This window comes from Microcoleus sp. D3_18_C2, assembly GCF_036702395.1.
In the GTDB taxonomy this organism is placed as follows: domain Bacteria; phylum Cyanobacteriota; class Cyanobacteriia; order Cyanobacteriales; family Microcoleaceae; genus Microcoleus.
Genome location: NZ_JAUBTG010000004.1, coordinates 1 through 230,686, shown reverse-complemented (window position 1 = coordinate 230,686; position 230,686 = coordinate 1). Strand labels below are relative to the sequence as shown.

At 46.1% G+C, this 230,686-nt stretch carries 175 protein-coding genes, 2 tRNA genes and 1 pseudogene (1 of these 178 cut by a window edge); 91 read left to right on the top strand and 87 right to left on the bottom strand.

The window, feature by feature from the left end:
- Positions 1–7,282: the 3' portion of a tetratricopeptide repeat protein gene (locus QUA88_RS04845; RefSeq protein ID WP_333270527.1), read on the top strand. It extends 2,780 nt beyond the left edge of the window; only the last 7,282 of its 10,062 coding nucleotides appear in the window; its start codon lies beyond the left edge, outside the window; it ends in the stop codon at positions 7,280–7,282.
- 210 nt (positions 7,283–7,492) lie between these two features.
- Here the strand turns inward: QUA88_RS04845 and QUA88_RS04840 are convergent, their stop codons facing one another.
- Positions 7,493–10,714, bottom strand: a complete 3,222-nt coding sequence (locus tag QUA88_RS04840) for a glycosyltransferase (protein ID WP_333270524.1) — start codon at positions 10,712–10,714, stop codon at positions 7,493–7,495.
- A gap of 190 nt (positions 10,715–10,904) precedes the next feature.
- Here QUA88_RS04840 and cobA point away from each other — a divergent pair, with 190 nt between their 5' ends.
- The 6 genes from cobA (at position 10,905) to QUA88_RS04810 (ending at position 16,014) form a co-directional block, all read left to right on the top strand.
- Complete coding sequence (cobA, locus tag QUA88_RS04835; protein WP_333053200.1) at positions 10,905–12,491, top strand: uroporphyrinogen-III C-methyltransferase; 1,587 nt, start codon at positions 10,905–10,907, stop codon at positions 12,489–12,491.
- Positions 12,492–12,523: 32 nt separating this feature from the next.
- Positions 12,524–12,715, top strand: a complete 192-nt coding sequence (locus QUA88_RS04830; protein WP_333053201.1) for a DUF2281 domain-containing protein — start codon at positions 12,524–12,526, stop codon at positions 12,713–12,715.
- Positions 12,702–13,094: a type II toxin-antitoxin system death-on-curing family toxin gene (locus tag QUA88_RS04825; protein WP_333053202.1), complete on the top strand. Its 393-nt coding sequence runs from the start codon at positions 12,702–12,704 to the stop codon at positions 13,092–13,094. Before QUA88_RS04830 ends, QUA88_RS04825 begins: the two co-directional genes overlap by 14 nt.
- Positions 13,095–13,324: 230 nt before the next feature.
- Entirely contained in the window at positions 13,325–14,515 is a 1,191-nt protein-coding gene (locus QUA88_RS04820) for a tetratricopeptide repeat-containing serine protease family protein (protein ID WP_333053203.1), read from the top strand.
- Positions 14,516–14,602: 87 nt separating this feature from the next.
- Positions 14,603–15,181 carry a Uma2 family endonuclease gene (locus QUA88_RS04815; protein ID WP_333053204.1) on the top strand — a complete coding sequence of 193 codons (579 nt, stop codon included), beginning with the start codon at positions 14,603–14,605 and terminating at the stop codon, positions 15,179–15,181.
- Between the two features lie 200 nt (positions 15,182–15,381).
- Positions 15,382–16,014, top strand: a complete 633-nt coding sequence (locus tag QUA88_RS04810; protein ID WP_333262261.1) for a restriction endonuclease subunit R — start codon at positions 15,382–15,384, stop codon at positions 16,012–16,014.
- 100 nt (positions 16,015–16,114) lie between these two features.
- On the opposite strand, the gene QUA88_RS04805 is transcribed toward QUA88_RS04810, so the two are convergent.
- Complete coding sequence (locus QUA88_RS04805) at positions 16,115–21,262, bottom strand: CHAT domain-containing protein (RefSeq protein ID WP_333208306.1); 5,148 nt, start codon at positions 21,260–21,262, stop codon at positions 16,115–16,117.
- Between the two features lie 206 nt (positions 21,263–21,468).
- On the opposite strand from QUA88_RS04805, the gene coaE reads away from it, so the two are divergent.
- Positions 21,469–22,200 (top strand): dephospho-CoA kinase, encoded by a 732-nt coding sequence (gene coaE, locus QUA88_RS04800; protein WP_333270519.1) that lies wholly within the window; start codon positions 21,469–21,471, stop codon positions 22,198–22,200.
- Between the two features lie 970 nt (positions 22,201–23,170).
- Positions 23,171–23,374, top strand: coding sequence for a heterocyst-inhibiting protein PatX (patX, locus tag QUA88_RS04795; protein WP_333208308.1), 204 nt, complete (start codon positions 23,171–23,173; stop codon positions 23,372–23,374).
- Positions 23,375–23,683: 309 nt separating this feature from the next.
- On the opposite strand, the gene QUA88_RS04790 is transcribed toward patX, so the two are convergent.
- Positions 23,684–25,090, bottom strand: coding sequence for a TldD/PmbA family protein (locus tag QUA88_RS04790; RefSeq protein WP_333053209.1), 1,407 nt, complete (start codon positions 25,088–25,090; stop codon positions 23,684–23,686).
- A gap of 405 nt (positions 25,091–25,495) precedes the next feature.
- Between QUA88_RS04790 and QUA88_RS04785 the strand changes: the two genes are divergently transcribed.
- On the top strand, positions 25,496–27,112 hold the full coding sequence (locus tag QUA88_RS04785) for a HAMP domain-containing sensor histidine kinase (RefSeq protein WP_333270514.1): 1,617 nt from the start codon (positions 25,496–25,498) through the stop codon (positions 27,110–27,112).
- A 258-nt stretch (positions 27,113–27,370) separates the two neighbouring features.
- Here QUA88_RS04785 and QUA88_RS04780 read toward each other — a convergent pair whose 3' ends face one another.
- Together QUA88_RS04780 and QUA88_RS04775 are read right to left on the bottom strand one after the other, a co-directional pair.
- Positions 27,371–28,930: a UDP-N-acetylmuramoyl-L-alanyl-D-glutamate--2,6-diaminopimelate ligase gene (locus QUA88_RS04780; protein ID WP_333232181.1), complete on the bottom strand. Its 1,560-nt coding sequence runs from the start codon at positions 28,928–28,930 to the stop codon at positions 27,371–27,373.
- Between the two features lie 199 nt (positions 28,931–29,129).
- Entirely contained in the window at positions 29,130–29,435 is a 306-nt protein-coding gene (locus tag QUA88_RS04775; RefSeq protein WP_333053321.1) for a glutaredoxin family protein, read from the bottom strand.
- Between the two features lie 208 nt (positions 29,436–29,643).
- Between QUA88_RS04775 and QUA88_RS04770 the strand changes: the two genes are divergently transcribed.
- From QUA88_RS04770 to QUA88_RS04755, 4 genes are all read left to right on the top strand, one after another.
- Positions 29,644–30,699 carry an acyltransferase gene (locus tag QUA88_RS04770; protein WP_333053215.1) on the top strand — a complete coding sequence of 352 codons (1,056 nt, stop codon included), beginning with the start codon at positions 29,644–29,646 and terminating at the stop codon, positions 30,697–30,699.
- A gap of 315 nt (positions 30,700–31,014) precedes the next feature.
- A complete protein-coding gene (locus QUA88_RS04765) occupies positions 31,015–32,292 on the top strand; it encodes an ATP-dependent DNA ligase (protein ID WP_333270511.1) in 1,278 nt (425 codons plus the stop codon).
- 88 nt (positions 32,293–32,380) lie between these two features.
- The gene (locus tag QUA88_RS04760; RefSeq protein WP_333053218.1) at positions 32,381–32,956 is read left to right on the top strand and encodes a Uma2 family endonuclease; all 576 of its coding nucleotides are present in this window, start codon (positions 32,381–32,383) and stop codon (positions 32,954–32,956) included.
- Positions 32,957–33,064: 108 nt separating this feature from the next.
- Entirely contained in the window at positions 33,065–34,306 is a 1,242-nt protein-coding gene (locus tag QUA88_RS04755; RefSeq protein WP_333270507.1) for an exonuclease SbcCD subunit D, read from the top strand.
- A 253-nt stretch (positions 34,307–34,559) separates the two neighbouring features.
- Here QUA88_RS04755 and fmt read toward each other — a convergent pair whose 3' ends face one another.
- The gene (gene fmt, locus QUA88_RS04750; protein WP_333053222.1) at positions 34,560–35,573 is read right to left on the bottom strand and encodes a methionyl-tRNA formyltransferase; all 1,014 of its coding nucleotides are present in this window, start codon (positions 35,571–35,573) and stop codon (positions 34,560–34,562) included.
- 140 nt (positions 35,574–35,713) lie between these two features.
- Positions 35,714–35,941, bottom strand: a complete 228-nt coding sequence (locus QUA88_RS04745; RefSeq protein ID WP_333208315.1) for a hypothetical protein — start codon at positions 35,939–35,941, stop codon at positions 35,714–35,716.
- 61 nt (positions 35,942–36,002) lie between these two features.
- Here QUA88_RS04745 and QUA88_RS04740 point away from each other — a divergent pair, with 61 nt between their 5' ends.
- The 20 genes from QUA88_RS04740 (at position 36,003) to QUA88_RS04645 (ending at position 58,244) form a co-directional block, all read left to right on the top strand.
- Entirely contained in the window at positions 36,003–36,137 is a 135-nt protein-coding gene (locus QUA88_RS04740; RefSeq protein WP_333267711.1) for a hypothetical protein, read from the top strand.
- Between the two features lie 18 nt (positions 36,138–36,155).
- Positions 36,156–36,614, top strand: coding sequence for a hypothetical protein (locus tag QUA88_RS04735; RefSeq protein WP_333267726.1), 459 nt, complete (start codon positions 36,156–36,158; stop codon positions 36,612–36,614).
- A gap of 261 nt (positions 36,615–36,875) precedes the next feature.
- On the top strand, positions 36,876–37,067 hold the full coding sequence (locus QUA88_RS04730; protein WP_333053225.1) for a hypothetical protein: 192 nt from the start codon (positions 36,876–36,878) through the stop codon (positions 37,065–37,067).
- Positions 37,068–37,132: 65 nt separating this feature from the next.
- Positions 37,133–38,473 (top strand): ABC transporter substrate-binding protein, encoded by a 1,341-nt coding sequence (locus tag QUA88_RS04725; RefSeq protein ID WP_333208317.1) that lies wholly within the window; start codon positions 37,133–37,135, stop codon positions 38,471–38,473.
- Between the two features lie 557 nt (positions 38,474–39,030).
- Positions 39,031–41,544, top strand: a complete 2,514-nt coding sequence (locus tag QUA88_RS04720; protein WP_333270504.1) for an MASE1 domain-containing protein — start codon at positions 39,031–39,033, stop codon at positions 41,542–41,544.
- A 300-nt stretch (positions 41,545–41,844) separates the two neighbouring features.
- A complete protein-coding gene (locus tag QUA88_RS04715) occupies positions 41,845–45,576 on the top strand; it encodes a response regulator (protein ID WP_333270501.1) in 3,732 nt (1,243 codons plus the stop codon).
- Positions 45,569–45,943: a response regulator gene (locus QUA88_RS04710; protein ID WP_015177895.1), complete on the top strand. Its 375-nt coding sequence runs from the start codon at positions 45,569–45,571 to the stop codon at positions 45,941–45,943. The genes QUA88_RS04715 and QUA88_RS04710 overlap by 8 nt, the downstream gene beginning before the upstream one ends.
- Positions 45,940–46,998, top strand: a complete 1,059-nt coding sequence (locus QUA88_RS04705; protein WP_333270498.1) for an adenylate/guanylate cyclase domain-containing protein — start codon at positions 45,940–45,942, stop codon at positions 46,996–46,998. Before QUA88_RS04710 ends, QUA88_RS04705 begins: the two co-directional genes overlap by 4 nt.
- Positions 46,999–47,082: 84 nt before the next feature.
- Positions 47,083–47,601 carry a Ycf51 family protein gene (locus QUA88_RS04700; protein ID WP_333232194.1) on the top strand — a complete coding sequence of 173 codons (519 nt, stop codon included), beginning with the start codon at positions 47,083–47,085 and terminating at the stop codon, positions 47,599–47,601.
- Positions 47,602–47,868: 267 nt separating this feature from the next.
- A complete protein-coding gene (locus QUA88_RS04695) occupies positions 47,869–48,471 on the top strand; it encodes a Uma2 family endonuclease (protein WP_333270495.1) in 603 nt (200 codons plus the stop codon).
- A 137-nt stretch (positions 48,472–48,608) separates the two neighbouring features.
- Positions 48,609–50,207 (top strand): tetratricopeptide repeat protein, encoded by a 1,599-nt coding sequence (locus QUA88_RS04690; RefSeq protein WP_333270492.1) that lies wholly within the window; start codon positions 48,609–48,611, stop codon positions 50,205–50,207.
- Between the two features lie 146 nt (positions 50,208–50,353).
- The gene (locus QUA88_RS04685) at positions 50,354–50,755 is read left to right on the top strand and encodes a type II toxin-antitoxin system Phd/YefM family antitoxin (protein WP_333270488.1); all 402 of its coding nucleotides are present in this window, start codon (positions 50,354–50,356) and stop codon (positions 50,753–50,755) included.
- Positions 50,742–51,083 carry a type II toxin-antitoxin system PemK/MazF family toxin gene (locus QUA88_RS04680; RefSeq protein ID WP_333270485.1) on the top strand — a complete coding sequence of 114 codons (342 nt, stop codon included), beginning with the start codon at positions 50,742–50,744 and terminating at the stop codon, positions 51,081–51,083. The genes QUA88_RS04685 and QUA88_RS04680 overlap by 14 nt, the downstream gene beginning before the upstream one ends.
- Positions 51,084–51,447: 364 nt before the next feature.
- On the top strand, positions 51,448–52,650 hold the full coding sequence (locus tag QUA88_RS04675) for a tetratricopeptide repeat protein (RefSeq protein WP_333270482.1): 1,203 nt from the start codon (positions 51,448–51,450) through the stop codon (positions 52,648–52,650).
- A 79-nt stretch (positions 52,651–52,729) separates the two neighbouring features.
- Complete coding sequence (locus tag QUA88_RS04670; RefSeq protein ID WP_333270479.1) at positions 52,730–54,253, top strand: carboxypeptidase M32; 1,524 nt, start codon at positions 52,730–52,732, stop codon at positions 54,251–54,253.
- A 249-nt stretch (positions 54,254–54,502) separates the two neighbouring features.
- Positions 54,503–55,423 carry a glycosyltransferase gene (locus QUA88_RS04665; RefSeq protein WP_445251904.1) on the top strand — a complete coding sequence of 307 codons (921 nt, stop codon included), beginning with the start codon at positions 54,503–54,505 and terminating at the stop codon, positions 55,421–55,423.
- Between the two features lie 757 nt (positions 55,424–56,180).
- On the top strand, positions 56,181–56,891 hold the full coding sequence (locus QUA88_RS04660) for a peptidoglycan-binding protein (protein ID WP_333232202.1): 711 nt from the start codon (positions 56,181–56,183) through the stop codon (positions 56,889–56,891).
- Between the two features lie 318 nt (positions 56,892–57,209).
- Positions 57,210–57,291, top strand: a tRNA-Leu gene (locus QUA88_RS04655).
- A gap of 224 nt (positions 57,292–57,515) precedes the next feature.
- Complete coding sequence (locus QUA88_RS04650) at positions 57,516–57,878, top strand: DUF433 domain-containing protein (RefSeq protein WP_445243027.1); 363 nt, start codon at positions 57,516–57,518, stop codon at positions 57,876–57,878.
- A 3-nt stretch (positions 57,879–57,881) separates the two neighbouring features.
- Entirely contained in the window at positions 57,882–58,244 is a 363-nt protein-coding gene (locus QUA88_RS04645; protein WP_333053246.1) for a DUF5615 family PIN-like protein, read from the top strand.
- Positions 58,245–58,649: 405 nt separating this feature from the next.
- On the opposite strand, the gene QUA88_RS04640 is transcribed toward QUA88_RS04645, so the two are convergent.
- The 6 genes from QUA88_RS04640 to QUA88_RS04615 form a co-directional block, all read right to left on the bottom strand.
- Complete coding sequence (locus QUA88_RS04640) at positions 58,650–61,013, bottom strand: DUF3488 and DUF4129 domain-containing transglutaminase family protein (protein WP_333232204.1); 2,364 nt, start codon at positions 61,011–61,013, stop codon at positions 58,650–58,652.
- 425 nt (positions 61,014–61,438) lie between these two features.
- Positions 61,439–62,509: a hypothetical protein gene (locus tag QUA88_RS04635; RefSeq protein ID WP_333053248.1), complete on the bottom strand. Its 1,071-nt coding sequence runs from the start codon at positions 62,507–62,509 to the stop codon at positions 61,439–61,441.
- On the bottom strand, positions 62,502–63,683 hold the full coding sequence (hetZ, locus tag QUA88_RS04630; protein WP_333053249.1) for a heterocyst differentiation protein HetZ: 1,182 nt from the start codon (positions 63,681–63,683) through the stop codon (positions 62,502–62,504). The genes QUA88_RS04635 and hetZ overlap by 8 nt, the downstream gene beginning before the upstream one ends.
- Before the next feature lie 67 nt (positions 63,684–63,750).
- Positions 63,751–64,932, bottom strand: coding sequence for an RNA-guided endonuclease TnpB family protein (locus QUA88_RS04625; protein WP_333053250.1), 1,182 nt, complete (start codon positions 64,930–64,932; stop codon positions 63,751–63,753).
- 342 nt (positions 64,933–65,274) lie between these two features.
- Positions 65,275–65,571, bottom strand: coding sequence for a hypothetical protein (locus QUA88_RS04620; protein ID WP_333053251.1), 297 nt, complete (start codon positions 65,569–65,571; stop codon positions 65,275–65,277).
- Positions 65,572–65,736: 165 nt separating this feature from the next.
- Positions 65,737–65,979, bottom strand: coding sequence for a hypothetical protein (locus QUA88_RS04615; RefSeq protein ID WP_333053252.1), 243 nt, complete (start codon positions 65,977–65,979; stop codon positions 65,737–65,739).
- Here QUA88_RS04615 and QUA88_RS04610 point away from each other — a divergent pair.
- Entirely contained in the window at positions 65,979–66,518 is a 540-nt protein-coding gene (locus QUA88_RS04610) for a Dps family protein (protein ID WP_333053253.1), read from the top strand. The genes QUA88_RS04615 and QUA88_RS04610 overlap by 1 nt on opposite strands.
- A gap of 173 nt (positions 66,519–66,691) precedes the next feature.
- On the opposite strand, the gene QUA88_RS04605 is transcribed toward QUA88_RS04610, so the two are convergent.
- Together QUA88_RS04605 and QUA88_RS04600 are read right to left on the bottom strand one after the other, a co-directional pair.
- Positions 66,692–67,060, bottom strand: coding sequence for a hypothetical protein (locus QUA88_RS04605; RefSeq protein WP_333053254.1), 369 nt, complete (start codon positions 67,058–67,060; stop codon positions 66,692–66,694).
- A 21-nt stretch (positions 67,061–67,081) separates the two neighbouring features.
- Positions 67,082–67,204 carry a hypothetical protein gene (locus QUA88_RS04600; protein WP_333053255.1) on the bottom strand — a complete coding sequence of 41 codons (123 nt, stop codon included), beginning with the start codon at positions 67,202–67,204 and terminating at the stop codon, positions 67,082–67,084.
- Positions 67,205–68,003: 799 nt separating this feature from the next.
- Between QUA88_RS04600 and QUA88_RS04595 the strand changes: the two genes are divergently transcribed.
- From QUA88_RS04595 to QUA88_RS04580, 4 genes are all read left to right on the top strand, one after another.
- On the top strand, positions 68,004–69,035 hold the full coding sequence (locus QUA88_RS04595; RefSeq protein ID WP_333053256.1) for a glycosyltransferase family 2 protein: 1,032 nt from the start codon (positions 68,004–68,006) through the stop codon (positions 69,033–69,035).
- 127 nt (positions 69,036–69,162) lie between these two features.
- Positions 69,163–70,614: an NAD(P)/FAD-dependent oxidoreductase gene (locus tag QUA88_RS04590; RefSeq protein WP_333053257.1), complete on the top strand. Its 1,452-nt coding sequence runs from the start codon at positions 69,163–69,165 to the stop codon at positions 70,612–70,614.
- A gap of 745 nt (positions 70,615–71,359) precedes the next feature.
- Positions 71,360–72,754 carry a branched-chain amino acid ABC transporter substrate-binding protein gene (locus tag QUA88_RS04585; RefSeq protein ID WP_333053258.1) on the top strand — a complete coding sequence of 465 codons (1,395 nt, stop codon included), beginning with the start codon at positions 71,360–71,362 and terminating at the stop codon, positions 72,752–72,754.
- Between the two features lie 291 nt (positions 72,755–73,045).
- Positions 73,046–74,041: a branched-chain amino acid ABC transporter permease gene (locus QUA88_RS04580; protein ID WP_333053259.1), complete on the top strand. Its 996-nt coding sequence runs from the start codon at positions 73,046–73,048 to the stop codon at positions 74,039–74,041.
- A 128-nt stretch (positions 74,042–74,169) separates the two neighbouring features.
- On the opposite strand, the gene QUA88_RS04575 is transcribed toward QUA88_RS04580, so the two are convergent.
- A complete protein-coding gene (locus QUA88_RS04575) occupies positions 74,170–74,742 on the bottom strand; it encodes a Uma2 family endonuclease (RefSeq protein ID WP_333053260.1) in 573 nt (190 codons plus the stop codon).
- Positions 74,743–74,850: 108 nt separating this feature from the next.
- Here QUA88_RS04575 and QUA88_RS04570 point away from each other — a divergent pair, with 108 nt between their 5' ends.
- The 3 genes from QUA88_RS04570 to QUA88_RS04560 all read left to right on the top strand — a co-directional run bounded on the left by QUA88_RS04570 (position 74,851) and on the right by QUA88_RS04560 (position 78,372).
- Positions 74,851–76,416 carry an ABC transporter permease subunit gene (locus QUA88_RS04570; RefSeq protein WP_333053261.1) on the top strand — a complete coding sequence of 522 codons (1,566 nt, stop codon included), beginning with the start codon at positions 74,851–74,853 and terminating at the stop codon, positions 76,414–76,416.
- 271 nt (positions 76,417–76,687) lie between these two features.
- Positions 76,688–77,503, top strand: coding sequence for an SAM-dependent methyltransferase (locus QUA88_RS04565; protein WP_333053262.1), 816 nt, complete (start codon positions 76,688–76,690; stop codon positions 77,501–77,503).
- A gap of 89 nt (positions 77,504–77,592) precedes the next feature.
- Complete coding sequence (locus tag QUA88_RS04560; protein ID WP_333053263.1) at positions 77,593–78,372, top strand: ABC transporter ATP-binding protein; 780 nt, start codon at positions 77,593–77,595, stop codon at positions 78,370–78,372.
- A gap of 480 nt (positions 78,373–78,852) precedes the next feature.
- Here QUA88_RS04560 and QUA88_RS04555 read toward each other — a convergent pair whose 3' ends face one another.
- Entirely contained in the window at positions 78,853–79,713 is an 861-nt protein-coding gene (locus QUA88_RS04555; protein WP_333208329.1) for a PEP-CTERM sorting domain-containing protein, read from the bottom strand.
- A 317-nt stretch (positions 79,714–80,030) separates the two neighbouring features.
- Between QUA88_RS04555 and QUA88_RS04550 the strand changes: the two genes are divergently transcribed.
- Complete coding sequence (locus tag QUA88_RS04550; protein WP_333270469.1) at positions 80,031–80,738, top strand: ABC transporter ATP-binding protein; 708 nt, start codon at positions 80,031–80,033, stop codon at positions 80,736–80,738.
- A gap of 128 nt (positions 80,739–80,866) precedes the next feature.
- Here the strand turns inward: QUA88_RS04550 and QUA88_RS04545 are convergent, their stop codons facing one another.
- Positions 80,867–86,356, bottom strand: coding sequence for a response regulator (locus QUA88_RS04545; RefSeq protein WP_333270466.1), 5,490 nt, complete (start codon positions 86,354–86,356; stop codon positions 80,867–80,869).
- Between the two features lie 548 nt (positions 86,357–86,904).
- Entirely contained in the window at positions 86,905–88,272 is a 1,368-nt protein-coding gene (locus tag QUA88_RS04540) for a hypothetical protein (RefSeq protein ID WP_333208330.1), read from the bottom strand.
- An 812-nt stretch (positions 88,273–89,084) separates the two neighbouring features.
- Between QUA88_RS04540 and QUA88_RS04535 the strand changes: the two genes are divergently transcribed.
- Positions 89,085–89,534 carry a pyridoxamine 5'-phosphate oxidase family protein gene (locus tag QUA88_RS04535; RefSeq protein WP_333262890.1) on the top strand — a complete coding sequence of 150 codons (450 nt, stop codon included), beginning with the start codon at positions 89,085–89,087 and terminating at the stop codon, positions 89,532–89,534.
- A gap of 153 nt (positions 89,535–89,687) precedes the next feature.
- Here the strand turns inward: QUA88_RS04535 and QUA88_RS04530 are convergent, their stop codons facing one another.
- Together QUA88_RS04530 and QUA88_RS04525 are read right to left on the bottom strand one after the other, a co-directional pair.
- The gene (locus QUA88_RS04530) at positions 89,688–90,203 is read right to left on the bottom strand and encodes a hypothetical protein (protein WP_333208332.1); all 516 of its coding nucleotides are present in this window, start codon (positions 90,201–90,203) and stop codon (positions 89,688–89,690) included.
- Between the two features lie 106 nt (positions 90,204–90,309).
- Positions 90,310–90,627 carry an alpha/beta fold hydrolase gene (locus QUA88_RS04525; protein WP_333270462.1) on the bottom strand — a complete coding sequence of 106 codons (318 nt, stop codon included), beginning with the start codon at positions 90,625–90,627 and terminating at the stop codon, positions 90,310–90,312.
- 386 nt (positions 90,628–91,013) lie between these two features.
- On the opposite strand from QUA88_RS04525, the gene QUA88_RS04520 reads away from it, so the two are divergent.
- Positions 91,014–91,508 (top strand): GAF domain-containing protein, encoded by a 495-nt coding sequence (locus QUA88_RS04520; protein ID WP_333053270.1) that lies wholly within the window; start codon positions 91,014–91,016, stop codon positions 91,506–91,508.
- 189 nt (positions 91,509–91,697) lie between these two features.
- Here the strand turns inward: QUA88_RS04520 and QUA88_RS04515 are convergent, their stop codons facing one another.
- The 13 genes from QUA88_RS04515 to QUA88_RS04455 form a co-directional block, all read right to left on the bottom strand.
- Positions 91,698–92,018: a XisI protein gene (locus QUA88_RS04515; protein ID WP_333053271.1), complete on the bottom strand. Its 321-nt coding sequence runs from the start codon at positions 92,016–92,018 to the stop codon at positions 91,698–91,700.
- Positions 92,006–92,422: a XisH family protein gene (locus QUA88_RS04510; RefSeq protein ID WP_333262887.1), complete on the bottom strand. Its 417-nt coding sequence runs from the start codon at positions 92,420–92,422 to the stop codon at positions 92,006–92,008. Before QUA88_RS04510 ends, QUA88_RS04515 begins: the two co-directional genes overlap by 13 nt.
- Before the next feature lie 43 nt (positions 92,423–92,465).
- The gene (locus QUA88_RS04505) at positions 92,466–93,656 is read right to left on the bottom strand and encodes a GIY-YIG nuclease family protein (RefSeq protein ID WP_333208336.1); all 1,191 of its coding nucleotides are present in this window, start codon (positions 93,654–93,656) and stop codon (positions 92,466–92,468) included.
- Positions 93,649–95,724 (bottom strand): DEAD/DEAH box helicase, encoded by a 2,076-nt coding sequence (locus QUA88_RS04500; RefSeq protein ID WP_333208337.1) that lies wholly within the window; start codon positions 95,722–95,724, stop codon positions 93,649–93,651. The genes QUA88_RS04505 and QUA88_RS04500 overlap by 8 nt, the downstream gene beginning before the upstream one ends.
- A 70-nt stretch (positions 95,725–95,794) precedes the next feature.
- Positions 95,795–97,456 carry an AIPR family protein gene (locus QUA88_RS04495; protein ID WP_333107679.1) on the bottom strand — a complete coding sequence of 554 codons (1,662 nt, stop codon included), beginning with the start codon at positions 97,454–97,456 and terminating at the stop codon, positions 95,795–95,797.
- Between the two features lie 205 nt (positions 97,457–97,661).
- Entirely contained in the window at positions 97,662–97,892 is a 231-nt protein-coding gene (locus QUA88_RS04490) for an addiction module protein (RefSeq protein WP_333053276.1), read from the bottom strand.
- Positions 97,893–97,999: 107 nt separating this feature from the next.
- The gene (locus QUA88_RS04485; RefSeq protein WP_333270456.1) at positions 98,000–98,233 is read right to left on the bottom strand and encodes a type IIL restriction-modification enzyme MmeI; all 234 of its coding nucleotides are present in this window, start codon (positions 98,231–98,233) and stop codon (positions 98,000–98,002) included.
- A 51-nt stretch (positions 98,234–98,284) separates the two neighbouring features.
- On the bottom strand, positions 98,285–99,703 hold the full coding sequence (locus tag QUA88_RS04480; RefSeq protein ID WP_333234015.1) for an ATP-binding protein: 1,419 nt from the start codon (positions 99,701–99,703) through the stop codon (positions 98,285–98,287).
- Positions 99,704–99,727: 24 nt separating this feature from the next.
- On the bottom strand, positions 99,728–102,526 hold the full coding sequence (locus tag QUA88_RS04475; RefSeq protein WP_333270453.1) for a DNA methyltransferase: 2,799 nt from the start codon (positions 102,524–102,526) through the stop codon (positions 99,728–99,730).
- Between the two features lie 196 nt (positions 102,527–102,722).
- Complete coding sequence (gene uvrA / locus QUA88_RS04470) at positions 102,723–105,683, bottom strand: excinuclease ABC subunit UvrA (protein WP_333270450.1); 2,961 nt, start codon at positions 105,681–105,683, stop codon at positions 102,723–102,725.
- 73 nt (positions 105,684–105,756) lie between these two features.
- On the bottom strand, positions 105,757–106,200 hold the full coding sequence (locus QUA88_RS04465) for a retroviral-like aspartic protease family protein (protein ID WP_333270567.1): 444 nt from the start codon (positions 106,198–106,200) through the stop codon (positions 105,757–105,759).
- 121 nt (positions 106,201–106,321) lie between these two features.
- Positions 106,322–106,948: a 7-carboxy-7-deazaguanine synthase QueE gene (locus QUA88_RS04460; protein WP_333270447.1), complete on the bottom strand. Its 627-nt coding sequence runs from the start codon at positions 106,946–106,948 to the stop codon at positions 106,322–106,324.
- Between the two features lie 222 nt (positions 106,949–107,170).
- Positions 107,171–107,869, bottom strand: a complete 699-nt coding sequence (locus QUA88_RS04455) for a class I SAM-dependent methyltransferase (RefSeq protein WP_333270445.1) — start codon at positions 107,867–107,869, stop codon at positions 107,171–107,173.
- Positions 107,870–109,047: 1,178 nt separating this feature from the next.
- On the opposite strand from QUA88_RS04455, the gene QUA88_RS04450 reads away from it, so the two are divergent.
- On the top strand, positions 109,048–109,818 hold the full coding sequence (locus tag QUA88_RS04450) for a hypothetical protein (RefSeq protein ID WP_333053283.1): 771 nt from the start codon (positions 109,048–109,050) through the stop codon (positions 109,816–109,818).
- Positions 109,819–110,130: 312 nt separating this feature from the next.
- Positions 110,131–110,577 carry a hypothetical protein gene (locus QUA88_RS04445; protein WP_333053284.1) on the top strand — a complete coding sequence of 149 codons (447 nt, stop codon included), beginning with the start codon at positions 110,131–110,133 and terminating at the stop codon, positions 110,575–110,577.
- Between the two features lie 366 nt (positions 110,578–110,943).
- Here the strand turns inward: QUA88_RS04445 and QUA88_RS04440 are convergent, their stop codons facing one another.
- Positions 110,944–111,498, bottom strand: coding sequence for a cyclic nucleotide-binding domain-containing protein (locus QUA88_RS04440; protein WP_333053285.1), 555 nt, complete (start codon positions 111,496–111,498; stop codon positions 110,944–110,946).
- Between the two features lie 330 nt (positions 111,499–111,828).
- Positions 111,829–112,812 (bottom strand): DUF1517 domain-containing protein, encoded by a 984-nt coding sequence (locus tag QUA88_RS04435; protein WP_333053286.1) that lies wholly within the window; start codon positions 112,810–112,812, stop codon positions 111,829–111,831.
- A gap of 300 nt (positions 112,813–113,112) precedes the next feature.
- On the opposite strand from QUA88_RS04435, the gene hemB reads away from it, so the two are divergent.
- Positions 113,113–114,096, top strand: a complete 984-nt coding sequence (gene hemB / locus QUA88_RS04430; protein WP_333053287.1) for a porphobilinogen synthase — start codon at positions 113,113–113,115, stop codon at positions 114,094–114,096.
- A 636-nt stretch (positions 114,097–114,732) separates the two neighbouring features.
- Entirely contained in the window at positions 114,733–115,221 is a 489-nt protein-coding gene (locus tag QUA88_RS04425; protein WP_333053288.1) for a GNAT family N-acetyltransferase, read from the top strand.
- Positions 115,222–115,676: 455 nt separating this feature from the next.
- Here the strand turns inward: QUA88_RS04425 and QUA88_RS04420 are convergent, their stop codons facing one another.
- The 6 genes from QUA88_RS04420 to QUA88_RS04395 all read right to left on the bottom strand — a co-directional run bounded on the left by QUA88_RS04420 (position 115,677) and on the right by QUA88_RS04395 (position 120,363).
- Positions 115,677–116,612, bottom strand: coding sequence for a HAMP domain-containing sensor histidine kinase (locus QUA88_RS04420; RefSeq protein WP_333053289.1), 936 nt, complete (start codon positions 116,610–116,612; stop codon positions 115,677–115,679).
- Positions 116,613–116,637: 25 nt separating this feature from the next.
- Positions 116,638–117,231, bottom strand: coding sequence for an L-threonylcarbamoyladenylate synthase (locus QUA88_RS04415; protein ID WP_333053290.1), 594 nt, complete (start codon positions 117,229–117,231; stop codon positions 116,638–116,640).
- A gap of 95 nt (positions 117,232–117,326) precedes the next feature.
- The gene (locus tag QUA88_RS04410) at positions 117,327–118,307 is read right to left on the bottom strand and encodes a HemK/PrmC family methyltransferase (RefSeq protein ID WP_333053291.1); all 981 of its coding nucleotides are present in this window, start codon (positions 118,305–118,307) and stop codon (positions 117,327–117,329) included.
- A gap of 133 nt (positions 118,308–118,440) precedes the next feature.
- Positions 118,441–119,259, bottom strand: coding sequence for a Tic22 family protein (locus tag QUA88_RS04405; protein WP_333053292.1), 819 nt, complete (start codon positions 119,257–119,259; stop codon positions 118,441–118,443).
- Positions 119,260–119,411: 152 nt separating this feature from the next.
- A tRNA-Pro gene (locus tag QUA88_RS04400) sits at positions 119,412–119,485 on the bottom strand.
- A gap of 326 nt (positions 119,486–119,811) precedes the next feature.
- Positions 119,812–120,363 carry a GNAT family N-acetyltransferase gene (locus QUA88_RS04395; protein WP_333053326.1) on the bottom strand — a complete coding sequence of 184 codons (552 nt, stop codon included), beginning with the start codon at positions 120,361–120,363 and terminating at the stop codon, positions 119,812–119,814.
- Positions 120,364–121,012: 649 nt separating this feature from the next.
- Between QUA88_RS04395 and QUA88_RS04390 the strand changes: the two genes are divergently transcribed.
- The 8 genes from QUA88_RS04390 to lptC all read left to right on the top strand — a co-directional run bounded on the left by QUA88_RS04390 (position 121,013) and on the right by lptC (position 129,303).
- Complete coding sequence (locus tag QUA88_RS04390; RefSeq protein ID WP_006631881.1) at positions 121,013–121,738, top strand: hypothetical protein; 726 nt, start codon at positions 121,013–121,015, stop codon at positions 121,736–121,738.
- A 682-nt stretch (positions 121,739–122,420) separates the two neighbouring features.
- Positions 122,421–122,636: a hypothetical protein gene (locus QUA88_RS04385; RefSeq protein ID WP_333053293.1), complete on the top strand. Its 216-nt coding sequence runs from the start codon at positions 122,421–122,423 to the stop codon at positions 122,634–122,636.
- 102 nt (positions 122,637–122,738) lie between these two features.
- Positions 122,739–123,608, top strand: coding sequence for an alpha/beta hydrolase (locus tag QUA88_RS04380; protein ID WP_333232403.1), 870 nt, complete (start codon positions 122,739–122,741; stop codon positions 123,606–123,608).
- A gap of 212 nt (positions 123,609–123,820) precedes the next feature.
- Positions 123,821–124,963 (top strand): heat-inducible transcriptional repressor HrcA, encoded by a 1,143-nt coding sequence (gene hrcA / locus QUA88_RS04375; protein ID WP_445243000.1) that lies wholly within the window; start codon positions 123,821–123,823, stop codon positions 124,961–124,963.
- Positions 124,964–125,138: 175 nt separating this feature from the next.
- Positions 125,139–125,315, top strand: coding sequence for a hypothetical protein (locus tag QUA88_RS04370; RefSeq protein ID WP_333053296.1), 177 nt, complete (start codon positions 125,139–125,141; stop codon positions 125,313–125,315).
- Positions 125,316–125,606: 291 nt separating this feature from the next.
- Positions 125,607–127,199 (top strand): methionine--tRNA ligase, encoded by a 1,593-nt coding sequence (metG, locus tag QUA88_RS04365; RefSeq protein WP_333208344.1) that lies wholly within the window; start codon positions 125,607–125,609, stop codon positions 127,197–127,199.
- A 105-nt stretch (positions 127,200–127,304) separates the two neighbouring features.
- Entirely contained in the window at positions 127,305–127,910 is a 606-nt protein-coding gene (locus tag QUA88_RS04360) for a LabA-like NYN domain-containing protein (RefSeq protein WP_006631885.1), read from the top strand.
- A gap of 196 nt (positions 127,911–128,106) precedes the next feature.
- Positions 128,107–129,303 (top strand): LPS export ABC transporter periplasmic protein LptC, encoded by a 1,197-nt coding sequence (gene lptC, locus QUA88_RS04355; RefSeq protein ID WP_333270436.1) that lies wholly within the window; start codon positions 128,107–128,109, stop codon positions 129,301–129,303.
- A 58-nt stretch (positions 129,304–129,361) separates the two neighbouring features.
- Here the strand turns inward: lptC and QUA88_RS04350 are convergent.
- From QUA88_RS04350 to QUA88_RS04340, 3 genes and pseudogenes are all read right to left on the bottom strand, one after another.
- Positions 129,362–129,990: pseudogene (locus QUA88_RS04350) on the bottom strand (Uma2 family endonuclease).
- A 396-nt stretch (positions 129,991–130,386) separates the two neighbouring features.
- Positions 130,387–131,838, bottom strand: a complete 1,452-nt coding sequence (gene ffh, locus QUA88_RS04345; protein WP_333208345.1) for a signal recognition particle protein — start codon at positions 131,836–131,838, stop codon at positions 130,387–130,389.
- 424 nt (positions 131,839–132,262) lie between these two features.
- Complete coding sequence (locus tag QUA88_RS04340; RefSeq protein WP_333270433.1) at positions 132,263–133,672, bottom strand: NB-ARC domain-containing protein; 1,410 nt, start codon at positions 133,670–133,672, stop codon at positions 132,263–132,265.
- A gap of 215 nt (positions 133,673–133,887) precedes the next feature.
- On the opposite strand from QUA88_RS04340, the gene QUA88_RS04335 reads away from it, so the two are divergent.
- From QUA88_RS04335 to QUA88_RS04320, 4 genes are all read left to right on the top strand, one after another.
- Complete coding sequence (locus QUA88_RS04335; protein WP_333208349.1) at positions 133,888–135,087, top strand: hypothetical protein; 1,200 nt, start codon at positions 133,888–133,890, stop codon at positions 135,085–135,087.
- Between the two features lie 26 nt (positions 135,088–135,113).
- Positions 135,114–135,959, top strand: a complete 846-nt coding sequence (locus tag QUA88_RS04330) for a hypothetical protein (protein WP_333270430.1) — start codon at positions 135,114–135,116, stop codon at positions 135,957–135,959.
- Positions 135,960–136,087: 128 nt separating this feature from the next.
- Positions 136,088–136,474 carry a hypothetical protein gene (locus QUA88_RS04325; protein ID WP_333208351.1) on the top strand — a complete coding sequence of 129 codons (387 nt, stop codon included), beginning with the start codon at positions 136,088–136,090 and terminating at the stop codon, positions 136,472–136,474.
- Between the two features lie 69 nt (positions 136,475–136,543).
- Positions 136,544–138,178 (top strand): hypothetical protein, encoded by a 1,635-nt coding sequence (locus QUA88_RS04320; RefSeq protein WP_333208352.1) that lies wholly within the window; start codon positions 136,544–136,546, stop codon positions 138,176–138,178.
- 146 nt (positions 138,179–138,324) lie between these two features.
- Here the strand turns inward: QUA88_RS04320 and QUA88_RS04315 are convergent, their stop codons facing one another.
- On the bottom strand, positions 138,325–138,930 hold the full coding sequence (locus tag QUA88_RS04315) for a Uma2 family endonuclease (RefSeq protein WP_333270427.1): 606 nt from the start codon (positions 138,928–138,930) through the stop codon (positions 138,325–138,327).
- A gap of 145 nt (positions 138,931–139,075) precedes the next feature.
- The gene (locus QUA88_RS04310; RefSeq protein ID WP_333053306.1) at positions 139,076–139,858 is read right to left on the bottom strand and encodes a calcium-binding protein; all 783 of its coding nucleotides are present in this window, start codon (positions 139,856–139,858) and stop codon (positions 139,076–139,078) included.
- A 673-nt stretch (positions 139,859–140,531) separates the two neighbouring features.
- On the opposite strand from QUA88_RS04310, the gene QUA88_RS04305 reads away from it, so the two are divergent.
- From QUA88_RS04305 to QUA88_RS04295, 3 genes are all read left to right on the top strand, one after another.
- Positions 140,532–142,916, top strand: a complete 2,385-nt coding sequence (locus QUA88_RS04305; RefSeq protein WP_333053307.1) for a GAF domain-containing protein — start codon at positions 140,532–140,534, stop codon at positions 142,914–142,916.
- A gap of 304 nt (positions 142,917–143,220) precedes the next feature.
- Positions 143,221–148,734: a protein kinase domain-containing protein gene (locus tag QUA88_RS04300; RefSeq protein WP_333208355.1), complete on the top strand. Its 5,514-nt coding sequence runs from the start codon at positions 143,221–143,223 to the stop codon at positions 148,732–148,734.
- A 266-nt stretch (positions 148,735–149,000) separates the two neighbouring features.
- Positions 149,001–149,435 carry a hypothetical protein gene (locus tag QUA88_RS04295; protein WP_333053309.1) on the top strand — a complete coding sequence of 145 codons (435 nt, stop codon included), beginning with the start codon at positions 149,001–149,003 and terminating at the stop codon, positions 149,433–149,435.
- 104 nt (positions 149,436–149,539) lie between these two features.
- On the opposite strand, the gene QUA88_RS04290 is transcribed toward QUA88_RS04295, so the two are convergent.
- On the bottom strand, positions 149,540–149,962 hold the full coding sequence (locus tag QUA88_RS04290; protein WP_333053310.1) for a DCC1-like thiol-disulfide oxidoreductase family protein: 423 nt from the start codon (positions 149,960–149,962) through the stop codon (positions 149,540–149,542).
- Between the two features lie 42 nt (positions 149,963–150,004).
- On the bottom strand, positions 150,005–153,076 hold the full coding sequence (locus QUA88_RS04285; protein ID WP_333053311.1) for a PAS domain S-box protein: 3,072 nt from the start codon (positions 153,074–153,076) through the stop codon (positions 150,005–150,007).
- Positions 153,077–153,485: 409 nt separating this feature from the next.
- Here QUA88_RS04285 and QUA88_RS04280 point away from each other — a divergent pair, with 409 nt between their 5' ends.
- The 8 genes from QUA88_RS04280 to QUA88_RS04245 all read left to right on the top strand — a co-directional run bounded on the left by QUA88_RS04280 (position 153,486) and on the right by QUA88_RS04245 (position 163,742).
- The gene (locus QUA88_RS04280) at positions 153,486–154,679 is read left to right on the top strand and encodes an NAD(P)/FAD-dependent oxidoreductase (RefSeq protein WP_333208357.1); all 1,194 of its coding nucleotides are present in this window, start codon (positions 153,486–153,488) and stop codon (positions 154,677–154,679) included.
- The gene (locus tag QUA88_RS04275; RefSeq protein WP_333270423.1) at positions 154,679–154,954 is read left to right on the top strand and encodes a hypothetical protein; all 276 of its coding nucleotides are present in this window, start codon (positions 154,679–154,681) and stop codon (positions 154,952–154,954) included. Before QUA88_RS04280 ends, QUA88_RS04275 begins: the two co-directional genes overlap by 1 nt.
- 22 nt (positions 154,955–154,976) lie before the next feature.
- The gene (locus tag QUA88_RS04270) at positions 154,977–156,890 is read left to right on the top strand and encodes a S9 family peptidase (RefSeq protein WP_333208359.1); all 1,914 of its coding nucleotides are present in this window, start codon (positions 154,977–154,979) and stop codon (positions 156,888–156,890) included.
- A gap of 163 nt (positions 156,891–157,053) precedes the next feature.
- Positions 157,054–157,782: an HAD-IA family hydrolase gene (locus tag QUA88_RS04265; RefSeq protein WP_333208360.1), complete on the top strand. Its 729-nt coding sequence runs from the start codon at positions 157,054–157,056 to the stop codon at positions 157,780–157,782.
- A 257-nt stretch (positions 157,783–158,039) separates the two neighbouring features.
- On the top strand, positions 158,040–158,663 hold the full coding sequence (locus QUA88_RS04260; RefSeq protein WP_333270420.1) for a DUF3859 domain-containing protein: 624 nt from the start codon (positions 158,040–158,042) through the stop codon (positions 158,661–158,663).
- 369 nt (positions 158,664–159,032) lie between these two features.
- Positions 159,033–160,787: an asparagine synthetase B family protein gene (locus QUA88_RS04255; RefSeq protein WP_333270418.1), complete on the top strand. Its 1,755-nt coding sequence runs from the start codon at positions 159,033–159,035 to the stop codon at positions 160,785–160,787.
- 184 nt (positions 160,788–160,971) lie between these two features.
- Positions 160,972–162,192, top strand: a complete 1,221-nt coding sequence (locus QUA88_RS04250; RefSeq protein WP_333053316.1) for a decarboxylase — start codon at positions 160,972–160,974, stop codon at positions 162,190–162,192.
- Positions 162,193–162,422: 230 nt separating this feature from the next.
- Entirely contained in the window at positions 162,423–163,742 is a 1,320-nt protein-coding gene (locus QUA88_RS04245) for a hypothetical protein (RefSeq protein WP_333270415.1), read from the top strand.
- A 319-nt stretch (positions 163,743–164,061) separates the two neighbouring features.
- Here QUA88_RS04245 and argJ read toward each other — a convergent pair whose 3' ends face one another.
- From argJ to rpsF, 5 genes are all read right to left on the bottom strand, one after another.
- Positions 164,062–165,303, bottom strand: coding sequence for a bifunctional ornithine acetyltransferase/N-acetylglutamate synthase (gene argJ, locus QUA88_RS04240; protein WP_333232420.1), 1,242 nt, complete (start codon positions 165,301–165,303; stop codon positions 164,062–164,064).
- A gap of 327 nt (positions 165,304–165,630) precedes the next feature.
- Positions 165,631–165,771: a hypothetical protein gene (locus QUA88_RS04235; RefSeq protein ID WP_015176121.1), complete on the bottom strand. Its 141-nt coding sequence runs from the start codon at positions 165,769–165,771 to the stop codon at positions 165,631–165,633.
- A gap of 61 nt (positions 165,772–165,832) precedes the next feature.
- Positions 165,833–166,027 carry a hypothetical protein gene (locus QUA88_RS04230; RefSeq protein ID WP_006631905.1) on the bottom strand — a complete coding sequence of 65 codons (195 nt, stop codon included), beginning with the start codon at positions 166,025–166,027 and terminating at the stop codon, positions 165,833–165,835.
- A gap of 600 nt (positions 166,028–166,627) precedes the next feature.
- Entirely contained in the window at positions 166,628–168,160 is a 1,533-nt protein-coding gene (locus tag QUA88_RS04225; RefSeq protein WP_333270413.1) for a right-handed parallel beta-helix repeat-containing protein, read from the bottom strand.
- 439 nt (positions 168,161–168,599) lie between these two features.
- Positions 168,600–168,935, bottom strand: a complete 336-nt coding sequence (rpsF, locus tag QUA88_RS04220) for a 30S ribosomal protein S6 (RefSeq protein ID WP_015176119.1) — start codon at positions 168,933–168,935, stop codon at positions 168,600–168,602.
- A 66-nt stretch (positions 168,936–169,001) separates the two neighbouring features.
- Here rpsF and QUA88_RS04215 point away from each other — a divergent pair, with 66 nt between their 5' ends.
- Entirely contained in the window at positions 169,002–169,868 is an 867-nt protein-coding gene (locus QUA88_RS04215; RefSeq protein WP_333270411.1) for a carbohydrate ABC transporter permease, read from the top strand.
- Between the two features lie 295 nt (positions 169,869–170,163).
- On the opposite strand, the gene QUA88_RS04210 is transcribed toward QUA88_RS04215, so the two are convergent.
- The 9 genes from QUA88_RS04210 to glyA all read right to left on the bottom strand — a co-directional run bounded on the left by QUA88_RS04210 (position 170,164) and on the right by glyA (position 181,222).
- Positions 170,164–170,364 carry a hypothetical protein gene (locus QUA88_RS04210; protein ID WP_333054685.1) on the bottom strand — a complete coding sequence of 67 codons (201 nt, stop codon included), beginning with the start codon at positions 170,362–170,364 and terminating at the stop codon, positions 170,164–170,166.
- A 46-nt stretch (positions 170,365–170,410) separates the two neighbouring features.
- Positions 170,411–172,963, bottom strand: a complete 2,553-nt coding sequence (locus tag QUA88_RS04205; protein ID WP_333054684.1) for an HDIG domain-containing metalloprotein — start codon at positions 172,961–172,963, stop codon at positions 170,411–170,413.
- Positions 172,964–173,192: 229 nt separating this feature from the next.
- Complete coding sequence (locus QUA88_RS04200; RefSeq protein ID WP_333054683.1) at positions 173,193–174,341, bottom strand: ADP-ribosylglycohydrolase family protein; 1,149 nt, start codon at positions 174,339–174,341, stop codon at positions 173,193–173,195.
- A gap of 110 nt (positions 174,342–174,451) precedes the next feature.
- Positions 174,452–175,561 (bottom strand): transposase, encoded by a 1,110-nt coding sequence (locus QUA88_RS04195; protein WP_333054682.1) that lies wholly within the window; start codon positions 175,559–175,561, stop codon positions 174,452–174,454.
- A 266-nt stretch (positions 175,562–175,827) separates the two neighbouring features.
- The gene (gene aroQ / locus QUA88_RS04190; RefSeq protein ID WP_333208377.1) at positions 175,828–176,268 is read right to left on the bottom strand and encodes a type II 3-dehydroquinate dehydratase; all 441 of its coding nucleotides are present in this window, start codon (positions 176,266–176,268) and stop codon (positions 175,828–175,830) included.
- A 112-nt stretch (positions 176,269–176,380) separates the two neighbouring features.
- Positions 176,381–176,518: a hypothetical protein gene (locus tag QUA88_RS04185; RefSeq protein WP_333054680.1), complete on the bottom strand. Its 138-nt coding sequence runs from the start codon at positions 176,516–176,518 to the stop codon at positions 176,381–176,383.
- 299 nt (positions 176,519–176,817) lie between these two features.
- Complete coding sequence (locus tag QUA88_RS04180; protein WP_333208367.1) at positions 176,818–178,074, bottom strand: competence/damage-inducible protein A; 1,257 nt, start codon at positions 178,072–178,074, stop codon at positions 176,818–176,820.
- Positions 178,075–178,294: 220 nt separating this feature from the next.
- Positions 178,295–179,350, bottom strand: coding sequence for an MraY family glycosyltransferase (locus QUA88_RS04175; RefSeq protein WP_333054678.1), 1,056 nt, complete (start codon positions 179,348–179,350; stop codon positions 178,295–178,297).
- A gap of 588 nt (positions 179,351–179,938) precedes the next feature.
- Complete coding sequence (gene glyA, locus QUA88_RS04170) at positions 179,939–181,222, bottom strand: serine hydroxymethyltransferase (RefSeq protein WP_333054677.1); 1,284 nt, start codon at positions 181,220–181,222, stop codon at positions 179,939–179,941.
- 168 nt (positions 181,223–181,390) lie between these two features.
- Here glyA and QUA88_RS04165 point away from each other — a divergent pair, with 168 nt between their 5' ends.
- Positions 181,391–181,588: a hypothetical protein gene (locus QUA88_RS04165; protein WP_190739976.1), complete on the top strand. Its 198-nt coding sequence runs from the start codon at positions 181,391–181,393 to the stop codon at positions 181,586–181,588.
- A gap of 142 nt (positions 181,589–181,730) precedes the next feature.
- On the top strand, positions 181,731–182,204 hold the full coding sequence (locus tag QUA88_RS04160) for a Tic20 family protein (protein WP_333054676.1): 474 nt from the start codon (positions 181,731–181,733) through the stop codon (positions 182,202–182,204).
- Positions 182,205–182,518: 314 nt separating this feature from the next.
- Here QUA88_RS04160 and QUA88_RS04155 read toward each other — a convergent pair whose 3' ends face one another.
- The 3 genes from QUA88_RS04155 to QUA88_RS04145 form a co-directional block, all read right to left on the bottom strand.
- On the bottom strand, positions 182,519–183,295 hold the full coding sequence (locus tag QUA88_RS04155; protein ID WP_333054674.1) for a fumarylacetoacetate hydrolase family protein: 777 nt from the start codon (positions 183,293–183,295) through the stop codon (positions 182,519–182,521).
- A gap of 95 nt (positions 183,296–183,390) precedes the next feature.
- Positions 183,391–183,972, bottom strand: coding sequence for a 5-formyltetrahydrofolate cyclo-ligase (locus tag QUA88_RS04150; RefSeq protein ID WP_333270405.1), 582 nt, complete (start codon positions 183,970–183,972; stop codon positions 183,391–183,393).
- Between the two features lie 705 nt (positions 183,973–184,677).
- Positions 184,678–186,072 (bottom strand): NB-ARC domain-containing protein, encoded by a 1,395-nt coding sequence (locus QUA88_RS04145; protein ID WP_333270402.1) that lies wholly within the window; start codon positions 186,070–186,072, stop codon positions 184,678–184,680.
- A 226-nt stretch (positions 186,073–186,298) separates the two neighbouring features.
- Between QUA88_RS04145 and QUA88_RS04140 the strand changes: the two genes are divergently transcribed.
- The 3 genes from QUA88_RS04140 to QUA88_RS04130 all read left to right on the top strand — a co-directional run bounded on the left by QUA88_RS04140 (position 186,299) and on the right by QUA88_RS04130 (position 187,602).
- Positions 186,299–186,433 carry a hypothetical protein gene (locus tag QUA88_RS04140; RefSeq protein WP_333054671.1) on the top strand — a complete coding sequence of 45 codons (135 nt, stop codon included), beginning with the start codon at positions 186,299–186,301 and terminating at the stop codon, positions 186,431–186,433.
- A gap of 105 nt (positions 186,434–186,538) precedes the next feature.
- Positions 186,539–187,150 carry a hypothetical protein gene (locus QUA88_RS04135; RefSeq protein ID WP_333054670.1) on the top strand — a complete coding sequence of 204 codons (612 nt, stop codon included), beginning with the start codon at positions 186,539–186,541 and terminating at the stop codon, positions 187,148–187,150.
- Positions 187,151–187,284: 134 nt separating this feature from the next.
- A complete protein-coding gene (locus tag QUA88_RS04130; RefSeq protein ID WP_333054669.1) occupies positions 187,285–187,602 on the top strand; it encodes a hypothetical protein in 318 nt (105 codons plus the stop codon).
- Positions 187,603–187,655: 53 nt separating this feature from the next.
- Here QUA88_RS04130 and QUA88_RS04125 read toward each other — a convergent pair whose 3' ends face one another.
- The 5 genes from QUA88_RS04125 to QUA88_RS04105 all read right to left on the bottom strand — a co-directional run bounded on the left by QUA88_RS04125 (position 187,656) and on the right by QUA88_RS04105 (position 193,516).
- Complete coding sequence (locus QUA88_RS04125; RefSeq protein WP_333270564.1) at positions 187,656–188,267, bottom strand: Uma2 family endonuclease; 612 nt, start codon at positions 188,265–188,267, stop codon at positions 187,656–187,658.
- A gap of 286 nt (positions 188,268–188,553) precedes the next feature.
- Complete coding sequence (locus QUA88_RS04120) at positions 188,554–189,498, bottom strand: GDP-L-fucose synthase (RefSeq protein WP_333270398.1); 945 nt, start codon at positions 189,496–189,498, stop codon at positions 188,554–188,556.
- A gap of 399 nt (positions 189,499–189,897) precedes the next feature.
- Entirely contained in the window at positions 189,898–190,929 is a 1,032-nt protein-coding gene (gmd, locus tag QUA88_RS04115; protein ID WP_333213175.1) for a GDP-mannose 4,6-dehydratase, read from the bottom strand.
- Positions 190,930–191,374: 445 nt separating this feature from the next.
- Entirely contained in the window at positions 191,375–192,106 is a 732-nt protein-coding gene (locus QUA88_RS04110; RefSeq protein ID WP_333054666.1) for a sugar transferase, read from the bottom strand.
- Between the two features lie 243 nt (positions 192,107–192,349).
- On the bottom strand, positions 192,350–193,516 hold the full coding sequence (locus QUA88_RS04105) for a glycosyltransferase (RefSeq protein WP_333054665.1): 1,167 nt from the start codon (positions 193,514–193,516) through the stop codon (positions 192,350–192,352).
- Between the two features lie 165 nt (positions 193,517–193,681).
- Between QUA88_RS04105 and QUA88_RS04100 the strand changes: the two genes are divergently transcribed.
- Positions 193,682–193,849 (top strand): hypothetical protein, encoded by a 168-nt coding sequence (locus QUA88_RS04100; RefSeq protein ID WP_333270395.1) that lies wholly within the window; start codon positions 193,682–193,684, stop codon positions 193,847–193,849.
- Between the two features lie 92 nt (positions 193,850–193,941).
- Entirely contained in the window at positions 193,942–196,011 is a 2,070-nt protein-coding gene (locus tag QUA88_RS04095) for an iron uptake porin (RefSeq protein ID WP_333270392.1), read from the top strand.
- A gap of 579 nt (positions 196,012–196,590) precedes the next feature.
- Here QUA88_RS04095 and QUA88_RS04090 read toward each other — a convergent pair.
- On the bottom strand, positions 196,591–198,348 hold the full coding sequence (locus tag QUA88_RS04090; protein ID WP_333054662.1) for an NFACT RNA binding domain-containing protein: 1,758 nt from the start codon (positions 198,346–198,348) through the stop codon (positions 196,591–196,593).
- 436 nt (positions 198,349–198,784) lie between these two features.
- On the bottom strand, positions 198,785–200,338 hold the full coding sequence (locus tag QUA88_RS04085; protein WP_333270561.1) for an NAD(P)/FAD-dependent oxidoreductase: 1,554 nt from the start codon (positions 200,336–200,338) through the stop codon (positions 198,785–198,787).
- 66 nt (positions 200,339–200,404) lie between these two features.
- Between QUA88_RS04085 and QUA88_RS04080 the strand changes: the two genes are divergently transcribed.
- Positions 200,405–201,037, top strand: a complete 633-nt coding sequence (locus QUA88_RS04080) for a hypothetical protein (protein WP_333054661.1) — start codon at positions 200,405–200,407, stop codon at positions 201,035–201,037.
- Between the two features lie 151 nt (positions 201,038–201,188).
- Here the strand turns inward: QUA88_RS04080 and QUA88_RS04075 are convergent, their stop codons facing one another.
- Positions 201,189–204,368: a tetratricopeptide repeat protein gene (locus tag QUA88_RS04075; protein WP_333270389.1), complete on the bottom strand. Its 3,180-nt coding sequence runs from the start codon at positions 204,366–204,368 to the stop codon at positions 201,189–201,191.
- Positions 204,369–204,550: 182 nt separating this feature from the next.
- On the opposite strand from QUA88_RS04075, the gene QUA88_RS04070 reads away from it, so the two are divergent.
- Positions 204,551–204,763, top strand: a complete 213-nt coding sequence (locus QUA88_RS04070; RefSeq protein ID WP_333211771.1) for a hypothetical protein — start codon at positions 204,551–204,553, stop codon at positions 204,761–204,763.
- A gap of 650 nt (positions 204,764–205,413) precedes the next feature.
- Here the strand turns inward: QUA88_RS04070 and QUA88_RS04065 are convergent.
- Positions 205,414–205,899: a hypothetical protein gene (locus QUA88_RS04065; protein WP_333232441.1), complete on the bottom strand. Its 486-nt coding sequence runs from the start codon at positions 205,897–205,899 to the stop codon at positions 205,414–205,416.
- 210 nt (positions 205,900–206,109) lie between these two features.
- Here QUA88_RS04065 and QUA88_RS04060 point away from each other — a divergent pair, with 210 nt between their 5' ends.
- On the top strand, positions 206,110–206,295 hold the full coding sequence (locus QUA88_RS04060) for a ribbon-helix-helix domain-containing protein (RefSeq protein ID WP_333108585.1): 186 nt from the start codon (positions 206,110–206,112) through the stop codon (positions 206,293–206,295).
- Positions 206,296–206,608: 313 nt separating this feature from the next.
- Here the strand turns inward: QUA88_RS04060 and QUA88_RS04055 are convergent, their stop codons facing one another.
- From QUA88_RS04055 to metK, 5 genes are all read right to left on the bottom strand, one after another.
- On the bottom strand, positions 206,609–208,405 hold the full coding sequence (locus QUA88_RS04055) for a HAMP domain-containing sensor histidine kinase (RefSeq protein WP_333270385.1): 1,797 nt from the start codon (positions 208,403–208,405) through the stop codon (positions 206,609–206,611).
- A 396-nt stretch (positions 208,406–208,801) separates the two neighbouring features.
- Complete coding sequence (locus QUA88_RS04050; protein WP_333261019.1) at positions 208,802–209,059, bottom strand: hypothetical protein; 258 nt, start codon at positions 209,057–209,059, stop codon at positions 208,802–208,804.
- 239 nt (positions 209,060–209,298) lie between these two features.
- Positions 209,299–211,215 (bottom strand): HEAT repeat domain-containing protein, encoded by a 1,917-nt coding sequence (locus tag QUA88_RS04045; RefSeq protein WP_333270382.1) that lies wholly within the window; start codon positions 211,213–211,215, stop codon positions 209,299–209,301.
- Positions 211,216–211,676: 461 nt separating this feature from the next.
- On the bottom strand, positions 211,677–212,852 hold the full coding sequence (locus QUA88_RS04040) for a family 10 glycosylhydrolase (RefSeq protein ID WP_333054653.1): 1,176 nt from the start codon (positions 212,850–212,852) through the stop codon (positions 211,677–211,679).
- 204 nt (positions 212,853–213,056) lie between these two features.
- A complete protein-coding gene (gene metK, locus QUA88_RS04035) occupies positions 213,057–214,319 on the bottom strand; it encodes a methionine adenosyltransferase (protein ID WP_333270379.1) in 1,263 nt (420 codons plus the stop codon).
- A 313-nt stretch (positions 214,320–214,632) separates the two neighbouring features.
- On the opposite strand from metK, the gene QUA88_RS04030 reads away from it, so the two are divergent.
- On the top strand, positions 214,633–216,357 hold the full coding sequence (locus tag QUA88_RS04030) for an AAA-like domain-containing protein (RefSeq protein ID WP_333232447.1): 1,725 nt from the start codon (positions 214,633–214,635) through the stop codon (positions 216,355–216,357).
- 92 nt (positions 216,358–216,449) lie between these two features.
- Here QUA88_RS04030 and QUA88_RS04025 read toward each other — a convergent pair whose 3' ends face one another.
- The gene (locus QUA88_RS04025) at positions 216,450–216,797 is read right to left on the bottom strand and encodes a rhodanese-like domain-containing protein (protein WP_333145386.1); all 348 of its coding nucleotides are present in this window, start codon (positions 216,795–216,797) and stop codon (positions 216,450–216,452) included.
- 102 nt (positions 216,798–216,899) lie between these two features.
- Positions 216,900–217,529 (bottom strand): hypothetical protein, encoded by a 630-nt coding sequence (locus tag QUA88_RS04020; protein ID WP_333270376.1) that lies wholly within the window; start codon positions 217,527–217,529, stop codon positions 216,900–216,902.
- A 197-nt stretch (positions 217,530–217,726) separates the two neighbouring features.
- Here QUA88_RS04020 and rpsD point away from each other — a divergent pair, with 197 nt between their 5' ends.
- Positions 217,727–218,335, top strand: coding sequence for a 30S ribosomal protein S4 (gene rpsD / locus QUA88_RS04015; protein ID WP_172190738.1), 609 nt, complete (start codon positions 217,727–217,729; stop codon positions 218,333–218,335).
- A gap of 378 nt (positions 218,336–218,713) precedes the next feature.
- Here rpsD and QUA88_RS04010 read toward each other — a convergent pair whose 3' ends face one another.
- From QUA88_RS04010 to QUA88_RS03990, 5 genes are all read right to left on the bottom strand, one after another.
- Entirely contained in the window at positions 218,714–219,916 is a 1,203-nt protein-coding gene (locus tag QUA88_RS04010) for a catalase (protein ID WP_333270373.1), read from the bottom strand.
- Positions 219,917–220,115: 199 nt separating this feature from the next.
- A complete protein-coding gene (locus tag QUA88_RS04005; protein ID WP_333054644.1) occupies positions 220,116–221,762 on the bottom strand; it encodes a peroxidase family protein in 1,647 nt (548 codons plus the stop codon).
- A gap of 70 nt (positions 221,763–221,832) precedes the next feature.
- Positions 221,833–222,855 (bottom strand): DUF2235 domain-containing protein, encoded by a 1,023-nt coding sequence (locus QUA88_RS04000; RefSeq protein ID WP_333211749.1) that lies wholly within the window; start codon positions 222,853–222,855, stop codon positions 221,833–221,835.
- A gap of 630 nt (positions 222,856–223,485) precedes the next feature.
- Positions 223,486–224,928 (bottom strand): MFS transporter, encoded by a 1,443-nt coding sequence (locus QUA88_RS03995; RefSeq protein WP_333054642.1) that lies wholly within the window; start codon positions 224,926–224,928, stop codon positions 223,486–223,488.
- 390 nt (positions 224,929–225,318) lie between these two features.
- Complete coding sequence (locus QUA88_RS03990) at positions 225,319–225,486, bottom strand: hypothetical protein (protein WP_333211747.1); 168 nt, start codon at positions 225,484–225,486, stop codon at positions 225,319–225,321.
- Between the two features lie 118 nt (positions 225,487–225,604).
- On the opposite strand from QUA88_RS03990, the gene cbiD reads away from it, so the two are divergent.
- The 6 genes from cbiD to QUA88_RS03960 all read left to right on the top strand — a co-directional run.
- Positions 225,605–226,726 carry a cobalt-precorrin-5B (C(1))-methyltransferase CbiD gene (gene cbiD, locus QUA88_RS03985; RefSeq protein ID WP_333211776.1) on the top strand — a complete coding sequence of 374 codons (1,122 nt, stop codon included), beginning with the start codon at positions 225,605–225,607 and terminating at the stop codon, positions 226,724–226,726.
- A 332-nt stretch (positions 226,727–227,058) separates the two neighbouring features.
- Positions 227,059–228,672 carry a glutamine-hydrolyzing GMP synthase gene (gene guaA / locus QUA88_RS03980; RefSeq protein ID WP_445242999.1) on the top strand — a complete coding sequence of 538 codons (1,614 nt, stop codon included), beginning with the start codon at positions 227,059–227,061 and terminating at the stop codon, positions 228,670–228,672.
- 512 nt (positions 228,673–229,184) lie between these two features.
- Positions 229,185–229,400, top strand: a complete 216-nt coding sequence (locus QUA88_RS03975; RefSeq protein ID WP_333054638.1) for a hypothetical protein — start codon at positions 229,185–229,187, stop codon at positions 229,398–229,400.
- A gap of 569 nt (positions 229,401–229,969) precedes the next feature.
- Complete coding sequence (locus tag QUA88_RS03970) at positions 229,970–230,248, top strand: pirin family protein (protein WP_333054637.1); 279 nt, start codon at positions 229,970–229,972, stop codon at positions 230,246–230,248.
- The gene (locus QUA88_RS03965; protein ID WP_333270368.1) at positions 230,154–230,393 is read left to right on the top strand and encodes a pirin family protein; all 240 of its coding nucleotides are present in this window, start codon (positions 230,154–230,156) and stop codon (positions 230,391–230,393) included. Before QUA88_RS03970 ends, QUA88_RS03965 begins: the two co-directional genes overlap by 95 nt.
- 42 nt (positions 230,394–230,435) lie before the next feature.
- The coding region (locus QUA88_RS03960) for a helix-turn-helix domain-containing protein (protein WP_333270365.1) at positions 230,436–230,686 on the top strand (251 nt) is incomplete at its 3' end.

The following is a 230,686-nucleotide window of genomic DNA, read 5'->3' as shown; positions in this document are numbered from 1 at the left end:
AGAAGATGCGATATCCTGCTACAGACGAGCGATTCATTTAAGTCCAAATCACGCTAGCGCTCACCTGAATTTATCCTTGGCTTTGCTGTTGGTAGGAGATTTGGAAAATGGTCTGGCTGAATACGAGTGGCGCTGGCAAATTAAAGAATTTCACACTGGTCATTCCTGTTTTTTGACGGGGCCGGATAATACTGTTTCGGCGAGAGAATACCGGCCGCTATGGGACGGTTCTGATTTGGTGGGAAAGACTATTTTGCTGCACGCAGAACAAGGTTTAGGCGATTCGCTTCAGTTTATTCGCTACGCTGCGATCGTCAAAAATAAAGGCGGTAGGGTCATTGTGGGCTGTTACCCGCAATTGCACCGTTTATTTGCAACGGTTGACGGCATTGATTTGCTAATAGTTAAAGGCGATCCACTGCCGGAATTTGACGTGCAAGCGCCGATGTTGAGTTTGCCCTATATTATCGGTACAAAGCTGGAAACAATACCGGCAAATACTGGTTATTTATCTCCGCCTGCGGGAGCTGAATTTACGCTTCTGCCCGATCGCACTTTGAAAGTTGGCATTGTCTGGGCGGGGAATCCAAAACACCGCAAAAACAAGCAGCGTTCGTGCAATTTAAGCCAGTTTCTGCCGCTTTTGGACGTTTCGGGGGTAAGTTTTTACAGCTTGCAGAAAGAGGTTTCCGAGGCCGATCGCGCGCTGTTGAATCAAAGGTCGATCGTAGATTTGAGCCCGCATTTTGGCGATTTGGCCGATACTGCTGCTGCGATCGCCAAACTGGATTTAGTCATTAGCGTCGATACCGCTGTCGCCCATTTGGCGGGGGCTTTGGGCAAACCAGTGTGGATTTTGCTGGCGTTTTCGCCGGATTGGCGGTGGCTGTTGCAGCGCGAAGATAGTCCTTGGTATCCGACGGCGCGGCTGTTTCGCCAGCATCAGCGGGGCGACTGGGAGGACGTTTTCGATCGGGTGGCGGAAGCTCTAGGCGCGGTTGCTGCTGCATTTGTCCCGTCGGATGGGGCGGATGCAGAGTTTCGGTTGGGCGTGGATTTGCAGCAGCAAGCCGATTGGGGCGGTGCGATCTCTTGTTACGAGCGAGCGATCGCGATCGATCCTAATTACGCAGCCGCGCACAGCAATTTAGGCGTTGTTAAACAGCATACCGGCCAGCTAACAGAGGCGATCGCGCACTACCGACAAGCCCTCTTCATCGACGGTAATTTGGCGGAAACTGCGAGCAATTTGGGCAGCGCGCTCGCGGAAGCAGGGGAGACTGAAGAGGCGATCGCAGAATATCAGCGGGCGCTTTCTTTGAACCCGAATTGCGCGGAAGCGCTGATTAATTTGGGCCTGTTGCGGGAAGAGCAAGGGGATGTGGCGGAGGCTATAAGCTGCTACGAGCAAGCGATTCAAGTCAATCCTAATTGCGCGGCGGCTTATTTGAATTTGGGAATTGCTTTGGAGGCACAAGGGGAGGATGCGATCGCGAATTACGAACGGGCGATCGCGAATTACGAACAGGCGATCGCGCTCGCTCCCAATGATGTGGAGGCTTTGCAGCATTTAGCATACGCCTCGATCCGACAGGGCAAAATTTCCGATGCGATCGCATACTACGATCGAGCTCTGGCGCTGCAACCGGATTGGGCAGAAACTGATCTCGCTTATCTGAGTTCACTGTCTAGCCCAGATAAGTTGGATGAGGATTTAGCTGTTTGCCAGCAAGCGATTCAGGCATCGCCAGCCAGTGCACAGGCTCACGGCAATCTGGGAATTGTCCTGCACAAACAGGGCAAAATTGAAGATGCGATCGCCTGCTACCAGCAAGCTTTGAGGCTGAAACCCGACTTTCCACAAGCTTTGAACAATCTCGGCAAAGCTTTTGAGGAAGCGGGAAATATGGCAGAGGCGATCGATTGTTACCGTCGGGCGATCGTACTCAAACCCGGTTATATCAATCCCCTCACCAGTTTGGGAAGTGCTTTGCACGATCGCGGACAATTTGCGGATGCTCTCACCTACTACAGCCAAGCAGTTAAATTTAATGTCGCTAGCCCCGAATCTCACCTAAATTTAGGTTTAGCTTTGCTGCTGGCGGGAGATTTTCAGCGTGGTTTTTGCGAGTACGAATGGCGACTCCTAGTTAAAGAAAAACAGTTCCGGCGCCACAACTTTATTCAGCCGGTTTGGGATGGTAAAAATTTGGAGGGAAAAACTATTTTGCTTTGCCCGGAACAGGGTTTAGGCGATGCAATTCAGTTTATCCGCTATGCAGATTTAGTCAAACAAAAAGGCGGTAGGGTAATTGTTTGGTGTTTGCCGCACTTGCAGCGCTTGTTTGCAGAAGTTTCTGGAATCGATGCGTTAATAGTTAATCCAGAGGATGCGCCGGATTTTCAAGTGCGCGCGCAGCTCATGAGTTTGCCTCATCTTCTGGGAACAACTTTAGAAACTATACCCGCCAAAGTTCCTTATTTAGCTCCGCCGCCCGGTTGGGAATTTACTCTCAATCCAACTACTAATTTGAAAGTGGGAATTGTATGGTCAGGAAATCCTAAAAATTCCCAAAATAAGGTGCGATCGTTACCGCTAAAATTGTTGACAAAACTGTTAGATATTCCGGGAGCAGATTTTTACAGCTTGCAACAGGAAATGACAGCAGACGATCGCGCTTTGTTAGAGCAAATAGCCGTAACAGATTTAAGCTCTTATTTGCACGAATTGGCGGATACTGCGGCGGCAATCTCGGCTCTGGATTTAGTGATTTCTGTAGATACTTGTGTGGCACACTTGGCTGGTGCTTTGGGCAAACCCGTGTGGATTTTGCTGTGTTTTGTGCCGGATTGGCGGTGGATGTTGCAACGCGAAGATAGTCCTTGGTATCCCACGGCGCGGCTGTTTCGCCAGTCTACAGCGGGAGATTGGGAAGGAGTTTTAGAACAAGCTGCTTTGGCGCTGAGAGAAAGAATTGTCCAGCATAAACCAGCTATACCGCCCAGAGAAAGTCTAACCAATATTGAATTATATCAAAGACAGTTTAATCAGGGAAATATTCTCAAGGCGCAAGGAAGATTTGCCGAGGCGATCGCTTATTTTAAAAATGCTTTGGTTTTGCAGCCAAATTCGATAGAGACCGCCACGAATTTGGCAGTGACGCTGCACCAAACAGGCGATTTAGCCGAAGCTGCCACCTATTATCAGCGCGCGAGCGAAATTGACCCTAACTGCGCTCAATCTCACAATAACTTGGGTATTTTGCTGCAAGATCAAGGCAATATAATGGCTGCTATATCTTGCTTTCAAAAGGCGATCGCCCTGAATCCGGTTTACGTCAAAGCTCTCAACAATCTCGGCGCGATACTCCAGCAGCAGGGCGAGTTGCCAAGTGCGATCGCGTGTTTTCATCAAGCACTTTCTGTCAATTCCAATTACGTGCCGGCGCTGGTAAATTTGGGTGCGGCGATGCAAACACAATCTCAGCTAGACGAGGCTCAACGGCTTTACGAGCGGGCAATTGAAGCAGAACCTAACAATCCTGCAGGACACTATCACCTGGGAACGTTACGCTTGGGGGCGGGAAAAATAGAACAGGCAATTTCTAGCTTGGAACGAGCCATATCTTTGAACCCTAATTATCTAGAAGCTCTTACTAATTTAGGCAGTGCTGTTGAACAATTAGGAGACGTAAATCGAGCAATTTTGTGTTACAGTAAAGCTCTCGAACTTGATGCAAATTGTGTTAAAAGTCACTTCAATTTAAGCTTAGTTTTGCTGTTAACTGGGGACTTGCCGCGCGGTTTAGCAGAATACGAGTGGCGGTGGCAAACAGAACAGGCGAAAAAATTGCCACGGTTGAATTTTAATCGACCAGTTTGGGATGGTTCAGATTTGAATGGGCAAACTATTTTGCTCCGATCCGAACAAGGTTTGGGCGATGCTATTCAATTTGTGCGATACGCAGCCATTGTGCAGCGAAAAGGCGGCAAAGTAATCCTTTCTTGCTATCAAGAACTGAAGCGTTTATTTAAGCAGATTCCTGGCATCGAACAAGTGGCGGTTCGGATGGATGAATTGCCCGATTTCCAAGTGCAAGCACCGCTGATGAGTTTGCCTCATATTCTGGGAACAAATTTAGAAAATATACCCGCAAATGTTCCTTATTTAGCTGCGCCGCCGCATTGGCAATTTTCTCTAAATTCCGATGGCAATTTCAAAGTTGGGATTGCGTGGGCGGGAAGTTCGGAACATTTGAAGGATTTTCAGCGATCGAGCGATTTAAGCTATTTCCTGCAATTGTTAGATGTTCCCGGTGTAAGTTTTTACAGTCTTCAGAAAGACTTATCGCCTGAAAATCGTACTTTGTTAACTCAAATTCCCGTGATAGATTTGAGCGACAATTTGAACGATTTTGCCGATACTGCGGCGGTGATATCGCAACTAGATTTAGTAATTTGCGTGGATACTGCGATCGCGCACTTAGCCGGTGCTTTGGGTAAACCCGTATGGATTTTGCTGTGTTTTATGCCGGATTGGCGGTGGATGTTGGAACGCGAAGATAGCCCTTGGTATCCGACAGCGCGGCTGTTTCGGCAGCAAACACCGGGCGATTGGGAGGAAGTATTCGATCGCGTAAAAACAGCCTTGCTAGAGAGCATAAAAACAGCCTTGCTAGAGAGGGCGGGCACGGGGGCACCGCCCCTACAATCTACTCGTTTCCAGGCTGTGCCTGGTAACGGAGATACCGAAGCTTCGCCTCGATTTGCCTTATCGCCGCCACAGGTACAATTTTACATAGCAAAGGCCTTAGAAAAACAAGGTAAAAAAGCAGAGGCAGCCGCTCGTTATGAACAAGTAATTGCCGCCTCACCCAGCCACGCAGAAGCCCACAGTTGTTTAGGTTATCTCAAACAGGAAAACGGGCAAATAATCGAGGCAATTTCGCATTACAAACAAGCGCTAGAAACCGATCCCAATCTGAGCGAAACAAACTTATATTTGGGTTCCGCCCTCGAAGAACAAGGAAAAGTCGCAGAGGCGATCGACTTCTACAATAAAGCAATTCAACTACGTCCCAACTCGCCAAATTGGCGCTTGAGACTAGCCTTAGCTTTGCTCTTAACTGGAAATTTTGAGCGTGGTTTTGCGGAGTACGAATCGCGCTGGCAAACTCAACAATTGGATTCGCGCTCTTTTGAGAAACCGCTTTGGGACGGCTCTAATTTGCAGGGAAAAACAATTTTATTGCACCCTGAACAAGGTTTTGGTGATACGATACAATTTATCCGCTACGCAGCTTTAGTTAAGCAAAAAGGCGGCAAAGTTATTGTGGCTTGTCATGTCTTGCTGAAGCGTTTATTTGAAGGAATTGCCGGAGTCGATCGAATTGGAGTCAAGCCGAGCGATTTGATTGATTTTCAAGTGCAAGCCCCGCTGCTAAGTTTGCCCAGAATTCTGGGAACTACTTGGGAAAATATACCGGCGAATATTCCTTATTTAGCACCGCCACAGGATTTTAAATTTTATTTAAAGCCGAACAATAAACTCAAAGTAGGTATCGTGTGGGCGGGCGGCCCGCTGCACCGCAACAACCATCGGCGATCGTGTAAATTGAGCGATTTTGTGAAGTTTGTAGATGTTCCTGGAGTGAATTTTTACAGTCTTCAGAAAGATTTGTCAGGGGGCGATATTACTTTATTAAAGCAACACAAAATTGAAGATTTGAGCGAAAATTGCGTCGATTTTGCCGACACAGCAGCAATTATTTCGCAACTCGATTTAGTAATTTGTGTAGATACTTCTGTCGCGCATTTGGCTGGTGCTTTGGGCAAACCAGTCTGGATTTTGCTGTCTTTTGTGCCCGATTGGCGCTGGATGCTGGAACGCGAAGATAGCCCTTGGTATCCCACTGTGCGTCTGTTTAGGCAACAAAAAGCCGGTGATTGGGATGGAGTGTGCGATCGTATAAAAGCAGCCTTGCTAGAGAGGGCGGGCACGGGGGCACCGCCCCTACAATCTACTCGTTACCAAGCTCTGCCTGGTAACGCATATTCAGAGGCTCCGCCTCGGCTTCAACCCCCAGAAACTCCCCCACAAATTACCGGAATGGGCGTCAGTTGGCCGATCAGCATCACCAGCGGCTGGGGAATTTACGCCCTGAATTTAACACTACAACTGCGGCAAAATCCTGCCTGGGAAGTTGCACTTTTAACACCGCCATCAATCACCTCAGAATCGATGAATCCGCTGCATAAATCGCTGTTGTTACCTGTCATTGAAAAGCACAAAAGTTTTCAGGAATTAGTAGCAACCAATTCCGACAAACAAATCAGTTGTAATTTTCCCGTACTTTACGCTTTAGGGAATAATTTAGCATCCTCTGGAGTTGACAATCAAATTACCAGCGATTGTCAAATAGGAGTCATATTTTTTGAAGACACGCGAATCACAGCAGAAGCACTAGAAACAGCCAAAAAATATAGCGTGATTGTCGCCGGTTCCAACTGGAATGCCGATGTTTTGAGAAGCCACGGCTTGACTAATGTGGCGATGGTACATCAAGGAATTGACCCAACAATTTTCCATCCTGCACCCAAATCTAATCTATTTGGCGATCGCTTCGTCATTTTCTCCGGCGGCAAACTGGAATATCGCAAAGGTCAAGATATTGTAATTGCCGCTTTCAAACGATTTCGCGCCAAACATCCAGAGGCTTTGTTACTAACAACATGGCACAACTTCTGGCCTCAGTATATGTTAGGAATCGAACAAACCGGAAACGTTGCGGGACTTCCCAATATCAACCGCGACGGAAGTTTAGGAATTTCTCAATGGTTAGTGGCTAACGGTTTGCCAGTTGACTCTTTTATCGACATAGGCTTAATTCCCAATCACCTCACCGGACAAATTTTGCGAGAAGCCGACTGCGCTGTTTTCACCAACCGCTGTGAAGGCGGTACTAATTTAGTCGCGATGGAAAGTATGGCCTGCGGAATTCCGACTATTTTATCAGCAAATACTGGTCATTTAGACTTGATTTACAGCCACATTTGCTATCCTTTATGGAGTCAAGGACGAGTTAAACTAACTCCTCCTTTTTCCGGTGTAGAAGGTTGGGGAGAGTCTGATGTGGCAGAAGTTGTCGAGGCTTTGGAGCAAGTTTATACTAATCGGGAACAAGCTAAAAGTCGCGGTTTAGCAGCGGCTAATTTCATGCTGGATTGGACTTGGGAAAAACAGGTTAAGCGTTTTTTGGATGTTATATCAAATTCGATTTAACAATCATCTTTTTACGGCGAATAGAATTCGATCCTCCACAAACAAAGTTTGTTTTTGTGGACTCAATAATAAAGAATCATATCATGTCCGATCGATCGCCCATAATACAATTGCCGGGGCGGGTTTGTGAGATTGTCCGTTTTTGGCAAATATTATTGGTGAACCCGCCCCTACAGGAATCAGGGTAATCCACCGGACATGATATCAAGATTAACTTGCGATTAGTTCCAATAGCTTTTCAGCATTATTCACGCTTTCCATATCGTAAAGTTCCCGGTTGTAACAAACAATTTGTGCTACTAATTTGTGATGATATTGTTGAGCTTTTTCATTTCTAGAACCATGAACCTGACGATAATTAAGAACTATTTCTCTCGTTCCAAAAAAAGGAATGCTATGTTTGTGACAATTAACCCAAAATTCCCAATCCTCATAACCTTCTTTCATCTCTGCTTTGTAACCGTTGACCAAATTCCAAACTGATTTGTGATACAATGAAGACGTGCAAATCATATTAGATTGTTTGATATTTTTGGGTGAATATAAATCATAACTGGGTATTGTGTGATTTTCATTGCCGCCAAAAAGTTGATAAGAACCAAATGCTATGCAAGGTACTTTGGATTTTAGACATATTTCTAAAAGACAAATCAAGGCATTGGGATCTAAAATATCATCGGCATCTAAGGGAATTATGTATTCGCCGTTTGCTGCCGATATGCCAGTATTTCTAGCCCTTGATATCCCTTGATTAGCTTGTTCTATTAGCCTAATTTGATGCTGGGGATTTGTTGCTATCAAATTTTTGGCGGCTGTGCTAGTAGTATCTAAGCTGCCATCATTAACAATGATTATTTCCCAATTTTTGTAAGTTTGATTGATAACGCTAGTTACTGCTTGCGACAAAAAATGAGCTTGATTGTAACAGGGAATAATCACAGATATTAAAGGTCGATCTGCCAATTGTGGCGATGCTGAAACTTGTTTGACACTTTCTGATTGTAAATTCTGTGCCGAATTTCTAGCAGCTTGCAAGCTGTAAAAATAAATCTTGGGATGGACGATCGCTAATTGATTCAGCTCGGTATTTTGATACTCATTTACTAACCTCGGATATCCCGGCAAGTATTCTTGTTTAACAAAAATCAAGATATTCTGAGCGTACCAAGGCTCGACTTTTTCATTGTTCCATATTTTTTTTCTCAAGCAGTCAATAACTGCATAGCCGTTTTGCTGAAAGTAATAAACCCAATATTGTGGCCACTGTTCGTTAACGTGTTCGACGCCTCCTTGAAATGGTATCGCAGCAGAAAACAGAATCACTGGTGCTAGTTGAGTGAGAGAATTAACAAAGTTTTCGGCACAGGTAGCCGGTAAATGTTCGGCAACTTCCAGAGAAATTGCTAAGTCAAACTTTCTGTTTATTTGCAGCGGTTGCTTTAAATCGGCGGATTGGAACTGATTTAAAGGAATTTGTAAAATAGTGCGATCGACATAATCGCCATCTATTCCCAAACAATCAGAAATTCCCAACTTGTGAAACGCAGCTAACCAGCTTCCCGTACCGCAGCCCACATCCACCACACTTTTAGGTAAAATGGGTTGCAGCAAGTCTAACAGCAGGGGAATAATTTCTCTAGCAGAAGTGCGAGTTCCTTCTCCGATTAATTGGTAAAAATCTCTTGTATAAAATGACTGTTGGTTTTGATTAGTTTGGCTGGCTGTTTGAGAATTAGTTGTCTCTAAACTGCTAATCTTGTACCCGTGCAAATGTGCTGGCAACTGCCAGGAAATCTTGGGATCGGGTTGATGTTTTACTGGCTCGACTTTGCCCCGCCAAGCAGCACCCATAATTTGCATTGTTTGATAAATTACAGTATTCCATCCCCTTTCTTTCAAGTAGTCTAAACCTTTAGCAACATCGGGAGCGGTTAAATCGTGAAATAAAATTATTGCATCTTCCTCAGCCAATTTTTCACACGCAATGGCATCATTTAACGGCCCATCACCTCCGTGTTCTCCGTCAATAAAAATTAACGACCATTTGCGGTTGAATTGAGCGGAATATTCTTCTACTCGTTGGGGGCTATAGCCTGGTATTAGCTCGACTGATGTTTGAACGCCCGACGCATTTAGAGCACCTTGAATTGAATCGATGACGCTTTGTCTGATGTCTTCTCTTTCTAACAGCGGATCGACAACATCTAATTCAACTCCGGCGAGTGCTAAGTGACAGGCAGACCAACCCAGCCAGCAACCTATTTCTAATGCTTTTTTACCTTTGAATTGCAGAGCCGTATTGTAAAGAATATGTGCTTCGTCGCGGCTGAGAAATCCGACTGAGTTAGCACGGCGATCGACATACCAATTGTGCTTGATTTCCCGGCGCAAATAAGGCCACGAACAAGTCTGAGTATCCCCAACAATCATGTTGGGGAAGTACGCATCGGGGAGAATAACTTTCAATCCGGGCGAGACGTAATCTCCGGCGGGCAGCCAAGTATTGTTTGTGATTTCCAATAACGGCAGTAATGTCATTTGTTCTGGTGTTAAATTAGGATAGTTTTGCTTGTTTATCGGTTGGTAGCGGAGACTAATTTCTATTTGATTTCTGTCCGTCGTTGCTAATTTTACTAAGTCGTGTTTGTATCCAGTCAGGTGCAGGATACCGATTTTTTCTTGTGGCAAATACGGCTCGACAAAACAGGCTTGGTGCTTGTCCCAAACAGGCAAACCAAAGTTGCAACTCCAGTTGCACCGAGCCGGGAGCATCTCTGTTTTGTCAAACATTTCAGTGCCGTAAATTAACCGATTTAAAGCTATTTGGTCGGTCATTAAAGAAACGTGTCGCTGCAATCCCTCTGCCAGATATTCTGCCCACATTTCCCAATGAGGTGCGTCTTTTTGCAGCGCGAAAATACCTGCATTTATGGTTGGATAGCTGTGCAACTGTTGGGCTACTTCTTCGCCAAAAGCTGCCTGATAATCCCGGTAAACAAATTGCCAGTACCAAGGCAGTTTGCCGTAAGCTAAATAATAACCCCGGTCGAGTTCTGCAACAACTGCTAAACCGCGTTTAGCCGCGCCTTTAACTAACAGTTCAACAGCTTGCCAATCTTGCACCCAAGCATCGGCATCTATCCAAAGGTAGATGTCAAAACTAGGAAAATATCGACGGAGAAACGGACGCGCTAAAAGTCCTTTGAGATAGTGAGGAGCTTCATTTCTACCAGAAAAGTCAAAGTCCCAATCAGGCTTTTGAATGATATTAACTTGTGTTTTTAACCAATGCAACTGTTCGGGAGTGCAGCCGAGATCGAAAAAGCCGATCGCCACATTCTCACCCTCTGGTTTTTCCCGCACCGATAAAATAGTACCTTGCACCAATTCAAAGTAATTTGCATCGGCGGCCGTGATGATGATAATCTGCATAAATAGTAACGGGTGCATCTCGTTGGGTGGGGGCGGGTTTATGTAACCTGTTTGCACCGTTGAGGAGAAGGGGTGAACCTCCCCCTACAGGCTGCTTGAAAAGTCTGATTAAATTATAGGATAGGGTAGGGTGCGCCCAAGCACCGCAATATTCATAAAACTATACTATCGAGACGATCGAGGAGGAATTGTGAAAAACCACAAAGGGAAAGTTTATTTAGTCGGTGCGGGGCCCGGAGATTGTAACTTGATGACAGTGCGATCGCACAAACTGCTATCCCAAGCCGAAGTCTTAATCTACGATGCTCTTATCGACATCCCGCAACTCGAATTAATCCCAGCAAATTGTCGAAAAATCGAAGTCGGTAAACGCGGCGGCAAACCTTCCACCCAGCAGGAAGAAATTAACCGTTTGCTGGTAGAACATTGCCAACTAGGAAAACAAGTAATCCGCTTAAAAAGTGGTGATCCGTTTATTTTTGGTCGTTCTAGTTCCGAAATTCAAGCATTAATCACAGCGGGCTGCGACTTTGAAGTAATACCCGGAATATCCTCCGCCTTAGCCGCACCTTTACTAGCAGGAATTCCCCTCACAGATCCGGTAATGAGTCGCTGTTTTGCAGTGATGAGCGCCCACGAACCGGATGCTTTGGAATGGGAAGCATTAGTGCAGATAGAAACTTTGGTAATATTGATGGGAGGGCGCAATTTAAGCGAGATAATTTGGCAATTGCAAAAGCACGGACGATCGCCCGAAACTCCGATCGCCATTATCCGAAATTGCGGCCGCCCCGAACAGCAAATTTGGCTAGGCACTCTCTTCAACATTGTACAGCAAACAGCAGGTCAATCTCTGTCGCCTTGCGTAATCGTAATTGGGGAAGTAGTTAGATTGCGCGAATATTTAATCCAGCCAGAAAGCACAAATATGATCGATACACCAGTCACCATTAATAACAGCCAATTGCCGCTAGCAGGAAAAACCATTTTAGTCACGCGATCGGTTTCTCAGTCTGCTGAATTTAGCGATCGACTCCAGCAACAAGGAGCCCGCGCGATCGAAATGCCCGCCTTGGTAATTGGGCCCCCGTCCACTTGGGAACCATTAGACAGTGCGATCGCACAATTGTCAAGCTTTCACTGGTTAATTCTCACTTCCCACAACGCTGTAGACTGCTTTTTTCAAAGATTACAAGCAAAAGGCAAAGACGCCCGCAGCTTGTTTGGTATTAAAATCGCAGTTGTCGGGAAAAAAACAGCAGAAAGTTTGCGATCGCACTCTCTACAACCCGACTTTATTCCCCCCAACTTTGTCGCCGATTCCCTAGTCGAGAACTTCCCCTGGCAGGGCGGGCACGGGGGCACCGCCCCTACAAACTGCAAAATCCTATTTCCGAGAGTAGAAAGCGGCGGCAGAGAAGTTTTAGTTAAAGAATTCACCGCCAAAGGAGCGCAAGTAATAGAAGTGCCAGCTTACCAATCTTGCTGTCCCGAAACTATCGATCCGATCGCCCTATCCGCACTCCAAAACCAAGCCGTAAATATCATAACCTTTGCCAGTTCCAAAACCGTGCATAACTTTTGCAATCTCCTCGAAAAAAGCCCAGAATTATCCCTGTCTAAGGATTGGTTGGAAAACGTTTGCATCGCATCCATCGGGCCGGAAACTTCCAAAAGCTGTCAGAATTTATTGGGTAAGTTAGATGTGGAAGCCAAAGAATATACCTTAGACGGATTGACTGAGGCGATCGTCCAATGGGCACAAGCGAGGTTGTAAAATAGTTGTACGATCATTAGGAGGAAAGAAACATGACCGCAAAAGACCAACTTCTTCAAGAACTAGACCAAGTACCAGAACCCGTGCTGCTGAAAGTGCTTGAATTTGTCCGTTCCTTAAAGACTGAAGAAGAACAACAAAAACTAGAAGCCAAAGCATGGCAGGCATATCTAAATTCCGAACACGAAAGAAAGGAGGTTTACCGTCGCCTTGCCAACTCCTAATTTTGTCAGCAAAAGTATGGTTTTAAGTATCCACGCCAGACAGATAGAGAGGTTTGGCGGCACTCCCGGCGTTAGAGATGAAGGTTTGTTAGAGTCGGCTTTGGCTCAACCGCAAGCAACTTTTGGCGGTCAATTTTTGCATTCAACGATTAGCGAACAAGCTGCCGCCTATCTCTATCACATAGCGATGAATCATCCCTTTATTGACGGCAATAAACGATCGGCTTTTGCAGTGACAGATACCTTTTTGCGTTTGAATGGTGGCGCTTTGAATTTGACCGACGATGAAGTATATGATTTAGTCATGCGAGTCGCGCGGGGAACGATGACTAAGGAAGAACTAACCACCGAGTTGGAGTCATGTATTGTTGAGGTTTAATAAGTAAGTTTGGCAGTGCGCTACATTGAGATTAAGTAAGATGCGCCGATAAGCGCCCTACAGTGAAATAGCGAATCGCGGAACAAAAAAGCGAGTAAAGTTATCACTAAAGAACAAAGCCGAGATCCCTTGCGTCAAGCCAGTAATAAAACTAAACAGAAAATAGCACCAACCGCCGATCGCCCTTCCTCCACCAAATCCCGCTACCCAGCTACTAATTAGCAATAGCCATGAATATAAATTTTTCTCGTTACGACACCTTAACCACCCTGCTAGCAGGAACTACCGCAGCCTTAACCATAGTCATCAGTCAGCCCGCGATCGCCAAAACCCCCCAAGAAGTCGCCAGCATTGCCGGGCCGCTGACAGTACAAATTAACAGTGCTCTCGGAGACGGTTCTGGGGTAATTATTGCCAAAACAGGCAAAACTTACACAGTTTTAACAGTCAACCACGTCGTAGAAAAAGCAGACGTGAAATACACCGTTCGCACGTCTAAAGGCAAAAACTATCAAGCAACCTCCGTCACCCGTTTGCAAACCGCCGAAACTGACCCGGATTTAGCCGTAGTCAAATTTGAAAGCCCCGAAGAATATCCAGTCGCGACGATCGCAGATTCCGATCAAGCCGTCATCGGCACTCAAATCTTCGTTTACGGCTATCCCGCTACCGGCGGACTTTTCGGCGCTGAACGAGAACCCGAACTCTCTCCCGGACTCGTTACCAGCCGCCCCAGCAACCGCCCGGAAGGTTACACTTTGCGGTATCAGGCCGTAACTTGGAGTGGCATGAGTGGCGGCCCAGTTTTTGACTCCGAAGGCCGAGTCATCGGTTTACACGGACAAGGGGAATTCGGTTTTGCTCAAACCAGTTCCGGCGAAGTCGCCCCAATTAAAACCGGATTTAACGCAGCAGTTCCCATCAATACATTTATCGCCAAGCTAGTGGCGGCGGGAATAAACAAATCCGAGTTGAAAGTAGACAATACTCCCGCAACGATCGGCCCGGTATCCACCGCCAATCCCCAAGACGCCCAAGCCTATTATTTTCGAGGACTTTCGCTGTTAGATCAAGGAGATGCTTGGGAGGCGATCGCGGATTTCAACAGAGCACTCGCTTTCAAGCCCAAATATACCCCTGAATTGTATTTTAATATCGGTAATGCCCGCACTTTCATCACCGCCGGCTTAGCCCAACTCGAACCCACACGCGGTTCCAATGCTATTCAAGCATACACCCTGGCGATCGAAGCCAATCCCGGTTTTGCCGACGCTTACTACAACCGAGCTTTAGCTTACCTGGACAACAAAGACCAACCGAAAGCAATTGCCGACTTCCAAAAAGCAGCAGAACTTTACAAGCAAGGCGGCAGAACCAGCGCCTATCAAGACGCGCTCAACAGAATCAAGCAATTGCAGTAGACTTACAAGTTAAGAATTAAGAATTAAAAATGGGATTATTCATTTTTAATTCTTAATCACGTTCATACAAACAGCAGGTAAATAACCATGACTGCTATCACCTTAAACCTCAACTCCCTGATTAAACTAACTTCAGAACAGTTTTATCAACTGTGCGAAGAAAACCCTGACTTGAAACTCGAACGCAACGCCAACGGAGAATTAATCGCCATGCCGCCAACCGGAGGAGAAACAGGGAAACGCAATGTCAAATTGACTACACAATTGGATGTGTGGAACGAACAAACCGAACTCGGCGAAGTGTTTGATTCCTCCACAGGATTTACTCTGCCCAACAAAGCCGATCGATCTCCTGATGTCTCCTGGGTAGAAAAATCCCGCTGGTCAGCTTTGACGCCCGAACAAAGAGAAAAATTCATCCCGCTTTGTCCCGATTTTGTCATTGAATTAGTCTCGCCCAGCGACAGTTTGAAAAAAAGTCAGGAAAAAATGCAAGAATATATGGAAAATGGCTGCCGTTTGGGTTGGCTAATTAACCGCAAAAAACGGGAAGTTGAAATTTATCGCCCCGGTCAAGATGTGGAAGTTTTACAATCTCCTCTCATTCTTTCTGGGGAAAATGTTTTGCCGGGATTTGTTCTCAATTTGCAAAAAATTTGGAATTAGCAGAATTTAATTTTGACTTATATCATCTTCTGTAAAATAACCTTTACCATTTCTTAGGGAGGAATGCCAGTCCGAGCGATTTGGATTAGGACTCTCAGTCCTCATTACAAACCAATTTTGTTATAATCTTTCGAGGGGACATAATATTAGCTGGAAATTGATAAAATTGTAATTACTCATAAAATTAACTGGCTCGAATTATGGTTCAAACAATTCAAGCTAAAAATGTCACATTAGAAGAATTAAAAACAGTTTTTGACCTTCAACTTGTCACAGACGACCAATTTTTCCGAGAATGGCAAGATGAGTTACCAGAAATTACCGACTTTCAAAAACGACAGCTAGATCAGATGAAAGCGGGTTACTTCAACTTGTTAGAGTATCCGCCGATGCTGGAAAAAACCATTAGTTTGTCAATTGTCTCTCCGCTGTTATTTGCAGGCGAGTTTTATCTGCATCCTTTCTACATTAAACCAGAAAAATCCGTCGAATTTTCCGAAGAAGATGAAGGGGTTATCATCAAAGGCAGCATCGACACTTTAGTTTTAAAAGAGCAGTTGTGGCTGATGGTAATAGAATCGAAACTCGTTTCGTTTTCGATCGAAGCGGGATTGGCGCAAATTTTAGCTTATATGCTGGCAAATCCCAACCCGGACAAACCTAGTTACGGCATGATTGCTACAGGCGGCAGTTTCATCTTTGTCAAATTAGTTAACGGAGAATCACCTCGATATAGCACATCTAAGGGGTATCTCACCCGGAACCCCGGCAACGAACTTTATGACGTGCTCCGCATCCTCAAACGGCTGACTCAATTAGTGATTAGTCAGTAGTTATTGGCAATTGGGAATTGGCCCGCGCAGGGAATTAGGCATTAATCTTCCTTCTTCCCTCTTCCTTCTTCCTTCTTCCTTCTTCCTTCTATCTTCAGAATTACCACGGCGAACCGATCATTGTAAAAGCGGCCCAATAATAAGGATGCGACAAATTTCGATCGCCCCTGGCGGCCAACTCCGACGGCAAAGGCAGAGCTTGATTGTTGCCCGATCGTACCAAATAACCATCTTGCAACCGCACTTCACCCCGCAACATCGCCAACTGCGCTTGCCGCAAAGCCTCAGCCTTAATCGGCGCTGTACGCAACTGCTGGTAAAACTCAGTCATCAGCCCCAAAGTACCGACATCGCTGACATACCACAAACTCGCCAAAGCCGATTTTACCCCCGCGTGCACCGCCAACCCCGCAAACCCCAACTCAGCTTGTTCGTCTCCCACCGCCGTAGTACACGCACTCAAAACCAATAACTCCACCTGCGGGTTAGATAACTTCAACTGATCCAACTGATTCAACCGCAACTTAGTATCCCAAAACTGAATGTAAGAATTTTGGGCCCCCCCAGGCTGAAAATCGCCGTGAGTAGCTAAATGAATAATTTTGTATTGCGATTGATTGCGCTTCTGCTTCAAATTTGCCAAAGTAAAAGCTTCATTAAGAAAAGACGAACCAGGCCAAATCTTGCCCACAATTGTCGATATTTCCAACGGCACCGCAGGCAAAGGATTTTGATCGTATTTGGCGGGAAAATTCGACGCACCCATCGCTAAAACTTCAGAACCCTTAACATCGGCATAGCGAGTATCAGTTAAACTCAAACTCGGAATCAGCCCCAAACTGTACTTTTCTACCAAAAACTGCTTGCCGTCGTAAAGAGCAGCTAAAGGCAAAGTTCGCAAACCGGCATCCATCGAAAACACCAAAGTGTCAATCTTGTTAGCCTCCAATTCCGGTTGCAGCGGTGCAATTAACCACTGGTAAAGTTCCTCGGCAGGTTGCTTGTAATCAACAGCATTCAATCTCCTGGGACTTCTGATAGCATTAGTAAATTCTTTAGCAACTTTGAGCACTGTCTCGCGGCTTGCCGGCACACTTTTAAAAACATTTTTGCCGTCTGGCAACAACAACACAAGTTCTAAATGTTTGTCTTTTGCCCATACGTAAAGGATGGCGGGTTTAACCCCAGTCAATTGATTGACACTGCTGAGAGTATCTCGAATACTTTGCTGTGTGACTGACTTTTCAGTCACAGTGCCCCCAAAGTAACGTTCAAAGTCCCGCCCCTGAGTTCTATCCCTTTGCTGCACTGCGTCGATCGGATTTATTTGCGCGATCGAGTTCGATCGAGAAATCTCAGGAACCCTCACATTCCCGATACCTTCTGACGTTACCGCACTCCCCGGCTTCTGTGGAGTTTTTGCCACGCTGGCGTTTTCTGTCACCGCAGGCGCGGGCAAATTGTCTTTTAACACCGACGGCGATCGCACTACCGGGCCGGCAGCAGTCTGGTTAGACTGCGCCTCAACAGACGCAACAGCAGGTTCTGGCGAGACATTTGCGTTACTGAGCTTTGGCGCAGACACTGGGGGGCCGAGACTCACCTGAGTCACAATTTGTTGAGAATTCTCTGTAGTTTGCAGTTCCACAGTGGTAGTTGGTGCCGGAGTCGGCACGATCGCCAGCGGCCCGATCGCAGTTGAGGAAGTGGCAGTATTCGACTTCGAGTTTCCAGTCCCAACAGTCGCCGCCGTGCAGGTTCCCGACGGGCAAGAGCTTTGCAGCAGCGTCTGTGAACCCGATTGAGCCAGCCCTTCTGTAGAAATGCTGACCTGGGCGGGTTCAGCAGCCGTTCCTGTTCCCGGTGGCCGAAATGCTCCCCCAGCCTCGATCGCCACATCGCCGCCGGTATTGCCGCGAGCTTTGATCGAAACAACTTCAACATCTTTCTGGCCAGTAATTTGGCTCGAACCGGCACTTCCCGATTGCGAACTCGAGTTAATCACCCCTGTAACGATCCGGCCCGGCGCAGCAATCGAAATATCTCCCCCGCTTCTGGCACCAAAAGCATCGATATTGCCGGTTTCTACCGCACCGGCGCTGCGAATATTGATAGGGCCCGCCACCCCGGAAGTTGAGCGAGATGAAACCGTACCAGCAGTCAAATTGCCTTGGGTGCTAGTGATATTAATCCCCGCAATCGAGGTAACGTCTCCGACGGCTACAGTACCGCCCATCAGAGAGATCGTGGCGTTATCAGTACCGACGATCGCACCCGTTCCCACGATCGCGCCGGTATCCAACGGCGAGCGAATCGTCATCGGATCTTGAAATGTCACCGCCACTGGCGTGGAATTTGGCGTTGAATTTGGCGTTGGAGAACCAATCGAGATCGCACCGCTACCGTCAGCGCGCCCGATCGTCATCGAAGCAAACCCATTCCGAAAAGTGTTCAATTCAGCAGCAGTCAAGTTCAGAGCTTCTGTATCGCCAGAACCTTGAATTATAATATTTTGACTGGGATCGGCAGGTTGCAGCACCAGATTGCCGTTGCTGGCGATCGAATTTTTGTCACCCGTCAAGTCAATTTCGTTGCCAGTTAAAGTAATATTTCCCGGTGTTTGCGAGCCGCCAGCTTCGATCGCCCCTGCAGTGACTCCATTGCGCCCCGTTAGCGTCACATTCCCCGCGCGATCGCCCCTCGTGTCGATCGCCCCAGCAGTCACCGTACCCTGTGCAGTAACACTCACATCTCCCGCCGAATTGCCTATATCTTCGGGAGGATTGACAGAAGTGTTGATGGTGCGGGCAGTTCCAGTAAGTAGCTGACCGGTTGTGACATTGCCTGCGGTGCTGACGATGCGAATTTCCTGATTGTTGGTAGTGATATTTCCGGTTCTGATATTGCCGTCAGCTTTGAGAGTAATTGAGGCCTTGTCTGCCCCTGTCAGGGAACTTGTAGTAGTGATTGTCCCCAAACCCGCTGGCGATTGAATAATTAGCGGATCGTAAAATGTGAAATCGTTAGCAATCAGAATTGAACCGATACCGTTGCTGCGCCCGATCGTAATTCCAGCAAACCCATTTTCCAAACTTCCGAGGTCGTTTGCGGTCAGATTCAAATAAATATTAGTACCGACATCTCCAGAACCGCCGATCGCAATATTTTGACCAGGACTCCAAGGTTGCAGTACCAAAAAGCCAGTACCGCTGACTGAATTTTTGTCACCTTTAAAATTAATTTCATTACCAGTCAAAGTAATGTTTCCCGAACCCCCTGCGATCGAGCTCACTCCCAGAACATTTCGAGCCGTCACAGTGACATTTCCCGTCGCTTCCGGGCCGCTGGCATCAAGTTTTTGCGCCGTTACATTCAGGCCTTCGAGCAAAATATTTCCGCTGCTGCCAGTGCTGGGATTGGATGAAGAAATCTTGTTGGCAACAGTCGAACCCGGACTAATCAAACTAATATTTCCGCCGTTACTTGACAAATTGCCCGCTGTAATTTGACTTCCCGAAATGGTTATAGCACCGCCAGCCGTGCTAATTGTATCGGCCGCATTCATCGAAAAAGCACCCGCACCATTGCCATCCGCATCTGCTCTAAATGTTACCGAACCAGTAGTTGCTTGAAAGCTCAACTGATTGTCCGCCAAATCAGCAATTGTAATATCATTGAGCGCTTCGAGAACCACATTTGCAGTCGCCGACATACTTTCCAAAGCTCTAGCCGAAATTGTCAGCGAAGGCTCAGAATTGTTTTCCTGTCCTGGTAGCGTTCCTGTTGCCAAAATATTATTGTTAGCAATTATTTCCGCATCGCCCGCAGCTTCTGGGGAATCTGTAATGAAAATATTTTCAGGATCTAACAGCAAAGTCCCCAAACCGTTTGTCCCAGAGGTATCAACAGTACCGTTAAAAATCAATCTTTGCTTACCCGAAACTTCCACAAACCCCCCAACACCTGCGGTTCCCGTTGCAGAAACGCCATTGGCGCTGATGCTGCCCAAAAATGCTGTTGTGTTGTCAGCCCAGACAACAACTCTGCCGCCGTTGCCTGATTCAGTTGCGTTGGCTGCGATCGAACTTTTGCCATCCACGTAAGTCATCCCGGCAGTCGGCACAGTTCCCTCGCCTCGGTAATCTCCCCCGATCCGCACCGTTCCGCCACCGTCCGGGCCCGAAGCCTCAATCTTCGCTCCCAATAGCCCTACCTTGTCACCCAACACGTTGACGCTTCCTCCGACGCCCCCCCTGGCAGACACGTCTGCAGCACCCCCTACCAGAGCATTTCCAGCCCCTGCAGGCACTGTTTGGCCGCCTGTGAGCACCACTTCACCTTGAGCGTTCGTAGTTATACCCGTAGCGTGAGCCACGCCGGGGCCAGAGAGCAGCCGAGGTAAACTCAGCCCAGAGAAGGGAACAGCTTCCGAACCCGACACTGCTGCTGCCGGAGAAACTTCTAAACTCAGCAAAAGTCCGTTTTGACTCAACCGCACCAGATTTTCGCCCGGAACAGCCGCCACAGTAATTTGACCGCCTGGGGCTGAAAGTTGTCCTGTACTGATGACCGTACCGCCCAGCAAAGTCAAATTTTGCCCGGTGCCGACAGCCAAGTTACCGGCATTGACAATACTCCCCGGCTGTGGGCCAAAAGCAAAAGCATTGGGCGTTCCGACGAGGGCCGCGAAGTCGTTCGCCCCAGTACCGTTGAACCAACCGTCGTCAAAACCGATACCGCTAGCGGTGGTAGCCAAAAAAGACCCGGACACGTCGAGTCGGGCATTTGTTCCGAAGATAATGCCTGCGGGATTCATCAGCAACAAATTAGAATTGCCGCCACTAACTTGAATTAGACCATTAATTAAGGAAGCATCGCCCCCGACAACACGGCCGAGGATATTTTTAACGCTTGGGTTGGAGATGAAATTGGCAGTTTCGCCCGAATTCAGATTGAACCGAGTAAAACTGTGGAACAAATTTGCTCCGTCTCTGGAGGTAGTGCCGCCCTGAATGTCGTAGCGAGGAGGCGACGCTGTACGTGGGGCGGTGACATTGGTTCCGGTGCCGTCTGGGGCTGGAGTAATAGATTGTGCCGCAGCAATTTGAGATTGGGGATAAATTGCCACGAGTACCCATCCGTTGCTGTTTTCTTTGAGGAAAACCAGGTTGGGGAAAAAATCTAATATCAAAAATCCAGCAATGGGAATTGCTGCCAAAATCGACCGCACAGCACGTTGAGCATTCATAAGTTTGCCTCGGTCTAGACCTTAATTCGAGTTTAAAATTGAGATTTTAGGTAAAAAAGAGTCGATCGCACCCAATGCTGACACTTCCTAACGCGAACTCTCGATCGCAAATCTTAAAATTTAAGTCTAAATTTGATTGTGTCACCAACATAGCAAAGACTGACAGTAAGTGTCGAAACACAGTTCCGTTTAAACGCCTGAAAATTATGAGCGATCGAATTGTCCGTCTGATCGGTTTAACTGGGGGCATCGCCACCGGTAAAACCGCTATATCTAATTATCTGGCCGATGCCTGTGGATTTCCGATTTTAGATGCCGATATTTTTGCCCGCGAAGCTGTGAGCCCCGGTTCGCCAATACTTGACTCTATTGTAAAACGATACGGCGCGGGTATTTTGCTCCCGGACGGCAATTTAAATCGGCCAGAGTTGGGAAGTATTATTTTTTGTAACGCAGACGAGCGGCAGTGGTTGGAACAACAGATTCACCCTTACGTGCGCCGCCGATTAGTTGAGGAAACTCAAAGCTACATTGCTGCATCGAGTTTGGTATCCCAAGACACACAGGATTTAGGTACAAAGACTCAAGAAACCGGCTTGTTTCACCAAAAGCTAGAACGAAGTATTGTTGAAAAAAAACCCGGTTTCTGTGCCAAGGCTGACACGTTGACTTTGGTTTTGGTAGTGCCGCTGCTGTTTGAAGCTAACATGACTGACTTGTGTACCGAAATTTGGGTAGTGTACTGTTCACCCGAAGTGCAGTTAGAACGACTAATGCAGCGAGATGGCTTAAGTTACGATCGAGCTAATGCCCGCATTAACGCCCAGTTGCCGCTAGCTCAAAAGTGTCAACAAGCTGATGTTGTTTTGGACAACTCGTCAACCCTCGACTCGCTATTCCAGCAGGTAGATGTGCAACTCAGTCGCTGTGAGATTTGATATTTGAGATTGACTCGGCGATATGAGTTTTAAAACCAGGTTTTTTTAATTTCTGCGCGGCAGTTAGTCCATTTTAGATGTGAGATTTGAGATTGAATCCACGATTTTGCGAAGGGGCTTTTTTCCCTCAACCGCTTTCGACTCCTCCTTGAGAATGGCGCGTCACCGCTCTTGTCACAAAGCCAGATCAGAAAAGATCCGAAAAAATCAAAGATGCACAATTTATTTAAAAATACAAGAGCAACCATTTATGAAGTTAATGTGAAAATTAGGCATTGCCTCCTTTAAGGAATCTCATTCACCAAGATATTTATATGTAATACCAATTCTCCCAACTCTTGCAACAATTATGAGTTTTTGGTTTGTTTACGCTCACGCTTCAGGTAAGGTTCGTCGCTTGGAGATTGTCGCTCTTTTTTAGGATTGGCAGGTGGCGACGCACCCGGAGCGCTACTGTTGCATGAGTTTTGAGAATTAGTATAACGTCCTGATGGCGCGCCTGGGTACTCTCTTGTTGTGTCTGTAATCCCCGGTTGCCACTTCAACTCAATAAATTATCAAGTTAATCATAAAAGTAGTAAAACTTTACAATTGGCGCTTTTTGTTTCTTTCTTGGAAGACTGTTTCAAAAGGATTCCAGGGGCGATACCCTTTTAAATTTTATATTTTAGATTTTAGATTGGGGAATGATTTATAACTACGAGGGCTGGGAATACGGGCCTAGAAGAGTAGCATTTTTTTTGTGAACATGGTCTTGAATTCTGCTGGTTGCCCGCAACTAGCAGAGAACTAGAAATTACCAGCGAAAAAGCGAGCTAGATGAGGGATTTAACCCGCTTTTAACCAAAATTCAAAAAAATTGCAGGTGCCGTCACTTACTAATTGATGATTTCACCACAATTATTTTTTTTATCCTGATAGCAGAGTACAGACTGCGTATCAAGAAGGGAAAATACACCCACCAAAATTTATGATGCGCGTTTACTCTTCCATCCTGATGTCAAGCCTGTTACTGAGTGCTGGCGCAGTTAATGCTCAAAGCTTAGAAACTCGATCGACCTTTTTTGCTCAAGACAACTCTGCTCCCGAAATTTTAACCGCCATAGCCGACTCTCAGACCTTTTACGATAAGGAGCCAGATAATAAGCCGCCACAACGAGGAAGCGGGAGATAAAGCCGAAAAAAGCGATAATTGCAGGGAATTAGGGGGAGAATGGGAGAAAAGAAAATTGGGATAAGAAGAGAAAAATTGAATATTTCGAGCCATTAATTGCGGACTTACGTACTGCGTAGCAAAAAACCGATTTTTCAGCAGTATTTGACGAGTCAAGGCATAATTGTTCGCTATTTCGATTTTTTGGCCAAGCGTCCTCAAGATATCAGACACCACCAACGGGCGGGAAATGTTGCACTCAAAAAAAAAGAAAGGTAAAGCGCGAGTAGGAATCTTACGCTTTACCTTTTTTTTTAAACTTTTGCAGATTTAATCTTCTTCCGCAGCTTCGCCACCAACAACGACATCGCGAATCCGCAAACTCGGGCCGCCGCAGCCCACGGGCAAACCGCTTTGCCCTGCCTTGCCGCAGCCCCCGGATTCATCCCAGTAGAAATCGTCGCCGATCGCCTCAATATCGGCTAAAGTGCTGAAAACATTACCCGAAAGAGTAACATCCCGCACCGGATTGTCTAATTTTCCGTCGCGGATCATCCAAGCTTCGCCGGCACTGAAAGTAAACATTTCGCCGTTAGTCATGCCGCCTTGCCAATTGCGCGCATAAACTCCTTCTTTGATACCAGAAAATAAGTCAGCAACTGGCGTGTCACCCCGTTCGATCCAAGTATTCGTCATGCGGACGATCGGCGGATAATGATAATTCAAACAGCGAGCATTGCCTGTAGGCGTTTCTCCCAACTTGCCCGCCGTTTCCCGCGAGTGCAGTCGCCCGACTAAAGCGCCGTCTTTAATTAACTGAGTAGTAGTCGCGGGAGTGCCTTCGTCGTCGTAGAAATAGCTGCCCCGGTGTCCCTCTGGCGATGCACCGTCGAAAATTTGCAAGTTTTCTGGGCCGAACTGGCGGCCGAGGGTCATAATTTCCAAAATGTCGGGATTTTCGTAGGCCATGTCGGCTTCGGAAAGGTGTCCGAAGGCTTCATGGACAAACAATCCGGTCAAAATCGGGTCGATGACGACGGTGTAGGTGTTGCCTTGGACGGGGGGTAAGGCTAGGGAATCTACGGCTCTCTGGGCGGCGCTGCGAACTTGAATATCGAGATCCGTTAAGTCTTCGTAAGCTTTGCGGGAACCGGTGGTTTCGCGGCCGGTTTGTACGGTTTCCCCGCTGCGGGCTGTGGCGGCAAAGCGCATTTCCATGTCTGCCCAACCTTGTTCGAGCATGGTGCCTTCGGAGGTGGCGAGGATGATCCGCTGGGTGCTGTCGCCGTAGCGCACGGAGATTGTGGCGATGCGCGGGTCAATGCTGCGGAGGATGGCCGCGTAACGATCGCACAATTGCTTTTTGTCAATTAGGGGAACCAGACGGGGGTCTGTTCCTGTCAGCGGCAGCAAGCAAATGTCTTGTACTGGGGTGACAGGCGCTAGGATCGTTTCTTCTTCGCCGATCAGTTTGGCCGCGGCGATGGCTTCTTCGATTCTTTCGGCGAGGGTGGAAAGTCGGTTAAAACTGGCAAAGCCCCAGCCGCCTTTGTGACAAGCTCTGACTTGGCCGCCAATTGAGACTCCTTCGCTGAGGGTTTCAATTTTTTCGCCCCGCAGCAGGATGTCGGTGCCTTCGGCTTCTTCCAGTCGAATTGCCAGATAATCGACTTGGTGGCGGTAGCGTGCCATTAAGTCTGACAGCAGATTTTTCGAGTCGGCGATCGAGGTGGGCATAAGGAAAGCACGGTGTTTAACTTACTTCATTTTGCACTGTTGTCAGGGCGATCGTACAAAATATCGCCCCAAGCGCGGAGATTGCGACTTATTGGTACGGTTCTGCCAATATCGTTAGTTGACAAATGTGGATATCCTGTGAGTTAGGAGGAAGGCGCAAGAAATTATGCGGGATTTTTCGATCGTGCTGGTGCTTGACCCGGCCCAAAAACGGATACCGTGCCACGTACTTAAGTCGTGGAAAGATAAAAATTTTAGACCCTAGTTCAATCTCCCAGATTTATCTGTGGGGTAAATCTAAAATCTAAAATCTAAAATCTAAAATCGACTGACTCCTAACTCCTGAACTTTCCTATACATAAATACTTCACCCTTCATGCCTCCGAAGGTGGGTTTATAACTACTATGAATACTTACTTTTTACCGACAATAAGCGAAATTTTAGCCTCCGAAGGCCAAGAAAATGACCTGAGTCTCTTTGATGCTAAGTTGGCGGGAGGAAACAACCGCCATCGGTGTCCTGTAAGCCGTGGGGCTTCTCGGCCCAAAGCCCAACAGGAATGGTATGGGGCGATCGCAGCTTTGAATCAAATGCTCGATCGGCAAAAAGCAGGACAAAAAACAGATGCCGATCGAGCAAATGGTCGATCGACAATCTCCAATTCCTGTCAGGGATTGGTGTTGTCGGGCCCGTCTTCGGTTTTGACTCACCCCGCTTTGGCCAACGGCTTTGCCAATTGGATTTTTACCAGTATTCCCGACAACGATGCAGCTTTGTGGTCTTTTCGGGCTAGACAAACTTTAGCTTTAATGCCGGCGGCTGATGTGCAAATATCAGTGCCTGCGGCGGCCCCGGCTTTGGCTTTGGCAAGTGGCGATCCCTTAGCCAACGAGCAGTTTTGTTTGGTTTTAACTGCTAGTTTTAGCCTGGTGATGGTTTTGGGTGAAAATTCTGCAGGAATTCCGGCTTTTCTATTTTCTTTCGATCCGCAAGTAGTCGCCAAAGCTTGGGAGGTTTTGCGGCGCAGGGTGACTGAAAGCGAATGTTTGCTTGCCAATTCTGACGGTAGCTTCAATTTACCAGTTAGCCAATTAACTAATAATTCTACTAAATTAGACGCGCTGTTCCAGCAGTTTTTGCCTGTGGAGCCAAATTATCAAACAGTGATGCAGTTCAGCCGCTTGCTGTTGCATAATTTGCCGGTTGGGAAAGAGGAAGCAGGCAGGATAAAGGATGAAAGAAGTGATGATGGTTTGAACCATAGACATCACAAGTTATCGGCTACAGATATCAACTGCCAATCTCCAATTCCTCTCGCTACGAAAGAGGTGGAATTGCTACAGGCGATCGCCCACGAAGTCCGCACTCCTTTGGCTACTATTCGCACGCTGACTCGATTGTTGCTGAAACGTCCCAAACTTGAGCCAGTGGTGGTCAAGCGTTTGGAAATGATTGATGCTGAGTGTACCGCTCAGATCGATCGCTTCGGTTTAATTTTCCGCGCCGTGGAATTGGAAATGTCGCAAGCTAAAAATTCGGGCGTGCAGCTAACAGCAATGTCCCTCGGTGAAGTGCTACAAAATAGCATTCCCCGCTGGCAAAAACAGGCGACTGTGCGAAACCACACTTTGGAAGTTATTGTGCCGAAAAAGTTGCCGGCGGTAGTCAGCGATCCGACGATGCTGGATCAGGTTTTAACTAATTTGATTGAGAATTTTACTCGAACTTTGCCTTCCGGGAGTCGCATTCAGGTGGAGGTGACATTGGCGGGCAATCAGTTAAAGTTGCAGTTGGAATCGGAACACTTACCTGAAGGTAATGTCGCATCGACTTTTGCAGAAGCGGCGAATGCTCCTTTGCGATCGATCGGGCCTTTGTTGATGGTGCAGCCGGAGACTGGAAGTTTGAGTTTAAATTTGAGCGTGACTAAGAATTTATTTCGGGCTGCTGGCGGGAAGTTGGTAATTCGCCAGCGACCCCAAAAGGGCGAGGTGATGACGGTATTTTTGCCGCTGCAATAGTGCTTAGTCATTAGTCATTAGTCATTAGTCATTAGTTTTAATCAATGAAAATCTCAATGACAAACTCCGTTCCTTCTCCCAGTGCAGAAATACAACAGTCAATGAGTTTGAGTTGTTTAGTCTCAGGATTAATCAGATATAATCTAGTGCCAATCAGATTCTATCGTCCTATCAATACTTAAAAATACAACAAATTTCACAGCCCACGAACAGCTAACAGTTAACAGTTAACAGTTAACTGTTAACTGTTAACCGAATTCATTTAACCGAATTCATTCTGGCTTTCAAGGCATCTCGCGCTTGTTCTCGATCGTCAAAATGGACTTTTTCGGTGCCCAAAATTTGATAATCTTCGTGTCCTTTCCCTGCAATCAGCACGCCATCTCCCGGTTTAGCGTCCATAATAGCAGTGCGAATTGCAGCGGCGCGATCGCACATCACAATCGGCTTTACTGCGGCGGGAATTCCTGCTAAAACATCCTCCAAAATGCGATCGGGATTTTCCGTGCGCGGATTGTCGGAAGTAACAACAGCTAAATCGGCTAATTCTGCCACAATTTTACCCATGATCGGCCGCTTAGTGCGATCGCGATCGCCACCGCAGCCAAACACGCAAATCATCTTACCCGGAATAAACGGCCGCGACGCCTTCAACAAGTTCTCCAAACTGTCTGGAGTGTGTGCGTAATCAACAATAACGCTAATATCTTGGTCGGGACTAATTTGCACCCGTTCCATCCGTCCCGGAACTCCCGAAAACTGAGATAATTTCTCCACAATTGCGGACAAATCTAAACCCAATTCTAAAACAGCACCAACAGCAGCCAACATATTTGATAAATTGAACTGACCGACTAAAGGCAAAGAAAAAGCTGTTTCACCCTTGGGAGTGTGCAGCATTCCCGTAACTCCATTAGGCTGATACTGCAAATCTGAAGCATACAAATCTGCCGTTTTGTCGCTAGTGCTGTAACTCCAAACTAGGTCAGATTTGAGGGTTTCAACTATCCGCTGCCCGTAGGTATCGTCAATATTAATCACAGCGCGATTTGCGAGGTAATCCGAACCAAACAAAAGCGATTTAGCCTCAAAATAATCTTCCATATCCCGGTGATAATCGAGATGATCTTGAGTCAAATTTGTAAAGACAGCAACTTCAAAACTACACCCCAAAACTCGCTGTTGCGCTAAAGCGTGGGAACTGACTTCCATTACCCCGTGTTTGCATCCGGCGACTACAGCTTCTGCTAATTGCTTTTGTAGGTCAACTGCAAAAGGTGTGGTGTAAAGTGCAGTTTGTTGGAATCCCGGCCAGCGAGTATAAAGCGTACCAAAAATTGCCGTCGGCAACTGCATTTCATTGAGCAAAAATTCGATTAAATGAGTGGTTGTAGTTTTGCCGTTAGTCCCGGTAACGCCGACAAGTTTTAATTTGCTAGCTGGATTGCCGTAAAAAGCAGTGGCTATTTGACCGCAAACTTGAGCCATATCGGCTGCTGCGATGACGCAGGGAACCTCTTCTAGCCCCTTGCTAAGGGGGGAAGGAACCTCTTCTAGCCCCCCCTTGCTAAGGGGGGGTTGGGGGGGTGTCTTCTCGGCTGCTTGGGTGGAAATTATGGCGGCAACTGCACCAGATTCGATCGCACTTTGCCAAAAATCTCCGCCATCTACCCGAGTTCCCGGCATTCCCAAAAACAAATCGCCCGCCTGACAAGCGTGGGAATTAGTGGATAAACCCTTGACTTCGACATCGAGGGCGGGATGTTGGGCGTCAAAGGAAATGCTGGGAACTGCTGCTAATAATTCTCTCAATTTCATCTGAAAAACTCCTCACTTGGATGTCTTGAATATGACTGGCGGAACACATTGTTTGAGCCACTCTCTACAGGTTTTTGCTGTGGGCGGTGCAAAGCCTAAGTTTTTTTGGTGCGCGGTGTAAAAGCTCTCGCCCTAGAGTAAGCTGCACACCGAGCACCCCGAAGTCAGGATTAAAACCTGAGTTTTTGGGTAAATTGTATTATTGTGACAGATCGATTTGCAAATATTTCTGTAACATTTGCTCCAATTGGGCGACACTACAGCGGGGAGAAGGACGGGGTAAAAGTTCTTCAGGGGAGAATGCAGCCTCGCCAGCAGAATTTGTTGGTTGGGGCTGCGCTTTAAACAAAACTGGAACTTCGTACTGATAAGCTTGAAACCAGTCATCGCGTTCGGTAATATCTCGGACTTCGAGTTGAAACTTCAGGCTTTCAATCTGTTCGAGTTTTTCTTGCAACCCTTCGCACAAGTGGCATCCGGGTTTGGTGTACAAAATCAATCGCATCATAAGAGTACAATTAAACTCGATCTTAAATTATCAAACCTGCGATCGCCATTGGGCTAACTCAACGCGAGTAAGACACAACTCACGGCTTTATTGGTCGCAATGCGCGATCCGATGTTATCTTAGCATTGACGGCAAACCGATTACGGTAATTTGCCATCTCAATGTAAATACAGGTCGATCTATCCATACACTCGGTCAGTAAAAAATGCAAATTACGCCTGAAATTTCTGGGAAAATTAAATTATTACGTCTCCCCCTAATTATTGGGATTGTTACTATTCACTCGTCTATAAATTCTGTGGGATATGCTGACAATTTTTTCCAGACTTTTATTGCGAGCACTTGGGGTGGTTCCTGCGTTTCTTTTTTGTTTGTTATTTCAGGATTTCTTTTTTTCAAAAGTTTTAACTTATCGCTAAATTCTTACCAAGAAAAGCTCAAGTCTCGGTTTTGGACTCTCCTGGTTCCCTATTTATTTTGGAACTTAGCTTTATTGGCAATGGTCTTAATTGTCTTGAACATACCGGCAACAACTTCTATTATTCAAGGTCATTACAAAAAATACATTGAAGACTACAGCTTCGCCAATTTTATAGATTGTTTGACGGGGTACAGAAACGGTTATCCGATCGCATTTCATTTCTGGTATGTCCGGGACTTAATCGCGATGGTGATTCTATCTCCGGTATTTTTACTGGTAGCTAGAAAGATACCCTATCTAGGTTTGGCTTTGTTTGCCGCGCCTTGGTTGCTGAAATTACAACTTGGTTTTATTAAAATCCAGTGGTTGGGGCCACTGTTCTTTTATTTGGGATGTCTGATTGCTGTTCAAAAATTGGATTTAACTTGGATCAATCGACGAAAAAGTTTGATCGTAAGCATATACTTAGCGATGGCTGTTGTGCTGGCAATAATGAAAACATCCGAAATAGAAACTTTCCAACACCTGTTTGAATGCTGCACCAGAGTAGTAGGTACGATGGCGATTTGGTGCGCTGCCGATTTGGTAGGTGGGAAGCTGCAAAAGGTGTGTTTAAATCTTTCGGGTTTGGCATTTTTTGTTTATGCTTCTCACGAACCGACGGTAACAGTTTTGAAGGAAGTTTTTGAGAAATTGTCAAAAACGCCAAATTCGATAACTGTCATGATACACTATTTGTTGATATTGACAATTTCCACTTTACTAACGCTGGCTGCGGGTAGTCTTTTACAAAGGTACACGCCTAAATTTTTCCAAGTGATAACAGGTGCCAGGGGATAATCATACAATTTTATATTTTAGATTTTAGATTTTAGATTTTAGATTAGGGAGGGATGATTATCATCGTTTCGCTCTTGCCTACAGTAGCATTTTTTGGGGCTACCTAATATCAATTTTAGATTGGGGATTAGAGAGTTTAGATTACTCTCTTTCTGCTCTTCCTCTGTGCCCTCTGCGCCTCTGCGGTAAAAAAATAAATCTAGTTCACCAATGAAAAAGTTAAATTTATTCACACCAACTAATTTTCCAATTAGGATTGACTAATAAATCAAGCTTTAGTATAGTATAGAAATAGCCCTACATAAAGGAGGCAGTATGGACTGCACCGAATACGCAGAAGCCAAGCGAAAAGCAGCCAAAAAAATTAGCGGCGACATTCGAGAACGCTGGAACAATCGCATTGTTCAGCGAGAATTGCACTTGATGGGAGAAGCGGGGGCAGTGCAGTATTTAGCTGATTACGGGCGCGGCATCGGTACGGCAAAAGTTATTGGTTTTGCACTGTGCGCGGAGTCGGAAGGATACCCGGAAATGGCGATCGGCTTTTGGAAAAGAGCGTTTGAATTGGAAACAGGAGAAAAGCCGATCGCCCTCAATACTCCAAACAAATCTAGCACCAATCTTGCTCCTGCTGCCAAATCAACTACCGCTGCCAGAATAGAGACTGTTAATGACCCCGTAGTTCCCGAATTGCCACCGCATTTGCAGCCGGGAAGGATTGTCACCATGCAGCCGGTGGACGCGCCGAGCGAACGTTCTTATTACATCGAAAATCCCGATTATTGGGGACAGCCAAAGCGCGACGGCAATCGAGTAGTGGTCATCGCGACGCCAGATAAAGCATACTACCAATCGCGATCGACTAACCTGCGGCAACAAGCATCGATTGAAATTGAACAGGCATTAATCGACACAGCCGCTAAAATTGGCACCTTTATTTTAGACGGCGAACTGTATTACAAAAGCTGTACCGGCAGCGAACACCGCACCGGCGCGCAAGCTGCTACAGTTAATATTGAAAGCGGTTTTCCCACAATCCAGCCCAGCGCAATTTATGCCATTTTTAAAAGTTTGTTTTTCAAAGGCAATGATTTAACTACCGTGCCTGAATCCGAACGAATTGCAGCGGGAGTTGAAGTTGGCGAAATTCTGGCAAATATATCCCCAGCCTTTGAAGTTGTACCGACATTTCGCACCACCGCCGAAAAACTCGTCCTGGCAAATCAGCAGGAATCTGAAAATAGAGAAGGCGAAGTTTGGGTGTTGCACAACTGCCAGTATGTCGGCGGCAAAGATGTTAAGAAATATCCGATGGTGAGGACTAAATACTGTCAAGAACACGATTTATTTATTGTGGGTTTGACGGCCACAAAAGTTGCGGGGCGGCCGTTTAGCGCCGTCAAAGTAGCGCAAGAAATTGATGGCAAATTAGTCCCAGTAGGAACCGTGGGAACCGGGTTTAGCGCGGAGGAAATGCAGGAAATTGCCCGACTCTACGAGGCTAACCCCAAAAATGTCAAAATTAAAGTGCGATCGCAGGGTTTGACGGAAAGCGGCAAACTGTGGCACGCCCGATTTCTGGAGTTTTGTTAAATTTGTAGGGAAACTGCAGTGACGTTTCCCAGCCTGGTGTGCGATTATTAACCAATAGTGGTAAATAAAAAGGTTGGAGGAAACATCAATGTTTGTTAGCAAAAATAATTTTTACATCTCCCCAGAAGAGTACCTAGAAGGCGAGCGAGTAAGCCCCATCAAACACGAATACAGACGCGGACACGTTTATGCAATGACGGGGGCAAAAAAACCTCATATTGTTATTTCAGTAAATTTAGCAAGTTTGCTTAACAATCATCTCCGCGAGAGTTCCTGCTTAGTTCTTTCATCAGATATAAAAGTCCGACTGGAAGATGCAAATTGCTATTACTATCCTGATGTAGCGGTGACTTGCGACGAAAGAGATACAAGTTCCACCGAAGACTTCATTCTCTATCCATCTCTAATTATTGAGGTGCTATCTCCCTCAACTGCATCTTTTGACAGGGGCAATAAATTTGTCGATTACCAAACTTCTCTGAGTTTGCAAGAATACGTACTCATCACTCAATCTGAAATTAAAATAGAGTGTTTTCGGCTTAACGAGTCAGGAAATTGGGTTTATCAAACTTACGGACAAGGAGATAGAGTAGAATTTGTTAGTGCGAATTTTAGTTGTGAAATTAGCGAAATCTATGAAAAAGTCCCCGGCATCATATTGTGATGTATGAAAAACAACTTTCTTGGGTTCGCAGTCAGGAATGCAAGTCATGCTTCTGAGGACTTCACTCCTCACTCCGAACCAAACGATAACTAACAAATAGAAAAAACAATGATTAAAATCTTACACCTTTCAGACATTCACATGGGCAGTGGCTTTTCCCACGGCCGGATTAATCCCGAAACTGGTTTAAATACGCGGCTGGAAGACTTCGCGGCGACGCTGAGCAAATGTATGGATAGAGCAATTTCTGAACCCGTAGATTTAGTCCTATTCGGCGGCGATGCTTTCCCGGATTCGACGCCTCCACCGTTTGTAAAAGAGGCTTTTGCTCGCCAATTCAGCCGCTTGGTGGAGGCGCAAATTCCGACGGTTTTGCTAGTAGGAAATCATGACCAACATTCCCAGGGACAAGGCGGCGCGAGTTTGGGGATTTATCGGACTTTGGGGATACCTAAGTTTATTGTAGGCGATCGCCTGGACACTCACCTGATTCAAACCCGCAGCGGGCCCGTACAGGTGGTAACATTGCCTTGGTTGACTCGATCGACCTTAATGACACGTTCCGAGACTGAAAGCCTGTCTATGGGCGATGTTAACCAATTATTAACCGAAAAACTGACGATCGCAATGGAAGGCGAAATCCGCCGCCTCAACCCCGACATACCAACCGTACTTTTAGCGCATTTAATGGCCGATAAAGCAAGCTTGGGTGCCGAGCGTTTTTTAGCAGTTGGTAAAGGTTTTAACATACCCGTTTCCATGCTAACTCGCCCTTGTTTTGATTACGTTGCTCTCGGCCACGTACACAAACACCAAAATCTCAATGCTGACAACAATCCGCCCGTAATTTACCCCGGAAGCATCGAACGAGTTGATTTTAGCGAAGAGAAAGAAGATAAAGGTTTTGTGTTAGTTAATTTGGAACGGGGAAAAGCTGAGTGGGAATTTTGCGCTTTGCCAGTGCGGGTGTTTCAGACGATTAAAGTGAATGTTTCCGAATCGGAAAATCCGCAAGCAGAGTTAGTTAAAGCTATTGGCAAGAAAGAAATCCAAGACGCGGTTGTGAGATTAATTTACCAATTGCGATCCGAACAATTGGATTTAATCGACAGCGCAGAATTGCACGCACTTTTGGGCGAAGCGCACAGCTACACAATTCAACCGGAATTAGTCAGTCAGCTAGCGAGGCCGCGGTTGCCAGAATTGAATGCTAATAATAGTATAGAACCCTTAGAAGCTTTGAAAACTTATCTGGCAAGTCGCGAAGATTTGAAAGATGTTGCGGAGAGTATGTTAGAGGCGGCGCAGGGTTTGTTGGGTGGTACGGAGGAAGTTTTAGTTGAATTTTAGGTAGAATTTTAGGTAAGATCGGGTATGTAAATTTTCCCTACCACACAATCTCAGAAACCGGGTTTTTTCCTATATTTTTCCTACTCAACCCAAATGATTCGCAGAAACCCGGTTTCTCCCTACCACTCATTTACTTAGGATCGCGAATTAAAGAACTTACAATTTTAATTGTTATTGTGGGATGGGCGTCCCGCCCGTCTTTTTTGGACGGGCGGGACGCCCATCCCACAAACTTGTGGAAGTTATTTAATTCTCATTCCTTAACTTCAACCATCCCAAAAACTTCCCCTACAACCAACCGAGTTCCGTTGGCAAAATCCACTCCCGACTGCACCTTTTTCCCCGCTAACTGCACCTCCCGCAACAATAATAAACCATCACCGGTTTGGACGATCGCCCCCAAGCCCTTCACAACCTTCACAACTTCCCCATTTGCGCCCGACAACTGGGCTAAAACAGGCCATTCGCGTTCCAAAACTCTCAAATCTGCTGGCATTTGCAGCCAATATTCCGGCCCGACGGGCACAGTAGCTATCACCTTCAGAGAATTGCCGCGAAAAGTCGTCGTGCAATCCGGGAAAAAGCCCCTAACTTGATTGTGAAGGGCGATCGCACTTTTCGACCAATCCAGCACATAATCGGCACTCTTAATCATCGGCGCATAAGTCGCCTCAGCATCATCTTGAACAACAGCTTCAATTTTGTCGTCCCTCAATTTCACCAACGTTTCTATCAACAAATCCGCCCCAACTTCCGCCAACCTATCCGCCAAAGAATCAGCATTATCCAACAGCGAAATCCCAGCAAAAGCCTTCAACAGCATCGCCCCAGTATCCATCCCAGCATCCATCAGCATAGTAGTAATTCCTGTTGTCTTTTCCCCGTCAAAAAGACAGCGCTGAATCGGCGCCGCACCGCGATACTTCGGCAAAATTGAACCGTGAACATTAACGCAAGCCAAATTAGGAATATCGAGTATTTCTTGAGAAAGAATCTGGCCGTAAGCTACCACCACAAACACATCCGCCTGCGCTTCTCGCAATTTGGCAATGGTTTCAGCATCTTTCTTGATTCGTTGCGGCTGCAAAACCGGGATACTGTGATTTAAAGCCACATCTTTTACAGGTGAAGGCATCAATTGATTGCCTCTTCCCCGGCGTTTGTCCGGCTGAGTCACTACACCCACAACCTCAAATTCTGGGTGGCTTAACAAACTGGATAAAGTAGGGACAGCAAAGTCGGGAGTGCCAAAAAAAACAATTTTCATAGATTCTTCGTTATTAGTAAGTAGTCCTCAGTCATTACTCATTAGTCGTCAATTAGGTAATGGCAAAAAACCATAGTATATTATACAGACTATTCAGCGCGTAGCAGCTATGATACAAGCGAGTTTATGAGTATTTTCACTCACCGGACTCGTGTAATATTTATCGATCGGCTAAAACAATAATAGTTTGCTTCTAGATTATACACTTCTATAATTGTTCCGAGTTGTGCGATCGGCAAAAAAAATCTCGATTGATACTCAGGTGCAGCCCAACTCGATCGCTCAAAACCAATGAGTTTTATATACGCAACAACATTTGCATCTATGCTTCCCAAGTTAACTAGAACTGTTTTAGTAAAAATTTTCATATAATCTACATTTTTTACTGCTAATTTCAATTTTAGCATATCTACTAGAACAGGAAAATAATTGTCGAATTTTCTGCTAAAACTCAGCCGCAGCTTATTTGCCTACACCGCCGAACAAGAAAAGTTTATTCACGCCGTCACTAATCCCCAAGCTTTTAATTCTGCTATTTTGTGGCTGCAACCACAACCAACATAAAACCCATTTAATCTCGAAATTCCAGTTTCTTGGCAACCCCAATTTGTAGATAGACTAGCCTTAGAATCCCAGCCGGGAAAACATTCCTTACATCAAGCAGAACATTACTACTGTCTCGACTTTTTCTCAATCTTCGCCGCCTCTATCTTATTAACAATACCGCAGCCAATCAAAGTAATATTAGATATGTGCGCCGCCCCCGGAGGAAAAAGTATATTTGCCTGGAAAACATTAAACCCAGAATTGCTGTTGTGCAACGAAGCCATAGGCAAACGCATGGGAATGTCGATCTCTAATTTAAGACGCTGCCAAATTCAACCATCAGCCGCCGCCAACGTCGATTCAAAAATACTTGCCGAAAAAATACCACAAACGGCTAATTTAGTAATAGTAGATGCTCCTTGTATTGGTAAATCACTCTTAGCAAAAAGAGACAAGCACCCGGCTGCTTTCATACAGCACTTTCCAGGTAAGTGAAGTACAGAGAAACCGGGTTTCTTGAATAAAACCGGTTTCTGGCGAGAAATCCAGAAGAAACCCGGTTTCTGGGGTGTACTTTATAAACCTGGAATCCGCTGTAATGTCACCATCAACAGCAATGCCAATCGCCAAAAAATAATTTTAGCCAATTCTGCTAAAATTGTAGAGCCCCAAAGTTATCTTGCATACATGAGCTGCACTTATTCAACTGCATAAAATGAACAAGTCAGCGAAGGGCAGTTAAGCAAATTCCCCGAATTGGGGCCAGTCACTGTTCCTCATTTAGAAAAATATCGATCGCACCTGACAGAAATTCCTTGCTATCGGATGTGGCCGCAAGATAGACTAGGAGCAGGAGCTTTCACTGTTTTGTTTCAAAACACCTCCGATGGAGAGAGAAATCAGCTACCAGCAGATTTTCGAGATTTAGCTCGTTTTACCAACCTCTAACTATCCGCGTCCATCCCCGTTCATCTGCAGTTAAAAAAGTCTGCTTCCCTGAATCTAAATAAAAAATGATATTCTCCAAATTATCCAAAGCAATTAAAAGACCACTAAAACTAGCGATCTGCATTTTAATTACCTTAAATTTGCTAATATTAAGCGGCTGTCAAAACCGCACAACCCCCGCATCGAAAAACGGCGAACCGATCGAACTCACACTGTGGCACGGCATCAATCCCCCCCCCAATCGCGACGTATTTCAAGCCCTCACAGACAAATTCAACAAAACACATCCCAACATCCAGATCAAACCAATTTACATCGGTCAGCCCGACCAACAACTGCCAAAAATTCTAACAGCAATAGTTGGAAATGCACCGCCGGATTTGCTGTGGAATAGTCCTACAAGTGCCGGAAAACTAGCAGAACTAAACGCAATTGTGCCGTTAGAAAACTGGATCGACAAATCGCCCCGGAAAGCCGAAATCTACCCGGCACTCTTCGAGTCAATGGAACTCGGCGGACACATTTGGTCAGTTCCCCTAGGCACAAACAACGTCGCCATATTTTACCGTCCCAGCTTATTTGCAGCAGCAGGAATCAAAAAAGTGCCCCAGAATTGGGCGCAATTAAAGCAAACAGCCCGATCGCTCACGCGAGACACCAACGGAGACGGCCGCACAGACCAACACGGCATAGTGCTCCCCCTAGGCAAAGGAGAATGGACAGTATTTACCTGGCTGCCATTCATGTTCAGTGCAGGGGGCGAACTCAAAGGCGAAATACCTCAAAATCCTGTACCCCAAATAGATAATCCCGGTTCTCACGCCGCCTTAGAATTGTGGAGCGACTTGTTAAAAGAAGGTTCAGCAATATTGTCAGCACCCGAACGCGGTTACGAACTCGACAATTTCATCGCCGGGAAAGTCGCCATGCAAATCACCGGGCCGTGGACGCTAGCACAGTTGCAGCAAAGCGCGATCGACTACGGAGCAATGCCTTTACCCATCCTCAAACGCCCCGCAGCCGTCGTAGGGGGTGAAAACCTATTTTTAATGAAAACCTCGCCAGAACGAGAGCGAGCAGCCCTAGTATTCTTAGAATACGTTATAGGTGAAGAATTCCAAACAGCATGGGCATTGGGAACAGGTTATTTACCCATTAACTTAAAATCGAGACAGAGCCAAGCTTATCAAAGCTTTGTGGAAAAAAACCCTGTTTTGCAAGTATTTTTAGAACAAATGAACTCAGCTAGAGCGCGACCCATTATATCAGGTTACTCCCGCCTATCAGAAAACCTCGGTCGCGCCATAGAGGCAACCCTTCTCGGCCGCAACCCCCAAGACGCCCTTAAAGAATCTCAAGAGCGTTTGACACTAACCTTAGATATTGCAACAGCCAAAGAGAAATAGACAAAAAATTTTTTTTTGCTGTAATATATCCGCTTTCACTGTATCCAAGCGCAAGACTTGAAGCCTTGATTGATTGGTTAAAAATCTAGTGAAAATAACTACCGCCTGCTGTTCTAATCAGAAACCGTGTTTATTGACCCAAACATACCTAAAAGCAGAGATTTTACGTCTCTGTTATTGGTATTTTAGGTATTTTAGGTATTATCGATCGGGGTGCAAGATGTTAGGGTGCATTGAGTTACGATCGCCCGACACAAAAAGACACCCGCTGTCGCTCGGTAATAAATTTTTAACAAAAACCAAAATTTACAAACCAATTGCTTAGCCATTAGAGATATATTTACAAAAAAGCGATACTCCCGAAATTCATGGGCAGATTTGATCGAACAAAAAAACCGCTCCCTCAACGGCACCACAAAAAGTTAGCTCAAAAGCTTCTCCCAGTACCTACCACCCATGACCTACCATCACCTAATAGAAACATTTTCTCTACCCTGTGCCTGTCCCGTGCCACATACTGAGACCCCAACAACCGTCCACCTTTTCCCCAAACGACCATGCAGACAAAGTTCCTTAACGCAATCAAAGGACATTCCTGGCGGTACTTCCTCGCAGTAGGCGCGATCGCCCTGGTCTACTATTGGGCGTCGCAATTCGCCATTTCCACCCTCACCCTCAGTTCAGAAATTTACCCGATGTGGCCAGCAGCAGGAATTGCCCAAGTCGCCCTGCTGCTGTTTGGGCGGCAACTGTGGCCGGGAATCGCGATCGGAGGCTTCCTGTTCAGCATGAGCGTACCGTCGGCCAACATCGCCACGGCATTGATATCGGCAGGCGCCAGAAGCCTGCAAGCGTGGACGGGAACTTATCTACTCCAAGGCCTTAACTTTAGCGCCGGGCTCGATCGGCTCAAAGACGTTTTAGGAATAGTCGGACTAGCAGCCTTGGGATCTACCCTGATCAGCTCCACCATCGGCAGCATCCTCGTATGCCTGAGTGGTATATCTAGCTGGAGCGATTTTGGCACGATTTGGGGGACTTGGTGGGTCGGAGACGCCATGGGAATTGTGCTCGTCGCCCCGCTGCTACTGACGTGGCAACAATTGCCCAAAGTCCCCACCCATCGCAAACAGATAGCTGAACGAGCGATTTGGCTGCTGCTGCTACTAGCAGTCGGCTGGCTCGTCTTTTGCTCCCGCACCCGCGCCGCCTACGCCCGCTATCCCCTCGAATACCTACCATTTCCCCTAGTAGTTTGGGCTGCCTTTCGATTCGGTCAGCGCTACACCGCCCTCTCCAACTTCATCCTCTGCGGCTTCGCCATCTGGGGTATCGCCCGAGGCAGCGGCCCCTTCCTCAAACACGCCAGCAGTATCCCCCAAGCACTGTTATCCCTGCAAGCCTTCATCGCCGTCATCGCCGTCACCGGCTTAGTCTTAGCTGCCACCGTCGCCGAACGCCACCAAGCAGAAGTCTCCCTGCGCGCCAGCGAAGCCAGCCTCGCTAACGCCCAACGCATCGCCCAGCTAGGCAACTGGGACTTAGACCGCAACGCCCAGCAATTGCGATGGTCAGAGGAAATTTACCGCATCCTGGGACAGGAACCCGGAACTTTTGAACCCAGCCTGGAAGCCTTCTTGGAATACGTGCACCCGGAAGACAGAGAATTAGTCAGAACCTCGATCGAAGCCGCTTTATTTCAGCAACAGCCTTACAGCATCGACTACAGGCTCATACTTCCCGACGGTAGCAACCGCACCGTCTACGAACAAGCCGCCGTCACCTCCCTCTACATCACCAGCACCGTCCAAGACATCACAGACAGAAAGCAAGCCGAAGCCGCCCTGCGTTCTTCAGAAGAAAGATTTTCCAAAGCCTTTCACGCCTCCCCAGTCGGGATCAGCATCTGCACCCTCACAGACGGATGCTTCCTCGATGCCAACGAAAGCTTTTTGCGCTCATTAGGCTGGCTGCGGCACGAATTTCTCGGCCGCACTCCCAGCGACTTAGGAATATTTGTCAATTCAGAAGACGGGGGGCGGCTCGCCCAGATTTTGCAATCACAAAATTCGATCAGCAACCAAGAAATCAAAATTCGCACCAAAGCCGGCGAAGTGCGCGACTGGCTGCTGTCAGTGGAACTCATCCACCTCGGCAGCACTCAGTGCGTTTTAATCATGACCACCGACATCACCGAACGCTTGCGTTCCGAAGAATTCCGCCGCGCCGCATTAGCCGCCGAAGCTGCAAATAGATCCAAAAGCATTTTTCTCGCCAACATGAGTCACGAACTCAGAACCCCCCTCAACGCCATCATCGGCTACAGCGAGATCCTGCAAGAAGACGCCCGAGACCTAGGTGCCGAAGAGTTCATCGACGACCTCCAGAGAATTAACACGGCCGGCCAGCACCTACTCGCGCTGATTAAAGATATTCTCGACTTGACCAAAATTGAAGCAGGTCGCATCGACTTCGACCTCGAAACCTTCACCATTTCAACTCTGGTTGAGGAAGTAGTTGCCACGATCGCGCCGATGGCAGACAAAAATAGCAATATTGTAGAAATACAATGCCCCGATGATATTGGCTCAATGCAGACCGACTTGACTAAACTCCGGCAGTCTCTGCTCAACATCCTCAGCAATGCCGCGAAATTTACTTGCTCCGGCGCGATTACCTTTGCCGTTACCCGATCCGTCGAACCCCCTGCCGACTCTGCAAAGAAAGGCAAAACACTTGGAGCGTATAGAGGAGGTGGCCAAAATGAAAATAGCTTGTCTCTATTATCTTCCGCTCAAGATTGGATCATTTTTACGGTCAAAGATACCGGCATTGGCATGAGTCCCGAACAGTTAGCCAGAATCTTTGAGCCTTTCACCCAAGCAGATTCCTCAACTACTAAAAAGTACGGCGGCACTGGTTTGGGGCTGACGATTACTAAGAAATTCTGCGAAATGATGGGCGGAGACATTACCGCATTCAGCGAGGTGGACAAAGGTTCTACCTTTACTATTCGGCTGCCAGCTATTTTCACCGACCTTTCAATCTCAACCGAAAAGTCTGACAAATAATAATTTATTGACATTTCTTTTCGAGCGTTGTCGGTTTTATTAGCCTCCGCAATTTGCTGATTATTTCGCTATCACGTATCAAAAAATTCCACATATAGCCAAATCAATAAAGCCATTAGGATATAAATATAATTAGCGCAGTTTGAAAGATTTTGGAGAGCAGAGATGATCCCTCGGCTTCTCAAGAAAACCTGTGATAGACTTCGATCGCGTAGTTTTCCCCTAACCGTATACCTACGTATATATACTATTAATTAAAAAGATATACTGTAGAAAGTTGCCTACAAAGTGCCAGAAAATATGCACCCCCACCTCCAGCGCCAACTCGAACAGCTCGGTTTAGTCGGCGAGTCTCCTCCTCCCACTGCTGAGCAGTGGCAGCTTTTATTAGAGCAGGTAAGTTGTAGCTATGACGGAGTTCAGAATCAGCAAGAACTTCAGCAGCAGGATTGCTTGAACAACGAGACAGTGGCGTTAAAGGATTTAACAGACTCCCCCCAGTCCCCTCAAGACTCTCCAACAGCTTCAGAATTCGATCGACTGCGGGCGAGTGTCAACAGTTGGGGAGCGGGATTGTGTATCCTTGACGCGAAGGGCTGTGTAATCTCGGTAAATCCAGAGGCAGAACGCTTGCTGGGATGGCGAGAATCGGAACTTGCAGGCTTTTCTCTGCTAGAGTGCATCGGGAAGCAAAAGAAAGGTAACAAATCCCAAGTTTTGACGGCTACGAAACAGTCGCCCAGCAATACTGAAGATGGGACGATCGCACCTACACTAGATTTACAACAGGCGATCGCTTCCAGTCAACCTTGCAACAATTGGGACGACGAGTTTTTGTGTCGCGACGGCAAGATTTTACCAGTTTCCTATTTTTTCCATCCCGCCGTTGAGGGCAGCGAAATATCAGTCTTGGTGTTTTTTGACATTTTTGACATTAGAGAACACAAGCAATCGCTCTCGATACTGCAAGCAGTTCTAAAATCTACAGATGCAGGAATTTTGGCGGTTGACAGAAACGGCAATATATGTAATTATAATCAGAATTTTCTAGAGATGTGGGGTTTGTCCGCCAGCCAAGGAAAGTTGAGCCGATCGACCTTCGGCACAGTCAAAAACACGATCGAAACAGGATTACCCAACGCCCGGGAACAATTACAAGACCCGCAAATATTTCTCGAAAACGCGATTAAAGTGTCGGCAGATTCAGATACTCAAATCAGCGAATTATTAGAATTTAAAGACGGAAAAATTTTTGAATTAAATTCGTTGCCATCAAAAGTCGGATCGAAAACAGTCGGTAGAGTCTGGATCTTTCGAGACGTTACCGAACTCAAAAAAGAAGAACAATCTTTGCAGTATCGAAGAGAATTCGCTCAATTGATTGCCCGTTTGTCAACCCATTTCATCAGCCAGCCCTTATCAGAAATAGACAAAGGCATCGATCAAACCCTAGAAGCGATCGCCACCTTGAGCGGGTTTGACCGCAGTTACATCTACCTGTTATCATTCGACAAAACCCGCGCCGACAAAACCTACGAGTGGTGCGGCGAAAGCATTCCGGCAGTCAAAAACAGCACCGACAAACCAATAGACATCGCACAAATCCCTTGGATTGCAGAAAAGCTCGATCGCGCCGAATGCCTCTATATTCCAGAAATTGGCGAAATCCCGCCCTCAGCAATCGCCGAAATTGCCTATTTTATCGGTAAAAATCCAGCCCAATTCCAGACAGACTCCCCATCCCAAACAGTCAATGAAACAGCAACCGCCTCAATACCTGCAATGGGCGCTTCCATCAATAAATTAGAATCACAAAAACACCTAAAAAATATCCAATCGCTGATAATTATTCCCCTAATTAGTTGTAGTAAAAACCTAGTAGGATTTCTCGGATTCGAGGGCTTAAAGCAAACAGCAGGTCGAGGAACCGAAATATCCACAATATCCACACAGCTAAAAATGGTAGGAGAAATGCTCGCCAATGCCCTAGAGCGCAAGCGAGCAGAAGCAGCCTTGAGACAATCCGAAACAAAATACCGCAGCATCTTTGAAAACGCAGTCGAAGGCATATTCCAGACAACGCCTTCCGGGTACTACCTCAGCGGCAATAGCGCACTAGCTCGAATTTACGGCTACGAATCCAGTACCCAAATGCTTGCCGAACTCACCGATATCAACCATCAATTTTACGTGAACCCCAATCGGCGCGCCGAGTTTATGGCCCAATTGGGCGCGCGCGGCCAAGTGTCAAAATTTGAATCCCAAATATACCGCCGAGACGGTAGCACAATCTGGATTTCCGAAAACGCGCGCAGCATCTGCGACGAAAACGGCAGGGTTTTGTACTACGAAGGCACAGTCCAAGACATCACCGATCGCAAACAAGCAGAATCCGCCATGCAGTTGGCCCTAGAAGCAGCAGAATCAGCCAACCGGGCAAAAAGCACATTTCTCGCCAACATGAGCCACGAACTTCGCACACCCCTCAATGCCATAATCGGCTACAGCGAAATGCTCCAAGAAGAAGCCGAAGAATTGGGCAGTTGCGAATCCGTCCCTGACCTCGAAAAAATCTGCTGCGCCGGCAAACACCTGCTGTCCCTGATTGACGACATCCTAGATATTTCTAAAATTGAAGCAGGCCGAATGGATCTCTACTTAGAAACCTTCGACATTCATAGCTTAATTGAAAGTGCTGTTGCCACGGCCAGGCCGCTGGTCGAGAAAAACGGTAATACCCTAGAAGTTTACTGTCCAGACAACCTCGACACCATGCACGCGGACATGACCAAAGTGCGGCAAGTGCTGCTTAACTTGCTCAGCAACGCTGCTAAGTTCACACAAAACGGGAGAATTGCGATCGGAGTGGAAAGAATTAAAAATGAACAATTAAAAATGAAAAATCAAGAGGAATCTTCCCAAATTTTAATTTCCAACTCCGAATTTTTAAGTTTCCGCGTCGCCGACACCGGCATCGGCATGACAAAAGAGCAATTGCAGCGAGTTTTCCAACCTTTCACCCAAGCTGATGCCTCGACTACTCGCAAGTACGGCGGCACCGGTTTGGGACTAGCAATCAGCCAGCGCTTCTGTCAAATGATGGGCGGCAGCATAGAAGTCAGCAGCACCTTGGGCTCCGGCACCACTTTCACCGTGCTCTTGCCCAAAGCCATCAAACATCCGGAAATCCCCAACAAAGTTCACGACAGCACAAACCCTCCCGACGCCCCCGCTATCGGCACGGTGCTGGTAGTTGACGACGACCCGATCTCGCGGGATTTAATCCAGCGCGCCCTCAGTCGCCAAGGACTGCACGTAGAAGTCGCCGGCGGCGGCGAGCAAGCTCTCCGGCTGGCTAAGCAACTACGGCCAGACGCCATTACCCTGGATGTGATTATGCCCGGAATGGACGGCTGGGCGGTACTCTCAGCGCTGAAGGCAGATCCTGACCTTGCCGAAATTCCCGTAATCCTGCTATCCTTTGTGGGCAACAAAAGCCTCGGCTTTGCATTGGGTGCCTCGGACTACCTCACCAAACCAGTGGACGGCAAACGGCTGGCTGCCTTGTTGAACAAGTACCGACGCGACCAAGACGGCGTTGCAAGTAACAATTTGACCTGTCAGATTCTAATTGTGGAAGACGACGTTGCCACGCGCGAAATACTGCGATGCGTACTAGAAACACAAGGCTGGGCAGTAACGGAAGCTGATAGCGGACGCGCTGCTCTCGATCGGCTAAAAGTTGCTCGCCCGCACCTGATATTACTGGATTTGATGTTGCCAGAAATGGATGGTTTTGAGTTGATCGGGGAAATTCGTAAATCCCATTCGGGAGATCCTATACCGATTGTTGTGATCACGGGGAAAAATTTGACACCGACCGAAAGCCAGCAGCTAAACGGCTACGTCGAGCGGGTGCTACAAAAGGGAGTCTACAGTTGCGATACTTTGTTGCGCGATGTTCGCTCTATAGTCAATGACAGGTTCGATCGCAGGTACGACTCGAAAGGCAAGGAGAACACCAATGGCTAAAATCCTGTTGGTCGAAGATAACGAAATGAATAGGGATATGCTTTCCAGGCGTCTGGCCCGCAAGGGACATGAGGTCTTTATTGCTGTTGACGGTGCTGAGGGAGTGTCGATGGCGCTCGCGAAAGTACCGGATTTGATTCTGATGGATATGAGTCTGCCGGTTCTCGACGGGTGGCAAGCAACGCAGCAAATTAAGGCGGCTCCTGAAACTAGCAGGATTCCGGTGATTGCGCTGACGGCTCACGCAATGGCGGGCGATCGTGAAAAGTGTCTTGCTGCAGGCTGCAATGACTATGACACTAAACCGGTCGAGTTTCCCCGACTTTTGGGTAAAATTGAAACTCTTCTCAAAGAGGCCCTGACATGAAAGGTGACGAGGGCAGCGTGCTGGTTGTTGACGACAATGAGGTAAACCGCGATTTGCTGGCCCGCCGACTTCAGCGTCAAGGCCATGTGGTGACTGTTGCTGAAGATGGTCTCCAAGCTCTGGAAATGTTGCGAAACCATCCTTTTGATTTGGTTCTCCTAGACATTATGATGCCGCAAATGAACGGCTATCAGGTGCTCGAAAGTCTGAAGGCGGACGAAAAGTTGCGCTACATCCCGGTGATTATGATTTCGGCGGTGGACGATATCGACAGTATCGTTCGGTGTATAGAGTTGGGGGCGGAGGATTATCTTTCTAAACCGTTCAATCCGGTATTGCTCAAGGCTCGGATTAGCGCTTGTCTGGAAAAGAAGCGCCTGCGGGATAAGGAACAGGCGTATTTACGGGAGTTGGCGGAGGAAAAGGAAAAGTCCGAGCGTTTGCTGTTAAATATTTTACCGAAGGCGATCGCGCAGCGCCTCAAACACGGGGAAAGTACGATCGCCGACAGTTTCGCTGAGGTGACAGTGATGTTTGCCGATTTGGTCGGTTTTACTAAGCTTTCGGCTCATTTATCGCCGGCCCAATTGGTGGAGTTGCTCAACGAGATTTTTTCAGCTTTTGACGAGTTGGCCGAGCGTTACGGACTTGAGAAAATTAAGACGATCGGCGATGCTTATATGGTGGTTGGCGGTTTGCCGACGCCCAGCGACGACCACGCCGAGTCGATCGCGGAAATGGCCCTGGAAATTCAAGCAGCAATGACTAAGATCCGTACCAAGGGAGGTCAGCCGCTCAGCATCCGCATCGGCATCCACACAGGCCCCGTGGAAGCTGGGGTAATCGGTACTAAAAAATTTACTTACGATTTGTGGGGAGATACGGTAAATACAGCTTCCCGGATGGAATCTCAAGGCGTCCCCGGCAGCATTCAGGTGACAGTTGCTACCTACGAACGCCTGCGGGGTAAGTACGTTTTTGAGGAGCGCGGCGTGATTCCAGTGAAGGGGAAAGGCGATATGATGACTTATCTGCTTGTGGCCCGAAACGCTTAATTAATCATTGGGCATTGGGCATCGGGTATCGGTAACTAATATCAACAGTCAACAGTCAACAGTCAACAGTCAACAAATCATCAAATGAACGTAAATTCTAACCTTTTAATGTACGCCCAATGGGCGGGAATTCTGACAGGAGCTTTAGCTATTCTAACAGTTATAGCATTTATCTTCAAATGGGGTTTTCGCTTCCGATTGGTGGGAGTGACCAGCTTTATGGGAGTAATTGCTGCGAGTATATTTGGTCTGGGTTTGGGACTGTTTTCCCGTACAGAAATTCCGGGTGCGGTGCGCTATTCTTTAGTTTACGATACTGGCGGCGCTCAAACAGTAGTTACTGTGCCACCTACGATCACGGAATCTGAATTAGAAGCAACGATGCGGCAAGCGGCTGCGGACTTGTACTCTCCAGGGCGCTCTGGGCGTGGCAGAGACTACATGACCATCCGGGTTCGTACAGTGGTACATCCTGAACCTGGGCTGTCGCAGCCGCTGTTTTTGGGCGAGGTGAGACGATCGCTCGCGACTCGTTATGATGACAAAATGGCGATCGAAATCTTCCCGGAAAAAGTTGCTATTCTGAAAAAGTATCAAGCTTAAAAATAGGGTGCGGCAGCATTCTTAGGACTTACGCATGGGAGAGCAGAAACCGGGTTTTTTACAAAAATACTTCGTTGTAACGCGCAGATTCGGTAAAAAACCCGGTTTCTTTAGTCGTAGTGCGTAAGTGATGAAAAAATAATTTGGAATCGCTACTACACAAACAAAGTCCGCGCAACCCGAGACTAAGAAACTAATCGTTTCCAAGCAAAGCCTGGTAACGCAGAACCGGAGGATATGGCTGCAACTTTAGGGATTATTTAAACAATGATTGCAACCACCAAACAAAAATTAAAATTTAACGAATTTATTGCTATTTGCCCGGAAGATGGTATTTATGAATTGGTGAACGGAGAGATTGTCAAAATGGCAACTACCAGAAATCCCGATGACGTGGCTGAATTTACAGACAGACAGTTTTATCGAGAGTGCGATCGCCTGAAACTCAACTATGTAGTCAAGCGAGGTATCACTATTAAAACTACCACAAAAGAAGGTATAGAACAAGGACGAGTTCCTGATGTCAGCGTAGTCGATCGCACTTTGTGGCGTGGTGAACGCAAAGCTTATGCCGCACTGGAATCGCCAATTCAGTTAGCTGTCGAGGTAGTATCAACTAATTGGGAAGATGATTATGTTGATAAGCTAGATGAACATGAACGCTTGGGCATTGCTGAATACTGGATTATTGATTATTTAGCAATTGGCAAAAGAGAGTATTTGGGGAACCCGAAAATTCCTACAGTATTTGTTTTTTCGCTAAAGGCTGAAGGGAAATATCAGCTTACTCAGTTTAGAGATAATGAACAAATTGTTTCGCCCACTTTCCCCGAATTAGTGCTGACGGCGGCTCAGGTATTGTCAGCTTAGTTGTGTTGTGTTAGTCTGGATCAACATTGAACTTGCAAAAAATACTTTAAGATTATTTAATATTTTCCTCGGCTGATTAAAGGAATTAAGCAATTTCAAGAGAGTCTGGCACAATTTGAGCCATGAGGTGAGAAATTATGGATTGGAATGAACTGTATAATTTAGGCTTAGGCTTGTTTGAACAAGCAAGCGCCTTTTTTGACGAAGCTTTAGAAATCAAGCCCGATCCCGAAGCCTTTTACAATCAGGGCGTTGCACTGGGTAATTCAGGAAGATTTGAAGAAGAGCTCGCCTGCTATGACAAAGCCTTAGAAATCAAACCAAATTATCACGAAGCCTGGGACAATCGGGGGGGTGCACTGGGTAATTTAGGAAGATTTGAAGCAGCGCTTGCCTCCTTCGATAAAGCCTTAGAAATTAAACCAGATTATCACGCTGCCTGGTACAATCGGGGTACTGCACTGCTTTATTTAGGAAGAGTTGAAGCAGCGATAACATCCTTCGACAAAGCCTTAGAATTCAAAGCAGATAATTACTCAGCCTGGTATAATCGGGGAGTTGCACTGTATGATTTAGGCTTATTTGAAGCAGCGGTCGCTTCCTATAACAAAGCCTTAAAAATCAAACCAGATTTTCAGGAAGCCTGGAGCAATAGGGGCAATGCAATGAATAATTTAGGCTTGTTTGAACTAGGGCTCGCCTCCTGCGACAAAGCCTTAAAAATCAAACCAGATTATCACGAAGCCTGGTATAATAGGGGAGTTGCGCTGGGTAATTTAGGAAGATTTGAAGAAGCGCTCGCCTCCTACGCCAAAGCCTTAAAAATCAAACCAGATTATCACGAAGCCTGGTCGAGTCGGGGTTATGCAATGTATAATTTAGGAAGATTTGAAGGAGCGCTCGCCTCCTGCGACAAAGCCTTAAAAATCAAACCAGATTATCACGGAGCCTGGTTCAATCGGGGTACTGCACTGCTTTATTTAAGAAGATGGGAAGAAGCGATAGCCGACTACGACAAAGCCTTAGAAATCAAACCAGATGATCACGAAGCCTGGTTGAATCGGGGATTTGCACTGGGTAATTTAGGAAGATTTGAAGAAGCGCTCGCCTCCTACGCCAAAGCCTTAAAAATCAAACCAGATAAAGACGAAGCCTGGTCTGGTCGGGGTTATGCAATGTATAATTTAGGAAGATTTGAAGAAGCGATAGCCGACTACGACAAAGCCTTAGAAATCAAACCAGATAAAGACGAAGCCTGGTTGAATCGGGGCTCTGCAATGATTAATTTAGGAAGATGGGAAGAAGCGCTCGCCTCCTACGACAAAGCCTTAGAAATCAAAGCAGATTTTCACACATCCTGGTTGAATCGGGGCTCTGCAATGATTAATTTAGGAAGATGGGAAGAAGCGATCGCCTCCTTCGACAAAGCTTTAGAATTTAAACCTGATTATCACGAAGCCTGGTACAATCGGGGCTCTGCAATGATTAATTTAGGAAGATGGGAAGAAGCGATCGCCTCCTGCGACAAAGCCTTAGAAATCAAACCAGATTATGACGCAGCATTTTATAATAAAGCTTGCTGCTATGCGTTACAGAGTCAGATTGACCAAGCGATTCAGAATTTGCAGCAAGCCATCAATCTCACCCCTGACAAATACCGAGAAATGGCAAAAACTGACTCGGATTTTGACAGCCTGCGATCGGATAGTCGGTTTCAAGCCTTGATTCAAGAATAGGGATTTGCCATTGGGCGGGGCGGGTTTATGAGATTGTCGGTTTGAGGCAATAATTCTTTGTAAAACCCGCCGCTACAGCATCAAAAACACTTTTAAACGAAGCTAGTTGACACGATAAAATAGAAGAATTAGTAGCGAGGTAAAACATGACTCAACTAAATGTAACCGTAACCAATGACAAATTTCCCGAACTCATCGCCCGTGTTGAGGATACTGGAGAACGAATTGTCATAGAACAGGAAGGAAGGGCGATCGCTGCTATCATTACTTATGCAGACCTGAAGCGACTGGAAGCACTAGAAGCTGCCCTAATTCACAAAGCAAAACTAGAAGAATATGAATGGCTAAAAGCTGCGATCGCAAATCCAGCATTTGATTCTCTGAGAGACTCAGCAGAAGATATCTACACTTTAGCTGATGGCGTGCCATTCCACGACTCAGAATGGATTAAAACAGTAGCGATAGAGCCTAATTTTGGTTCGATACTCGACCCAGAAGAAGACATTTATACTATAGCTGACGGTAAACCATTTAATGACCAAGGGTAAGATTTTCCTAGTACCGTTTCCCTATGATGATTTATCGGCTAACAAATTGCGTCCAGCAGCTTGTTTGACTAACCCTTTGGGAGCGCGACGCCATGTTATTCTTGCTTATATTACAAGTCGCTTCCCCACAAATCTACTGGAAACAGATATCGTATTAGAAGCTTCTCATCCAAACTTTCAGGCTTCGGGGCTGCGGGTGCCATCTACTATCAGGCTGCATCAACTGGTGACTGTTTCTACAGTGGTTGTTCAACGTGAGTTGGGTGAATTATCATCAAATACACAGGCTCACATTGCTGAAAAGCTCTGCAATTTGCTAAGTCAGTGATCGCCGATAGGTGAAAATTATATCAGGACTTACGGAACTTTTAAAGTTTTACACTACCCGTAGTAACAAGGGCCACAAATAGGGTGGATGTGTAAGTCCTGTTATATCTTGGATGAGGTTTGTCACACCTCAGTACGATCGCCCTTTCCTCTTTTCTACGCAGTCCTATAAAAAATTAGTATTAATCTATACTTACAAATGCCCGGTCTAAAATTATAATGAAAAAATTTGAAAAAGTCCCCAAATTCCTGTAAAATTGCCATAAATAACCAAACAGTCGCGATCAAAAGCACTCAAAGGCGAAAAAGATCGCATATAAAAAAGAAAAGAATCAATTAGACAGAAAATAAAGAGGTGAAACCCCTTGCAAAAATTAGCCAGCATAGAAAAGCCGATCGACTCAGGGGAAAAATCCATAGCAGTCAACACCCAAAAGGCTCAAACCTTGTACGAACGCGGCAACGCCCTAGAAGCAATGGGACGATTCCAAGCTGCGATCGAATCTTGGGAAGAAGCGATCGAACTTGAACCAAAATTTTATGAAGCCTGGTACAACCAAGGCGTAGCCCTCAAAAAATTGGGCCAGCTAGAAGAAGCGATCGCAGCCTACAACCAATCCCTAAAAATCAAACCAAACAATCCCGAAGCGTGGTATAATCGGGCCAACGTTTTGCGGAAGCTCAACAGACTCTCAGAAGCGATCGCATCCTACGAAAAGGCGATCCAACTCAATCCCAGCTACCCCGAAGCTTGGACGAACCGCGGCAACACCCTCGTCAGCTTAGAAAAATTGTCAGAAGCGATCGCCTCCTACGAGAAAGCTATAGCCATCAAACCAGACTACTGCGAAGCTTGGTACAACAAAGCATTTGCCCTGAGAAAATCAGACCAAAATACAGCCGCGATCACTTCCTACGACAAAGCGATCGAACTCAAACCAGACTTGCATCAAGCCTGGTACAACCGCGGCTTAGCCCTAGCCGATGAAAAACTCTACCCGGAAGCCGTCGCCTCCTACGACAAAACCCTGCAACTGCGGCCGAATTCCGCCGAAGCCTGGAACAAACGCGGCACGGCGATCGCACAAATGGGACAATTTGAAGAAGCGATCGCATCCTGGGACAAAGCCCTCGCACTCAACCCAAACGACAGCGAAACCTTTTACAACCGCGGCTTAGCCTTCGCCAACTTACAACGCTTGGAAGAAGCAGTCGCTTCTTGGGACAAAACCGTAGAGTTGCAGCCAGACAACACCGAAGCCTGGTACAACCGCGCCGTCGCCCTCAAAAAAATCAAACGATTTACCGAAGCCATCGCCTCCTACGATAAAATCATCGCACTCACACCCGACGATCCCAACCTGTACTATCAAAAAGCTTGCGTGTACGCCCTGGAAAAACAAGCAGGCGAACTCACAAACAGCCAGGAACTTGTAGCTACCAGCATCCGGCTGGCGATCGAAAACTTATCCAAGGCGATCGAACTCAATCCGCAGAAATACCGGAAATTGTGCAAAAATGACTCTAAATTGCTTACAATACGGGAAGAAGTGCGGTTTTTAGCTTGATTTCAGGGTAGCTATGATTGATGGAGACGGATGCCGCACTGCAACCTTTGTAGGCAAAACAGCACCATAAACCCCAATCATGCAAACCCTAGACAAAACTCAAGCAAAATTCGCTCAACTGGCAGCCCACCTCAGAGAAGTTAACGACATCGAATCAGCCTCGTCGCTGCTGCATTGGGATCAATCAACTTATATGCCCCCCAAAGGTGCAAGTGCCAGAGGCCGCCAGTTGGCTACTCTCAAACAAATATCCCACGAAAAATTTACAGATCCAAAAATAGGTGAACTCCTAGAAGACTTGCGTTTCTACGAACAAACCCTGCCCTACGACTCCACCGCAGCCAGCCTGATCCGCATCGCCCGCAGAGACTACGATCGCGCCTCCAGAGTCCCCGCAACCTTCATGTCCGCACTCTGCCGCCACCAAGCCGACTGCTACGAAGCTTGGGCCGCGGCCAGGGCAGCCAACAACTTCGCAGCCGTTGAGCCGTATCTCGAAAAAACCCTAGAATTAAGCAGGCAATACGCCGATTTTTTTCCCGGCTACGAACACATTGCCGATCCTTTGATCGATCGTAGCGACTACGGCATGAAAGTATCGCTGTTGCGCCCGCTTTTCGCCAAACTGCGTCAAGAATTAGTGCCGATAGTCGAAGCCATCACCTCGCAACCTCCCGCCGACGACTCCTGCTTGCACCAAGACTTCCCAGAATCCCAGCAACTAGAATTCACTCGTAAAGTCGTAGAACGCATGGGGTACGACTTCCAACGGGGACGGCAAGACACCACCCTGCACCCGTTCATGACCAACTTCTCCATAGACGACGTGCGAATTACCACCCGCGTCTATGAAGACCACTTGGATCAAGCTTTGTTCAGCAGCATCCACGAAGCCGGACACGCCCTCTACGAACTCGGAAATTCCCCGGAATTTGAAGGTACCCTTCTGGCAGGTGGCATTTCCTCCGGCGTCCACGAAAGTCAATCGCGACTTTGGGAAAATATGGTCGGGCGCAGCCGCGGTTTTTGGGAATGTTTCTACCCGCAACTCCAAGGCATATTTTTGCGACAGTTGGGACACGTATCCACTGACGCATTTTACCGGGCCATTAACAAAGTCTCGCGATCGCTCATCCGCACCGATGCCGACGAAGTAACCTACAACCTCCACGTCGCCATCCGCTTTGACCTAGAATTGGCAATGGTAGAGGGAAAACTAGCAGTCCGAGACCTCCCTGAAGCCTGGAACGAACGCTATAGAACCGACATCGGCGTTGTCCCCGCCACAGACAGCGAAGGCGCGATGCAAGATGTTCACTGGTATGTTGGTACGATCGGCGGAATGTTCCAAGGTTACACCCTCGGCAACTTGATGAGCGCCCAATTCTACGAAACAGCAGTAAAACTCAATCCTGAAATTCCCGTAGAAATAGAACGGGGCAATTTTAGCGTACTCCACAACTGGCTAAAACAAAACATCTACCAGCACGGCCGTAAATACACCGCTGTCGAATTGATCGATCGCGTTACCGGTTCACCTTTAACTATCGATCCCTTTATCCGCTACATTCGCCACAAATACGGGGAATTTTATGTCATTTGAGGGATAGCAATGTAAAATTGCAGGCTTTTAAATTACCTAAAAAAAACAGGCGATACTAACTTGTATCGCCCCCCCTTAGAGCGAATCTCAAAGAAGATATAAAATTAAGCGGCTACCTATATCAGAACTGTTTCAGGCTGTTATGGCCAGCGACAAAAAATCCGACTTGCCTCAGTTTGCCAGCAATTGACGCGCTTTGGGCAACAAATATTTGCTGCGAAACGATATAGTTAACACTTTTGTTGCCTACTGCACCAAATAGGAAAAGCCCGAACAGTTTTATCAATCTTCCCTAAATTCAACGTAGTGCCGCCGGGAGTCAACGAAAGTGTCTACTTTCCCTACACGCGGATAGAAGACCGGGTGCAAGGCGATCGCGATCGGCCGGGCGAACTGCTGTTTACTCTAGAATACCCGGAACAGGTCTTTGGAAAACTCGATGACCCGCAAAAGCGCCCTTTATTTTCGATGGCCCGGCTCGATCGCATTAAAAACCTGACCGGCTTAGCAGAATTGTTCGGAAAAAGCCAGGAATTGCAAGAAAAATGCAACTTAATTCTAGTAGCTGGCAAACTGCGGGTCGAAGAAACCGAAGACTACGAAGAAGCAGAAGAAATTAAAAAACTCTACGCAATTATCGACCAATACAACCTTCACGGTAAAATTCGCTGGCTGGGAGTGAGGCTTTCCAAAAGCCTGTCCGGCGAAATCTACCGGGTAATCGCCGACACCCAAGGTATATTTGTTCAGCCAGCATTATTTGAAGCTTTCGGCTTGACAATTCTCGAAGCAATGATTACCGGGATTCCCACTTTCGGGACGCAGTTTGGCGGCCCGCTGGAAATCATTCAAGATGGCGTAAATGGGTTTTATATCAACCCGACCAACCACCAGGAGACTGCCCAAAAAATTCTCGACTTTTTATCGAAATGCGAACACAATCCCAACTATTGGTATAAAATTTCAACGCGAGGAATTGACCGAGTTTACAGCACCTATACCTGGAAAATTCACACTACCAAGCTGCTGACGCTGGCGCGGACTTACGGTTTCTGGAACTACTCGTCCAAGGAAAACCGCGAAGATATGCTCCGTTACATAGAATCGCTGTTTTATCTCATTTACAAGCCGAAAGCGAAGGCTTTATTGGCAGAACACGCTAACCGATAAGTCGCGAGTTTTGCTTTTTATATCAAATCCGTTGGTATCGGAATTATTCCTCTCTCTCTTCCCTTTCTCTGTATCCTCTGCGTCAAGAGGGGTTTAATAATTCCGATACAACTGAGATGTTGTACTATTCTCAAAAACAGGCTTTTCGGCCTGTTCCACAAGAGATGAATTTTATTGTGGAACAGGCCGAAAAGCCTGTTCCTAAGCAAGTAATTGAGAATGGTGCAACATCTCAGATACAACCGAAATTGATATTACGGGGAGATTAAAGGAAAAAACTTCGCCTTTCATAGATCAACTTTGTACAAAATACGCCTGTCAAGATTTGTGAATGACTGCCGACTTTGTACCATAAGACTGAGGCTAAAAGATGTGGTTTATACGAAAATATGGGCTTTGGTAACGAAACATCTCGGAATCAATCGGCTTTATTAGGAATAGTGCGAACCGGCTCCTACTTCTAACAGGTAACTTCCAACTCGCAACTTCTGAATGGTGGTTTCCCCATTGCCGAAATTCTAGAGACCGGGGCAGATATAGCAACCGCGCCAGACGCTTAGAACTTTCTTAATGGCCTAAACCAATGCGGTCTATTACCCCTTCCCTCGGACTTCTTGTTACCCGATCGCGAAGTCGAAAGTCATTCTTCCTTCTTGCTTCTGCTATATGTCTCAGAAAGCTGTCCGGGTAATACAATTAGATTTAGAAACATGAAAACAGGGAAACCTTGTCAAACCTTACCAACAGGATGAAATTTATGCGTGTGACTACTGTTACGATTTTCAGCTTGATTGCTCTGCTCGCTCCCGGCTTAACCCGAAAGGCAATTGCTGCTTTTGACTCCGAACCCTTGGTGCAGGAAGAGTACCGCAGAGACTTTACGGCTCCCGCCGAGCCGGGTTCGTCAGCATCGCCGGAGGGAAAGTCCAAAGCAGATATGTTTAACAAGCCTTTTTACGCGGGCGAGCAGGCGCCAGTCAGAAAGGAAAAAACTATCTCGGCGGGTGCTGACGGGCCAGAAGTTGCAGCCATACAGCAGCGCTTGCAGGTGCACAGTTTCAAGGTGGGGACGATCGACGGTACCTATGGCTCTCGCACTACATCGGCGGTTCGTGCTTTTCAGCAGTCTAAGGGTTTGAACGCAGATGGCATTGTGGATAAAGAAACTTGGACAGCTTTAGCAGCAGATCCGGCATCAGCTTCTGAAACTGTGCAGAGCAATGCTCCAACTCTGAGCAATGCTGCTGTTGCCGGCAATCCTCCAACTCTTCTGAATAAAGGCGCTGTCGGTTCCAAGGTGAAGACGCTACAGGTGCGTTTGGAAATGCAGGGTTACGATCCGGGCCCGATCGACGGCATTTTTGGCGCTCGCACTGCTACGGCTGTCAAGAGCTTTCAGGAGAATAAGGGTTTGACCGCTAGCGGCATGGTGGACGACACAACCTGGAAGGCGCTGGGCCAAAAGTAAGCGACGAGTGAAAAATACGGAAAATTGCTGTGGCGATAACTCATGATTGAACCCGGTGTCCCAAAATGACCGGGTTTCTCGATGTTGAGCGATCGAGCAATTTGGTCATCAGCCTGCGGATTTATCAGTGGGTCGCTTTCTTCAATCTAAAATCTAAAATCTAAAATCTAAAATCGATGTTGGGCGATCGAGCTATGGGGTCATCAGCCTGCGGATTTATCAGTAGGTCGCCGTATTCAATCTAAAATCCAAAATCTAAAATCTAAAATCGCTTGACCGATCGCTCTGTTGTGTGCTATAGTATTTAAATGTCAAAATGCGGATATGGCGGAATTGGCAGACGCGCCAGATTTAGGTTCTGGTTCCGAGAGGAGTGAAGGTTCAAGTCCTTTTATCCGCATACTATCTAATACTTTATAAATCAAGGGTTGGAGGTTCATGGAACCAAGAATCCCGTTTTTTGCTCATGTTTCGCTGACTCTTGCGAGTAAGGCGGTCGATTCAAACACTCTGTGCGATCATCGCAATGTTCGAGCATTTGCGTACCCTTGACTGTGATGTTTTAACTTCTGATGATGCCGATCGGGCGAATCAAGGGATTCCCGATCACGAGTAGAATAGTAGATGGCTAAAACAGGAAGTTTAGATATGGGACTTAATGAGTATTTTGATTTCTTAGCACCGGATGATATTCGTATTAAAGGACATCGCATCGGGATTGAGACGGTACTGTATGAGTATATTTATCGGGAACGCACCCCAGAAGAAATTCAGCAACTCTATCCCTCTCTCAGTTTAGCAGAAGTTTATACGACTATTTTGTATTATTTACAAAATCAAGAATCAGTAAGTAGATATTTGCAAGATTGGTTGGAGTGGTCGCATCAGCAGCGAAAAATGCAAGCAGCAAATCCCCATCCTGCAGCAGAAAGATTGCGAAAATTGAAAGCTGAACGGGAAAGGCAAACCGCGATCCAGGGTGCTTGAGGAATGGCACTTAAATATTTGATGGATGAGAATGTTACGCCCATTTATGCTACACAGCTTCGCCGGAAACGCCCCGATTTAGTAGTTTGGGCAGTGGGTGAAATTGGTACACCCCCAAAAAGCACCCTCGATCCGGAGATTTTGGTGTGGTGTGAGGAGCATAGCTTTATTTTGGTGACAAATAATCGCAAGTCAATGCCCGTGCATTTGGTAGATCATCTGGCTAAAGGTTGTCATATTCCAGGGATTTTCGTTTTGAATCAGGATTTAAGTATTGGGCAAAATATTGAGGAATTGATTTTGATTGTTGATGGTTCGTTTGATAACGAATACCAAGACCGAATCATTCATCTCCCCTTAACATAAATCCACACTCCGATCGCGATCTAGAGAATGCTTGGCGTTAAGCTGTTCGGCATTTAAAGGGCTTGCGTAAGGTGCGTCAGCATCTAAGGTTTTCCGTTTCAGCGTAAGGGTTCTAGCTGACGCACCCTACTAGCCTCGTTACTGGTTTAAATGCTCCACAGCTTATTACGATCGCCACCACCAAGAAATCGATCGCCTCATTGTTGCTCATCAAACCGATGATTGAAAGCGTGAGGCTGTATTAAGAGTGAAATTTTGCGATCGCAATCAGATGATGCGCGGGTGGCCAGAAACCGGGTTTTTGCCCAGAAGACGCCATGCAGCCGTAGAAACCGGAAAAACCCGGTTTCTTGGGTTTTTCTCCGTAACTCCTATTTGTGGAGAAGCAATTTCCCTCGCCGATTTTTATCTTAACTTTTTGAGTTTCTTCAAGTGCGATCGCCTCAAATTTTCCACCAACTGCCGCAACTGGTTCAAATTACCCGCTTCGCCGCCATACTTCCAGCGCACGTAAGCTTGCGAAACTTCATCAATCACCTCAGCTTCATCAGTTGCATGATTACCGCGCATAGCCTCAGCATACTCCAAAGGCGTTTGAGCTTTCTGCTTGGCAAAACCCCTACTCGCCAAATCCTTCAACATTTCCTGATAAACCCCCTCCACCGGCGGCAACTTCGCCAGCCAGCGGCGGTGGCGCCACTTGCGCCACAGTTGCCAAATTAACCAGCCAATAAAGCCAAAGGCGATCGCAGCAATCAAACCAGTAAATAACCCCACCCAACCCCTAGCAAACTGTCCCAGAAACCAGCCCACAATCAAAGTTATCCAGCCAATTAGAAAACCTATAACTGAATCCAGCCCGCTTCTGAGAGGAGTCGGTAGCCAACCCGCGATCCACTTCCAAAACGATTCCAGCGCACTAAAAGTCTGGTTGTCTTCCACCGAAGCCGGAATCAGCGGATAACCGGGAATCGGATTAAAACCAAACCAGCCGTGATTGGGAAAATATACCTCCGTCATCAAAAAAGCGTCGGTATTTTTCACAACGTAGTAACCAGTAAACGGGTTAAATTCCCCCGTATCGAAGCCGCCCGCCAGTCGCGCCGGAATCCCGATCGATCTCAGCATAATTGTCAGTACCGTCGAAAAGTGGTCTGGATATCCCCCTGTAACTTTTTTGCCGCCCTGGGTGTTTTTGTAGCCAAACAGAAAAGCCTGGACTAAATCTTCACCTTCTTCTAAGTAAGGCAAAGCTTTTTCAATTTTGTAATTCGGATTTTGCTTTAAATATTGAGCCAAATACAAAGCTTTTTCGTAAGGAGAATCTATCGGTCTTTCCGACTGAGATACTCTAGTTCTTGCCGCCAAGATTTCTTCAGTTTTTTCGCGCACCTTTTGGGCAATTTCCGGGGGTACATCCAAATAAAACTTGCGAATATTTTTCGGGTAATCAGTACCAGTTTTACCTAACAAAGAGCGATCGCGAAAAGGCACATTAGAAATCACCGTATAAGTCACACCCTCTCCCAATGCCGCAGGCGCTCGCAAACCCCCCTCCGCATCAATCGCCACCTCTGGACTCGGAAAATAAAGCTCCTTCGGCTTGTTTAAAGCTGGAATCAAATTCGGCAACTGAGCGACAATAGTATAACTTTGAATCACCTCTTGAGTCCGAGGCGCATTGGGAAAAGGATTCAGATAAAATTGATAAGACCACCTAGGCCGAGTAAGCTTTTGAGCTTGTTCGTTGCGAGAAATTTCCCAACCCTGACCGGTGTATTTGTCAAAGCCTAATACTCGCCAAAAACCCGCAGCCTGCGATCGCACCCGCATCACCACTTCTGGTTTCATTTCCCCCCGCAAATTTTGATTAATGCGCTGGTTGAAACCGTAATAAAAAGTAGAGTCTACCTCTCCTGGCCCAGAGTCTGGGTTTCTCCCCGTTCCTCCGCCAGTTCCTTTTTCATTTCCCCCTCTAACATACCCTGGATTCAGAATGCTGCGCTCGTCAAACTCCCCCTGATATTCAATAGGAGCACTCACCGGAAAAGTCCGCAACTGATAGCCAGGGAGGCGTGGCAAAAACGCAAAAATAGTCAGCCCCAACCCGACAGTTATCAGTAGCAGCCAAGCAAAATACTTTGGGGATAAAGTAGCCGCAAATAGCGACAGGCTATCATTTTTCCCTTTACCTTGTGCTTTTTCGCCAATGGCTTCTGGCTTCAAAAATCCCAAGCGCGATCGATAATCCAAAACCAAAGTCGGAAGCGCTAAAGCCAAAAACACCAACAATAGCGGCGCAAAAGTCAAGGTTTGGCTGAGAGTCGCTGCTACCCCTAACAAAATTAGCCCGATTACCATCGAATAGCCCAAATCCTTGCGGCGGGGCAAATCGAAACTGTGCAGCACTTGAAGTTGGATTAACAGTTGCGCCAAAACTAACCGCGTATCATTCAATTCTCCCACCAAGCGGCTAAAAAAAGCGAACAGCGCCACCAGCATTCCAATAGCTATGCAGAACTTAGCAGCTACATTGCGATCGCGGCGGCGGTACCAACTCCAAGTTGCTCCCACAATACTAACAGGCACAGCCCACAGGTTCAGGGCTTCTTCAGCAGCAACGTCAGTAGCTACAATCCCCACAATTACCAACAACTGAACTAGGATTCGCAGCAGCAAAGAATCCTCAATCACCGGCGGAGGCATGGCCTCAATCTGCTCCCACAGCTTACCCAACACAGGTATATTTCGCAGGTTATCAGTTGTCATGTGCACCCATCCAACTATTTTAGATTTTAGATTTTAGATTTTAGATTGAATCCACAGATAAATCTGGATTTTACCTAATATCTAAACCTTATTTCTCGGTCAAACCATTTTAGATTTTAGATTTTAGATTGAACCCACAGATTAATCTGGGTTTTAACTAATATCTAAACCTTATTTCTCGGTCAAACCATTTTAGATTTTGGATTTTAGATTGAATCCACAGATTAATCTGGGTTTTAACTAATCTCCAAATCTTATTCCTCTGTCATTAGATTTTAGATTTACTCCACAGATGAATCTGAGGGCTTGAACTAATATCTAATTTTTTTTTGCTTTCTACGACCGAAGTCGAGGGATTGCATCTGTTTTGTGTGAGGTCAAACCACAGAGTAAAAAGCTAAATTCTTTACTCTAATTATACCTTTCTAGTTGCTATCTTGTCCTGTCCAAATTGGACGAATAGCAAACATCAAAGGTCTGGTATCGAAGTTTTGGAATCGAACTTCTAGAGCATAAGTCTTGTTAGGTTGCGGGTCAAACAACTCCACACTTAAATGCCCGGAATTCGGACGATGTGCAGTTGCTTCGGCATCTCCTCCCTTGAGTTCCAAACTTCCTGCCCCCGGAAATTGGCACTCAACTCTTAAACACGGCATTGGCTGTTCTCTGTTGCGGTTCGACAGATATTGAGCCTCCAGAGTCAGCGCACCCAAACCAGTCAGCCACTCCCGCGAAACCGGTGGCTGATTTACAGGACAATCGAGAGTTAGAGACTCAATGATTTCCTTGGCTGCCAACAGCGACAGCACCATTTGTTGATCGGTACTCGCTGCTTCGTAATTCGGGAAATCTTCTAAATCTAGAAGTCCCCGCAAAGAACCTCGGAGCACTAAACCAGCTAACTCGTTGAGTTCCTGAGACTGGCCCGGAAATAAGCCATCTACAGCGCGAACTAACTTCGATCCTTGCCGCAGCGACGACATTACCAATTCCTGACAAGGTTCTAGCAGTTGAGCAAAAACCCCTTGGGCGATCGGAATTGGCAGGCGGCCCCACCTGATATTTTGTAGTTGGGGAGTCCAGAGGTGTAGGGGGGGAACCCATTGCGGGGCTACATCGTCTGGGTAATCGTGGTCGTAGCTTTTGAATTCTGTTTCCCAGGGGAACAGCGGCGGGTTAGATTCAATTTCGGCTCTAAGCCTTTCTTTTAACAAGGTCTGAAAACGGTCTTGCACGGTCGGTATTTCTCCAATTGTCAGCGGTTGTGCGGGTGCATTGCTGTGCGCCCCCACTTGATAGTCCAGCGGGTCTGGTTCGTCCCATTCCCAGTATTCCACCCCGGAATTGTCTTCTGTGTCGCCCCACTCTTGTGAGCGAGGGGATGGATTGAGGTTTTCCTCATCTTCGCTAGAGGCATTCGCGATCGGCGCCTGCAATATCCAGTCTAAAAAATGGCGATCGAAAGCCTCTGCATCCCTGTTCGTTTCGTTATTCATCACTAGATGCCCCTTCTCCGGAATCTGAACGATTTCGCAATTCCCACGCAAGTTCCAGCAATTTAAACCACCGCTTCTGTACCTGGGCTACCGTGCTACCCAGGGTTTGGGCGATCGCTGACTCTGACAGACCCTGTTGTTTCAACTTTAGCAAACGCTGTCCCTCTGGGCCAATTTGCTCGCCAAACGCCTGCCACTGAGAAGGCAGCAAACCCAAATTGCGATCTAAGTCTGCTTCCAGCCACTGGTGAACGAGTTCCCAGCGGTGCGACATGGCGAACCTGAGCAAATGGTACTTGAAGCGCTGCTGTAAATAGTCTCTTTGGCGGGGAGTTATGCCCAGAAGCGACTCTATTTCATTAGTCGGCAAGTCTTGCAAGCGCAGCACGAAGTAATCGGCGCAGTCTTGTTGATTGCGCTCTTTTAAGTAACCCACTAATTCGTCAATCACGTTTTGCCGCAGAGATTCTGACTCGTCGCCTTGGGGGCGAATTGCCGCCGAACCCTGTCCGGCCATCGCTTCCCGCACTGAGTACACCGAGGTGTCGTTCCAAGTTTGGTCGGAATCTGAAGCCCCTCCCTCGGCGGCTTGTTCCATATCTACGGAGGTTTCTTTCGGCTGCTGCTGGGAAAAGGTTTGGGCCCGTAAAATAATTAGTTGCTGGCTGCGGTTCCGAGGTAAAGGAATGCGCCGCTTGCCGAAGCGCTCTACAAAGGCCATGTACTCTGCTAGTTCTAAGCGAGTGCGGGGACTGTAGGTGACGGGTAGTTGGGTTTCCCGCCGGAATGCCTTTAAAGCTTCCAGATAAAATCCTTGCAAAAAATCTTTGATCAGTTCTACTCGCGCCTGATAGCTAGACTGCACCTGCGGAGGGGTGATGTAGCGATAGACGATCGCGCTGAGGGTACTGTGCAATTCTACTCTACCGGGCCCGGAGCCTAAATTGTAATAGTGGAGGCATTGTTGCAAGCGGTGCTGAGCGAGGGTCTGGGCTGAACCTTCTATATCTCCAGAGGATTGAATCCGCTGGCTTTCAGTGCATATCCTGTTGACTTCTGCTGCGAGTCGCCCTGCTACATCTTGGCAGTTCTGCTCAGACGCGCGAGTGGACTTTTTGAGTTCGTCTAACAGCCGTTCAAATATGGTTTCCACGCTCTGGCAGATTTCCCGCATGATGGTTTACAGCTAACATTGACATCCACCCCGGCGTAAACGCACGGGGATTCCTAAGACTCACGACTTAGGTTTCTGCTTCCGTCCCTGACGGGGATTTCGCACCAGCCTTAACAGATTTACTCTGTTCTGGTCTTACGGTCGCTCCACAGACTGACACGGCAAGCCCTGCCGCCAAAATATTTTTTGCCGCATTAATATCTCGGTCATGGTGAGTGTCGCAATTAGGACAATCCCATTCCCGGATATTTAACGGCATCTTGTCAACGATGTGTCCGCAATTGCCACACCGTTTAGAACTCGGAAACCAGCGATCGATCTTAATTAAAGTACGGCTGTACCACTTACACTTGTATTCAAGTTGTCCGACTAATTCCCCCCAACTTGCATCACTTATAGCTAGGGCCAGTTTGGGATTTTTAACCATATTCTTCACAGCTAAGTCTTCTACGGCGATGGTTTGGTTTTCACACACCAACCGCGTTGTTAACTTGTGAAGACTATCTTTCCTTGCATCAGTGATTTCTTGATGCACTTTCGCTACTTTAAGCCGTGCTTTGTGACGGTTGTTTGACCCTTTTTGCTTGCGACTTAAAGATTTTTGCGCTTTTCTAAGTTGGCGATATTTTGCCTTGAATCCTTTGGGATTGGCAATCTTTTCGCCAGTGCTTAGAGTGAGCAAGCTTGTAACTCCCAGGTCGATACCAACTTGACTGCCTGACTGAGGTAATGCTTCAATTTCAACATTCACCAACAGAGAAACTGACCACCTACCTGATGGTGCAAGCTTCACGCTTAAGGTTGATGGTGTTGCACCATCAGGTAGTGTCCGGCTCCAGCGAATTGGTAACGCTTGTGTGCTTTTTGCTAGGTAGACTTGTCCATCTCTGAACTTAAATGCTGACTTGGTAAATTCTGCACTACCACCATTGCGTTTCTTTTTGAAGTTAGGATATTTGGCCCGCCCATCAAAAAAGTTGGTATAAGCCGTTTGTAAATGTCTCAAACATTGCTGCAATGGCACACAGCTAACTTCATTGAGAAAATTCAACTCTTCTGTTTTCTTCCATTCGGTTAACATTGAAGAAGTCTCAGCATAGCCTACCCGTTTCTGTTCTTCGTACCAAGCTTCAGTTCTTGTGGCTAAAGCACGGTTGTAGACCAAACGAACACAACCCAAAGTACGTCGCAACAAACTTTCTTGTTCCGGCGTTGGGTAGAATCGATAGCTGAAGGCTTTTAGTGTCATACTTATTTTAAGTACACCATTTCACATACTAGCACGTCTTGGGTGAAATGGTAGGTATTAACAAAAATTCATGTAAAGCCGTCCTAGAAGGACGGGGTTTCAAACCCAAATTTCTGATGAAAGTAGCACAGTTAGTAAAAGTATGGATCAATCTTTCCTACGGCTACTTTAGCCCGTATTCCCCACATAGGAAAAACTGTAATGCCCTCGATCTCCTCCTCGCTGCAAACGCTGAGGACTGCTTTTTTTTAATCTGTCCTGACACGCCATCCGCCAAAAACCAGGTTTCAACAATTGTCACTGCAACGATGGTTCATCAGAGGGTCTGGTTTGACAAAGCCTTCATGCACCTGCGGGCCCAAAACGCGGCACTGCGGTTGATACCTTCGGCTTAGTGGTGTGGTGGTCACAGCAGCAAGTGTTCCTGAAGGTGAAGCTAGCACACAACTTCTCCCGGCGTCTACTAGATGGGACAAAGGGTTTCACGGCTGTATTTGATCTGGGTCTTCCGCCACTTTTGCCATAAAGTTTCGACGGCGATCGCCCGTCTGTTTCTTGGCAGCATCCTTGAACGTGGATTGAAGGGTTTGAGTCAATATCATTTGTAGCATCCCAATCACACAGATCAGAACCGCTCATGTCCGAAAATCTGTTTCCTAGCCTTCTAGGATATAATGGGGTGATATTTAATTGCAAGTCCGTTATGCCGTCATTTAAACCCGCCCGCACAATTAAGTGTGTGTGATGTTCGTTACCTTCGGCATAAATTCCTTAATTTTTATTAACAATCAGAGTGCAGCCTTTTTATATAGCGGGATTGAGCGGGGACTCACCTGCCGCCCAATCGGTGTGATCGCCAAACAAAGGCGCTTCGGAACAATAAGTTTGAGTGCATCTATCTAAAGGTATCAATATTGCAATTACTTTAACCTGAAAAGCAGATATTTTACTAAAGTGCGATCGTCTTCGATCGTCCTCTGGGTTGATGTAAGTGACGGGCGAAATTTGTTCTAATAGTAAAGTTAGATTTGAAGGAACAATTTTCAATGCGTAAGTTAAACATAGGTCTATCTGACGAGCAACGTGCAGGCGTTATCGAACTATTGAATCACGACTTGGCAGATGCTTATCTGCTGTTAATCAAAACCAAAAAGTATCACTGGGATGTAGTGGGCCCGCAGTTTCGATCGCTCCACCAGTTGTGGGAAGAACACTATCAGGCGTTAACACTAAATATCGATGCTATGGCTGAACGGGTGAGAACTTTAGGTGGCTATCCAATTGGTACTGCTGAGGGTTTTCTGAAGTATGGCTCGATTAAAGAACATATCGGCGATTTGCCTTTGGCTACGGAAATGGTAGCGCGTTTAGTTGATGACCACGAACTGATTATTCGCAATCTCCGCAAACACGTAGAACAGTGCGGTGAAGAGTTTAAGGATGACGGAACCGCAGACTTTTTGACGGGTTTGATGGAACAGCACGAGCAAATGGCTTGGATGTTGCGCTCGTTTATTGAAGGGGAATCCCTTGCGCCAGATGGTAAGCAGCCGCAAGCTCAAACTGCTACAGCTTCTCACGCTTAGAGAGATTAAGTAGAAGGAAGAAGGAAGAAGTAAGAAGGAAGAATGGAAAATTTAGATTTTTTTATTTAACCCTCTTTCCTCATTCTTGATCGACCAACCAGGCAGAATTAAACGCCCTCTAGCTTCCTCAAAAACCCGGTTTCTTCAAAAAACCGGGTTTTTCAATTTTGGGTTTATGTAGATTTTCGATTTCCTAAACTATTGAATCGCATTCTTTCGTATACCTGCGATGGCAACATTCTGTGAGCTTTCGTTCGCGCCTCAGTCCTAGCAACTGTCCTCCCTTCACTCGATTCTGATGCTTTTTTTAACTCTAACCCAGCTTCAGTTGGCGCTGTAACTATTATTTTTAATATACTTTCTATTGACAGCAGATACAAATTATGGCGCAAAAGTGCCATTGATAAATCTTCTTTGAACGATCGATACAGCCAAGATAATGTACTCCGGTGATTGCCACTGCGGTTGCTTTTGACAGCTAAGGAATGAGAATTAAATAACTTCCACTCTTGAAAGTGGGACGGGCGGGACGCCCATCCCACAATAATAATTAAAATTGTAAGTTATTTAATTCGCGATCCTAAGTAAATGTAAAAGTTGCTGCTATAGCAGCGATAAATGCTGCTGGGAATTTCGGGATGTTGCTGCCGGATATCTGCCATAATTAAAGAGTGAGATTTTGCCATTGCTGCATAGGAGCGCAAATTAAATAATTTACACAATGAAAGTGGGTTGGGCGTCCCGCCCCCCTTTCTGGACGGGCTTTCAGGCCCATCCCACAAGAACCATCACGCATTCTAAGTTATTTAATTCTCATTCCTAAGCTGGTATGATGACTGAAACTAAGGGCTGATTTAAAGTGTTTTGGAAGGTTTTCATGTAATATAAAAACTTGTTTATGTAAAAGTTTTGGTTCAAAGGGAACTAGCTAAGAGTATATTAGCAAATTACCAAAGCTCGATCGTACAGTGTCGGAAATTTTAAGACGTATATTTAAATTATATTGCCAAAAGTCATAAAGTGTGCATTGAGTCCGCAGTCGCGATCGAGACTTGGGGCAGCAGTCACTCGCGGATGAGGTCTGTAAAAGAAATTGTACCGCGCAAGTCCTGACAGTTCGTGGGTATCCGTATAAACGATGTTGGATTTTATACGGTGTGCCTACTTATAAAATCAAAGTCTTGTGTATGGCAACACAGCCACACCAAAATGCTGCAGGGGCTTTTTCCGAAGTTTACACAAACAATGATATATTTAAAGATTTTGTAAAGGTGTTGTCTACATCAGGTCACTCTCAGCAAGAGATGGCGTAAAATAGAAGTAAGAATGGGGAAAATTAAATCGAGAATACCAGCAAAAAATATAGTTGAAGATCAACAAAAATCGAGTTATAAATAAAAAAGTAGAGCTGATTTTACCCTTTGTAAAGTAGCACCCATAAAATTCCAGCAAATTTTAGCCCCTGCAATTTAAACAATTTAGGTAATGATTTCTACCGCCGACCCCACTGTATCCGTTATTATCCCAGTCCACAACGGGGGCTCTTACTTCCGCACCTGTTTGTCAAAACTGGCTCAAACTGTGCCCAGGCCGATCGAGATTATTGTAGTAGCAGATGGTGAAAGCGACGGTTCTTGGCGTCTAGCCCAGGAATTCGGCGCCAAAGTGATCAGGATTCCCGAATGCGGAGGGCCAGCGCGGGCCAGGAATTTGGGTGCCCAGGCTGCAAAGGGAGATATTCTGTTTTTTGTGGATGCTGATGTCGCTGTTTGTCCAGAAGCTGTGGGCTATGCGATATCGGTGTTCAAAAATAATCCCTACTTAGCTGCTTTCATCGGCTCTTACGACGATGCTCCCGGAGATCCTGATTTTCTATCGCAGTACAGGAACTTGCTGCACCACTACGTGCACCAAACAGGTAACGAAGAAGCTTCGACTTTTTGGGGCGCTTGCGGAGTGATTCGTCGGGAAATTTTTTTGCAAATGGGTGGCTTTAATGAGAGTTACCGCCAAGCTTCGATCGAAGATATTGAGTTCGGCTACCGTTTGAAACAAGCAGGTTATAACATTCGGCTGTGCAAAACATTGCAGGTGAAGCATTTAAAGCGGTGGAAGCCTATGGGTATGGTGAAAGCTGACTTTTTCTACCGAGCGCTGCCTTGGACAGAACTGATTTGGCGCGATCGCAAATTGAATAACGACCTCAACTTGCAAGTTTCAAACCGCATCAGCGTGATTTTAACTTATGCAGTCCTGCTGGCAACTTTGGGAACCTGCTGGTCGGTGAGCTTTCTGCTACTGGCTGGTTTGCTGGCAATACCGCTGGTAGCAATTAATGCACCGCTTTACCGATTTTTTCACCGTAAACACGGTATCCTATTTGCCCTGAAAACTATTCCGTGGCACTGGCTTTTCTACTTTTACAGCGGACTGGCATTCGCGATCGGCACGGGTCGCTACTTATACCAAAAAAAGCCTGTGACTGGCAAAGTTAGCTTGCCAGTATCCGCTCAATAAATCAAGGCAAATTGTCCTTCAAAATCAGGTAGCTCAATAGGTTCTCAGGGTATTCACGGGTGCATCTGTAACTTGGACAAGTTATAAATAATTGTATGGTTCGATAAAAAAGCTGGAGGTAGGCTGAGTGAAACATTATCCGGTTGCGATCGTCGGTGCAGGCCCTGCGGGCTTGACTGCTGCCTACGAGCTAGTCAAGGAAGGCATCATCCCTGTTGTACTAGAAAAAGGTGATAAAGTTGGGGGAATAGCTCGCACAGAAACCTACAAAGGCTATCGTTTCGACATTGGCGGCCACCGCTTTTATACTAAAGTTGAAGCCGTGCAGCAGTTGTGGCAAGAGGTACTGGGAAATGAGTTTATTAAAGTGCCACGATTGTCGCGAATTTTTTATCGAGGTAAATTTTTCAACTATCCGATTAGTGCCTTCAATACTCTCTTTAATTTGGGCATAATTGAGAGTACGCTGATTATTTTGAGTTATCTGAAAGTGAGAATTTGGCCACTTACGGAAGAAAAAACTTTTGAACAATGGGTTATCAATCGTTTTGGGGAACGCTTGTATAAAACATTTTTTAAGACTTACACTGAAAAAGTTTGGGGCATTCCTTGTTCGGAAATTCAAGCAGATTGGGCGGCGCAGCGGATTAAAGGATTGTCGCTGACGACAGCAATTATTAATGCTTTGTTTGGCAGCAACGACACTAAAACATTAATCAAAGAGTTTGATTATCCGGCTTTGGGGCCGGGGATGATGTGGGAAAAGTTCGCGGAAGCTGTGGAGAATAAAGAGGGCAAAGTTTATCTCGATACTAAAGTGATTAGCTTTGAGCGTGAAGGTAATAAGATTAAAAGTATTACTGCGGAGCAAAACGGAGAATTAGTTCAATATTCGGCGGATAATTTCATTACAAGTATGCCGATATCGGCGCTGGTAGCAAGAATGAAACCGCAGCCCCCCGAAGAGGTGTTGCACGCCGCGCGATCGCTCAAATATCGAGATTTTTTGATTGTAGCGCTGATTGTCGATCGCAAGGATTTGTTTCCTGACAACTGGATTTACATTCACTCTCCCGAAGTCAAAGTTGGACGAATTCAAAACTTTAAGAATTGGAGCGCTGCTTTAGTTCCTGATGTCAGCAAAAGTTGTTTAGGAATGGAATATTTCTGTAGCGTAGGCGACGAGATTTGGGAAATGTCGGACGCGGAACTTGTCGAATTAGCAACTCGCGAGTTGGTTGGTTTGGGGTTAGCAACAACTGCTGAGGTGCAAGATGGAGTTGTCATACGGCAACTTAAAGCTTATCCAGTTTATGATGGGGAATATCGAGGACACTTGCAGGTACTTGAAAGTTTTTTGAAGGGATTTGAGAATTTGCAGACGATCGGGCGAAACGGTATGCACCGATACAACAACCAAGACCATTCCATGCTGACGGGGATGCTGGCTGTGAGAAATATTCTCGGCGAAAAGCACGATTTGTGGGATGTGAATACTGAGCGATCGTACTATGAAGATTTTAGTGTCGATCGCTCAAAAGAAAAAAAGGATTCGGATTTGATTTCGCAATCAAGCTGATTTGACGCTGGAGGGTTGAGAAAGGGAAAGGAAATCTGTATTTTCCTTTCCCTTTTAGTTTTTAACTGGTTGAACAGGTTTTAACTGGTTCCCCGGAAGCTCCTGGAAACCCATTGACCGAGGCTCTGCCTCATTTCCTGGGCTGGTACGCCTTCCCAGGAAGTTCACGGGAACGAGAGAAAAAGCTTGTTGCAGCGGTGTATCTTTAAGAGTTCACTTGACACTCCCCTGCCTGAAGGCGAGGGGATTCTTGGTTCTGCGACATACCTTAAAACTATCTATCCTTGCGGCAGTGTTTAAACCTGGTATCCGTTCAAAAGAACCAAATATCGAGCTTAATTTAGATAGCCTCGCGAGGGTTTGTCTCCCCAAGCTTTCGAGAATTGCTTCTCTTGTTTCTGTGTGCCCCACAGTACATTTTAGAAATAAAAAGTTTAGTCTCTGATTTTGGCTTACATTAGTTAGCCCAGCTATGTTTTTCGTGGTTTTCGCCACCCACTAACCATTATTGTTTTCCGACCTATCGTTTGAGCGTGGTGTCTCATGTGTATCGGCGGTTATTCTACCTGTAGTATAGTTATTCTACTCTACAATGAACACAATGCAAGAAAGTTCAAGAAAACAATTAACAAAAGTTGATAATTAATTAAAGCCGTCCTAGAAGGACGGGGCTTTAGACCCAATTTATTGGTAAAACTTGAAAATCTGTGCTAACTCTTGACTTACAGACTTAGAGAGTGGAAATATGCTAAGACGCAACCAACAAACGAACCAACCTATGAACTTTTCCCAGAAGTCAGGCGGCAAAAGTGCCACACCCCCAAAAATCAACTCAACACACAATCTCGGCGTCGTAGGATTGCGGAAATTACTTTTTGCCGCCGGAATAGCCTCTCTGTGCGCTAGCTGTCAAAATCCTGAAGCACCCACCGCCACAACTCCCGGAGGCAGCCCCGGAACCAGTCCCGCAGCCACTCCCGTCGCAGTCAGCAGCCCCGGAGACCCAAATACTGTCAAAATTGTCTCCATGCTGCCCATGACAGGCAGCGCCTTGGGTCAAGCTCAAACAATGGTCAACGGCATCCAACAAGCCCTCGCCGAAACCAACTCCAAAGCTTGCGACGGCAAAATCCAAATCCAATACGAAGTTTTCGATGACGCCACCGCCGCCGCCGGCAAATGGGACCCGGCCCAAGTAACCTCGAACTCCAACAAAGCCGTCGCTGACGCTTCGGTAGTTGCCGTCATCGGTCACTATAACTCCGGTGCCGCCAAACTTTCCATTCCCGTGCTCAACCAAGCTAACATCGTCATGATCAGTCCGGCCAACACTTATCCGGGACTGACTAAACCAGGAAAAGGCGAAGCCAAAGAACCTAACGTTTATTATCCCACAGGCACTCGTAATTTCACCCGCGTTGTCCCCGCTGACGACCTTCAAGGGGCTGTAGCTGGCAACTGGGCGAAATCTTTGGGCGTACAAAAAGTCTACATTCTCGACGACCAAGAACTCTACGGCAAAGGCATCGCTGATGTTTTTGAAGCCACTGCTAAAAAGTTGGGAATTCAAGTCCTCGGAAGAGAGGGAATTGATATTAAAGCTAGCGACTATAAGGCGTTAATGAATAAGATCAAAGCTTTAAATCCAGACCTGATTTACTTCGGTGGCACTACTCAAAGCAACGCCGGACAAATAATTAAAGACATGAGAAATGTTGGGATGGCGGCTGATGCAGTTAAATTCATGGGGCCCGACGGCATTAAAGAGCAAGCTTTAATTGACGCGGCGGGCAAAGATGCCGAAGGAGTTTACGCTACTTTTGGCGGCTTGCCTCCTCAAGAATTGACTGGTGCGGGCGCGAAGTGGTACGAAAGTTACAAGGCAAAATATAATGCTGAACCGGAAGCTTATGCAGCTTACGCCTATGAAGCTGCTAAAGTTGCGATCGGCGCAATTAATAAAGTTTGCAAAAATGACCGCGCTGCTATCCGCGAAGCTGTCTTGGCAACTAAAGATTTTAACGGGGTACTCGGCACTTGGAGTTTTGACACCAACGGCGACACGAGCTTGACTACAATGTCAGGAAATGTTGTTAAAGGTGGCAAGTGGGAGTTCGTGAATGCGCTCAAGACGGAATAATTAATCAGAAGGAAGAGGGAAGTTCGGCAACGGATTTTATAACGGATGTAACGGATATCGGAAAGAAGGAAGAAGGAAGAAGGGATCATAAAAAATTATGCCTTTTTCCTTCTCCCTCCAATGTCCCATGCCCAATTCCCAATTCCTAATTCCTAATTCCCAATTCTCGATTCCCAATTCCCAATTCCCAATTCCCAATTACTCAAAAACATGAAAAACTGGAAAAGTATTCTCTTATATCTAGGTGTAGTTTATATAGTTTTGCTATTAGGTCCTATCGCAGGATTTGATTTGCCAAAAATCGTTGGAGAAATAGTCAGCAATCCTGAAGTTTTTATCCAACAATTATTAGTTGGTCTGGTCAACGGCGCGCTGATTGCAATTATTGCTTTGGGTTACACTATGGTTTATGGCATTATTGAGTTAATCAATTTTGCTCATGGCGATTTGTATATGTTGGGCGCTTTTGCTTCCCTAACCGTGTTCGGGGCTTTTGGGATTCAAGATGGCGCACCTTTAGGTATTGCTATACCGGTGATGTTAGTTGCTTTAATTGTATGTTCGGTTTTTTGTGCTGGACTCAATATTGTTGTGGAAAAGTATGCTTATCGACCTTTGCGAAATGCTCCCCGTTTGGCTCCTTTAATTTCGGCAATTGGAGTTTCTTTTATTTTCCAAAATATGGGGCTGTTTTGGGGAGGATTGAAAGCTTTTATTCCAGTGATGGGTTCTAATTCTGCTGCGCCGAAAAGCTTTCCCGATTTGTTGCCGCGAGTTGATATTTTTAAAGCTTTGGGAATTCAAACGAGTATTGTATTTACTACCAAGGATTTAATTGTGTTGGTAGTGGCGGTGGTATTGATGGTTTTGCTTCATGTGTTTGTGCAATACACTCGTCTGGGAAAGGCGATGCGGGCAACTGCTCAAAGTCGCGATGCTGCTAAAATTATGGGGATTAATGTCGATCAGATTATTGCTCTGACTTTTTTGATTGGGGGAGCTTTGGCGGGTTCGGCTGGGATTCTGGTTGGTTTGTACAACAATACTATTGTGTTTACGATGGGGTTTACGGCTGGTTTGAGGGCTTTTACGGCGGCGGTTTTGGGGGGGATTGGCAATATTGTGGGGGCGATGTTAGGAGGCGTTTTGATTGGGTTGCTTTCGTCTTTGAGCGACCAGTATTTATCGAGCCGCTGGACTAATGCTTGGGTGTTTGGGGTTTTGGTGGTGATTTTGGCTTTTCGGCCTGGGGGTTTGTTGGGCGAAAATGTTCAGGAGAAGGTTTGAAATTTTGGGTTTAAATAATCGCAAGAGATATTTAAGTAGACATGAAAAAACAGCACAGGCAGCTCCCAGATTTTTCATATAAGTTGGGGAACTAAAAGCGAGATCGTTTTACGTTTTAGTTTTACCTTTTAAATATTCCCTGGTTTGAGCCAGCTAAAAACTTCGCCTAAAGTCAACTGCATTTCCGGCATGAATTTGGGAACCGGAAGTATATCTGTTGGTTCTTGCAAGGAAATAGGCTGCTGCCTTGCGGGATAAGCTAAAATGTTTTTTTCATCGGGATCGAGCAACCAACCCATCTGACAACCGGCATTCAAACAGTGCAAAATATTGTTTGTGACTTTGGTTTGGCTTTGGGCTGGGGACAAAATTTCTATTGTCCAGTCTGGGTGAGCATTAAATGTATTGGCAATTTCGCCGTCAGCGTCTAGGGGAATGCGATTCCAAACAAAAATGGCGACATCGGGCACAATAGAACGTCCGCCAAAGGTGCAGCGAAGTTCTGGTAGGGCTAGGGCAATTTGCGGTTTCTCTGCGATGTCGTTGGTGACTGTTACGAGTCTTCCTTGTAGTTTGCTGTGTTTTCCTTGTGGCATAGGTTTTTGGACGATCGCACCTTTGATGTATTCGCTAGCGGGTTTGGTTTCTGGGAGTTGCAAAAACTCGTCGAGGGTGATAGTTTTTTGAGGTGCTTGTACCATATAGCGATCGCCCGTTTGAAGTGTGTTGCGGTAACAGTTCCAGTATATAGCAGTTGACAGTTGACAGTGAACAGTAAACAGTGACTAATAACTAATGACTAATAACTAATGACTAATAAAATAATCCAAGCAATTAAATCGACTGGTATTTTAGGGGCGATCGGCTCTTTGACTGTTTTGTTATTCGGCGGTTGGAGCGGCACGGTGATCGGGTGGCTGATGGGTACGGCTGCGGGCTTTATGAGCTGTCGGGAGCAGAAGGTTTACAGCCCGAAAATGGGTGCTGCGATCGGCAGTTTAGCCGGATTGGGATTGGGAGTTTGGCTGTTAGTTGCGAGTGTGGTAGAAGGGGTTTTGATTAGGCCTTTGTCTGGTCAACCTGCTGTTGCTTTGCCGACTACGCTGCTGTACGGGATTTGCAGTTTGACGATCGCAATTTTGACAGCTACGTTAATGGGTGCTTTGCAGGGTTTGCAGGGAGAAAGGCAGCGACTGGCAACTCTGGTGACATTAGCTTTTATTCTAATTCTGTTTCCGTTTATCGACATTCAAGCTCAGACTGGCTGGATTGCTACTGTAGTACAGATTCAAATCTTTATTATGTTGGCGCTGGGTTTGAATATTACTGTGGGTTTTGCGGGATTGTTGGATTTGGGATATGCGGCGTTTTTTGCGATCGGCGCTTACACGACGGCTTTGCTATCTTCTGGGCAATTAAATATTGCTTGGAACTTTTGGGTGGTACTGCCGATCGCGGCCGGTGTAGCTGCGATCGCGGGCGTAATCCTCGGTATTCCGACACTGCGGCTCAAGGGCGATTATTTGGCGATTGTTACCCTCGGTTTTGGCGAAATTATCCCGGTTGTCTTTAGGAATTTAACCGCGATTCGGATCGACGAACCAGTCTCGAAGATTGTTGCGGCTGTTTTGGGTAAACCTGAGTTGGTGCTGTGTCTGGTTGGGTGCGATCGACCTTTTAACCTCACCGGCGGCGAAGCGGGAATAAACCCGATCGGGCGTCCATCTCTCCCCATTATCGGCACTTTCAGCACCGGCAACTACTTTCCCTGGTACTACCTAATTTTACTGCTAGTTGTCTTTGCTTACTTCATGATTTCGCGGCTGCGAGATTCCCGCTTGGGCAGGGCGTGGAATGCCATGCGCGAAGATGAATTAGCTGCGAGTGCGATGGGAATTAACCTAGTCAAAACCAAACTTTCGGCTTTTGCGATGGGAGCGACGTTTTCGGGCTTTGCAGGCGCGTTTTACGCCGCCTATATCAGCGCGATTTTTCCCAGCGTTTTCGATTTCTCGGTGTCGGTAATCATCCTCTGTATGGTGATTTTAGGCGGTTTGGGCAACATGACCGGGGTGATTTTGGGGGCTATCATTATCATGTCTGCCGATCGGCTTTATCTGCCACAATTAGCGCAAGTCCTCAAGGGTTTTCTGAATACTTTTGTACTCCCCAGGATTGCAATTCCCCAGTTGCGAGACTTTCTGGCCACCAGTTTAGACCCGATTCAAATGCGCTTATTTCTATTCGGCCTAACTCTTGTTGTCATGATGCTCGTGCGGCCGGAGGGGCTGATTCCTGATAAGATACACCAAGCTGAACTGCATTCGGATGCTGAAGCGAGCAATGAGTCTTTAGCAGATGCGAGAAGTCAATAAGTAGGTAAGGGCAAAAACCATAGTATTTGGTAGGCGGATTTAGCTAATAATCTAGGATGCAACTCACATTTTGCACCATTCTCAAGAACAGGCAAGATGCCTGTTCCACAATAAAATTCACTCTTTGTGGAACAGGCATCTTGCCTGTTATAAAAACCTTATTTAGAATGGTGCAACATCTCAGATACAAGGGAGTTTAGGGGTGTAAAAACCCCGTGCCCATCTAAGGTTTATTTGTAACCAACTACTTAGTAAGGGTGAAAGATTAGCCATGAACAATGTAACTGGTACTGCTTTTATCGTTGCGGAATTTAGAGCAGAAGAGAATGAAGAGGCCATTCCTCTGTATACTGATCATGTAGTAAAAATATGGCTCAATGAGGAAACAAAAAAAGTAGCTAGGCAAATAGCTCAAAACTCTCCCGCCGCTAAAGAAATGGTTAAGTTGCGGACTAAATATTTTGATGATTTTTTGTCAAATCAAATTTTAGGAGGTTGCAAGCAAGTAGTTATTTTAGGTTCGGGTTTGGATACTCGCGCTGCTATAATTAATGGAGAAAAAGTCACTTATTTTGAAATAGACGACCCCGCGACTCTTCAATTAAAAGCAGAAACTCTCAAAGCTAACAAAGTTACTGCCAATGTTCGCTACCTTCCCGGCGATTACGTAAAAGACGGTTTAATCTCCTTGCTGAAACCGAGTGAATTTGATTTCGCTCGACCGACATATTTTTTGTGGGAAGGCAACACTACTTTGGTTGACAAAAAAGATGTAATATTTGTATTAGAACAAATTCGCGACAATGTTGATAATTTTCGATTGTCCTTTGATTATATGTCGGAAAAGGTAATTTTGAGAACCACGGGCTACCAAGATATCAATGATTACATAGATAAATACGAAAGTATGTATGCACCGTGGATTACGGGGTTTGAAAAGATTGCTACTTTGGCTGACGAACTCAATCTCAAAGTTATTGAAAACTTTTCGACTGCCGATTTACACGCACAATATCGCCCTCGCCGTTCGCTAGAATCTAATCTTTTTAAGTTCTATTTTGTCTGTACGTTAGAGAATATGCCCTAAAATCTCCCAATCCCGAATTGATTCGTGTGCGTGAAAGCTTGTGACGAGGACGATCGCACTACTATAAAATCTTAGAAAACAGAACCAAAATGTCATTATTAGAAGCACAGCAACTTACAATGCGATTCGGCGGTTTGACTGCGGTCAACCAGGTTAGTTTAACATTGGAAAAAGGCTCGATCGCCAGTTTGATCGGCCCCAATGGTGCGGGCAAGACTACTTTTTTTAATATGCTGACGGGTATCTACAAACCGAGTGGCGGTCAGTTGCTTTTGGAACAAAAAAATATCACGGGTTTACCTCCCGATCGCCTGACAACTTTCGGCATTGCTAGAACTTTTCAAAATATCCGCTTGTTTAACAACATGACTGTGCTGGATAATGTTTTAGTAGGTAGACACTGCCGATTAAAAACAGGTTTGTTGGGTGCAATCCTCCGCAGTCCGGCTGTGATTGTAGAAGAGCGGGAAGCTAAGAAAAAAGCCTTGACTATGCTTGATTTTGTCGGTTTAGGTGCTTCTAAAGCGCTGGAGTTGGCAAAAAACCTTTCCTACGGAGACCAGCGCAGATTGGAAATTGCCAGGGCTTTGGCTTCCGATCCGAAAGTGCTGCTTTTGGACGAACCTACGGCGGGGATGAATCCGAACGAAACGGCTGATTTAACTCGCTTTATTTACCGAATTCGCGATGAGTTGAATTTGAGTATTTTGCTGATTGAACATGATATGAAAGTGGTGATGGGAATTAGCGATCGCGTGAGTGTTATGGAGTACGGTACTAAAATTGCTGAGGGAACTCCAGATCAAGTTCGCGCCGATCCTCGCGTAATTGAGGCATATTTGGGAAAAGAAGAAGATGGACATGGATAGTATACAGCACTTTCCAGGTAAGTGAAGTACAGAGAAACCGGGTTTCTTGAATAAAACCGGTTTCTGGCGAGAAATCCAGAAGAAACCCGGTTTCTGGGGTGTACTTTATAAACCTGGAATCCGCTGTAGAATAACTATAGCAATCCTAAATGATTCGTGTAATTATTGTAGGGGCTCTCCCCACGCCCGGTTGCCCCGATGCAGGCTGGGGTAGGCACGGGGAGTAGGGGTAGCACTACCCCTACATATTTTTACAAATGATGCGAGGATTGCTATAGATAGGCGACTTCTTATTAAAGAAGTCGCCTATCTAACAGCGATAGTTGACATACTTAGGGATGAGAATTACATAAAATCCACTTTTCATGACTGTTGTGGGATGGGCGTCCCGCCCGTCCTTTCTGGGCGGGCGGGACGCCCATCCCACAAGAAAAAAGGGAAATTATTTAATTGACGATCCTTAGATGTTTTGCATCATTCCTAAACTTTTGATTTAACTTCAGAGAATTGATTCTTAAATTTTCTCCCCTTCGCCAGGAAACCGAAAAATAGGGCAGTGCCTAATATAGTAGTAGGTTCGGGAACTGGTTCTGCTTCGGGGACTGGTTGCGCTTGTGCCACTGCCATATTGTTCTTAACTTCTACTAATCTTAAATTAGTGGTGCTGTCAAAAGTCCGCGAATACACTCCCGAAGTATACAAACTCAGGCTTTTTGTATTACCTTCAGCCAGAAAAGCAAAATTAATTTGTGTTGGATTAAAGTTTCCAGCGAGGTTGTATGACACACTCAATTCCGGGGCTTTAAAAGAGTGCAAACCGATCCCAAATTGAAATGATTCTAAAAGAATGTTAGAAACAGTGTCAATTAATGCAAAAGATATACTGCCTTGGGCGCTAGCCCGTTCTGATTGGGGATTACTAACAGATGTAAAAAGATGTAAAATAGTCTGAACAGTGAAGGAAAAAGTTTCTTTAGCCTTTATAGAAAAGTCGCCGATAACTGCTGCTTGACTTTGGGCTAAACCAGAATAGTTATTCCCGCTGCCTATGACTTCACTTTGCGAGAGATTTGTTGCCAGCAATTCGTGACAGTTAGATATAAAAAATGCCTCAGCGTTCGCTTGGCTAATGGCTGCACCGCTGTTAGCTATTGTCTGAGTTTTAGTGTTAGTAAATGTACCTGTCTCAGTCGGGGTGTGACGGAAGTTGTTAATCGTTACTGCTGCGGCAGAACCGGCTATTGTGGCAGCACGGCTGGGCGCAATACCTACACTCAAGCTGGTTACTAAAGGAGTTGCTAATAAAAATGCGATCGTTCCGCTACAGTGATTGAATTTCATGGTAAATTTCCTTAAATTTGAAACATTTTAAGTGCTGTTATTGGTAACTTGTAGCGGTTGGTTGCGCTTACGTATCAATACTAGCTATATACTTAGAGATTTTTGTAAAGCTACTGTCAAGAAATCTTGTGTTTAAGTAAAAATTATGTAAAGTTGGTCGCCACAGCTACTAAAAATAGATTCTATGGGAGCTAGGGCGGGTCTTGATCTAAGTAAAATTACTGTTTACTCTAAAAAAGCTTGATTTTAAATAAATGCAATAAAATTTTATAATTAGTCGGGATAATATAAAAAGGCACAAAGCAGAAAGAGTAATCATGCTAGAAATTAAAAACATTCACACCTACTACGGAAATATCCACGCTCTCAAAGGGGTATCGCTAACAGTCTCGCAGGGAGAAGTTGTGACATTAATCGGCAGCAACGGGGCGGGGAAAACGACCACTCTCCGCACGATTCAAGGACTGCTGCGCCCGCGAATCGGCACTGTATTATTTGAGGGAAAGCCTTTAGAAGCACTATCTACAGAGGCGATCGTCCGTTTGGGGATTTCTCAAAGTCCCGAAGGGCGGTTGATTTTTCCGCGCATGACGGTGCAAGAAAACCTAGAAATGGGCGCTTATCTCCGCAACGATACTCTCGGTATCAAGTCCGATATGGAAAAAGCATTAAATTTATTTCCTCGTTTGCGAGAAAGAATTAGTCAAAAAGGGGGAACTCTCAGCGGTGGCGAACAGCAAATGTTGGCGATCGGCCGGGCTTTGATGTCGCGCCCCCGCTTGTTATTATTGGACGAGCCGAGTATGGGATTGGCACCGATGTTAGTCAGTCAAATTTTTGCGATCGTCCGCGATATTAATGCTGAAGGAACAACTATTTTACTGGTGGAACAAAACGCCCGCATGGCTTTAAGTGTAGCCCATCGCGGCTATGTCATCCAAACTGGTCAGGTTGTAGTCGCTGGTACTGCTAGCGATTTGCAGTCAAATGAAACTGTTCGCAAAGCATATTTAGGTGAAAGTTAAATATGGGAATTGGGCATTGGGAATTGGGCATTGGGAATTGGGCATTGGGAATTGGGCATTGGGCATTGGTAATTGGTTATTGAAACTGACAAATAACCAATAACAACCAACAAATAAAAAATAACAAATTACCCTATTTGCGATCGCAACTTCCCCGTTTCCAATTCCGTCTCAAAAGCCGCCCGCACCTTTTCCCACTCCGCTTGGGCTTCCAACAGGCGATCGCGCGCCGTACTCACATCAAAAACCTGTTCCCCTCCCGACTCAACCGCCAAGCGACCCATATATTCCAACTCCTTGCAAACAGCAGAAAAAGACACCGCTCCTAAATTGGCGCTGCTCGACTTCAGCGTGTGAGAAGCCAGCTTCAAACTATCAGCATCGCCGAGAAAAATAGCCTCCTTAATAGTTTCTAAATGTTGCGGTGCGTCTACCAAATATATCTTGATCAGCTCCCCCAAAAAATCCGGATCTTCATCATCGTCTAGCTCGCGGAGATTTTGCAAAATATGAAAATCAATCGGCGAATCGGCTCCCGGTTGAACGCTCGAAGATGCCGCAGCATCACTGTCAATGTCATCAGAAATATCTTGATTGTTTTCCTCTGTTACCGCATCCAATTCATCCCGAATCAGAGGTGAGCACTTGCTCAAGGCGATCGCCAACTCTTCCCGGCGTACCGGCTTAGTAATATAATCGTCCATACCTGCTTCCAGACACTTTTCGCGATCGCCCTGCATCGCATTAGCAGTCATCGCAATAATTCTCGGCTTCTTGTTAGCAGGCCATTCCTGACAAATGCGGCGCGTCGCTTCCAACCCATCCATATTCGGCATCTGCACATCCATCAGCACAACATCGTAAGATTGCCGCTTCAGCGCCTCCAAAACCTCCAACCCATTAGCCGCAATATCAGCCCGATATCCTATCCTGTCGAGTAAATGCGTAGCCACTTTTTGATTCACCACATTGTCCTCCGCCAGCAAGATCCGAATCTGACTAGAATTAGCTCCATCCTGTCCGGCAGAATTCGTCGCAACCTGCCTCAAAACAGCAGGCGTCCGCTGCGCGCGGTGTTGTTCTTGAGAATTTTCAAAATACTTCAATCCCGAAGTCAAAGTCACCACATTTGAAACTTCTCCCCTGCCGCTTCTGCCAGTAACATATCCAAAAACTTGCAGCAACACATTATAAAACTGGGACTGTTTTAAAGGCTTAGTTAAAAAAGCCGAAAAATGTACTTCTGTAGTTTCAAGTTTTTTCCAAACTTCCGCCTTACTTAAATAAGTAAACAGTACCAAAGGTAGTGCTATTTTGCGAGGGTTTTTAACGATGACATTCGGATTTAAGCCGTCGTCGCCAGACAAATTGCTCTGCTCAAATTTCCGAATCTCCACAGCCAAAGCCACACCGTCCATATCTGGTAGATTCATCGCCAAAATAGCTAAATCGAGCGGCGAGTTTCCTTTGATGATTTCCAAAGCCTCAGCACCCGAAGTTACAGCCACGGGTATCATTCCCCAAGACTCTGCCTGCCGGATCAAAACTTGCCGGTTAATGGCATGATGCTCAACAATTAACAAGCGCTTACCAGCGGCAAATTCCGGTCTTTTTTCCTCAGCCCGGATGTCATTCGCTTCAGCAGTCACCGTGAAATAAAAAATCGAACCCGAACCCGATATCAAGGGCGGAGTAAATTCTTCTGGCGACCTTCCAGCGATACTTTGTCCGGCAGAAACTCCCGGTTGAGACTTAGAACTTCGGGGATCAACCTGGCTGACAACCCACATTGTACCGCCCATCATATCGCTCAAACGCTGGCTGATAGCCAGTCCCAAACCCGTCCCGCCGTAATGTCGTGTTGTCGAAGCATCCACCTGCGAAAAAGCTTTAAACAGGCGATCCATCCGGTCTGGCGGAATACCAATTCCCGTATCTTGGACAGCAAATTGAATCTCGTATTGTTTGCTACGTGCCAACTCTCCCTGGTTAATTGCTAGCGGTTGTGGATCTAGAATATTAATTTTTTCCGGCGAACTCTTAGCAGCTACCGGTTCAATTTGCCTAGCCGTACAGCACACCACAATTTCTCCAGATTCTGTAAACTTAACTGCATTGCCCAGCAAATTTACCAAAATTTGGCGCAGTCTCGTGACATCTCCTAAAATGTTTTTTGGCACAGAATCATCAATAAAATAAGCCAACTCTAAACCTTTTTCTGAGGCTCTAGGAGCCAGTAATTCTAGAGATTCTTCTATACAGTTTTGCAGCTCGAAGGGGCTGCGTTCCAAATCCAATTTTCCAGATTCAATCTTGGAAAAGTCGAGAATATCGTTAATAATAGTCAGCAAAGCATCGCCGCTGGTACGAATTGTCTCCACAAAATCCCGCTGTTCTGGAGTTAGTTCCATATCCAGCAGCAAGCCCGTCATCCCGATGACCGCATTCATCGGAGTGCGGATTTCGTGACTCATCGTTGCTAAAAATTCGCTCTTAGCTCTATTAGCAACTTCCGCCGCTTGTCGTGCTTGATCCAAAGCTTCATTTTGCTCTGCTAACTGTCGCTGTCGCTGAACTTCGGTTTCTAAAAGTTGTGCTTGAGCTAAGGTAATGCCAACTTGAGCGGCAACATCTTCTAACAGTTCAATTTCGTCTGGATTCCACTGGCGAGTTGCATCGCACTGGTGCAAAGTAATAATTCCATTCGGTTCTCCTTGATAGGAAGTGCGAACAGCCAACATAGATTTTAATCCGATGCGGCGGCACATCGGCCCCGAAGATTCCAGCAAAGGATCGGCAAACACATCGGGAGATGCCAGGGCTATATCTTCAGCGAGAAGTTTTTCTGTGTAGGGGTTATAAGTGACAGAAAGTTCTAAATCTAAAGCCGATTCGTGACCGGGTTCTAAGTATTCCGCGACGCAAGGAAGGTGGGGATAAGGTTCCGAAAGATAGGTGTGAATTGTACAGCGATTGACACCAAATACGCGGCCGATTTGGGTGGCGGTAGTTTGAAAAATTTCTTGAGTGTCTAAAGTCGATCGCACTTTTTGAGTAATTTGTTTGAGTAGTAAAACGCGCTGGTACTGACGTTGCAAAGTTCGCTCTCGCTCTTCGCGGGCAATTTCTGCGCCGATGTAATTGCCCATCAACTTTAAAATTTCAAAATTCAGCGGTTTAAAAGGAGATTTAGTGGTGCGAGAAGTAAAGCTCAAAGTGCCATAAATTCGCCCTTGCACTATTACCCTCGTCCCCACAAAAGCCTCCAACTTGCGGACGCTGTAAGCGGGGTGGTTGCGCCACTGAGTAGTGCCGGCTGATTCGACAGAAATAGGTTCGCTCGATCGCAAAACCTCTCGCTCAAAGGTTCTGCTCAAAGCAAAACCGTCTCCTTTAGCAAATCCAAAGGGAAAATCTTCCGGTACATAAGCCGAAATCACTTCGTAGCGATCGCCCAAAACCCTGCCCAACAGCCCGATATCCATCCCAAACTGACTACAGCCCATCGCCAGCAACCGGATCGTTCGATCGTCAAAAGAGCCTTCCGAGCTCACCATTACCTCGTAGAGCGATCGAATTGCCCGCTCACTTTCCCGCAGTTCCTCAACTCCTTCGAGGCGGTTGCAGACATCGTGCAAAGTCCCGAAAATTCCCGCTATTTCGCCTTGCGAATTCCGGCGGACTTGGGCAAATAATTCTACGGAAACAAAGCCGGAATTACTGTGAATTCCCAAGGAGTTTTTTTCCGAAACCGACTTGGACTTAAATCGCAGTTCTCGCCGTTCAAATTCCGACTTCCCGGACAGCAAAGACTCCAATAAATTTGCACATTGCTCGCGCTCATCTGGATGCACCCACTCTAAAAAATTAGTTTGCAAACTTTCGGAAACCGCATAATTAGTAATTTCCGTCCAAGCGCGGTTGAGGAATTTCCAAACCCCCGCCGCATCTATGTGGAAAATTACTGTTGCTTTCAAAGAGTCAAATAGATGGAATTGTTCTCGATCGTGCTCGCGGTTTTTGACTTCAAACTGCTTGTTTAGAGTAATATCTGTATGAGTTCCTACTACCCGCAGCGGTTTGCCAGTAGCGCTGCGTAAAACTTGACCCCGGTTCAGCACCCAGACAGTGCTGCCGTCTTTACAGTACATCCGATATTCGGCTGCAAAATCCGGTGTCTTTTGGGCGAAGTGTTCTTCTAAAGCTGCCTTTACCGAGTCAATATCATCTCGGTGGATGCGACTCCACCATTCCGATCGGCGATTCGAGATTTCCCCTTCTTGGTAGCCCAGCATTTCTTGCCACCGCGCCGAATAAAAAAACTCATCTGTTTCGAGATTCCAGTCCCAAATCCCCTGATTGTTGACTGCAGGGGGGAGATTTGGCCGCTCTACGAAACTGTGGTAAGAAATTTCAGCCATCTCGTGGCTATTTGCTGCTGTCCGCTGTATTTCTGCTGAGAGTTTTTTGTATTGAGCGTTGCTAGATTCTAGCTGGCGCTGCAAAGCAATTAAGCCAGAATGCAGAGATTTGGAATCCAGCGCTTGTAAAAGGATAGTTTTAGGATTAATAATCCCGATCGGGTGATTTGTTTCGTTGATGACTAATAAAGGCAACTGGCAGTAGTGTTTTTGCAGCAGCGCCACGGCTGCTTCGAGGCTAGAGTGCGATCGCACCAGTGGCGGCGAACTGCTGCAAATTGCTCCCGCTTTAATTTTGTTAGAGTCTCTTCCCAGCGCCTGCAACTGCACGATATCCCGCGAACTTACCACCCCAACCAGTTTGTGAATGTTGGGATTTGTAAATTTGGAATTGTGAGCAGCACCAGTCGAGTGTTGATCGGGGGTTTCAGTGATTAATACATAACTAACATTGTGTCTAAACATCAGTTGCGCCAAGTAGCGAACCGAAGAATTAGAAGGAGCGTGAATTATTCGTGAGGCTGCTATTTGAGGGATTTGATAAAGTTTAATTAAACTTGCGGGCAGCTCTAATTTATGATGCACAATTGGTAGCGGCGGAGGGAACGCGAAAGCCGCAGGTAGCGAAGCGCTGCTAATTGCTTTTGGTGTCGATTCCCCAATTCCCTGCAACATTTGCACCAAGCTTTGAGAGCTAATTAAACCGACAAGTTCTTCAGCCTCGCTGACGACTGGCAAATGGCTGATCTGATTTTTCTCCAGCAGATTTGCTAAGGCAAAAAAGTCGGGAATTTCCGATTCTCTGGCTACAGTTACGGTTCTGATCATGATTTGCTCGATCGCAAATCCCCTCAAAGCAGCGCCGATCGAATTTAGCTGTACGATATCTCGCGCTGTAAAAATCCCCAGCACTGTCTGGCTGCTAGGATAGGGAGCTTTTGAGCCGTTGAGAGGCCGCCCGTTGCCTCCTGCGTGTAGCGCACGCGGTACACCGTTGTAGAAACCCGACTGTTCCCGCGATTGTGGGGAAGTCCCGTTCGTGGGATTTCCGAGTTGATAATTCCCGCGCGGTTCTACCACGAGGACGTAACTGGCTCCTGTGCTACTCATCAGCTCGATCGCCTTTTCTACGGGCGTCTCAGGGGTGACGGTGAGGGGATTGCGGTTGATGACCTGACTGAGGGAGGGAATAAACATCAGGGGGCATAAAAGTGATATTTGTTGGAAAAAGCCGATCGCGAGCAGCAGGTTGATTGAGAGGCTTTACCCGCGAGATTTCCAAGCGCGCTCAAAGTTTCTGTACGATTCAACTCACCCATACTTCCAGCATCTTGGCATTTAAAATTAATTCCGTGCCATATCCTGATAATTGACGGCTTCTGACTTCCAGAACCAATGCTATCTGCCAGAGGGCGGACATGAAGGCGGGCGGGTAATTCCTCGCCTAGCCTAACTGCTGCGGGTTTACGAGCAAGAATTTCTGCGATTGTCTAGACTGCACCCTACTTTCTGCCCCTCAACGGAACTCTCGCTCACATTCTGTTTGAGGCCAGATACCTGCACCCTACCAATTTACCAGCGACAGGAGGGGAATCACAACATGACATTTAGGTATTGCAACTGTGCAATTGGGGGTTCGAGGGTTCGAGGGTTCCAGGGTTCCAAGGCCAAGCAGGCAGAAAATAAATAATTTTGAGCATAACTAATTCTATCTTATCCCAATTATGGCCCAGAGGATTTGAGCTTCAATTCTGGCGATCGAACTTGATGAGAATAGCGCTGTTCCCTGCCAGTGTAAAACTCGCATTGCCACCCTTGAGCCTTAAGCTACCAACAACCTCATCCATTGTTTTAGAACTGAACTCCCGCACCGTGCCATTACCAGTTTTTATCAGCTCCGAAATATCAGCATTAACAGTGTAAGATGTTGCTCGGTCATTGACAACCAGCAAGTAAACATTCTTGCTAGCATCAAGAGTTGCAACTGCCATTAAATCCGAACTATTAGTGATAGGAAAAAAGGTAGCTTTCCCGCCCTGCAAAGCCCTAATTCCCATCCGTAAAGCATAGTAGCCTGCGCGCCGTTTTCCCCCGTCCCCTAGCAAACCTTCCGCCCCTGCGGGCTTGCCCCAGTCGTACAAACAGAATATGTGACTGCCGTCAATATAATTATCCCCCGGTTGAGAACCTCGAATCAAATTCTTAATCAAATTTAAAGCTAAAGATAAATCACCGTAGCTCATGTTGTAAGTTCCCCATTCTCCTACCCAAAGCTGCGAGTTAGCGCGGACAGTACCGTTCATCCAGCCGCGCACTTTGCGGGTGTAGCTAGAAATATCTGCATCGTAGTTGTGGACATTGACTGTATCGAAATAATTCGGTATTTCCTGCAAAGCACTAGCCGGCCAATTGCTGCCGCCTATGGTTTTCGGGCCGTGGATGCGGTAAGTGCGCGAAGGCAAATAAGTTTTATAAACAAAGTCGATCGCATCTTTTGCCACCTTAACCAATTCAAAATAGTCAGCCCTAGTCCCGCCCCAACCCTGATCGCGATTGTCCGGTTCGTTGTGAATTTCCCAATCATCAACGCGGTAATCATTGCGAACATTCAGCCAATAAACCGTAGCAAAAACGTGTTCCCACCACTCGTTCCAATCTTCTCCTGTGCGCGGCGGATTCAGTTGCAGTGCCCAACTGGGATTCCAGTTATTATCAACATTACGAATACTCACAACCGGGCGAATATTTGCTTGTTTGAGACTATTAAAAATAGTCCTGGCATTGCCTTGCCAAACCCTACCTGGTCGTCCCGACCACCAATAATCGCTACCCTGGGGCGGATTAGTCATCATCTGATCCCAATGTGCCCAATTAATTATATTGGGATTTGTCTTAATTTCGTCAATAGATGGCCAACCGTATTTACCATCGTCGTCTTCAGCTTCCCATCGAGACATACCCCCGTAAATGCGGTAGGTATTAATTCCCAAATCTTGCAAATCTTTGATGTCGAAATTGATATTGCCTTCGACTGCACCGATGTAGCGAGTGCTGACACCCGCAGCAGTGCCGGAAATTTTAATTGTTTCGATGTTTTGAGCAAAAGTTGTCATTCCGATGAACAACCCTAGGCTGATGGCAATTAAAACACCTAGAAAAAAAATCAGAATTCTAGTTTTTGATAACACGTGATTATTAACTACTAATTTAGGTTATTTTCTGTTCGAGGTAAATATACCCATCGCTAATCTAACTTAACGGGCGATCGAGTTTGTTAGCTATTGTAATAAAAAAGCATTAACTATACCAATTTCCCGAATTAACACATAAAGTAAAATAGCACAGGTAGCAGTCAAAAGTGAAGGTTCACCTCGAACAACCACAGTAAAATATTTGGGTATAACAATTAACCATATAAATTGCGTTAAATATCTGGCGGGGTGACAACGCCGCCGGAAACCCAGCCAGGCCTCATATTTGATCGACTTGTGTTAAAAAAGATAGGTCAGAGCATTCCAAGGGACGATCGCCTTTTGTTCGCGGGTAACAACAAAACATGGACGCCCAAGCTGCAGATAAAGTGAGTTTGGGCTTGATCTGGGCTGAAAATTTGTTTAAGTCCCGTTAGGAAAAAACGCTTTTATTAATTAATTAGACGATCGCCATTTAATAAAAACATTAAACCCTCAGCAATTGCCGAGGGTTTATTTCCCAAATCCTACAATTTTCCCCACAAAAAATATATCGGTCTAAAGGTAGATGATATTGGTGACCAACCTAGGTTATGCTCGGAGAACTTCTATACTTGTTTATAGCCACAAAACAGGCGCATCAAAAATGCAATAATTAGACCCAAAGCCCCACTCGTGAAGCAACCTAAAACATCGATGGATTTCTCTAGAGTAAGTCTTAAAGGAGCATAAAAATGTTAGATATTGATGAAATGAGTTCAAAAGAAATACAAGAACTTTTGCAGCAAGTAGGACACGGACACCTCGGCTGTGTATTTGAAGGGCTTCCCTACGTTGTGCCAATGCACTATTATCTCCAAGATTCGGACATATACATTTTCACAACAGTCGGGATGAAAACGAAGTATATCGACGGCAATCCAGAAGTCTGCTTGCAAGTGGAAGAAGTCCGCGATATGGAACACTGGCGCAGCGTTGTCGTGAACGGGCGAGCAGAACGCCTTACGCAGCAGGAAGACATCGATCGCGCGATGGAATTGGTCAAAGAACACAACCCCAAACTTTCGCCCGCCATCAATCGCACCTGGATTGACTCGCAAGGGCGTGCGGAGACCATCGCAATTTACCGCATTCAGCCCTGGGAAATGAGCGGGCGCACGACGGAGGGAATCAGCAGTCGGTGAACGTCGAGACTCACTTGTTACCGGGTTTTTTACGAAAATACTTAATTAAGATTTTCAATCTCGGTAAAAAACCCGGTTTACGATCGTCAGAGCGCCTCCAACACTAGAAATTACAAAAAAGTGCGGCCGGAGAAAATAGTGCCAAATATCAGCTCAAACAGCTTTGCTTGCCAAAAAATCTCTCATGTACCGATTCACTAACTGCGGCTGTTCCTGCTGCACCCAGTGGCTGCAATTAGGAATGTAATGAATCTGAAAATCCCGCACGTAATCTGCGGTTCCATAGGTTAACTCTTTGCCGAGGGCCGCATCTTTTTCTCCCCAAATCATCAGCGTCGGAACTTCCAGCACGCTCCAATTCTGGCGATCGAGAAATCCGCGAGCAATATTGCGGTAATAATTGATAGTAGCAGTCAGAGCGCCCCGTTTGGCAGCGGCATCTTTGTAAGCTTCGATATCTGAGGGACTAAAGGTGCTTTTGTCAACTGCCATACCTTCCAAAGCAGCCGAAATTGCTTGATAGTCGTCCCACTGAATTAACAACTCCGGCAAAACTGGCAACTGAAATAAAAAGATGTACCAACTTTTCAGCAATTGTTGGGGAGTGCGTAACCCTTCAGCAAACTTGGCCGGATGCGGTAGATTCATCACAATTAATTTATCCACCATTTCGGGATAAGCATAAGCAAAATTCCAGGCGATCGCACCTCCCCAGTCGTGACCAACTAAGGATCGCGAATTAAATAACTTACAATTTTAATTGTTATTGTGGAAGTTATTTAATTCTCATTCCTAAGACGCAACTTTCGTATCCCAAACCCTGAATAATGCCCTTGACATCTTGCACAAACTCTGCCATCACGTAAGCAGATCGATCGTGAGGTTTGTCGCTGTCGTTGTAACCTCTGAGATCCACAGCGACAACTTTATAATCTGATGCAAATTCTGGGATTTGATGCCGCCAAGAATACCAAAATTCAGGAAATCCGTGCAGCATCAGCATCAGCGGCCCAGAACCTTGAGTGACATAGTGCAGTTTGATGCCGTTCGTAGGGATAAATTCGTGTTTCCAAGCAGCTTCTAGCACAGACATATTTGATGCTTCCTCTAGCTATCGAGATAGCTTACCAGTTCCTCTCTTTAAGAGGAACCAACTTTAGGCATATCTAGCCATTCTCACAGCACTTGTAAACTCTTCCTTTTCTCTTCATTTGTGGAACAGGCGTCCCATCGGTGGTTCTTCGCGAAAAAAAGCCGTAGCTTGCGGGGCCCGACGCCATTGCCCGTTTCCCAAAAAGATTGCTATCTCTGTCAAAATAATAGTATAATGTTGCTGGCATCCAGACAACTGTTAAGCCAAAAATTACTCATTTTAGAGCGCGCGAAAATCTCGAAGCGCAAGAAATTGAGTTTTGTTGATAGCGCCAGTTCAATAATTAAGATCGGGCGAGTGTACTAGGAACTAAAGGAGTTAATACTATGTCGGGCGATCGCCTGCAAAACATTGTTAACCGCTTGACAGATCGTCTAAAGCGCGATGTATTAGTTGAAAAATCCCTCTACGACATTCGAGAAGTTTTGCAGAGCGATCGCGCGGTGCTTTATCATTTTTACAAACAGTGGCAAGGTCGAGTGACTTACGAGATGTTAAGTGCGATCGAACTCTCAATCTTGGGTTCAACGGGGCCAGACGAATGTTTTAGCGGCGAATACGCTGCTTTGTACGAAGCGGGCAGAGTTAAAGCAATTGCAGATATTGAAGTAGAACCAATTAACCCATGTCACCGAGATTTTCTGCTTAGCCTGAAAGTTCGCGCCAATTTAGTCGTGCCAATTTTAACAAACAAAGGACTGTGGGGGCTGTTAATTGCTCATCAGTGCAGCGGGCCCCGCACTTGGTCGCGATCGGACATTGAATTCATGCAGCAACAAGCACAAAATATGGCAATGTCTCCCACAATTCAAGATAGTTAATATTTAATCCCAGATTCTGCTTGGTGACAGTTGGGGTATCGAGCATAAAATATATATGCGAAAACCGAGACAGAAATATTTACACATATATAATGTTGCAAAGCTTACGGGAAGAGAATTTCAGATTCTATTTTGTGTAATTAATTCTGTCTAACTACTTATCCATCTAACTGTTCCAAACCTTGGTCTCTAGGAATAGTTGGTGGCAAGGAGTTTTCGGATGCTGGGGGAGCGAAACCCAAGAATGATATCTTGAGGAGACACGCCGCGTTGAATCAGTTCTCGATCGATGTAGATTTCGGTACTGTTGTGTTGAATCCAGATTTGATTTTCGATGATATCAAGCTGCATGGCACACCCATAGATGCGATATTCGTCGCGCCATTCGTTGTGCATAACGAGGTATCGATCGCGGGCGAAATCGAATATTAGCTGAGCATTTGCGTCATTTTTAGAAAAGTCTTCGAGAAAGTCACAAACAATTTTGCGGTATTCGTTTAGTCTATCCATTGGTCGATCGCCTCACGAGTTGGATTATAAACAATTAGTCGAATTTCATAACGTTCGATGACAGTTTTTGCGGGTTCAAACCTGAGAAACATTTGGTAGGTATCGGTGGGCACTGCCAGATAGAGTATACGTTCGGGTTCGCTAGAGACTTCGAGGGCAACGCGATAGTTGAGGAATTGACCGAGGGCAGTGTGGAATTCAGAAATGGTGGAGCCACCTACGAAACTTTTGACTTCTACAGCTATTTTACGTCCTTCTTTTTCAGCGGCGATCGCTTCTTCGGCTGCAAGATCGATGTAGACATCAGCAACACCATAGCGTAACTGGTAGGGATCGTGGGTAATCTTCCAGCCATCTTTTTGTAGGGCGATTTTGACCCTGTTGTGGAAGAGATCCTTTGCCATTTTTAGTTTGGGTTCTAATTGGACGTATTCCCCTTAGATAGCATTACGATCGCGTGAGACTTGCTGTTTCCCGATCGTACCGGAATTGATCGAGGGTTCCTTCCTTGATTTTTTCGATCGCCTCCTCAATGACTTCTAGTGGAACGAGGAACCACTCCCTTGGCTGCACTGGTATACCGAAGCGATCCTGTAATTCCAAATCCAATCGAGCACTGGCGAAGAACTTCTGAAGGAGTGCCTCAAGTCGCTTCCGGTTCATATTTGCCAGTTTGAATTTTGCGACGATTTCCACATCTGCTAGTAGATAGGTGGGGTCTTTCTTGGCGTTGGCAATTCGGCTTTTTACGTCTCCTCCGGTGACGCCGATCTTGTGAATAATAGACCGATTCTCCGCAATGAAGGGGTGATCCGATTGGCTCCTGAGCACGTAAATGTACCCAGTTGGTAAGTCGTCTGCTGCTTCAATGTGAGAAAATAGGGGGCCGAAATCTGGGGTGGTGATGCGGCGGCTGGCCTTGTCTTTATTTAAAGCACGCTGGAGCGATCGCAACAGCAAATCGCTCTCGGTGGCATTGTCATAAACCACCCTCAACCGGCAGTCCGATCGACCATAGTCGCTGACAAACGGCTCACCCATATCGACCACCATCACCTTCTGCCCATCAAGGATGAACAAATCACCTTCCTTGACGGCTGCATAGTCTTGATATTTGATGGTTTGCCGTTCCCCCGACTGCAATTGCCGTTGCACTTTGTCAAAGATGGGTTTGAATTCATCAAAGTCCTGACAGGGAGTACGTTGGGCGATTTCCTCGGCTGCTTTGATTTCGCTGCGCGATCGCACATGAGTAAGCTGGGTAACGTCGTTCTCTGAGGCTGCATCGACTCCCAGGGAGGCCAGCAGTGCTTCATCTGTCAGATTGCTTTCTGTGATCGGGCTGGCATCAGTCTCAGCATCTAACAGTCTGCGTGAGTCTAGGGGTTCCAAGACTGCACGACATTCCTCCGATTCTCGCAGGCGATCGAGCCGTACTGCATAAAGCCGCTCGAAGATATCGCGATCTTCCCCATGCTGGGGCAGTCTGCCATATTCTTCCACAAACCGCTCGATCTCCTCAAAGCCTGCGACGATCCGCTCTTCTCTGGCAGAACGCTGGCCGGAGGGTTCGGGGGTCATGTCCATGCCCAATTCACCGAGCAATTCCAAATCATCATCGGTGGTGTACTTAGGCATTAGTTTCCTCCTTCACTTTGCGTTGCAGGAAGGCAACTCCTTCTGCCATCCGTTTTTCCCAGGGATCGACTGCTGTGAGAGAGGGCAACCTGCCTTTTTCTTGCTTGAACCGCAGCGCCCGTTTGGCTAATTCCCGCGCTTCTTCCACGCTAAGGGTTACTCGCTTAGCCGCAATGACTTCTGCCACCTGCTTCAGCCGTTCTTCGCTCATGGACTTAGCCAGAATGGCATAGGCTTCGCCAAAGGGATTGATGCGATCGATCAGATCCATATCGAGGTCTGTTACCGATAGGGCGAACTTCCTCACCCCATCGAGGAGTGAGGTGTTTTTCGCTGCTTCCCCACCACCAGGATTTGTGGCGTACTGCCCACCACTTTCGTTCATGGTTTTTTTAGCTTGTTGGACGAGGGTTAGGGCGGCGATCGCGTGTTGGCGGACGGCTTCTCGATCTTCCGCTTCTAGATTTGGGAACTTCTCTTTGACGATTTTGCCCATGCGAACTTGGGTGAGTTCTTCCGGCACCAGTTCTTCATCAAATAGGCCGCGCTCGATCGTTGGCTTATCTTGGACAAAAGCCGTCACCAGTTCGGTCAAGTCTTCGCGGCAGATGCGTTCGGCTTCCGGGCTCTTGGGTTCGGCTAATCCCTTAATTTCCATTTGAATCAGGCCTCTCTCTGGATTGATGCCTACGTTGCACTTGCCAGGATTGTAACCATCTTCCCCGTAGTCGAAACCCGGTGTTGGTTGATTGTCGGGGCGCTTGGGTTTGAACTCGAAGCGCGGCGCGAGCACCTGCTCCATCAGTAGGCTGGCCGCAATGGCTTTGAGCGTGTCGTTCACTGCCTCGGTGACGGCAGATTCGGCGGCATCCGGCTCGGCAATCAGGTTGGTGAACCGAGCGCGGGTTTTCCCTGGTGCATCGCGGGTGGCGCGACCGATAATCTGAATAATCTCTGTCAAACTGGAGCGGTAGCCGATCGTCAGGGCGTGCTCGCACCAGATCCAATCGAAGCCCTCTTTCGCCATGCCGAGGGCGATGATGATGTCCACACGATCGCGATTGTTCTTCTGGGTGGGGTCTTTTAGGGCGGTGGCGACTTTATCCCGTTTGGTGGGGTCGTCGTCTACGAGATCGGCGATTTTGAGGATCGTGCCGTCGGCGGTTTTGACGAGTTGAAATCCCGTGTTGGGATCGGTGCCTTGCCATTCGCCCAGTTCCTCGATGATGTGCTCCACCTCGCGGATCTTGTCCTTCGTACTTTCGCGGGAGTTGACGTTGGGAATGTGCAGGATGGTTTTCTCTTTGGGGTTTAGCACCTGCACGATTTCGTCGGTGTAGCTACCCGCGTAGAAGTAGTAGCCGATGTCGAGTTGCTTCAGGTATTGGTAGCCGTTGAGCTGTTCGTAGTAGGTGTAGGTGACGGTATCGAATCGGGATTCGTCTTCGGGGTGCAACACAGCTTCGGCATCGCCACGAAAGTAGGAGCCGGTCATGGCTATGATGTGGGTTTTGTCGCGGGCCATGAGTTGGCGCACACGATCGCCCAGCTTGTTGTCTGGGTTGGACGAAACATGATGAAATTCGTCTATGGCGATTAGGCGATCGTCTAAGATTTCGATACCGAATTTGTCCACGGCAAAGCGGAATGTGGCGTGAGTGCAGACCAGAATCTTGGCATTGCTGGCTAGAAACTTCTGCACCGCGCCCACTTTGCCGCCGTCGTTTCCCGGTGCGTCGCAGAGATTCCACTTCGGCTCAACTTGCCAATCGGCCCAAAAGCCAAACTGACTCAGCGGCTCATCGTGGAAGCTGGAGCCGATCGCCTTTTCTGGTACTACGATGATGGCTTGTTTGAGGTTCTGGTTCTCTAGTTTGTCCAAGGCGATGAACATCAATGCCCGACTTTTGCCGGAGGCGGGAGGCGATTTGATCAGGAGGTATTGTTCGCCGCGCTTTTGGTAGGCGCGTTCTTGCATGGGGCGCATACCGAGGGCGTTGGGGCGGGTGGAGGTGCCATCCTGGGCGTAGGTGACGGAAACTGAGGGAATCGCGATCGGTTTGCTCATGGGTGGTAAACTTTGGTTTTGCGATTGACAGGCTGTTCGGTAGCACTTATCGGACATTCATTTTGGTAAGTCAAAGTCTACTGATTAAATCGCCACGCCGAAAGGTTGCAGATAGCTGCTGTAAGGAAATCTCTTGTTCGCCATAAAGATCTTGCAGCGCACGTTGAATATCCTGTACTGAGGCATCGAAATAGGCTTCGCTATTTTGTTCAATCAGATGCTGTGCCGATTGAAAATTCTGATGGCTAATGTCTTTCATCTGAATATTCAAATCAGCAAGAAGCTTGCGTCCCATCTGCATGGCAATAAAGCATGAAGCATAGCGAACAACATCTGGATCGGCAGGATTTGGTCTTTTGCGACGATTTTCTGCAATTCTGTAAAGCTGAACGGCAATTACAACTTGCGATCCGCTCAATTGGTCGGTGAAGATTGCGTCATAAAGTTTTCCGAAATGCTCGCGCGAGAAGAATTTTGCTTGATGAGGCTTTTCTCGCCAAACAGATAGTATGGCTTCAGCAGCTACTCCTGAAGTAATATCTATCGGACGGGTACTAGAATCAGAACGCTTCCGGCGGTAATTGAATCCTAATTGCTGAATATCTATTTCCAGTCTTTGCTGGAGTTCGTCATTAGCGCGTAAATCTTTAAGATCTACTGGATTTTGACTATTAGTAGCATAAGTGATTCTTTGAACTAAACTTTCGTTTTCATGAGGTAATTGATAAAGTCGAAGCAGAACATAAGCTTGGGCATTTTCATGAAGCAAATTGTTGTCACGCAAAGTTTTGAATATGGTCAGACAGGTTTGGCCTCCATTGATAATTTGTAAATTTTCGACACGCACCTGATAATTACCATCTTGCAAAGCGTTGTACGAAAAGTTTTCACAAGTTAGGGTTATCCCATTATTGTAAAAGTAGAAATTGTTCTTCTCATCGCTGGTTAAAGTGTTTCTAATAGCCTCATTGACGCGATTACCTTGCAAGCCTAAGTAACGACGAATATTCCGCTCTAATAATCGTTCACCATGTCGTTCAATTAGTGCTGCGATTTCGGTGACGGAAATTCTGCCAACTAATACTCGGCTAAATTCCATATCTTCAACGATCGCCTTGCCACTTAGTTGCAAAGAATCTTTTACGGGTTTGGAAGCTTGCAGAATTTTGACCAAGCGTTCGTGATTAATATGCTCCCACGTAACTTGACTGCCGAAGCCAGTGCGTTCAATAGCTTCCTGTGCAGACGCATTCCAATTTAGGCCATTGTTACAGGCTAATGCCCGAACCTGTGGGATGTAACCATCCCGAATCAAACTACGAGCTTCTTCGACTTTTGCGAGCAGTCGTTGATTAATATGTTCTAGTCTAGCTGCTGGATTAAATAAGTATTGAATTGCGTTGATTAAACTTTCAATGCCTTCTTGGGGAAAGTTAGAATCTCCTGCTAGCTTGTTTTTGTATTTTGCTTGAAACAAGCTAACTGTAAATTCACCATCATACTCTTCGGAAATGTGCATGGCATCTACGCCAAAGTCACCAGATCCTTCGGTCAGGCACTCGAAAGCGTCGTCATCTTCTAAATCCAAGATGGTTCTAACACATAGGTATACAAATGCGAGGGACTTGATTTTACCTTCATCTTGGATGTGCAATTCTTCGGCGGACTTTTGACGAATATCGTTAACGACTGATGCTAAACGTTGGTCAATGATAGATGCATTAATGTCCATGTACTTATTTACTTAGTATGTTCTCAAGAATTCGCTTCATTCAGTCTAGGCGGGAATATGGTCGGCTTGATTATGAGATAGTTGAGAATTTTTAATTCTTTTGCTGAAGCCAGTTAGTTAAATCGACGATATTCGTAAAACCCTTCAAGTCTAGATTGCACAGCCTCTGCATATTCTTGCAGGGCTACTGGGTGAAATTCATATTTCATTGCTGTGCAAGTTGCCGTATTTGGGCTAAGGCAATATCTCCGGGAATGGTTTGAACTGCGCCGCTATCAATTTCGGCAATGCGTTCTTGAGCTTTCTGCACGCCTTCTAATAAAATATCTCGATCGATTTGTCTTTCCATGCTCTCCACAATTTTGTCAATGAGGATAGCCTTGGCTGCATCTGGTAATGCAGTTGCTTCTGAAATGAGTTGGTCTAGGGTTAGCATTGGCTCGTTTGGCTATAAGAGGCTAGTCTGATTTTAACATTTTGTATTTAACGGGTCATTTTGGTAGCTCGTAGGCGCAAGCCGGGGCGCAGCCATCGCACTTCTCCTCATTTACCTCCTTTAGGTTTGGCAGATTTTTTCGATGATGCCTGCTGACTGGTCATTTTTGTGTACAATTCAAACAGTTTTTCCAGGCGTTCGGTGTCGTTTTTGAAGCGGCGATCGAGGTAGATGCGATCGTGCAGCGACTTCTTTGGAGTAGCGTGGTCTGCGCGGAGGTTGGGGGGCATGGTTTCAGGGTGACTCCCATTTGCTTTTAAGCACTTAAATCCTTGATTCATCAGGGTTTTAAGCTTTGGATCTTCGTTATGTGGATTTGCGTTTAAGCACTTTCAGGCCCAAAAAGGGAGGTAACGAGCATAGCGAGTCGAGGTAGAAGCAGAGTCATCTGCTTTGATTAACCCCGCTTCCTTGGTAGCACCAATCACTTGAGAGACCAAGACATTCTTTGACTCGTCAAACCCAAAGCGCTCTCGTAGGGTCTGGTTCGACATCTGTCGGTTGCTGACGTATAGCAGGCAGCAATGCTGATAGCAGGCTCGAATTCGATCGGATTTACTCATGTCAGAAAAATCTTGGTAAGCGAATAGGATGGATATTGTGCGTGTCTCCCCGACCCGAAAATCTGGCGCAGGTAGTTGAAAGACCTCTGCCGCACTCACTACTTTGTCAATACCACTACCCTTTTCTTCGCAAATGCCAAAACGACGCATGAGGTCGGCAAGTTGCTCATTGCGCGAACGATATTCGTCAATAAAGCGTTCTACTTGAATGGGTGGGATGCCGGGATTAGAAATTTCAATCCGATCGTTATACATCTCGATCATCACTGAAGCGCCTGTGGCTAGAAACTCCTGATGCACTAGAGCATTAGCAATCAACTCTCTGAGTGCCTGTTTTGGGAACATCTTAATTTCTTCCCGCATGACTTCTTCAATGAATCGATTTTGCGGTGCTGCTGAATGGACGAAATCGACTAAGCCTTCAAAGCCAACTGCATAGCCACGATTGTCTGTCTTATCGTCGCGGGTTTGGAGCTTGTTTATCCCCTCATAAATAACGACACGGGGGGCTTTACGAGCTAAGGCAGAGGAGAAGGCATCCAGCTTTTTCGCCAGAAGAATAGCAGCGAGATTTGTGATTGTCCAACCTTGAGAGGTTTGTTTGATTAAATCTTGACTCTGCAATCGTTCCAAGACCGCATCGCGACTGGTTGGGTAGGGTATGTCTAGCAGCTCAAAGTATGTTTGGGTATCGAGGAGCGCAATGATATCATCAGGGCTGGCATCCGATCGAGCGCATTGGGAAAACCAGTCCTGTTGATCTTCCGCAAAAATGCGTTTGAGCATATCCGGTGTCATTGGCACCAAATCTTCACCCGCCCGCATTAAATATGCACCCTCAAACGTGAATGCTTGCCCTACGGGACGGGTGGGTATTTCAAAAACTAATACCCGACCATTGGAATGGTTTAACTCTGTAACTTCTACCCGAAATCTCAGCTTCTCAACTATTAAAGCTTTAATATCATTAAGAGAAGTTGCAGATGGAAACGCTTGCGTCCCGACTACATTTCGAGGCGGTTTATTGGTGACACCGAAGACGAGATGACCACCACCCTCATTGGCTAAAGCTATGCAGTAACGCAAAAGTTTTGTTGTGTCATATTGCTGTTTAGCTTCCTTAAATTCAAGCCTCTCTGTTTCAGCGGGAGCGAGCAACCATTGCTCTAGATTTTCAAGAGTAACCATATTGTTCTTTGTCGGTTTTGATGGCTAGATTTTACGTTTGGCAGACTTTTTTTGGGGCGTTTGCTGGGTGGTCATTTTGGTGTACAATTCAAACAGTTTTTCCAGGCGTTCGGTGTCGTTTTTGAAGCGGCGACCGATGTAGATTCGTTCCAGGATTTCGTCATTACGATCGTGCGCTTCCCTAACCAAAGGGAATTCGGTATCCATACGATCGCGATCGTACATATCGGCGATCGTGGCGGGGAAATAGTGCTCTCGCGCTAGCAGGATATCTTCGGCGCAGCGGGTGAGGTCGGCTTTGTTTTGGTCGGTGAGGGTGGGGACAGGGAAGGTGTTCCAGCCGAGGGTGTTTGTATAGGAGAAGTCTGTCCGCATTCTTGCACAAACCGTTGCCACCCATGCCAAATTAAGGCGTGAGCAAATGATTGAAAATGGCCACAAATCATTACCATTCATCGTGAAGGCTTTGTTGGATACAACTGTCCCAGATGGCAATACTCCTACTGGAAGATACGGTCGGTTTTCTGAGCTGATTACTGGAATACAAATAACAGGTGATCGGGGGATAGGTTTGCGTTCATCAAAGCGATGGGGCCAGTTAGCAGCTTTTACTGTCGCAGCCCTCTTGCTCTCCTTTCGGAAGCTCTGCACTCGCGCTATCCTTGCTGCTATCGAATCTTCTCTCCGCGCAACTTCAACCTGATCGTCCTCAATCCAAATGCAGTAGCGAGAACTCCCTGAAATAAGTTCTTGGGAACCGACAAATCTCTTAATAAATAAGCTTCGTGATTCCTGGCTTAGGTTAAGGGTTTCCAATTCGTCATATTCCAAAATAAGATGGCTGCCATCAGTGGGTGAGTTTCCACGGGACATCTCTGGAAGCCCCGATAGGCTTTTCGACGACGGGTAAACTATGACATCGGAGCCGGGTATCAGATACGGATTAATATTTCCGACATCCTTAACAATTGTTTTATGCTCCTCCGAAATAGAGTATAAAAGTCGGGAAGTTCCATACTGCCTGCTGATGCCCACAATAACAACGGTGACACCTGCATTGTGGCTGGCTAAGTTAGCCCATTTGAAAGACGTATAAGCGAACGTAATTTTATGATCCATCTCCAAGATTGGTTGCCACAAAATCGGAACTTGTTTTCCTTGAATAATTGAATTAGTTGACACAAATGCTGATGCAGCAATTGTTTGAGAACCAAAATCTGCTGCTTTCATAAACCAGCCAGCAACGTAATCTAGAGACTTCCAACCCTCCACTCTCCCATCAAAAATTTTGGACAAGTCGGACTTTTGTTCATCAGATTGCCATTTGCTACCAAGATAAGGCGGATTCCCGCAAATATAAGTTTCTCCGCCCTCGTTCTCAAAATCAATCTCCGCTACTTCCCGCATCTCGCCAAACAAATCCAAATCCTCGCGCTGCACCTTCACCCCCGCCCCCGTCGGCGGACAAAGACTCAACCAATCCAACCGCAACGCATTCCCACAGGTAATCCAGTTATCATCCTTCAGTGGCAAAAACTCCGCCAGCGCCAGCTTTGGCCCTCGATACATCACATCACATTGATACTCCGCAATAATCAACGCCAACCGCGCAATCTCACAGGAAAAGTGACGCAATTCAATTCCCCGAAAATTCGTCAGCGGAATCTCAGACTTGCGATCGGGCTCACCCCGAAGACGATTAATCTCCCACTCAATCTCGCGCATTTTCTTATACGCAATCACCAGAAAATTCCCCGATCCACAAGCCGGATCGAAAACCCGAATTCGCGCCATCCGTTGCCGCAAATTCAGCAGCTTGCGGGCATTCTCCCCCGCTGCCTCCAATTGCTCCCGCAAATCATCCAAAAACAGCGGATTCAATACTTTGAGGATATTCGGCACACTCGTATAGTGCATCCCCAACGCACCCCGCTCTTCATCATCCGCCACCGCCTGAATCATCGACCCGAAAATATCGGGATTAATCTTTGTCCAGTCCAGATTGCCAACATGAAGTAAGTACGATCGGGCAATCTTGCTAAAACGCGGCACCGCCACCCCACCCGAAAACAGCCCTCCATTCACATAGGGGAATCTATCAGCCCAATTGCGAATCTTCGCCGCCTCCCGATCCTTAAGCGGCGTACACATCGCCCGAAACATCTCCGACAGCACCTCGTGCGTATTCGACGAATCACTCGCACTCATTTGTTCGATCGTGGCAGTGAAGAGGGCATTGCTGTGAAAGATATTAGTATCTTCCGCAAAGAAACAGAAGATTAGTCGCGCCATGAAGTGATTTAACGCTTCCCGGCGATCGGCCTTGTCCCACTCCGGGTTCTCCTTCAGCAGCTCGACATACAGGCGGTTCAGACGCCCCGTAGCCTTGATATCAAAGGCATTCTCCCGGATCTGCTTGACTGTCGTAATGCCCGCCAAGGGCAGGAAAAAACCGAAATGGTTGTGAAAGTCCGGGTAATCGCAAGCGACTATCTCCCCATCAGCGAGGTTTTCCGCCTCAAAACTTTTGCCATCGGTGGCCAGGATAAACTTAACCTTATACCGAGCCGTCGCCGCACTATCCCGCAACGCCGTGAGGGTGTTTGTCACCTCGCCTTCCGGGCAAACCTTCACATGAATATTGTTACGCTGGAGCACGCCACCGAGATCCGATTGGTTGGAGCCACCGCTTTTGCTTTTGAGCCGCTTGAGAGTCGTCGGCTTGTTACCAAAGGCTTCGAGGAAGGCAAAGGGGAACTCTTCCGAGTCAAAGGGCGCTTCAGCGAGCCTGGAAACTGCTTCTTCGATTTCGACTGCATTCATAGTTCCACCATAGGTAGCTCAGGGGCGGTAGCTCAGAGGTTCCATTATCGCCTCTTAACGCAATTTTGGATTTTACCTTGATTTTCGATTATGGGGGTTGCGATCGCAGCGTTTTGGGGTGGAGGGCGATCGCCTACATCTTTCTTACTCCCCATCAGCATTTCCCTTCATCGAAGGTTAGGTGCTTTAGTGAGAATTAACTAACGGCTACAGCCTCCCCCAAAGGATGCTGCTGCAAAACCGCTTGCAAATACTTCCCAGTATAAGAACGAGGATTTGCCGCCACCTCCTCCGGCGTCCCCGCCACAATAATTTCGCCGCCCTTATCTCCCCCTTCAGGCCCTAAATCGATCGCCCAATCGCAGCACCGAATCACATCTAAATTGTGTTCGATTACCAAAATTGAATTCCCCTTATCCACCAATCTTTGCAGCACATTTAACAAATGGTGAACATCATAAAACGACAAACCAGTCGTCGGTTCATCAATCAAATAAAGCGTCTTCCCAGTAGCGCGGCGCGACAGTTCCGTTGCCAATTTTACCCGCTGCGCTTCGCCCCCAGAAAGCGTCGGCGCCGGCTGTCCCAACTGAATGTAACCCAAACCAACATCAACCAAAGTTTGCAGTCTAGCGCCCGCCCTGGGAATATTTTTAAACATTTCCAAAGATTCCTCCACAGTCATGTTCAAAACATCAGAAATCGACTTGCCTTTGTACTTCACTTGCAGGGTTTCCCGGTTATAGCGCGCACCTTTGCAAACCTCACACTGCACGTAAACATCGGGCAGAAAATTCATCGAAATCACGTTCACGCCTTGGCCGCCGCAAGCTTCGCACCTTCCTCCTTTGACGTTAAAAGAAAACTGCCCCGCTTTGTAACCTCTTGCCTTCGCTTCAATGCTTTCGGCAAACAAATCCCGAATCACATCAAAGACTCCCGTGTAAGTAGCGGGATTAGAGCGCGGAGTGCGGCCGATGGGAGATTGATCGATAACAATTACCTTATCAACCACATCATCGAGAGAGCGTTCCCCTTTAGTTTTGAGGGCGTCCATATCGGGCGGTAAAGGCACTTTTTTTGTGATATAATGTTGCAGCGACGGGTACAGCAATTCATTGATTAAAGTTGATTTTCCCGAACCGGAAACGCCTGTCACGCAGACGAGTTTTCCGAGGGGAATTTCCACATCGATATTTTTTAAATTGTTGCGCGTCGCATTGATGATTGAGAGAGCTTTGCCGTTGCCTTTTCTCCTTTCATTAGGGGTTTCAATTACTCGTTTTCCCGACAAATAAGCACCAGTCAAAGATTCCTCTGCCCTTAGCAAATTTTCTAAACTTCCTTCCGAGATGATTTTGCCGCCATGCACGCCAGCACCGGGCCCGATATCGACAATATGGTCTGCCGCTCGCATGGTCTCTTCATCGTGTTCTACGACAATCAAAGTATTGCCTAAATCGCGCAATTTTGTTAAGGTTTGCAGCAGGCGAAAGTTGTCTCTTTGGTGCAGTCCGATGCTGGGTTCATCCAAAACGTAGAGCACTCCTGTCAAACCAGAACCGATTTGAGTCGCCAGCCGAATTCGCTGGGCTTCTCCGCCAGAAAGCGTCATTGCGGCGCGGTCTAAAGTCAGGTAATCTAACCCGACATCGAGCAAAAATTGCAGCCTTGCTTTGATTTCTCTCAGGGCTAAATCGGATATTTGGAATTGCCGATCGCTCAATCCCAAATTATTGACTCGTTCGCGACATTCGCGAATAGAAATACTGGTTAAATCTACAATACCGTACTGTCCCAACCGCACCGAAAGCGCCTCGGGTTTCAAGCGTTTGCCGTGACAAACCTCGCAAGAGCGATCGACCCGATATTGTTCCAGCTTCTGCTTAATCAAATCAGAACCAGTATCGTCGTACTGGCGCTGCAACATGGAAATTACGCCATTAAAATCTCTCCTAAAATCAGTGTTGCCGTCGCGCTTTTTACTTTCTCCGCTGCGCTTTTGTTCATTGCCGTACAAAATTACCCGCTGGTGTTCGGGCTTTAATCGATACCAAGGAGTGTCGATATCAAACCCGCAAGTATCAGCAATACTGCAAAGCAAAGAGAGATAATAGGAATTGTCTTTGTCTGACCAAGGCGCGATCGCACAATAAAGAGGTGCTTTCTCATCGGGAACTACCAACTCCGGCGCAAAAGTCCGCAAACTCCCCAAACCGTGGCAGTTCGGACACGCGCCGTAGGGCGAATTAAAAGAAAATAACCTGGGTGAAAGTTCTTCCATTACTGCGCCGTGTTCGGGACAAGCAAAGTTTTCGGAAAATACGATCGGCCCCTGTGGTTCGGAATTTTCATCACTCGGTAACTCTTCAACTATCGCAATTCCCTCAGAATGGCGCAAACAAGTTGCCAGAGAATCAACTAAACGTTCTTCTAAACCGGGTTTTTTAATTAACCGATCGACAACTATCTCGATATTGTGCGTATGATTTTTATCTAATTCGATATTTTCCGAAAGTTCTAAAATTTCTCCGTTAACTTTGACGCGGATAAATCCTTCCGCAGCTAAACTCGACAATAATTTGCGGTGAGTGCCTTTTTTTCCGCGCACAACTGGTGCCAGAAGGTGAAAGCGAGTGCCGTCGGGAAGTGCCATGACTCGATCGCACATTTCATCAATTGTCTGCGGCGCAATGCAGCGATCGCAAATCGGACAGTGCGGTTCGCCGGCTCTGCCGTAGAGTAATCTGAGATAATCGTAAATTTCTGTAACAGTGCCAACAGTCGATCGCGGGTTGTGAGAAGTTGACTTTTGGTCGATCGAAATAGCCGGACTCAAGCCTTCGATCGCGTCCACATCCGGTTTGTCCAACTGTCCCAAAAACTGGCGCGCGTAGGCGCTGAGAGACTCGACGTAGCGGCGCTGTCCCTCGGCAAAAATTGTATCGAAAGCCAGGGAAGACTTACCAGAACCGGAGACGCCAGTAAAAACGATCAGGCGATCGCGCGGGAGTTCCAGATCGATATTTTTCAGGTTGTGCTGTCTCGCACCGCGAACCCGAATCGTATTTTGGTTGTGAGAGTGAGAATTCGTCACATTATGCCCGTTGCGGGATGCACTTGGCTGGCTGTTTGAGGTTTCGGCGCGTTGGGACATGAGAGTAGTGCAAAACAGTGCTTAACCATCTTAGCGCTGCCGATCGAATAGCTGGCATCCAAACTCAAGAATATCAAAGAATTGTCAAATAAGTTTCCGTCGGCCCGTCGGGCAAAACCTTCAATCTTTGATTTTTCAAATCCACTTCAATTCCCAGCGCTTCCATCGGAATCACCCCTAAAAGTGGAGTTTTCCCCTCTGGCAATTCCAAACACTCAAAAGTCCCTTCGCGGCCGCACAGAGAAATCTTGGCATCTTGAAAAATCCTCGCCTCACTAATACCCGTTGCAGTCTCAACAACCACTTGCTTGAGGATTTTCAAACCCAGTCGGGCGATGACATCTTTAGGCAAACACAAAGTTGTCGCGCCCGTATCCACCAAAACATTTTCTAGAGTAACAGACCTCACTTGCTCGATGGGAATCAGATTATCTTCTGCTTTCCCTTCATCCAGCCGATTCGTAATTACTAGGGTTGCGATCACTTTTCCCATTAGGGTTTCCGTAGTTGTTTCCATTACGTTCAAATTATCATAAATTGCTGCTTTAATTTTAGCACATATTTCCACATATTGTAGGGCGAGGCACTCCCCCTTCTGCACCGCCCACCTGACGAATAGCTCTGGCTAAATCATCAAATTATTGCACGCCAATAAATTTGTGAGTTTGCAAAGATAACCTGTAACTAGGATTCTGTTTTAGCAACTCCAAGATAATTGGAATCGATAAATTTTTGGAGTTCCATTCTGGCTGCAAGAAAACCGGAATATTCACATTATTTTCCAAATGCTTGTGATAAAATGCAACTTCTTCGCCAGTGCTAACCACCAACTTAATTTCATTTGCTCTAGTCCAGAAAAGCTCTTGCACCGGATATTTAGGATTGACGTGTTCCTTCGGAGAAAGAGTAATCCAAGCCTGCGGGGAAACATCCTGCCAGTAAGCACCCGAAGTTTCAATACTCACCTGCTTGTCAGCTTCTAACAAAGCTTCAACTAACTCAGGCAAATCCCGGTGTATAAAAGGTTCGCCACCAGTAATGACCACCCTCGGAGACTGCAATTGAGCGAGCAATTGTGCGATCGACTGCGGCACAGACGGCAAACCTTTGCCCCCATTTTCGTACCCTGTGTCACACCAAGGACACCGCACAGGGCAACCGGCCAATCTGATAAAATCAACTAAAGTCCCCGTCCAGTAACCTTCGCCTTGAACAGTACACTGAAAAGTTTCGTGAATTGGTAATTTTAGTTGTAAATTAGACACCCGAAGTTACGCCTCAAATCAATTAATTACGTTGTTTAGATATAATATTCTTAAATTGTTATTTCTTCGCGGTTTGCAGCAAATAAAAACAGTTCTGAACGCATAAACGGGGTTTATGAAAAAAAATATCCGTTTTATCTCAGAAGCTTCACTCAGAAATCGGGTTTCTTCATAGCTTTTGTATAAATCCTTATAAATCCATCACAAACCGCAAATAACTCTTTAATTATGCTGTTCAGGTTCCATCAAAGTAGCCCAACGGCGTTTCAGGGCCAAAGTCAGCCCGTCAGCAATGGGGACAACACTGAGAGTAACTCTGGGATCGTTACGCAATTTGTCGTTAAAAGTACGAATGGCGGTGGTGCTTTCGTCTTGTACTTGAGGATCAGCAACTCGTCCAGACCACAGAACATTGTCAATTACAATTAAACCGCCATTGCGTACAAGTTGCAGCGATCGCTCAAAATAAGCCTCATAATTTTCTTTATCGGCGTCGATGAAGGCAAAATCAAAGGTTCCTGCTTGTCCCTCGGCTATTAGTTTGTCGAGAGTAATTATTGCTGGGCCCAACTGCAAAGAAATCTTATTAGCCACGCCCGCAGCTTCCCAATAGCGTCGTGCGATCGTAGTATATTCCTCGCTGACATCGCAGGCAATAATTTGACCGTTAGGAGGCAGCGCTAAAGCTACGCACAGCGCACTATAACCAGTAAAAACGCCAATTTCTAAGGTTTTGGTCGCTCCCATAAGCTGCACCATGAGCTCCATAAACTGACCTTGTTCGGGAGCAATCTGCATCATCCCCATAGGATGTTTAGCCGTTTCTTCCCGTAGTGAAGCGAGAATATCTGGCTCCCGCAGAGAAATAGATAACAGATAATCGTAAAGTTGATGTTCTAGGCCAAGAGTTGAGTTCGCCATTGGTTTGTCCTTGCTGCTCACTTTTGATTTTAGATTTTAGACGCCCTGTTAATGGAAATCGGAGAATGTAGAGTTAATTTAGGCATCTATTTTGCTGTGGCTGAGGGCAGGTTGCAGTATCAGTGTCTCGGTTACACAGAGGCAACTTGCAAAACGCGCGCTCTACTTCCAAATCAGTTTATCTCAGCCACAGGTGATTTCGCAGCTCTAGAAAATAAAAATAGATAGAGGGGAGCGTTTTGAGATTCCTGCTTTTCTAGCACTAGCACCGCGTAACGCCGTTAGCGATACCAGTTCAAAAAATGAATGCAACTGTAGACAAGCTGGAAACCCATACATAATCAACTATTCCCCATCTCAAATCTCAAATCTCAAATGGTATGAGTTGGGGAGAATGTGATTTCATCCTGATTACTAAGGAATGAGAGTTAAATAACTTCCACTCTTGAAAGTGGGATGGGCGTCCCGCCCGTCATGAGTGGACGGGCGGGACGCCCATCCCACAATAACAACTAAAATTGTAAGTTATTTAATTCGCGATCCTAACTAGATGAACTGCGAAAAACATAAGTATGTCATTGCCAGTGAAATGAAGCAATCCCAAAGGTTGTGATTTGTTTACATTTTGTTACATTTTCAAGTTTGTTTGTGTCGCTCTACTTAATCGCCAATGAGTAATTATTGAGGACTTATATCATGTCCGATCGATTATCCCTAATACCGTAGGGGCGGGTTCACGAACAATATCTGCCAATAATTGACAATCTCAAAAACCCGCCCTTTTAATCGCTCCCAAACCAACAAACCGTTTCCTTTAACTATTATGGATTGGTTCAATCCCGTGTATGTTCTTGGAACAAACCAGGCGTTTGGAAACCCTTGTGTCCCAGAGTATTACTAATCACTAATAAACTGGGTTCAATAGGACGATTTCTTAACTGTCACAGCTTATTCCTCCACACCTAAACAACATACCCACAATCAAAACAACATTCCACGATTGAGGTAGAGCAAGTATTTGTGGGAAAAAACAGGTTTTTCGCCACTCTTGCCCTGCATTGTTACTCATAACTAATGAACCGGGATTAATAGGACGCTCACTTAACTGTCACAGTTTATTCCTCCATACCTAAACCACCTACCCACAATCAAAACAACATTCTACCAAGGCGATCGCTATGTATTACACTTTCGCAGGTTTTGGTGCCGCCACAGGCATATTTTTGCTGCTAGTTTTTGCCATTCTGCAATGGCTGCACGTCTCCGCCGGCAGTTTTATTGATTGGGTAATTGCCATTGCTATTTTTGAATGGCTGTTGCTGATAGTTACAGTTCCCTGGAATATCCATTTTGAAGCTAAAGAAGTTTTAGCGCAAGCCGCAGAATCGACTAAAAAAAACATTGCTGTCGATCGGGAACAACTCCAATACGTTACTGTATTAGTTAGCCGATCGCTCTTTGTGGCGATCGCACTTCACCTGTTTAGCGCGATCGCACTTTACGCCCTAGCCGCCGCCGGAATTAGTGCTATTGGCTATCTCAGTTCCGCTGCTGCACTGCTGTTAACTGTACTGCGTCCAGCTATCCGAGGTTATCAGTATTTAGCCCAGCGGCTGACAAGTATCCGCCGCCAATTTTTGCACCCCCGCGAAGATATTGTCGAACTCCGCAGCCGCTTTGCACAATTAGAATCTACAGTTAGAGACTTGACCGATCAATTAAGTTCCGACAATCCGAATTCGTGGGTGGCTGTCCAAAATCGGGAACGGGAAGCTATCAGAAGAGAACTAACTACTGTATCCGCATCTCTACAATCTTTGCAAGCGACAAATCAGGCAGAGCACACTAAACTGAGAAGAGATGCAGAAAGTGCGATCGCCCAACTCACCGATGACGGACAATTTCTCAACCACGTCCGCGAAATCATCCGCTTCTTTAAAGAATCGTAAAGTCTGTTGATAGTTGATAGTTGACAGTTGACAGTTGTCTGTTGACTGTTGTCATTAGTTACCAATGCCCGATGCCCGATGCCCAATTGAAAATTCCCTATCTTTAGATAGATGCCAAATAGTTGCAGATAGTTAAAGTTTTAATAAAAACACAATTTAGTCAGTCTTCAGGAAGATGCAATAAAGGTATTTTCCCTAACAGCAATTTTTCGCAAACTATAACCAAAGATAGTTTGTGAATGAGCTAGCTTGGGATTAATATTTAAACATAAGCCAAAGACCTTTTTTGAAAAGATAACTCAGGAATAAATCATGACTAATCGCCAACCAATACCCCCCAAAGAAGAAGTTAGCAAATCAACACCGGCCGACGAACAAATCGAAGCCAATATGGAAGCCCCCCACTACGACAGGGGCATTACTCCTGCGGAGACAGCAGCGCGGCAAGAACGGGAAGGCGCTAACTTCATGCACACAACCACCGAAGCGAAGCAGAAAAGTGCAAAAACTGATGACCAAACCGATGACGAAAGCATTCACACTACAGATGGTTATACAGTAGACAAAGAAGGTCTAGTTAACAATTACGCGATCGAACCGGAAATGTACATCAACGAACCGGGCGATTTGAGAGCAAAAGAAGAAGCCGAAGCCGCAGAACGCGCTCGAATTCTCGCAGAAATCAAAGATAAAAAAGGCGAGGAAGGAAAACTGACAATGGATGCAGACACCCGTGGCAAAGGGCCGGGCATTATCTAGATTGTGTGGTTGGTAGTTGCGTTTCAGCGCGCGAGGTTGCAACTACTGCAAAGCACAGAGGCGGGTTTTTATAGTTCCGGCAATTATCGATCGATATTTCCGGTAAAACCCGCCCCTATTTTGTTTTCCACATCTGTTTTTTGAGTTGAGATGTTACATCTTACATCTTGCACCAATCTCAATAATCCTTTTTTGGGCGGGCAGGATGCCCAACCCCTACTCCCCACAAGAAAACTCATTTTTTGTGGAACAGGCATCTTGCCTGTTCTTCAGAATGGTGCAAGATGTGAGTTACATCGTACATCTCTCAATTACCCTCTCAATCGGCCAGTTTTCACACCCAGCGCAAAAACCCCTTAAAATTCCTCAAGCTTTAACATTTTCCCTCAGCCAATTAAACTTAGCCTCAGCTAGCGCCAAATTTTCCAGAACGTTAGGATTGATATCCTCGCGTTCAAATTCTGGTTGATCTAATTCAATATTGCGACCATATTCTATATGTCGGATCGTACCGCGCATCCTGTCTGCCAGACACAGTGAAATTCCATAATAAAACCGGGAAGCAAAGCCCATATCGTTTTGAAGTTTGATGACTAACTGCCGCCTAGGAATTGCCAGCAAGTGAGTTTCTTCTATTGCCTTTACCGTTGCTAAAGGAGGGCGAGCGTCAATGAAAGAGACTTCTCCCACCAGTTCTCCGCTGGCTATTTTAGCGAGTTCTCTAGTCCGCTCAGCCTCGATTAAAACGCTCAAACTCCCCTTCAAAACAATGTAGAGCGCATCTATCTGCCTCCCTTCATGGATCAAAATCCCCCCCGGATCTAGAACTTCCTTTTTGCCTTTTTGAACGATCCAGTTGATATCGTCATTATTTAACTGGCTCAAAATAAAAAGTGCTTTTTTTCTGCTGCTGTCGGCCATAAGTTTTAGCTCTCGATCGCTTCTTCTTTATATAAAATTTAGATGGCGTGCGATCGCAACTTCTTCCGAAGCAGTCCTCGCTCAATAGAGTTTTTTTTATCTTGCCTAACTTCCTCGCAAAACCCATATCGGGCAGGCTTTGCCAATAGCAGATAAATCATGCTCAAGCATGATCTCTCAATACTAGCATTTGTTAAACAATCTTTTTTAATTCGATCGACCTCCCCAACCTCCCGCGAAATTCCCGTCTCAAAAGCAATTGGGTTAACCCGCCCAGCTTTGCTGCGGGATGGGGCGCGGCAGACAATGCTCCGCGCCCAGTCTTGCTCACTAAATCGATCGCAAATCAGGATAGCCGGCCAACATATCGTCAGCAGTCAGAGTGTCCCCGTTGGCTTGAGGAGTCCACAGCACCTCAACCGCCAGCAACTGCTCGCTCGATACTCCCCCAATCTGGCGCAAAGCTTGGCGCAAATCTTCAGAGTTTTTCACTGCTGGCAATTGCAATTTACCTTGAGTACCGACAATCACCGTCACCACAATAAATTCCCCAGGCTCTGAATTCAAATCAGAAGCAACCAGCGCCCCATTTTCCTGCAAACCTGGCAGGATATTGCTGCTCCCTGCTTGGCGGAGCTGATTGTTATAATTCGAGAGCGTTTCTTCAGTAAATTTACTGCGTTCTGCCAAAGAAAATTGATTAAACTTAGCTTCGGCTGCTTCCAAGCGAGTTTGCACAGATTCAGCGCCCGCGTAAACCCAGTATTCAGGATGCCGCAACAGCGCCAGAGTAGATTCTTGCAGCACTTGAGCGCGACCGGCTGCTGTATCGGTATCCGCTTTTTGCGCGAGGGCGTCGAGTTCAGCTTGCAAACCGCGGGCCTCTGCTAGCAAACCAACTTGCAAGCGGGCGACAGATACGGTGGTAGTGGCGGCGCTGTTGCCGAGTTCGTCAGTTCCGCCCCCGGCGCGGCGGAAGCTTTGGACGAGGAAATTAGCGATCGAAATAAAAATCAAAATCGAGAACAGGCCGCCAAACCCGCCCCCAAAGCCAAAAAACGGCAGCAAGAACGGGAAACCAAAGCCACCTCCAAAGCCACCACCCGGATAGTAGCCCCCTCCCGACGGCGCGTAAGTGCGACTAGGAGACGAGTAACTGCGCGCCGGAGCACTAAAAGATCCGCCCCCGATGCGTCCTCCGCTGCGGGCAGCCAGAGCTCCATCAGCGTTACCGAGGGCTAGCGTCAGTACCAGACCGATCGCAAATAGTGATTTCAAAAGCGGTTTCATCTTTGAAATTAGTTGCTTGTACATAAGACCGTTACTATTCGATACATTTATAATTTACAGTCTATCCTCGCGAATGGGCAGCCTGGTTATAGGTATGAAGCCAGCGAGATATCCGTACCAACCGATCCAACCACAGTTAGGCCTGAGTCTGCAAACGAGAAAAGCTAGAAAGGACTGGCATTCCTGACTGCGAACAAAGGACATCGCGGGTTTTACAGAAGTTTACTTATGTAAAGGGCGATCGGCCAACAATAAGCTCTAGACTTTTAAAGAAGCGCCACGAGTCCTAGAAAACAGGGCTTTATCTACCGTAAAAAAAACATTATGTTTCCAACTCACCGCCCCCGCCGCCTCCGCAACCATCCCCAACTCCGCCGGATGGTGCGCGAAAATATCTTGACAACCAGCGATTTAATTTACCCCCTATTTGCCGTACCGGGGGAAGCTTTTGCTAAAGAAGTCACATCGATGCCCGGAGTTTTCCAGCTATCGGTAGACAAAATAGTAGAAGAAGCAAAAGAAGTCTACGACCTCGGCATTCCGGCTATTATTTTATTCGGCATTCCCGCAGACAAAGATACCGACGCGACAGGTGCTTGGCACGACTGCGGCATCGTCCAAAAAGCGACGGAAGCAGTTAAAAAAGCCGTACCAGATTTAATCGTCATGGTCGATACTTGTCTGTGCGAATATACCACTCACGGTCACTGTGGCTATTTGGAAGTCGGAGATTTAAGCGGTCGCGTATTGAACGATCCCACACTAGAATTGCTGAAGAAAACCGCTGTTGCTCAAGCTAAAGCCGGTGCAGATATTATCGCCCCTTCGGGAATGATGGACGGTTTTGTCGGAGCAATTCGCGAAGGATTGGACTCCGCTGGATTTGAAGATATTCCCATCATGTCTTACGCGGCAAAATACGCCTCAGCTTATTATGGCCCATTCCGAGATGCAGCAGAGTCTGCCCCGCAATTTGGCGATCGACGCACCTATCAAATGGACCCCGGAAACGGCCGCGAAGCTCTGAAAGAAATTGCTCTCGACATTGCCGAAGGCGCAGATATGCTCATGGTTAAACCCGCTTTAGCTTACATGGACATCATCTGGCGCGTGAAGGAAGCAACTAACCTGCCAGTTGCTGCTTACAACGTTTCTGGGGAATATGCGATGGTGAAAGCCGCCGCCCTCAACGGTTGGATAGATGAAGAAAGAGTAGTGATGGAAACTTTGACAGGATTCAAGCGTGCTGGTTGTGATTTGATTTTGACTTATCACGCCAAAGACGCCGCCCGCTGGCTGCAAAACTGATTCATTTGATTTGAGATTAGAGATTAAAGAATTGACTCCACAGCACAATCTTCGGGTGTTCTTGTGGAGTCAACACCTCTCTCGATAGATGATTTTTGAGCAATTAGGCAAGACACAAGCTATCGCTTACCTATAAACGACGCCTCGAAACCGGGTTTTTACCGTTTCACTGGGCTGTAACTGAGATATTGTACCATTCTCAAGAACAGGCTTTCCGGCCTGTTCCACAAAGAGTGAATTTTCTTGTGGAACAGGCCGGAAAGCCTGTTCATAAAAAGCTTATTGACAATGGTACAACATTTCTGTTGTAACGAAGTATTGCTATGAAAAAACCCGGTTTCTCTGTAGACAAACTCCCAACCCCTTAAAAATCAGTCATTCCCATCTAAAATCTCTAATCTCAAATATCAAATGGTATGAGTTCTAAGTTGGGAATTTTGAGTCAAAGACTTTTTTTCAAAATTTACCCCAAAAAGTATTAACGATCACCGAAATTAGTTAGAAAATATGTATGAATAAAAATAGTTTTGTAAATGGGGAATTCAACCATTGATCGTTCCCAAGCAAAATTAACTTTCACTCGTGTAAAACAGTAAAAGTAACACAGTTGAGATACAACTTCAAGGCAGATTGAGCATGACATCAACGACTAGGGATTCCAGTCACATTCAATTTTGTATAGGTCGCGATCGCGCCGACATCGTACAGATCCAAGAACTATTTAAAGCCGCCGCCTTTTGGGCGAGGGAACGCAAGATAGAAGATTGGGAAATTGCGATCGCCAACAGCGAACCAGTTGTTACAGTGTGGGACGGCTCACGGGCGATCGGCTTTGCCAGAGCCACCTCAGATGGCATCTATCGAGCCACCATCTGGGATGTCGCCATTCACCCGGATTACCAAGGTGCAGGACTCGGCCGCAAATTAGTGCAAACCGTCTTGAGTCACCCTCGGATGTGCCGAGTAGAGCGAGTTTACCTGATGACAACTTACAAGCAAAGCTTCTACGAGCGCATCGGTTTTCAGCAAAACGCTAGCACCACCATGGTACTTGAAAATCAGCTTCTCGAAGAGAATCTCGAATTAGAAATTAGCAACGGCGAATTGCTAACTGCTAATTGTTAAATACTCACAAGATTGGCACCAAAATCTATAATATGTAGGGTGCTCTTCGGCGCACCTTACTCCCTATAAATAATTTCCTTGTTTCATATTCCCTCTTCCCTCTTCCACACCTCGGTTAAATCTGTTAAATCCTTTGCCCTCTTCCCCACCTCCGTTACATTTCATATGTTGCACCATTCTCAATTAGCCTTTTAGGAACAGGCTGGACGGCCTGTTCCACAATAAAATTCATCTCTTGTGGAACAGGCCGTCCAGCCTGTTACTTACAATGGTGCAATATCTCAGTTACATCCCGTAATTGCTCGTGGCCGAACGGGAGCATCTCATATTTGTAAAAACACTTCTTCTGGCTCCTTCCTTCTTCCTCTTTCCTCCTGACTCCTGCCTCCTGACTCCTGCCTCAAATTTCTAGCTTGGGTGCTTTCATTGAGATGCCCGTGGCCGAACTTCCTTCATCACAAAGTTGCCAAAGGAATAGAACACTGAGTCCGGTTAAAATTGCACTCTTCGGACTCAGAAGGCACAGCCAGAACCTCCAACTTTCCGCTCATCAAACTTAAAAGAGTCTGATTCATCAATAACCTCATTCCAGAAGACACCTGAGAATTATCGCTGCTCTTGGTAATATCACACTCCAAATTGTGCTTCAGCAAATCCCAAGACTCGCTCCAAGCACTCACTGAACGCTGATCGTCCACCCAAATGTGAACGCATCCAGATTCCGGCGAAGCATGGGCCGAAACAGAAATACTCCCCTCCTCCATCTGAGCAACAGCAGTATCTACCAAATTGACTAAAACTTGCCTAAACCTCGGCAAATCTGCCAATACATAAATCCCCGGATCTGGCGGCAATATCTCCAAACGAATGCCGCGATTAGCAGCTTGCAAGTAAGTTAAATCATCAACCTCGTCAAAAACCTTAGCTAACTGAATCGGCTCAATATCCATCCTTTCAGTGCCGTGTTCAGTTTTAGCAACAGAGATAATTTCATCTATTAATTTCACCAGCTTGAGTGCCGCGGCGTGAGCTTGCTCGACAAACTCTCGTTCCTCAGCAGGATCGTCGCACAAATCCGAGAGAATTAATTGCAGCGTACCAATCATAGTGCTCAGGGGCGATCGCAACTCGTGAGAAGTCCGAGCCAAAAAACCCGCCTTAAATTGGCTCATCTCCGATGCCATCTGATAAGCCAATTGAGTTTGCTTAAGTTGCTCGGAAAGGGCATCAAACTTCTCTAAGTGAATTTCTTGAGGAGGTGGGGCCACTTTGGGCGCCGGTTCGGGCTGTTGCGAGCTTTTTTGCCGCAGGCGCCAAATCAAACTGCTTCCCAAACCCAGCCCCAGTCCCATACCTAAATATATAAAGTTGCTCCAGCCGATCGGCGCCATATTGCTTTGCCTTGGAGTTTAGCTTTTAGCATTCTAACTCGATCGCGCCTTGTCGCAATATTTCCCACTCGCTGCCCGTCCATTTAGCCACAGTCGAAGGCAAACTCGAAGCTGTTGTCGCTGTTGCTAATTCAGAAGGAACTAATGTCAAGACTTCGGGAAACTGAGCCTCAATTTCTGCCACCGACTCCAGAGGCGGCTGGCCGGATAAATTAGCACTGGTAGTAGCCAAAGGGCCTGTCTGCTCTAGAATCTTTAGGGCAAGGGGAAAGTTAGGCACTCGTACTCCGATTGTAGTTGGGTCGATCGAATTCATGGCCGCCGGGACTTTTGGCGAAGCCGGCAGTACCAAAGTTAACGCCCCCGGCCAATAGGATTCGGCTACTTGCTGCCACAACTTTAACTCTGCTGGACTTCCCTGCACGTAGGGCCACAAGGCCCTCGCCGATGCCGCCATCAAAATCAGGGGTTTGTCTTGACTGCGACGTTTAGCTGCAAAAATCAACTCCGAGCGATCGGGACGCGCAGCCAAAGCGGGTACAGTATCTGTAGGAAAACTGACGATATGATTACCAGAAATTGCCCCTTGAACTAGGGAGTCGATCGAAACTTGTGTCATGCCATTTTAGATTTTAGATTTTAGATTTTAGATTTTAGATTTTAGATTTTAGATTTTAGATTTTAGATTTTAGAAGTACGACATATTCTTGAAACCTAACGTCGATACGCTAAAGCAAACCGATCGATCCCTGCTAAATCAGAAAATATTTGAACTTTGCCATAACTCCCATGACTTTCCAGCATATCAGCTACCGCCTCAGCCTGTCCCGCCATCATCTCAACCAGCCAAACTCCCCCCGATTCTAAATAATCGGGAGCCGTTTCTACCAAATGCCGGATGCACTCTAACCCGTCAAAACCGCCGTCTAATGCCAGATGAGGTTCGTGCTTCAAAACTTCCGGTTGCAGAGTCAGTACCGTGCTGCTGGGAATGTAAGGGGGGTTAGAAACCATGCCGCTGACTTGACCTTTGAGAAATTCTAGCGGTTCCCACCACAAACCTTGATAAAAATTAATTCGCGATGCAAAACCCAAATTCTCAGCATTCAGTCGAGCCACTGCCAAAGCTTCCGAACTGCAATCTACCGCATAAACCCTAGCATTTGTCAACGCAGAAGCCAAGCCGATCGCGATCGCCCCGCTGCCCGTTCCCAAATCCACCCAATCCGATTTGGCAAATTCTCCCCCCCGAAGCTGGGAGAAGTTTAAATCTTCTCCCCCCCTTAGTAAGGGGGGGTTGGGGGGAGTAGATTTTTGATTGATATTTTCTGCTTCTAAACGGCTTTTCACAGCTTCCACAGCCAAATCGATCAGCAATTCCGTTTCAGGACGCGGAATTAGCACCGCCGGCGTTACTTTGAGCGAAAAATGCCGCCAATGTGCAACTCCCGTTAAATACTGCACCGGCACCCGTTCCTGCAAGCGCCGCTGCCACAATTGAGCAAGTTCCGATAAAGACAACTTTAATTCAATTTTTGGCAAATCTTTAAACGACTCCAAACGCAGAGCCAACCTATCCAAACCAGCCAGCTCTTGCAGCAGCCAGTCGATTTCTGCTAGGGGAATGTCATGGGCGATCGCCTCTGTTTTAGCTTGATTCACCCACTGCCAAAGCTCTAAACCAGAAACAAACATAATACTTTTTTGGAAGGGGTAATTGTTAATTGCTAACTGGTAATTAGTAATTAGTAAATAGTAGGCTGAGTCGAGAAACCCAACCTACTAATTAATAACTGATGACTGATGACTAATGACTGCTGACTAACTATTAGCGAGCCGGAGCTGGAGCCGGCCGAGCTGGAGCCGGAGCAACCTGTGGATTTTGGCCCGCACCGGCAGGTTGGAGCGATCGGACAAATTCCAGGGACTCCCGCGACGGAACCAAAATCATTTGGGTCAAAAACGGGTCGTTTTCAGTACGCAAAGCTTCCAAAACGCTCTCCAAGTTCACCACCTCAATCTTAATTGTGGCTGTCACGTTGGGCTGCTGCTGCTTAAAACGATCGACCATTCCCTGTAAATCCTCCTTGTTAAAAAACAAGGGAATCACCTCTTGCTGACCCCGCTGAATCGTCAAATAACCATTTTCTGCGCCGCCTCTTGCCAAAAACAGAGGTACACCGTTGAACTCATTAACTTGTTGACCAGTCTGCTGAAGTACAGTTTTAGCCGACTGCACCTGCTGCGGAGCGGGAACGAAAGCAAATTGCACTTCCTCCGGCTTACCTTTATTTGCTTGAGTGAGCTGATAAATTTCCCCCAGCGACACCGGCATCACGCGCACCGTGGCCGCCAACTGAGGATTTCTGGTTTTCAGTTGATCGACAAAAGCTTGAGCGTCTTTCTGGCTGATGAAAATTCCCGCCACAGAAGCATTACCAGTTTGACCCTCACCCTGCTTGGGAACAGAAGCGATCAGGGGCGCACCCTGAGCGTCTGTAATCGTAAATACCGGCACCGAGCGCAATTTTTCCAAAATTTGCGGCTCCGGCAGTGCCAGTGCAGACATCTTGCCAATTGGGGAGGGGCCCAGCAGAGTGCTGCCGACAATTCCCAATATTGCGCCCAAACGAACTAATGATTTCATGTTTTTTCCATCAGGAGCGATCCTGAAACACATTAACGCAAAGACTCGCGCTTTCACACGATCGGCAAAAACTGCCTCAATTTGTTTTCATTTTGACGAAATGTAAACATCAGAGACAGTTATGCTTCAATCTATTATTTAACATTGTGCGATCGGGATGACAGGATTTGAACCTGCGACATCCTGCTCCCAAAGCAGGCGCGCTACCAAGCTGCGCTACATCCCGGTGTTATAGTTAGCTAACCTCTAACCATTAACACACAAAACCGCTTGCTTGTCAAGCTTTATTAAATATTTAGCTCTCGATGGAGCTAAGGCGAAGTTTTTTTCAGGTTGTGCGGTTTGACGCCACCCAAAAATCGATACCAGCCCCTGACTCCTATCGCGATCTGCTCAAATCGACTGACAATACTTGCACAGCTTTATAACTGCCCTGATGCCGGGATACATCCAAGCGTAACTGAGGGCAGCGCACAGGTGCAGTCGGTGTTGGCAGCGTCAATATTGTATTGTAGATCCTCAACAAATCAACGCCGACCTGCACCTCGCTCGCTAATCAGGATACCAAAACATACCTTTAATCCCCTCTGGATCGGACATAAAGCCCAAATTGCGGTAAAAATCCACCACATGAGGGTCAGCAAATAAGGTAATGTTGCTGATATCTTCACTGCGGAGTTTTTTAATGATGTATTTCATCAGCGCCTTGCCCATGCCCTTGCCCTGGTAGTCGGGATGAACTACCACATCCCAAAGCGTGGCATTAAAAGCATGGTCTGAAGTCGCTCTGGCGAAACCCACCAGCCGTCGCTGGCTGCCCCGCATCTCCCACATAGAGACGACTAGGAAGCTGTGCACAATAGCTTTTTTGACTTTACGCAGGGGACGGCGGGACCAACCCACTGCATTACAAAGTTCTTCGAGTTCGTAGAGGTCAATGTCCCGATCGCAACTGAAAAAGATGCGAGCGTTTCCGCTGGCGGGCTTGCGAAACGTTGGGGAAAGCGGATCGCCTAACCCAACAGCCACATCTTCCTCAAAATCCGCTGTTTGGGGTACAGAGGCAGACTCAGAACTACTAAATAAGTTTTTCCAAAAACCCATGCAGGCGCGGTTAAGGTAGTAGAAGTTGGACGACGAGAAAGAGAACCAGACAGATAAACCCACTCCGATCGGCGTAGGATCAATTGCCGGTAGCCTCTTGAGGAACAGTTTACGGTACACTCATCTTACGCCGAAAACAGGGATTTGTCGTCCAACATTGAGTCTGCGCTTTTTTTATTCTGTCAAGTCTGGTAGAACTGTTCTGCTAGCCAGTGCCCAGACAACCCGCTTTTAAGGTAAAATTTGTTGCCGAACCAGGACAGAGGCATTTTGGGAAATGCTTCTTTTGAGTGCCGCCGATCGCGCCGGAACTTATACCCTTGGTGGAAAATACCACTGGAATGGCGCAACGGTGACATTCTCGTGATAAGTTCTCTGACCACGAATTTCAAAGGTGGTACAAGCCCCCGGATTTATCCGTGGAATCAATCCAAAATCGAAAATCGAAAATCCTCAAGCCCCCGCATTTATCCGTGGGGTCGCCTCTAAAATCTAAAATCTAAAATCTAAAATCGATTGACAGATTTGACTTTTGCTTTTAGTGAGGAGACGGGCACAATTTAAGTCGAATCGTCGAATCGAAAATCCCATTGCCATAAGGCATGGAAGAGTCAATACCTAGTATATCTCCCGCACCTTCTCCTCAATTATGGCTTCGGGTTTAAAACCATCTACACTAGAACTTCTCAAGCGCTTTAACCGAGCGTTTCCGCAGTTTTATGAGCAATTTGTCAGCAGCGAAATCCAGTTGCAAAACCTCAAATTAGCTTACCAGCTTTACAAAACTCGGCAAGCAGTCATCGAAATCCGAGCCGAAGGTAACAAAAGTGCCCTGCATTTTGCTTACCGGAACCAGTCTTTTCTACTGAGCGATATTTTTGGAGTGCTCGCGGCCTACGGGCTGACAATTCACAGTCTGAGTCTGTACGGTCAAATTTACCCGCCCATGCTGGTATTTATCAAATTGGTCGTATCTCGCGGTGGCAAGGTACTGGCAGATAAAACAGCAGAAAACGTCTGTAGGGCGGTTCGAGAGGCATTGGCGGGGCATTTTGAGGTTGAAGAGATGTTGGCGGTGGAATTTAATTTAGACGCGGGTTTAGAAGATGTGGCAACTGAATTCTACGTCGATCCGGTTTTCCACTTGCCAGCTTTGCTGATTGAAGCCGATAATCAACCTGGACTTTTTTACAAAGTTATGTATGCCATCTGGCAAGAGGATTTGTTGGTCGTAAATGCTAATTTGCTAGTTTGGCGGGGGCGAACTCGCCTAATTCTCTATTTGTTGGGGCCCAATGAAAGTTTAATTCCCGAATATCTGGGGCAGAAAATCGCTGAGGGGGTGCGACAAAGATTGCTAGGCGAGCGATTTTAGGGCAAGCTGCCGATGCTCCCTAAATAACTCGATTTCTATAAGTATAGCAATCCTCGCATCATTTGTAAAAATATGTAGGGGTAGTGCTACCCCTCCTCCCCGTGCCTACCCCAGCCTGCATCGGGGCAACCGGGCGTGGGGAGAGCCCCTACAAGAATTACACGAATCATTTAGGATTGCTATAGACATTAGTTTGCAGACGTTTTCCAGTGAGATAGGATAAAAAGCTCGGCAACATTTTTCGTACAAACGAGTGTAGATAGCGGTTCTCATAAACATGGGACACGCCGAAACGATGTTGTCAATCTTTTTAAGTTTTACAGCGCCTATTTACTTAAATAAGATCGCGGGACTACAGGCAAAAGTCGCAAATATCCGCAAAAATGCGCTCCATAAAATTATGTATCACCTCGCCCAAAACTAGCGATAGGTAACGCTAGCTAGAGAATTAAGAGATTAAATAAATTGTTGTATGCTAAAAATTTAGTTGGTTGAATAGTTGAAGGTAGAAAGTACGATTTTTTTTTGTAAGCAACCTACAAAAAAAATATAATTTGACACTGGAACACCGAGAGTTAACAACTTTCAAATCGACCAATTTTGGGAAAATTATTGCCACAAAATACCCTTAAAAAATCGCGTTGATTTATGTCGCAATTGCGCTCATACAGCAGAGAGAAATTTGAATACTGCAAAAAACATAGAACGCTGGTTTGAAGGAATATTTATTCTCGGCCGATCGCATAAAAGGGCAAGCTATGCCAAGATTGCCCGTGCAGTGGACAAAAGTAGCGTCAGCGACCGCGCGTTGCACCAGGAAGTAAGCGGTAAATCGATAAAGTTGAGTATTTTTGACTTAACTTATAGCGCTTGTTGGGTAGATGAGGTAAACAATTGAACTGAAAAAGCTTGAGAACACAGGATTTCGGCGTACTCTCTCTTTCTGAGAAAGGCTATACATAGGTTTACATCGGTCTTATGGAGCGGGTAGGATAAAAGTATGGCAACAATCGACATCCTAGGGGTTCGGCACGCTTACGATTTGACGGCTCCGACTTCAACTTCCCCGGTTCTGGTATTTGTCCACGGCTGGCTGTTAAGCCGCCACTACTGGCAACCTTTGACCGATCGCTTGGCATCAAACTATCAGTGCCTTACCTACGATTTGCGGGGGTTTGGCGATTCTCAATCCGACGGTGGCCTTCATCATGGGCATTCCGAACCGCTAAATTCCTGCTACACTCCGGCAGCTTACGCTCGCGATTTGGAAATTTTACTCGAAAAACTCGATATATCTTCTGCTTGGCTGGTGGGACACTCTCTGGGCGGTACGATCGCCCTTTGGGGAGCCAGCAAATTCTCCGATCGCGTTAAAGGCGTGGTCTGCATCAATGCAGGGGGCGGCATCTATCTTAAGGAAGAATTCGAGCGGTTTCGAGCGGTAGGCAAGCAGCTAGTGACAATGCGTCCCGGCTGGCTGCCTCGGTTGCCGTTAGCAGATTACGTGTTTGCCCGCGATTCTGTAGCCCGCTCGATCGGCAGATCCTGGGGACGGCAGCGCTTAATAGATTTCGTGGGAGCTCATCCAGATGCAGCTTTGGGGGCTTTGTTGGACTCCACCACAGAAGCCCAGATTCACCTCTTGCCACAAATTGTGTCCCAACTCAAGCAGCCTGTTTATTTTATTGCTGGCACTAAAGACAAAATTATGGAACCAAAATACGTGCTGCATTTGGCTAGCTTTCACTGGATGTTCCAAGGTTGCGGCGAGAATGTCCTTCAGCTTCCCGATTGTGGCCATTTGGCAATGGTGGAACAGCCGGATGCAGTGGCTAGTTACCTGCAAAATATTCTGAAAGAACATGATTAGATGGCATGGGGCATGGGGCATGGGGCATGGGGCATGGGGCGTTAAAACTTACAAATAACCAATAACCAATAACCAATAACCAATAACAACTGACTTCTTCCTTAACCTAAAATCTGTTATGTTTAAAGAGGTAAGTCTGCCTGATCGCCATTTTGGTACAGACGTTTCGATTAATATAGCGACTTTCAACTCTAAATTCTAATTCTGCTTAAATATCTGTGCGCGTTAACCTCACCGATCGGCAACAACACATCCTTTGGGCAACGGTTCGCCACTACATAGCAACAGCGGAACCCGTTGGCTCAAAAGCTTTGGCTGACGAATTCAACCTCAGCGTCAGCCCAGCTACAATTCGCAATGCGATGGGGACTCTTGAAAAAGCTGGACTGCTTTATCAGCCCCACACTTCGGCAGGACGAGTCCCCTCTGACTCCGGCTACCGAATTTATGTAGACCAGTTGATTCAGCCGTCTGATACGCTGGCCCGCAAGGTGGAACAGGTACTAGACCAACTCAATTGGTCGGACGGTCGCATGGACGCGGCACTCCGCGGCGCTGCTCAAATCCTGGCAACTATCAGCGGTTACATAGCCATGATCACCATACCGCAAACCAATATGGCTTGCTTGCGCCACTTGCAACTGGTGCAGCTAGAGCCGGGAAAGGTGATGCTGATAGTGGTGACGGATGCCTACGAAACTCAGTCGGTTTTGGTGCAGTTGCCGAGGGATGCAGAAGGTAACACGCCTGATGCCGAAATTGTCGATCGCCAGTTGCAGATTTTGTCGAATTTTTTGAACAGCAAGTTGCGGGGACGATCGCTCTCGGAACTCTCGGCTGTAGACTGGAGCGAGTTAGGCCGGGACTTTGAGCTGTACGCTGAGTGGATGGGAACTATGCTGACTGCTTTGAGCAGCCGCCAAAGCAATCCAACCTACACGCGGATTCTGATCGGCGGTTTAGCAGAAGCGCTGCGCTTGCCTGAGTTTTCGCAGTTGCAGCAAGTTCAAACCCTGGTGCAATTGCTCGAACAAGAGCAGGAACTGCTTTGGCCTTTGATTTTTGAATCGCCGGAGTTAGACACGCCAGGGAAGCGGGTAACGGTGCGTATTGGTTCGGAAAATTCTTTAGAACCGATTCGTGGCTGTACTCTGATTTCTTCGACTTACCGCCGGGGATCGGTGCCGGTGGGTAGTGTTGGGGTTTTGGGGCCGACGCGGATGGTTTACGAAAATGCGATCGCGGTTGTGGAAGCTGCGGCGGATTATTTGTCAGAAGCTATTGGCGGAAATCGAGTTGGTTTTCCTGATGGGGATCGAGGGCGATCGGATAATCCGTTGTTAGATGCACCCTAATTTGATAGCCCCAAGCTTAATTGGCTTGGGGTTTTATTGTCTGTGGATGTACTCACAACCTTTAAAAACCGGGTTTGGTGACAAAAAAACTAGGCTTTTATACTCTTTTTGGGGCAAGAAACTAAAGCTTGGCAGTTGACAAGAGAGTTTTGTAAACAACCCGGTTTCTGTGTCCATGAGCGGCTCGGAAAGTGGCAGGAGTTGCGGGCGATCGACTTTCCAGCGATCGGGAGAAAGAGATGGCGATGGTGAGCGATCGGGCATTTACAGAAAGTGGTCGCGGAGTGTTAGTCGAACGGCGGGTTTAGCAGCCCAACTGACGAGTTTTGTTGCCAACCGGGTGGGCTGCTAAAACCGCTCTAGGGATAGCGGCTATGACCAATGAATAGATGAGGCGTCCACCCTGGGAGCGTCGATTCCCAAGGCAGCAGAATGTCAAAATATTAAGACATTTTAGAGAGTTGGTCAAAAACAACTAAAAAAGATTAGTGTGGATAGGAAAGCAATATTTCTTTTGGGAATAGCCCGGGTTAGACAATTGCAAATAACTTGCAGTGTATTTGGCTTGATTGCCACTCCATAAAAAATTTAACCGCTGAGTTAAGATCGAAACGAAATTTAGGGAATTTTCTTTTAGCATTCAATGAAATCGACTGATAAAACTAAGAATACCTTTGCGATAACAACGCCTCTGTATTATGTAAACGATTTACCTCACGTTGGCAGCGCTTATACGACTATGGCTGCGGATGCCCTAGCGCGATTTGAGCGGCTGCGGGGAAAATCTGTTTTGCTGGTTACGGGGACGGATGAACACGGGCAGAAAATTCAGCGGACAGCCGAGAGTTTGGGACGATCGCCCCAAGCTCACTGCGATTCAGTGGTTCCGGCGTTTGAGACGCTTTGGGAGCAACTCGATATCCAGTACGATCGGTTCATTCGCACAACTTCGCGGCGTCACGAGTACATTGTCAAAGAATTTTTCCAGCGCGTCTGGAACTCCGGCGACATCTACTTGAACCAGCAACAAGGCTGGTACTGCGTCTCCTGTGAAGAATTTAAGGATGAACGGGAATTGTTGCCGGGAAATCGGTGCTCTGTCCACACCACCAAGGAAGTTGAGTGGCGCGACGAGGAAAATTACTTTTTCCGTCTGTCACGGTATCAAGACCAACTGCTGGCATTGTACGCAGAACGTCCCGACTTCATCGCGCCGGAAAGCCGACGCAACGAAGTGCTCAGTTTCGTCAACTCTGGACTGCAAGACTTTTCCATTTCTAGAGTGAATCTCGCATGGGGTCTGCCAATGCCAGTTGACCCCAGTCACAGCATCTACGTGTGGTTTGACGCTTTGCTGGGATACGTCACCGCCTTGCTAGATCCTGACAGCGACCCGATTTTGGAGAATGCTTTATCTAAATGGTGGCCGGTTGACTTGCACTTGATCGGCAAAGATATTCTTCGCTTCCACGCAGTTTACTGGCCGGCAATGCTGATGTCAGCGAATCTACTGGTGCCGGGTCGCGTTTTCGCACACGGGTTTTTGACCAAAGACGGCAAAAAAATGGGGAAAACGGAGGGTAATACTTTAAACCCTGTCGAATTGGTCAACAAATACGGCGCTGACGCAGTACGTTACTATTTCCTTAAAGAAATTGAGTTCGGAGAGGACGGCGATTTTAACGAAACTCGGTTTATCAATATATTGAATGCTGAGCTAGCAAATGATTTGGGGAATTTGCTTAATCGTACCCTAAACATGGCTCGCAAATATTGCGGTGCCTGCGTACCAAATGTGTTGGGAGAAAACATTGAGGGCGATAACCTTCTCAAGGCTATGAGCCTGGATTTGGGCGATCGAGTAGCGGGTTTTTACGAAGAGTTGGCTTTTAGCAAGGCTTGCGAAGCCGTGCTTGCATTAGTGCGAGCCGGGAACAAGTTTATTGACGTGCAAGCACCTTGGAGTTTGTACAAGCAGGGACAGATCGAAAGTGTTGAACAAGTGCTATATTCTGTTCTGGAATCTGTTAGACTAGCATCTTACCTTTTATCGCCCATTATTCCCAATATCAGCAACGCTATCTATCAACAGCTAGGTTTTTCAATTGACTTTAACGATCGGGTTACAGTTAACAGTTTAGCGAATTTTGCAGCTCATGCTGCCTGGGGCGCTTTGCCTGCAAACCAAACTCTGGGGGAACCCCAACCTGTTTTTAAGCGGATCGAACTGCTGTAAACAGTACCTTCATAGTTGGCAGCCAGCGCTCTGGGTGTGATGACAGACTACGAATTAGCAGTTATTTCCTTACCAATCTTTCATAAAAATTGAGGCATAACAATCATGTTGAATAGAATAGAAAGCAACGACCTTTTTACGCCGGAACAGGTACTAGAAAATCGTGGTAGAGTGGCAATTTTTATTGACGGTTCTAACCTTTTTTACGCGGCTTTGCAGTTAGGAATTGAGATTGATTACACTAAGCTGCTGTGCCGTTTAACTGCGGGATCGCGGCTGCTGCGCTCTTTCTTCTACACGGGTGTCGATCGCACTAACGAGAAACAGCAGGGGTTTTTGCTGTGGATGCGCCGCAACGGCTACCGGGTGATTTCTAAGGATTTGGTACAGTTGCCAGATGGTTCTAAGAAGGCGAATTTGGATGTAGAAATCGCTGTGGATATGATGGCTTTAGTCGGGTCTTACGACACGGCGGTTTTGGTGAGCGGTGACGGCGACTTGGCTTATGCTGTAGACGCTGTGAGCTATCGCGGTGTGCGGGTAGAGGTGGTGAGTTTGCGATCGATGACGAGCGACAGTTTGATTAATGTAGCCGATCGCTATATCGACTTGGAAATGATTAAGGACGACATCCAAAAAACATCGCGCCCTAATTATGCTTACCGCCCTTTGTCTGGTTTGAGCTTGATGGAGGAACACGACGACAGATAGGGATTTGGTAATGGGTAATTGGTAAGGGTTAATAGGTGATGATTAATGGGTTGAATCATTGAGAATTAGAAGTTAAAAATTTAGACAAAGCATGACACATTTTTAATTTTTGATTAAGTGTTTTTCACGACCCAATTATCAATTACCAATTCCCCATTCCCATTCCCAATTACCTATTATCAATTCCCTATTCCCAATGATTCATCTCCAATCCCAAATTCCCAATCTCAACTCCCCAAAATTGAGGCTGCTATTTTTAGCAGCACTGATTTTGGGGATTGGTGCTTGTGCAGTTCCGCAAGAGACTCAAAAGAACAAATTAGCTGAGGATCTCCAAACTGCTCAACAGTCAAACAGCACTTTAACTTTAAACAAAGTAACTCTAGAACAAGCAAACGAAAAGGGCGAGACGTTCTGGAAAGTCAACTCACAAAATGCCGTTTACAGCAAAGACAAAAAAATAGTTAACGTTCAGAAACCTGTAGGCAAATTGTTTCAAGATGGCAAAGAAATTTACGATATTCAGGGAGAAACTGGCCAGGTATTTCAGGAAGGAAATCAAGTTTTTCTCAAAGGTAACATAGTCGCTACTGACCTTAAAAATGGAGTGGTATTGCGGGGAAATGAGTTGGAGTGGCGGCCAAAGGAGGATGTTTTAGTTGTCCGCAACAATTTGACGGGAGAGAACAAACAGGTGACGGCTTCAGCGAAGGAAGCGCGGGTTTTCACTAGGGCTAAGAGGATGGAGTTATTCGGCTCTGTGGTGGCGAATGTTAAAGATCCGGTTTTGCAATTGCGAACCGAGCACTTAGTGTGGTTTATGGATCAACAAAAGGTAAACAGCACCAAACCTACTCAAATTGACAGATACAAAGATAAAATAGTAACAGACAGCGGTTTTGCCGACCAAGTAGATGTAGACTTAAAAACCAAGATTGCGACGCTGACAAAAAACGCTCAGTTGATGCCTTCTGATCCGCCGCTGCAAATAGAAAGCAGTTTGATGAGTTGGAATTTTCCGGCGCAATCTGTGGTGTCGCCTGGGCCTGTGAAGGTTTTTCACCGCGTGGAAAAGGTGACGATGACTGGGGATACGGGGCGGGGAGATTTAGAGAAAAAAGTTTTTTATTTGACGGGCAATGTGGTAGGAATTGGGGAAAAACGTCAAGCTCAATTAAATACCGATCGCGTAACGTGGTATTTAACTAATCAGACTTTTGATGCAGAAGGAAATGTGGTTTATCGGCAGCTAAATCCGGTGTTTAATTTGACTGGGCCGAGGGCGGCGGGAGAGTTGAAAAATCAAACTGTGATTGTTAAAGGCGACGGTGGTGGCGGCCAAGTGGTTACGGAATTTGTACCGGATGAGTATCAGGGAACTTTGGGAGAGTAGATGGGATTGCAACCGCAGATGTTGGCAGATGGACGCATGAACGCTGTATGAATGCTGTTTATCGCCACACTCGCCTCAAATTCAATACAAATCCCGGCAATACATCTTCGCCAGACAACTCGGCTGGATCGATATTTCTACTTCTGCTTGTTGTCGGTAAATCTCTACCCGCCGATTTTGCGGGTCAATCAACCAGCCCAATCTCGCTCCATTTTCCATATATTCGCGCATCTTCTCTTGGAGGGTTGAGAGAGAATCCGAGGCCGATTCCCTACGGGATAGCTTCGCTTCACGCAATTCTACTACAAAGTCTGGACACAGCGGAACAAAGCCTTTTCTTTCTTTTGCAGTTAATGCTTCCCAGCGAGCTCGACTCACCCAGGAAGCGTGGGGAGAAAGGCGAGCACCGTTAGGAAGGATGAATCCGGTAGAAGAGTCAAAGCCTTCTCCTAAATCTTCGTTTGCTTCACACCAGTTGCCTACTTGCGTACTGATACTGAGGTTGCGGCTGCCTGATTCGCCTCCGGTGGGTGGATTCACTATTAATTCTCCTTCTGCGGTTCTTTCTAATCTCAAGTCGGGATTTGCCAATGCTAGGATATCGAATTGTTCGCCTGTGACAAAAAGGGCGATCGCATTTGGCAATTCTATAGATATAGTTTCTGGTTGAGTAATTGTTTGTACCATATTCAATTGTTCGCTTTTTTAGGTAGAAATCGGTCACAAAAAACCTAAAACTAATAGACATAAATTCTGTAGGGGCGGGTTCACCAACCATGTCTGACAAACATCAATCAATATAGTAAACCCGCCCCTACCCAACCAAAAATACCAAGGTACCGCCCACCCAAATTACAAATGTACCGTGAATTTGTTGGCTAAAATATGGATGTAAATTCTGGCGGGGGAGGGCGGGTTTATCAGATTGTTTGATTTGTTTCAAAGATGGTTGGTGAACCCGCCCCTACATTGTTGACATCGTGCGGGGGAGGGCGGGTTTATCAGATTGTTTGATTTGTTTCAAAGATGGTTGGTGAGCCCGCCCCTAAATTGTTGACAATTTTGCAATATATCAGATGCTTTTTACAACTGTCCGAAACCTTTTTTAGGCTTATCTTTTTTCTTTTTCTTCTTCTGCTGGGCACCCATATAGCCACGGGAACCGGGCTGCATTCCTCCGGGGCCGCCCATTCCCGGCATTCCCGGCATTCCCGGCAATCCTCCCATTCCTGTAAAGTTGCCTTGACTCATTTGCTGCATCATTGTACGCATTTTCTGGAAATCGCTGACGAGCTTTGTTACGTCGTTTTCTGCGTAGCCTGCGCCTTTGCCGATGCGGCGGCGGCGGGATGGAGAACTTGCTAAAAGTTCGGGATTGCGGCGTTCTTCAACTGTCATGGAATTAATCATGGCTTCGGTGCGTTTTAGCTGCACTTCTCCCTGCCGCATTTGTTCGTCTGAGAGTTTGTTCATCCCCGGAATCATTTTCATGATGCCGCCGAGGGAACCCATATTTTTTAACAGTCTGGTTTGTTTGAGAAAGTCGGTAAAGTCAAACTTTGCCGTGAGCATTTTCTCTTGCATTTTTTCGGCATCGGCGATGTCGAATTCTTCTTGCGCCCTTTCTACTAGCGTCAAGACATCGCCCATGCCTAGTATTCTCGATGCCATGCGATCGGGATAAAATGGTTGCAAGGCTTCCACTTTTTCGCCGACGCCGACAAATTTAATCGGCGCGCCGGATATTTGCCGCACGGATAAGGCTGCACCGCCGCGGCTGTCGCCGTCTAATTTGGTTAAGATTGCGCCGGTAATGCCGATTTGTTCGTGAAAGGTGCGGGTTAAATTTGCTGCTTCTTGGCCGGTCATGGCATCAACAACTAACAGTGTTTCGTGGGGTTGTACTGTTTGTTTGATGCGGCCCAATTCTGCCATCATGTCTTGGTCGATTTGCAGGCGACCTGCTGTATCGACGATGATGGTATCAATGCCAATTTGTTTGCCGTGTTCGATGCCTTGGCGGGCAATTTCTACGGGGTCAATGTCTTTGCCTAATTCAAATACTGGTACGTCTATTTGTTTGCCAAGGGTCAGCAATTGGTCGATCGCGGCTGGTCGATAAATGTCGGTTGCGACTAGCAGTGCGGTACGATTTTGCTTGCGGAGGTGCAGCGCTAGTTTGGCGGTAGCTGTGGTTTTCCCGGTTCCTTGCAAACCAGCCATCAGGATAACTGTGGGCCCGGATTCGGCGGTGGCTAGGGGTACGTTGGTTTCCCCCATGACGCGCACGAGTTCGTCGTGGACGATTTTGATGAATTGTTGGTCGGGACGGACGCCTGAAACGACTTCTGCGCCTTGTGCTTTTGCCGCTACCTCTGAGATGAAGTTTTTGACGACTTGGAGGTTGACATCGGCTTCCAGGAGGGCGCGGCGGACTTCTTTGAGCGCGTCTTGGATGTTGGACTCGGAGATTTTATTTTGTCCGCGCAGTTTTTTCCAGGTGGATTCGAGTCGATCGGCAAGGGCTTCAAACATAGGGCATTGTTGGCTAGTCAGTCTTTTTAATTTTAAGGCTAAATGCGGATGTTTGGATGCAAGTTTTGCTGAAACAGTTCGCGATCGCACTCCGACTAAAGAAACCAGGTTTTTTATGAAAAGACGCGTTGCAGCCCACTGATTCGGTAAAAAACCCGGTTTCTGGCCTCATGCGTAGTTTGATGTTTTTATTTTTTAACCGCTGATGAACGCGGATTGACGCGCTATGGATTTGGATGTTTTCAAGTTATATCGTGTCCGGTTAAATAGATATAGTTGCTGTAGGGGCGGGTTCACCAGTATTTCTAATTCACATCCAGGGTATTTATAAACCCGCCCCGACCCTATGTGTGGGTGGGGGCGGGTTTATTTTACCTGTTTGTTTGTTTCAAATATTGTTGGTGAACCCGCCCCTACAGGTTTATTAACATTGGTACAAAATGTTGGTTTTTATGTATTCTGCGATTACTGGTTGGACTGTGAAGAGGGTGCGATCGCCCTTTTGGACTTTTTCGATTAATAACCTCCGTCTCAAGGATTCGACGGCTTTGAGGAATTCTGAAGGGGACAATTCCAGAAGGGCTGGTTTTTTGGAAATTTCAACTGCTTTGTTTTGATTTGCCAACCAGGACATTACTTGTTTTTCGCTGTCTGACCAACGCTGAAAATGTTGGTGCAATAAATATTCTAAGTCTCCTAAGACTAGGCTATCATAGGATAAAAATTCAGAAATATTGCCGCTAAACAAGTCTTGAATTGCAGCGGCTATGGTATTTAACCACAAGGGATTTCCTCGGTAAATGTCTATCAATTTTGACCAGTTTTCCGATTCAAGTAAACCTTTTTCTATAAATATTTCTCGCGCTGGTTCGCCTAAACCATTGAGTTGCAATGTTTGACAATTTTTTGGGTTGCTTTCTAAGGCAGCAATTTCTCTGGGTTTTTCCCAACTAATCAAAATTAGGCAACTGTTGTGGCATGATTCTGCTATTTGTTTGAAGAATGCGCCGTAGTTTTCATAGCCAGGTTGGTAGTTTCCTGCTAGTTGTTGGCTGCTGAAGATTGTTTGCACGTCATCGAGAATGATGAGACAGCGGTGCGATCGTAAATATTGTAGGGGCAATCCCCCCGTGGTTGCCCTTTCTTCGGGGGCGGGCACGGGGGCACCGCCCCTACAGAATTGAATTAAGTCGGTTTCGAGTGTTTGGAGGGGTGGCGCGTTGCGGAGGCTTCGCCAGATGATGCAGTCGAATTCGTGTTGAATTTGCGGGATTAGTTGGAGGGTAAGGGCGGTTTTGCCAATACCGGATAAGCCGAGGATGGTGATGAGGCGGGTGCGGCTTAAAATCCAGTTTTCTAGGGTGGAAAGTTCGGATGTGCGATCGAAAAATGTCGAGATTTCGGGTGCGTCGGATAAGTCTAATTGCTGTATAGGTTCGGAATTGCTTATTTTTTCGTTAAATTTATCCTGGTCTTGCGGTTCAGATTGTGAGGCTTCTGGGGAGTGCAAACTTTCAGCAGAGATGTTGCCAATATGGATGCAGCCATTCCCGACAAGTGAGACAATATTAGAAGCTTGTAAATTTTCCAATTTAGCTCTAAAGTTTGCTTTACATACTTGTTCCTCACCTAATGCAACTGACATAAGCTTCCACAATTTAAAGCCAACTTCTTTAACATATTTCTCTGAACGGTTGTGATGCTGTGCAATTTCTTTATATTTCTGATTGTCCCAAGCGCCGCGCAGTATAGCTTTTTGCAGACTATCTAAGTGTTTTCCTGTAGTAGTTAAAGCTAGATGGTCTGTAAATTTTAAGGCTTCTTCAACGTCCATCGGTCACGTATATGCAAGGGGTTGACCAGATTATAACCCAACTAAATATGACTTTTTTAGTAGCAACCAACTAAATATGACTTTTTATGACCTCCTTGGGATGGAAAAAACTACTAAATATGACTTTATATGGCTTGAAAATTTTGGGCAATTAGGAAATAATTTATACTTAAAGCAGAAAATGTTAGGCTCAGCGCTAGTTGTATCTACCTGTTATGACACAACCGAATATTTTGGAACTCGCGAAACAGGGAGATGCAAAGGCGATCGCGCTTCTGCTGAACCGCCAGCTACAAGCCAAGGGCATCACCGCCGCAGCTTCCCTTAAGGATGGTTGTTTACAGGTGATGCTGGAATCGGCTGAAGCGCCTAGTCAGCAAGTCTTGGCCGTGTGGGTGAGTAAGTCGATCGCTGGTTTGGGGGCTGCATCGATTGAGAAAGTCAAGGTTTACGGGCGACAGACAGGTGCGAAGGTGCCGGCGTGGAGTCAAGAGTTTGAAGTGGCGGGGCAAAAGTTGCCTGTTACGGATGTTACAGAGGGGCGGGCAATTTCTAGTGAAAATACGGAGTCAAATCAGCTTAGTTTGAAGGAACGGGCTAAGCTTGGGGATGTGGAGGCGATCGCATCTCTGTTAAATTTTCCGTTACAGAATAAGGGGATTAGTGCGACTGCGAGTTTGCAAGATGGTTGTTTGCAGGTGATGCTGGAGGGCGATCGGGTTCCTGATGAGGAGGCTTCTATCAGGATTGTCCGCAGGGAGTTGATGAATTTGAAGGCGGGGGCGATCGCTTCTGTGAAGGTTTACGGGCAGCAGGCGGGTGAGGATTTTCCGGCTTGGAATCGAGAGTTTGAGCTAAAGGCAGAGGTTAGTTCAGATTCAAAAAAATTATCAACAGATAAATTTGCAAATTTGACTGATCTATTGACTCCGATTATTGAGCTGCTTAGAGAACGAAAATTTAAAGAATTGTTAGACATCGGTCAAAATTATATTAATGAAAATCCAGATCGTCAAAAACGTTTGATTGTAGTAGGAGTTATTGTCTTAGCAACTCTAACCTTTAAAGGAATACCTTTTTTAGGCTTCAATCACAATATTAAAGGCTCACTAACACTCAAGGATGACTTCTTCGGTGGAGTGGGTCAGTTTTGTAATGGAAAAGGAGGTTACGGGGATATTAAAAGTGGTAGGCAGGTGCTAGTAAAAGATCATAAAGGAGAAACCATTGCGACTGGAGAGTTAGGCATAGGTAAAATAATATCTGATAACCACTGCCAATTTTCTATCGAAGTGAATGGTATAAGAAAAGCAGAGTTTTACACAATTCAGATCGGTAGGCGAGGCGATTTGACATATTCATATCAAGAGATGGAGGATAAAAACTGGGAGCTAAACGTGTCTTTGGGTGATTGATTTACTGGGAAGAAAAGGAGTAGTTTATGATTTTTGTAATTCCGTTTATTATGGGCGCTGCTGTTTTAGCTACTGCTGCGTATGGCGCTGTGAAAGGTACTGAAGGCTTTGGTAACATCAATCAAGCCAAGGAAATAGGAGAACGATCCCAACATCGACACGAGAAAGCAGTCAGCGATCTAAAAGTAGACTGGGAAGCAGCCAACAGATTAGCAGAAGTTTACGGTCAACTGCAAATTCGTGTAAGGCATCGTACTATTGGGCGGTTTGTGGCTTTCATCGAACGCATTGGCCAGAAAGCTTCCCAAAGTGATATGAAATTTTTAGCGGGACTAGAAGGCATATCAATTCAGCAGCTAAAAGAATACAAAACTGTCGCGCTGGAAGGTCAGGAAGTATTCCAAGGTGTGACTTCATCCGCAGGGGCAGGCGCGGCGGCTGGTGCTACAGCAGTAGGCGTGGCCCAAACTTTTGGGACAGTTGCAGTTCCTCAATTTTTTGGCTTGTTTAGTACCAATGTAGCTGTTTCTCAACTCGGTATGTCTGGTGTGGCGGCGTGGTTAGGCGGTGGCAGCATGGCACTAGGTGGGGCTGTACTCGGAGGTATTGCACTTGGCCCTGCTTTAGCTGTTGGCGGTTTCCAAATTGCAGGTAAAGGTGAGGAAGCTTTAACGAAAGCACGTGAATACGAAGCTCAGGTTAACGTTGAAGTTGCCAAAATTGAAGAGGCTAGAGATTTCATCCGACAAGTCGAACGGCGAGTCAAAGAATTAGGCAAATTGGTGTCTGAGTTAGATAGCCGCGTTGCTCTACTTCTCAACGAACTTGAATCAAAACCCTTTGATCGAGTTCAAGATGCTGCTAAGTTTTAACAGGTAGCCCTACTGGTGAAAGGCCTTGTAGAAATTATGAAAACCCCTGTGTTAGATAGCCAAGGAAATCTGAATTCTGCCGTGGCGAATATTCAAGCAAAATACCGTAATATGTGAGGAAATTAACAATGAGCAAAATAGCAGCGTTTGTTAGCGGTGCTGATGCCTTTCAGCAAGTTATTGCACATTACCTTGAGTACAAGCAAATCGCTGAACAAGAGCGGACAAAGCGCCGTGAAATCAAAGCTTGGGAAAAGGAAAGCCTCGCCAAGATTAAAGCTCAACGTGACTTATTAATGGAGTACCTCGATCGCTCTTTTGATGAACGATCGCAAAATTTTAATCAACTTTTCGATGTGGTCGATCGAGCAATAGCATCTGGTAATAATGAGCAACTGGGATTAGCATTAGATTCGATTACAGAGCTTGCTAAGTCTAGCCCGTTTAAAGAACTGGCTAATTTATCTTCTGTGCAGGCTGCTCTCGCCGATCCCAACCACGAGTGGAAGTTTTAATTAGCTAGCTGTTAAACGATTATTGATAAACTAGAGTGGGGATTCCTCCACTCTAAAGGAGAGTAAATCATGGCTGACATTGAAAACCTTCTAAACCAACTGCCAGAAATTGCCGAGGAAATGAAACTTACTATTGGCAATCCTAGTGAAATCAGACGTGAAATTGGGAAGATCGATAATCTTATAAAGCGACTAAATACTATTGGCAAGGAACTTGAAGAAGTATTAAATAATGAGAGATTCAATAAAGGATTTTTGGGAGCGATACCTTTGTTAGGCGCAGTTGCGGGCTGGTTCATACCTGGTGGATTTTTAGTAGATGCACTTGTATCGGCAGGGAGTGGCTTACTTGCTGAAAAATTGGGCGACCCAGATAAGGAAACGTCTCTTGCTGACTTAATAGAAAATGTTGAAAACTTAATTGAGTGGGGCGATGGTTTAAAGAATATAGCAGAAAATATTTTAAATGATTCACAATTATTGATCAAGCTAGAATGGGAAAGGAAATCTCTAAGTATTCCAGAAGAAGTAAGGCAAATTGATGAAAATTTAAGAATTCACATAGACTTTGATGAAGAGCAAACTTTAAGGGAACAAGTTCAGCAAATAAAGGTAGCTCAAGAACAGCTAAAACAGGTTCTGCCCAAACTGGATAGTATCCTACACAATCTTGAACGTAATGTCGAGCCAATTGAGCGCATAAAAGCTTTTATATCTTACTTTGGGGAATCAGTGTTTGCGATAGAATGGTTTGATGAAGAGCATGGGCTTATTATATCTTATGAGGATCAAACTACAACATTAGGAATTATCTTGAATGAATGTGTATCTTTAAAAGAAAAAGCTAATGCTTTAATTGACCGGGCTAATAGGTTAAGAGGACAGGCTGAACAATCTCTTAAACACCTAGAAAAAGAACGCCGTCGCAAGGAACAAAAAAAACCTAGTCGTAAGCAAAGCGAAAGAGCCACACAGACAGGAGAATCTCTAAATACTATTGACAGTACCATGTTTTCAGAGCAAAGACGCGGGGGTAGAAGTGGCTGGATACTGATACTATCCACACTGACTCTAGGAGTTGTGGGTTTTATCGGCTGGAAAACTACCTTTCAAATTTCACCGAGTCAGCAGACAATACCAAATTCGGAAATTCCTCTAAATGTTGGGGAGCAAAAACCAAATTCTGAACCTTCACCCACCTTAACACCGGCTCCTCAGCCAGACCCAACAGCAACAAATTTAGCAGCCGCTCAAAAACTAGCAATGGAAGCTGCCGTTATGACTCAAAATCCACCTCATCCACTAGAAAATTGGCAGCAAGTACAAGGGAAGTGGCAGGAATCAATCAAATTGTTAGAGGCAATTCCCGACAATTCGCCTGTTGCAACTCAAGCTCAAGAAAAGCTAAGTGTTTATCGAACTAACTATCAGGCGATTACTAATAGAATTGTTACTGAACAGAAAGCAGCCACTAATTTAGAATCCGCCCAAAAACTAGCATGGGAAGCTGCCGTCATGGTTAATAATCCACCTCATCCTAAAGAAGTCTGGCAGAATGCTCAATCAAAATTGCAGCAGGCGATCAACTTGTTAAGTTCTATTCCTCAAGGTACATTTGTCGAAGCTAAAGCTAAAGAAAAGCTGGCTGCTTATCAGAATAACTACACGCTAATAAGCAACAGAATCAAAACTGAAACTCCTTGATTTTATCCATATTACCAATTAAGTTTTAAATTACCAGAGATTAAGCCCAAACCCTAGCTGCTGATATCCTAGTTACTACAAAAGTGCGATCGCCCTTACACCCCAATTTGTCAAAAAGCGCGATCGCCCCTCTACTTCCCAAATAATTAGCAGCCTCGCACTGCGTCCCGAAACACTTTCAAAGCTTCTTTTTCTTCCGACATTTGCAGGCATCTCCCCAGCAATTCTAGATCCAAATCCGGCAACAGCATACTCCGAGAAACGCAATCGTAACCCTCCGAGTGCAGTTGGTAAATCGAAAATACTCCGTCTTCCCAAAACCAAACTTCCCCTACGTTAAATCTGCGGTAGTATTCCAGCTTGTTGATAGTTCCGCTAGTAAAAACAACTTCGATCGCCAAATCGGGTGTTTCTCGCTGCCGCCGGTCTTCGCCAAAGTAGTAAGATAAATCTGGTTCCTTGCTGCTGCCTTTTGTTTCCCCTTGGAGTGTAGCACTGCCCGTCGGTCTAAAACTAATATCTTTTTCTAAAAAAAACTGACCTAGCAGCAATGCCAGCAGGCATTTAATGGTTTCATGTTCCGGCGAAAGTGTCATAATTTCCACATATCCGTCGAGGTAAGACAAGCGAACACTGCGAGTGTACTCTAGCAAGGAATCCAGAGCTTTGAACTGTTCCCAAGTCATTGATAGCGGCAAAATCAACCGCTGTTCCGGGAGTGCAGTTAATTTGGGGTGAGTGGCAATGGTCATATATACTTTCCCCGATTTTTAGTTTCTACTTTTAGATTAGCATAATAATATATAAAGGGAGAAATTGGGGACTTCGAGCGCTCTTGTTCCCCCCTTGTTAAGGGGGGTTATGGGGGATTTTGCCAGTCTAATTCCCTACAAATAACTAAGCCAAAAACTGGAATTGAGAACCGTTAACTGCCAAAGCAAACGGACTTGCCTGTTCAAATGCACCGATAAGTTCAAAGTTGTCCGTGTTTAAAACTATCCCCACAATCTGTCCGGTAAATATGTTTTCAATCACCATGTCGTTGATGATTCCGTCGTTATCGTAAGCAATCAAATTGTCGTTTTCAAAGAAAAGGTCTAGTTCTGTTAAACCGTCCGTCAAACCGATGCGATCGCCCTCGTCGAAGTTAAAATCGGTAATGACATCTGCTCCATCTATACCAAATGCTTCATCGTTGCTTCTGAGGACGAATATGTCACCACCGAGGCCTCCCGTGAGCACGTCAACTCCCCGATCGCCTGCTAAGAAATCGTCGCCCTCATTGCCCTCTAAATCGTCGTCTCCTTGCCCTCCCCGCAGGATATCGTTCCCGAACCCTCCGAAGATCAGGTCATTTCCGGCGTCGCCCCTAACTACGTCGTTGCCATCATTTCCATCCAGGCGATCGTCCTCTTTCCCGCCGTAAATTATGTCATTTCCGCCACCACCACCGATAATATCATTGCCGTTATTTCCTAACAGCCGTTCGTTAGAATCCGACGAACCTCCTATAGTATCGTTGCCATCGAGTCCCCAAACTCCCCAGGGAAAAGACGCCAAATTTCCATTCCCTACGTTAATCTCATCGGGTGTAGCGAATGCCAAAAGACGTGGCCCGCCCCCAGCAAATACAGGAAATCCCGTCACATCGCCAATAAGATTGTTAACCGTTAAAGCCATAACTATGTCCTTTCAAAAATCCTCTTAGCTGTATTATACATTTTAATTATTCTATTGCCAAATAGCAAGAATTTGGATTTGGGCTGCAATTTTTAGTTTCTCAATTAATGACAAGCAACCTGTTGAGCTATAGTCAATTACAATTATCAATACTTCGGTTACGCGATCGTATCAGTTACCAATTCCCAATTCCCAATTACCAGGGCTGTGCTTCATTCAACCCAAACCTGCTATATATCTCGCCTTTTAGTCAAATAGCATTAGTTGCTGACCACGAATTTCTTCATGTGGTACCCGCCACGTGATTTATCGGTGGAATCAATTCTTTAATCGAAAATCGAAAATCAGAAGAGCCCCCGCATTTATCCCTAGGGTCAATTCTTTAATCTAAAATAGAAAATCTAAAATCGATTGACACTATCCGCTACTGTCTACCGCTTATAATGGGTGTTACCCCCCAGGCAGTAAACACGTTAATATCACCTATAACGTCGAGACTGAGAGGTTGTTTGTGAATAAAAGTAAAAGTCCCTGGGCCCATCCTCCGAGAAAAAACCCAGTTTCCGATACCCATACACAAACTTTACAAACAGGATATAAGCTCTTTACAAAGCCATAATCGCCGATCGCTGACATTTTTTGGCAAAATCCACTGCTTTCAGGTGTTTTACTCATGTCTACTCCTAAATCGTCTTCCCATCAAAACAACAACTCCGTAAAATCACTGCCAGCGACAGATATCGTCCCAACAAAGCCAGACAGTAACAATCTGCCCAGCGAACCAAGTATAGAACAGCTACTCGAAGCTTTGGCGGGCCAAGTACCCAGTCAATCTTCAGAAATTGAACCCTTGAAAACGTGGAAACAAGATTTACAGCGATTGTTTCAATTTCTCGGCGATCGCCGCGTTTTAATCGCAGTAATGCAACCGGGAACTTTTGCCCTGCGTTACGCTAACGCGGCATTTTGTCGCTTGGCAGGTTGGGAGGAAACGTCCTTGGCAACTCAATCTACCAACGGTTTGTTTGCAGAAACCGACATCACTCTGCTGCAACTATTCGAGGATGGGGACGGCAAAACAGCAGAACAATTGTACCGCCGCCACCTTTTGCACTGGGTATTTAAGCAATATTATCAAATTGACATCGACGGTTTACGGGTGCTAGAAGAACCTGTCATGGCGAGTGTAAAAAATCCCAAACACAGAGAACCTAGATTTATAGAATTTTGGCTGGGTTCGGAACAGTTGAAAATTACTCGAATTGACTCAAAAATAGATGAATTTGCGGATATTTCTTTAAGATTAATGCCTGTAGCGGAACGGGAAGCTTGGCTGATGCAGCCGAATCAACTGGAGAATTTAGCCGATCGATTGCAGTTGGATAATTATCGCGTAGAAGGCTTGCTGTTGCTAGAAGGTTTTGATGTCACCGTGCAGGAGCAAATTCGGCGGCTGACTCAGTTATTGATCGATCAAGATTCGATGCTGCGGCCAGAGAAATTTGAGAGAATCGATCGGTGTTTGCGATCCCTCTTCCATGCTGACGGCACTTTGCTGCTGCGCCCCGACGGCGAACAGGTACAGCTATTAGTTGCAAAAGACGGCCAACATTTGCAGCCGATTCTTTATTCAATGCACTCCCTAGAAGCTTCTCACTTTTTGAAGGCCACAGCAGCAAATCAAGTTTGGAATGTGCCAGACTTGCGTAGGGAGTGCGAAACCGAGTGCGATCGAACTTTGCGGAGAATGGGAACTCGATCGATGCTGCTGGTGCCCCTCGTAGTCAAATCCGTCACCCGCGAGGGGTGCGGGCAGCGGATTTTGGGAGTTGTGGGGCTGTTGTGCGATCGGCCAAATCACTTCAACGGCATTGACGCTCAACACGCCCAAGAACTCATTCCCGCCTTCATTGCAGCCCTGCGGCAAGCCATACAGGAGCGGTTTACCCACATTCACAACATCCATCCCGCAGTCGAGTGGCGGTTCGCCCAAGAAGCAGAAAGGCGAAGTTGGGGACTACCTCCCGAAACAATCGTATTTGCTGATGTTCATCCGCTATACGGAATTTCGGACATTCGCGGTTCTAGCGACGAAAGAAACCGAGCCATTCAAACTGATTTGCTCGAACAATTTCGCTTAGGTTTAGTCATAGCTGATGCTGTTTGCGAAACACAAACTACCCACCTCGGCGAGCAACTGCGACTCGACTTGCTCGACTACATCCAGCATTTAAAACAAAAAGTAACAGTCGATATGGAGGTGCGAGCAGCCGAATATTTAAACGAGCGTTTAGAAGTATATTTTGACTATTTTGTGCAGTGCGGGCCCAAGGTTCAGGCAGCAGTTAAAGCTTACCAAGCAGCCTGTGAAAATGAGCACAACTGCGTTTACAGCGATCGCAACCGCTACGACCAAATGTTGAACCTAATCAGCACCAAACTTCAAGAAACCTGGGCTCGCTGGCAAGAAAAAATGCAGCAAATTTTGCCCCACTACTGCGATATCGAATGCACCGACGGCATCGATCACATGATTTATGCAGGAAAATCGATCGACCCCACATTCAGCCAGTTTCACCTACACAGTTTACGGTACGAACAACTGCGAGCTATTTGCGATTGCGGTCGCACAGTTTTTCGCCTGCAAGCCGAGTCTCAAATCAACATGGAACTCGCACATTTAGTCTTAGTGCAGAATACCACGATCGACATTTTTCACAACGAAAACACCGAAAAAATGTTTGATGTCAAAGGCACTCGCGACATCCGCTACGAACTTGTCAAAAAGCGGATCGAGAAAGCCGTTGACAAAGACGCACAAGAGCGAATTACTCAGCCAGGAATGTTAACGGTAGTTTATTCAACCGAAGACGAATGGGAAGAGTACCAACAATACTTGCGCTACTTGTCTCGCGAAGGTTGGGTCGAGCCAAAAGTTCAGACCGGCATGGTAGAATCACTGCAAGGAGTCAGCGGTTTAAAATTCGCCCGCGTGCGTATTTTACCTGAACCGGAATCTATTTCTACTATCTGTGAAGTTACGGTAGTCAGCGATTGATAACCCGTTCAATCGCCCGTTTGAGGCCTGCGTGCGATCGCTCCCATCTCCTCCTGTTTGAGGCCTGCGTGCGATCGCTCCCATCCCCCTGAAAAACGGTGCCGCGAAAACATCCGGGACTCACACACAAGACCAATATTACATTTAAGATGTTTGTTGACACCAACGACCAAGCCCACATTGTCACTTCTTGTATATTCCGTGTGATGGGAAATCGCCAAATACACGATCGGAATCACACCAAATCTAGATTAAGTAGTGTTAATCTAATCCCAATTATGTCCTGTAATTTATAACTTAAGTGATGTTAACCTTATCAGAATACCAAATAATTTCTACTCTGCACGAAGGCGTTGAAACAATAATCTATCGCGGACAAAAACCGACAGACTCGCCCCCAGTAATTCTGAAAGTCCTCAAAGCCGAATATCCCACCCTCGAAGCCATTACCAGGCTCAAACACGAATATCAAATCAGCCAAAATTTAGACAGCGAACAAATCGTCAAAGCCATCAGGATCGAAACATTTGACCACCGATTAGGAATCGTTTTAGAAGACTTTGGCGGCGAATCCCTCGCCCAACTGCTGGAAATAGAAACCTTGAGTCTGCAAGCAAAATTAAACATCGCCCTCCAAATAGTCAAAGCCTTACAATACCTGCATTTTCACCACATTATTCACAAAGACATCAAACCCAGCAACATCATAATTAACTCGCAAACAAAACAAGTAAAACTAACCGACTTCGGCATTGCTACACAACTCAACAAAGAAAACCCGCAATTTAACAACCCCAACTCAGTCGAAGGCACCTTAGCCTATATGTCACCCGAACAAACCGGGAGAATGAACCGCACCCTCGACTACCGCACAGACTTTTATTCCCTTGGTATCACATTCTATGAAATGCTGACTGGGAAATTGCCTTTCGGCAGCAACGACCCCTTAGAAATAGTTTACAGCCACATCGCCGTTCAACCAATATATCCCCATCAAATCAATTCACAAATACCTGTCGCCCTTTCAGAGATAGTGATGAAATTGATAGCCAAAAATGCCGAAGATAGATATCAAAGTGCGACCGGATTGTTAGCAGACTTAGAAATTTCTTTGCATCAGTTAGAAGCCACCGGACAAATTACCGAATTCATCCCCGGACGCTTAGATATTCTCAGCCAGTTGTTGATCCCCCAAAAATTGTACGGTAGAGAACAACAAGTCAACGAACTATTAGCAGCATTTGAACGTGTAGGGTCGGGATCACCCAAATCTTTGCCACCCAACCTAAATACAGAAAAACCCGCCCGCCCCAATGCAGAAACTCTTTCAGCCCCATCTTTTCCACCAAACCAAAATACAGAAAAATTCGCCCATTGCCAAAGCGAATTAATGCTAGTATCAGGATACTCAGGCATCGGTAAATCCGCCGTAGTCAACGAAATTAGCAAACCAATTACCAGGTCAAAAGGTTACTTCATCAGCGGCAAATTTGACCAATTAAAACGCAACATTCCTTATGCCTCATTAATCCAAGCATTTAACTCCTTGCTGCGGCAATTGCTAACCGAAAGTGCACTTTCATTAGAAATATGGCGCACTAAAATTTTAACAGCAGTGGGAACAGAGGGCCAAGTAATTGCCGACGTAATTCCCAAAGTTGAATTAATCATCGGCAAACAGCCAGAAGTCCCAGAACTCGCCCCTATAGAATCCCAAAATCGATTCAATCGGGTATTCAAAGAATTTATTCGCGTTTTCGCCCAAAAAGAACACCCCCTAGTTATCTTTTTAGACGATTTGCAGTGGGCAGATTCAGCAACATTAAAGTTGATGCAAATACTAATAACTGACCCTGACCAGGAATATTTGCTGCTAATCGGTGCCTATCGAGACAATGAAGTTAGTCCGACCCACCCCTTAATTCAGACCGTAGAAGAACTTGAAAAAACTGGTACAATAGTCAACAATATCGTGTTGCAACCGCTTGATTTAGCAAATGTGACGGAATTAGTCACTGAAACACTTAACACTTGCACAGAAAAAGTAACAAATATAGCCGATTTAATCTGGAATAAAACGGGTGGCAATCCTTTTTTCTTGACCCAATTACTCCAAGCACTTTATCAAGACTCTCTTTTAAGATTTGAATTTAATCAGATTACAAATGAGGGAAGTCAAACGGGCTGGTATTGGAGTATCGATGAAATCCAAGCCATTGGAATCACCGATAAAAGTGTAGTGGAACTGGTAGCTTCTCGCATTAAAAAGCTACCCGAACCCACGCAAGAAGTGTTGAAGCTAGCAGCTTGCGTGGGAGATAAATTTGCTCTAGATGTGCTGTCACTTGTTAGCGAAAAGTCAGCTAATACTACAGCAACTGAACTTTATTCAGCTTTACAATCCGGGTTAATTCTGCCATTGAGTGATGCCTATCGCATTCCTTTAGTTTTCGATCGAGCCGAATCAATCAACCTCAAGTTAGACACTTCGCGGGTTAGTTACAAATTTTTGCACGATCGCGTTCAGCAAGCCGCATATTCGCTCATTCCCGAAGACCAAAAGCAATTAACCCATTTAAAAATCGGTCAACTACTGTTACAGAATACTCCACCAGACAAGCTAGAAGAAAACATCTTTGATATTGTCAATCAATTGAATGTTGGAATTGACACGATTAGCCAACAATCAGAAAAAACTCAGTTGGCACAATTAAATTTAACTGCTGGACGCAAAGCCAAAGCGGCTGCTGCCTATGAAGCGGCTGTTAGGTATTTGCGGGTTGCTATGGAATTATTGCCGGCAGATTCTTGGCAATGTCACTATGACTTAACGTTAGAAATCTACGAGTCAACAGCCGAAGCTGAATACTTAAATGTCCACTATGAAGATTCAAAAAAGCTGGTTGATATTGTACTGCAAAAAGCTAAAATATTACTGGACAAAGTGAATGTTTATGAACTTCAAATCCAGTCTTATAACGCTCAAAATAGAGTGGTAGAAGCACTAAATACAGGACTGGAAGTGCTGAAACTATTAGGCATTTCTTTTCCTCAAAATCCCCACGCGCTACATATTATGGCGGGACTGAGTAATACCAAACTGAGCTTGGGATTGAAACGAATTGAGGATTTAGCTAACTTGCCAGAAATGATCGATCCCGAAAAACAAGCAGCCATGCGGATTTTATCAGGGATTCTCAGCAGTGCTATTCAGGCAAAACCCCCACTGATACCGCTGCTGGCATTTAGGATGGTCAAGCTGTGTATTAAATACGGTAATTCGCCTTATGCAAGTATTGCCTACGTTTATTATGGCGTAGTTATGTGCAAGCTAGGGGACATTAGTTTGGCATACCAATTCGGTCAACTAGCAATTAGGCTGTTAGACAAATTTCCCTCCCGTTCAATCAAAAGTAGAGTTTATGCAACATTTGGTTCTTTTATTCACCACTGGAAAGCCACTCTCAAGTCAGGATTAGGCGATCTAAAAGAAGGTTTTAAAAATGGGATGGAAACTGGAGATTTGGAATTTGCTGGTTATGCTATAGGTGCATATTGCTTAAACCAACTGTCGATAGGAGAGCCTCTTGATTTGGTGGAGCAGGAAACTGGTAAATATATGAAACTAATGCAGCAATCTCAACTTGAAATGGCTGTACAGTATATAAGTATAGGCAGGCAGACAGCGCTCAATTTGCGCGGTCAAGCTGTCGAGCCCTGTCATTTAGTCGGTGAGAGATTTAATGAAGTCAAAACGCTCCCCATTTTAATAGAATCTAAAAACTTTTTTTTAGTGGGTTTGGTTTATCATGCCAAAACTCAGCTTAATTTTATATTCAAAAACTACGCTCAAGCTTTAGAAAATTCAAGGTTATTTGAGAAACATGAGGAGTCTGTAGCCGGATTCGATGTGGTTGCTCTGAATAATTTTTACTCATCTCTCAGTATGATAGCTTTGTATCCAGCAACTGGCAAAGAGGAACAAAAGCAATATTTGGCAAAAGTGTTGCAAAACCAAAAGAAAATGAAAAAATGGGCAGTTCATGCTCCGATGAATTATCAACACAAATACGACTTGGTTGCAGCGGAAAAAGCGCGAGTGTTGGGGCAAAATACTGAAGCAATGGATTTGTACGATCGCGCAATTGAGGGAGCCGCAAAAAACGGTTACATTCAAGAGGAAGCATTAGCCTATGAATTAGCAGGAGAATTTTATCAATCTTTGGGTAAAGAGATAGTTTCTCAAGCATATCTGACTAAAGCCTATTATGGATATATCCATTGGGGAGCCATCGCTAAAGTTAAACACTTAGAATCAACACATCCTTTCTTAGCAGCACAGACGCGCACAATTCCAACCCCAACCCTCGATGTCACCCGCACTACCACGGGAAATACTACCAGTAGTAGTTTAGGCGATTTATTAGACTTAGCTACTTTTATTAAGTCGGCGCAAGCCATTAATGGTGAAATTGTTCTAGAAAAATTGTTGACCAAATTAATCAAAATTATTTTAGAAAATGCAGCGGCTCAAAAAGTAGTGCTGCTGCTGGTGAAAAACGAGAACCTCTGCATAGAAGCTACTGGAAGTTTCGCGGAGGATAAAGTGACACTCTTACCCTCTATTCCCGTAGAAAATAGTCAAGATGTTCCCCTGTCTGTGATTAATTACGTACACCGCAGTCAAAAGCATCTAGTTTTAGACAATGCGACTGTCGCGGAACCTTTTAACGTAGATGCCTACATTCAGAAATATCAACCCAAATCAATTCTCTGTTTGCCGATTATTTATCAATCTCAGCGGCGCGGAATCATTTATTTAGAAAATGCTTTGACAGTAGGAGCTTTTACAGCAGAGAGAGTTGAAGTATTCAAAGTGTTAATTTCTCAAGTTGCTATTGCTGTAGAAAATGCTGGTTTGTACGCGCGGGAGAAAGAAAAATCTCAACAGTTAGAAAAATCTTTCAATGAATTGCAACAGGCGCAACTGCAACTGATTCAAAGCGAAAAAATGTCTGCTCTAGGCAACTTAATTGCAGGGGTTGCTCACGAAATTAACAATCCGCTTGGTTTTATTGCGGGCAATCTTGATGCTGCTGCTGAGGCTAGCTTAGATTTGATTGATTGCTTACAACTTTACCAAGAAAAATTTCCTAATCCTGGAGATGAATTACAGGATAAAGCATCAGAGATTGATTTAGAATATTTGATTGAAGATTTGCCGAAAATGCTTTTATCTATGAAATCAGGTACAGAGCGCATCCGCAATATTAGCAAGTCTTTGCGGACTTTTTCTCGCGCTGACAGTGCGAATAAAGTGTCAGCAAATATTCATGAGGGGATCGACAGCACTTTGATGATTTTACAGTATCGTCTGAAAGCTAAAGATACTCGCCCCGCGATTAAAATTATCAAAGAATACGGAGATATCCCGTCAGTTAAATGTTATTTTGGGCAACTGAATCAGGTATTTATGAATTTGCTGGCAAATGCGATCGAGTGTTTTGACGAATTCAATCAGGGTCGCACTTACGCTGAAATTGAAGCTTTACCGAATACGATCGCCATTATCACTCATCTCTCGGAGGATAACAACAGCGTGGTGATTAAAATCAAAGATAACGGTAAAGGGATGTCATCGGAGATCAAGTCGAAAATATTTGACCATTTATTTACTACCAAAGGAGTAGGAAAAGGTACGGGTTTGGGGTTGTCTATCAGCAGGCAAATTGTCGAAGAAACCCACGGCGGTAAACTAACTTGCGAATCGGTGCTGGGAGAAGGTTCGGAATTTGCGATCGCCCTTCCTTTGAATTAAAATCATGGAACTATGGCGTGTTTTAAAACCCGGATATCCCCCCTAACCCCCCTTAATAAGGGGAGGATAAGAGCCTGCTCAAAGTCCCCTTTTTAAGGGGGATTTAGGGGGAGCGAGACTCTGCTAAAAACGGAATAACACATATATGAAAATTTGTCAATGCCTAATTATTTCTGAAAAAGTCCGCTGTTGGCAGTCTACATTCGGCAGTATGCAGTTACATTATTAGCTAAATGTAATAACTATATTTGATAGGAGTTTTTCGAGTGAACGCTGCCGAACAAGCCAAAAATATAGAAGTTGCCAGCAAAATTGCTGCGGTTGTTAATTTATTCAAGTCGGAATTCCCGGACGCAAAAGTCGATTTGAAACCTTGGATGAATGACGAGGATACCAGAGAACTTGTAGATCCAGATTCGATCGACATTGGCTTCCATTTTCCCGGTAGAAGTCGCTTGTTGCAAAGCCGCAGCATTTTGATTCAAATCCGATTTTACCAAGATCCGGTGGAAGGATATCGGCGGGCGATCGGAGTTGAGGCCGCCGGTTACGATCATAGTGGTCAGCAGTGGCACTTTTCTACTGTGGAAAATTGGAATTTTCTCGGCCTAACCGAACCTGCGGTGGAGTCGGCGCAAAAACTCAAACACTTTTGCCAGCAGATTTTTGATTTGTTTAATCAATCAATCAATCGATTTTAGATTTTAGATTTTAGATTTTAGATTTTAGATTGAAGGTCAATCGGCGATTGAAATCGGGCAACCACGGGGGGATTGCCCCTACGGAAACGAAGGTGGATTTGGTATTAGTCCCGATTGTCGCAATTGCCGATCGACTTACAGCCAACTGGATAAACAGATTTGTAAGTAGTCGATCGCTTGCCAAACAAAGTATAGCGGTTATCGCGGACTTGTTCGTACACGCGATCGCCCATCCACTTCATCCCCGGCATTGCCCGATAAGCAGCCACAAAAACCTCGCCAGCAGGCAATATCCGTCCGATTTCCTCCGCCGCATCGCTGCCCTGCCAGCGTCGTTCTGGGGTGTTGCTATCTATCAAAATCATCCCCATTTCGCAGTCTTCAGACGTAATCCCAAAGCGATTTAATTGCTCTAAATCTTGCATAAAAATATACTCAAAGTTCTGGCCTTTATCTAAATTTTCTAGTAACTGCACCAAGGTAACGCAGAGATTGCAATTGCCGTCGTAAATTACGTTATATTTCATTAGTTGACTGTTGACTGTTGACTGTTGACTACTGACTACTGACTACTGACTATTCCCTACAGGAATCTCGATCGCAAATTCCGTACCTTGACCCGGTGCAGAATCGCAATGAAGCTGCCCGCCGTGCTTTTCCACTACAATTTGATAGCTAATAGACAGCCCCAAACCAGTACCTTTACCGGGTTCTTTCGTAGTAAAAAACGGATCGAACAGCCTTTCGTGAACATCTATCGGAATCCCCGGGCCGTTGTCAGCAATCCTAATCACAATATGAGAAGGATGCCGAATCGAAGTATCAGAAACAGCAGAATCGGGTGGCATCAAAGCATCCTGTTCATATTTTACCTCCGTACAAATCCGCAGCGTCGGCGAAGGACAATAAGGAATAAGCGCCTGTTCCCCCTGCGCCCACTGTCCAGTCTCCATTGCCTCTTCCAAAGCATCAATTGCATTGCCGATAATATTCATAAATACCTGATTCAACTGTCCTGCATAACACTGTACGCGGGGCAAATTCCCGAACTCTTTGATCAGTACAATTTTAGGATGCCCTGCCGTTTCTTTCAACCTGTGTTGCAAAATCAACAAAGTGCTTTCAATCCCTTCGTGAATATCCACCTGCTTTTGTTCGGCTTCATCTAATCGCGAAAAATTCTTCAGTGACAGCACAATTTGACGAATTCGCTCTGCTCCCATTTTCATCGAATTTAAGAGGTTCGGCAAATCTTTGAGCAGAAAATTTAAATCAACATCATTTATTTCTTGTTGAATTGCCGATGTTGGTTGCGGGTATTCCTGCTGGTAAAGTTGCAGCATTTTTAGCAAGTCTTTAAAGTAATCGTCAGCGTGCATGACGTTGCCGTAAATAAAGCTAACTGGATTGTTGATTTCGTGAGCAACGCCAGCGACTAATTGCCCCAAACTTACCATTTTTTCATTTTGAACCATCATGCTTTGAGTTTTATGCACATCCCGCAGGGCTTTTGCCAATTCTTGATTTTTAGCCCTCAATTGACTTTCGGAAAGTCGCACCGCTTCTTCTGCGTGTTTGCGATCGGTAATATCTTTACGAATTGCTACATATTGATGGGGTTCGCCGTTGGTATTTAAGAAAGGTACAATGGTAGTATCCAACCAGAATAATGTGCCATCTTTAGCTTGATTTTTCATTTCTCCTCGCCAAACCTTTCCCTGGCGGATGGTTGACCAAAGCTCCTTGAAAAAATCGGCTGAGTGATAGCCAGAATTGACAAGTCTGTGGGTTTTGCCAATCAGTTCTTCTCGGGAATATTTAAATAGTTCGCAAAATTGATCGTTGACATAGGTAATGGCTCCGAATTCGTCGGTATTCGAGACAATTGCCGATTGATCCAAAGCAAATTTTTCAAATTCCAACTCTTGGAGAGTTTGGCGCAATTCTGCTTCGGCTTGTTTGCGATCGCTAATATCGGTAATCATCCGCAACACCCCGGAAAATTCGCCCTCATCGTCGAACATCGGCGTCGCCGAGACGATCGCCCACAAGTGAGATCCGTCTTTGCGAGTAAACTTAAAATCGTGGCGTTCGCGAATGCCTTGCCGCCGGCGCTGGACGTAACTTTCTGCTATTTTCCTAGACTCGCAGTCGATAAACTCAAATAGCGATCGCCCCAGCATTTCCTCCACAGTATACCCCAGCATTTCGGCCATCATGCTGTTAGCAAAAGTCGTGATACTTTCGCTGTCAAACATCCAAACGCCCTCCGAAGCCGTCTCGACAATGCAGCGGTAATAATTCTCCCTCTCCCTGACTGTTGCCTCTGCTTGCTTGCGATCCGTAATATCAGTTTGTACCGCAATAAAACCTTCTAGTTCGCCATTTTCTTGATAAATTGGGGCGATCGAAAGCGCCACCCAATAACCCTTTCCATCCTTGCTGTAATTGTAGATTTCCTGATTAAACGGCAGGCCCGCAGCCAAAGCAGATCGCAGTTGAGCAATAGTTACCGGGTCTGTTTGAGCGCCTTGCAGTACATCACCCGGTTTTTTGCCCTGCATTTCTGCCAGCACATAACCACTAATCCGAGTAAATCCTTCATTCACCCATTCAATGCAGCCTTGAGCATCAGTAATAATCACACCATTTTGCGTTTTTTGAGCCACAATGGCCAAGCGCAACAATTCTGTTTCAGTTTTTTTGCTTTCCGTAATATCTTCAGCAATACCCAAAATGTACTTAGGCGCGCCCGATTCGTCAAACAAAGGAACTTTTTTTGTGTGCAAAATCCGCTTGCCTCGGTGCGGAAGTTCGATAGTTTGTTCGGGCAAATCTACGCCTTTTCTAGTTTCCAGCACTTCTAAATCTTGTGCTTGCAAGTAATTGGCCTGAACTGACTCCAACAAGTCAGCAGCATTGTTTAAAATCACTTCATCCCTGGAATAGCCAAACAATTCTTCGCTAGCAGTATTCCAATAAATAAATTTTTGCTCTACAGCATCTTTAATAAAGACGCTAATTGGTAGATTTTGCAGTACCGCATTCAGAAAATCTTGAGTGTTTCGCAGGTTTTCCTCAGCTCGCTTTCGTTCCGTAATATCCAAAATTACTCCGTCGAGATAAACAACCCGACACTGAGAATTTGCGATCGGCGAAACCGGCGAAACCACAGCCGACAAAAAACCCTCAATTTCCCCTTGTTCCTCTTGTTTTCCTCTATCCTCTTCCGCCTCGCAGCAAACAGCTTTGCCTTTTTCGTAAACCCAGCTAATAGCGCCGTCAGCCCGGAAAATCCGGTATTCAAGGATGTACGGAGTTCTGGTTTCTACACTTTTTTTGACAGTAGCATCCACATTTTTGCGGTCTTGAGGATGGATAATGCTGGCAAAAGAACGGACGCGATCGTTGATAAAATCAGAAGAAGGATAGCCTGATATTTCTTGAACAGCCTCGCTCAAAAACGCCATTGTGCGTGTTAATTCCTCCTCGTCCGTATACTCGCAGGTACAGCGGTAGACAGCACCAGGAATATTAGCTACTAAATTTTTATATTTTTCTTCGCTTTTTAACAAAGATGAGCCGTCTTCCTTATTGCGATCGCCGTTCTTAAATTTAGAAGAATTAGAGGAAATTTGCATGATTTTTTCACTTGTGAGTGCGGGGGCAAGTGTTAGAGTAGATTACCCTATAAAAAGTAAATTAAATTGGCGAAATAATTCGTTATAAACTAATATAGTACAAAATTAGTTCTGCGAACATTCAGAAAATTTGAGGGTGGCTAATAGGTAGAGCTAATCAAGGCTAGAGATGTAGAAAAGAGTTCGGAAACGCATTATCTAACGGATTGAACGCATTTAACGGATGGATGTTGAGGTTCGAGGGAAACAGGGAAGATTTTCCCCTTTCTCGTTTTCCCACTCCCCCTCTCTCCCCCTCTCCCCATCTCTTCCACTCCCACTCCCCCAATCTCCCCCTTCCCCACTCCCTCACTCTCGTTAGAATAAGATAAGTTTCCTTGCTACCGACCAGCCCCTCAAACAAAACACCATGACTCAACAACAACCCCGGATTTGCATTCTCGGCGGAGGCTTCGGCGGACTCTACACAGCCCTGCGCTTGAGTCAGTTACCCTTCTCCAAAACCGAAAAACCCGAAATAGTCCTAGTTGACCGCCGCGATCGATTTTTGTTCGTTCCCCTGCTGTACGAACTCCTGACCGGCGAACTCCAAACCTGGGAAATTGCCCCCCCGTTTGCCGAACTATTGGAAAACACAGGTGTGCGCTTTTGTCAAGGTACTGTCTCCGGCATCGATGTGGAGCAAAAGCGAGTGCAGTTGCACGACGGGCCAGAAATTCCGTGCGATCGCCTGGTTTTAGCTTTAGGCGGCAAAACCCCTCTAGATATGGTCAAGGGTGCGGTTGAATATGCTTACTCGTTTCGCACTCTCGACGACGCCTACCGCTTAGAAGAAAGACTGCGGTTTTTAGAAGCCAGCAACACCGACAAAATTCGGGTGGCGATCGTCGGCGCCGGTTATTCGGGAGTAGAATTAGCTTGTAAATTAGCCGATCGACTCGGAGAAAAAGGTCGCGTGCGGTTAGTTGAGCAAAGCGACATGATTCTGCGGACATCACCGGAGTTTAACCGCCAAGCCGCCACCCAAGCTTTAGAAAAACGGAAAGTGTGGATCGACTTAGAAACAGCAGTAGAGGCGATCGAAGCAGACACAATATCCTTACTTTACAAAGGACAATTAGATGTTCTCCCCGTAGACATAGTGCTGTGGACAGTAGGAACTCAAGTTAGTCAAGCAGTGCGATCGCTACCCCTCAAACAAAACCAGCGCGGTCAATTAATAGTCAATCCGCAAATGCAAATTATCGACCATCCAGATATATTCGCCTTGGGAGACTTAGCTGAATGTCACGATGCAAATGGTCAAAAAGTCCCCGGAACAGCCCAAACAGCCTTCCAGCAAGCTGACTACACCGCATGGAACATTTGGGCCTCCCTGACCGGCCGCCCATTACTTCCTTTCCGCTATCAGCCCCTAGGAGAAATGATGACATTAGGAAATGACAACGCCACCCTAGCCGGTTTAGGAATTAAACTCGACGGACAACTAGCCCACATTGCTCGCCGCCTAGCCTATCTCTATCGGATGCCAACATTTGACCATCAGCTAAAAGTTGGTTTCAATTGGATTAGCAAGCCGATTCAGGATTTGCTGAAAAGTTAATGGATGCTTCTTCAAATAGATTGGCAACAGGCAAGATGCCTGTTCCACAAAAATTCAACATTCTTGTGGAACGGGCATCTTGCCCGTTCCCAAAAAATTCAACATTCATTCTTGTGGAACGGGCATCTTGCCCGTTCCCAAAAAATTCAACATTCTTGTGGAACGGGCATCTTGCCCGTTCCCAAAAAATTCAATATTCTTGTGGAATGGGCATCTTGCCCGTTCCCAAAAAATTCAATATTCTTGTGGAACGGGCATCTTGCCCGTTCCTATAGAAAATATTAGGGAAAATAAAAAATGCCAACTCCTACAATTCAACAGCAAAAAACCGAACTTCCCCCCCTGATAGAGCGAGAAATTCTCTTCGGAAATTCCGAAAAAGCTAGCCCCAGACTTTCACCAGATGGCAAGTATCTCGCCTACATTGCACCCGATGAAAACAACGTTTTGCAAGTGCAATTGCGTACCATCGGTCAAGCAGACGATCGCCAACTGACAGCAGATAAAAAACGAGGCATTCGCATCTTTTACTGGGCTTACAGCGGCGAAGAGTTAATTTACCTCCAAGATGCAGACGGTGATGAAAACTGGCATTTATATTTAGTCAATATCCAGTCAAATCTGGTTCGCGACTTGACACCATTTCAAGGTGTTCGATCTCATCTGATCGCCTTTGACCGCAAATTCCCCAATGAAATATTAGTGGGAATGAACATCCGCGATCGCAGCAAACACGACGTTTACCGCATCAACCTCAAAAATGGTGCCGTTGAATTTGACACCGACAACCCAGGTAACATCGTCGGTTGGATTGCTGACGCCCAATTCCAAGTGCGGGCGGCCACAGCCACCACTGCCGACGGCGGGTCAGAATTAGTGTTTCGGGAAACTGCAGACAAGTCTTGGGAAAGCCTGCGAACCTGGGGGCCCGATGAGGAAGGTGGTGCCCTCATGTTCTCAGAAAACGGCAAAATTCTTTACATCATCGGCAATCACGATGCTAACGCCGAACGTTCGATCGCACTCGACTTAGAAACCAAACAAGAAACCGATCTCGCCTCTGACCCAGAATACGATGTCGGCGGCATTGTCGTACACCCCACCAAGCGAGAGATTCAGGCGGTTTCCTTCTACAAGGACAAGCAAGAGTGGCAGATTTTAGACCAAAGCATAGCAGAGGATTTTGAGGATATCGGCAAATTCCGCCCCGGCGAATTCTCCATCACCAGCCGAAACCTCGCCGATACCACTTGGCTAATCGCTTACATGACAGACGACGGCCCAGTTTACCACTATGCGTTCGATCGCGCCTCCAAAACCTTCACCTTCCTGTTCAGCAACCAACCCAAACTCGAAGGTCTACCGCTATCATCAATAGAACCCATTTCTTACACCGCAAGAGATGGTTTAACCATTCACGGCTACCTGACAAAACCTGTCGGCGTCGCCACACCCGTACCGACAGTCTTGCTTGTTCACGGCGGCCCCTGGGCACGCGATACCTGGGGTTACAATCCACAAGCCCAATGGCTGGCAAACCGAGGTTACGCCGTTTTGCAAATCAATTTTCGCGGTTCCACCGGCTACGGCAAAGCCTTTCTCAATGCCGGCAATCGCGAATGGGCCGCTAAGATGCACGACGACTTGCTAGATGGCGTTAATTGGCTTGTAGAAACAGGAATTGCCCTACAGGATAAAATTGCGATTATGGGCGGTTCTTACGGTGGTTATGCTGCCTTAGCGGGATTGACTTTTAGTCCCGATGTTTTTGCCTGCGCTGTCGATATTGTCGGGCCAAGCAATTTGATTACACTGCTGCAAACTATTCCCCCTTACTGGGAACCGAGAAAAGCAAGTCTGTATCACCGCGTCGGAAATCTGGAAACAGAACCAGAATTTCTGAAATCGATCTCGCCCTTATTTTTTGTCGATCGCATCCAGAAACCTTTGCTAATCGCCCAAGGTGCTAACGACCCGCGAGTTAAATTAGCAGAAAGCGAGCAAATTGTCAATGCCATGAAGCAAGCCGGCAAACCTGTAGAATACGTGCTTTATACAGACGAAGGACACGGATTTGCGCGACCGGAAAATCGCCTGCACTTTTATGCGATCGCCGAAGAATTCCTAGCCAAATATTTAGGAGGCAGATTTGAACCTGCAGGCAACATTGCCAATCATTCTGGTGTGGTGAATCCGCAAATAACTAATTAGAAGGAAGAAGAAAAAAGGAAGAACAAAGAAGGAATTACTCAAATCTCTGTTCTCTTCTATTCTCTTCTTTTCCTCTGCGATCTCTGTGTCCTCTGTGGTTAAATCATTCCGATGCAACCGGATGTGCGATAAGTCCTCTTTCCTCTTCCCTTTTTCTTCTCAAATGACCAAAATTATTTTTCTTGATGCCGCAGGCACGCTATTTGACGTGCGCGGCAGCGTCGGCGAAGTCTACGGAAAATTTGCCCGCAGTTGGGGAGTAACTGTTTCTAACGAAGAGTTAAATGCAGCATTTTTCCAAAGTTTTGCCGACTCAAATCCGATGGCATTTCCCGGAAGAGAATTAGCCCAAATTCCCCAGCTAGAATTTGAATGGTGGCAAGCAGTTTGCGCGAACGCTTTTCAAAAAGCAGGCGTTTTCAATCAATTCTCAGACTTTCCCAAATTCTTTGTCGAACTCTACGCTCATTTTGCCACCGCCGAACCTTGGTTCGTCTATCCCGACGTATTCCCAGCATTAAATAGGTGGCAGCAACAAGGGATTAAATTAGCAGTAGTATCGAATTTCGATTCCAGAATTTATGCAGTATTAAAAGCACTAAACTTAGCTGAATATTTCACATCAGTGACAATTTCCACCGAGGTTGGTGCAGCCAAACCCGATTCTCAAATTTTTACCGCCGCTTTGCAAAAGCACAACTGCATTGCGGAGAATGTGTTGCATATCGGCGACAGCTTCAAAGCTGATTATTGTGGTGCTAAAAATGCGGGATTAAACGCAATTTGGTTGAATCGCCAACAGGAAAAAATCAATTCAGGCAAATTGCCTTTAAGTGAAACGAAAATAGAACTGTGCAGCAGTCTTGATTTTATAATCGAGGTTCTTAAATAGAGGACTTAGCGATAATGTGTAGGGTGCGTCGCTGTCAGAGATTCAATAAAAATTGGAGAGTATAGATGGCGACGCACCTTACCATAGCTTTTACATAAATTTTATGAGGTTAAGGTTAGGATTTTTATGAATTGACTTTGAGAGCTGTTTATTGAATAATATGAGTAATTTAACCGCAGAGAGCGCAGAGGGCGCAGAGGAAGAGAAGAGAAATGTGATGTGATTTTTAGATCTAATTTTTACTGGGAAGGAACTCTATGGAACCTCGACTCACTCAAACTCAGTTAGCACAGGTAGTCGCTGAAATCGACAAGTTATCGCAGCAGCGCGAGTTAGAATTGGAACCCGATCGGGTAAGAGAAATTTTACGGGAGTTGAATCTTCCTGATGAGCTTTTAGAAGATGCGATCGCCCAAATGCGCCGCCGCGAAGTCCTAGAAAAACAGCAGCGACGCAACCGCTGGATCGCGATCGCCTCGACAGCGTGTGTCATTTCGGCGATCGGTATAGGTGTACTGTTCGGGCAAAATCAGCAACAAAAAACTGCTCGAGTTGTCGCAGGAGAAGACCGAATTTCCCTATCTCAAAAGGGCGGTGACAGCCTCACTCAAGTCAACCGTCAAATTAATCCCCGCATCTACTATCAGGTGAGGTTGCAAAATGCTCCGATCGGCAATGAATTGTCTCTGCAATGCGATTGGATTAATCCTAGCGGTCAAACTGTGCATCAGGGTAGGTATCAAACTCGCACGATCGATACTGCGGTTTGGAATACCCACTGCTTTTACGATCTCGGATCTGCTGCAGCCCCAGGCAAATGGGAAGTTCGGATGTCCCTGGATGGGCGCGCGATCGGCAGTGAACCTTTCACGGTGAAATAAATAGGCTTATCCAAAAAAGCCTGTTTTGAACAGGCAAGATGCCTGTTCCACAATAATTATTGGAGACATCTAAATAGACTTATCCAAAAAAGCCTGTTTTGAACAGGCAAGATGCCTGTTCCACAATGATGATTGGAGATATCTAAATAGACTTATCCAAAAAAGCCTGTTTTGAACAGGCAAGATGCCTGTTCCACAATAATTATTGGAGATATCTAATCTAAATAGACTTATCCAAAAAAGCCTGTTTTGAACAGGCAAGATGCCTGTTCCACAATGATGATTGGAGATATCTAAATAGACTTATCCAAAAAAGCCTGTTTTGAACAGGCAAGATGCCTGTTCCACAATAATTATTGGAGACATCTAATGGGTGCGATCGGCAAACCTTCACATTTTATCGGCTATTGGGGAGAGGGCGAGCACACAAAAACGCTCAGCCGTTTAGTCCCAGATTACTGCATTCGGCAGGGCAAATTATCAGAATGGGCGATCGCCTCTGCATCTGTACTCACGGCTGACACAGTGACGCTGAATGCTTGCGGGCGATTTGGGCCAACCGATTTTCCGGGAGATGCTTGGGCGGCGGTAGAAGCCCAACAGCTAAGGCTGGGGCGCGATCCGTTTGGGCGAGTGCCGCTTTACTGGATGCAGTTGGGAGAAACGATTTGGTTTTCGACGCAAATGCAATTGCTGCTACCGCTGATTGCTTCCCCTCAAATTAGCCCGATCGCCCTACACACTTATGCTTGCTTTTCCTACGTGCCCACGCCGTTAACGCCGATCGAGCAAATTGCCTCCGTAGCAGCCGGAAGCGAGATGGTTTGGGAAATTGCCGATATTAACGATCTGCCGAAAGTGCGATCGCTGCCTTCAGCTTGGCAAGAAGCGCCCCAATTACTGCGCCGTGAGGATGAGGCGATCGCACAATTGCAAGGGCTGTTGCAACAGGCGATCGATCGACAGGTGGCCGATTTGCCGATCGACGAACCCGTAGGCGTTTTACTCTCCGGTGGCATCGATTCTTCCCTGGTGACGGCGCTGCTAGTGAAAGCAGGCTTGCAGGTGCGCGCCTATGCCCTCGATTTTGGTGTCGAAGCCTATTCCGAACTGCCCTACGCCCAACAGGTGGCGGACTTTTTCCAGATTCCGCTGATTCGGGTGGCGGCGACGGGTGATGCAGTGTTGCGCGCGATCGGGCCAACCGCCAAAGCCCTCGATTTACCCTATGGAGATGGTACGACGGCTGCGCTGTTTTTGCTCAAACAGGCGGCGGCGCAAGATGTGCGAGTTGTATTCAATGGCGAGAATGGCGATCAGCTATTTGCCGGATGGACAAACAAGCCTTTGATTGCCAACGGAGTTTACACAGCAGAACATCCCGCCGGAAAAGAAACCTTTGAACAGCAGTATTTGCGGACGTTTCAGCGATTTTATGGTTATGAAAAACAGATTTTTTCGCCCGAAATGCTCGATCGCATCCAGTCTCACGATTTGAGCGTTTATCTGCAAGACGCGATCGATCCCGGTTGTTTGTCGAAGAGGTGTCCTTCCCTGCTAGCGAGGCTACGGCGCGCTTCGCTGATGCTCAAAGGTGCCCAAAATATTCAGCCGAGGGCAACGGCATTGGCGTTCGCTTGCGGTTTGTGGGTGCGATCGCCCTTCTGCGACCCCGACCTCACGGACTGGACGTTTCAACTCCCTGGCGAGCTGCTACTGCAAGGTGCGTGCGAAAAATACATCCTCAAAAAAGCGTCTGAACGTTGGCTGCCACCGGAAATTGTCTGGCGGGAAAAGCGCGGGATGGGTGTGCCGTTGAAGGTTTGGTATTACCGGGAGTTTTGGGCTGCGATCGGCGATCGGCTGAATCCGAATGTGTTGCGATCGCAAAATTGCTGGCAGCCCCATTTGGCTGACTCGATGTTATCGGGACAACTCGGAGTTGCAATGCGCGATCGCTATATTGGCAATAATCTCTGGTTGCTGCTGATGTGGCAGGCATGGCGAACCGAGGTTTTAGGCGAAATTCCGGTTAAGCGATCGCTGGATCATGTGTTTTGGTTGCCACCGGCGATCGGACAACGCATTTGGAAATATCGAAGGAGGTTGACAGTTGACTGTTGACTGTTGACTGTTGACTGTTGATATGGGCGGGGCGGGTTTATAAATTTGTTGGCTTTGAAGTTGAGAATACTGGTGAACCCGCCCCTACAAGATATGGAATTATATCAGACAGATCCCTCGGACTTGATATAACCCGTTACATCCGTTAAATCCCGTACATTCCTCGTTGCCGAACTTCTTCTATATGACTGAATCTTTGCTACAAAATGAAACCAAAACACATTCGCCGCCGTTCTCCGAAGCAATGGCCCAGCGACTTTTGTCAACTTATGGTTCGCCTTTATATGTGTATCAGGCCGATATCCTCCGTCAAACCCTTGACGATATTACGCGATCGATCGACTATCCGCACGTTCAGTTTCATTTTGCTAGCGTCACCAACGGCAATATTGCTCTGTTGCAATTGATTCAGCAGGCTGGTTGGGGGCTACACGCGAATACACCGGGGGATGTTTTTTTGGGACTGAAAGCGGGTTTTACGAGCGATCGCATTGTCTACACCGGCAGTAACCTCAACAGGGCTGATATTCAGCAATTGATCGAGTGGAAGATTGAGCGATTTAACTTCGATTGTCTGTCCCAACTCCAAGATTTTTGCGAATATTCCGGGAGTCAACCGCGATCGATCCGTGCCGAAATTGGACTGCGCCTCAACTCACCGGAATTGACGGGAGACAGTCGGATTGGAGTACGTGCCGCCGAATTCGGGAAAGCCAAGGAAATCGCGCAGCCGCAGGGGTTGAGGATTACCGGATTGCATTTTTATCGGGGGACTGGAACTAACGCCACGAGTGCCTTTACGCAGGCGATCGATCGCCTAATTGCGATCGCCCAACTGTTGCCCCATTGGCGAACCCTCGATTTTGGCGGTGGTTTTGGCTATCCCTATCGAGGTGGTGCGGTGTTTGACTGGCGGGAGTTTGGTGCGGCGATAACTGAACGATTGAGTGCGCTATCTCGCCCGATCGAGTTGGTGATTGAACCGGGACGATCGGCGATTGCAGGTTGTGGCGTTTTGCTTGCGAAAGTTGTGTCGGTGAAGTGGTTGGGCGATAGGCAAATTGTCGGCGTGGATACGACTGTATCAAATCTATCGGTGCCTGCGGTGCACGGCGGCTATCGGGCGATCGCGACTTGGGAAACCGACGATGTATCGCGACATGAAACCGATATTTGCGGCAACACGACTTATTCGCGGGATTATTTAGGGCGCAACTGTTGGCTACCGAAACTCAAAATTGGAGATGCGATCGCGATTTTGGATAGCGGGGCTTACGGCTATGCGATGTCGTCGCATTTTCTGCACCGCCCCCGCCCTGCTGAAGTGTTGATTGATGCCAAGGGCGATCGATTAATTCGACAGCGAGAAGACTATTCTATCTTGTTAAACGGGCAAGTATTTTAAACCTGAGATGTTACACCATTCTTAAGAACAGGCAAGATGCCTGTTCCACAATAAATAAATTGTCTTGTGGAACAGGCATCTTGCCTGTTGCTGACAATGGTGTAACATCTCGGTTGTAACGAAGTTATCTCTCTTCACTTCCTCTGCGCCCTCTGCGGCCTCTGCGGTAAAATCATTCCAAAACAACCGTCAACGATATAAATCCATTAAATCAATCAGGAGTAACCGAAATGGGAATGAAATGCGTCCAGTGTAATACCGATAACAATTTGCGCGATCGTACAAGCAACTCAGGTCGCTGTAAACAGTGCAACCATCCGTTTGTCTTTGAACCCACTACCGTCACTGATAAAAAGTTGGCTTTCACCGATCCGTTTTTCAAAAAGGCGATCGAGAATATTTCCAGCCAAAATATGTTGTTTTTTACGCACAAACAGTTTTTGTATTTTATTGACCAAAAGCTTAAATCTCGCGCACCCGAAATCAGTTGGATTTTGACCTACTTCTTTTTTAGCGTATTTGCGGGAACCTTCTGCCTTACCTTCGCTATTGCTATTTTTCCCTCACAATTCGCAGTTATTATTACCTTCGCTCTCTACAATTTGATTTGGATATGGCTATTTTTTCACGACAGTAAATCTCCTGATCAAGGTATTCGCGGCAGAAGAAATAATGCTAAAAACCTCCAGATTTTAGGGGGAATTATTTTAGTGCTGGGCATTTCAGGAAGCCTAATATTTGATTATTCTTCAGGATACATCGTAGCGATTACACTAGGGCTATTTTCCTACTGGCTCGGCATTTCACAAAAAAAACGCCCACAGATAACTGGTGAAGGATTTCTTGTCAATCAAGCGCAGAGTGATAAATGGCTGCGAGACTGGCAAACAGTAAACGGCACATTAGAAAAACTGCTCCCTGCGCCTCGTCAAGAAGCTTTACCCGCCAGCATCGATCGCGAAGTTAGCGCCTACAGTTTCGATCGCGCAATCATCTGTGACAGTGACGAAATAGCTCAATTCCTCATTGCCAACAACGTCCATTTTGAAAACAACTGCGCGATTCTTAGTATTAGTGGCTATCCCCAAAGCATCTTCAGTACCGTGATTGAAATGCTGCGGCGCAATACCGATTTAAAAGTCTATGCACTGCACAATGCGAGCCCTGCTGGAGTTGGCTTGGTACATCAACTGCGAACTAATCCAAACTGGTTTGCGAATCAACAGGTGACAATTTTTGATTTGGGAATTTCTCCCCGTCAAATCTTAGCATCCCGCGATATGTTTGTGCAGCAATCTCAAACAATCGCACAAACAGCCCGTCAATTACCCGACGCTGTAAGGCAAAGTTTAACAGCAGAAGAACTAGCATGGCTGGATGCAGGCAATTTTGTGGAATTGGAATCGTTTACGCCGCAGCGGTTGTTGCGCGTGGTGAATTATGGACTTGCTCAGAGTGGCGATCCGCAGGGTAACGAGGGCTTAATATTAGTGGATGATAATGTTGGATACGGCGGCGGCTATGTGTTTGTCTCCGATAGTTTTGGTTAGGGCGTGTTTTCAAACTTGATATTAGACTTATTAATAATAAGCTTAAAAAGTCTTGAAACTTAGTCTGAATAATATTTTTAGCGCTCTTTTGTTAAACTCCTAAAAAGCTTATCTTGGTAAGGGCTTCAGCGATTTTAAAATGAGGAGCAAAAAAGCTGAGATTAACTCGGTGAGTAAAGGTTTCAGATTTTTTAATTTCCCCCCGTGGGGGGAAGTTGAGTTTAAATTGTGTGAAATTTGCCTTCAACTTTCTCTCGTCTGGTTTTGTTTGTGTAGGCGCGGTTTCTAACCGCCCGGACTTGTAACCGCCTGGACTTATTTAAGTCGTATACTCCGCATTAATCTTCACGTAGTCGTAACTCAAATCGCATCCCCAAGCTTTCGCAAAACCGCTGCCATCCCCCACACTAACCTGAATTAAAACCGTATCAGCCTTCAAATATTCCCCCTCCGCAGCCGCTTTCATATAATTACTTGCTGCAGCGCGATCGAACTCTTTAGGTTGTCCGTTTTCCATCATCAAAAAATCCCCCAATTGAATCCGCAAATTCTCTTGATCGAAAGGTACACCAGCGCGCCCAGCCGCCGCCGCAATTCTGCCCCAATTCGGATCGCGTCCGAAAATAGCAGCTTTCACCAAGGAAGAACCGACAATTGTTTTGGCAATTTTACTCGCAGAAACTTCATCTAGCGCGCCACTAACTTGCACTTCCACCAAACAAGTTGCACCTTCGCCGTCACGGGCGATCGCCTTTGCTAAATGCACGCAAACTTCTGTCAGCATCGCTTCTAATTTTTCAGCATCTGCCCCCATTTCTGTAATTGCGGGCGTGCGGGATTGACCGTTTGCCAAAGCAATTAGCGAGTCGTTGGTACTGGTATCGCCGTCAACAGTAATTTGATTGAAACTTCTGTTAGCCGCCCGACTCACCATTTCTTGCCACAAATGCGATGACACTGCTGCATCGCAAGTTACAAATGCCAGCATTGTTGCCATATTCGGGTGAATCATTCCCGAACCTTTGCAAATGCCGCCGATGCGGACGGGCCGATCGCCAAACATGGTTTCCAGGGCGATCGTTTTCGGCACTAAATCAGTCGTACAAATAGCCTTAGCCGCCGCATCGGAACCAGTTTCCGACGCCTCAGCAACTAATCGGGGAATTGCGGCCCTCAGCGGCTCCATTTTAATCCGCTGTCCGATGACGCCAGTGGAGGCCAAAAGAATTGATTCTGGAGGAATATTCAGCGCTTCTCCCAACAATTTGGCACTTTCGAGGGCATCTGCCAAACCTTGTTCGCCAGTAGCAGCATTAGCTTGTCCCGCATTGCACAAAATTGCTTTCGCGCTGGGTTTAGCTTGCAAACGCTGGCGGCAGTAGTCCACACAAGCGGCCCGGACGGTGGAGGTTGTGAAGACTCCGGCGGCGATCGCGTCTACCTCTGACAAAATTAAACTTAAATCTGGCAAGCCTGAAGGCTTCAAACCCGCTGTAATTCCCGATGCTCTATACCCTCTGGGTGCTGTAACTCCGCCGTCAATTTCTTTCCAGTCCGACATGATGACCTCCCTAGTAGCCTTCAATCTGCTGAAAGGGGATTATACCATTTTAGATTTTAGATTTTAGATTTTAGATTTTAGACTTCGGCGTGAGCGCTCAGTCAAACGATTTTAGATTTTAGATTTTAGATTTTAGATTCTTTTGAACCCAATTTCCCATTCCCCATTCCCAATTCCCAATTCCCCATTCCCCATAAAACTAATCGCGGCTTCCAATCTAGAGTTAGAACTCAAGAAGAAGTCGCGACGGTTTTGTAATGAACATTATTAATTTTTAGCTGGCCAACAACAAACTCGATTAAACTATCTCGCCGTTGAAAAAAGGAGTTATTTGCGATCGATACTCGCTGGAGAACCAGCATCTAAACCAACTTCAGCAGCCACACGGCTCAGCATGGATTCCTGACGGTTTTTGACGACGTGTTGATGGCGCATCATCAGGTTGCGGGCTTGTTCTTGAGTGGACATAACTGATTTCTCCAAATTATAGGTAATAACTTCGTAGACAATTGTCGAAATTGAGTTTGCCCTAGCTCATAGTGGCGTTGCTGCGATCGTAACTGGCTTGAAAGCTGGGCTGCGGTTTGCCTTGAATGTGACCCCAGTAGTGCGTATCTTCCATCCCGACTTCGGTGGCGGTGCGGTTGAGCATGGATTGCTGGCGGTTCTTCACCAGTTGGTGGTGGCGCATCATCAGAGAGCGAGCTTGATTTTCAGTAGACATATGCGGTTCCTCCGTATTCTTTAGATTAATGTTGGGCTTGTTTTTTCTTCTCTTCTATCACTATAACAGACAATTCTGTATCTAAAGCTACCAAATTAAAATTGTCACAAAACTTTACAATTGGGCTATGGGGCGAGAATCTCGATCGAGGTTGCAGGGAGTGCGATCGAGCTTTGGCTGGTGGATTCAGGCCCAACCTCAAGCAGCAGTTGGCAAAATTTGACAATATTCATCTGGTCAGAGCCACATTTTAGCGGCTACCTAATTGCCAAGGGCAAAAATAACTTTATAGTTTGGTTCAAAGTTATAGATGCATAATTTTGTCTCTCAAGGGAGTAGAATTTGCTTGAGTTAACCGTAAATTTAATAAGTAGCTAAGTAGGTAGGCGCTGTAAAACACAATTATGTCAAGGATTGTAAAGTATCCTTAGCCCTAAGCGTGGCTAAGTTAGCCATGTTTACATATTGTTACATAGCTCGGTTTAATCCCGCTTACCAACTTAAATCATTATTATTGAGTTGTTTAATTAATTTTGTTTAGGTACTTAATACAACTACTAACAATTAATTATTACAGTACAACTTATTTTAATGAATGGTTTATTGGGGTAATTCAGGAAATTGAGGTGGAAACTTACCCTGCCACCAAAAATGGGGTTTTTCTCCATTGGGAAAAGCTCCAACTCTCATCTGAGATGCTTTAGAATTAGCAGTTAATGGGGTTGGGTTACTGATCGGAGATTTTAAGTAAAAATTCCCTTCTTCTGGATTAATAAATTGAGGTTCTTCTCTGACAGCAGCATTTCCATTCGTTCCATAGATATTCGCATAGTTATCAGGAAGCCATCCAGCAGAAATCGGACTGGTTGTGTTATTTTCTCCAAAGATTAAGTTCTGGCTAATCTCAATATCTTTTTGACGAAAAATCTTTTCGATGTCAGAGTTAGCCACTAAATAGCGATCGCTATAACCGATTTGAAATCCCCTATTCTTGCTAAAAATATTATTCTTGATTTCAACATTTTGAAGATTATTAGAAAATAAATATAACCCTCCAGTAATCCAAAAAAAGCTTTCTCCTGGGTTCGGTTTACCATAACCATTATGATGAACCGTATTATTATAAATTTTAATATTATGCCGTAACCCATCATTTCCCCATCGGGCAAAGAGAATTCCGGTTCCCCAGTTATCATAAATTAAGTTATGGTGAAATCGAATATTTTTTGCTTCTGAACCTCCTTCTACTGCTAAAGCAAATCCTGCCCCATTACAATCATGAACAACATTATTAAAGACATCAACATCTTCTAAGACTCCAAACCAACTATCAACATATAATCCTTGTCGTGCCATGTGGTGAATATAGTTATGATGGACGGTTCCATATTTACTTTTTTCTTTAACATCAATCCCTTCTTTTTTACCATCCTTAACTAAGTTATAAGCAACTTCAAAATTTTTAACCCCACCGATTGAAATTGCTTCATGGGGAGCTTCTGAAAAATCATTTAAAAAGTCAGCCATCTTCAGATCGTTTGCATTAATAACCGTATTTCCCATTACTTTATAGTGATCGCCCCACCAAACACCAATACCAGGAGAAAACGTATTTTCTGTTTTATTATTATAAAGGTTAATAAAATGGCTGTTTCTAACTGTAATCCCCGAATTATGAGAATTAATAACTTCTAAATCTTCTACTTGAATATAACTAACATTTTGTAACAAAAATGCACCTTGATCGTGAGGATAATGGGATTTCTTACCAGAGGGAGGCTCTACTTTAACTGCATCCGCATCAATAATAACCCGTTCTTCAGGATAGGCTCGATAAGTAATCCAAGCCTTTTCTGTCCCTGAATTTTTAGCTTGAATTTGTTCGGTGAGGCGATAATTTCCAGCCCGAATATAAACTGTTTCACCCGCTTTTAATACCGACGCTGCGTGATTAATTGTTGACCAAGGATGCTCAAGTGAACCGTTATTTGTATCACTGCCCTTTGGTGCAACATAAAAAACATGAGGAGGGATTTGTGCTAAATTTCGCGATGTCCAGCACTCGCCACTAATTGCCCATAGAAATCCTGCTAATACTAACGTGATGAACCTATGAACGGTTTTTCTCATCATGAAATTTTATTAGGTAGCATTTAATCCTCACTGTTTCAAGATTAAAGCACTTTCGTAATTTTGTAAATCTAGTAAGTAGGTAGGCGCTGTAAAACACACTTATATTAAGGATTGTAAAGTATCCTTATCCCTAAGCGTGGCTAAGTTAGCCCTGTTTACATATTTTTACATAGCTCGGTTTAATCCCGCTTACCTACCTATAATTTCAATTAACATCAAGCCCCGCCCTTAAAAAACTATGCTGTACCCACAATTCCAGAGCTCCCCCTAGCCTCTTGTTCAGGAGGATGCCAGGGGGAGCGAAAGGCTCTGACGTTAGTTTTTCAAGTTGTGCGTACAGCGTAGCCCTTAAGAAAGGCGTGCCGGGGCCGAGGAATAAGCGGCCCTAATCGTCAAACAGTAGACGGGTACTACATAAGACGTTAAATTGACACGATCGCTACTCGGCGACTTCAGCTTCAGCTTCCGCTTCCGGTGCATCTGGCACATCTTGCTTGATTGTCAAATAGCGAATCACTTCTTCGCTAAGACGCATCGCGCGCTCCAGGGTAAAAATTGCAGCGCCCGGAGCTGTATAGTTCATTTGAACGTATACTCCGTCCCGGTGCTTGCCGATTTCGTAAGCCAAACGGCGCTTGCCGCGGTGCTGAGTTTCGATGTTTTCAGCACCTTGATCGCGCAAAATAGTTTGATATTTAGCGATCGCCTGGTCTGTCATTTCTTCACCCAAATCAGGGCGCAGAATGTACATAGTTTCGTAAATAAACGGTTTCATGGCAATAATCCCCTTATGGACAACAAGGCTTCTCACGAAGCAAGGACTTATTATCATATCCCAACCATGAACAATCTCAAAACTAAAAAACCAAATTCCCCAAACAACACTCCCTCGCCGTGGAGCACCCTGTGGACGTACAGCCTCATGAGCGCGATCGCACTTTTAATGCTATTTCCCTTGCTGTGGCTGCTCAGTACCTCCCTCAAATCCCCCAACGAAAACATCTTTCAATTTCCCCCGCAACTGTGGCCACAACAGCCAACCCTCGAAAACTTCATCAAAGTTTGGCAAACCAACCCCTTCGGCCGCTACCTGTTCAACAGCACCCTAATTGCTGGCCTCACGGTTAGCATCAACGTCCTCTTTTGCGCCCTCGCCGCTTACCCCTTAGCCCGACTCAACTTTCGCGGCCGCGAAGCCATCTTAATCACGATCGTTTCCACAATCATGATTCCCTTCCAAATAGTCATGATTCCCCTATACATATTGACTGTACAACTCGGACTAAAAAATAGTTATTTAGGCGTAATCTTTCCCGGACTAGCCTCAGCCTTCGGCATATTTTTATTACGACAAGCATTTCTAGCAGTTCCCAAAGAACTAGAAGAAGCCGCCCGCATCGACGGCTGCAGCGAATTAGGCATTTGGTGGCACGTCATGATTCCGGCAATTAAGCCAGCTTTAGTCACCCTAGGAATTTTCGTATTTATCGGTTCTTGGAGCGACTTTCTGTGGCCACTGCTAGTTTTAGACAGGCCGGAATATTACACTTTACCTTTAGGTGTAGCCAATTTAGCCGGGACATTTTCCTTAGATTGGCGTTTAGTTGCGGCGGGTTCGATTATTTCTATTGTTCCAGTTTTAGGACTATTTTTGCTTTTGCAAAAATACATTGTGCCAACAGAAACTGCTGCTGGAGTCAAGGGATAGAATCAAGATAAACAATCGGCATTTATCCGCGTTCATTTGCGGTTGAAAATTAAAATCTTTTGAACTCACAACTCACAAAAATTACCGCATATTCGGTGGTTCATGAAGTACACGATCGGCTATATTATGTGGTGTTAGTCCGTAGGGTGCGGATCTGCTTCATATTTGATAAAGATTGCAGATTGACGGGTGTATCCGCACCTTACTCGCGTCTCTCTTCTTGTGTGTACCACATATACATGGAATATGCTGTATTTGTGATGTAGGAACAGCCAGCAATCTGCTGGATTGTTTACTACGCTGGGGTTGTAGATACTATCATCGCTTTTGCAAATGCGATCGATGCCGAAGACTGGCAAAAATTGCGATCGCACCTAGCCGGCGAAAGAGATATCGACTCTTCGGAATTTTGAGGAATCAAACAAACTATGGTAATTGTCAGCGACAATCCTGAAGTGCATGGCGATTTGCCCCGCAAACCGCAATAAAATCTCATTCACAACTGAAATGCGAACTGATTTTTCCTAACTAAAAATTTTCGCCTACCTGGGAGTAAAAACTGCACTAGGGTAAGCAATCCGCTTGTGATTGAACTGTTCCCAAACTCGCACAAAAATCTCCGCAATTAGAGACATATCCTCCCGCGTTAAATCCGAATCAATCAACTGATTATCCTGCCAGCGAGCCCTCAAAATCTTATTAACCATATTCAAAGCCTCTTCATGAGTAGCATCCTTGAGCGATCGCAAAGCAGCCTCGCAAGAATCCGCCAGCATCAAAATCCCGGTTTCCCGCGACTGCGGAATCGGCCCATCGTAGCGAAAATCCTCCTCCCTCACTTGGCGACTTGCGATTGTTAACTTTGAATTATCCGCATCTGGCAAAACAAGCTTTAAATCTTCTATTTCTTTGGCAGCAATTTGCTGCGCCTGGTGGTAGAAGTAAGCAATTAACATTTTACCTTGGTGTTCGGGAATAAACGCCTGAATTGCCTTCGGCAATCGATGCTTTCGCGCCATCACCAAACCCTCGGTAACGTGCTTTTTAATAATCTCCGCGCTCGCCCAAGGGTCATTAATTTCATCGTGCTTGTTGGCCCCGCCCATTTGATTTTCACAAAATCCCAGCGGGTCGTGCATTTTTCCAATATCGTGGTATAATGTCCCAGTCCTAACCAGCTCAACATTGCAGCCGAGTTCTCGGGCCGCAGCCTCTGCCAAACTCGCCACAAACAGCGTGTGCTGAAAAGTCCCAGGAGCCTCGGCAGCCAACCTCTTCAACAGCGGGCGGTTGGGATTGGCAAGTTCCGCCAGCCGGATCGGCGTAATCAAGTCAAAAACGTGTTCCAAATAAGGGCTGATGCCGATCGCCACAACGCTCCAAGCCAAACCGGCCAAACTTTGCGCGCCCACCGTACCGAGTACGACGTACCAAATTGCACCGGCAGCCGCGCTGGCAATCAAAGTCCCCACCAGATAAACGCTGCCCTGAGCCAAGCCGACAGCTACGCCCAAAAGAGCCAATTCCTCGCGCGATCGCAGCCGCCCGGCCATAAAAGCGCCCAGCAATCCGCCCGCCCCGCTAGCCACCAAATGAATCAAGTCCACATTTAAGCCAATGGGCAGCAGCGCCGACAGCAGCCCCACCACAGTGACTCCCACCGCCGAACCGTAGAAGCCGCCCGCTAAAATCCCGATCGCGGGCAAACTCGTCCAAGGCAGCCCCAAACTCACCAGCACTGGCGCGCTCAAAGTCAGCAGCAGCAATAGCAAATGATCTCTGCGGCGCAAGCGGTAGTGCCTTTCCACCAGCAGTACGATCGCAATTGCCCCCGCGACTAAACAAACAAAACCCGTCAGCCCCAGCCAATTCACCCCCCGTCGGCTCAAACCAAAATAGTCCAGCAACACGAAATCTTGCTGCGATATCTCTTGTCCTTGTGCAACAATTATCTCGCCCCGATCTACTGCGATCATCACCGGTTTCACCTTTTGCGCCGCTAATTCAGCTAGCTGTTTGGTTTCCTCCCGATCTCTCACCAGATTTGGCTGCAAAATCGCTGTTAAACCCTCCACCGCCAAACCTTGGGACTCTAACGGCACTTCATCAGCCACTTGCAGGTTCACGGCTTCTTGTAAAATCTCTTTGGGCAACCCCTGCGGGATACCTTGAGCCACCATTCTTTTTGCCGCCCGACTCATACCGGTTTGGGTTTTCTGCCAAGCTGCTTCGGACAAATCAAACAGCGAAGTATCGTAAATCTGGGGCAGCCCCAAAACCGACGGTTTTCCCAGCGCCTCCACAGCATTGAGATAGCGCTCGCGAGCAGAGGAAATACTGTCTGTCAGGCTTTGAAATTCTGCTGCCCTGACCGATCGGCTGTAAGCTTGCAGTTGAGCGATAGCATCTTGCTGAGACTTGTTATCTGTTGCCGCAGCAATTGCCGGGGAATCCAAACTCAATCGCTCGGAAGTTGCACTTTTGTCACCCGCTTGCGCCAAAATCCAGCGCCACTCCCACTCAGGACAGCTCCGCAAGTAAACCTGAACAGCAAGTGAGAGGGCCGAGGTACTCGCAAACGGAAACGGGCCTACCGCCTCCCGTAGATCGCTCCCATGCTGCAAAAATTGTTGCAATTCTTGATAAATTTGTCGATCGACCGCCGAATCCAGCATTAATATAGCTACAGCCCCTATCCGCGCTGCTTTCCGCTGTTCTTCAGTAGTTTTGTAATCCGGGACGCTAGCAGTAGCAGGAGCCTTAATCGTCTGAGGAGCTTTCGTCCCCACATCCAGTTTCGGCTGGTTGTAGAAGCGGTGGCCCAGAGTGCTGCTTAGGGAAACTACCGCTATCAGCGCCAACATAGGGGAACGAGCTTGATTTTTGAGGCTTGATTTGGAGGTTTTACTTGTAAATTTAGTAGTAAAAGTCTCGGGAAGAAGCCATTTCTGGCGCGACAAACGGCTCAGGAGAGGCCCGCCAGCGCGTGAGGTATCTGCTTTGCTGCCATTTTGCACTTTAGCAATGTGTTGGCGCAGTGAGCGCGCAGCCCCTAGCTGCTCAATCTGTCGCATCAATGAGGAGAGCGTATTCATTTGTGTCGAAGATATATCACTGTTATCCAGCAGCTTTGTCAGAATTTCTGACTATGCATCTTGATTGATTTTATCCGAACTACCCATATTCTCGTTGAAACCCGGTTTTGTGGGGCAGGCGCGTCCGATTTAATTTTTCACTTTTTAATCTTTAATTGGCGCTCTCCTTCCACTTTGGCTTTTGACTTGTTAGTTGCTGGTTTCCCCTTACTGTTAAAAGCTTTAACCTTTATATTTTACGAGGTCTAATGACATAAGGTGCAGCCACCGATCGGGCTAGCACAGCAGAATCGACTCCGGCATCGGGCCTGTAAACGCCTGCCCAAACAGCAAACAGGTTATTTGCTAACTCTACAATTTTTACATCGCTGCCAGTTCCCCAGAGCAAAGGTTCTCGGCCCTCGGCTAGCTGCTGCGAATTAACCTGAGCCGAAGATACCTGTCGCCATTCTACAGGAATCGCAGCAACGCCGTTATACGCTCCAGACAAAGCTCCCGTCAAAGCGCAGGTTATTTGTCCGGCTATACCACAGCGGGCAGCACGCACCACTGACAAGCGCAAGTCTTCTGGGGTGTTCAAAAAGCAGTAGAAAGCTAAGGCAATGGGAATGAAATTTCCTGGGTTGACAATTGACTCCCTTGGTAATTTTTTCTCACCTTCGCCCTGTCTTTCTCGCGCTTCTGTGGCGCTTTTGCACAGATGAGTGGTGGCTGTTTCTAAATCGGCTCCCTTTTCTAGTAGTATTTGCACTTGCAGCAGCAGCTCTGTTAAGGCATTATCTGTTTTCAGGTAGGCAAGTGTTTGCTCGATCGCCGTCGCGGGGTCAAGTCTTTCTTTGAGAGAGCGGGCGATCGTATATGCTACTGCTAAAATTGCTGTTTCCCATTCTGGCGGGTTTTCGTTGTGCCAAACCTCTATCGCCAGCATGATTTTTTCTCGCAATTTGGCTTTATTTTCGTGAAAAAACATCGCCGATGGCAGCGCAGCAAGGGCAGCTTCACCAGGGTTAAGTAAGGTTGGAAACTCACTGTTGCGGGGATGGTAGATTTCCGACTTGGCAAATGCTTCCCAAGTATCGCGCCAATCTTTTAAATTTAAACCCCTACACCGAATTAAACTTTGAGCACACGCTACCGCAAGTGTCCCGGATGCGGATGAGTCTTTGCCACTTGGGATTTTACTGTTGACAGAATTCAACGCCAATGTTGCGCCACTTACGGTCAATTGTTGGTGTTTCGTCAGTTGTAAAATCGGCTGCAAGTCTTCTGTTTGGGGGGGAATACCGACGAGTTGCCTCTGGTATTGCAGGCCTAGAGAGTCTCCTAAAACTGCCCCCAGGATGGTTCCTTGAAACTTGCTCAACAGGGAATGCCGCATTTGAATTTAACTCAAGTTGTTATTGACATACTCCCCGGCTTAAAAGCGCGGGGATTCTTAACACTTCATTGACCGATACTACCGAAGTAGTTTTACGAGCGTCTCCATGTTCATTTAGAGTCGTGGCAATGCCCTATCCCGACTTTATTTATATTTTTGGCGGCGTTCTCATCTCTGTCTTGGTTAGTACCGCAATTGAGGCAGAGTATATAACGCACAGAGAGGTCTATTTTCCCCCACTTAAACCCGCAATCTGAGCAAACTTGGCTGGTAGGTTCCCAGCGACTAATTACTTTGAACTCTCTGCCATACTTCCCACATTTTCCATCGCACAAAGCCCTAAACTCACCCCAACCTTGCTGACTAATTGCCCTTGATAGCTTCCTATTTTTTACCATTCCTGCTACATTCAAATCTTCTAAAATGACAAGTTGATTATCCTTAGCCAAGTTAGTTGATAGTTTGTGCAAAAAATCTTTTCTAGTGTCAGCAATTCGGTTGTGCAGTCTAGCTATTTGCAGTCGGGTTTTATTCCGCCGTTTAGAGTCGAGTTTTTGACGGGAAAGTTTACGCTGTAATCTGCGAATTTTGCGATCTAACACTTTGTAGTCAGGGCTTACAGCTTTAGTCCCGTCACTCATTACAGCGAAGGTTTTAATGCCCAAATCAATGCCGACGCTGTGGTTCTTAGCTTCGACTTCTTCGGGGTCATCCTCTACTACAAAGCTGATGAAATACCGATCTGCACAATCCTTGATTATAGTTAAAGAGCTTGGATGGTCTGGCAATTCCCTAGACCAAATCAGCTTAACTCTGCCAATCTTTGCAAGGTAAACATAATCATCCCTCAACGAAAAACCGTTTTTGGTTAGTTTGGCGGATTGGCTGTTTGTCTTTTTTTTGAACTTTGGATAGCCGACTTTTTTTCCGTTACGTTTTCCTTTACAAGAATCCAAGAAATTCTTAAAAGCTGTTTCCAAATCAGAGACAGATTGTTGGAGGCAAATCGCCGACACTTCTCCCAACCATGCTCTCTCCTCAGTCTTTTTTGCCTGAGTTATTACAATTTTTTGCAGGTCTGCACAGCTAGGTTTTTTGGCAGAGTTTTTGCAAATTCTTAGGGCATCATTCCAGACTACTCTAGTACAACCAAACAATTTAGCTAAGCTAATTTTTTGTTCCGTACTAGGAGATAATCTGTATCGATACCGCGCTTTCATGCCTCTCTCTCCTGTGTTATTCTTATTATACTATACCACAACATCTGAGAAAATTAGGACAATTAAGAAATTAAAACCGTCCTATAAGGACGGGGCTTTAAACCCCGTTCTTTGGTAATTGGTAATTGGTAATTGGTAATTTAGAGTTCTTCCTGGTTTGCTTCTTTGCCTAACTCTTGTGATTAATTTGAATTCAACCCAAACATATAAGGGCTGGTTTTCCATCTAAAACCTGCCCTCATCCGATCGCTACCATCGGTAATTTTTTAATTTTTAATCAGGTAACTAACTAGAGCTTGCAGCCCCAGCCGATAACTTTCTGGGCCAAAACCGCTGATTTGTCCGATCGCCACCGCTGCGATAAAGGAGTGGTGCCGAAAAGCTTCCCGCCGGTAAATATTGCTCAGATGAACTTCTACCGCCGGGATATTCACCGCGGCGATCGCGTCTCTAATTGCCACACTCGTATGAGTATAAGCTCCAGCATTAATCAATAAGCCTTGGTGCTGCCCTAACATCGAGTGAATTGCATCCACCAATACCCCTTCATGATTCGACTGCTGAATTGAGACTTGCACCTGGAGGGCTTGCGCTTCTCGTTCTAGCAACTTGTTGATATCATTTAAAGTCGCAGAACCATAAACTCCAGGTTCTCGCTGACCCAATAGATTCAGATTAGGGCCGTGAAGTACCAGGATATTTAACAATTTTAAAATTTCCCGCGCAACAAAATTTAAGAGAGTTTTGACATGGTATTTAAAACCAGTCAACCACCTCAAAGGTCAAACCTTAAACATCAAACTTCTAATTCAGTCCCGACTACCTGCGATTCCTCGGTTGGTTGACAGGAATACGAATCGGTTCTAGTTCCGGTTGAGCTTCAGGATTCAGCAATCCTTCTATCAGCTTGCGAACCCATTCTTTAATTTGTTCCAGCACCTTTTCAATGTCTTCCATTGAACGGATAGCTCCTTTTTTTATAGTCTAGATTGCTAAACCGACGGCTAAATATCTGAAAATAAGCAAGCACGACTTTGAAACCAAAGGTCAAACTTGCTTTCTCGCTTGCTGGTTATTTTCAGCAATGGAGAGATTCAGTATCTTGGCCAATCAGTCCTATCTTATTATCATAACGAATCTTTACAGATAATCAAGAGGCAAAAGGAAAATTGCCGAATTATATCGGAGTAGAGAGTGTTAAATAAAGCTTAAGCTTACGGTTGACTGTTGACAATTGACCAATCGTAGGATTTTTTCTACACTTTTGCCAACAATAATGTACGCCGGAGTCGATCGAGCGCCGTACAGCTACTCAAATTCCGAATCCACTCGCGGCCTCTGGCATCGCCAAAACGGTATTCAAAACTTTCTGCGGATCCGTCGGGCCCCGCTAAACCGACATAAACCAGTCCGACAGGTTTACCGTCGGTGCCGCCTCCTGGCCCGGCGATGCCTGTAATGCTCAACCCCCAATTGGTATTGAGGCTGGCGCGAACTCCCGCAGCCATTTGTTTTGCCACTTGGTGGCTGACTGCCCCCAATTCGGCTAAATCTTGGGGATTAACACCTAATAATCCTTCCTTAATCCGATTGTCGTAAGAAATAATCCCGCCTAAAAAGTAGCTCGAACTGCCGGGAACACCTGTCAGCATCGCCCCCAATCCTCCTCCCGTGCAGGATTCAGCCACGCTGAGAGTTTGCCCCGCATCCAGCAACAATTGGCCCACAGTCGAAGCGAGGGTATCGCTATCAGCACCGTAACAGTCTAAGCCGGCAATTTGCCGCAATTGTTGTTCGATCGGCTCAATCAAGTTTTTCGCAGCAACTTTCTCGTTTGCGCGGGCCGAAATCCGCAGTTTGACTTCGCCGTGATTGGCGTAGGGAGCCACAGTAGGATTAGTTAAATTCAAAAAACTATCTACTTTTTCCGCCAATGCTGACTCAGAAATCCCCCAAAATTTCAATGTGCGGCTGTAAATAGTGGCGCTGCACCAGCCGTTATTTTGCAGGTAAGGAACGGCGGTTTCTTGCCACATCAAGTGCATTTCCGCCGGTACGCCGGGAAATGTCATTACTGTCACGTCAGAAACCGGTTGCCAAATAATGCCCGGTGCAGAACCGCTGCGGTTCGGCAGAATATCCGCAGTTTCTGGAATTAAAGCTTGCTTGCGATTGCTGGGACTCATGGTGCCTCCCCGCTGGGCATATTTGTATTCGATATCGGCGATAATTTCCGGCTTTTCTATTAAGGGAACCCCAAAAAAATCGGCGATGGTTTCCACTGTCAGGTCGTCTGGTGTGGGGCCCAGACCGCCGGTGAAGAGCAAAAGCTGCGATCGACTGACGGCGATTTCTAACACTTGTTTGATACGTTCTGGATTGTCCCCCACCACTGTTTGATAGTAGTGAGGTATTCCCAGACTCGCTAATTCTTTGGCTAAAAACTGGGCATTGCTATTAAGAATATCGCCTAACAGCAATTCAGTGCCAACACAAATAATTTCAGCAACCATTATTCGATTTTAGATTTTAGATTTTGGATTTTGGATTGGGGAATTGGGCATTGGGCATTGGGCATGGGGCATTGGATTGGGGAATTGGGCATGGGGAATTGGGCATGGGGCATGGGGCATGGGGCATTGGGCATTGGCCCGCGCAGGGCATTGGGAATTAGGCATTTGGCATTAGAAATTATTTTTCTTCCTTCTTCCTTCTTCCTTCTTCCTTCTTCCTTCACCTAGCGTGTCTCCAAACTTTCCAGCTAGCATATCCCAGCAAACTTGTTGCACCCATAGCGTAAATTACGCCGCTCGGAAGCGAAAAAGCTAGGGCTAAACTTCCCACCCACAGTGTCAGTGAGTAAATAAATAAAACCGCAAATCGATGGGAGAGTCCGGCTTCTAGAAGTCGGTGGTGGAGATGGCGCTTGTCAGCAATAAACGGTGACTTGCCGTTGCGAAGTCGATCGAGAATCACCGCCGACATATCTAAAATCGGTACAGCTAAAATTAAATAGGGCAGCAACACAGAAGTAACAGCCGTAGTTTTAACCAACCCAATTACTCCCACTCCAGCGAGAGTAAACCCGATAAAATAAGCCCCGCCATCTCCCATAAAGATTTGAGCCGGATTGAAGTTGTAGCGCAGAAACCCCAATGTCCCGCCAGCTAAAGCCGCTGCAATCAGGGCCGCCGCTGGTTGCTGCATCGCCAAACTGACAATCAGCATCACAACGGCTGCAATCCCTGAAACTCCGGCTGCTAAACCGTCCAAACCGTCAATCCAGTTGATGGCATTCGCCATGCCGACGAGCCAAATCACGGTAATTGGCAAGCTCAGCCAGCCAATATTAGTCAGTCCCAAGGAGGGAACTGTCAGAAACTCAATCTGTACGCCCGCGTACCAAACGATGCTGGATACGCCAATTTGCATGAGCAAGCGTTTTAAGGCCGAGAGCGAAAATAGGTCGTCTGCTAAACCGATGAGGAAGAATCCGATGCCGCCGAGGGTGACTCCCCAAATTTCGTATTCGTCTTTGGGATTGAGAACTTGTCCGTTAGCATCGAGGAAGCCTCCTGAGATCCAGACAAATAAGAGGGCAGTGATAGTGCCGAGAAAGATGGACACTCCTCCCAAGCGCACCATTGGGCGCTTGTGGACTTTTCGCTCGCCTGGCCGATCGACTCGCCCGCTTTTGAGACCAATTTTTTTGACTATTGGTGTACTCCAGAGGACGACGATCGCAGAAACCAGGAAAGCGAGTATGTGGTACAGATACTGGTACGGCATCTGAAATCAATTTTAAATAGTGCGGGGCAATTAGTCTGTCAGGCAGAGTCTACTACATTTCAGATGGCTTATAACAAGGAAACATCTTGAAGAGCGACTGGGGGTTTGGGAGTCGGAGATTTGCCGCAATGGCAGTTGCAGGAGGACGAATTGTCAGGTTTTTCATTTCTAACTCTCGAATTAACGATTTGAAATATCGACTTTTTCGCGAGCAAAAAAGTCGATATTTGGCGAGCGGGCCCAGTTGAACGGTATCTTTCGCAACCGACAAATACCGTTAGTCAAACCAGCCCCGCCCGACAAATATCTTTACTAAAAACCGTATTGGCGATCGATATTTTTGGTGAAAACCGCTTGTCAATATCGCTACCGGCAACTCTCAATCTTTTCCTGCTCTTTATATCCGCCCCAAAGCGGTTACAAGCCCCCGATACAATCGATGGTCGATCCCAAAATTTAAGATGCTAGTTCAATCCCCCAGATTCAATGCGAGAAGAAATCTAAAATCTAAAATCTAAAATCTAAAATCGACTAACCCTTTTACCCGTACACTTCCAACTACCAATTTCCCGTTGCAGATCAGGAAAATTAAGCTAATGCCGGCACTTTCAAGTACAAGTGGGGATATAAGGGGAAGCGATCGCACAGTGCTGCTACTCGACGCAAGCAGTCGGCTGCAACGCTTTCATCATCGGGATTTAGCAGGCGATCGGCAATAATATTGCCAATCTCGGTAAATTCTGCTGTTCCCATTCCCCTGGTGGTCATCGCCGGCGAACCGAGTCTCAAACCGCTGGTGACAAAGGGAGATGCCGGATCGAAAGGCACGGTATTTTTATTAGCAGTAATATTCACACCGCTGACTAATTGGTCCGCTACCTTGCCTGTCATGTTTACCGATCGCAAATCAACTAGCATTAAGTGATTGTCCGTGCCGCCGGAAACGAGTTTTAAACCCCGCTGCTGCAACTGTGTCGCTAAAGCGCGCGCATTTTCAATTACTTGACCGGAATAAGTTTTAAATTCAGGCTTTAATGCTTCGCCGAAAGCTACTGCTTTGCCCGCAATGACGTGTTCTAATGGCCCACCTTGAGTGCCGGGGAAAACTGCTTTGTCAAACTTTTTACCTAATTCCGGGTCATTGGTCATAATCAAGCCACCACGGGGGCCGCGCAGGGTTTTGTGAGTAGTGGTGGTGACTGCGTGACAGTGGGGGAGGGGGTTGGGGTGGTGTCCTGTGGCGACTAACCCGGCGATGTGAGCGATGTCGGCGAGCAGGTAGGCTCCGATTTCGTCGGCGATCGCTCTAAACTTCTCAAAGTCGATAATTCGCGAATATGCTGAATAGCCGCAAATTAGCAATTTCGGTCGGTTTTCTTTGGCCAGTGCCAAAATTTCGTCGTAGTCGAGCTGTTCTGTTTCTTGGCTGACGCCGTAGTGATAAGCTTTGAACCATTTGCCGGATACGTTGACCGGCGAACCGTGGGTCAAGTGTCCGCCGTGGGACAAATCCATGCCCATTATTCCGTCTCCGGGTTCCAGCAAGCTCAAAAATACTGCAAAGTTGGCTTGAGCGCCGGAGTGGGGCTGGACGTTGGCGTGAGCGGCTCCAAATAGCTGTTTGGCGCGATCGATCGCGATTTGCTCGATGCCGTCAATAAATTCGCAGCCGCCGTAATACCGTTTTGCTGGCAGTCCTTCGGCGTATTTATTGGTCAGCACTGAGCCTTGAGCGGCCATTACTGCTGCGGAGGTAAAGTTTTCGCTGGCGATGAGTTCTAGGTGGTCTCGCTGCCGCTGGAGCTCTTGCCCGATTAAATCGGCAATGAGCGGATCGGTTTTGGAAAGGAATTCTAAGTTAGTGTCCGTCACAATAATCAACCTCTTGACAATTTTGGGATTGGGAATTGGGGATCTTATACCGTACTACGGATTTCGCACCATTGACATAAATATTACGTTGTGTTCAGGTTAAGCGGTTTGTCCCCAACTCCTGACATACAATGAAATTACTGGTGTGAAACCTGCCGGAGGTATCAAATGTTAGTCATTTTAATGGAAAATCAGATGCTTGCCCCTCAGTGTGTTTGCCAAAGTTGTTTGCTGGCCGATCGCACTGGCCAACCGCGCTGGAGTGGTGGAGAGCTTCGCTGTGGACATCCAGTTGCTAAACCTACGGAAAATTTGCCCGATCGGTACGAGTGTCAAATGGGCTTCACGATCGCTAATATTAAATAAAAAAGCCTGCATCTGGTAGTTGGGGCTGCTCCCTGCTGAGTGAAAAGCAAGTTCCGGCAGAGTCGAAACACAAACCCTGCTGCTGCGTTATCCTGAGTTTAATGGAATTAATAGTTCACCGATCGACTCAGGAGAGTTCATTATGACTTGGCGCGGGTCTACAACTGTTACAGACCGGATTTTTGCTTCTTTGCCTTATTTGCTCCCGTTGGTTGACGGGCTGGCCTTTGGCAGGTTTCTGTTTACACAGTTTCCTGTGCTGCAACTGTTGTTGATACCGCTAGCTCCTTTGATGCAAATTTATAGTTTGCCCTTTGCTAGCTTGGTTATTTTCTTTGCTCTGTATTTAGGAGTAGTTAGAAACGAAAACATCAGTCACTTCATTCGTTTTAATGCGATGCAGGCGATTCTTTTAGACATTGTTTTGATGCTGTGCGGTCTGGTTTTGCCGATTTTTTCTAACGGCTTACAAGTCGCATTTATTGCGGAAACTCTGTATAACATGGTGTTTTTGGGCGCTTTTGCTGCATTTGTCTATGCAGTCGTGCAGTCGCTTTTGGGACGCTATGCAGAGATTCCTCCGCTTTCGGATGCTGTTTATATGCAGGTACGATAAATCAGTCATTGGTCATTGGTCATTGGTCATTAGTAGGGAGAGGGCGCGTGCGTGAAATGGTTAACTCTTTCCAGGGCGCAAATCATCGCTAAACACGGCCCTAGAAGCTCCTAAAAGACATTGTTGTTTTTGCACTTACCTAATTAATAACTAATGATATCATGTCCGATCGATTGACGATAATATCCCGGCCGGGCGGGTTTTTGAGATTGTCAATTATTGGCAGATATTGTGGGTGAACCCGCCCCTACCTGATTTGGGGCGAAGCGAAGCGGAGGGAAGCGACCGGACATGATATGACTGATGACTGATGACTAATGACTAACAACTACTGTATTTTCAAGACTGCCGATGCCTTCAATTTCGATGCGGACTCGATCGCCTATTTGTAGCGGCCCTACTCCTTGCGGCGTTCCCGTCAGTATCACATCGCCGGGAATTAGGGTCATAATTTGACTGATGTAGGAGACGAGAAAGTCTGGGGAAAATACCATGCGATCGATCTGGGATGACTGTACCGGTCGCTCGCTGTCATTGACAAAAGTCTGCAACTGTGCTGCCGGACTCAGTTCGCGGACAATCCAAGGCCCCAAGGGACAAAATGTATCGAACCCTTTGGCCCTGGCCCACTGGTTGTCCCGCTTTTGCAAATCTCTGGCTGTTACGTCATTGGCGATGGTATAGCCCCAAATTTTGCTGTGTGCTTGTTCGGGAGTGCAGTTGGTACAATGTTCGCCAATTACCAGGGCCAATTCTCCCTCGTAGTCTACCCTTTCCGACTGCTGCGGATAACGAATCGCTCCACCAGCATGGATGACAGCACTTGGAGGCTTGAAAAACAGCAGGGGTTCTTCCGGTACAGGGGTTCCCATCTCGGCGGCGTGATCGACATAATTTTTGCCGACGGCTACAATTTTTGAGGGAGAGCACGGGGCGAGAATTTGGTAAGTATCGGGTGAAAGTTCCAAATCGGTTGGTTGTCCTTTTAACCAGGGCGGTGCATCAAATACTTGAACGCTGTGACTGAGTTGCAGTAAACCGTAATGGATGTGTCCTTGTGTTGTTTTAACTCGAACGTAGCGCTGGGCCATACTATTTTAGATTTTAGATTTTAGATTTTAGATTCTAGATTCTAGATTAAGAGGATATAGGCATAATTGCGGAAAATTAATTTGTTTAGGCCCGTTTAAGATTTTTGGTCTACGATTGTCAAATCGCTTTCCGTGCAAATTCCGTACAGCGGTTTGTCCCAGGAGTCAACTGGTAGCTGGGGGATCGAGGCAAATTCAAAGATAATGCCGATCGTAATTTTTGATTCCCACTCAGCTAAACTGAGCATTCTGTCGTAATAGCCGCCGCCGTAGCCCAAGCGATAGCCGCGAACATCGCAGCCTACTGCAGGTACGAGCATTAAATCTACTTCTGAGTGGTCTATTTTAGGAGCATCCGGCAGGGGTTCGAGTATGCCATAAGCTCCAGTATGTAAAGCATCTCCGGGCTGCCAGATGTGCCAGGATAGCTCTTTGCCGACACAGCGGGGAAATCCCCATTTGCGGGGAGTTACAAATAGGGGACTTAAATCTGGTTCTTGGCGACAACTGAAGTAGGCGAGGATTGTTTTTGCTTGGGTGAATAGGGGCGAGTTTTGCAGGTGATTGCAGAGGCTCGTGCTCTTTTGTGTCCATTCTTGTCCTGATAGGGATTTGCGGGTGTGGAGGAGCGATTTTCTTAATTCAGTTTTAGTTAATGCAGGTTCAGCAGTGTTCATATTTGCGATCGAATCTCTCGTTTGAGTTCCAGTCCGACAGGGGTTGAAAACCCCTGTCTCACAGCGAAAGTCCTCTCAAAGAGGACTACAATTAATTGCGTTTCCATCACACTCTGCAGTCGGTTTTAACCGACTTTAGCTTTGAGGCAGGGGTTTAAACCCCTGCCGGACTGTCGGACTGTCAAAAAGTATCAACATTCGGTTTTAGTTAATGAAGGTTCAGCAGTATTCATATTTGCGATCGAATCTCTCGTTTGACTTCGAGTCCGACAGGGGTTGAAAACCCCTGTCTCATAGCGAAAGTCCTCTAAAAGAGGACTACAATTAATTGCGTTTCCATCACACTCTGCAGTCGGTTTTAACCGACTTTAGCTTTGAGGCAGGGGTTTAAACCCCTGCCGGACTGTCGGACTGTCAAAAAGTATCAACATTCGGTTTTAGTTAATGAAGGTTCAGCAGTATTCATATTTGCGATCGAATCTCTCGTTTGACTTCGAGTCCGACAGGGGTTGAAAACCCCTGTCTCATAGCGAAAGTCCTCTAAAAGAGGACTACAATTAATTGCGTTTTCATTACACTCTGTAGTCGGTTTTAACCGACTTTAGCTTTGAGGCAGGGGTTTCAACCCCTGCCGGACTGTCGGGCTGTCGGACTGTCGGGCTGTCGGACTCCCGGACTGCCGGACTGTCGGACTGTCGGAAAGTATCAACCAACTGGATTTGAGAGCACATATTGTCTCACCACAGGACAAACGCTGAATAGCGTTTCATTCTCCTGTTCTTCTATTTCAACGAGCGATCGCCTCCCCAAAGATTGCAGCCCGTCAAATAAGTCGGAGGGCGATAAATCGGCATCTTGTAGCAATTGCTCTATTGAAACTGAATTTGCTTCGCGGCTGAGGCGGCAGATTAGTTTTTTTTCTAATTCTGACAAACGATTTATCTGCGGGTGCAATGTTGCTGCCAATTCTTCACCTAAGAATATCCTATCATATTTTAAAAATTCTGCAACCCTACCTCGGAATATTTCTTGAATGGTGGTGGCGACTATTTTTAACCACAATGGATTGCCTCGGTAGGTGTTAATTAAGTTTTCCCATGTTTCGGGATTGAGTAAACTTTTTTGTCGGAAAATTTCCACTGCTGCGGCACCTATGCCTTTGAGTTGTAAGCTGCGAACTTGTGAATTTTCACCTTTTAACGCGGTAATTTCTCTGGGTGGTTCCCAACTGTTGAGGATTAAACAACTGTTGTGGGTTGTTTCTCCGATTTGTCTGAAGAGGATGCTGTAATTTTCGCATTCGGGGCGGTAATTTCCTGCTAATTGTCCGCTGCTGAGAATCGTTTGCACGTCGTCGAGGATAATGAGACTGCGGTTTTTTCGCAGAAATTCCATTAACAGGGAAAGTCGATCGGGGATGCTGCTAGGGAGTTCGATTTCGGGTTTATTTAAAAGAAATTCTAGGAGATTTTTTAGGGTTGTTTCTAAGGGTGGGGAGTGGCGGAGACTTCGCCAGATGACGTATTCAAAGTTATGCTGAATTTTTTGGATGAGGTGGAGGGAAAGTGCGGTTTTGCCGATGCCGCTGAGTCCTGATATTGCTGCGAGGGTGCACTTTTGTTGGACGATCCATTTTTCCAGGGTGGCGAGTTCGGATGTGCGATCGCACAATAATGAAATATGAGGTGCGTCTGCTAAGTCTAGTCTGGTTTGGGGTTGGGATGTGTCTGAGGTCGGGGTTGAGGGCGATCGCTTTTGTGGATATTCTGAAAATTGACTATCCTTACAGACATTGACATTACCAATAAAAAAATCGTTTCCCGAATTTGATGAAATGATGAATAATTGTCGTCTCTCAAGTGTCGATCGTAAATTCGAGGGAGTAACTTCTTCACCTAAGACATTTGATAAACGCTTCCATAATTTTGAAGCTACATTCCTGATGTGACCTTCGCTACAATGCGATACTTCTGCGATTTGAGAGTATTTTTGACCTTCCCATACACCACCCAGGATAGCTTCTTGCAGATCCTCCAAATGTTCTCCCGTCTTAGCGAAAACCAGGTCATCGGCAAATCTCAAGACTTCTTTAACGTCCATCGGTGACTTAAGTTTAGGGGTTTGGCTTATTATACCTGCTATTTTATGACATTTTATGACATGGATGGCAACATTTGACTTTTTTTGACAGTGAGCGTCAGGTAAAACAACTTACATTTTCTGACGTTGTATGACTGGACATCACTATAAATATAATGATATTATCCAAAGATAAGCGATATTTTTCCGCTAATGAACTATAGCACAACATTAGAGTATTAAGCTCATGGCTGACCAACCAAAAAGAGAACCTAAGCTAAAATGTCCCCTGTCGCAAGAACAAAAGGAGACAGTCAAAGAGGTTGCTGATGTCATTGATAAGCATAGAAAAATTGTGAGAAAGATTACTGGTAAAAGTTAATAAATTAACTGGCTTTCCATAATATAGCTGTAAGAGTCAAAAATATATTTTATTGCTTTTTTGCAACAAAATATAACAAAGAAATACTTCCATCAATAATTAATTATGAACGAAAAAGAAAATCCAAATGAAGTGGCTAGTGAAGTCGCCAGCAAAGTTAAATCCACTCTTAATGACGCTATTCAAGGATTAAAAATCTTTCTAATTAATCCTGTTGGCGGTCTTCCAGTTTTTTTTGAAGGGTTAGGCAAGGAACGTGCTTTAGGAGTTGGAATTGCTTTTGGAATAGCATATGTAGTTTGCTTTGTATTCGCGTGCCAAAAATTTTTAACACAATTTTCGAGCAATAGCTCATTATTTAATTTGATACTTGCCAGCGCTGCTAATTTTTTGAGTATAGCAGGGGCTAGTTTTTTGACGCGCAAACTATTTCGGGGATATGGTAGCTTTCAAGGGGATATATTCATTGCTGGTGTCGCTTTAGTTCCTGCGTCATTATTGCTATTAATCAGTAGTCTTTTAGGAATAACGAATGTGGAAATTATTGTTATAGTTATGGTTGTGGCTATAACCTACACAATTTTAATGATTTACACTGGCTGCCACAAGATTTCTGGAATTCCAGAAAATGCTGCTGCTTTTGCAGTTTCAGTCATGTTACTTTTGAGTGGCTGGTTATTTAAAATCTTGATTTTATCTAACATATTGAAAAGCTGAATAATGTAGGAACCAAGATGAGAAATGATTTGAGCTGGTTTGAAATAATCAGACTATTTTTTGAACTGCTTTTTCAGCTAGTTGACTAACAGTATTGATTTATCGTAAGTATTTGACCCTAAAAGGAAAGAAAGATGGATGCACTGGTAGCAGCAATCACACAAATTTTAGATTATATTCACACTCAAGGCCCAGACGCGATCGCGCAGCTAACAGCACTACTCGAAGCTCTCCAGGTGGGAGCTGTTTATGTTGCCGCTCTGTTTGGCTTGGTTGCTAACGTACCGGCGGTGATTGAAATTCTTAGCCAGTTGATAGCTTTAATCAGTTCAGGTGCCGGTGTTCCTGAAATAGCGGCGGCGATCGGATCGTTGGCGGGCCCACTCGGAGTGTCTATTGAGTATGTCATCCATATCTTACAAATAATCGGGGCTTTCTTGCTGGCATTTTAAATATATCAAAAGCGATCGCCCTTCCTTAACTGAGGCGCGATCGCACTTTCCATTTATCCCCTCGATCGCACTTCGTGAATTTCTGCTTCTGAATCTTCCTTCGTAAAAATTACATCCTCATAAATAGCATCAATACCTGTGCGAAAATCTACGCTAGCCAAGTGAATTTCGCTTCCTTGATTATAGGAATACAAAACCCACAACCCTTCAGCATTACGGCGAAAACACTCTACCCGTTCACGTTTTTGGCTAATCAACACATACTCTTCCAGCGTTTCTAATTCTTGATAGTCAGCAAACTTATCGCCCCGATCGAATCCTTCAGTTCCTTTTGACAAAACCTCGACAATTAAACAAGGATATCTTTTAAAAGATTGAGATGATTTGTCCCCTTCGTCGCACGTTACCATCACGTCAGGATAGTAGTAAATATTCTTCGATTCAATCCTGGCTTTCATGTCAGACATATAAACACGACAGCCACTACCCCGAACATGATTTCTCAAAAGTGCAAATAAGTTGCCGGCAAGTGTCACATGAGCATCGCTTGCACCAGCCATTGCATAGGTTTCGCCCTGAATATACTCATGTTTGACCTGGCTGAGTTCTTCTAACTTCAGATACTCTTCCGGTGAGATATAATTGTGCGTGCGATCGGCAATCATTGGCTTTCCCAAATTTCAGTTTTCGATGATTCCAGTCGAGGTATTTGTATTATAGCAGTTTTCACTCGGATGAAATACAGGACACAGCAGTAGGGACACGGCACTGCTTCCGACTATTGTCAGTGAATTATCACCCAAATTTATAGAATTTATTAGTGCCAAAAAGCGGACTGGTTTGTGTAGGATAGGTTGCAACCGCCGACTATTATAAATTGAGGTTTCTAACCCGCATGTAGTATTATTCCTAAAAAAACCCGGTTTCTTCAAGAAACCGGGTTTTTCACACTTACGCGGCGTGTTGTCGATACCAATCAATCGTATTTTTCAACCCTTCCTTAAACTTCACCTCCGCAACAAAACCAAACTTTTCCTTAGCCCTTTGCGTATCCAAACAGCGACGTGGCTGACCGTTCGGTTTGTCTGTTTCCCAAACAATTTCTCCCTCAAATCCCATCAATTCGCAAATGGTTTCCACTAAATCGCGAATTTTAACTTCGCTATTGGTTCCCAAATTAACCGGGTCAGATTCACTGTAATCTTGGGTGGCCATCACAATTCCCCGCGCGGCATCTGTGGAATACAAAAACTCGCGGCTAGGGCTGCCGTCGCCCCAAACTGGGAGTGTTTTGTCTCCCCTTTCTTGCGCTTCGTGGACTTTGCGAATTAATGCGGGGATGACGTGGGAACTTTTCGGGTCAAAGTTATCTTCCGGGCCGTACAGATTTACTGGTAGCAAGTATATACCGTTGAATCCGTACTGCTGGCGGTAGGATTGCAGTTGCACTAATAAAGCTTTTTTGGCAATTCCGTAAGGTGCGTTAGTTACCTCTGGATAGCCGTTCCACAGGTCATCTTCTTTGAAAGGAACTGGGGTGAAGTTGGGATAAGCGCAAATCGTGCCGACGCAGACAAATTTTTCGACTCCTGCTTCGTAGGCGGCGTGGATTAGTTGCACGCCCATCATCAAATTGTCATAAAATAATTCAGCGGGTTTGAGTTGGTTTAAGCCGATGCCGCCGACGTGGGCGGCGAGGTGAACGATCATATCTTGTTGGTCGGCGGCGCGCTTGCAGTTTTCCATGACGCGGAGGTCGCAGTCGCGCGATCGAGTTACCGAAACTTTATCAGCATCGGCCCCTGCTTTCACTAGCTGGTCGATTACCTGACGGCCCAAGAAACCGGCGCCGCCCGTGACTAGAATGCGTTTGTTGCTTAAATCCAAGCTGGTCATAATTTTAGCCTCGGGATTTTGAATAAAGGTCGATCGACAATTTCAATTCTAAAATTGTTGCTTTAGCAAAAAAAGCCTCCAGCTACAGGACGCGGTTGCCCACAAATCTGTTTTAGCTGCTGCTGATAGGGACTGGTCCGTGCACACCCGAAAGTTAGATTTATTAGTAGCGAGTCCTCAACTATCATTTTAATGTTTTTATTAGCCCGCACAGCCTAAAATTTTGCGAGCAATTAAGGGGGTTCTTTGAATGCCGATCTCGCTAATAGCTGTAACCATCCTCTGATCAGTTGTGAAGTGTTTGCAGGGGCTATCCCCCGGTGCGCGCCTTTCGCCAAAGGGGTAGACACGGGGCCCTACCCCTACAAATTGTTCGCACTGACGGCTTGGTTTAGCGACTTAATCAAATCCGTTGCCCGAACCTCGACCTTGCTCGTCTAAAGCTTTCATGTCAGCATCTACCATTAAATGCACTAACTCCTGAAAAGTTACAGAAGGTTCCCAATTTAATTGCTGGCGCGCCTTAGTCGAATCGCCTATCAACAGTTCGACTTCTGCCGGCCGCAAGTAGCGTTCGTCAAACTCCACATATTTTTGCCAATCTAAATTGACGTAAGTAAAAGCCAAATCGAGAAATTCCTTAATGGAATGGGTCTCATTGGTAGCAATGACATAATCGTCAGGTTTGTCTTGTTGCAGCATCAGCCACATCGCCCGCACGTAGTCTTTAGCATAGCCCCAATCCCGCTTAGAATCGAGATTGCCCAAGTAAATCTTTTTCTGCTTGCCGGCGACTATTCTGGCCACGGCGCGAGTAATTTTGCGAGTTACAAAAGTTTCGCCACGGCGCGGAGATTCGTGATTGAACAAGATGCCGTTGCAGGCAAAAAGTCCGTAAGATTCGCGATAATTTATTGTTTGCCAGTGACCGTAAACTTTGGCGCAGGCGTAAGGACTTCTGGGATAAAAAGGAGTTGTTTCCTTCTGCGGAACTTCCTGCACCAAACCAAACATTTCCGAAGAACCTGCTTGATAGAACCGCACTTCTATGCCCGTGCGGTGCTGATAGTCCCGAATTGCTTCTAGCAGCCGCAATACTCCCATCCCTACTGTGTCAACCGTATATTCCGGCGAGTCAAAACTGACTCGAACGTGAGATTGAGCGCCTAAGTTATAAATTTCTACCGGCTGAACTTCTTCCAATATCCGGCGGAGAGTGGTGCCGTCCGTCAAGTCGCCGTAGTGTAGAAACAGGCGCGCACCCTCGCTGTGGGGATCGACATAGATGTGGTCAATTCGATCGGTATTGAAACTAGAACTGCGCCGGATAATGCCGTGAACTTCATATCCTTTCTCTAACAGTAATTCGCTCAAGTAGGAGCCGTCTTGACCTGTAATACCTGTTATTAGCGCTCGCTTACGTTGCGTCATCTGATTTTCCTTTGACAGGCTGTGTTAATTTACAATAAATTTTTTGGCAGAGGCTGTTGCTCCCTGCCGGCCGTATTCTCAAACTGCTTTATAAAACTTACTCAAACTTAACTTTAGTTACCTAAAGCCAGTTGAAGTTTACTTCCTACGCTGTTGGGTAGTCGGCTATCCCAAGATAAGTAGGCTATCCCCCTTAAGCCAAAGGTTATAGAGTTAAGTTTAACACCTAAACCTAAAGTAGTCTATCTAGAATAACTGATATTTCTAGATGAATAAGAGGTAGGTTTATTTAAGTATTTGCCCCTTTAGTTAAGCTCACAATTCTGCGATCGGCATCTAGGAACTGTTTAGTTTTGACAAAGAGTTTGTCGCTGATTGTCAGTAGTCAGCATCAGTGGTCAGTAACAAATAAAACTAACTACCGATTGCTGACTGCGGACAAAAATTAATATGCGCCGTTATTTTTGGGAAAAATCACAACTCCAATTGTTTTGAAAACAATCCACATATCCATCCAAAGGTTTTTGTCATTTGCGTAATAGAGGTCGATTTGGACTCGGCGGGGATAGGGAATGTCGTTGCGACCGGACACTTGCCACAAGCCTGTAATTCCAGGTCTTATGGTGAGAATTTTGTTGATGTGATTGCCGTATCTCGGCAGTTCTTCTTCAACTAAAGGTCTGGGCCCGACGACGCTCATATCTCCTTTTAAAACATTCCAAAACTGGGGAAACTCGTCTAAACTGGTCATTCGTAAAAATCTTCCAATCCAGGTAATTCGAGGGTCTTGTTTCAGCTTGAAATTGTCCTCAAACTCTTGACGCAAATGCGGAGAATTTTCCATGATTTCCAGCAATATATCGTCCGCATTTTCCACCATCGTTCTGAATTTAAGGCAATAAAACCTTTTACGGTTTTTGCCTACTCGTTCCTGTACGTAAAAAATAGGACCGGGCGAGCTTAAGGCGATTAAGAAAGCCAAAAGCAGGTAAACCGGAGCAAACAGGATCAGAACCGATAAGGAAAACAGGATGTCAAATAACCGCTTGAAAAGTTCTCCGTCGAGGCTCTGTAGAGAACGACTTATGCGTCTATCTCCTTGCAGGACAGACCCAAAACCGCGTCTTGCGATCGCTCGAATTACCTTGCCGGAGATTAGTTGGCTGTCGGCAGTCATCTTACTCCTTCACTTCACACCACACACAGTCCTGATCATAAAGCCTCAAGACGCTTTGTTCTCTCAATTATGTTGCCAATACTCAATTTTCTGCCTTCAGAAGGCTTCAAAAGGCAGAAGGAAGAAGGAAGATGGCTTCAAAAGGCAGAAGGAAGAAGGCACAAGGCACTGATGCAGAGGTCTTCTGAAGGCACTTATACAAAGGCAGAAGGAAGATTGTCCCGCTATGGGGTTCTGGCACTCTCAAGCCCCAGACTCGGTAAAATCACGGGATTGAAATTCCTGATAGCAGCCTTCCACAAAAGCTAGATAGCGCTGCCCAAAGACATCGGGGGCAAAATGTTCAGCGCGCAACCTGCTGATTTCTGGCTCAAATTTGCCTTGCAACTGCTCAAATTCCTCGACAGCTTCGACTAATGATGCTGCGGTTTGGGAGGAAAAAAATAAACCAGTCCCTGTCTCTGGGTGTTGGCGAATGTCGAGCACTGTCTCCAAAGCGCCCCCTGCAGCATAGGAAATTACCGGTGTTCCGCAAGCTTGAGCCTCTACCAAAGCTATGCCAAAATCTTCGCAAGCTGCATAGACAAAGGCTTTCGCCTCTGCCATGTACTTTTCAACGATGGAGGCGGGCTGCCAGCCGAGCACTTGCACGTTGGGTTTGGCGATTTGCCGAATCATTTCTAATTCTGGCCCGGTGCCGATGACAATGAGAGTATGCCCGAGTTGATTGAATGCTTGGACGATCGCACTTACGTTTTTGTAACTTACCAACCGACAAACGGTGACGTAAAAGTCTTGTTTTTGCCGCATCAAGGAAAATCGCTCGATATTTACCGGGGGATAAATCACCTGGGCCCGCCGCCGATAGCATCGCCAAATTCGGCGCGCAGTGTGTTGAGAGTTAGCGATGAAATAATCAACGCGATTGGCGGAAATTACGTCCCACTGCCGCAGTCGATGCAACAAATATCGCGTCAGCAGCCCCTGGATACCCCGTCCGGCTTTGCTGCTACGCAAATAGTCAAAAGTTAAGTCCCAAGCGTAGCGCATGGGCGTGTGGCAGTAGCAGACGTGCATTTGCTGGGGACTGCTGAGGATGCCTTTGGCGACGGCATGGGATGAGGAGAGGATGATGTCGTATTCTCGCAGATCTAGTTGTTCGATCGCGATCGGCAGAAACGGCAAATATTTTTGGACGCCGCTGCGGGCATTGGGAAACTGCTGCAAAAAAGTTGTGCCAATCTGTCGCCCGAAAAGATAGCTTTCGGGATTGGCTGATTCAAAGTCGATGAGGGCATAGATATCTGCCTCGTCTACGTGTTTGAGGATTTCCTGTACTACGAGTTCTGAACCGCCAGTAGCTAAGGGCGTCAACCATTCGTGAACTAGGGCGTATTTGAGTTGTTTCACTTGTATTTGTAGCCGATCAAATGATTTGTTAGCGCCAGTGCTGTCAATATTAGTCTTACTGAGGGATCACTTACGCAATATCCCGCCATCAACCAGGTTTCTATGTACGTATCTTCCAACTGAGATGTTGCACCATTCTCAATTACTTGTTTAGGAACAGGCAAGATGCCTGTTCCACAAGAAAATTCACTCTTTGTGGAACAGGCAAGATGCCTGTTCTTGAGAATGGTGCAAGATGTGAGTCAAACCAAGGATTTTGGGAATAAACGGGGTTTTTGTGAAATCAGCCACAGCAAAACAGGACTCTCCGGCAGTGATTTCCCCGATTGTTGACAAGAAATACTATTAGGCAGAATATTGAAGGTGATTTGCTGGCGCCTAAATCTTCGGAACGGGCGATCGGCCGTAATGTGGTGTGAGGAAAAATGTCCAAATTTTTGTGGAAGGGACTTTTAATTAGTCCCGCTGTATTGGCAGCAAGTTTAGTCGTATCTTCGACGGCGCTAGCAGCAGAGAAACCTGTAGAAATTGCCACCACAGATCAAGCTCATCAATTGCCATTAGCAGGTGCTGCAACCGAGGCGGCAAAGTCTGAGACGGCAAAGCCTGAGACAGCCGAACCAGCGTCGCTAGCGAGCAAATCGACTGTTGAAACTATTGAGAAAGAAAGTGCGAACCTCTACGAGGGCTTCACTAACGATTTGATCGCCCCAGTTGTCGAACAAGCAAAAACACCGGAAGTTGCAGCAGATTTAGGCGAAACCAAACCCGCAGTCGCGCCCGCAAACTTAAGTTTTGAACAACCTGTCGCGGAGCAAATCCCCGCAGTCGCGCCCGCAAACTTAAGCGAAACGCAATCCGCCACTACACCGGCTAATTTAAGCGCCCAAGAGCAGATTTCCCAATCGACTGAGCCAAGTGCCCAACCTCAAGCACAGTCAAATGTTTTAGAACAAATCAACCAATACAGCGCCGAAGACAGTAGCAGCGAAAATGCGGCCGGCCAAGTAACCTCTGTTTCGCAACTTTCCGACGTTCGGCCAACCGATTGGGCATTCCAAGCTTTGCAATCCCTAGTAGAGCGCTACGGCTGTATAGCTGGCTATCCTGACGGCACTTTTCGCGGCAACCGGGCGATGACTCGCTACGAGTTTGCAGCAGGTTTAAATGCGTGTTTGGATAAAGTTAGCGAGCTGATTCAAGGCGGTTCCAGAAGTCTGGCGACGCGAGAAGATTTGGCTTCTGTGCAAAGGTTGCAAGAAGAATTTGCGGCGGAATTGGCAACTTTGCGCGGCCGCGTCGATGCTTTGGAAGCGCGCGCCTCTGAATTAGAAGCAAATCAGTTTTCAACTACGACTAAACTCAACGGCGAAGTGATATTTGGTTTGGCCGGTATCGCCAGGGGAGATGATGCCGAGGGTCGCGAAGCCGATCGAACCACGGCTTTTGGTAGCAGGGTTCGTATCAATTTCGACACGAGTTTCTCAGGAGAAGATTTGCTGAGAACTCGATTACAAGTTTTAAATTTGGGTGCGTTTTCTACGGAAAATACGAAAACTGCTGAAGGGGAATTGCGGTTTAATGTCGGGCCTTTTGGCGAGGCTAACAATATAGTAGCTTTAGATGCGCTGCTTTACCAATTCCCTCTAGGCAAAAGCACGACTGTAATTCTCGAAGCTAATGCCGGCGCTGCTGATGATTTTGTTAACACTGTCAACCCTTACTTTGACGGAGACGGCAGCTACGGCGCTCTTTCTAACTTCGGTACTCGCAACCCAATTTACTATTTGCTTGGTGGTTCTGGCATCGCTCTGCGGCATCAGTTTGGGGAAAAATTAGAGGTTAGTTTGGGGTATTTGACCGGCGACCCCGCGAACCCGACGCGGGGTAACGGTTTGTTCAACGGTTCTTACGGCGGTTTGGCTCAGTTGACTTTCAAACCGAGCGACAGCATGGCTTTAGGTTTAACTTACGTTAATTCCTACAACTTAATTACCAATACCGGCAGCAATGCTTCTAATTTTCCGCAGCGTCTCGGTTCCTTCGGGTTCGACAGCGATAGCAATGTGCCAGTTTCTAGCAATTCCTACGGCGCGCAAGCTTCGTGGCAGTTGAACCGGAGATTTGCAATTGGCGGTTGGGCTGGTTACACTAATCAGCGCATTTTATCCAACTTGGGTACTCCTACGGGTTCTGTGCAGCGGGGCGATCAAAAAATTTGGAACTGGGCAGTTACTTTGGCTTTTCCCGATTTGTTGAAAGAAGGAAATGTGGCGGGGATTGTTGTAGGTATGGAGCCGCGGGTGACGAGTTCTACTAATCGGACTTTGCCGGAAGATAAGGATACTTCGCTGCACCTTGAAGGTTTCTATCAGTTTAAGTTGAGCGATAATATTTCTATCACTCCTGGTCTGATTTGGCTGACTGCTCCTGACCACAATAAGAATAATTCTGATTTGGTGATTGGGGTTGTCAGAACGACGTTTACTTTCTAGGAGCAGCCCACATCGATTTTAGATTTTAGATTTTAGATTTTAGATTGGCGGTTTTAATCTAAAATCTAAAATCGCAAATCTAAAATTGTCTGAGTTGGGGTTTAGGGTTTAAACAGAAACGACCAGCTTTAGCAAAAGCTGGTCTGCACAAATAGTTAAATCCGTTGTGTTCCCACAGTGTTGTTCTCACAGTGAGGAAACCCAAGTTGCACGTTTCTTTGCAAAGGGTTCTAACAGAAACATCATCTCTCTTAAGGGGTATTATAACAACAAAATTTAATTTTCTGTAATAAAACTTTACATTACAGGCGAATATAAATTCTGATATCGTTTCCGGTTGCATCGGAATGATTTAACCGCAGAGGGCGCAGAGAACGCAGAGGGAGAGAATACAGAGATGAATAATTCCGATGCTACCGGATTTGATATTAGGGGACGATCGCCCTTGGGGTCACTTTGTATAATTAAGCCTAGGTTCAACAACCCGGTTCCTGCGTAGGTTTATCGGTTCCAAACCGTTTATTTTGCCTAAAAACGAGGTTTCGATTGCCGATCGACCCTTCACACACTTTGTATAAATCAAGCCGGGGCTTGCTGCGGTCTACCCCAGACAATTCGCTCCTGCTTGTATACAACCATACCCGGTTTAGCACCTTTCGGCTTGTATACATATTTCGGTTCTGTATAAACTACGGGGACTTGTTCGCTGTGGCGCGCGCGACTGTAGTAAGCAGTCATGTCGGCGGCAAATTGCAAATCGGTTTCTTCAGCAACTGTACCGGGTTTGAGACGCAGCAAGGCGTGGCTTCCGGGAATCTCTAGGGTGTGGAACCATAAGTCGTAGTCGTTGGCGGTGCGAAAAGTGAGTTGGTCGTTTTGGCGGTTGTTGCGCCCGATTAATAATTCAAAGCCGCTGGGGGTTTGGTAGCGGTGAAATTCGATCGCAGCATTTTTGTCCGTACTGCGGTAATCTGGTACGTCTAGATATTTTTGCTGGATTAGTTCTTCGCGGATTTCGGCGAGGGTTTGCAAATCTTGGGTGTTGCGGTAGGTTTCCAATACCGAAAGTGCGGCTTCAACTTGTTCTAAATAGTCGATTTCTTCCTGTACGGCGGCTAACAAAGGTTCTACTGCAATGCGAGCTCTTTTAAGTTTTTGGTGTTTTTTGTAGAGGGCTTGAGCGTTTTGAACGGCGTTTTTTTCCGGGTTTAAGGAAATGATCACTGGTTTCTCGGTTTCAAAGTCGGGGAGAGAAATCGATTTCATTCCCGGTTCCCAATGCTGCAAATTGGCCATCAGCAAATCGGCTTGGGATTTGTGGGTGTCGGCGTCTGCTGATTGCTGTAAACGTTCTTTAAATGTGTTGGCTTTTAGGCGCAGTTTGGCTAGGACGTTGTTGAGTTTTTGGGTAAGCTGATGCCGCAGTTGCGCGAATACTTCTTGATTGATTTCGCCTGTGTAGTAGCTGTTAAGTAATTCTTGAACCGAAGAAGAATCAGAGGGCGGGCACGGGGGCACCGCCCCTACATTGTGATTTTCTGGTGTCGGCCAATCGATGACGGTGTAGCCTTCGGGGGTAAAACTTGGGTGAAATTTGGAGTTTTCTAGGCATTGCAGCCAGTATAGCCAGCGTTGGAATAGTTGCTGCCAGTCGTCGGGATTGAGGCTGTCGGTGGATTGTTCGGGGTCTAAAGAAGCCGATCGAATCATTGACAAAACTAAGGCTTTACTCATCCCTCGGTAATTCTTCAACAGATTGCCCTTTAATTGTCCGGGAACCAGGCTAATTCGTGATTGCCAGCGGTTTTGAGATTCGCTCAGACTCGGCACTGCATCGGTCAAAGACGGGGGCATTTCGTAGGGTTGCCCGGTTTGGATGGGACGGACGGTGGACTGTTTGGCGCTGACTTGGTGGGCGCAGGTGACAACGAGGTTATCTTGGGCGGTGAGGATGACGTTGCTGTATTTGCCCATGATTTCGGCGTACAGGTGCCAGAGGGCTGGTTCGCCGGGGCGTTTGGCGAATTGCAAGTCGATGACTCTTTCCCAGGAGGAAACAGGGGCGATGGAAACTAAGGCTAAACCGCTGAGTTGGTGCCGCAGTTGTTCGCTGAAGGTGAAGGTATCGGGAATGCGGGGCGGGGGGTCGCCGACGCAGATGCGGGCGGCCACAGGATGCCAGGAAAGGTCAATCCAGCCGCGCCCTTTCATGGTGCGGAGGGCTAGGGACACGGTAAATCGATCGCGCTGGTAGACTTGTTCTAAGCGCGCTGGCAGCCATTGGGCTCGCAGTTCGCTGCAAGCTGCGGTTAAAGTTGTAAAGTCTACGGGTTGCACGGTGGCCTCTTTGCGATCGAACTATCTATTTCTATGCTGACAGATATCGGTCACATTTTACTAACTAAATCAAATTATTGTTTACTCTTGGGTTCGCATCCTTCGCTATGAAAGCCCTTCAATAATTACGTTAACAAATAATATCAAATCCCGTAGCATCGTCCTGTATTCATCTCTATATTCTCTCCCTCTGCGTTCTCTGCGCCCTCTGTGGTTAAATCATTCCGATGCAACCGGAAACGATATAACTAATAACTAATAGACATCTCCTAAAAAGCAGGTTTTGAACAGGCACAGTGCCTGTTCCACAATAATTATGGGAGATGTTTAATAAACTGTTGTGCATCTAATTTGACAGTAAATTTTTCTACAATTCCTGTGGGACGGGCATCCTGCCCGTCTCTGTATTCAATTTAGATGCGTAGCAGCTTAACAACTAATTAATAACTTCCCGAATCAATTCTAAATGTTTGTCCAAAGGTGCGATCGTATTGGCGGCGATCGCACCGCTAGCAGCAACAGCCGGCAAACCAATTCCCGGAAACGTCGAATCTCCGCAGCAAAACAACCCCGGTAAAGGCGTTCTCGGCCCGGGAAACAAGCCACTACCCGCCCGAATTCCGGGTCCGTAGGAACCGCGATGGCGGCGCAAAAACCGTTCGTGGGTTAGGGGTGTGCCAACTAAGGTGACTTCGCAGCGCGATCGAATATCGGGCACAATTCTTTCTAAGGCTTCCCACATTACCTCGGCGCGCGCTTGTTTTTGCAGTTTGTATTCTTGGCTGCTGCGATCGAGCTTTTGCCACAAATCGTAAGGCTCGTTTCCGGGGGTATATGCGTGAATGACGTGCTTTCCCGGAGGCGCGAGGTGGGGGTCGAGGAGGGAGGGAATCGAGACGAGAACGACGTTCTGAGGAGCCGCAACGCCCATTTCCCAGTCTTTGACGAAGATGTAGTGACAAGCCAAGTCCGATCGCACTCCGGCAGCATCAATTCCCAGATGCAGGTGCATGAAGCTGTCGCACTCTGGCGTCGCCTGCCTCTGTTGCCGAAACCTTTGCGGGACAGAGGTTTCAGGCAACAGTTTCAGGGTATCCCAAACGGAAGCGTTGGAGACGACGGCTTTGTGCGATCGAATTATTTTGCCCGATCGCAGCCGCACGCCCGCAGCCCGGTTGTTTTCCACCAAAACTTCTGCAACGTGGGAATTTAGCAGCAACTGCCCTCCGTGGCGCTCTAAACCGCGTACCAGGGCATTTACCAAAGCTGCACTACCGCCGATCGGATAGTCCAAAACTGCATTGGGGCGATACCAGTCGGCGAACATGAAAGCGACTTCGGCTGCGATCGTTCCGTCGGCGGGAAGTCCAGACAGCAGGAAACACAACAAATTCAGCCAATTTCTGACAAAGGGATCTTTGACATTTTTGTCCATAATTTTGCTGAAAGGGCCTGCAAGTGCGATCGCGTCGCCAGCACTTTGCAGGAAAGCCGGCGCAAATTGGCCGAGGGTAAAAACAGCGCCTAAATCGAAGCGCAAAGCCAGGGAGGGCAAGGCTGTGGCAGCTTTGGCGTAGGGTTCCATGATGCGCTGGAGTTGCCGCCATTCGGCGACTGCTTCGGCGCCGCGCAGTTGTGCGAGCACTTCGCCAAATTGACTCGCGCCTACGGATGTGTCGAAATCGCCTTCTGGCAAACAGCAACCCCAGGTATCGTAGGTGATGCAGGGGAGTTTTTCGCCGATCGCATCCAAAACTTGCCGCAGCGGATTGGCAGACGGGCTGTAGGATAATCCTGAGTACAGGGAGGGCCCGGAGTCGAAGCGAAATCCGTCGCGTTCAAAACCGTGGGCGGCCCCGCCCGCGATCGAATGGCTTTCGCAAACGACAACATCAAAGCCATAGCGGGCAAGCATTGCAGCGCAAGTCAAGCCGCCGATTCCGCTGCCGATGACGATGATTTCTGTGTCTGTGGGGGCGATCGCAACCATGTTTTTCTCCGCTACTTCAGCTAATATTATCTCTGTTACCAACAATAAAACTGGTTTGTATATTAAATGGAAAACATATCAATTCTAGAACAAGCCGCTAAATCTAATTCTAAACCATCTCCCGACGCCGTAGTCGCCGCCCTCCTAGAAGCTGAGAAAAACGCGAAAAAAAATAAAATTCGCTATTCTTTCGAGCAATTAATCGGCAACTGGCAACTCTGCTTTATCACCGGCACGAAAAAGACTCGACAAAAAGCGGGGATTGTGTTGGGTGCCGGACGTTACATCCCTGAGTGGATTGCGAAAATTCAAATTGCTTATTCGGCCCAAGCTGTGGCTGAAGGGGAAGCGCCTAGCGAAACCGGCAGGGTGGAGAATTCGGTGCAAGTTGGGGCGATCGCACTAACTCTTTCCGGGCCGACTAAGTTTTTGGTTAATAAAAATATTTTAGCTTTTGATTTTACCAGAATTACCGTGAAATTGTTGGGTAAAACTGTGTATCAAGGATTTATTCGCGGTGGAGAAGCGCGGGAGGCGGAATTTTTTAGTTTGAGTGTGGGGAAGCAGGCATTTTTTGCATATTTTCTGGTAGAAGATGGGATAATTGCGGCTAGGGGAAGGGGCGGCGGCTTGGCTTTGTGGGGGCTTGTAGGGGCGGGTTCACCAACAATTTATAATTCCAACCAACAATCTACATAAACCCGCCCCACCCAACGACAGAATGCGATCGCGTGCAATTCAACGAATATTATCAGGTGCGCCGCTATGAAATTGTCCATTTCTCATTTGGGATTTTTAATAGCGAAACACCCTAAAGCTACTGTAAACTATCAATTGTCAGCTTCTATAACTACCGCGCATCCCCAATTAAAATAAACGGCGACCAATAAAACGGATGCCGCTCAATTTGACTCAACTTAGCTTGCCGCAAAGCATCATTTTTACTCATCCCTTTATTGATATTTTGATAAAATTCAACCATCAAATCTTTAGTAGCGGAATCATCAACACTCCACAAACTCGCCATCACAGCTTGCGCGCCGGCACGCTCAAATATATAGGCCATTCCCGATATTTCTTCACCGTTGGAATTCGCTTGTATGGCAGTTTCACAAGCACTTAAAGTGATGAGTCTGGTGTTTTGCAATCCTAATAAGGCGGCATCGCGAATATTGAATTGACTGTCAGCAAACAGCAATGTATTTTCCTCCATGCCCAAATTTTGACAGCCTCCCGGTTGGAAACAGCCGTGAGTTGCGAGGTGTAAAAAGGGAAAGCGGGGCGCTTGAGTTTTGAATCGATCGAGGGTGGCGTCATTGCCGATATAAGCTGAACTTCCTGACAATAATTGAGCGATATTTCTGACTTCTGCTTCGGAACCGGGTAAATTTTGGGGTGGACGAGGGACGGGATTTCCTAATGCTAAGACTCCACCTTTTGAAGTTGAATCGGGAATTGTTCTGGTGGAAATGCGGGTGAGATAGTTGACGGGATATTTCTGGATGAGGAATTCATTTGTTTGTTTGTCATACAGGGTTTCAAAGGGGATGTAGCGTAGTTTTTCCGTGGCGATGATGCTCAATTGTTTGGGGGAAATAGCTTTAATTTGGTCTTCGATCGGACGAATCAGGATTTCGTAAAGTTTGCTGCCTGTTACGGTGAAGTTTGTTTCGCCAATATCTTGCACTTCTTTGCGGTATTGAGTGAGGAGATTGTCGAATTCTTCGGGAGCGATCGGAACTTTTTTAACACTTAAACTGTCTTTTGTCAAGACAAATAGGGCGACGGTATTGGGGACACCTGAGATATTTGTCAGCAAGACGGGTTGAATGACAGCGGTATCTGGCGCGATATTTGCTTTCAGTTGGGCGATGTCTTTGGGTGTGGTTTCAAATAGTTCGGCGACTTCTGGGAAACTGCGGGAAATTTGTTCTGCTTGGCGGTTGACTTCTGTTTCTAATTCTCGCATTTGTCGGGAGAGATTTTCGGAGAAATTGTCTTCGAGTTGGCGGCGAAGCGTTTGGAGTTGTTGATTTTTTTGATTCCACTCGTCAATGGCTTTTTGTGCTTCGGGGTTGGCAACTTTGGCGTCAATTAAGCGGGTGTAGTCGGCGAGATCGGCTGTGGTGGCGATGTTGATCCATTGAAAAGCGCGATCGGGTTGGTTTTGATCGATGAGGATGTCAACAAGTGCAACGGCGCTTCCTCTTTCACCTTCTAAAAACTTTTGGCGGTTTTCTCGCTGTAAACCCTTTCGTATTTTTAAGGTAATTTGGACAGATTGCTGAAAATTTTCGATCGCTTGAGTTGGTTGCATCGTATCTTGATAAACTGCACCAATATTACTCAAAATAGTAGCTTCCATCATTCGATCGCCCACTTCCCGTTTAATTAGTAAAGCTTGGTTATAGTATTTTAATGCTTCTTCTGGTTGTCCAATACTGTGGTACACTCCACCAATATTATTCAATGTAGTAGCTTCCCCCGCACGATCGTCCACTTCCCGTTTAATTGGTAAAGCTTGGTTATAGTATTTCAATGCTGATTGCGGTTGTCCAATTCTGAGGTACACTCTACCTATATTATTCAATGTAGTAGATTCCCCATTGCGATCGCCAACTTGCAGCAGAATTGGTACGGCTTGGTTATAGTATTTTAACGCTTCCTGTGGTTGTCCAATGTTGGCGTATACTGCACCAATATTATTCAATGTAGTAGCTTCCCCCGCACGATCGTTCACTTCCCGTTTAATTGGTAAAGCTTGGTTATAGTATTTCAATGCTGATTGCGGTTGTCCAATGCTGAGGTACACTCCACCTATATTATTCAATGTAGTAGCTTCTATCATCCGATCGCCCACTTCCTGCAGAATTGGTAAAGCTTGGTTATAGTATTTCAATGCTGATTGCGGTTGTCCAATGTTGGCGTACACTCCACCTATATTATTCAAAGTACGAGCTTCTATCATCCGATCGCCCACAGCCTGCAAAATTGGTAAAGCTTGGTTATAGTATTTTAATGCTTCTTCTGGTTGTCCAATGCTGAGGTACACTCCACCTATATTATTCAAAGTACGAGCTTCCCCATTGCGATCGCCCACCTCCTGCCAAATAGGTAAAGATCGGTTATAGTATTTTAATGCTGATTGCGGTTCTCCAATGGTGCTGTATACTCCACCAATATTAGTCAAAGTAGTAGCTTCCCCCTTGCGATCGCCCACTGACTGCCTAATTGGTAAAATTTGGTTATAGTATTTTAATGCTGATTGCGGCTGTCCAATACTGTGGTACACTAAACCCATATTATTCAAAGTAGTAGCTTCCCCCGCGCGATCGCCCATTTTCCGCCAGATTGGTAAAGCTTGGTTATAGTATTTCAATGCTTCTTGCGGTTGTCCAATACTGTGGTAGGTTCCACCAATATTACTCAAAGTAACAGCTTCGCCGTTGCGATCGCCCACTTGCCGCCAGATTGGTAAAGCTTGGTTAAAATATTTCAACGCTGATTGCGGTTGCGAGATCGTTTTGTACACTGTACCAATATTAGTCAAAGTACGAGCTTCAATCGCCCGATAGTTTACTGCCCACAAAATTGCGAAAGCTTGCTTCAAGTATTTCAATGCTTCTTGCAGTTGTCCAATGCTTTTGTAAAGTTCACCAATATTATTCAAAGTAATAGCTTCCGAGTTGAGATCGCCCACTTCCCACCAAATTGATAAAGCTTGTTTGTAGTATTTCAATGCTTCTTGCACTTGTCCTATACCGGCGTACATTGCACCAATATTATTGAGTGCTAGAGCTTCATGTTGTCTCTCTTTAAATTGTCGTGCAGTGGCTAAAACCTGCTGCCATGTTTCTATTGCTTGTTGCGGTTGCTGTTGCCTTGCTTGCTCTATGAGTTGCTTTAATTTTTCAAGCTGTGAATTTTGAGTTTGCGCCCAACTCGGTTGCACCATCACCGGCAGAGTCAGAGGAGTCATACACACACCCAAAACCAAAACACTGCTAATAATTCGTTTCATTCTTTTCATGATTCACCACTGACGATTAATAGAATACGCATCTGAATTTGGACTTAGGCGTATTATACTTTTACTTGCTGTTTTTGAATGCTTCGATCCGAGCAAAATAATTATAATTAAATAACTAAGTCGCTGTTATGTCAATTCATATTATTCAGAAGCTGTATTCATAAAAGTCATGATTTAAAGCTATGAGGTTCATCAGTCTGAAGTTATTTTTCAATTTTCGCAATAATTTCATCTATTTCAGCAAAGACTTTAGTCAATTCTTTAGCTTTTTCAAGCGTTCGACCAACGGTGATGGCAAGAATTCCAACGGTTCGTCAAAATCATCAGAAATTGTAATTAGTCCTTTGTCGCTGCCAAATCTGCTGTATTTAGGTGAGTATTATTCAATTTTATAGACAGTTTTTTGTTATATTCCTGGTTTGATATCTTTGATTTTACTTTGTTTAGATTGCATTCTTTGTCTGAGATAAATTGCCGATATTAGGTCAGACCAAGTAAAATTTTCAGGCAGTCGATCGATTAAGTTGCGGACTTCTTATTGAAGATTGATGGTTTCCATCGGTTTTAGTAAAGAGAGTTTGCTTTTTAATTGTAGTAGAAGCGAACTAGGAGCGATCGGGCTTTTTGCAAAAGTCTGGCTCCTCCCGCAGTCTGGCAGGGAATTAATTCCCTGCCTCATAGCGAAAGTCCTCGCTTCCGAGGACTGCAAGATCGATCGAGAATGATGCAAGGTATGAATTGAAACAGACAGAAATTACGCGCTCCCACCAAAGAAACCGGGTTTTTATCGAATCTGCCGACTGCAACGAATATGGTCGTAAAAAACCCGGTTTCTAGCCCCCCGCGCACAAATCTTAACTCTCCTCTTCAGTCCTCGGAAGCGAGGACTTTCGCTATGAGGCGGGGGTTTTTAACCCCCGACGGACTTAATGCGGAGTCGCTACAATTGTCACCGTCATTTTTGTTGATTAGAGCTCTCCAGAAAAGCCAGTCTTGAACAGGCTTTCCGGCCTGTTCCACAATAATTATTGGAGAGGTATATTGATTAGGTGCGATCGCACATAACAACTTCAAACACACCCCCTGGAATAAACCGACACAAAGCCCTCCGCCGATCGTCCGCATCTTGGCGGTTGACAAAACGCGCAATTGTATAGTGCTCAGCATTCGGTAAAATTCGGACGATCGCCCAAGAATTGCGATCGCCCCCCTTTGACTTTTCAGGTGTTTTCCCTCGCGAATTAGAGTTGAGTTCGATCGCGGGGCGATCGGCGATCGTCGGAGAATTTGCTTTTCTGAGAGTGTTGAGGTAGCGGGCGATCGTACTACCTTTGAGATTCGCCCCGACGCGCAGAATCAGAAACACCGCAAAGCTTTCGAGCTCTGGCCCAGTCATGCGCGCGCGATCGGCCTCAAAATCCTCATCAGAGTAGCTGCGGATACCCGACAGCAGTTGCGTGATGCCAAAATCATTCAAAGCTTGTTGATAGCCGCGGGTATATTCGCTGCCGTCGCTCACAGGCTTTACCATAGTAATTGTCTCCTTTTATGTGGATTGTCTCCTTGTATTTGGGGAACCATCAGCCAGCGCGGGCCCTGCAAAAGTTCAGCGCTGGCTTTTGACTCTCTAAGAATATAGCGCATCATGCAGCACATTGCAACATATTGCTGCATATTCTACCAAATTGTCTAAAATACTCGACAATGACGATCGGCTTAAATAAGAAACAATTAACCTCTAATGTCTAAACGCATATCAACCTCCATAGGAGAAGGAATTTATGACCTACTTCAAGAGTGGGCAAATGAGGAACGCCGTTCAATCAGCGGCTTGTCAGCATTCATTTTGGAACAAGCTGTGAGGGAACGCCAAAAACAAATGCAAAAACAGTCCCCACCATCCGATGAGAAGCAGGAGAAGAGTTGAGTGGAGGCATCAAAGCCAAAGAAACCGGGTTTTTTGCGGTTTTTGCCGGCTGTAACGAAGTATTTGGCAAAAAAACCCGGTTTCTGACCACCCGTGCGTCCAGAACTATATGAAATTTATCGGCATAGACTTAGGTTTGAGTTCAGCAGCAAGGGGTTTGTGCTATTTGAATTGGCAAAATAACCAATTAGAATTAATAAAGTGCGATCGCCCCCACTGACAAGACTAAAACATTTCGATATAAAGCCAGAGGTTTGAAACATACATTTTCGCCCCTCTGCCTACCCCCTAAATCTCTCGCCCAAAAATTACATCACCCGTTTCCTGCTGGTATCCGCACAGTGAAAATAGACCCTTTTCCCGCTTCGCTTTCTACCAAAATTTCCCCGCCCATCATCTGACAGTAGTAGCGGCTAAGTGTCAGCCCCAATCCGGCGCCGTCGTAAGGTCGCGCTGCTGAAGAGTCAGCTTGCACAAAAGCTTCAAACAATTTGTGCTGTTGTTCTTCCGACATTCCAATTCCGGTATCTTTAACCGATAAACAAATCCAATCGGTGTCTTGAACATTCGGCAGGGGACAAGCGATCGCCCCAGAAGGAATTTCATCGGCAGCCATTGAATCGTCAATCGCCTCACGCCCTGCTGCATTCAATTTTCCACTTCCTGCAATGCGCTTCACAGTCACTTTCACCCTACCGTTTTTGGTGAACTTCGCAGCATTACTAAGCAGATGTATCAAAACCTGGCGCACTTTTTTGAAATCTGCGTGCATTATGCCCACAGTTCGATCGCACTCAATCTCCAAAACATTGCCATTTTTCTCTACCAACGGTTTCGCGGCACTCGCAACATTATCAACCAGGGATTCGATGTCAAACTCCTGGATTTCGAGTTTCATACTCCCCGCTTCAATTTTTGACAAATCAAGGATATCGTTAATCAAAGATAGCAGATGCGCGCCTGCTTTTTCAATCTTCTGCAAGTCGGGTACAAACTCATCAAATCCCGCATCCTGGGCATCTTCTGAAAGTAGTTGACTGTAGCCAATAATCGCATTTAAAGGCGTCCGCAATTCGTGGCTCATATTTGCTAAAAACTGGCTTTTAGCAGTGTTAGCTGCGACGGCGACTTCTTTAGCTTGTTCTAATTCTTTTGTATGTCCCGAAACCCGCTCGATTAGGTGATTGAGAGAGGCCGCCAGAGAGCCGATTTCGCCTTGTCCGGTGACGGGTGCTCGCAAGTCAAAATTTGACTCAGCGGCTACTTGTTGGGCCACCTGAGTAACGCTGATCATAGGTTGAGCGATCGCCCGACTCGTCCGGTAAGCCACCATTCCAGCCACCACAACCGACAGCAGCATACTAAAAATAATTATGGCTTTTTCCATGCCTTGGGCGTCTTCCATCACTTCACCGCCTTGGCCCTCTTGCTGCTGGGCAATATCGAGGATTTTGCTCAATTCCTCAAGGCTGCTGTTGAGCTGTTTTACACCTTCTCCGCTTTCGATTGCGAGCAATTTTCTGACCGACTCTATCTCCCCAGGCGATAGTTGCGATTGCTGGATTTTCTGCAAAGTTGACTTGAGAGTATCGGCGTAGGATTCTAAATTTTTAGTGCAATCTTGCACTAAAAACTTGAGAACTTCCGGCTTTGCTGCCAGCCAAGCGGGTTGGCTGTCGGCAAAATTTTCTATACGCAACCGCAGATTTTTTGCCTTAACAATACTCTTAACCAACTGTTCTTCTTGCTGTTTTAGCTTGACCGAATTATCTACAAAAGAATCTAGCTGTGAACCCTGCAATTGAGCCGCCAGCGCTGCATCTTTAAAATTGCCTAGCAATTGCGCTTGTAGGTGAGCATCGTTGAATTGCTTTAATCCTTGTCCTTGGTAGTAATCGGCAATCACCAGTCCGCTCAGCGAACCCAAAAATCCGATTCCTATTGCCAGCAAATACCCGTACCCAATTTTTTTATGGATAGGCAAACTGCCAATTTTAGATGGCAAACTTTGGCTGACTTTTAAGGATAATTTATCCACAAATTCCTGGTTGAATTTTGTTTTGCTGACTGTTTCGACAGAAGCCGCTTCTCCCGAAATAAAAACTGGCATCTGTTTACCTAAATTGGTATTATTTTGGTTAACCTTTCGCGTTTTCACGTTTTTATTCGACGGGTTAAATGGTTCTAAGTCTGAATTCAATTCCCCCTGGTTTTCACAAACTGCAACCGATAAACTTGCTTCGTGTCCTGTTTTTTTTAGCAAGTTAATTTTTGACATATGCAACCCCTGTCTTCTGTTAAAATTTACCACGCTCTTAAATTCTCCAAACGGAAAAGCTTGTCTATTTTCTAGTAGACATCTGCGAAAAAGTATCTAAAACTCTTGTCGAGTCCGAGGATAAACTTAAATTCGGTTGATGTCTGATAGATAATTAGGCTGTTGATGGCTGTTGCCAAATTACTTTTTCGACTTGTAAAAGTCTGCAGCAGGCAAAATAGATAAAAATTAATCCCGGCAGTGAATTATCCCCGCGTGGAATGTTACAGGCAGAAAATTGTTTCTGACCTGTTTTGCCTGTGATTCGCCCAAAGCTGATATTGTCTGTTGACAATGCACCCGATTCCTCAGCTTTGGAGTTTTGCTGCCAGCAATGCGACGATTGCTTGACGGTTTTTGTTGAGCATCCGACGACTTTTTAGCACAGAATGTCACAAATGCAGCAGCCGATCGAACTTTTGCACCCTGGCGATCGACTTTTGGCATCGTTGCCCCGCAAAGACAAGTCTGAGGCGAAGTCTCGTTAGTAGAGTATAACTTTAGGGCTCGCGAAAAGAAACCCGGTTTCTGCGAGTCAATCGATGGCGCGATTTTAGATTTTAGATTTTAGATTTTAGATTTGAAGCATTGACCCGACGGATAAATACGTTCGGCAAGTTTTATCGGATACAGGTTTTTTATTTCTGGATGGATGAATCCGGGGTTTGTATCCTGAATGCTTTCTGTCAATTTTTGGCGATTGCGAGTTCTGCTGTTACGGTAGTCAATTCGATCGCCAGTGCTAGCTTACCGTCTCTACCCAAAGCTTCATCGGCCAAGTGTACCATCCAGCGATTCGGCTTGGCTTGGGGTCTGGCGGCGAGCACCAACGCCCAAGCTTCCCGTTCTTTGCCACGACCCAACAGCGCAGCACAAACAATCAAAGCTGCGGCAGTTGAACGGCTGATCCCACTTTGGCAGCAGATCAGCAAACTGCCTCCCGGCGACGACATTTTGAGGGCGAAGTCAATAATTTTCAGTACATCCTCAAGGGTAGGCAAGATTTGATCGGGGTCGTCAACGGGGGTGTCGAGGTCGTTAAACTCCAGGCACATTCGGTTCGGGATTTGATCGAAAGTTTTGGGTTCGGGGACGCCTGGACTGCCGATCGAGATCAAGTATTTAATCTCGCGTCGCGCTTGGCGCTCAACAATGTATTCGCTGGCTTCTGCTTGCGAAGCAATCAGGATTTTTGGCAGTTTTTCACCCGACAAATCCGGGGAAACAGAGGGATCAAAATCAACTGTTTCTGCCTCAGTGCTGACATCCGCCAAGTATTGGGCAGCCCGGGCACGAACGTCAGCAAATTCGCGATTTAAAGCTGTTTCCAGAGCAACAATAGCAGCCGTGGAGCCAATGTGACCGAGGGATTTAACAGCCTTTTGGCGCACTCCAGAATTTTCGTCCCCCAGCAGCCGCACCAAACCTGCCACAGCTTCCTCTGTCCCAATTTCCCCCAAAGCAGCAGCAACTCTCCACCGCACATAAGATTCGCTGTCGCCAATTGCGCTCGCCAGTCCCGCGACCACCATTTTTGGCAATTTCGCATCTCCCTCTGTATTGATGTTCCCAAGGGCAACCGCCGCCCTGCCGCGCACGAAAATATCTCGATCCCAGAGCGACCCGATTACGGCCACCATAGCCACCTCGCTGCTGATTTCTCCCAAGGCAGAAACTGCACTGCCCCGCACGTCTGAGTCGTCATGGTTGAGGGCTTGCACCAGTCCCGCCACAGCCGTTTCCGTGCCGATTTGTCCCAAGGCCTCGGCGGCCCTCAAAGAAACTGCATAGGAGTCGGGATCATCGTGAAGCAATTCTACTAAGCCGGGTACTGCTTCAGAATCGCCGATTTTCCCCAAAGCCGCCGCCGCCCTAGCGCGGACGATGTGATTTTCGTCTCTGAGGGCATTCAGCAGGCCGGGAACTACCTCAGAGACGCCGATTTTCCCGCAGTTGACTGCTGCCCGCCAGCGCACTTCGGAGTCTGGGTGTTTGAGGGCTTTCAGCAGCGCGGGGACGGCTATTTTCGGGTTAATTTTGCCCAAGGCCCAAACAGCCCAGGCGCGCACCCCGGAGTCTGGGTGTTTGATGGCTTTGAGCAGTGCTACGGCGGCTGGTTTCGAGTCAATTTCTCCTAAAGCCCAAGCGGCCCAAGCTTGGATTTGGGAATCTTTGGATGCGAGCGATCGGGCTAATTCAATTACTGCTGCTTCGGAGCCGATTTTCCCGATCGCCCGAATCCCCTCCAGGCGCACTGCACTTTCTTTGTGGTTCAATGCGGCCACCAGTATCGGGATTGCCATATCCGAACTTGTGAGGGCCAGCAGTTGAATTTTGAGTAGGGGCGAAGTGGGGATTTTGTCGATTAATTTTATGGTGGCTATTTGAAATTCTGGCTTTACCGTTCCTGCTAGCTTTGAGCCGAGTTTTAAATTTACTTTTAGAGCTAATTTTACTGCCCGCAACGCCAGACTTTGCTGTTCTACTTGCGGCAATATAGTCGCCAAGGTGTGCATCCCTTGTTTTTGTTTCAAATATTTTTGATGGAATTGAGCATCGCTGAGCTCGGGTAGCTGTTGGATGAGGCTTGCTGCTGAGGTCACTGATTTATCCTAATATTTTGGCGAGCGGTTGAGATTGCTCTTTTAAACTGTCTGTATAAAAAAATATGGCGTCTACAAAACGCTACTTCAAAAAAAAAGCTTGCACCACTTCTAAAATATGTCTCATTCCCCTATTTTTGCAACTCCCCAATTATTAATTATCGGGTTTGTTTGGGCGATCGGCTTGACAATTAGTAGCGCTTGCTGCTTGGCATTGCTGTGCTATTAACGGGCATAGCTCTGCTAAATCATTTTATACTCACATCTTGCACCATTGTCAGCAACAGGCAAGATGCCTGTTCCACAATAAAATTCACTTTTTGGGGAACAGGCATCTTGCTTGTTAATCAAAGCTTATTGAGAATGCTGCAACATCTTATTTTATACCAACTTGGTTTGAAATAGCGATCGGCGCGGTTGACTGCAGCCAACCGGAAACAGCTTGATTGCGGGACAATCTCTCAACGAGCATAGGGCCCTTTTTTCAAAACCTTAGCCAAAGCGTTATCGTTATCTCGCAAACCTTCGTAAAAAAACATCACTTCTCCTTGAATCCCGCAAGAGCGGTTGTAAGCAATTACTTGCAACAACAGTTCGGGAGTTATGCTATATTTGCTGCCTCGATTCGTCAACAAAATACCGGGCGACACGCACTTTACTTGCTGCCCGCTAAGCTGTCCCGACATCATTTTATCGACCAATTGTTTGTAAGCATTAAAATCGCGACGATAAAACTGCGGGTGAAGCAGATCCACCAAATTTTTGTCAACCCAAGCTTTAGAATCTTGCAAATATTCCACCAGTCCCCAATCATAAGGACTCGGCGACATCGATAGCAACAAATCAGGATTAATCGCTTTCACTTCTCGGTGTAAACGAGCCACAAACTCAGTAATAATATTAGCGCGCCACTGCAGCCAATGTTGCTCTTTACAATCCGACGGCGCTGCTTTACCGCACTCTTCTAGATAGCGTTTAACCGTTTTTTCGTCGTAACCGCCTTCTACCGGAAACGCAATGCGATCGTCTCCTTGAACGCCGTTTACCGGATAATTCTTAGCAACTTCCAGCATCAACCCCAGCACAAAGTCTTGCACTTCCGCGTCAAGAGAATTCATCCAGTCAAAGTTATTTTTTTTAAGTAAATTGCCGCTGGCATCACGGGCAATCCACTCAGGTTTTTTCGCCAGCAAATGACCGCCATTGCGATTGTAAGAACTCACAAATCCGTATTCAAAACAAGGAATTACTTTTAAGCCAACTCTCTTTGCCTCAACACATATTTCTGCTAAGGGGTCGCGACCTTGATAGCGCGAGTCAATTTCCACCCCAAAGTTTTCTCGCATTATCTGAGAAGGATAAGCCGTATAACCCTGGTTCCAAATTATAGGAAAAACGGTATTAAATCCCGTATCGGCGAGAAAGTCCATTGCCTCAGCAATTCGCTCTTTTGATGTGAGAACTTTGCAGTCAGTGGTGGGTATCCAAACGCCGCGAATTCCACCATGATTGTTAGTCGCAAATGAACTTGGCAGCGTTGCTGGATTTGGTGCAGAAAATCCAGTCGTCGCCAACCGCTGTTGGAATGAAGAGACCAAACTGCGAATTGCAGATTGGAAAGGTGTGAAAAATCGCATTTATTTATTCTTTTTTTTTTGTAAGGTGCGGAGTACGCACGCTACGTTATTAATTTGTAGCACCCGATATTATTTATGGATAAGATGCGCCGAAGCACCGCCTATATTATTTTTGAATAAGGTGCGGAGTACGCACCCTATATTGATTGGTAGCACCCGATATTATTTATGGATAAGGTGCGCTGCGCGCACCCCAACATTGTACTATCCAGCGACAGCAGATAACTGCTGGCTCAAAGCTTCTTTCAAAAGTTCGGCCTTATCAGTTTGTTCCCAAGGCAAATCTAAGTCAGTGCGCCCGAAGTGACCGTAAGCCGCCACATCTTGATAGAAACGGCCGCCTCTTTCAGCAGGCAAATTCTGCAAGTTAAATGCCTGAATGATTCCCGCAGGACGCAGTTCAAAATGCTGCTTCACAACTTCTAAAAGGCGATCGTCATCAACTTTCCCAGTGCCAAAAGTTTCGATCATCATGCTAACAGGCCGCGCAACGCCGATCGCATAACTCAACTGCACTTCGCACTTTTGGGCCAAACCAGCCGCTACGATATTTTTAGCAACGTAGCGACAAGCATAAGCCGCGCTGCGGTCTACCTTGGTGGGGTCTTTCCCAGAAAAAGCGCCGCCGCCGTGGCGGGAATAGCCGCCGTAGGTATCCACAATAATTTTGCGGCCCGTCAAACCCGAATCTCCTTGAGGCCCGCCGACGACAAATTTGCCGGTGGGGTTGACAAGGAAGCGAGTTTCTGCATCCGGCTGCACGCTAATATCGGCAAACACGGGTTGGACGACTGCAGTCCAAAGGTCTTCTTTGATTTTGGCTTGAACTGCGGCCGTTTCTGTGATGTCGCCGATCGTTTCGGTGTGCTGGGTAGAAATTAAAATCGTATCTATGCCAACAGGTTTGCCGTCCTCGTAAATCACCGTAACTTGGCTTTTGCCGTCGGGACGCAGGTAAGATAACTGACCGGTTTTGCGGACTGCGGCCAGTTGACGGCAAATCCGGTGCGCTAAACTGATCGGCAGAGGCATCAATTCCGGCGTTTCGTTGCAAGCAAAGCCGAACATCAAGCCTTGGTCGCCAGCGCCGATGGCGTCTAATTCCTCTTCACTCGATTGTTCCCGGCTTTCGTGGGCTGTGTTCACCCCTTGAGCAATATCGGGAGACTGAGAATCAAGAGCCACTAACACTGAGCAACTATTGGCCGAAAAGCCGTTGTCAGCGTGGATGTAGCCAATATCGGCTATTTTTTTCCGGGCTAATTCTATGTAATTTACCTGAGCTTTAGTGGTAATTTCGCCCGTCAGCAGCATTAAGCCAGTGTTGACGACAACTTCTGCTGCGACGCGGCTTTTGGGGTCTTCGGTCAGTAAGGCATCTAAAATCGTATCGGAAATTTGATCGCAGATTTTATCGGGATGCCCTTCAGTGACCGATTCAGAGGTAAACAGGTAGCGGCGTGACAATGATTATTTCTCCTTAGATAGGGGCTCTTCCTGCGCGACCTCGACGACCAACGAGTTATTTTTCAGGTAAAGGCCAAGAAAGATCGCGTCTGGGCTACCGTCGAATTTTTGTCGGTCTGCAGAGCCGTGTTGAAGCAGGGTTTGAGATTGGGTAAAGTGACACTACTATAGCAAAGTGAGTTCCGGGAAGTCCCTAAAAACTTAGATTTTTTAGGATTGTCGATCGATCTTGGACACCGCTCGTCTCCCCCCTAACCTGACAAAGGTTGATGCACAGTAAGATACAGTCAGGGTATCGCCTTGCGGAACGACTATGGCAGGACTCCAAAAATTACCAAACTTGATCCAAACAGTTGCAGACCTAGAATTTCCCGGCGGCCCCATACCGCTTGACTCTCGATTTTATATCGATCGCTCAGGGGCCGAAGCCCTGGCCTGTGCAGAAATTAGCAAACCCGGTGGCCTTGTTCGCATTAAAGCTCCCAAAAAAATGGGCAAAAGTTCGCTGATGCTGCGGATAGTTCACGCGACAGTCGATCGTGGATACCGCACAGTAACTGTAGACTTTCAGCAAGCTGACGCAGCGGTTTTTGCTAGTTTAGATAAATTTTTACGCTGGCTTTGTGTCAATGTCGCTCGGCAACTCAAACTCGAACCAAATATTGATGAATTCTGGGATGAAGATATGGGCAGCAAGGTCAGCTGCACAATTTACTTTGAAAACTATTTGCTCGAACTAATTGACAGTCCTATTGTCTTGGTGATTAACGAAATAAATCGCATATTTGAACGGACTAACATTGCTCAAGATTTTCTTTCGATGATCCGTTTTTGGTATGAACAAGCTCGCGCTAGCACAATTTGGCAAAAACTCCGCATTGTTGTCATTCATTCGACCGAGATTTATATTGCTTTGAGGCTTAATCAATCTCCATTTAATGTAGGAATGCCGATTAAACTCTCAGAATTTACTGCTGAACAAGTTCAAGATTTGGCGTGCAGACACGGACTGAACTGGAGCAATAGCGCTCCGATCGAGCAATTAATGAACATGGTAGGCGGGCATCCTTATTTAGTGCATTTAGCGCTGTATCACCTGGCAATTTTGCAACAAAATCGCCTCTTTGTCGATCGGGATGAACCAGGGAATGAACTGGGGCTAGCCGAGTTGGCAGAATTGTTAACAGCAGCTCCTACTCACAGCGGAATTTATAGCGACTACTTGCAAAATCAGTCGATCGCCATTCAACAGCAGCCCGAACTCGCCTCCGCATTCCAACAGGTTGTCGATGCTAAAAATAGCGTTCACCTCGAACCTTTGATGGCTTATCAGTTAGACAGCATGGGACTTGTCAAATTAGAGGGAAATAACTGTAGTTTGTCTTGCGAATTATATCGCCTGTATTTTCAAGGGCAAAATTTGTGCGAGGACAAGTTATCGGTGGTTCGTTTTGAGGAGTTGCAGCAAGAAAATCTAAGGCTGCAAGCTTTGGTGAATGTGGACGAACTTACTCAAATTGGCAACAGACGGTATTTTGATAGTTGCTTGCGAACCGAATGGAAACACATGGCTCGCGAGGGGTCTCCGATATCTTTAATTTTGTGCGATCTCGATTATTTCAAAATATATAATGATACCTACGGACATCAAGCAGGAGATGATTGTTTGCGATTGGTAGCTCAGACAATTCGCCGATCGCTCCAGCGTCCTGCTGATGTAGCTGCTCGCTACGGGGGCGAGGAATTTGCTGTGATTTTACCGGAAACTGATGCGTCGGCGGCTCTGGTTGTTGCCGAACAAATTAGAGCAAAAGTGAAAGCTTTGAATATTCTTTTTAACCCGCAGAGTCTTGACGGTCTACCTAATTCTGTGGTAACGATTAGTTTGGGAATTGCCAGCGTTGTTCCCAGCGAGGAAAATGATGCGATAACCCTGCTACTGGCGGCTGATGAAGCTCTTTATGACTCGAAAAGGCAGGGGCGCGATCGGCTCACTATGAGTACGCTTTTCAATTTTCGATTTGCTGGTGTTAATTAGCTCATTCCGGGGAAATATTATTCGTTTCTACACATACAAAGTCCGCCCGCGCGGACTCTGAAGAAAAGGATAGTTAAGAACTGGATTTGATGTTAATAGCGGGGGACGGTTCGATCGACTACCATTGAATAAGCATCGATACCGCCAACGATATTTTTAACGTTGGTAAATCCTTGAGTGGCTAACCAGTGGCACATTTGAGCCGATCGCACTCCGTGATGGCACAGAACTAGGGTTTCTGTGTCGCGATCGAGTCTAGCGTCAATTTCACCAGACCATTCCGCAAACTCGCTCAGCGGAAAAGCTACAAATCCCGGCAGCGCCGCCAGCTCAATTTCGTAAGGTTCCCGCACGTCTACAAGCTGCAATTTCTCAGCATTGGTTTCTGCTAATTGGCGAGCTAATTCTTCGACTGTAATTTGAGCAAAAATTTCTGACATTTGATTAGGAAAATGTAGGCATCAGTCAATCGATTTTAGATTTTAGATTTTAGATTTTAGATTGTTAACAGTCAACAGTCAACAGTCAACTGTTAACAGTGATTAATTGAGGGGCGAAGGCGTTGGAATTAGCTCCACAGGAGGGGTAGGTGCAGGGCGTCCGTCCAACTGGCTCACGCTGTCCCTGGGGTCAAGACAAGTGGTGATTAACCGGTCAGTGGGAAAGTCGAGCCTGCCGCTCAAACCGACTACGCATTCAGAAAACTGTTGTGGCAATAAACTGCGGCGGCATCCATCCAGCACTACCAGGGGATCAGCAGGTTGAGTTCGACTTTTGCTGTTAATATTCACTACGCAAGTAGCCAATTCTTGGGGACGCCTCACCCGCCGACAGCTAGAGAGCGCTTCGACACCAGAAATCTTGGTTTTGCGGTTGATTTGGAGGGCGCATTTAGATATGTCGCGGGGGCGGAGGGCGTCAGCACAAGCGGCGGCGGCGGCCTCTGCTGCCACTCCGGCTTCGATTAGTTCCAAGGCGCAGACGCGATAGGGATTCCTAGAGCGAGGAATTCTAATAGTGATGGCTGAGGCTGGCGATATGGGCAGGGCTGTTGCCAACAAACCAAGTGCTGCTAGCTGCGTGCCGAGAGCTAATATCCAGCGCCCGGTAGGGTTTGAGCCGGTCGGTGCTGGCTTTGGGGAAGAAGTGCGGGAGAAATTGCGGTTGTGCATGGCAGATCGAGTAGTGAGTTTTTTTGGCTGATTTGGGCGATCGAGCGATCGGCTTTTCCTTCAGAATTTACCGCACATTATGGATCGCCCTCCGGTCGATCGTTTTTTTATCGATCTTTATTTGAATTTTGACCGTTACCAACATATAATATAGAGTCTGCATAAATATTGCATACAGATATTAGAGAGGAAAATAAATGTCTCGATATCGAGGCCCCCGATTGAGAATCGTCCGTCGCCTGAAAGAGTTGCCCGGTCTAACCCGCAAAACCCCCAGACGAGATTATCCGCCTGGACAGCACGGTCAAAACCGCAAAAAGCTCTCTGAGTATGCGGTTCGCTTGCAAGAAAAGCAAAAACTCCGTTTCAATTACGGTGTGACGGAACGCCAATTGCTCCGTTACGTCCGCAAAGCCCGCCGTGTCACGGGCTCCACAGGTCAAGTGTTACTGCAATTTTTGGAAATGCGCTTGGACAATACTGTGTTTCGGATGGGAATGGCTCCAACCATTCCGTCCGCTAGACAATTGGTAAATCACGGTCACATAACTGTCAATGACCGTGAAGTCAATATCGCCAGCTATCAGTGCAAGCCTGGTGATGTGGTTGCTGTGAAAAATAGAGAGCGCTCTCGCACAATGGTAGAAGCTAATCTCAAAGACCCAGGCTTGGCTCACTTGCCGAATCACTTGGAATTTGATAAGCAAAAACTGGTTGGCAAAGTTAATGGCGTTATCGAACGCGAGTGGATTGCTCTACAAATTAACGAACTGCTAGTGGTGGAATACTACTCACGGCAAGCTTAATTTATTAGTCATCAGTCGTTGGTCATTAGTCATCAGTTGGTTGCTAGCAGAATAATTAATAATTGGGTACGAACCCAGTTATTGATTAATTGCTACTGAATAATGAGGACTAAGGACTGAGGACTAAGAATTCATCATTTTTAACACTCCCACCCCCTAAAAAGGGATGGGATTTTTTGAAGGTTTCGCTTGTTAACTTCTTTTATATCGTTTCCGGTTGCATCGGAATGATTTAACCGCAGAGGGCGCAGAGAACGCAGAGGGAGAGAATACAGAGATGAATACAGGACGATGCTACCGGATTTGATATTAGTTGCCATTTGCTCAGACGACACCTGCCTGATGGCTTAAATGATTTCCCAGCCCCAAATTACTCCCTTAAAAAGTTTCTTCTCCTGTGGGTTCTTGGTGGACAAGACCTCGCTTTTGAAGGCGATAATTCGCTACAACGGGGTAAACAACACCGCGTATCCGATTGATCGCACCTACTGGACGATGAACTGCTAAGCCGTTCCAGGGAGAATATCTCAGGTTTTCGTTGAAATCAGATTGTTTTTCATAATCAATAATCTGATGCTTGACGGTGAGACGACCTACTCTCAAGAAGGGTGATTCTTTTTCCTTCCAGACATTGATGCCATCGTCGATCGGCATTTTTAGGCTGGTTTGGAACTGAATGCCAAAATCCCAACAGTATTGAGCGTCAGGTTTCGCCAAGGCTTGAATGAGATCGTCCCGATAATAATTATCTGGTTTATTGGGATCTAAACCCAAGGCTTTAGCGCGATCGACAAAGGGAATTTTAGGAATTCCCGGTCGAGATTGTTCTGGAATTATTTCATGCGGTGGTTTGCATGAAATCGGAGTAAACCCATACTTAATTACAGCAGGATATTCGACAGGAACTAGACCAGGCTTAGAGGGATCGAAATCGGGATTGAGACCCAAAGCAGAGGGTGAACCGCTCCAATATTTTGCTGTTAGCAAACTCTTCGGAGTCCGGCTACCCGTAAGCGTCGAGACCGCTAGAAAGTGTCTGGGATGTCGTATTAGCCACTTTTTCAATGCCTCTGGTGATTCAACCAGAGCAGAAAAAAAGCCGTAGTAGTCTTTGATGGTTTGGCTCACAAATATCTCTGAATTGTGAACAATGATATCCTGGGTTTTTAACTCGTGGCTTTGCGCGAGTCGTTCCCCTTCCACCCCCATCACTTTCACTGATATTGAGCGCGAATCTTTTTGGTAATCAGGGTATACTTTGGTAGCCCCGTTAGCAAATCGCAACCAAACAGGATATTCCTTGGGTTTTGCTAGCAAACCTTGCTTAAGGGAAATAGCATTGAGTCGCGAAGAACTTAACGAAGCGCGTTTGCCCAATTCGCGTTTAATCGCTTCCTCATCAAAGTCAAAAATTTCCAGAGTTCCTTTAACGCAAGCATGAGTTTTGGCGTGAGTATCTCGCAGCGCCCGCTCCTTATTGCCGTAAAGATTATCCATCCGAAGCTTGGCCTGCTCAACCAAAAGATCGTAATATTTGCGTTCGTCTTGTTCGGGATATTCGGTAAATAACTTCTTGTTCATAACATAACCTTTGGTTAATCGCTAAAAAAGGCTCTACACAAACCGTTGCATCTGTGAAACAGTATAAATGCTGGTGCAATTGCTTCCGAATTGCCGTAGCTTATCGCTTGCGAAAATATCGCCTTTTTCTTCCTCATTTTTGAGGGCGCAGGTGTCTTTGCGCCCCCAACTAATTTGAGTCTTAGTTGTCAGCTACAACTTAAAGATCGAAGGAGACTTTGTACTTGGGATCGCTTGGAGGAACATTACGATTCACTAAATCAGAGACTGTTTTGGTATTTTGGATAATTTCCCAACCAACCTCAGAAAAAGTTTCCTTATTGAAGACTTTAGGCGATAACAAAGGATTAGTTAAAGCTTGGGAGAAAGCATCAATGCCAATTATCCGTGCTACTAAAGGCGGAATTGCTGAATTTTCCCGCACATCTTCAGCGTACAATCCGACAAATAGTTCAATCTTATCAACATGACCGTACAACTCTTTTAATTTCTGTTGAGCGTATTCGTCACCCGTAATTTGATTGAAATCAGTCACCCTGGGATAACCACACATTTCGCGGTAATCGTTATAACTGGCTAACTGCGCCTGCCGTCCGAGTTTAACAGATGCTAGTTCGGTAGCATCAATAAATGTATAAGGTGTTCCTGCGATCTTAAAATCAGGTGTGTTAAACAAACCAATTCTAGTGCCTGGTTGGGAACAAGTTTCTTCCATCAATGCACCCAACCCTTTATCGATTAACATCTGATTATTCCAGAGGGAATCGTACATGGATTTTTCTTTCCCGTCATAGGTAAAGGTTTCAGGAACCGCACTATGCCAGCGATAGACAAAACTAAACTCAATCGCCATCCAATTTTCTCGATACCAACTTTCCTTGGTAAAAGCTTCAGGATCGGCAAAGAACCTAAAATTATAGGGCGTAATGTGGAAAATGTACTCTTCCATAATGATATTGAGAACAATCACCATGAGAATATTTCTCGCGGTTTGGAAGAGCCTCTCGTCGTCCCATTCTGGATAGCTTTTTGACAAAACATCGCAAATTCGATTATGCTCCCTGATACATAAAGTGTTGAGCATGACATAGCCAACTTGGACGTTTGCCCGTTCAACTCCCATTGCAAATAGCTTGCTTTTCTTTTCGGGGGATTGTCTTTTCTCATCATTAAGGGGTGCATGAAGACCTTCAAATTGAGGATCGATAATACCCTGCTCAGGATCGGCATAATAAAAGAGTGGATATTCTTCTTCTACGCCATCTTTGCGCTTGAGTTTTTGGGTTTTAAATTTACCGTCTTTGAAAGCTCTGAGCATATTTGTTTGTTTGCGGGTCAACCCGTAAACATTACACATATCAATCTGATGGTTGGAGGTATTTTTGAAGCGGTTTTGCTGATCGATCCGCAGAAAACTATCTGTAAACCACTGCACCCAATAGGGAAAGAGCAGAGTCGATTTGTCTGAATAAATGGTTTTTCCATCTCTTTTTTGAAATAAGGTCTTTAATTTACCCAGTGGTGGTAAATTCCCTTCTTTGTTAAATTCGGGGTCGGGAGGTAAATGTCGCCCAGTATAAGTCTTGTCTGTAAGTGAATCCCAAGAGATGTAGGTATCAGTTTTTTTTGGAATATCTGTCCCTGGAATTTTGGGATCTAAGCCCATTAAGCTATAGGGAAGCGGGCGAGTCGGAAGTTTGTAAATGATGCTATTGAGAAAAAATTTGTTTAGTTTACGTTTCAGAGGCTCGTAACTTTGAACTAAGTTCCAAATTGGTTTGAAATGAGTCAACGTATATGCTAAAGCTTTGTTGCTAAATCCATCTCTAGATGTATCTCTTTTCATGATTGCTTTTCCTTTGTTGTAGATGAGATAGTCTTATTAGGTTCCGTTCTGAGAGCTTGATAAATTTTTATCATTTTTCTATATTATCAATTATTTTGGAGAGAATTTTTTGCAGATTCTTAGGTCGATAGTCTTGGCGTTTTTTTAATCGATTGATCGTGCTTTCGTGAAGATCCTCAATAGCATCGCCCACCTCGCGGAACTTGATTCCTGCCAATTTGAAGAACCCAGGATTGTTTTTAAAATCAATCTCATAATTGGGATTGATACCTGTGGGAATGGCACTTGGATCGAATTCAAGCCCCAATCCCAGGTTACGGGTTGAATCGATCATCCATTGTAAGGCGGCATCTGATAAACCGCTGTATTCTTTCGTTCCACCGCCGATGCAGATATGCGAGCCGGGAAACCAAACTTGAATAACCCGCTGGTTCTCAATATCAGGATTTTTTTTCATAGGCGTAACATCAAAGATTTCGCGAACTTCGTCGATCGCAACGGCGTGCAACGCATTTTGAATTAACTTATTTAAAGTGGTGTCGTGGAATCTGTACCTTTTCTTGAGCTGTTCGTCATACTTCTTGAAGGCGGGTAGAGTAGGAATACCAAGGGCTCCAACGGTGTCGAAACAACCAAGCAAGGTAATCGGGACGCGATCGCCGTAATCTTCGCGGTAATTGGCTGCTACCCGATCCTTTGGTTTAATGTCTCGTTTACGGTAAAGCTCGTAAGCTTCTGATGCCCTGGTAATATGAGGGCGGGATAGGAGACCGGAGCAATAAATCATCCCGGTTAGACTCCTGACTGTGTAAGCACCGCGACTGAACCCGAATAGATATATTTCGTCACCCTTCTCATAGTTGAGAGAAAGAAAACGATAGGCATCTTGTATATTTTTATCGATTCCCAGTCCAGTGGCTCCGCCCAAAATCTTGTTACTATCCGCTCCAACTCCTTCGTCATAAAACACGATTTGCGGAACCCCGTCACTGGCGGTCGATTTCACTGCCTGGGCAAGTTTAATCACATTACTTGGGTAACTACTATTGAGTTGTTGCCAAGTGCCATCACAGCAAACGATTAGACGTTTCATTTTTACTTGTCTCTCTTTGAATCGGAAATTTGAGAGCGATCTGTCATTGGTCATCGGTTACAAGAGAATTGCCAATTCCCCTTTTTGTATGGCGTCAGGCGATCGCTGCTAGTTTTTGGATCGAAATTGTTATGTGGGTGGGCAATCTTTAGTTATTTCGATTGTCAGGATAGTAGTCTCAAACCACCACCTAGTTGAGTTTATTGTATTAAAATGTGAATAATATTTATATTTCTTAATACAAAAAGGGCTGAGCGTGAGATCGTAGGTTTGGTTCTGAGAAAATGCTCGATTATCCTAAAACGTAAAAAATTCAGAGCGTGAAATCGTAGGTTTGCTTCAGGGAAAATGCTCGATTATCGTAACATAAGTAGTGATACGACGCCCTAGCTAACAAACCTTTAAACACATTTACGGTCTGCACAGTGAGTTTTTAGAACAGCTATATATTATCGATTTGTCGGTTGGCTGCAAGATAATAGTGAGATATTTGCCGCACATCAGATTTAGGCGATGTTTTAGGTTAATTTTTGTCTCAGTCACTCTCAGGTTTTCTGCGATCTGCTTGAAGTTTTTAACAATCTGTGGGCTTTTCTGGTTTCTCGATCGGTAAATTTGTGCGAAAATTTCCTAGCCCCGATTAAATTTAAAACGTCCCAAAGTGGGGACGATCGACCGCAGCGACTGGCTACGAGGTTCTCGCACCAAAATCAAAGGCAGCAAGCCTACCAGCCTCACAGCAGCCGAGAGGGCAAACAGTGAGCCCAAACTCATACCAGGAAGTTGGGCAAGAAAGCCGCCGGCGGTAGTTCCCAAAGCCCCAGCTAATCCCGAAACAGCAGCGCCGATCGCAAAATAAGTCGAAGGTTGCTCGATCGACGCGAGCTCCATTTGAATATTGTTAGTACACAGCCCGATCGCCCCTAAAGTCGTTCCCCCCAACAAGTGCAGCAGCGGCAGCCACACCCAGAGGGCAAACGGGTAATTGCCCGTACCCAACCACAGCAAAGGGGTTACAGCCACCACCAGCCCAACCGCAATTAGCAGCGGACGATTCCCCCAGCGATCGGCCAACTTACCCCAAAACATCAGCAGCAGTAGATTTGCGCCGGAACTTAAGCTGGTGTAAATCGTTACCAAACTCACATCCAAGCTTAAATCTTTCAGCAAGTAGATATTAAAAAAAGGCGCGCTGAGATTAACTGCAAATGTCCATAGGCTGAAGTAAAGAATAAACATTAAAAAATTAGAATCTTTCAGCACAGAAGGCACAAAATCTGTTATTTGCTTTTCTTTTTTCTTTGTAAGTCGATCGTTCAGTGCATTTTTTTTGTATACCTGGGGATTCACATCAACCATGAAGGATTGACACCCCAAACTAATCATTCCCGCCAAAACACCCACCAATAAAACAATACCGTAGCCCAAAATTGGGCCGCCGTCCCAAGTTGACACTCCCAATCCCATCAACGGCACTCCCAGCAAAGTGATGAGGCTGACAGCACTGTTGCGAAAGCCAAAATAGCGTCCCCGCAAGCGCTGAGGAACCACAGCAGCCATCCAACTGAACCAGCTAGAATTGGCAAAAGCTGCCAGCACGCTAGCTGCTACGACTGTTACCAGTGTCCATTGCAGCAGTTGGCGGGGATCTTGGTGCTGGGAACCCCAAACAATTGCCACCGCCAGCACCAGCCACAGCAGCCGCGAAACGCTGAATACAAATAGGTTGTACGAGCGGCGGGTGGTTGTCCGATCTGCGATGTAGGCTCCTAATGGTTGCAGGAGATTTACCACCATCGGAATAGCAAAGAATATACCTATTTCCACGCTACTCGCGCCGAGTTGCAGCAAGAAGTTGCTCAGCAGCACGCCGGTGGTCGCCGACTCGAAGATAGTGGCAAAAACGCCGTCTAGAGTTGAGGCTTTCAGGGTCGATCGAACGTCTTTTTTGGAAAATTTGAGAGCTATTTTTGGAGAGAGAACGAGCTGAAATATTTTCGGGTCTACTATTTCTACTATTTCTGCAGTCTGAAGAGATAGAGGTTCATTTAACTCTGCAACTGGTTCAACCATAGTCAATCAATTTTAGATTTTAGGTTTTAGATTGTAGATTGGAGAAGTGAAGTAACAGGGTTAGATAAAACCAGCCCCACCTTCAAGAGGCTAGCTCGAAAGTAGGACTGGCACGTCCGGGTAATTCATATCAATATAAATGACTTGCGATCGCTAGGACATCAACCGGTTGGGAGATATAAATTTGCTAATTGTAAAAAAGTAGGTTTTAGGGCTTAACCAGGAAGCGAGCGCAGCATTTTGCATACCAAAAATTGCTCGAATTCCGCCTCAAACAAGTTCCCCAAAGGCAAAAGCAAATTTCGCGCGATCTCACTCGGTTCTCAAATCTTTACGGCTAGCTAAATCTATAAAATGAAAGACGATCGACTTGCTGAGTATCGCTGCTAACTATTTGTACCTAATTCCTGGAATGCGTTTGTTCAGTCCCAGCGCTGGCGATCGAGATTCCGGGTTTTTTGTGAAAATCGCCCGCACCGGCCCGTAAGCCTTCGGAGTGGGTTGTGGGCGCTCCTCGTAGAGGCTCGCCAACTGGTAGGACAAAATTATAGTTGACAAAAATTACGCTAACTGCAGATAATAGCAAACCCTAGAATTACACTTAAATGTTTGAGGGGTATCAGTGCTAAGGCGTGATGTCGATCGCCAGCCAATTTACGGATTTCTGAATTACAACGTGACAAAAACTCAACCTTTATCGGGGTATACACTGCCAGTATTTGCCTGTGCGGCCGCACTTGCAGCTTTGCGGTGCTTACGCGCAGGTATTCAGTCTCTAGATAGCGTATCAGTCAATTTACTGGAACCGCAAATAACTGCAGAAATTCCGATCGAACAGGCGTCTGTACTCAAAACTGATACCGCTTTAGGAGTGACTCGCTCAGATCCGGGCGACAATCTCGATCTGACTCGAAATACCCCCGTTTGGGCAATGGTGGAATTGGGGAATTGGGAAGAGGGAGAGCAGATTGTGATTCTCGGCGGTGAAGGTATAGGGCGTCACACAGTCGGTGGAGGGGCGGCGATCTATGATTACGCAATGCGACTGTTGCGATCGAATCTGAGCCGAGAACTCGCAGGGGGAGAAAAAATTACTGTCACCCTGATTCTGCCGTCTGGGCGGCAACTAGCCACCCGCACTTCTAACGAAGCTTTCGGCGTGGTAGAAGGACTTTCGCTGCTGGGTACAACGGGCATTTCTCAACCGCTGAGCGCCCCTGGACAGTTGGAAGTTTACCGCGAACAACTGCAACAAAAAGCCGAACTGTTTGACTGTTTGGTTTTCTGCATCGGCGAAAACGGCTTGGATTTGGCGCGACAACTGGGGATTAATCGTGAGAGGTTAGTCAAAACCGCTAACTGGCTCGGCCCGCTGCTGGTAGAAGCCGGATATCAGGGCGTGCAGTCAATTTTGCTGTTTGGCTATCACGGGAAACTGATGAAATTGGCGGCGGGAATTTTTCACACTCACCACCACCTCGCTGACGGGCGCAGGGAAATTCTCACAGCTTACTGTGCTAAGGCTGGAATGCCGGCTGATGCGTGTTCCGCAATTTTTGCCGCAGCGACAGCCGAAGAGGCTCTCGGGCAACTGCGGGCTTTAGACGCCGAGTTTGGGAGCAATTGGGTCGATCTAATTTACGGCGACATCGCCCGACAAATAGACTTGCGGTCATCGGATTGCATTTTTACTCACACTAACTTGCACATCCCCGTGGGCTCGGTGATGTTCGGGCGCGATCGCAAAATTATTGTTAAAAGTGACATAGGAGATACATTTTTGACCCAAATTTGTTAATGTAGTGTGAATATCCCTGAATTCTGTTTAAAACATCGGTCAGGGATAATATTTAACAAGTAATAATTCTCTGTCCCTAAACCTTAATTATACTAGGTTGCTTCGGGAAGCTATTTCTGAAGCAAGAATTCAATTAATTAGGGTAAGGATCGAAGTAAATCTATGGCCCTGTACCCGATTAATCGACTAACATCGCTGACGGCAATCTAGTATCAATAAGATTTATTCCTAGCGACCAATGGTTCCTAGTCTTCCTTAGAATTGTACTGAGAGCGCGACAGATACGTCCGCTACTTTCTGCCCAATTAGCACTTAGCAATTACGCAATAACCGTGACTACTAAAATAGAAACTGAGTCCGTTCTCACAAACTCTTTAATGCAGCAGATCGATCGCCAGATCATCGTGATTCTCGACTTCGGTTCGCAATATTCCGAACTGATTGCTCGTCGAATTCGCGAAACTCAAGTATATTCAGAAGTAATTTCTTACCGCACTACGGCAGAACAGTTAAAAGCTATCAATCCTAAAGGAATTATTCTTTCAGGAGGCCCAAGTTCTGTATACGATGAAAAAGCACCCCACTGCGACCCAGAAATTTGGAATTTGGGAATACCGGTGTTGGGAGTGTGTTACGGGATGCAGTTGATGGTAAAGCAGCTCGGAGGCACGGTTGAACGGGCTAAGTTAGCCGAATATGGCAAGGCATCGCTATTTATTGACGATCCTACAGATTTGCTGACAAATGTCGAAGAAGGCAGCACGATGTGGATGAGCCACGGAGACTCGTGTACTCAACTGCCACCGGGTTTTGAAATCCTCGCTCACACAGACAATACTCCGTGTGCTGCTGTGGCTAACCACGAGAAAAATTTGTACGGGGTTCAGTTTCACCCCGAAGTAGTTCACTCGATCGGGGGAATAGCTTTAATTCGCAATTTTGTTTACCACATTTGCGAGTGCGAACCGACTTGGACGACTGCTACTTTTGTGGAGGAATCGATTCGCGAAATTCGCGCGCAAGTGGGAGATAAACGAGTTTTGCTGGCTCTATCGGGCGGTGTAGATTCTTCTACTTTGGCTTTCTTGCTGCATAAGGCGATCGGCGACCAACTTACCTGTATGTTTATCGATCAAGGGTTTATGCGGAAGTATGAACCAGAACGGTTGGTAAAATTATTTAAAGAGCAATTCCACATTGACGTTGAGTATGTTAATGCTCGCGAACGCTTTTTAGCTCAACTTGAAGGGATTACCGATCCTGAAGTAAAACGCAAGCGGATCGGTCACGAATTTATCAACGTATTTGAAGAAGAATCGAAGCGTCTGGGCCCCTTTGACTACCTCGCACAAGGTACTCTTTATCCTGATGTGATTGAGTCGGCTGACACGAATGCAGACCCCAAAAGTGGCGAGCGAGTTGCTGTTAAAATTAAAAGCCACCACAACGTCGGCGGTTTGCCGAAAAATTTGCGATTTAAGCTGATTGAACCGCTGCGAAAACTGTTTAAGGATGAGGTGCGAAAAGTCGGCCGGTCGATCGGGCTTCCCGAAGAAATAGTGAACCGACAACCTTTCCCCGGCCCGGGATTGGCGATTCGGATTATCGGAGAAGTTACCTCCGAGAGACTAAATATTTTGCGGGATGCTGACTTCATTGTTCGCCAAGAAATTAACCGGCACGGATTGTACGGTGAACTTTGGCAAGCTTTTGCAGTTTTGCTACCGATTCGCAGTGTAGGCGTGATGGGCGATCAGCGCACTTATGCTTACCCGATCGTCTTGCGATTTATTAAGAGTGAAGACGGGATGACGGCTGATTGGGCGCGGGTTCCTTACGATTTGTTGGAACTGATCTCGAATCGGATTGTGAATGAGGTTAAGGGGGTGAACCGAGTGGTTTACGATATTACTTCTAAGCCACCGGGAACGATCGAGTGGGAGTGATTTCTAGTTAGCGATTAAGTAGGCGGACTAATTTTTTTGTCTGTCTACTTATTTTGATTTTGGATAAAAAGTCAACAGTCGTTACTTGTTGACAAGTGATTGAAGAAGAGGTAGTTCTTCCTATGAAGGTCTGAAACATTTGCACAGCAAGAGGTTCAGACTCGTGAAAAACGAAAATTATCACTGTGACACTTGAAGGGCCGAAGGTTGGTTCTAACTGACATCTTGCACCATTCTCGATAAGCATTTTAGGAACAGGCTTTTCGGCCTGTTCCACAAGAAAATTCACTCTTTGTGGAACAGGCCGAAAAGCCTGTTCTTGAGAAGGGTGCAAGATGTGGGTTCTAATTGTTCCACCGCTGCATTAGTTTCAATGTTGTGACTTCGATCACTGGTAACACGGACTTGGTTCACCGAAGATTTTCAGTATTATCACGGAAAAAAACCAGCACCATCACTTGCTCTTAGGAGAAACCACGAGATGATTAAGGTGTCGAGTTCAAAACAATCCCATGTATCCAGTTAATCTTCTCCCCGGCGCTATCAACGAATTAATTGCCACTGTCACCGATACTCACCGCGTTACCAAGGCTGACCGCTACGGCATGATGGCCGCCATCCTCGATGAGTCTATCAGTGAAGAAGAACGTGGCTCACTCGATCGTCTGATTCGCTCCCTAGTCAAAGGTAGGATTCAAGTCAGTGATGAACTCTCCATCGTCTCGTAAGCAGAAAGCTCGTTGAGAACTCGACACTCTACAAGAGCTTTCGATTGGGAAAGTTTAGACCAGTCACTGATATTGCGATCGTCCTTTACAAGGATAGCTTTTTGTATCATGCACTTTTGACATAGACGATTAGCGTTGGGAACTTCATAAACATTATGACGGATACCATCCAGCATCTCATCACAAATTTGGGTAGAAACCCCGTCCTTTTAGGACGGCTTTATATTAGAATGTAATTGGTCAACGACCCACCCGAGACGATGGATCAAACAGCCTATACGAGCGAAGTTCAGCCCGAGGTGCTGGCGGCGAAGCAAAATCGGTAGACCGGGAAAAGAGGATAGGGCAATGGAAGTCTAACCCTAGAATCAAAACAGGAGAAGAATTCCGTTTGGTATTCGACACGTAAAAACCGCAGGGCTTGCGGGGTTAGTCTGTGGAGCGAACATAAGACCAAAACTCTTTGAGGGTGGAGGCAGTTGCGAAGAAGCAGAAACTTAAGTCGCGAGGCTTAAGAATCACCGTACCTTCAGGTCAGTGAGTATGTCAATGAGCCACACATTCAAGATTTGGGTGGATTCCAAGCCCGTCACTTGCTTCCCTCAGACGTTTTAGCACTGGTAGGCCCGTTCATCTTTTTTGACCATCTCGGCCCTGCGGTGTTTCCACCCGGCCGGGGCGTGGATGTCAGACCGCATCCGCACATCAACTTAGCAACCGTCACCTACCTGTTTGAAGGTGTTTTGCTGCATCGTGATAGTGTGGGCAGCGTTCAAGAAATCCGTCAGGCGTGCGGTGAACTGGATGACGGCAGGGCGAGGCATTGTCCACTCCGAACGCACGCCTGACGACGATCGCAGCAAAGAAGCCATCCTGCATGGCATTCAAACTTGGATAGCCCTTCCCCATGAATACGAAGAAACCGACCCCTGGTTTCGGCATCATCCGGCAACTGAACTGCCTGTTTGGGAGTCGGACTTAAGTGCCAAATAGTTTGCTAAACTTATCTACAGTTGATTGCCGAGAAGAAGTTCCATGTTTGCCGTCAAGCGAGCGCTCAAATTGAATAACAGCGAAGCGACCTTGATGGCAAAACACGCAGGATTTAGGCGAGTTGTTTTCAATTTAGGATTGAGCCTGCGAGTCCAAATGTACGGTGAGGGCAATTTTTCTGACTCAAAGGTTATCGGCGAAGTCAAGAAAGTTCTTACCAACCACGTCAAGAAACAACCTGAATGCGCTTGGATGAACCAGTTGTCTTCTCGTGTTTACCAAAACGCTTTGAT

Coding starts and splice junctions, on each gene's coding strand:
- QUA88_RS04840 (WP_333270524.1), bottom strand. CDS start 10,714: ATGCAGATTATCATCATCACGGCCGCCGATGCAAATTACTTTGAATTG.
- QUA88_RS04830 (WP_333053201.1), top strand. CDS start 12,524: ATGACCGCAAAAGACCAACTTCTTCAAGAACTAGACCAAGTACCAGAA.
- QUA88_RS04820 (WP_333053203.1), top strand. CDS start 13,325: ATGAATATAAATTTTTCTCGTTACGACACCTTAACCACCCTGCTAGCA.
- QUA88_RS04815 (WP_333053204.1), top strand. CDS start 14,603: ATGACTGCTATCACCTTAAACCTCAACTCCCTGATTAAACTAACTTCA.
- QUA88_RS04810 (WP_333262261.1), top strand. CDS start 15,382: ATGGTTCAAACAATTCAAGCTAAAAATGTCACATTAGAAGAATTAAAA.
- QUA88_RS04805 (WP_333208306.1), bottom strand. CDS start 21,262: ATGAATGCTCAACGTGCTGTGCGGTCGATTTTGGCAGCAATTCCCATT.
- coaE (WP_333270519.1), top strand. CDS start 21,469: ATGAGCGATCGAATTGTCCGTCTGATCGGTTTAACTGGGGGCATCGCC.
- patX (WP_333208308.1), top strand. CDS start 23,171: ATGATGCGCGTTTACTCTTCCATCCTGATGTCAAGCCTGTTACTGAGT.
- QUA88_RS04790 (WP_333053209.1), bottom strand. CDS start 25,090: ATGCCCACCTCGATCGCCGACTCGAAAAATCTGCTGTCAGACTTAATG.
- QUA88_RS04785 (WP_333270514.1), top strand. CDS start 25,496: ATGAATACTTACTTTTTACCGACAATAAGCGAAATTTTAGCCTCCGAA.
- QUA88_RS04780 (WP_333232181.1), bottom strand. CDS start 28,930: ATGAAATTGAGAGAATTATTAGCAGCAGTTCCCAGCATTTCCTTTGAC.
- QUA88_RS04775 (WP_333053321.1), bottom strand. CDS start 29,435: ATGCGATTGATTTTGTACACCAAACCCGGATGCCACTTGTGCGAAGGG.
- QUA88_RS04770 (WP_333053215.1), top strand. CDS start 29,644: ATGCAAATTACGCCTGAAATTTCTGGGAAAATTAAATTATTACGTCTC.
- QUA88_RS04765 (WP_333270511.1), top strand. CDS start 31,015: ATGGACTGCACCGAATACGCAGAAGCCAAGCGAAAAGCAGCCAAAAAA.
- QUA88_RS04760 (WP_333053218.1), top strand. CDS start 32,381: ATGTTTGTTAGCAAAAATAATTTTTACATCTCCCCAGAAGAGTACCTA.
- QUA88_RS04755 (WP_333270507.1), top strand. CDS start 33,065: ATGATTAAAATCTTACACCTTTCAGACATTCACATGGGCAGTGGCTTT.
- fmt (WP_333053222.1), bottom strand. CDS start 35,573: ATGAAAATTGTTTTTTTTGGCACTCCCGACTTTGCTGTCCCTACTTTA.
- QUA88_RS04745 (WP_333208315.1), bottom strand. CDS start 35,941: ATGAAAATTTTTACTAAAACAGTTCTAGTTAACTTGGGAAGCATAGAT.
- QUA88_RS04725 (WP_333208317.1), top strand. CDS start 37,133: ATGATATTCTCCAAATTATCCAAAGCAATTAAAAGACCACTAAAACTA.
- QUA88_RS04720 (WP_333270504.1), top strand. CDS start 39,031: ATGCAGACAAAGTTCCTTAACGCAATCAAAGGACATTCCTGGCGGTAC.
- QUA88_RS04715 (WP_333270501.1), top strand. CDS start 41,845: ATGCACCCCCACCTCCAGCGCCAACTCGAACAGCTCGGTTTAGTCGGC.
- QUA88_RS04710 (WP_015177895.1), top strand. CDS start 45,569: ATGGCTAAAATCCTGTTGGTCGAAGATAACGAAATGAATAGGGATATG.
- QUA88_RS04705 (WP_333270498.1), top strand. CDS start 45,940: ATGAAAGGTGACGAGGGCAGCGTGCTGGTTGTTGACGACAATGAGGTA.
- QUA88_RS04700 (WP_333232194.1), top strand. CDS start 47,083: ATGAACGTAAATTCTAACCTTTTAATGTACGCCCAATGGGCGGGAATT.
- QUA88_RS04695 (WP_333270495.1), top strand. CDS start 47,869: ATGATTGCAACCACCAAACAAAAATTAAAATTTAACGAATTTATTGCT.
- QUA88_RS04690 (WP_333270492.1), top strand. CDS start 48,609: ATGGATTGGAATGAACTGTATAATTTAGGCTTAGGCTTGTTTGAACAA.
- QUA88_RS04685 (WP_333270488.1), top strand. CDS start 50,354: ATGACTCAACTAAATGTAACCGTAACCAATGACAAATTTCCCGAACTC.
- QUA88_RS04680 (WP_333270485.1), top strand. CDS start 50,742: ATGACCAAGGGTAAGATTTTCCTAGTACCGTTTCCCTATGATGATTTA.
- QUA88_RS04670 (WP_333270479.1), top strand. CDS start 52,730: ATGCAAACCCTAGACAAAACTCAAGCAAAATTCGCTCAACTGGCAGCC.
- QUA88_RS04660 (WP_333232202.1), top strand. CDS start 56,181: ATGCGTGTGACTACTGTTACGATTTTCAGCTTGATTGCTCTGCTCGCT.
- QUA88_RS04650 (WP_445243027.1), top strand. CDS start 57,516: ATGGCTAAAACAGGAAGTTTAGATATGGGACTTAATGAGTATTTTGAT.
- QUA88_RS04645 (WP_333053246.1), top strand. CDS start 57,882: ATGGCACTTAAATATTTGATGGATGAGAATGTTACGCCCATTTATGCT.
- QUA88_RS04640 (WP_333232204.1), bottom strand. CDS start 61,013: ATGACAACTGATAACCTGCGAAATATACCTGTGTTGGGTAAGCTGTGG.
- QUA88_RS04635 (WP_333053248.1), bottom strand. CDS start 62,509: ATGAATAACGAAACGAACAGGGATGCAGAGGCTTTCGATCGCCATTTT.
- hetZ (WP_333053249.1), bottom strand. CDS start 63,683: ATGCGGGAAATCTGCCAGAGCGTGGAAACCATATTTGAACGGCTGTTA.
- QUA88_RS04625 (WP_333053250.1), bottom strand. CDS start 64,932: ATGACACTAAAAGCCTTCAGCTATCGATTCTACCCAACGCCGGAACAA.
- QUA88_RS04620 (WP_333053251.1), bottom strand. CDS start 65,571: ATGAGCGGTTCTGATCTGTGTGATTGGGATGCTACAAATGATATTGAC.
- QUA88_RS04610 (WP_333053253.1), top strand. CDS start 65,979: ATGCGTAAGTTAAACATAGGTCTATCTGACGAGCAACGTGCAGGCGTT.
- QUA88_RS04600 (WP_333053255.1), bottom strand. CDS start 67,204: ATGGCAAAATCTCACTCTTTAATTATGGCAGATATCCGGCAGCAACAT.
- QUA88_RS04595 (WP_333053256.1), top strand. CDS start 68,004: ATGATTTCTACCGCCGACCCCACTGTATCCGTTATTATCCCAGTCCAC.
- QUA88_RS04585 (WP_333053258.1), top strand. CDS start 71,360: ATGCTAAGACGCAACCAACAAACGAACCAACCTATGAACTTTTCCCAG.
- QUA88_RS04575 (WP_333053260.1), bottom strand. CDS start 74,742: ATGGTACAAGCACCTCAAAAAACTATCACCCTCGACGAGTTTTTGCAA.
- QUA88_RS04570 (WP_333053261.1), top strand. CDS start 74,851: ATGACTAATAAAATAATCCAAGCAATTAAATCGACTGGTATTTTAGGG.
- QUA88_RS04565 (WP_333053262.1), top strand. CDS start 76,688: ATGAACAATGTAACTGGTACTGCTTTTATCGTTGCGGAATTTAGAGCA.
- QUA88_RS04560 (WP_333053263.1), top strand. CDS start 77,593: ATGTCATTATTAGAAGCACAGCAACTTACAATGCGATTCGGCGGTTTG.
- QUA88_RS04555 (WP_333208329.1), bottom strand. CDS start 79,713: ATGAAATTCAATCACTGTAGCGGAACGATCGCATTTTTATTAGCAACT.
- QUA88_RS04550 (WP_333270469.1), top strand. CDS start 80,031: ATGCTAGAAATTAAAAACATTCACACCTACTACGGAAATATCCACGCT.
- QUA88_RS04545 (WP_333270466.1), bottom strand. CDS start 86,356: ATGTTTATTCCCTCCCTCAGTCAGGTCATCAACCGCAATCCCCTCACC.
- QUA88_RS04540 (WP_333208330.1), bottom strand. CDS start 88,272: ATGACAACTTTTGCTCAAAACATCGAAACAATTAAAATTTCCGGCACT.
- QUA88_RS04535 (WP_333262890.1), top strand. CDS start 89,085: ATGTTAGATATTGATGAAATGAGTTCAAAAGAAATACAAGAACTTTTG.
- QUA88_RS04530 (WP_333208332.1), bottom strand. CDS start 90,203: ATGGTGGATAAATTAATTGTGATGAATCTACCGCATCCGGCCAAGTTT.
- QUA88_RS04525 (WP_333270462.1), bottom strand. CDS start 90,627: ATGTCTGTGCTAGAAGCTGCTTGGAAACACGAATTTATCCCTACGAAC.
- QUA88_RS04520 (WP_333053270.1), top strand. CDS start 91,014: ATGTCGGGCGATCGCCTGCAAAACATTGTTAACCGCTTGACAGATCGT.
- QUA88_RS04515 (WP_333053271.1), bottom strand. CDS start 92,018: ATGGATAGACTAAACGAATACCGCAAAATTGTTTGTGACTTTCTCGAA.
- QUA88_RS04510 (WP_333262887.1), bottom strand. CDS start 92,422: ATGGCAAAGGATCTCTTCCACAACAGGGTCAAAATCGCCCTACAAAAA.
- QUA88_RS04505 (WP_333208336.1), bottom strand. CDS start 93,656: ATGCCTAAGTACACCACCGATGATGATTTGGAATTGCTCGGTGAATTG.
- QUA88_RS04500 (WP_333208337.1), bottom strand. CDS start 95,724: ATGAGCAAACCGATCGCGATTCCCTCAGTTTCCGTCACCTACGCCCAG.
- QUA88_RS04495 (WP_333107679.1), bottom strand. CDS start 97,456: ATGGACATTAATGCATCTATCATTGACCAACGTTTAGCATCAGTCGTT.
- QUA88_RS04490 (WP_333053276.1), bottom strand. CDS start 97,892: ATGCTAACCCTAGACCAACTCATTTCAGAAGCAACTGCATTACCAGAT.
- QUA88_RS04485 (WP_333270456.1), bottom strand. CDS start 98,233: ATGAATCAAGGATTTAAGTGCTTAAAAGCAAATGGGAGTCACCCTGAA.
- QUA88_RS04480 (WP_333234015.1), bottom strand. CDS start 99,703: ATGGTTACTCTTGAAAATCTAGAGCAATGGTTGCTCGCTCCCGCTGAA.
- QUA88_RS04475 (WP_333270453.1), bottom strand. CDS start 102,526: ATGAATGCAGTCGAAATCGAAGAAGCAGTTTCCAGGCTCGCTGAAGCG.
- uvrA (WP_333270450.1), bottom strand. CDS start 105,683: ATGTCCCAACGCGCCGAAACCTCAAACAGCCAGCCAAGTGCATCCCGC.
- QUA88_RS04465 (WP_333270567.1), bottom strand. CDS start 106,200: ATGGAAACAACTACGGAAACCCTAATGGGAAAAGTGATCGCAACCCTA.
- QUA88_RS04455 (WP_333270445.1), bottom strand. CDS start 107,869: ATGGCGAACTCAACTCTTGGCCTAGAACATCAACTTTACGATTATCTG.
- QUA88_RS04450 (WP_333053283.1), top strand. CDS start 109,048: ATGTATTACACTTTCGCAGGTTTTGGTGCCGCCACAGGCATATTTTTG.
- QUA88_RS04445 (WP_333053284.1), top strand. CDS start 110,131: ATGACTAATCGCCAACCAATACCCCCCAAAGAAGAAGTTAGCAAATCA.
- QUA88_RS04440 (WP_333053285.1), bottom strand. CDS start 111,498: ATGGCCGACAGCAGCAGAAAAAAAGCACTTTTTATTTTGAGCCAGTTA.
- QUA88_RS04435 (WP_333053286.1), bottom strand. CDS start 112,812: ATGTACAAGCAACTAATTTCAAAGATGAAACCGCTTTTGAAATCACTA.
- hemB (WP_333053287.1), top strand. CDS start 113,113: ATGTTTCCAACTCACCGCCCCCGCCGCCTCCGCAACCATCCCCAACTC.
- QUA88_RS04425 (WP_333053288.1), top strand. CDS start 114,733: ATGACATCAACGACTAGGGATTCCAGTCACATTCAATTTTGTATAGGT.
- QUA88_RS04420 (WP_333053289.1), bottom strand. CDS start 116,612: ATGGCGCCGATCGGCTGGAGCAACTTTATATATTTAGGTATGGGACTG.
- QUA88_RS04415 (WP_333053290.1), bottom strand. CDS start 117,231: ATGACACAAGTTTCGATCGACTCCCTAGTTCAAGGGGCAATTTCTGGT.
- QUA88_RS04410 (WP_333053291.1), bottom strand. CDS start 118,307: ATGTTTGTTTCTGGTTTAGAGCTTTGGCAGTGGGTGAATCAAGCTAAA.
- QUA88_RS04405 (WP_333053292.1), bottom strand. CDS start 119,259: ATGAAATCATTAGTTCGTTTGGGCGCAATATTGGGAATTGTCGGCAGC.
- QUA88_RS04395 (WP_333053326.1), bottom strand. CDS start 120,363: ATGGGTTTTTGGAAAAACTTATTTAGTAGTTCTGAGTCTGCCTCTGTA.
- QUA88_RS04390 (WP_006631881.1), top strand. CDS start 121,013: ATGGCTTCGGGTTTAAAACCATCTACACTAGAACTTCTCAAGCGCTTT.
- QUA88_RS04380 (WP_333232403.1), top strand. CDS start 122,739: ATGGCAACAATCGACATCCTAGGGGTTCGGCACGCTTACGATTTGACG.
- QUA88_RS04370 (WP_333053296.1), top strand. CDS start 125,139: ATGAGCGGCTCGGAAAGTGGCAGGAGTTGCGGGCGATCGACTTTCCAG.
- metG (WP_333208344.1), top strand. CDS start 125,607: ATGAAATCGACTGATAAAACTAAGAATACCTTTGCGATAACAACGCCT.
- QUA88_RS04360 (WP_006631885.1), top strand. CDS start 127,305: ATGTTGAATAGAATAGAAAGCAACGACCTTTTTACGCCGGAACAGGTA.
- lptC (WP_333270436.1), top strand. CDS start 128,107: ATGATTCATCTCCAATCCCAAATTCCCAATCTCAACTCCCCAAAATTG.
- ffh (WP_333208345.1), bottom strand. CDS start 131,838: ATGTTTGAAGCCCTTGCCGATCGACTCGAATCCACCTGGAAAAAACTG.
- QUA88_RS04340 (WP_333270433.1), bottom strand. CDS start 133,672: ATGGACGTTGAAGAAGCCTTAAAATTTACAGACCATCTAGCTTTAACT.
- QUA88_RS04335 (WP_333208349.1), top strand. CDS start 133,888: ATGACACAACCGAATATTTTGGAACTCGCGAAACAGGGAGATGCAAAG.
- QUA88_RS04330 (WP_333270430.1), top strand. CDS start 135,114: ATGATTTTTGTAATTCCGTTTATTATGGGCGCTGCTGTTTTAGCTACT.
- QUA88_RS04325 (WP_333208351.1), top strand. CDS start 136,088: ATGAGCAAAATAGCAGCGTTTGTTAGCGGTGCTGATGCCTTTCAGCAA.
- QUA88_RS04320 (WP_333208352.1), top strand. CDS start 136,544: ATGGCTGACATTGAAAACCTTCTAAACCAACTGCCAGAAATTGCCGAG.
- QUA88_RS04315 (WP_333270427.1), bottom strand. CDS start 138,930: ATGACCATTGCCACTCACCCCAAATTAACTGCACTCCCGGAACAGCGG.
- QUA88_RS04310 (WP_333053306.1), bottom strand. CDS start 139,858: ATGGCTTTAACGGTTAACAATCTTATTGGCGATGTGACGGGATTTCCT.
- QUA88_RS04305 (WP_333053307.1), top strand. CDS start 140,532: ATGTCTACTCCTAAATCGTCTTCCCATCAAAACAACAACTCCGTAAAA.
- QUA88_RS04300 (WP_333208355.1), top strand. CDS start 143,221: ATGTTAACCTTATCAGAATACCAAATAATTTCTACTCTGCACGAAGGC.
- QUA88_RS04290 (WP_333053310.1), bottom strand. CDS start 149,962: ATGAAATATAACGTAATTTACGACGGCAATTGCAATCTCTGCGTTACC.
- QUA88_RS04285 (WP_333053311.1), bottom strand. CDS start 153,076: ATGCAAATTTCCTCTAATTCTTCTAAATTTAAGAACGGCGATCGCAAT.
- QUA88_RS04280 (WP_333208357.1), top strand. CDS start 153,486: ATGACTCAACAACAACCCCGGATTTGCATTCTCGGCGGAGGCTTCGGC.
- QUA88_RS04275 (WP_333270423.1), top strand. CDS start 154,679: ATGGATGCTTCTTCAAATAGATTGGCAACAGGCAAGATGCCTGTTCCA.
- QUA88_RS04270 (WP_333208359.1), top strand. CDS start 154,977: ATGCCAACTCCTACAATTCAACAGCAAAAAACCGAACTTCCCCCCCTG.
- QUA88_RS04265 (WP_333208360.1), top strand. CDS start 157,054: ATGACCAAAATTATTTTTCTTGATGCCGCAGGCACGCTATTTGACGTG.
- QUA88_RS04260 (WP_333270420.1), top strand. CDS start 158,040: ATGGAACCTCGACTCACTCAAACTCAGTTAGCACAGGTAGTCGCTGAA.
- QUA88_RS04255 (WP_333270418.1), top strand. CDS start 159,033: ATGGGTGCGATCGGCAAACCTTCACATTTTATCGGCTATTGGGGAGAG.
- QUA88_RS04250 (WP_333053316.1), top strand. CDS start 160,972: ATGACTGAATCTTTGCTACAAAATGAAACCAAAACACATTCGCCGCCG.
- QUA88_RS04245 (WP_333270415.1), top strand. CDS start 162,423: ATGGGAATGAAATGCGTCCAGTGTAATACCGATAACAATTTGCGCGAT.
- argJ (WP_333232420.1), bottom strand. CDS start 165,303: ATGTCGGACTGGAAAGAAATTGACGGCGGAGTTACAGCACCCAGAGGG.
- QUA88_RS04235 (WP_015176121.1), bottom strand. CDS start 165,771: ATGTCCACTCAAGAACAAGCCCGCAACCTGATGATGCGCCATCAACAC.
- QUA88_RS04230 (WP_006631905.1), bottom strand. CDS start 166,027: ATGTCTACTGAAAATCAAGCTCGCTCTCTGATGATGCGCCACCACCAA.
- QUA88_RS04225 (WP_333270413.1), bottom strand. CDS start 168,160: ATGATGAGAAAAACCGTTCATAGGTTCATCACGTTAGTATTAGCAGGA.
- rpsF (WP_015176119.1), bottom strand. CDS start 168,935: ATGAAACCGTTTATTTACGAAACTATGTACATTCTGCGCCCTGATTTG.
- QUA88_RS04215 (WP_333270411.1), top strand. CDS start 169,002: ATGAACAATCTCAAAACTAAAAAACCAAATTCCCCAAACAACACTCCC.
- QUA88_RS04210 (WP_333054685.1), bottom strand. CDS start 170,364: ATGAGATTTTATTGCGGTTTGCGGGGCAAATCGCCATGCACTTCAGGA.
- QUA88_RS04205 (WP_333054684.1), bottom strand. CDS start 172,963: ATGAATACGCTCTCCTCATTGATGCGACAGATTGAGCAGCTAGGGGCT.
- QUA88_RS04200 (WP_333054683.1), bottom strand. CDS start 174,341: ATGCGGCATTCCCTGTTGAGCAAGTTTCAAGGAACCATCCTGGGGGCA.
- QUA88_RS04195 (WP_333054682.1), bottom strand. CDS start 175,561: ATGAAAGCGCGGTATCGATACAGATTATCTCCTAGTACGGAACAAAAA.
- QUA88_RS04185 (WP_333054680.1), bottom strand. CDS start 176,518: ATGGAAGACATTGAAAAGGTGCTGGAACAAATTAAAGAATGGGTTCGC.
- QUA88_RS04180 (WP_333208367.1), bottom strand. CDS start 178,074: ATGGTTGCTGAAATTATTTGTGTTGGCACTGAATTGCTGTTAGGCGAT.
- QUA88_RS04175 (WP_333054678.1), bottom strand. CDS start 179,350: ATGCCGTACCAGTATCTGTACCACATACTCGCTTTCCTGGTTTCTGCG.
- QUA88_RS04165 (WP_190739976.1), top strand. CDS start 181,391: ATGTTAGTCATTTTAATGGAAAATCAGATGCTTGCCCCTCAGTGTGTT.
- QUA88_RS04160 (WP_333054676.1), top strand. CDS start 181,731: ATGACTTGGCGCGGGTCTACAACTGTTACAGACCGGATTTTTGCTTCT.
- QUA88_RS04155 (WP_333054674.1), bottom strand. CDS start 183,295: ATGGCCCAGCGCTACGTTCGAGTTAAAACAACACAAGGACACATCCAT.
- QUA88_RS04150 (WP_333270405.1), bottom strand. CDS start 183,972: ATGAACACTGCTGAACCTGCATTAACTAAAACTGAATTAAGAAAATCG.
- QUA88_RS04145 (WP_333270402.1), bottom strand. CDS start 186,072: ATGGACGTTAAAGAAGTCTTGAGATTTGCCGATGACCTGGTTTTCGCT.
- QUA88_RS04140 (WP_333054671.1), top strand. CDS start 186,299: ATGGCTGACCAACCAAAAAGAGAACCTAAGCTAAAATGTCCCCTGTCG.
- QUA88_RS04135 (WP_333054670.1), top strand. CDS start 186,539: ATGAACGAAAAAGAAAATCCAAATGAAGTGGCTAGTGAAGTCGCCAGC.
- QUA88_RS04130 (WP_333054669.1), top strand. CDS start 187,285: ATGGATGCACTGGTAGCAGCAATCACACAAATTTTAGATTATATTCAC.
- QUA88_RS04125 (WP_333270564.1), bottom strand. CDS start 188,267: ATGATTGCCGATCGCACGCACAATTATATCTCACCGGAAGAGTATCTG.
- QUA88_RS04120 (WP_333270398.1), bottom strand. CDS start 189,498: ATGACCAGCTTGGATTTAAGCAACAAACGCATTCTAGTCACGGGCGGC.
- gmd (WP_333213175.1), bottom strand. CDS start 190,929: ATGACGCAACGTAAGCGAGCGCTAATAACAGGTATTACAGGTCAAGAC.
- QUA88_RS04110 (WP_333054666.1), bottom strand. CDS start 192,106: ATGACTGCCGACAGCCAACTAATCTCCGGCAAGGTAATTCGAGCGATC.
- QUA88_RS04100 (WP_333270395.1), top strand. CDS start 193,682: ATGCCTGTTCCACAAGAAAATTCACTCTTTGTGGAACAGGCAAGATGC.
- QUA88_RS04095 (WP_333270392.1), top strand. CDS start 193,942: ATGTCCAAATTTTTGTGGAAGGGACTTTTAATTAGTCCCGCTGTATTG.
- QUA88_RS04085 (WP_333270561.1), bottom strand. CDS start 200,338: ATGGTTGCGATCGCCCCCACAGACACAGAAATCATCGTCATCGGCAGC.
- QUA88_RS04080 (WP_333054661.1), top strand. CDS start 200,405: ATGGAAAACATATCAATTCTAGAACAAGCCGCTAAATCTAATTCTAAA.
- QUA88_RS04075 (WP_333270389.1), bottom strand. CDS start 204,368: ATGAAAAGAATGAAACGAATTATTAGCAGTGTTTTGGTTTTGGGTGTG.
- QUA88_RS04070 (WP_333211771.1), top strand. CDS start 204,551: ATGAGGTTCATCAGTCTGAAGTTATTTTTCAATTTTCGCAATAATTTC.
- QUA88_RS04065 (WP_333232441.1), bottom strand. CDS start 205,899: ATGGTAAAGCCTGTGAGCGACGGCAGCGAATATACCCGCGGCTATCAA.
- QUA88_RS04060 (WP_333108585.1), top strand. CDS start 206,110: ATGTCTAAACGCATATCAACCTCCATAGGAGAAGGAATTTATGACCTA.
- QUA88_RS04055 (WP_333270385.1), bottom strand. CDS start 208,405: ATGCCAGTTTTTATTTCGGGAGAAGCGGCTTCTGTCGAAACAGTCAGC.
- QUA88_RS04050 (WP_333261019.1), bottom strand. CDS start 209,059: ATGCCAAAAGTCGATCGCCAGGGTGCAAAAGTTCGATCGGCTGCTGCA.
- QUA88_RS04040 (WP_333054653.1), bottom strand. CDS start 212,852: ATGCGATTTTTCACACCTTTCCAATCTGCAATTCGCAGTTTGGTCTCT.
- QUA88_RS04030 (WP_333232447.1), top strand. CDS start 214,633: ATGGCAGGACTCCAAAAATTACCAAACTTGATCCAAACAGTTGCAGAC.
- QUA88_RS04025 (WP_333145386.1), bottom strand. CDS start 216,797: ATGTCAGAAATTTTTGCTCAAATTACAGTCGAAGAATTAGCTCGCCAA.
- QUA88_RS04020 (WP_333270376.1), bottom strand. CDS start 217,529: ATGCACAACCGCAATTTCTCCCGCACTTCTTCCCCAAAGCCAGCACCG.
- rpsD (WP_172190738.1), top strand. CDS start 217,727: ATGTCTCGATATCGAGGCCCCCGATTGAGAATCGTCCGTCGCCTGAAA.
- QUA88_RS04010 (WP_333270373.1), bottom strand. CDS start 219,916: ATGAACAAGAAGTTATTTACCGAATATCCCGAACAAGACGAACGCAAA.
- QUA88_RS04005 (WP_333054644.1), bottom strand. CDS start 221,762: ATGAAAAGAGATACATCTAGAGATGGATTTAGCAACAAAGCTTTAGCA.
- QUA88_RS04000 (WP_333211749.1), bottom strand. CDS start 222,855: ATGAAACGTCTAATCGTTTGCTGTGATGGCACTTGGCAACAACTCAAT.
- QUA88_RS03995 (WP_333054642.1), bottom strand. CDS start 224,928: ATGGTTGAACCAGTTGCAGAGTTAAATGAACCTCTATCTCTTCAGACT.
- QUA88_RS03975 (WP_333054638.1), top strand. CDS start 229,185: ATGTATCCAGTTAATCTTCTCCCCGGCGCTATCAACGAATTAATTGCC.